Raw genomic sequence first — 225,954 nt, 5'->3', positions numbered from 1 at the left:
GCCTGGCGCTTCGACGCCGCGGTGGCGCACGACGCGGCGGCCGCGACGCAGGCCGCGGCGCTGATCGCCGCGCTGTGGCGCGCCCGCGAGCCGCTGGCCTTCGACAGCGCGCTGCTCGAGCTGGTCCAGGGCCTGAGCCGCCACGCCCATCGCGCGCCGGTGCGGCCCGAGGGCGCGGCGCCGCGTTTCGCGCCGGTGATCGAGCACATGCGGGCCCACCTGGACGAGTCGCTGGACACCGCCCGGCTGGCCGCCGTCGCCGGGCTCAGCCCCTTCCATTTCCTGCGCAGCTTCAAGGCGCAGCACCATGCGACGCCGCAGCAGGCGCTGATGGCGCTGCGGCTCAACGAGGCCAAACGCCAGCTCGCCGCTGGCCATGCGCCGGCGCAGGTCGCCGCCGCCGTCGGGCTGACCGACCAGGCGCACCTGACGCGCAGCTTCGCGCGCCGCTACGGCCTCACCCCGGCGCGCTACCAGCAGCAACTCGGTACAAGACGCCGGGCCTGACGCGGCGCGACACTGCGTCGCATGCTGTCCGGATTCCTGTTCGCGCTCGCCGCCGGCCTCATGTGGGGCCTGGTCTTCGTCACGCCGCTGCTGCTGCCCGACTACCCGGCCGCCATGCTGATGGCCGGCCGCTACTTGGCCTTCGGCCTGCTGGCGCTGCCGCTGGCGTCGATCGACTGGCGCGAGCTGCGGCGGCTGACGCGGGCCGACTGGACGGACGCGGTCAAGCTCAGCGCGATCGGCAACTTCCTCTACTACCTGACGCTGGCCGCCGCGATCCAGCGCGCGGGCGGGCCGCTGCCCACGATGATCATCGGCACGCTGCCGGTGGTGATCGCGGTCTGCTCCAACCGCCGCAACGCGGCGCGCGACGGCCACTACCGCTGGCGCGACCTCGCGCCGGCGCTGCTGCTGATCGCGCTGGGCATCGGTTGCGTCAACCAGGTCGAGCAGGCGGCGCTGGCCCCGCAGGCGCTGGGCCGCTACCTGCAGGGCGCCGGCCTGGCGCTGATCGCGCTGGCGTGCTGGACCTGGTACCCGATCCGCAATGCCGACTGGCTGCGCGCCCATGCCGACCGCAGCCCCCGCGCCTGGGCCACCGCCCAGGGGCTGGTGACGCTGCCGATGGCGGCGCTGGCCTTCCTGGTGCTGGCGGTCGCCGACGGCGCCGGCCTGCCGCTGCTGCCCGCCGGCTTCGACTTCCCCGCCGGGCCGCGCCTGTGGCCCTATGTCGGACTGATGATGGCGGTCGGGCTGTTCGCGTCCTGGCTCGGCACGCTGTGCTGGAACGAGGCCAGCCAGCGCCTGCCCACGACGCTGGTGGGCCAGCTCATCGTCTTCGAGACGCTGGCCGCGCTGGTCTACGCCCAGGTGCACCGCGGCGCCTGGCCGCCGCTGATGGGCGTCGCCGGCGTGGTGCTGCTGGTCGGCGGCGTCTGCTGGGCGCTGCGCCTCAAGCCGGTGCCACCGGCCCGGGAACGGCATCTGCCCGCCTCGTCGGCATGACGGCGGCCCCCGTGCCGTCGTCCCCGAGGCCGGTAAAAGTCGGTGCCATCGGCGCCGGCCTCTGCAGAATCGACGGATGCCCATCGCCCCACCTCACGCCCGCTGTCAGGCCCAATCGCTCAACGAGCCGCTCAACGAGCTGCACATCCAGCCGCTCGACGAAACGCTCACCCAGCCGCTCGACGAGACGTTCACCCAACCGCTGGCGCGGTCGCTGACCTGGCCGTCCCCCCAGTTCCGCCGTGATGCTGACCCGACCCGGCGCGCGCTGCTGCGGCGCGCTTCGGCGCTGACCCTGGGTGCGACCTCTGCGGCGCTCGGCGCCTGGCCGGCCCGGGCCGCACCTGACGGCGAGGCGAAGGCGGAAGCCCAGGCCGAGGCCGGCGTGACCGAAGGCCGCTGGCACGACCGGTCCCGCCTGCGCGACATTCCCTGGCGCCTGCGCCTGCCCGAGGGCGACGGTGCGGTCGCGCTGGTGGTGTTCTCGCACGGACTGGGCGGCAGCCTTGACGGCGGCACCGAGTGGGCGCAGGCCTGGGCCGAGGCCGGCGTCGCGACGCTGCATCTGCAGCATGCCGGCAGCGACCGCGCGATCTGGCGCGGCGGGCTGCCCGCGGTCAAGGCCGCCGCCAGCGCCGAGCAGCTGGTCGAGCGCGCCCATGACGTGCAGTTCGCCGTCGAGCAGCTGCTCAAGCTGCGGCAGGACCGCAACGGCCCCTGGTCGCGGGTGCGACCGGAGGCGCTGGGCATGGCCGGGCATTCCTTCGGTGCGCAGACCACGCTGGCGGTCGCCGGCCGCGACTACCAGGTGCGCGGCGCGCCGGACCTGTCGGAATCGCACTTCAAGGCTTTCGCGGCGTTCAGCCCCTCGGTGGGGCACGGCGCCGGCGGCATCAAGGGCATCACCCGCCCGATGCTGTGCCTGACCGGCAGCCTCGACGGCAATCCGCTCGGCCCGGAGCGCGACGGTCGCTACCGCCGCGCCGTCTACGACGCGCTGCCGGCCGGCGCCAAGGCCCAGCTGTGGCTGGAGGGCGCCGATCACATGAGCCTGGGCGGCGCCGGCGAGCGCGGTGCCGGTTTCGGGCAGCGGCTGCTCGGGCGTCCGCGTGAACGCGCGCCGGAGCGGCTGGCCGCGCATCACGCGGCGCTGGTCAAGTCGATCAGCACCGACTGGTGGCGCTGGCGCCTGCTCGACGACGAGGCCGCGATGACGCGGCTCAAGGCGCCCAAGGGCCTGGACGCGGACGACGAGTGGCTGCAGGGCTGAGCGCGCGGAGCGCCGCCGGCGCGCGGCCTACGCGGCCAGCTCGTCCGGCGGGCTCATCAGCAACTGCTTGGCCAGCGCGCCGATGCGGCGCAGCGCGCGCGGATGCTCGGGGCCCCACTTGCCGCCGACGCCCAGCCGCACGCAGTTCCGGAAGCGCGGGCTCGCCGAGAACATCATCCCCGGCGCGATGACGATGTGCTCGGCCAGGCACGCTTCATAGAGCTGCGCCGAGTCGAGCGCCTCCGGCAGTTCCACCCACAGGATGAAGCCGCCCGCGGGGTCCGACACCCGCGTGCCCTTGGGGAAGCTCTCGGCGATCAGCTGGCGCGCCTCGTCGACGCGGGCGGCGATGGTCGCGCGCAGATGCCGCAGCGCCGCGCCGCTGCCGGCCTGCGTCAGCAGGTCGGCCAGCGCCAGCTCCAGCACGCTGGTCTGCGCGCCCGACTGCACCGCCTTGGTCTGCCGCAACACCCGGCCCCAGCGGCCGGCCTCGACCCAGCCCAGCCGCAGCCCCGGCGCGATCGTCTTCGAGAAGGAGCCGCAGATCATCACGTGCCCGGTCGTGTCGAAGGACTTCACCGCGCGGCGCTTGTCCTCCTGCTCGGACAGGTCGTTGTAGAGCACGTCCTCGATCAGCGCGACGTCGTGCCGCGCCAGCATCGCGGCCAGGCGCCGCCGCTCGGGCACCGGCAGGCAGGCGCCCAGCGGGTTGGACAGCGTCGGCACCGTCAGCACGGCCTTGACCTGCTGCGTCTCGAAGGCCAGCTGCAGCGCGTCCAGCGACATGCCGTGACGCGGATGCGTCGGGATCTCCAGCGCGCGCAGGTGCAGGCTCTGCAGGATCTCCAGGAAGCCGTAATAGGTGGGCGACTCCAGCGCCACCACGTCGCCGGGCTTGCAGACGGCGCGCAGGCACAGGCTGATCGCCTCGATGCAGCTGTTGGTGATGACCACCTCGTCCGGGTCCAGCACGCAGCCCAGCCCGAGCGCATGGCGGGCCACCGCGCGTCGGGCCTCCTCCATGCCGGGGCCGATCGGGTAGGTGCACAGCAGCTCGCGATGGCGCATCACGGCGCGGGCCATCGCGCGGCGCACGCGGTCCTGGTCGAAGAGTTCCGGACCCGGGCAGGCGGCGCCGAAGGAGATGAAGCCGGGATCCTGCGACAGGGCCATCACCTGCGCGCCGAGCTGGTCCAGCTGCACCATGCGCGAGGCGGTGTCGGGCCGGGAGACCCGCGGCTCCGGCAGGCGCGGCGGCCGCGCGGCGACGAAGTAGCCGGAGCGCGGCCGGGCCTCGATCAGCCGGGCATCCTCGAGCCAGCGGTAGGCCTGCACCGCCGTCGACAGCGACACGCCGTGCTGGCCGGCCAGCTCCCGCACGGAGGGCAGCCGCTCGCCGCGTTTCAGCGTGCCCGCCCGGATCGACCGGGCCATGCGGTCGGCGAGTTGCATATACAGCGGTAGCAGCGGCGCGTCCATGCGTCGATTCTGTGTGTTCCGGGTTGGCAATGACCAATACAGATCAGCGGCAAGCCGTCCAGCACAGGTCACGGTCGTGCGCGCGCTGTATGCGCCGCATCGGTCGGCCGCTGTGGATGGAGCGCCGCACAGCCGCTTCCTATCGTTGGGCCATGCAACCGCTGCGCCTCCTCCCTCCGCTGTTCCGGCCCCGGCTCTCGCCCGCGCCGGCCTTTGTCCCACCCGCGCCCGGCCTGGAGGCGATCGTGCTGCCGACCGACGGCCGGCCCGTCACGCTGCGCCTGCGCCGGCCGGTGCGCCTGCGGGTCTTCGGCGGCCGCGCCTGGATCACCCGCGCCGGCTGCGCCGACGACCATTGGCTCGAGCCCGGCCAGGTCTTCGAGCTGCCCGCGCCGCCGACTTGGTTCGGGTGGCGGATCTTCGCCAGTGGCGAGGGGGCGTCTTTGGTCACTTTGAGAGCAGAACCGCCCATTTGAGCGGCTGTACGCCGCCGGTTTCCCGCTATAACTCCGCCCTCGACGCTGGCGGACGCCTTCCAAAAGGGGGCGCCCGCGATACCGACAACAACGGGACACCGTCCCGCGAGGGAGTTGACATGAATCGATCCGCGATGTGGCGGGTGACGCGCCTGGCCGTGGCTGGCGCCGTCGGGGCGATGCTGCTGAGCGCATGCGGCGGCGGTGGGGGAAGCAGCGGCACGCCGGTGGTGGGCAGCGGCGAGACCGGTGGCGGCACGGTCGGTGGTGGCGGCACGGGCAACGGTGGCAACACCGGCGCGGTGCTCCAGCCCAGCGCCGCCTACGCCCAGCAATGCGCGCCGGGCAACCCGGAGGCCAGTCAGCGCAGCGGCTCGCTGGCGACCGAGAAGAACTGGATCCGCGCCTACTTCGACGAGGCCTACCTGTGGCGCGAGGACGTGCCGTCGATCGATGCCTCGGCCCCGCGCTACAGCGGCAGCGATGTCGAGACCGCGCTGGACAACTACTTCGACGACCTGCGCTCGCCGGCGACCACCGCCAGCGGCAAACGCAAGGACCAGTTCAGCTTCATGATGAGCACCCGCGAGTGGAACGCGCTGTCGCAGGGCGGCGTCGAGCTCGGCTACGGGATCGAATGGCGGATGAAGTCGGCGACGCCGCCGCGCGGCCTGCGCGTCGCGTTTGTCGAACCGGGCAGCGCCGCCGACCGCGCCGGCGTGCGCCGCGGCGACACGCTGGTGAGCGCCGACGGCGCGGCGGCCGATGTCAACGACGCGGCGGGCGTCAAGACCCTCAACGGCGCGCTGTTCCCCGACACCGCCGGCGCGAGCCACCGCTTCGTGCTGACCGCCAATTCCGGCGCGAGCCGCGACCTCACGCTGGTCGCCGGCAACGTCACCAAGACGCCGGTGCCGACCCGGCAGGTGCTGACCGCGACCGATGGCGGCAAGGTCGGCTACCTGGTCTTCAACGACCACATCCTTCCGGCGGAAGCGCAGCTGATCGCCGCGATGCAGGACTTCCGCGGCCAGGGGGTGTCCGACCTGATCGTCGACCTCCGCTACAACGGCGGCGGCTATCTGTTCATCGCCAGCGAACTGGCCTACATGATCGCGGGCAGCGCGGCGACCTCCGGCAAGACCTTCGAGCACCTGCGCTACAACAGCCGCCGAGCCGCCGAGACCAACAGCGAGGATTCGAAGACGCCGTTCTACGACCAGTCCTGCCTGATGACGGCGGACGGCCGTTGCAGCTCGCGGCAGCCGCTGCCGGCGCTGAACCTGCGGCGCGTGTTCGTGCTGGCGCAGTCGGGCACCTGCTCGGCCAGCGAGGCGCTGATCAACAGCCTGCGCGGCGTGGACGTGGAGGTCGTGCTGGTGGGCGGCACCACCTGCGGCAAGCCCTATGGCTTCACGGCCAAGGACAACTGCGGCTACAGCTACTTCCCGATCGAATTCGTTGGCGTCAACAACAAGGGCTTCGGCGACTACGCGGACGGCTTCGTGCCCGCGGGCAGCGGCGCCACGGGCGTGAAGGGCTGCGCGGTGGCGGACGACTTCGAGCACGCGCTGGGTGACGCCAACGAGGCGATGCTGGCCGCGGCGCTGCAATACCGCGCCAACGGCAGCTGCCCGGCGGCGAGCGCCTCCGGCACGGGCCTGGCACGCGCGACGGCGACGCGCGCCGGCGGCGAGGATGCCGTGGCGCTGCAGTTCAAGAAGCTGGCCGCGCGCAGCAACCGCATCCTGGGCGGGCGGCCCTGAGGCGGCCCTGAGGCGGCGCGTTGGGGCGCAGCACAGGGGCGCCCATTCCGATTCGGCCTCCCGCCGGGCCCGTCCTGATTCGCCGTCGATGTCCCACGCGCGAGCGCCATGACAAAAGGCCGCCCGAGGGCGGCCTTTGTCGTCATCGGGCCCAGCGCTGGACGCACGTCCAAGCGCGTCGGCGCTCAGCGCCAGCTCACAGCTTCGGGATGCGGATGCGGCTGATCATCAGCGAGCCGGAGACCGCGAACAGCAGCACCAGCGGATGCAGGGTGAAGCCGCCCAGCTTGATGGCGCCGAACCACAGCGCGTCGCCGATCGCGCCCTGCCAGGCGGCAATCCACAGCACGATCACCAGCAGCAGCGACGTGGGGATGGGCGTGCCCTCGAAGTAGGCGACCTTGTCGCTGCCCGCGGACAGGCTTTCGGCGGTGATGTTGTAGCGCGCCAGGCGCGACACGCCGCTGGCCACGAAGAAGCCCAGCACGATGCGGTCCCACAGGCCCTGCATGCCGCAGCCATAGGCGATCACGGCCGGGGCGACGCCGAAGGAGATCACGTCGGCCAGCGAGTCCAGCTCGCGCCCCATCGCGGAGCTCTTCTGGCGCCAGCGCGCGATGCGGCCGTCCAGCACGTCGAAGACCAGCGCGGCCGGGATCAATGCGCAGGCGTAGTACAGGTGCTGCGTCAGCCCGGTCTGCAGGAAGGTCATCACCGAGAACAGGGCGCCCACGCCGCAGAAGGCGTTGCCCAGGGTGAACCAGTCCGCCAGATGGAACTCGCGGATCATGGAGAAAGGCTTGGGTCGGTTCATGGGGAGCGAGCATAAGCGAAGGCCCTTGGCCTCGCGGCAAAGGCCGCGCCCGCCCCCCTCGGGCGGTATGTCCCCTCTCCCCTTCAGGGGGAGAGGGAGGGGTGAGGGGGTTCTTCGAAGGCCTAAGGCGTCTCGACCTTGGGCACTTCGGGGGCAGTTGTCATCCGCGACCAGGCCTTGCGCGCCAGATGCCGCGCCAACAGCCCGGCCGGCATGCGCAGCCAGTGCGAGCGCACATACAACGCGACCTCCGCCATCGCATGGCCCGGCAGGCGGCAGCCGTCATGGCCCGGCCGCAGCAGGCGCCGGTAACAGGCATCCAGCAGCCGCAGCGCCAGCGGTCCCGGCGGCGGCCCCAGTTCCTCCGGCAGCGTGTCCGGATAAGGCGTGTCCAGCAACTGCCGCGTGTAGCGCAGCGCCAGCCACAGCGGCCGCGTCAGGCCGATGCGCCGCGCGCGCGCCGCCAGCCGCGGCCAGAAGCCCTCGATCGCGCCGAACTCGCGCAGCAGCGCATCGAGGTCGAACAGGTCGCGCAGCCCGTTGGGCAGTTCGCCCTCGTGGAACAGGTGCGCGGCGCTGTGCAGCAGCATGTCCTCGGGCGGCAGCACGAAGACGCCAGCGAGCCCGGGCAGCGGGCGCGGCGCGTCGAACAGCGCGCGGCTGTCCAGCGGCGTGCGTGCCGTCGGCGGCAGCAGCGTGTGGTGCACGTCCAGCGAGGTGCCGCGGCGCTTGTGGTGCAGCGGCGGCAGCTCGTGCATCCACTCGCGGTAGTAGCGCTGGTCGTAGGCGTCCAGGCCGTCGTCGAAATCCCAGCCGTGCACCAGCAGCGTCGTCTCGCAGCGCGGCAGTTGCTCGGGCGGGATCAGCAGGTCGATGTCGCTGAACAGCCGGCCCGGTGCGGGCGCATGCCCGCCCAGCGCATAGGCGGCGCCCTTGAGCAGGATCAGCGGGCCAGGCAGCTCGGCCAGCGTCTGCCGCAGCAGTTCGACCTCGCGCCGCAGCATCTGCACCTGCCGCCGCGACAGCAGCAGCGCCGAGCGCAGGTGGGGCTGCACGGGCAGCGGCAGCGTGTCCAGCCAGCCGCCGGTTTCCATCTGCTCGGCCAGCCGGCCGGCCAGGTTGGACCGCCGCGCCTGACGCAGCAGCAGGTCCCACTCGGTCAGGCTCAAGCCGGCGGCCACCGCGGGCTGCAGCAGCACGCGGATGAGCAGCGGGCGGCGGCGATCGTCGCGCCGGGCGCTCATGGCGCGGACTCCTCGAGCGCGTCGAAGCAGGCCAGGGCCTCGTCGAGCCGGCTGTACTCGAAGCGATGGCAGCCGCAGCTGTCGACCAGTCTCCCCAGTGCCTGGAAGCCGGCCAGGCCGTGGACGTCGTAGTTGAAGGACTGCTCCGCCAGGTCCATGAAGGCGCGGGCGCGCTCCACCGGGACGAGCTGCGCGGCCGCGTCGGCGCGCCACGCGGGCAGCACGACCCAGGCCGGGCGGGCCGGCGCGAGCCGCGCGTCGATCGCGTCCTGCGGCGCCCGCACCAGCGCGACCGTGCCCTTGGCGGTGTTGGGCATGGAGGCGCTGAACACCGCCTCCGGCGCGAAGGCGCGGATCAACGGGATCGAGGCGTTTTTCAGGTTGATCGGCCGCGCCATGCCGTGGACCAGGCCGGTGGACATGTCCAGCAGCCCCAGTTCGTCCGACAGCAGCCGCCAGCCACGATGCGCCAGCGCCGCGCACAGGGTGCTCTTGCCGGAACCCGGTGGCGCCGGCATCAGCAGCGCGCGGCCGCCGCGCTCCAGCACCGCCGCATGGATCAGCAGGTACTGATGGGCGTGGGCGGCGATGCACCAGTTGATGCCCCACTCCAGCATCGCCAGCGCCTGCGCGGCGGGCAGCGGCGTGAAGGAGCGCTGGCCGTCGAACCAGAATTCGGCGCGGCCCTGCAGCCGGCTCAGCCAGTGGGGACTGCGCAGCACGGCGACGTGGAAGTCGACGAATTCGTCATCGCCGGCGACTTCGAAGTCGCGGTACATGGTCGCCACGTCGGCGGCCAGGTGCGGGATGTCGGAGCGCACGCGCACGGTGAACGGCGACAGCCGCAGCGTCACGCCGCCGTCGCGCATCCGGGCCCGCAGCCCGGCGGTGCCGACGTCCTGCAGTCTCAAGCGGCCGGCTCCTCCACCGGGCCTTCGGCCAGCAGGTGGATCTCGGCCAGCCGGCGCAGGTGCAGGTCCAGCAGCTCGGCCAACGCCTCGGGCGTGGGCGGCTCGTCCCAGTCGATGTCGCGGGCCAGGCGCTGCAGCAGCTGGTCGCGGTCCAGCGGCCCGGCGGCCAGCCATTCGGCCAGCTGCGCGCCGAGCGCGGCGATCAGGTGGGTGTCCCCGGTGTCAGGGTCGAAATAGACCGCGTGCTGTTCGCCCTCCCAGGCGAGCAGCACGTCGTTGAGCGAGGGCCTGCAGTGCCAGGCGGCTCCGGCCATCAGGCCACGAGCCAGTTGCTGTACAGGTAGTTCTTGAAGTCGGCCTGCGTCCAGGCCGCGCCGGTGGAGTTGGCCGGCTTGAAGATGCCGGGGCCCTGCGAGGCCATCTGCAGCAGCATGTCCTGGCCGGTGGCCGAGAGCACGCACTGGTTGACCTTGTTGCCGGCGAACAGGGTGTTCAGGCGCGCCACGATCATCATCGTGCCGTAGCCCGCCGAGTCGTTCTTCAGCAGGTTGTAGACATTGGCGGTGCCGCTGACGTTCTTCAACCCGGCCGGGAACAGCTTGGCCACGGTCAGGTTGTTGCGCGCGTAGGTGAGCGACTTGCCGGAATACCACTGGGCGATCACGTAGTTCCAGGGGGCGTTGCCGCCGCGCACCAGGGACCGGCCGGTGTTGTCCTTCCAGTTGGCGATGTACCAGCACTCGGTGTTGTTGATCACCGCGGCATCGGCGCGGGCCTGCACGCTGGCGCCGCCGTTGCGCAGGATCGCCGAGCCCCAGGCCGAGGTGGTGTTGCAGTGCCAGGCCATCGCCGGCCGGCTGGCCAGCGTCAGGCCCACTGGCACCACGCCCGCCTGGATGAAACGACGGCGGCGCTGCGAGACGACGGTGCCCGCGGCGGTTGCCGGGGTGGCCGAGGGCTGCTGGTGGGTGTCGCTGCTGTTGTCCATAAGCTCAGCTTTCGTGGTGCACGGGCCCCAGGAAGGGGCGGACGCTCAAGCGGATCGGCGCTCCCGTCCGACCTGCGACCGCAGTGTTTCATACAAGGCACCGACCGGAAACCCCGACCAACCCCTTGAACGAGTGGCGTGCGGCGTCCCTCCGACGATGGATAAGTTAGCGCGGGCTTTCGGCGAATCCTTTGAGGCCAAACGAATCATCGCCGGCGTGGTGCGCAAGCGCCTCCGCGCCTTGAGCCGAACGCGCCATGCCGTCCGCCCTGTTCGAGCGACAGCGCCCGCTGCCGGCGTCCGTCGTCATTCCGCCTCGTCATGCACGACGTCACGGTCGTCGGCGTCCTCGCGCGCCTGGCCGCCGACGGACCGGCGCTTCGCATCGCCCTGGCCGTCCTCATCCAGCCCGTCCTCGACCAGGAAACCGCCGCTCTGATGCGCCCACAGCTTGGCGTACAGGCCGCCCTGGGCCAGCAGCGAGGCATGGTCGCCCTGCTCGACGATGCGGCCCTGGTCCATCACGATCAGCCGGTCCATGGCCGCGATGGTCGACAGCCGGTGCGCGATGGCCACCACCGTCTTGCCTTCCATCAGCCGGTACAGGCTGCGCTGGATCGCCGATTCGACTTCCGAGTCCAGCGCGCTGGTCGCCTCGTCGAGCAGCAGGATCGGCGCGTCCTTCAGCATCACCCGCGCGATCGCGATCCGCTGGCGCTGGCCGCCGGACAGCTTCACGCCGCGTTCGCCGACATGCGCGTCGTAGCCCTGGCGACCCTTGGGGTCGGTCAGTCCGTCGATGAAGTCCACCGCCTCGGCGCGTTCGGCGGCGGCGCGCATTTCGTCCTCGGTCGCGTCGGGCCGGCCGTACATCAGGTTGTCGCGCACCGAGCGGTGCAGCAGGCTGGTGTCCTGGGTCACCATGCCGACCTGGCGTCTGAGGCTGTCCTGCGTGACTGTGGCGATGTCCTGGCCGTCGATCAGCACCCGGCCCTTGTCCACGTCGTAGAAGCGCAGCAGCAGGTTGACCAGGGTCGACTTGCCGGCGCCCGAGCGGCCGACCACGCCGATCTTCTCGCCCGGGCGGATCGTCAGCGTCAGGTCGTGCAGCACGGTCTTGCGGCCGCCGTAGCTGAAGTCGACGTGGTCGAAGCGGACCTCGCCCCGGGTCACCGCGAGCGTGGTCGCGCCGGCGGCGTCCTGGATCGCGACCGGGCGCGACAGCGTGGTGATGCCGTCCTGCACGGTGCCGATGTGCTCGAACAGGCTGGCCATCTCCCACATGATCCAGTGCGAGATGCCGTTCAGCCGCAGCGCCATCGCCGTGGCCGCCGCGACCGCGCCGATGCCCACCTGGCCCTGCGTCCACAGCCAGACCGTCATGCCGGCGGTGGAGGCGATCAGGCCCATCGACAGCGCATGGTTGACGATCTCGAAGCCGCTGATCAGCCGCATCTGCCGGTAGGCGGTGCCCAGGAAGTCCTGCATCGCGCCGCGGGCGAAGCCGGCCTCGCGGTTGGAGTGGGAGAACAGCTTGACGGTGCTGATGTTGGTGTAGGCGTCGGTGATGCGGCCGGTCATCAGGCTGCGCGCGTCGGCCTGCGCGGAGGCGGCCTTGCCCAGCCGGGGCACGAAGTAGGTCAGCGCCACCACGTAGCAGGCCAGCCAGCCCAGGAAGGGCAGCAGCAGCGTGGCGTCGAAGCTGCCCACCACGCCCAGCATCGTCACGAAGTAGATCGTGATGAAGACCAGGATGTCGGTGACGATCAGCCAGCACTCGCGCACCGCCAGCGCCGTCTGCATCAGCTTGGCCGACACGCGCCCGGCGAACTCGTCCTGGTAGAAGCTCATGCTCTGGGCGAGCAGGTGGCGGTGGAAGTTCCAGCGCAGCCGCATCGGGAAGTTGCTGGACAGCCCCTGGTACTTGCTCAGCGCCTGCAGCGCGATCAGCAGCGGGCTGGCCAGCAGGATGCCGCCCAGCAGCAGCAGCTTGTCCTGCTGGGTCGACCACCACTGCGCGGGCGGGACCTCGCTGAGCCAGTCGACGACCGAGCCCAGCATCGAGAACAGCAGCGCCTCGAAGGCGCCGATGGCGGCGGTCAGGACGGTCAGCACCAGGATCAGCTGGCGCATCCCGTGCGAGCCCGCCCAGACGAAGGCGAAGAACCCCTTGGGCGGTTGCGGCGCCGGGGTCTGCGGAAACGGATCGACGAGTTTTTCGAACCAGCCAAACACGGCGGTCTCCCTGTCACTTCTGCGAGACCGAGCAGCCTACAGGAGCCGTGTGGCGGACGCATCCCACCCCCGCTTCGGTGGCGGGTGGGTGCGGTGAATGGGGGGATTCGCCGGCCCGGCGGGGCGATCAGCGCGCCGGCAGGGGCAGCAAGCGGCCCTGCGCCTGCCGCGGCGCGGGAATGTGGAGCAGGGCCGACAGCGTCGGTGCGAGGTCGACGATCTCCACGCGCTGCTCGATGCGGCCCTGCCCGACCCAGGCCGGGCCCCAGGTCAGCAGCGGCACGTGCGTGTCGTCCTCGTAGGGGCTGCCGTGGGTCGTGCCCATCAGGCGCGAACCGAAGATCCAGCCCGGCTTGGGCACCACCTGCAGCGGCGCCGCGATGCCCGGATACCAGGACCTGCGCATCTGCTCGAGGTAGGGCGTCGCGGTGTCGGTGCCGGCGAGCTGCGCCCGCGTGAACGCGACCTGCACGCCCTCGACCTGCTGCACCAGCGCCTGCGCCGCCGCATAGACCTCGTCCTGCTTCAGGCCCTTCGCCTGGATGGCGGCCTCGTCGAAGATCAGGCCAGTGCCGGACAGGCCGACCACCCAGCGGCCTTCGCCGAACTGTTTCGCCAGTCCCGCGTTGACGAAGCCCACGGCCTGTGCCGGATTGATCCGGCCGGCGTCGCGGCCTTGCGACTTCGCCCATTCGGGTGTGTCGGTGAAGCCGTGGTCGGCGGTCAGCACGGCGACGTAGTTGTCGCGGCCGACCTTCGCGTCCAGGTATTGGAACCACGACTGCAGGTGGGCATCCAGATGGAGGAAGTGGTCGTGCGACAGCCGCGACTCGGGGCCGAAGGCGTGGTTGATGTAGTCGTGGCTGGACAGGCTCACCGACAGGAGGTCGGTCTGCTCATCCGCGCCGAGCCGCTCGCCCTCGACGGCGGCGCGGGCGAAGGCCAGCGTCAGTTCGTCGCCGAACGGCGAGGGCAGGATGTTGCCGTAGAAGCGCGGACCGGGGCCGTCCATGCCGGCGCCCAGGACGGCTGGCAGCCGGTTGCCGTTGCCGCTGTTGGCCTGCCAGGGCTGGCCGTCCGGCACGCTGCGCGCGTAGGCGGCCTCCGGCAGCATCGGGGCCCAGGTCTTGCCGAAGAACTGGTCGGCCGGCTTGGCGGCGTTGAAGGCGTCGACCCAGGCCGGATGCCGGTCCATGTAATAGGTGGAGGACGCGAATTGGCCAGTGCCGCCCATGTACATGTAGGCCGTGCCCTTGTGGCCGGCGGGCAGGATGGCGCCGCGGTCCTTGCCGGAGATGCCGATCACCTTGGCGGCGGGCTGCAGCGTGCGCAGCACGTCGCCGACGGTCTCGACCTTGTAGTTCTCCGGGCTGGTGCCGGCCAGGGGCTCGGTGTTGTTGCCGATGTACTGGTAGCGCGGATCGGCGGTGTTGTATTGCGGCGTGCCGGTCATCGGATCGCGCCACTCGTTGCCGATGATGCCGCTGCGCTGCGGATAGGCGCCGCTGAGCATGATCGAGTGACCGGCTGCGGTGACCGTGTAGCCATGGCCGTAATACGCGTTGGCGAACCAGGCGCCGCGGTCCAGGAAGCGTTTGAAACCGTCGGGCTGCAATTGGTCGCGGTAGCCCAGCACCTGCCGGATGGGCAGGCCGTCAATCACCATGAAGACCACCAGTCGGGGCGATTTCTTCGCCGTGAAGGGGGAGGCGGTGGGGTCAGGGCTTGCCGCGACCGGTCCGGTGGCGGAGGGAGCAGGCGCGTTGGCGCAGGCGGTCAGCGCGGCCAGGACGGGCACCAGCAGCCAGGTGCGACGGGTCAGGGTCATGGCGGGTCGGGGCTCCGCGGAGCCGCTGAAGCAGGGAGGACTGCGGAGTATCCGCGTCCGGCCGCCACATGGCGGGCGTCTGACAGCTTCCGTGCTCATCCTGCGCAACGGGAAAACCCTGAACCTGGGCGCCTCACGCCGGATCCTGGACGGAAAAAAGGCCGGTCCCCACATGGTGACCGGCCTTCTTCACTTTCTGGTTGGATCGCTTGACGCGCTCCCCTCCTGTTATGGGAGGCGATTCTGCGGGCCGCAGGCAATGCGCATGCCCGGGTTTGCCCGGGGCCGGGCCTCAGATGTGAGAACTCCTCCTCAAGTGGGCGGGGTTTGTGCGGCGAGTGATGCGTCGATGCGACGTTCCGCAGGTCCATCCGCAGCGCGACGCACGATCGCGGTGACAAGACGGTGACGAGAGGGCCCGGCTCAGGCGGTCAGCGCGTCGTCCAGGACTTCGATCCAGTGGCGCACCGGCGTGCCGGTGCCCGACTGCAGGTGCTGGATGCAGCCGATGTTGGCGGAGACGATCGCCTCGGCGGCCAGCGGCGCCAGCGCGGCGAGCTTGCGCTCGCGCAGCTGCTTGGACAGCACCGGTTGCAGCACGGAATACGTGCCGGCCGAACCGCAGCACAGATGGCTCTCCGAGGGCGCGGTCGCGATCTCGAAGCCGAGTTCCCGCATCAGGCCCTCGACACCGCCGCGCAGCTGCTGGCCGTGCTGCAGCGTGCAGGGCGGGTGGTAGGCCAGGCGCGGCCGGGCACCCGGCCGGTCCTGCCCCAGCCGCGAGCGCAGGGCCGGGACCAGCGCGGGCAGGTACTCGCTGAGGTCGCGCGTCAGCGTCGACACGCGCGCGGCCTTCCCGGCGTAGTGCGGGTCGTGCGCCAGCAGGCGGCCGTAATCCTTGACCTGGACGCCGCAGCCGGAAGCGTTCATGACGATCGCCTCGACCTCGCCGCCGTGGCCGTCGACCATCGGCCACCAGGCGTCGATGTTGCGGCGCGCGTCGTCCAGGCCGCCAGGATGGTCGTTCAGATGAGCCCGGATCGCCCCGCAGCAGCCGGCCTCGTCGGCCACCAGGGTCTGCACGCCGGCGGCGTCCAGCACGCGGGCCGTCGCCGCGTTGATGTTGGGCATCATGGCCGGCTGCACGCAGCCCATCAGCATCAGCACCTTGCGGGGGTGCGCGCGCCGTGGCCACTGATGCGCGCGCGGGCCGGCCGCCGGCGGCACCTTGTCCTTCAGCGCGCCCGGCACCAGCGGCCGCAGCGCCTGGCCGAGCCGCAGTGCCGGCTTGAACAGCGGCGAGGTCAGCCCTTCCTTGAGCAGCCAGCGCTTGACGCGCTCCTCGCGCGGGCGCTCGACCTTGGCCTCGACGACCTGCCGGCCGATCTCCACGAGCTGGCCGTACTGGACGCCGGACGGGCAGGTGCTCTCGCAGTTGCGGCAGGTCAGGCAGCGGTCCAGGTGCTGCTGCGTGGCGGCCGTCGGCGTCTCGCCCTCCAGCACCTGCTTGATCAGGTAGATGCGGCCGCGCGGTCCGTCGAGCTCGTCGCCGAGCAACTGGTAGGTCGGGCAGGTCGCCGTGCAGAAGCCGCAATGCACGCAGCGGCGCAGGATGGCCTCGGCCGCGCTGCCTTCCGGGGTGCCTTGGAACTCGGGGGCCAGGTGGGTCTGCATCGGTGGGCTTGCGGTCGGCGGGCTTGCTGCGGCGGGCTGGGGGCGTGGCGAACGGCGGTCAGAGGTCCGGATAGAGCCGGCCGGGATTGAAGATCCCCGCCGGATCGAACTGCCGCTTCAACTCCTTGTGGATGCGCGTCAGCTGCGGCCCGAGTGGCGAGAAGGTGCCGGCCGTCTTGTCGTTCGCATAGAACATCGTCGCGTGGCCGCCGGCCGCGGCGACCAGCTCGCGCAGCTGCGCCGGCGCCATCGGCGTGACCACCCAGCGCTGCGCGCCGCCCCATTCGATCAGCTGCTCGCCGTGCAGCGACATCGCCAGCGTCGTCGACGGCACCGCGATCCGCCACAGCGTCGCGCCGCCCTGGACGGCCCGGCGCGCGCCGAGGAAGAACTCGTCGCTCTGGTCGCGCAGGCCCTGCCAGAACGGCGCGGCCATCGCCTCCGGGATGACGTCGCCGCCCAGCTTGCGCACCGCCGCGGCGACGGCGGCCTCGGCGCCGGACAGCCGCGCCACCAGCGCGCCATCCCACCAGGCCGTGGCCGACAGCGGCAGCGGCTGCCCGCCCCAGCGGTTCATCTGCAGCAGCGCCTCCTCCTGGCCGAACTCGAAGCGCAGCGTCACCGTGGCCACCGGCATCGGCAGCACCTTCAGCGTGACCTGCGCGATCAGCCCCAGCACGCCCATCGAGCCGGCCATCAGGCGCGAGACGTCATAACCGGCGACGTTTTTCATCACCGTGCCGCCGAAGTGCAGCAGCTCGCCCTTGGCATCGAGCAGCGTCAGGCCGAGCACGTGATCGCGCACCGCGCCGGCGCTGGCGCGCGCCGGGCCCGAGAGGCCGGTCGCGACCATGCCGCCGACGGTGCCGGTGCCGCCCGAGGCCGCGCCGACGAACCGCGGCGGCTCGAAGGCCAGGTGCTGGCCGTGGCGCGCCAGCAGCGCCTCGACCTCGGCCACCGGCGTGCCGGCGGCGGCGGTCACGTAGAGCTCGCTCGGCTCATAGGCCATCACGCCGTTGAGCGCCTGCGTCGACAGCGGCGTCGCGTCGCCGAGCGGGCCGCCGTAGAAATCCTTGCTGCCGTGGCCGGTGAAGCGCACCGGGCGGCCCTCGCGGAAACGCTCGGCCATCGCCTCCAGCGCGTCGATCAGCTGCGTCGCGCGGACGAACTCCGCCGGCTCGGGCGGCGTCGCGACGGGCGCCGGCCCGCGCTCGAAATCCTCTGCTTGCACCGTCATCAGAATCGCTCCAGGTCGGGGAAGGCGAGCGCGCCGCGCTTGACGTGCATGCGGCCGTACTCGGCGCAGCGCTGCAGCGTCGGGATCACCTTGCCGGGGTTGAGCAGCCCTTGCGGGTCGAAGGCCCGCTTCAGGGCCAGCATCCGTTCGCGCTCCTGCGGCGAGAACTGGACGCACATGCTGTTGAGCTTCTCCACGCCGACGCCATGCTCGCCGGTCACCGTGCCGCCCATCGCGACGCTGGTCTCCAGGATCTCGGCGCCGAAGCGCTCGCAGCGGTGCAGCTGGTCGGCATCGTTGGCGTCGAACAGGATCAGCGGATGCAGGTTGCCGTCGCCGGCGTGGAAGACGTTGGCGCAGCGCAGGCCGTACTTGCGCTCCATCTCCTGGATCGCCAGCAGGATGTCGGCCAGGCGCTTGCGCGGGATGGTCGAGTCCATGCACATGTAGTCCGGGCTGATCCGCCCCGAGGCCGGGAACGCGTTCTTGCGGCCGCTCCAGAAGCGCAGCCGCTGCGCCTCGTCCGCACTGACCTCCAGCCGCGTGGCGCCGCTGGCGCGCAGCACCTCGCTCATGCGGCCGATCTCCTCCTCGACCTCCTCCGGCGTGCCGTCGCTCTCGCACAGCAGGATGGCCTCGGCGTCGAGGTCGTAGCCGGCGTGGACGAAGTCCTCGACCGCGGCGGTCATCGGCTTGTCCATCATCTCCAGGCCGGCCGGGATGATGCCGGCCGCGATGATCGCGGCCACCGCGTCGCCGGCCCGGCGCAGGTCGCCGAAGCTGGCCATGATGCAGCGCGCGCGCTGCGGCTTGGGCGTCAGCTTGACGACGACCTCGGTCACCACCGCCAGCATGCCTTCGCTGCCGACGACCACGCTGAGCAGGTCCAGCCCGGCGGCGTCCAGCGCCTCGGAGCCGAACTCGACCGGCTCGCCCTCGACGGTGAAGCCACGCACCTTCAGCACGTTGTGCAGCGTCAGGCCGTACTTGAGGCAATGCACGCCGCCGGAGTTCTCCGCGACGTTGCCGCCGATGGTGCAGGCGATCTGGCTGCTCGGGTCCGGCGCGTAGTAGAGACCGTGCGCCGCCGCGGCCTCGGAGATCGCCAGGTTGCGCACGCCGCATTGCACGCGCGCGGTCCGCGCCAGCGGGTCGATGCCGAGGATGCGGTTGAACTTGGCCAGCGCCAGCGTCAGGCCCTCGGCATGCGGCATCGCGCCGCCGGACAGCCCGGTGCCGGCGCCGCGCGCGACCACCGGCACGCCCAGCGCGTGGCAGGCCTTGAGCACGCCGGCGACCTGCGCTTCGGTCTCCGGCAGCGCGACCGCCAGCGGGCGCTCCCGGTAGGCGGTCAGGCCGTCGCATTCATAGGGGCGGGTCTGCTCGTCCTGCCACAGCAGCGCGTGCGGCGGCACCACCGCGCCCAGGGCCTGGACCAGCGCCGCGCGTCGCCCGGCGCGGAACGCGGCCAGCGCCGCAGCCTGCTGGCCGGGCGGCTCGTGGGTCGAGGGGAGGACGGCGGTCATGGCGTCGAACTGTAGCCGCGCGCGCTGACCCGGGCCTGAACCGGCGCGCCGGCGATGGGGGGAGCGCGACCGCTCATCGGGGGGAGATTCAGCGCCCGCCGGGCAGCGGCCACCACAGCGCCCGGCGGTCCAGCGGCGTGCGCGGCGGCAGCAGCGGATTGCGCAGGCGCAGCACGCGGCGCTGGTCGACGCTGTGGCGCCGCACGAGCTCTCCGAACAGCTGTCGCGACAGCCGCTCGAAGCTGCCGTCGGCGACCAGCGCCTCCATGCCGCGCGTGAGGTCCGCCGCCAGCCGTGGCCGGCCCGGCCGCACGAACATGTAGAGCGCCGCCGGGTAGTGCAGCAGCAGCGCGCTGTCGATGGCCAGGCGCTGCTCGGGGAAGCTGGCCAGCTCCGCGTCGATCTCGAAGATCGAGCGCGGGAAGTAGTCGAAGCGCCCCTGCGACAGCATCTGGAACAGCCCCTGGTAATGCGTGCTCACCTGCACCGGCAGGCCGTTGGCGCGCAGCACGGCGGTGTCGGGCCAGTCGTGCATCTGTCCGGCGGTCAGGCGCGCCAGGTCGCGCAGGTCCCGGACCTGGCGCAGGCGGTCGCGGTCGTCGTCGCGGGTCAGGCACAGGCGCCAGCCGATCAGGCCGCGGTCCAGCGGGATGCGCACCGGCAGCAGCGTCTGCTCGCGCTGCGGGTCGGTCATGGTCCAGAAGACGTCGATGCCGGGATCGTCGCTGGCCATCTCCAGCAGCGCGCGGCTCTGGACCATCTCCGACTGCGTCGGGATCAGCGTGTAGCGCGCGCCGCTGCGCTGCAGCGCGGCATGCAGCAGGCTGATGAAGTAATCGACCTGCCGGTCCTGCTGGGGCAGGTGGCGCGGATAGACGACGGTGGCGGGCTCGGCCGCCGGGGCGCCCGACGCCTGCGGGTCGGGCGGCGTCGCGCCGGGGCGGGCGGCGACGTCGCGGGCGGCCCGCAGCGGCAGCGCGGTGCCCAGCGCCGAGGCCGCGGCGACCTGGAGCAGGTGGCGACGCGCCGGCATCAGCGATCCAGGAAGACGGTCAGCACGCCGGTGTAGCCATGCAGCCGCGCGTGGGCGATCTCGCCGTTGGCGAAGAAGCCGGCCAGTGGCACCTCGCCGAGCGCGTGCTGCACCCACTGCAGTTCGGCCGAGGGCGCGCCGAAGTGCGGTCCGCCGCGACCGGTGCAGCTGACGTAGAGGGCGCCGGCCATGTGGGCGCCGCGCTCCTCGGCCTCGGCGCGGATCTCGGTGCAGATGCGCACCAGGTCGCGGCGCGCGGCGTCGGGATGGCGTTCGCAGAAGCTCAGCAGCTCGCCGGTCCGCAGCTGCTCGGCGACGGCGATGCCGCGGCGGCCCGGATCCAGGCCGACCAGGTGGCGGACGCGGACCTCGGGGCCGTATTCGCGGCGGGCGCCGGGCTCGTCGTTCAATCCCACCAGCGTGCGCCGGAACAGCGGCATCGCCTGGCGCAGCGAGCCGGACTCGCCGGTGTACGCGGGCAGCTTCAGGTCCTCGAGCAGGGCGTCGAGCGCGGGCAGGCCGTCGAGTTCCGTGACCAGCGGGCCGTCGCAGGCGGTGACGCGGCGCTCGCGACCCAGCGGCTGGCAGCCCTGGCTGACGCGCGAGATCCAGCGCACCTCCGGTCCGAGCGCCAGGCCCGACAGGCCGCCGGCGAAGACGCCGTCGGCGATCTGCACCGCGTCGTCACCGCCGCTCACCAGGCCGCCGAACAGGTAGCCGCTGCTGCAGCGCTGGGCCAGCTCGCCGATCAGCTCCTGCAGATCGGGCGTGCCGCCGTCGGCGTGCAACAGCAGGCTGCGCGCCTCGCCCTCGGGCGGCAGCGGCTGGCGGCCGGAAAAGATGCGCCACTGGTCCGGCGGCAGGTCGCAGAGCATGACGACCAGCGCCGGCTCGTCGAAATACTCGACGCCGCTGGCGCTCACCGCCAGCGCCGACGCGCCGACCCAGCCGCAGCCGGGCCAGCGCTGGCGGACCTCGTCCAGCAGCGCCTGCGCCTGCGGCACGTAGGGGTGGGTCAGGTAGAGGAAGCCCAGCGTCGGCGTCATGCCGGCGCGCTGGCCCTCCAGCTGCGCGCCGGCCAGGGCCAGCGCCATGTGGGGGTCGGGATGGGTGGCGTGAGCCTGGAGGAAACGAGGCATGGACGGCCCTCGGGGGAACTGCGGGAGGCTCAGGGAGTCTTGCGTTTGGAAGCGGTCGTCTTGCGGGCCGGCGAGGCCTTGGCCGCCGACTTGGCCGGCGCTCTGGGCGCGCGATCCGTCGATGCCTTCGCCGTGCCCTTCGCGGCGGAGGGGCGCGTCGCCGCGGGCCGGCCCGCCGGCGCGGCCGACGAGGCGGCGACCGTGGACGCCGCCGTGGCGACCGACGCCGCGGTCTGCGCGCTCTTCATCGCGTTGGCCGCGACCTGCGTGAATTGCTGGGTGAGGGCGTTCCACCACTGCATCGGGTCGGCGCCGGCGGGCTTGGCGCCGGGCGCCGCGGGCGCCTTGGCCGGCTCGGCGGCGTCCTCGGCCGGCGCGGCCTTCGATGCGGGCTCGGCGGCAGGCGATGAGGACGGCCCGGCCGTCGTGGCCTTCGATGCCGGGGCCGGCGCGGACGACGGGGACGGCGACGAAGGGGACGACGCCCCCGGGAAGGGCGGCGGCACGGGGGTCTTCAGCGCATCCTTGAGGTCGGCCATCGGCACGTTCATCGCGTGCAGCGTGGACAGCGTCATGCGCTGCACCTCGAGCGCCTGGATGGTCGCGGTCAGCATGCGGGCGTTGTTCTCGAGCCAGAACTGCACGGTGCGCAGCTCGTCGATGCGCTTGTCCAGCTCCTGCGGGTCCAGCGTGGGGGCCACCCACTGGTTGAAGCCGGGGATCGCGGCGCCGGCGTTCTTCATCAGCCCCTGCAGGAAGTCGAAGCCAGGAACGAATTTGCTGAAGTCGGTGTCCGCCATGCTGTCTCCTCGGTGGGCTTGCGGCGACGCCTGCCTGGGCGCGGCCGTGAGCGTCGATCCTACGCCGCGGCGGGAGGCCTCCGCGCAGGACGGGGCGAGGGTCGCCTCAGGTCGGGATGTGGTTCAGGTCGGCCCAGCCGGACCAGAGGATCTGGATGCCGATGCACAGCAGCACGAAGGCCATCAGCCGCATCATGACCAGGGTGCCGACCTCGCCCATGCGCATCAGCAGCCGGCCGCCGTTGCGGTAGACCAGGTAGACGACGGCCGCCGTGATGGCCGCGCCGATCGCGGCGATGCCGGCCTGCATCACGTAGGGGATGGGCGAGCGCGGGATCTGCGCGCCCAGCGCGATCGCCGCGGCGATGCTGCCCGGGCCGGTGGTCAGCGGGAAGGTGATGGGGAAGAAGCTGCGCCGCACGATCTCGGCCTCGCTGATGTCGCCGGGCGACGAATGCACCACGGCGGTCTGGACGTCGTCGGTCTCGTTGCGGGTCAGCATCACCCAGGCGCTGTAGGCCACCAGCAGGCCGCCGCCCACGCGCACCACCGGCAGCGAGATGCCGAACAGGTCCAGCACGTAGGTGCCCACCAGCAGCGACACCATGATCACCACCCAGCCGTTGATCGCGACCTGGCGCGACAGCCGCTTGAGGACCTTGTCGTCGCCGCCGGCCGCGCCGATGACGATCGGGGCCACGCCCACCGGATTGATGATGGGCAGCAGCGTCAGCGGCACCAGGAACAGCGATTGGAGGAAGGACGGCAGGGGGTCCAAGATGCGGGACTCCGAAGGGAAAAGGAAGGGTCTGGCGGAAGGCGCCGCGGCGGGGCCGGGCGCGAAGGCGGCCCAGTGTGCCGCAACTCGGTCACCGCGATCCGGAGGGCGGCATCAGGGTTACCTCGAAGCCGTGCTCCCGCAGCAGCGCGGGCAGCGCCCGCGGGCCGGTCATGTGCATCGCGCCGACGGCAACCAGCAGCGACTGGCCGCGCTGGTGCAGCTCGGCGATCCGCTCGGCGAGCGCCGGGTTGCGACCGTCGTTGATGCGTCTCAGCGCCGTGCGGTCCGCGGCGTCGGTGACGCAATCGCACCACTCGGCGTAGCGGTTCAGCCGCGCCAGGTCGCCGCGGTCGTAGACGGCGACCATCGTGTCCAGCGTGCGCAGCAGCGTGGCGGGGCGCTCCAGCTGGCGCAGGTTGGCCCGCAGCTCGTGGCGGGCGGCGTCGACATCGGCGGGCAGCAGCGCCTCGAGCTGGCCCTGCAGCGTCTCCAGCGCCAGCACCGGCAGGCCGCGCTCGCGGGCCCACTGGCTCAGCAGCATCTCCTGGCCGTACCGCACGTCCAGCCCCAGCGCGCGGGCGCGCAGCAGCATGTAGGTGCTGGTCTGCAGCAGCGGATGCATCGTCGCGAGCGCGCCCGGCGGCAGGCAGACCGCGGCGGCCTGGGCGTCCAGGCGGCGGCGCAGCGAGGCGTCCAGCGGCAGCTCGGGCATCGGCGGCATCTGCCAGGCATCGCGGTCCAGCGGATCGAGTTCGAGCGCCACCGCGTCGACCTGCGCCAGAGCGGCGAGCAGGCGCGGTCCGGGCGCGGCCCAGGCGGGACGGCCGACATGCAGGCTGGCATAGAGGTAGGAGGTGCGGCCGTCGCGGCTCAGCGTCCACATCACGCCGCGATCCTTGGCGAGCGCGGCCAGACGCGCGGCGGGCAGCGGCGCGGGCTCGGCGGGGCAGTTGGCCTTGGGCGGCGGCGCGGCCGCGGCAGGAGCGGCTTGCGCGGCGGTGCCGAGCAGCAAAGCGAGCGTCAGCGGCAGGAGCACCGCTCGGCGCGCTACCTGGCTCAGTCGCGCGAGGCAGCGGAACACCAGTCGCGCGAGGCAGCGGAAGAGGAACGAGAGCAGCATGCCCGGCACGATGCCATAGAACATGGCGTGGGGGTCAGGCCTCGCCCCGGCGGAAACCCATCGGGCGGCGCCGGCGGACGTCCGGCTTCACGCGGTGCTCGGCCTCGAGCAGCGTCAGGAATTCATCCGGCGACAGCGCCTCGCCCAGGATCTCGGCCTGCTGCCGCACCGCGGCGAAGTCGCCCAGCGTCAGCGCGTCCAGCGCGCGCAACCGGTCGGCCTGCGGCTCATCGGGCGGCAGGCCCAGTTCGCGCTCGAACATCGTCAGCCGCTGGTCCGGCCGCAGCGGCTTGAAGCGGATCTTGAAGCTGAAGCGGCGCAGCGCCGCCTCGTCGAGGTCGTCGAAGGCATTGGTCGTGCAGATGAACAGGCCGGCATGGCGCTCCATGCCCGCCAGCATCTCGTTGACCTCGCTGACCTCGTAATGCCGCTCGGCCATGCGGCGGCTGCGCAGGAAGCTGTCGGCCTCGTCCAGCAGCAGCACCGCGCCCTCGGCGGCGGCGGCCTCGAACATGCGGGCCATGTTCTGCTCGGTCTCGCCGACGTACTTGGACATCAGGTCGCTGGCCAGCCGCACCATCAGCGGCCGCTGCAGTTCCGCGGCGATGTGCTCGGCCAGCGCGGTCTTGCCGCTGCCCGGCGGTCCGTGGAAGCACAGCGTGCCCAGACCGCGACGGCGCAGCGCCTCGATCAGACGCGGCAGCGCGAAGCGGCATTCGCAGTGGATCAGGTCGAGCGAATAACGCGTCGCCGCCGGACGCGCCTGCGGCGAGACGTCGACCAGGCCGAGCGCCTTGTCGGCATGCAGCAGCTGCCGGCTGACCAGCCGCTCGTTGGCGACGGCGTCCGCGGCCGCCTCGCCCCCGGCCAGGCGGGCGAAGCGCACGGCGGTGCGCACCTGCGCCGGCGTCAGCCCGCGGCGCTCGGCCAGGCGCTCGGCGAAACCCTCGGGCACCGGCAGTTCCTCCAGCGCCTTGCGCACCAGGCCCAGCCGCGCGCCCGGCGGCGGCGAGGTCAGCTCCAGGTGGTACTGGAAGCGGCGCCGGAAGGCGGGGTCGATGTGCTCGATGCGGTTGGTGATCCAGAGCACCGGGACGGGGTTGCTCTCCAGGATCTGGTTGACCCAGGCCTTGCCGTTGACGGCCATCGGCGCCGGCACCTCCAGCGCCGCGTCCAGCCGCGCCATCAGGTGGGCCGCGTCGCCGCTCAGGTGCGGGAACACGTCCTCGACCTCGTCGAACAGCAGGGCCACCTCGCGGCTGGCCTTCAGGAAGACCTGGCTGATCTGCAGCGAGCGGTAGCGGTCGCGCCCGGTCAGCGCATTGCCGTCGCGGTCGGCGTACTCGACCTCGTAGAGCGTCAGCCCGGCCTCGCGCGCGGCGACCTTGGCCAGCTCCGTCTTGCCCGTGCCCGGCGGGCCGTAGATCAGCACGTTCACGCCGGGCTGGCCCTGCGTCACCGCATGGCGCAGCAGGGTGGCGAGGATGCCCACGTCCTCGGCGATGAAGTCGAAGTCGGCGCGCTGCAGCGGACTGGGCGCGACCGGGCGCGTGAACACCGCCATCAGGTCCTGCGGGCCGTCGTAGGCGCGCATCAGCACCGGCGGCAGCTGCTCGCTGACCTTCATCAGGTCGGAGAGGTCGGTGATGTTGTGCTCGGCGATCAGGTTCTCGATCATGCCGACCCGCTCCAGCCGCGAGCCGGCGCGCAGGGCCTCCGCGACCTCGTGCGGATCGACGCCCGCCACCTCCGCGATCGCCGCGAAGGCCTCCTGCGCGGTGTTGACCTTGAACTCGACCAACGCGCCGCGCAGCTCGCGCTGGTAGCGGGCGAGGGTGCCGTAGAGCAGCAGGGCGCGCTCCGCCGCGTTGAGCTGCAGCAGGCGACCTAGCACGTCGATGTTCTGCTCCACCAGCGTGGACTGGCTGCGCAGCTGCGCGTCGAGCGCGTCGCAGGTGCAGGACAGCAGCGCGAGCAGGTCCTTGGGCGCGTCCTTGATGTATTCGTCGAGGTAGAAGAACAGCGTCGCCTCGGCGAACGGGCCGCGCCAGACGCCGTGGCGCGCGAGGAAGGCGGCGTCGCCCAGCCGCTCATGGCCGGCCCAGAGCGAATGCCCCTGGCAGCGGCGCGCGAGGTAGCCCCGCACGCGGGCCAGCACCGGCGAGGGCCAGACCAGGTGCCGCGCGGTCAGCGCGAGCAGGCCGCTGAGGTCGCGGCGCGGGTTGAAGCGGTTGGCGTGGCGGACCGTGAGCGTCAGCACGAAGTGCGAGCACATGCGATCCAGGACCGGGCTCTCGGACAGGCCCGGGGACACCAGCGGAGGCTGCGCGCGCTTGCCCATGATTCGTGCGGAGGGGGAGGGCCTCACCGCCTGGGGCGGTGCATGGCCGCACGATCTTGGCGCAGCGGGTGCCGCGCGACAAGCCCCGGTCCCCCGCAGGTGGAGGGCGCCGGGGCCGGTCGGGGGGTCAATGCATGACGACGGGCTGCTGGCCCAGGTTGGCGTAGGTGGCGATGAAGGCGTCGAGGTCGTCGACGTCCGGGCCTTGCTCGATCAGCGCCTCCACGCCTTCCTGGAAGGTCTGGGCCAGGGCGCCCTCGATGAAGATTTCCTTGCGGGTGAACTTGTCGACGATCTCGAAACCATCGCGCTGCAGCGCGGGCAGGTGGGTGTGGTCCGCCTGCGCGGCATGCGCCGCGTCACCGGGGGACGGGTCGACCGGAACATCGAACTGCACGACGATGTAGCTCGGCGAGTCGTAGAGCATGTGCATGAAGGACTCCTTTGTGACAGGAGTTATGGCCTGACGCGATGGATTCAAGCCCCATCGCTCCCAACCAGGCCATGACCCCATGGTGGCAGAACTTGCCGGCACGGATTCATCCGGTCCCAAGCATTTGTGGTGCCAACCGCACAGGGTTTCACGGATTCACGGAACGTAACGTGTTCGCGTGCCATGGCCGTCGTGCCGGCACGCGCGACACCGGCAGGGTCAATCCAGCAATCGGAGCGCCCACTGCTCGTCGTCGTCGAGGCTGAAACGCAGGTCCACCGGCAGGAAACCGCGCTGTTCGTCCAGCCAGGCCGACCATTGCAGCGCGGGCCGGCCCGGGCCGCGTCGCAGCGCGCGCTGCAGCAACCAGCGGTCGCCGTCGCGCGCGACCACCTCGAAGTCCCAGTCGTGCACGCCGGTCGCGCCGGCCACCGGCATGCGCAGCCGCATGCCGACATGCGGCGCGGGCTCGGCCGCCATCAGCGCCGCCAGCTGCAGCCACCACGACAGGCGGTCCTGCGTGCCCGCCGACAGCGTGTAGGCGCGTGCGCCGACAAGCAGACGCGGCGGGACGGCATCCTGGTCGAAGACAAGCAGCTCGCGCTCGCGGCCTTGACGGCGCACGCGATGACGTTCCGGCTGCAAACCTTGCGGACCGACGCGACCTTCGCTGCGCCAGAGCGGCAATTCACGGTCGCCGGCGCGGCGCTCCAGGGTCATGTCGTAGCGTCCGTCCTCGATCCGGAAATTCAGCGAAGCCTCTCCGGGCTGGCCGTCGATGACGAAGGCATAGGCGAGCGATCCTTCACCGCGCAGCGGCAGGGCGAGCAGCGCGGGGATGGGGCGGGCGTCGGCGAGCCGCGGGGCTGTGGTCGCGATGGCGGGCACCGCGTCGGGCGCGCGTTCCGGCGTCGTCGCAGGCGGCGTGATGGACGGCGCGATAGACGACGCGATGGGCGCCGCCAAGGACTCGGGCCGCGGGGGCGCGTCGATGAGGCGGGTCGCCATCGCGCTCGCGTCGACCGCGCGGGGCGCGGGCCGTCGCGACAGCGCATTCATCACGGCCGCATGCAGCAACACGGCAGCCGCGAGCGCGACGCCGAGCGCCTTCCGATCCTGAGGTGAAAATGCCGCCAACGCTCGCCCGACGAATGACTGTCCGACCACAACAATGAAACTCGCAACCTACCGCGATGGATCTCGCGACGGCCAACTGGTGGTCGTGTCGCGCGACCTGAGCCAGGCATGCTATGCCAACGGCATCGCCACGCGCCTGCAGCAGGTGCTCGACGACTGGAACTTCATGGCGCCGCAGCTGGAGACGCTGTCGCTGTCGCTGAACCAGGGGCGCGCGCGGCATGCGTTCGCCTTCGATCCCCGGCAGTGCATGGCGCCGCTGCCGCGCCTGGCCGGCTGGATCGCCGGCGAGGCCTATCCCGGACAGGGCCAGGCACTGCGCGAGCGCGGCCTGGCCTGGCCGGAGCGCTTGAGCGCACCGCTGCTGCGCGCCGGCGGCGCCGAGGCGCTGCTCGGGCCCGCCGATCCGCTGGACCTGCGCGCGCCGGGCCTGGAGCCCGAGGCGCAACTCGCGGTCCTCACCGGCGATCTGGCGCAGGGCGCGGTGCCGTCGCAGGCGCTGGAATCGGTCCGGCTGCTGATGCTGGTCAGCGACTGGGTGCTGCGGCCGGCCCAGCAGGAGGAACTGGCCAACGGCTGGCCGGCGCTGCACAGCCGCCCGGCGCTGCAGTTCGCGCCGGTCGCCCTCACGCCCGATGAACTGCCCGGCGCCTGGTACCTCGGTCGCGCGGCGCTGCAGCTGCAGATCATGCGCAACGGGCGCAAGCAGGCCGTCGTCGACGCGAAGGCCGGCATGCAGTGGTCCTTCGGCGACCTGCTCGCCGAGGCCACCCGCAACCGGCCGCTGCGCGCCGGCACGCTGGTCGGCGCCGGCATGCCGGTGCTGGGCAAGCCGGTCGTGCTCGAGGCCGGCGACAGCCTGCGCATCGAGTTCAAGCTCGGTGACGGACCCGGCCCGTTCGGCGCCATCGACATGGACCTCGCGGAATCGGAGCAGGCTTCGTCCCTCGCGGCCGATGCCGATGCCGACGCCGATATCGATGCCGCGGATGCCGATGCCGACGCGACGCCGCCGGCCGAGGGCGACGACCCCGCCGAGCCCGCCGCCACCACGGCGGCCGATACCCCCGAAGGAGACATCGATGAACCTGCTTCGCCGTGACCTGATCGCGCTGCTGGGCGCGGGCTGCGCCTCGCCCTGGGCGATGGCCTTGAACCTGAGCGAGGGCGACGCCGCCTCCGGCGTGCGCGCGGCCCTGGAGCGCGGCGCGCAGGCGGCGATCGCGAACCTGGGCCGCACCGACGGCTTCCTGGGCAATCCGCAGGTGCGCATCGAGCTGCCGGGCGCGCTCAAGGACGCGGCCCGGCTGCTGCGCACCACCGGCCAGGGGCGGCGCATCGACGAACTGGTGACCTCGATGAACCGCGCCGCCGAGCAGGCGATGCCCGAGGCGCGCCAGCTGCTGGTCAACACCGTGCGCAATATCAGCGTCGAGGACGCGGTGCGGATCGTGCGCGGCGGCGACAACGCGGTGACGCGCTTCTTCGAGGACAAGACGCGCTCGCCGCTGACGGACCGCTTCCTGCCGATCGTGACGAAGGCGACCGAGCGCCAGTCGCTGAGCGAGAAGTACAACGCCGTCGCCGGCAAGGCCCTGGGCTTCGGCCTGATCCGCAAGGAGGACGCCAACCTGCAGTCCTACGTCACCGACAAGGCGCTGGACGGGCTGTATTTCATGATCGGCCAGGAGGAGAAGAAGATCCGCCAGGACCCGGTGGGCACCGGCAGCGCCATCCTGAAGAAGGTCTTTGGCGGATGAGAAGGCTGGGACCGGGCGCGGTTTTTTACAATCGCGCCCCATGAACGCCCCGACCGCCGCCCGTCCCGCCGCCGCCTACACCCGCGGCGCCGCATTGCCCGCCCTCCTGGCGCAACGCATCGCCGTCCTGGATGGCGCGATGGGGACGATGATCCAGCGCTACAAGCTGACCGAGGCGGACTTCCGCGGCGCGCGCTTCGCGGACCATCCCAAGGACCTCAAGGGCAACAACGACCTGCTGGTGCTGACCAAGCCCGAGGTCATCAGCGAGATCCACCGCCAGTACCTGGACGCCGGCGCCGACATCATCGAGACCAACACCTTCGGCACGACCACCGTCGCGCAGGAGGACTACGGGCTGGAGGCCTTCGCCTACGAGATGAACGTCGCCGCGGCGCGCCTGGCGCGCGAGGCCTGCGACGCGTTCAGCACGCCGGACAAGCCGCGCTTCGCGGCCGGCGCACTCGGCCCGACGCCGCGCACGGCGTCCATCAGTCCCGACGTGAACGACCCGGGCGCCCGCAACGTCGACTTCGACACGCTGCGCGCCGCGTATTACGAGCAGGCCAAGGGACTGCTCGAGGGCGGCGTCGACCTGTTCCTGATCGAGACCATCTTCGACACGCTCAACGCCAAGGCCGCGATCTTCGCGGTGGACGAGCTGATGGAGGACACCGGCGAGCGCCTGCCGGTGATCATCTCCGGCACGGTGACCGACGCGTCGGGCCGCATCCTGTCGGGTCAGACGGTGACGGCGTTCTGGCACTCGGTGCGCCACGCGCGGCCGCTGGCGATCGGCCTGAACTGCGCGCTCGGCGCGGCGCTGATGCGGCCCTACATCGAGGAACTGTCCAAGGCGGCCGGCGACACGCCGATCTCCTGCTACCCGAATGCCGGCCTGCCCAACCCGATGAGTGACACCGGCTTCGACGAGACGCCGGACGTCACCGGCCGGCTGGTGGGCGAGTTCGCCGCGGCCGGCTTCCTGAACATCGCCGGCGGCTGCTGCGGCACGACGCCCGACCACATCCGCGCGATCGCGCAGAAGGTCGCCGCCTACCGGCCGCGCCCGTGGGGCAGCAAGCTGTTCAGCGGACTGATCACTGAAGGCGTCTGATCCCTCCCTCTCCCACTTCGCGGGAGAGGGCGGGGGTGAGGGCCGGCGGGGCAGCGGCCAGGGCAGTCCAGCTCAATAGAGCTTGAGCATCGCGTCCATGTGGACGCGCAGCCGGACTTCATGCGGCGCGAGGCTGGCCGAGATCGCCTGCGCCGGCAAGCGCGTGTCGCGCAGCACCGGCACGGTCAGCGGCGAGCCGCTGCGGCCGATCAGCGCCGCCACCAGCGGTTCGCTCGCGCTGTGCCCGCGCTTGAGCACCATGCCCTCCTCGCCATTGGCCAGCCGGACCAGCGAGCCCGGCGGATAGAGGCCGATCGCCTTGATCAGCGCGGCGCCCGCCTCGTCGGGCTGCTGCAGCTCGTCCAGGTAGACCGCCCGCGCGGCCTGCGCCGCCGACAGCGCCCGGCGGTTGCGTCGCGGGCTCAATCGCGCGCCATAGACGTCGATGCGGCGCAGCAGGCGCGCCATCAGCTCCCCGTCCGCGCGGCCGGCCAGCGGGCCCGGCCCGGCGTCGTGATGCAGGCGGACCGCGGCCAGCCAGCCCTCGTCGTCGACCCCGATCCCTTGCAGCGTGGCCGCCGCGCGGTCGCCATGGCCGGCCAGCTGCTCGCGCTGCGCCTGGGCCAGCGCCTCGGGCCGCAGCGCATGCTGGTCCTGCTGGGCGGCGCTGTCCAGGTTCATCGTCAGCGCCGCCAGGCCCAGCGTGCGCCGGCGGCCCTCGCTCCAGCCGAGCTGGCGGGTCGTCATCTCCGCCAGCACCAGCGACAGCAGCGCATGCCGCGCGCTGTACTGCAGCGGCTCCTGGCCCGCGTCGTGCACCAGCATCGCCAGCGAGGCATCGGGCTGCTGCGTCAGACGCGACAGCACCGTGTCCAGCAGCTGCGCCAGGCGCAGGAGGAAGTCCGGCCGATGCGGATCGCGCAGCACCTGCTGCGCATGCCATTGCAGGTCGGCCCAGATGGCGGTGTGCGCCGGCCCCGTCGCCGTCGGCAGTGGCATGGGGCGCGTGGGCTTGTACTCGGCCTTGGCATTGGCCAGCGCGGACAGCGAGGCCCCCTGCAGCATCATCGTGTCGAGCTTGTGGGCGAGGGCGCGCTGGTACTCCCGCGTCTCGTGCGCCTGGACCCAGGGCCCGCGCGCCAGCAGCTCGCGCACCTGCGGCGTGTCGGGCAGCGGATGCCCGGCCGCGAACAGCAGGTGCCCCGCCGCGTCGCGCAGCGAGAACGTCAGCACCTGTCCCACGCGCAGGCTGTTTGAAGGAAGTTGGACCAGATCCACGTGGCCTTCCCGGCGACCGGACGTCGCCTCCTCGTTGTTGTCGTTGTCGGATGTCGCCGTGCCTGCGCCGGTTCCCTCCACCGCGGCACGCTGCGGGCGAGCATAGGTCCGCGCGAGGCTTCGGCAGGCATTCCGGCACGAACAAAGCAGGGCCGGACCGGTAGAATGCACGCCGTTTCCGCTGCCAGCAATGCCGCATTCGCGGCATCGGGGCGGCGGTGGTTTCCGAGGAGCGTTGCGACAGGTCCCGTCATCCGGGCGCCCGCCAGGCTCGGAACGGCGCGGTCGGACCCCGGGACCCCGCTGAACAACGACGCTCACCGTCCCGCCCCGCGCGGGGTTGCGGTGAGTTGCGCGGCCCCGTCTCGATCCAGCTTCCTCCAGCCTCGAAGAGCGCCGCCGCCATGTCCGCCCTCCCTCCCGCTTCCGACGCTTCCGACGCCAGCACCGCTCCGGGCCGCGCCGCCGTCCCCCCGATGAAGCTCTCCGGCCTGGAGCCGGTGGCCATCGGCGCCGGCACGCTGTTCGTCAACGTCGGCGAACGCACCAACGTCACCGGCTCCAAGGCCTTCGCGCGGATGATCCTGAATGGCGATTTCGAGCAGGCGCTGAGCGTCGCCCGCCAGCAGGTCGAGAACGGCGCCCAGGTCATCGACATCAACATGGACGAGGCCATGCTCGACAGCAAGGCCGCGATGGTGCGCTTCCTCAACCTGATCGCCTCCGAGCCCGAGATCGCGCGCGTGCCGATCATGATCGACTCGTCCAAGTGGGAGGTGATCGAGGCCGGGCTCAAGTGCATCCAGGGCAAGGGCATCGTCAACTCGATCTCGCTGAAGGAGGGCGAGACCGAGTTCCGCCGCCAGGCCAAGCTGATCCGCCGCTATGGCGCGGCCACCGTGGTGATGGCCTTCGACGAGACCGGCCAGGCCGATACCTACGAACGCAAGATCCAGATCTGCGAGCGCGCCTACCGGCTGCTGGTCGACGAGATCGGCTTCCCGCCCGAGGACATCATCTTCGACCCCAACATCTTCGCGATCGCCACCGGCATCGAGGAGCACAACAACTACGCGGTCGACTTCATCGAGGCCACGCGCTGGATCAAGGCGAACCTGCCCGGAGCGAAGGTCAGCGGCGGCGTGTCCAACGTGTCCTTCAGCTTCCGCGGCAACGAGCCGGTGCGCGAGGCCATCCACACGGTCTTCCTGTACCACGCGATCCAGGCGGGGATGGACATGGGCATCGTCAACGCCGGCATGGTCGGCGTCTACGACGAGATCCCCGCCGACCTGCGCGAGCGCGTCGAGGACGTGGTGCTGAACCGCCGCGAGGACGCGACCGAGCGGCTGCTCGAGGTGGCCGAGTCGGTCAAGGGCGCGGCCAAGGACGACAGCGCCAAGCTGGCCTGGCGCGCGGGCGACGTCGACGCGCGGCTGTCGCATGCGCTGATCCACGGCATCACCGATTTCATCGTCGAGGACACCGAGGAAGCCTGGCAGGGCATCCGCGCCAAGGGCGGCCGGCCGCTGCACGTGATCGAGGGCCCGCTGATGGCCGGCATGAATGTGGTCGGCGACCTGTTCGGCGCGGGCAAGATGTTCCTGCCGCAGGTGGTCAAGAGCGCGCGGGTGATGAAGTCCGCGGTGGCCCACCTGGTGCCCTACATCGAGGAGGAGAAGCGCCAGCTCGCCGCCGCCGGCGCCGACGTCCGGTCCAAGGGCAAGATCGTTATTGCCACGGTGAAGGGCGACGTGCACGACATCGGCAAGAACATCGTCACCGTGGTCCTGCAGTGCAACAACTTCGAGGTCGTGAACATGGGCGTGATGGTCCCGTGCCAGGACATCCTCGCCAAGGCCAAGGTCGAAGGCGCCGACATCATCGGGCTCTCCGGCCTGATCACGCCCAGCCTGGAGGAGATGCAGCACGTCGCCGCGGAGATGCAGCGCGACGACTACTTCCGCGTGAAGAAGATCCCGCTGCTGATTGGCGGCGCCACGACCAGCCGCGTGCACACGGCGGTCAAGATCTCGCCGCATTACGAAGGGCCGGTGGTCTACGTGCCCGACGCGTCGCGCTCGGTGGGCGTGTGCTCGGACCTGCTGTCCGATGAACGCGCCACGCGCTTCATCGACGAGCTGAAGTCCGATTACGAGAAGGTCCGCGAGCTGCACGCCAACAAGAAGCAGACGCCGCTGGTGACGCTGGCGCAGGCGCGTGCGAACAAGCAGCGCGCCGACTTCACGACCTACACCCCGCCGGCGCCGCGCTTCATCGGCCGGCGCCAGTTCCGCAACTACGACCTGGCCGAACTGGCGCAGTGCATCGACTGGGGCCCGTTCTTCCAGACCTGGGACCTGGCCGGGCCGTTCCCGGCCATCCTCAAGGACGAGGTCGTCGGCACCGAGGCCCAGCGCGTCTTCAGCGACGGCAAGCGCATGCTGCAGCGCCTGATCGAAGGTCGCTGGCTGACGGCCAATGGCGTGGTGGGCCTGTACCCGGCCGCGCAGGTCAACGACGACGACATCGAGATCTACAGCGACGAGTCGCGCTCGGAGGTGCTGATGACCTGGCGCGGGCTGCGCATGCAGTCCGAGCGGCCGGTGGTGGACGGCGTGCGCCGGCCCAACCGGGCGCTGGCGGACTTCATCGCGGCCAAGGGCACGGTGCCGGACTACATCGGGCTGTTCGCGGTCACCGCCGGCCTGGGCGTGGACAAGAAGGAACAGCAGTTCATCGACGACCTGGACGACTACTCCGCGATCATGCTCAAGGCGCTGGCCGACCGGCTGGCCGAGGCCTTCGCCGAGCGGCTGCACCAGCGCGTGCGGATGGACTTCTGGGGTTACGCGGCCGACGAGGCGCTCACCAATGAGCAGTTGATCGCCGAGGCCTACCGGGGCATCCGTCCCGCGCCGGGCTATCCGGCCTGCCCGGACCACCTGGTCAAGCGGGACATGTTCCGCGTGCTGCAGGCCGAGGACATCGGCATGGCGCTGACCGAAGGCATGGCGATGACGCCCGCAGCCAGCGTCAGCGGCTTCTACCTCGCGCATCCGGAGGCGACCTATTTCAATGTGGGCCGCATCGGCGACGACCAGGTGGCGGACTGGGCGGCCCGCATGGCGCTGGAGCCGCAGGACGCGCAGCGGGCGCTCGCGCCGCTGCTGGGCTGACGCGCCGGAGCAACGAAAACCGTAGGACGCGGCCTTGTCCTACAGGCCGCGTTTCACCAATTTACAAACGGAACAAGAACCGGGCCCCGCGACTTGTAACAGCGTGGCATTCTTCGCTCGTCCCCCGAGGTAGGTGAAAACCATAAGAGGTGAATCATGGCGTTGAATACCAATCAAAAGATCGCGGCGGGTGCAGTTGGGGCCACCGTGCTGGTCGTGGCAGCGTTCTTCGCGGGGCGGCACCAGTCGGCGCCGTCGATGCCGGACACGCCGGTCGCGGCGGCCGAGCAGCAAGGCAACATCGTCGATCGCAACGGCGCCAATGCCGCCGACGAGGCGCGCGCCGCGCGCCGCTCGGGCGACCAGGCAGTGCAGCAGCACGCGTCCAATGAACCCCGCCGCGGCTCGCAGTCGCGCGACGGCGGCTCGACCGGCTACGCGGACAACAACGGCAGCGCCGGCCAGGCCGAATCCCGCCTGTGCGCGTCCTGCGCGACGGTCCTGTCGGTGCGCACCGAGGCCCGTGAAGGCCAGGGCACCGGCATCGGCATGGTGGGCGGCGCGGTGGTCGGCGGCCTGCTGGGCAGCGCGGTCGGCGGCGGCACCGGCAAGAAGATCGCCACGGTGGGTGGCGCGGTGGCGGGCGGCTACGCCGGCAACGAGATCGAGAAGCGCCAGCGCAGCACCACCGTCTGGGTGGTGAAGATGCGCAACGCCGACCAGAGCAACCGCACGATGACCTTCAGCCATGACCCGGGCGTGCAGAGCGGCGACGTCGTGCGCGTCAGCGACGGCCAGCTGATCCGCCAGTAAGCCGGATCCCTGGTCGCGAGGGCCGCCCGGCGCGGCCGCGAACCCCCGAAGCGCCGGCATCGTCCGGCGCTTCTGCGTTCTGGGGCGGCGCGGGGCGCCGGCCCGACCACGCCGGGCCTCATTCCTCACGCCCCGGCAGCGCGCGTCGCCACTGGATCGCTTCCGCGACGTGCGCCGGCGCAACGATGTCCTCGGCCGCCAGATCGGCGATGGTGCGCGCGATCCGCAGCACGCGATGGAAGCTGCGCCCCGACCACGCCAGCCGCGCCGACGCGCGATGCAGCATCGCCTCGGCGTCGGGCGCCATCCGCAGGTGCTCATCCAGTTGACCCGCAGCCAACCGGCCGTTCACGCAACCCTGCCTGGCTTCGGCGCGCCGGCGGGCCGCTGCGACGCGCGCGGCGACGGTGGCGCTGGGCTCGCCGTCCGGTGCGGCCGAGAGCACCGCGGCCGGCAGCACCGGCACCTCCACCGTCAGGTCGATGCGGTCGAGCAGTGGCCCGGAGAGCCGGTTCTGATAACGCGTGACCTGGTCCGGTGAGCAGCGGCAGGCCTTGGTCGGATTGCCGAGATGGCCGCACGGGCAGGGGTTCATCGCGGCGATGAGCTGGAAGCGCGCCGGGAAATCCGCCTGATGCGCGGAGCGGGAGATATGGACGCGTCCGGTCTCGAGCGGCTCGCGCAGCGCTTCGAGCGACAGCCGCTGGAACTCCGGGAGTTCATCCAGAAACAGCACGCCATGCTGGGCCAGCGTGATCTCGCCGGGGCGCGGCGGCGAGCCACCGCCGATCAGCGCCGCGGCGGACGCGCTGTGATGGGGCGACCTGAAAGCGCGCTGCGCCCATAGCGATGGCCGGAACTGGCCGTTGGCGCTCAGCAGCGCGGCGGACTCCAGGGCCTCGGATTCCGACAAGGGCGGCAGCAGCGTCGGCAGGCGCTGGGCCAGCATCGACTTGCCGGTGCCCGGCGGCCCGACCAGCAACACGCTCAGTCCGCCCGCCGCGGCGATCTCGAGGGCGCGTTTCGGCCCCGCCTGTCCCTTGATGTCACGCAGGTCGAGCGGCGTGTCGACCACCGGCGGCGGATCGCGCTGCACGCGCGGCAAGGGCGCATCGCTGCGCGGCTGCAGCGCGTTGACGAGGTCCAGCAGATGGGCGGCCTCGCGCACCACCAGGCCCTGTACCAATGCCGCCTCCTCGGCGCAGCCCCGCGGCAGGATCAATTCGCGATCGAGCTTGGCGGCGCGCAGCGCGAGCGCCATCGCCAGCGCGCCCTTCACCGGCCGCAGCTCACCGGACAGACCGAGCTCGCCGGCGCATTCGAGGTGGGACAGCAGCTCGGCGTCGATCTGGCCGCTGGCAGCGAGCAACCCCAGCGCGATCGGCAGGTCGAAGCGCGCGCCTTCCTTGGGCAGATCGGCCGGCGACAGGTTCACGGTGATGCGCTTGTTCGCTGGGAACTCGAGCCCGCTGCTCTGCAGCGCGGCGCGCACGCGCTCGCGGGACTCCTTGACCTCCAGGTCCGCGAGGCCGACCAGCGTGAAGCTCGGCAACCCATTGGCCAGATGGACTTCCACCTCGACCGCCGCGGCCGACAGACCGTCCAGCGCGCGGCTGTGGATGATCGCGAGGGACATCGCCATGGCTGCGGGCGCCCCCCTCAGCATTCGAGCCGACGACACCGGACCCTGCTGCGCGGGCCCTTCGCGCAGTCGCCTGGCCTTGCCGCCGCGCCTCCCGGTCGCGCACGCGACCGCTCCATCGGCCAAGCCGGCTGCGCTTCCAGCATCTGCATCCCTTCGCACCCACTCGGGTCATGAAGCCGGCAGTGTCCTCACCGATGGATTTCACGCCTAGCACCCTGTTGGGGCGTTTCGAGGGTTAACCACTCCCCCTGTCGCGCCTGTTTTTGGTGCGCATTGACGCTTGACGGGGCGGTATCGGCAACCGTTCGTCGCGGCATGAGCCGGATTGGGGCTCTTTCGGGGGAGGACCGCCGCTTGGCACAAAAGCTGCAAAGCCTCGTCCGGAAGCAGTCGCCCCGAGTCGCCCAACAATCAGGAGCCCCCGCGCATGAAGCCCTTCGCCGCCGCCGCCCGCGCCGCCGCCCTTGCGGTCACCGTCGTCGCCACCGCCCTCCCGGCGCTGGCGCAAGAGGCCAACCCGCTGTCCTTCAACGTCAGCGTCACCTCCGACTACCGCTATCGCGGCATCTCGCAGACCCGCCTGAAGCCCGCGCTGCAAGGCGGCGTCGACTACGCGCATTCGAGCGGCTTCTACGTCGGCGCCTGGGCCTCGACGATCAAGTGGATCTCGGACGGCGGCGGCGATGCCGATGTCGAGATCGACACCTACGCCGGCTACAAGACCGAGGTCGGCGGCGGCGTCACCGTCGACGTGGGCTTCCTGCGCTACAACTATCCGGGCAACGACCTGCCGGTCAGCGCCAACACGAATGAGCTGTACGGCGCCGTCTCCTTCGGACCCGCGACGCTGAAGTACTCGCACTCGATCAGCAACCTGTTCGGCTTCGCGGACTCCAAGAACAGCAGCTACCTCGACCTCAGCGCCACCTTCGACATCGGCGGCGGCTTCTCGCTGACGCCGCACATCGGCCACCAGAAGGTCAAGAACAACAGCGACTTCAGCTACACCGACTACTCGCTCACCGTGAACAAGGACTGGTCCGGCTTCACCTTCGGCGCCGGTTTCGTCGCCACCAACACCGACAACTACATCGGCGGCAAGGGCAAGGACCTGGGCAAGAACGGTGTGGTCGTGTCCGTCAAGAAGGTCTTCTGAATCTGAACCAGGAGGGCGCGGGCGGATGGCCGCGCCGCCCTCCGCGCCGCGCATCGAGGAGAAAACGTCATGAAACTGATCACCGCCGTCATCAAGCCCTTCAAGCTGGATGAAGTGCGCGAAGCCCTGAGCGCCATCGGCGTGCAGGGGCTGACCGTCACCGAAGTCAAGGGCTTCGGCCGCCAGAAGGGCCACACCGAGCTGTATCGCGGCGCCGAATACGTCGTCGACTTCCTGCCCAAGGTCAAGATCGAGGCGGCCGTCGCCGACGGCGTCGTCGAGCAGGTCATCGAGGCCATCGAGAACGCCGCCCGCACCGGCAAGATCGGTGACGGCAAGATCTTCGTCTCCCCGCTGGATCAGGTGATCCGCATCCGCACGGGCGAGACCGGCCAGGACGCGCTGTAAGCGCGCCGGCCGAGCGCTGAAACGTCGCGGCCGCCCCCGGGTGGCCGCTCCGCAGTCCGTTGCAGTCCCGCGCCGCGCGCCGCCCGGCCCGTCGCGTCCGCCGATCCCCAAGATCCAACGAAGAGAGTCCCGATCATGAAGAAACTACTCGCCTGCCTGGCCCTGGCCGCGGCAGCCTTCACCGGCCTGGCCCCCGCGGCCATGGCGCAGGACGCGGCCTCCGCGCCCGCCGTCACCGCCAGCGACACGGCGGCGCCGGTCGCCCCCGCGGCGGCGCCCGCCGCCTCCGCCCCCGCGGAAGCCGCCTCGGCCGCCGCCGCTCCGGCGCCGGTCCCCAACAAGGGCGACACCACCTGGATGATGGTCTCCACCCTGCTGGTGATCCTGATGACCGTCCCCGGCCTCGCGCTGTTCTACGGCGGTCTGGTCCGCAGCAAGAACATGCTGTCGGTGCTGATGCAGGTAATGGTGACCTTCTCGCTGATCCTGGTGCTGTGGGCCCTGTACGGCTACAGCCTGGCGTTCACCGAGGGCAACAAGTTCGTCGGCGGCTTCGACCGGCTCTTCATGAAGGGCATCTGGGACAACGCTGCAGGCACCTTCGCCAATGCCGCGACCTTCAGCAAGGGCGTCGTGATCCCCGAGATCGTCTTCGCCGCCTTCCAGGCCACCTTCGCCGGCATCACCTGCTGCCTGATCGTCGGCGCCTTCGCCGAGCGCATCAAGTTCAGCGCCGTGCTGCTGTTCATGGTCCTGTGGTTCACCTTCAGCTATGCGCCGATCGCGCACATGGTCTGGTTCTGGATGGGCCCGGACGCCTACACCTCGGCCGCTGTCACCGAAGAGATGACCAGCAAGGCCGGCCTGATCTGGCAGTGGGGCGCGCTGGACTTCGCCGGCGGCACCGTGGTGCACATCAACGCCGCCGTGGCCGGCATCGTCGGCGCCTTCATGGTCGGCAAGCGCATCGGCTACGGCAAGGAAGCCTTCACGCCGCACAGCCTGACGCTGACGATGGTCGGTGCCTCGCTGCTGTGGGTGGGCTGGTTCGGCTTCAACGCCGGCTCCGCCCTGGAAGCCAACGGCTTCGCCGCGCTGGCCTTCATCAACACCCTGTTCGCCACCGCCGCCGCGGTGCTGGCATGGTGCGTCGGTGAAGCGCTGCTCAAGGGCAAGGCCTCGATGCTGGGTGCCGCCTCGGGCGCCGTGGCCGGCCTGGTCGCCATCACCCCGGCCGCCGGCAACGTCGGCATCGGCGGCGCGCTGGTCATCGGCCTGATCGCCGGCTTCGCCTGCCTGTGGGGCGTGTCCGGCCTGAAGAAGCTGCTGGGCGCGGACGACTCGCTGGACGTGTTCGGCGTGCACGGCGTGGGCGGTATCGTCGGCGCGCTGCTGACCGGCGTCTTCAACTCGCCCAGCCTGGGCGGCCCGTCGTTCGTCGGCGACTGGGTGACCGCGAGCGCGGTGACCGCGGACGCCTACTCGATCGGCTCGCAGGTGCTGGCGCAGCTCAAGGCGGTCGTGCTGACCATCGTGTGGTCGGGCGTGGTGTCGGTGATCGCGTTCAAGATCGTCGACCTGGTGATCGGCCTGCGCGTCTCCGAAGAGGAAGAGCGCGAGGGCCTGGACATCAGCTCCCACGGCGAGACCGCGTACCACAAGTGATCTCCTGATCCGCTGATCCTGCAATGGCTGAGGCCGCCCTTCGGGGCGGCCTTCTTCATTGCGGCTGCCCATAATCCGCGGCCATGAACCTCCGCTTTGTCGAAGCCTTCCACTGGGCCGCCTCGCTGCGCAGCGTCACCCGTGCGGCGGAGAAGCTGCACATCACGCAGTCCGCGCTGTCCAGCCGCATCGCCTCGCTGGAAGAGGAACTCGGCGTCGTGCTGCTGGACCGCCGCGACAAGCAGTTCCGGCTCACCGTCGCGGGCCAGCGCTTCCAGACGCTGGCGCAGCGCCTGCTGGAGGTGCAGCGCCAGGTGAAGGAGGAGATGGGCGGCACCGGCGGCGGCGCCGGCCGGCCGGTGGTGCTGCGCATCGGCGCGATCGAATCGGTGGTGCACAGCTGGCTGACCGGCTGGCTGCAGGAGATGCGGGCGGCGAATCCGGACTTCGAGCTGGAGCTGACGGTGGAGACCTCGCCGGTGCTGGTGGACCAGGTGCGGCGCGGCGCGCAGGACCTGGTGTTCGCGGCGATCCCGGCCGCCGATGCCGGCGGCGTGCGCACGCGGGCGATGGCGCCGATGCCGATGGGCTTCGTCGGCCGCGCCGACCTGCACACGAAGCGGCGTTACGGGCTCTCCGACCTCGCCGGTCACGACCTGCTGACTTTCCAGCGCGGCTCCCAGCCGCACCAGGCGCTGCTGCAGATGTTCCAGGAGTCGGGCCTGCCGCTGCCCCGCGTGCATGCGATCTCGTCGATCTCGGCGATGGTCCAGCTGGTGGAGGGTGGCTTCGGCATCGCGACGCTGCCGGTGGCGGTGGCGGAGCAGCTGGCGAAGCGGCTCTCGCTGCGCGTGCTGCGCAGCGATGCCGAGCTGGTGCCGCTGCCGCTGCACGCGAGCTACCGCGAGGATCCCAGCTCGCAGCTCACCGAGTCGGTGCTCGACTCCGCGCTCGACTACGTCGCGCGCCAGCGTCCGTCCGGGAAACCCCGCATGGCATCGACCCCCGCGCGGCGCTAAGCGGAATCGCTACTTGCGTCATCGAAAAAATCGATGAGGCGACGCGCAAAATTTCCATTGGATCGAGCGGGTGGGCGACTCCCACAATGCGTCGCATCGCCCGACAGCCTTCGCGATCCCGCCATGAACCAGCCGACCGCCCGCCTCGATCCCGTCGCCGATCTTCCCTCCGCTGATCTTCCCGTCCTGGACGCCGCGTCCAGCGCGCTCGAGGTGCGCCTCGCCGCGCGCCATGGCGGCTTCAGCGGCCACACCAGCGGACTGGCCAGCGACCACGTGCAGGCCAACCTGGCGATCCTGCCGGCGGACCTGGCCGAGGACTTCCGCCGCTATTGCGCGCTGAACCCGCAAGCCTGCCCGCTGCTCGGCGTGAGCGAGCCCGGAAGCCCGTTCCTGGCGGCGCTGGGCGCCGACCTCGACCTGCGCACCGACTTGCCGCGCTACCGTGTCTGGCGGGACGGCGAGCTGATCGATGAACCGGTCGATGTCACGCGCTGGTGGCGCGAGGACCTGGTCGCCTTCGCCATCGGCTGCTCGTTCTCCTTCGAGCATGCTCTGCTGGCCGAGGGCATCCCGCTGCGGCACGTCGAGCAGGGCCGCAATGTCGCGATGTACCGCACCAGCATCGAGACGGCGCCCGCTGGCGTCTTCCGCGGGCCGACGGTGGTCTCGATGCGGCCGCTGACGGCCGCCGACGCGATCCGCGCGGTGCAGATCACCTCGCGCCTGCCGCAGGTGCACGGCGCGCCGCTGCACCTGGGCGATCCCGCGCGCATCGGCATCCGCGACCTCGCGACGCCGGACTACGGCGACGCCGTCGATGTGCGCGACGGCGAGCTGCCGGTGTTCTGGGCCTGCGGCGTCACGCCGCAGTCGGCGATCGCCACGGCCCGTCCGCCGTTCTGCATCACCCATGCGCCGGGGCACATGCTGGTCACCGATCTCCTGAATCGCGCGTTGCTCGCGGCCTGAGTTCCCGCCGCGATCCGCCCGTCTCCGCAGTACCGTCCCGGCCGCCGCCCGCCCCGCGCGCGAGGCGACGGCCGTCTCCGTCCCCCGCCGGCGCGCGTCGCCGGCATCGAAGAAAGACGACACCATGTGGCTCCGAGACACCACGCCCCCCGAGCGGCGCACGCTGACCGCGACCTTCGCCGGCTATGCCGTCGACGGCTTCGACTACATGATCTACACCTTCCTCATCCCGACGCTGATCGCGGCCTGGGGCATGAGCAAGGGCCAGGCCGGCGCGATCGCCACCGGTGCGCTGCTGACCTCGGCCGTCGGCGGCTGGGCGGCGGGCGTCCTGGCCGACCGCTTCGGCCGGGTGCGCGTGCTGCAGTGGACGGTGCTGTGGTTCGCGCTGTTCACCTTCCTCAGCGGCTTCACCACCTCCTTCGAGCAGCTGTTCTTCACCCGCGCGATGCAGGGCTTCGGCATGGGCGGCGAGTGGGCGGTGGGCTCGGTGCTGATCGCCGAGACGATCAACGCCAAGCACCGCGGCAAGGCCGCCGGCCTGGTGCAGAGCAGCTGGGCGATCGGCTGGGCGGCCTCGGCGCTGGCGTTCTGGGGGCTGTACTCGGTGCTGCCGCCGGAGACCGCCTGGAAGGTGCTGTTCTGGATCGGCATCCTGCCGGCGCTGCTGATCCTCTACATCCGCCGCAACCTGGACGAACCGCCGGTCTACCTGGCCGAGCAGGCGCGTGCCAAGGCGCGCGGGCAACGCGCCAACTTCCTGCGCATCTTCTCTCCCGAGCTGCTGCGCAACACGGTGCTGGCCAGCCTGCTGGCCACCGGCATGCAGGGCGCGTACTACTCGGTGACCACCTGGCTGCCGACCTTCCTCAAGACCGAGCGGCAGCTCTCGGTGCTGGGCACCAGCGGCTACCTGCTGGTGCTGATCGCCGGCTCCTTCGCCGGTTACCTGACCAGCGCCTGGCTCTGCGATGCCATCGGAAGACGCCGCTGCTTCATGCTGTTCGCGCTGATGGGCGGCGTGCTGGTGCTGGCCTACACCCAGATGCCGATCACCGACGCGGCGATGCTGGTGCTCGGTTTCCCGCTGGGTTTCTTCCTGTCCGGGATCTTCTCCGGCATGGGCGCCTTCCTGGCCGAGCTCTTCCCCAGCGACGTGCGCGGCTCCGGCCAGGGCTTTTGCTACAACATCGGGCGGGCGCTCGGCGCCGCGTGCCCGGCGCTGATCGGCCACTTCAGCACCCAGTACCCGCTGGGGCAGACGCTGGGCTGGATGGCGGCGCTGTGCTACGGGCTGGTGATCCTGGCGGCGCTGGCGCTGCCGGAAACCCGCGGCCGCGAGCTGGCGCCGGCCGCCGCCTGAGCGGCCCGAACCCTTCGAATCACGGGCGCCCGGCGCTGGATGCCGGGTGCTGGAACGGACCTCCTGGACCTCACGATGCAAGCCACTCCCACCCCCGATCGCTGGCAGTTCTGGATCGACCGCGGCGGCACCTTCACCGACCTGGTCGGCCGCGCGCCCGACGGCACGCTGCACACGCTCAAGCTGCTGTCCGAGAACCCCGAGCACTACCGCGATGCCGCGGTCGAAGGCATCCGTCGCCTGCTCGGCCTGAAGCCGGGCGAAGCGATCACCGCCGCGCTCGTCGACTGCGTGAAGATGGGCACGACCGTCGCGACCAACGCGCTGCTCGAGCGCCGCGGCGACCGCACGCTGCTGGTGACGACGCGTGGTTTCCGCGACGCGCTGCGCATCGCGACGCAGGCGCGGCCCAAGCTCTTCGAGCGCCACATCCAGCTGCCCGAGCTGCTCTACGAGCGGGTGATCGAAGCCGATGAGCGCGTCGACGCCCAGGGCGCGGAGATCAGACCGCTGGACGAGGCCGCGCTGCGCGTCGACCTGCAATCGGCCTTCGACGCCGGCCTGCGCGCCTGCGCCATCGTGTTCCTGCACGGCTGGCGCGCCCCCGACCATGAGCTGGCCGCCAAGCGGCTGGCGCAGGCGGTCGGGTTCACGCAGATCTCGGTCTCGCATGAGGTCAGCCCGCTGATGAAGCTGATCCCGCGCGGCGACACCACCGTGGTCGACGCCTACCTGAGCCCGATCCTGCGCCGCTACGTCGACCAGGTCGCGGCCGAGATGCCCGGCGTGCGGCTGTTCTTCATGCAGAGCTCCGGCGGCCTGACCGAGGCGCGCCGCTTCCAGGGCAAGGACGCGATCCTGAGCGGCCCGGCCGGCGGCATCGTCGGCATGGTGCGCACCGCGCAGGCGGCCGGCCACGACAAGGTCATCGGTTTCGACATGGGCGGCACCTCGACCGACGTCAGCCACTTCGCCGGCGAATTCGAACGCGCCTTCGACACCGAGGTCGCCGGCGTGCGCATGCGCGCGCCGATGATGAGCATCCACACGGTGGCGGCGGGCGGCGGCTCGGTGATCGCCTTCGACGGCGCGCGGCTGCGGGTGGGGCCGGCGTCGGCCGGCGCCAATCCCGGTCCGGCCAGCTACCGGCGCGGCGGTCCGCTGGCCACCACCGATGCGAACGTGATGCTGGGCCGCATCCAGCCGGCGCATTTCCCCAAGGTCTTCGGCCCGGCCGCGGACCAGGCGCTCGACGGCGAGGTCGTCCGCGCCCGCTTCGCCGAGCTGGCCGGGCAGATGGCCGCGGCCGGCAAGCCGATGACGGCCGAGGACGCAGCCGCCGGCGCGCTGCAGATCGCCGTCGGCGCGATGGCCAACGCGATCAAGCGGATCTCGGTGGCGCGCGGCTACGACGTCACCGGCTACACGCTGCAGTGCTTCGGCGGCGCCGGCGGCCAGGCGGCCTGCCTGGTCGCCGACGCGCTGGGCATGACGCGCATCCTGGCTCATCCGTTCGCGGGCGTGCTCAGCGCCTACGGCATGGGGCTGGCCGACCAGACCGCGATGCGCGAGGCCTCGATCGAGCGCCCGCTGGACGAGGACGGCCTGGCCGCGGCGCGCGAGACCGCACGGTCGCTGGCGACGCAGGCGGGCGGCGAGCTGGCGTCGCAGGGTGTGCCCGACGGCGCGCTGCGCACGATCGCACGGGCGCAGGTCCGCTATCAGGGCACCGACACCGCGCTGAGCTGCCCGCTGCCGCTGGACGGCCCGGCCCCCGCCGCGATCGGCGCGATCCGCGAGGCCTTCGAGCAGGGGTATCGCCGGCGCTTCGCCTTCCTGATGCCGGACCGCGCGCTGGTGATCGAGGCGGTGTCGGTGGAGGCGCTCGCCGCCGGTGCGACGCTGGAGACACCGGCCGAGGCCGGCATCGCCAGCACGCATCACCCAAGACCGCTGGAGCGCGTGCGCATGTACTGCCTCGCGGACGACCAGCCGGCCGGCTGGCGCGACGCCGAGCTGCATCACCGCGATGCGTTGAGACCGGGCGCCCGCATCGATGGCCCGGCGATCGTCGCCGAACGCAATGCGACGACCGTCGTGGACGCCGGGTGGCGCGCCGAGCTGCAGTCCTCGGGCGACCTGCTGCTGACGCGCATCCGCGAGCGCGCCCGCACCCGCGCGCTCGGCACCGAGGCCGACCCGGTCGTGCTGGAGGTCTTCAACAACCTCTTCATGAACATCGCCGAGCAGATGGGGCTGCGGCTCCAGAACACGGCGCACTCGGTCAACATCAAGGAGCGGCTGGACTTCAGCTGCGCGCTCTTCGACGGCCGGGGCCAGCTGATCGCCAACGCGCCGCACATGCCGGTGCACCTGGGCTCGATGAGCGAGTCCATCCGCTCGGTGATCGAGCGCAACCCGGACATGGCGCGAGGCGACGTCTACGTGCTCAACGACCCGTACCACGGCGGCACGCACCTGCCCGACATCACCGTCGTCACGCCGGTCTTCCTGGACGAGGACGATGTCCGCCCCGGCTTCTTCGTCGCCAGCCGCGGTCACCATGCCGACATCGGCGGCATCACGCCGGGTTCGATGCCGCCGTTCTCCCGGGACATCACCGAGGAGGGCGTGCTGATCGACAACTTCCAGCTGGTCGCGCAGGGCCGCTTGCGTGAGGCCGAACTGCAGGCGCTGCTGCGCTCCGGGCCGCATCCGAGCCGCAATCCGGCGCAGAACCTGGCCGACCTGCGCGCACAGGTGGCAGCGAACGAGAAGGGCGTGCAGGAACTGCAGGCGATGGTCACGCAGTTCGGCCGCGCCACCGTCGAGGCCTACATGCAGCACGTGCAGGACAACGCCGAGGCGTCGGTGCGGCGCGTCATCTCGGTGCTGAAGGACGGCGCATTCACGCTGCCGCTGGACAACGGCGCGCGCATCCAGGTGAAGGTGACGGTGGACGCGGCGGCGCGACGCGCGACGGTGGACTTCACCGGCACCAGCGCCCAGCAGCCCAACAACTTCAATGCGCCCAAGTCGATCACGATGGCGGCGGTGCTCTACGTGTTCCGCACGCTGGTGGACGACGCGATCCCGCTCAACGCCGGCTGCCTCAAGCCGATCGACGTGATCGTGCCCGAGGGCTGCATGCTCAATCCGCGTCCTCCGGCGGCGGTGGTGGCGGGCAACGTGGAGACCTCCCAGTGCGTGACCAACGCGCTGTATGGCGCGCTGGGCGTGATGGCCGCCGGCCAGTGCACGATGAACAACTTCACCTTCGGCGACGCGACCCACCAGTACTACGAGACGATCTCCGGCGGCTCCGGCGCCGGGCCCGGCTTCGACGGCACCTCGGTCGTGCAGACCCACATGACCAACTCCCGGCTGACCGATCCCGAGGTGCTGGAGTTCCGCTTCCCGGTGCGGCTGGACAGCTACGCCATCCGCCAGGATTCGGCGGGCGCCGGCCGCTGGCAAGGCGGGCAGGGGGGCGAGCGCCGCATCCGCTTCCTGACGCCGATGACGGCTTCGATCCTGAGCAACGGCCGCGGCGCCGGCGCCTTCGGCATGGCGGGCGGGTCGCCGGGCGCGGTGGGCGAGAACCGGGTCGAACGCGCCGACGGGCGGGTCGAGGCGCTCGGCCACATCGGCCAGGTGGAGATGGCGCCGGGGGATGTCTTCGTCATCCGCACCCCGGGCGGGGGAGGGTACGGCACCCCCTGAGGCCTCCCCTTGAGATGGGGCGGACAGCCCCCATGTGGGCGTGCCTAGAATCCGAAGACCCGCCCCACAGGCTGTCCAGGCGCCGCCCATCATGGTCCCTCACCTCATCACCGCCCTGACCGGGCCCATCAATGAACTGGAGCAGCGCGTGCTCGAGTCGATGCCGGCGATCGAACGCTGGTTCCGGCTCGAGTGGATGGAGCACACGCCGCCCTTCTACAGCTCGGTGGACCTGCGCAATGCCGGCTTCAAGCTGGCGCCGGTGGACACCAACCTGTTCCCGGGCGGCTTCAACAACCTGACGCCCGAGATGCTGCCGCTGGCCGTCCAGGCGGCGATGGCGGCGATCGAGAAGATCTGCCCCGAGGCCAAGAACCTGCTGCTCGTGCCCGAGGCGAAGAACCGCGGCAGCTTCTACCTGTCCAACCTGGCGACGCTGGTGCGCATCTTCTCGATGGCCGGCCTGAACGTGCGGCTGGGCTCGCTGGACGAGTCGATCAAGGAACCGACCACCGTCGCGCTGCCCGACGGCAGCGCGCTGACGCTGGAGCCGCTGGTGCGCCAGCGCTCGCGGCTGATGCTCAAGGACTTCGACCCCTGCACCATCCTGCTAAACGACGACCTGTCGGCCGGCATCCCCGACCCGCTCACCCACCTGCACGAGCAGTACCTGCTGCCGCCGCTGCACGCCGGCTGGGCGCAGCGCCGCAAGAGCCAGCACTTCCGCGCTTACGAGGAGGTGTCCAAGAAGTTCGCCAAGCTGCTGGGCATGGACCCGTGGCTGATCTATCCGCATTCGGTCGCGGTCGACGGCCTGGACTTCAACACCGGCGCCGGGCTGGACGCGCTGCAGGCGCAGGTGGACGCGACGCTGACCCGCACCCGCCGCAAGTACAAGGAATACGGCATCAACGAGAAGCCCTTCGTCGTGGTCAAGCCCGATGCCGGCACCCATGGCCTGGGCGTGATGACCATCCGCGACGCCAAGGACCTCGAGGCGCTGGCGATCAAGGCGCGCGAGAAGCTGGCGAAGCTGCAGGGCGTGCCGGCGCTGTCCCAGGTGCTGGTGCAGGAAGGCGTGGCCACGCACGAGCGCATCCACGAGGCGGTGGCCGAGCCGGTGGTCTACATGATGGACCGCTACGTCGTCGGCGGCTTCTACCGCGTGCATGCGGACCGGGCCGAGGATGAAAACCTGAACGCGCCGGGCTCGAGCTTCGTGCCGCTGGCCTTCGCCCATTCGTCGCACCTGCCCGCGCCCGGCGAGAAGCCCGGCGCCAGCGCGCCCAACCGCTTCTACATGTATGGCGTGATCGGCCGCCTGGCGATGCTGGCGGCGAGCTACGAGCTCGAGACCACCGATCCGGACGCCGAAGACTACGCCTGAGCGCCGGCCGCGCCGCCCTCCGGGCGCGCGGCCTCCACCAGCAGCTGCTTGAAGCGGTCGACCGCCTCGCCCTGCGTGTCCGGCAGATGCCAGACGCTCATCGGCCCGAGTCCCAGGTCCACCGCGTGCGGCAGCAGGACCACCACGCCGCGCTTGGCCGCCGCCACCGCCATGTCCTGGGTCATCACCGCGACCAGCGGCATCTCGCGCATCAGGCTCAGCGCCAGCATCGCGTCGCCGCTCTCGATCAGGTCGGTCGGCGGCGCCAGGCCCATCTCCTGCCAGAGCCGGTCCATCAGCAGACGGGTGCGCGTGCCCGGCAGCTGCCAGATCCAGCGCTGACGGCTCAGCACCTCCCAGCTCAGCCGGGGCGTGCGCGCCAGCGGATGCTGCGCGCTCATCGTCAACACCTCCGGCTGCGGCGTCAGGGCCACCCGCGCCAGGCCCAGCGGCTCGTCCTGCGGCATCGCCCGGGCGACGACCAGGTCCAGCGTGCCCGCCAGCAGGTCGGTGAAGAGCGAGCGCAGCGCGTGGGTGCGCACGCTCACCGTGACGCCGGGGTTCTCGCCCTTCATCGCGGTGATCGCGATGGGCAACAAGCGTGCGAGCGCTGCGTTGGTCGCACCGATGCGCACCTCGCCGGACGCGCCGCGCACCATCGTGGCGACATCGCCGGCGGCCCGCTGCAGATCGGCGTCGAGCTTGCCGGCCAGCACCAGCAGCCGGCGGCCCAGCGGCGTCGGCTGCATGTTGCGTCCGCGCCGCACGAACAGGGTTTGTCCCAGCCCCTGCTCCAGCTCCGCCAGCGTCTTGCTCACCGCGGGCTGGGTGACATGCAGCAGATCGGCCGCGGCGCTGATGTTGCCGGTGTCGCGCAGCGCCAGCAGCACCCGCGCATGCCGCAGCGACATGCGCCGCATGACGAAGTGTTCGGCGGCTTCCGGGGAGGTGGATGACGCGTTCATAACCTGAGGTTCACAAATCCATCACAAAGCTTCATGGGCCATCGGGAACCGCTCCTTACCGTGACGCACGCCTCCCCCGAGTCTTGTCACAGGAGTGATTGCCACATGGTCCGTCGTTTTTCCCGTCCGCAACGCCTGCACGTCCTGCAGTGGGCCGCCGCCGCAGCGGCCCTGGCGTTAGCCAGCCCGTCCCAGGCCCAGTCGCCGGCCCCCCAGGCCCCGCAGGCCACGACTCCCACCCCGTCCTCGCCCTCGGACGATGCGAAGAAGCTGGAGCGGGTGGAGATCACCGGCACGCTGATCAAGCGCACCGACAAGGAGACGCCGTCGGTGGTCCAAAGTATCACCCGCGAGCAGATCCGCAACTCCGGCTACGCCAACGTCGAGGAGCTGCTGCGTGCGAATTCCGCGGTGGACATCGGCTCGATCGGCGACGGCGCGGCCTCGGGCTTCGTCGGCGGCGTGTCGACGATCTCGCTGCGCGGCTTCGGCTCCCAGGGCACGCTGATCCTGATCAACGGCCGCCGCACCGCGCCGGTGGCGGCGGTGGACGTGAACTTCGGCCGCGGCTCGATGATCAACGTCAACACCATCCCCAAGGAGGCGATCGAGCGCATCGACATCCTGAAGGACGGCGCCTCGGCGATGTACGGCTCGGACGCGATGGCCGGCGTCGTCAACTACATCCTGCGCAAGGACTACCGGGGCATCGAGGGCAGCGCCTCCTACGGCGCCAACGACCGCGGCGTCGGCGCGACGAAGAACGGGTCCCTGACCTTCGGCTTCGGCAACCTGGACACGCAGCGCTTCAACGTCTTCGGCGGCCTGGAGGTCTCCAAGCGCGACAGCGTGATGGCCAACGAGCTCAAGGACCGCGGCAACCTGGCGCTGCAGAACCAGTACCTGACCAGCAACGGCTCGCTGGCGCGCTTCACGCCGGACTCGTCGGCCTCGTTCTACGGCAACTACTACCGTGTGCCGACCAGCCTCACCGGTACCACCTCGATCAATGGCATCAACGTCGCCAACAGCAACCTGTCGGGGGTGAATTACCTGGGCACGCTGTCGGGCTGCCCGCCCGAGCGCACCGTCGGCCAGGGCGTGCCGAACCGACCGGCGGGTTTCCTGCCCACCACCGCCTCGCTGCCCACCGGCATGTGCCGCTTCAGCCTGGACGATGCGGACGAGGTCGTCGCCAAGCAGGACCGCACCAGCGGCATGGTGCGCGGCACCTTCGCGATCAACGACGCGCTGACCGCCTATGCGGACCTGATGGTGTCCAAGACCAAGACGGTGGAGCAGCGCGCGCCCTATGCGATGACCACCTCGCTGGTCACCTCGGGCAACCCGGTCGCGACGACCTGGCCCAAGCTCGACGGCAGCTTCCTGCGCCAGAACGCGATCATCCTGCCCGTCGGCCACCCGGACAACCCGACCAACGGTACCGCCAACCCGCAGCAGGTGCAGCTGATCTACCGCTTCGAGGACCTGCCCACCGGCGACATCAACGTGCTGCGCTCCACGCGCCTGACCGCGGGCCTGGAGGGCACCGCCTTCGGCTGGGACTTCGACACCGCGATCCTGTTCAGCCAGAACGACAACGAGCGCTTCCAGGAAGGCCGGGTGCGCAGCTCGCTGCTCAACGCCGCGATCGCCAACGGCAGCTACCGCTTCGGCAAGCCCAACTCGCGCGAGGCGATCAACAGCGTGTCGTCGACGGCCTACAACGAGGGCAAGTCGCGCCTGGTCTCCTGGGACGTGCGCGGCAGCCGCGAACTGTTCGACCTGCCCGGCGGCCGGGCGGCCATCGCCATCGGCACCGAGCTGCGCAAGGAAAAGCTGGAGGCGATTCCCGATGACGTCTACTCGACCGGCGACTACATCGGCCTGGTGGCCAATGGCGCCTCGGGCAGCCGCAAGTCCTACGCCGCGTTCACCGAGCTGAGCCTGCCGGTGGTCAAGCAGCTGGAGCTGCAGGCCGCGGCGCGCTACGAGCACTACGACGACTTCGGCAACAGCACCACCGGCAAGGCCGGCTTCAAGTGGACGGCGCTGCCCTCGCTGATGGTCTTCCGCGGCACGGCGGCCACCGGTTTCCGCGCGCCGGCGATCTCGCAGATCGGCAACTCCTTCGCGCTGTCCTTCCACAGCTTCCAGGAGCGCCGCGTCTTCGACAGCCTGCGCTGCGACACCAGCAACCCGAACGCGCCGGTGAGCAAGGCGCCGGTGGCCAACAACCGCGACTGCAACGTGCTGGGCTTCACCGCGGTGCCGTCGGGCACCACCAGCCCGGGCAGCCTGCCGACGGTGATCAGCGCCAATCCGGACCTGCAGCCGGAGAAGTCCAATTCCTTCACCTTCGGGATGATCTTCACGCCGAGCCAGTACGCGGACCTGGCGATCGACGGCTGGTACTTCCACCGCAAGAACGAGATCCGCTCGCAGCGCGGCGTGGACATCATGGACGACTACAACGCCAACCCGGCGGGCAACACGCAGGTCGTGCGCGATCCCAATCCGCAGACCTGGCTGCCGGGCGTGGACAACAGCGGGCCGATCATCATGCTGGTGCGCCAGTACGGCAACAACGAGTGGACCAAGACCTCGGGCATCGACTACGACCTGAACCTGCGGCTGCCGCCGACAGCCTGGGGCAAGTTCAGCCTGAACGTCAACGGCACCTACACGGCGCGCTACGACCAGGTGGTGGTGAAAGGCCAGGCGGTGCAGCACCAGGTGGGCACGACGGTGTCGGACATCTCCAAGACCCGGGCCAGCGCCACCTTCAAGTGGGACACCGACCAGGCGGGCGCCTGGCTGCGCTTCAACCACGCGGATCCGCTGTCGAGCACCGTCTGCTCGTCGCTGACCGCGGCGCAGCGGGCCTTCCTGAGCAACCTGAACCGCTGCCGGGTCGGCCGGGACCGCACCATCGACCTGGGCGGCTCCTACCGCGGCATCAAGGGCCTGACGCTGTCGGCCAGCGTGGTGAACCTCACCAACGACTACGACCGCGCCAACGGCATCCCGACGGTGCTGAGCTACTACGACACCGGCGCGACCAACCTGCTGGGCCGCCGCTTCACCGTCGGCGCCAGCTACGTGTTCCAGTGAACGCCGTGCCGCCGGCGCCGTCGGGAGACGGTGGCCGGCGGGCGGTGGCGCCCGCGGTCGGATTTCCCGGTCCAAGCGCAACCGCCGCCGTCCGTCAAGCCCGCCCCCGCAACGGCGGGAGTGGCGATTGACGCACTGCACAACGGAAGGCAGACAATACGCGCTTTCGACTTCCGGCGGCCCGGGCGGCCGCCGCGCCTTTCGTGAGTTCACACAACGCGCCCCGCTCGCCGGCCGTCCTGGCCGGGCTGACCATCGGCGCCCTCGGTGTCGTCTACGGCGACATCGGCACCAGCCCCCTGTACGCGCTCAAGGAAGTCTTCCACGGCGCGCACGTCCCCATGACGCACGACAACATCCTCGGGGTGCTGTCGCTGCTGTTCTGGACCATGACCATCGTGGTCTCCTTCAAGTACGTGCTGCTGATCCTGCGCGCGGACAACAACGGCGAAGGCGGCCTGATCGCGATGCTGGCGCTGGCCACCACCGCCGTGCGCGAGAAACCCACGCTGCGGCGCGGGCTGATGCTGGTGGGGCTCTTCGGCACGGCGATCTTCTTCGGCGACGCGGTCATCACGCCAGCGATGACGGTGCTCTCGGCGGTCGAGGGCATCGAGGTCTACGCGCCGCAGTACCACGACGCGGTGGTGCCGATCTCCCTGGTGGTGCTGGCGGGGCTGTTCGCGGTCCAGCGCTTCGGCACCGGCGGCGTGGGCAAGGCCTTCGGGCCGGTGATGCTGGTGTGGTTCACCTCGCTGGCGCTGCTGGGCATCCCCAAGATCGTCGGCAATCCGCATGTGCTGCAGGCCATCAACCCGATGTGGGCGATCGAGTTCTGCGCGCACTACGGCTGGATCGCCTTCGTCGCGCTGGGAGCGGTGGTGCTGGTGGTGACCGGCGGCGAGGCGCTGTACGCGGACCTGGGCCACTTCGGCAAGCAGCCGATCCGCATCGCCTGGTACAGCTTCGTGATGCCGGCGCTGACGCTGAACTATTTCGGCCAGGGTGCGCTGCTGCTGGACCGGCCGGAAGCGATCAAGAACCCCTTCTTCCTGCTGGCGCCGGGCTGGGCGGAGATCCCGCTGTTCGTGCTGGCGACGCTGGCGGCGATCGTGGCCTCGCAGGCGCTGATCACGGCGGCCTTCTCGGTGACCAAGCAGGCGGTGCAGCTCGGGCTGCTGCCGCGCATGCGCATCGTGCACACCTCGGTGCGGGACATCGGCCAGATCTACGTGCCCTTCGTCAACTGGGGCCTGTTCGCCTTCGTCGTCGTGGCGGTGGCCTTCTTCGGCTCGTCGAGCAAGCTGGCCGGCGCCTACGGCGTGGCGGTGACCATCGACATGACCATCACCACGGTCATGACCTTCTTCGTGATCCGCTTCGGCTGGCGTTATCCGCTGTGGCTGTGCGTGCTCGCGACCGGCGCGTTCTTCGTCATCGACGCGACCTTCCTCGCCTCCAACCTGCTGAAGATCGCCCACGGCGGCTGGTTCCCGCTGCTGATCGGCTTCGGCATGTTCACGCTGATGCTGACCTGGAAGCAGGGCCGCCGGCTGCTGTCGGACAAGCTGCGCGAGGACGCGATCGACCTGAAGAGCTTCCTCGAGGCGGTGTTCATCAACCCGCCGACGCGGGTGCAGGGCAGCGCGGTATTCCTGTCGGCGGAGCAGGGCGTCACGCCCAACGCGCTGCTGCACAACCTCAAGCACAACAAGGTGCTGCACGAGCAAAACCTGTTCGTCAGCGTCAAGCATCACGAAGTGCCGTGGATCGGCTTCGAGAGACGTGTCGAGGTGGAGAGCCTGGACAACGACTGCTGGCAGGTGACGCTGCACTTCGGATTCAAGAACGAACCGGACGTGCCGGACGCGCTCAAGCTGCTGGAGCAGCGCGGCGTCCACCTGGACGAGATGGAAACCAGCTACTTCCTGTCGCGCGACATCGTCATCCCGACCATCGGCTCGGGCATGGCGCTGTGGCGGGAGAAGCTCTTCGCGAGCATGCACCGCAACGCGGCTGCGGCGGCCGACTTCCTGCACCTGCCGACCAACCGGATCGTGGAACTGGGGTCGAAGGTCGAGATCTGACGGTCGCAGGGACGCGGGGCGCGGTCGTTATGCTTCGCGTCATGAAACGCTGGCTGCAAGACCTGTCCCTTTCCGCCGCGGTCGCGGGCTTCGTGGCCGTGCTCGTGGGCTTCACCAGCTCGGTGGCCATCGTGTTCCAGGCCGCGCAGGCGCTGGGCGCGACGCCGGCCCAGACCAGCTCCTGGATCTGGGCGCTCGGCCTGGGCATGGGACTGACCAGCCTGGGTCTGTCGCTGTGGACGCGCCAGCCCGTCCTCACCGCCTGGTCGACGCCCGGCGCCGCGCTGCTGGCCGGCGTGTCCGGCATCTCCATGCCCGAGGCCGTCGGCGCGTTCATCGTCTGCGGCGCGCTGATCCTCATCGCCGGCGCGACCCGCTGGTTCGAACGGATCATGGACCGCATCCCCATCGCCATCGCCTCCGCGCTGCTGGCCGGCGTGCTGGCGCGCTTCGGGCTGGACGCCGTGCTCGCGACGAAGACCGCGCCCGCGATGGTCCTCACGATGGCGCTCGTCTACGTCGCGGCGCGTCGCTTCCTGCCGCGCTACGCGACGCCGCTGGTGCTGCTCGCCGGCGTCGCCGTCGCGGCGGCGCAGGGCCGGCTGCATCTCGAGGCCGTCGAGTGGGGCTGGGCGATGCCGGTCTGGGTCACGCCGGCGTTCTCGCTGCCGGCGCTGGTCGGCGTGGCGCTGCCGCTGTTCCTCGTCACGATGGCTTCGCAGAACCTGCCCGGCGTCGCCGCGCAGCGGGCGTCGGGGTATCAGACGCCGGTCTCGGCGAGCATCGCCGCCACCGGCCTGGCCTCGGTAGTCTTCGCGCCGTTCGGCGGCTATGCGTTCAACCTCGCGGCGATCACCGCGGCCATCTGCATGGGCCGCGAGGCGCACGAGGATCCGGCCCGGCGCTACACGGCGTCGGCGATGGCGGGCCTGTTCTATATCGCCATCGGCCTGGCCGGCGGCGCGGTGGTGGGGCTGCTGACCGCCTTCCCCCGCGAGCTGATCGCGGCGGTGGCGGGACTGGCGCTGCTGGGCACGATCGCCGGAGGGCTGTCGGCCGCGCTGAAGGATGAGCGTCACCGCGATGCCGCCATCCTGACCTTCCTGGTCACGCTGTCGGGGCTGAGCCTGCTGGGCATCGGTTCGGCGTTCTGGGGCGTGGTCGCCGGTGCGGTTTCTCTTTTGGTGCAACACTTCCGGGCGGCTCCCAGATAGTGATCCTGCCTGGGGAGCTGGCCCTCACCCCTGCCCTCTCCCGCAAGCGGGAGAGGGACTTCATGCCCGAGGTCCGAAGGGCCCTGCCGAAATCCCCGGCCTCGCCGCCGAATTGCCCGAATTGCCGCCGAATTGCCGGCGTTTGCCGAATCCCTTGTCGAAAGCCCTGTCCATGAAACTGCTGTTCGTCGCCGACCCGCTGTCCACGTTCAACACCTACAAGGACTCCACCTTCGCGATGATGCGGGAGGCCGCCCGGCGCGGACACGAGCTGTGGGTGTGCGAGGTGCCCGACCTGCTGTGGGTCAGCGGCGGCCGGGTGACGGCGCATGCGGCCCGGCAGCTGACGCTGACGCCGGAAGCCGTCGCCAGCCCGGCCGGCACGAAGCTCGCCGTGTGGCACGAGATCACCGCGACGCGGGACCTGCCGCTGGCCGATGTCGACGCGGTGCTGATGCGCAAGGACCCGCCCTTCGATTCGGAGTTCTTCTACGCGACCCACCTGCTGGAGCAGGCCGAGCGCGAAGGCGCGCGCGTGTTCAACAAGGCTGCGTCGCTGCGCGACCATCCGGAGAAGCTGGCGATCCTGGAGTTCCCGCAGTTCATCGCGCCGACGCTGGTGACGCGCTCCGCCGCCGCGATCCGGGCCTTCCATGCGGAGCACCAGGACATCATCCTCAAGCCGCTGGACGGCATGGGCGGCATGGGCATCTTCCGCGTCAAGGCCGACGCGCTGAACCTGGGCAGCATCATCGAGACGCTGAACAAGAACGGCGCGCAGTCGGTGATGGTGCAGCGCTTCGTGCCGGAGATCGTCCAGGGCGACAAGCGCATCCTGCTGATTGGCGGCAAGCCGGTGCCGTACTCGCTGGCGCGCATCCCGCAGGGCACCGAGGTGCGCGGCAACCTGGCCGCCGGCGGCAAGGGCGTGGCCCAGCCGCTGACCGACGACGACCGCCGCATCGCCGAGGCGCTGGCGCCGGTGCTCGCCGCGCGCGGGCTGCTGCTGGTGGGGCTGGACGTGATCGGCGACAAGATGACCGAGCTCAACGTGACCAGCCCGACCTGCTTCCAGGAAATCATGGAACAGACCGGTTTCGACGTCGGCGCGGTGTTCATCGACGCGCTGGAAGCGGCGGTGACGGCCGCGCCTTGATCGCCGGACCGGACCAGGATCCCGCCATGACTTTTGAATTGCTCAGCGAGCACGCCAGCTTCGGCGGCGTGCAGCGTTTCCACCGCCACGACTCGGTCGAGATTGGCCTGCCGATGCGCTTCGCGCTGTACCTGCCGCCGGGCGGGGCGCGCGCGGCGAAGGGGCTGCTGGTCTTCCTCGCGGGGCTGACCTGCACCGAGGAGACCTTCACCATGAAGGCCGGCGCGCAGCGCCAGGCCGCTGCGCTGGGCCTGGCGCTGCTGATGCCGGACACCAGCCCGCGCGGCGAGGCCGTCAGCGCGCTGCCGGGGGCGAGCGCGTCCTGGGATTTCGGCATCGCCGCGGGCTTCTACCTCGATGCGACGCAGGCGCCGTGGGCGACGCACTGGCGCATGGAAAGCTACCTGATGAAGGAGCTCATCCCGCAGGTGCAGGCCGAGTTGGGCTTGGACGCGGCGCGGACCGGGATCGCCGGCCATTCGATGGGCGGGCATGGGGCGTTGACGCTGGCGCTACGGCATCCGGGCGCCTTCGCGTCGGTGTCGGCCATCGCGCCGATCGCGGCGCCGAGCCGTTGCCCGTGGGGCGTGAAGGCCTTCACCGGCTACCTCGGCGACGACCGCGACGCGTGGCCCGCGCACGATGCGAGCGCGCTGATGCAGGCGCAGGCGCGCGTACCGTACCCGGGCGGCCTGCTGGTCGACCAGGGGCTGGCGGACCGGTTCCTGGTCGAGCAGCTGCTCCCGGAGGCGCTCGAATCCGCGTGTGCGGCGATCGGGCAGCCGCTGACGCTGCGCCGGCACGACGGGTATGACCACGGGTACTACTTCATCGCGTCGGTGATCGACGATCATCTGGCGCATCACGCCCGGCAGTTCAGAGGCTGATCGCCGTCACAGATGACGCGTCCCTGCGGGCCCGGCGCCGATCGGGTGCTGGGGCGCTCGGATACTCGGGGCGCTCGCTGTCTGCAGCTCGCGTTTGCGTTGGCCGCCGCGTGCGGCGCCCGGCGCCCGGTCGCTCGCCGGTCGCTGGCGGATGAACGAGAGCACCGGAGAGTCCAATGCGCATCGCCCTGCTGTCCGACATCCACGGCAACCTGCCGGCACTGGAGGCCGTCGTGGCCGACCTGCGCGCGCGCGGCGTGGACACGATCGTCAATCTCGGGGACATCCTGTCCGGTCCGCTGCTGCCGCTGGAGACGGCGCGCTACCTGATGTCCCAGGACTGGCCAACGATCGCCGGCAACCATGAGCGGCAGCTGCTGGCGATCACGGCGGCGAAGCCGGGTGGTGCCTCGGACCGTTTCGCTCGGGAATGCCTGGGCGAGGCGGAACTCGACTGGCTGCGCGCGCTGCCGGCGACGCTGCGGCTCAACGACGAGGTGTTCCTGTGCCACGGCACGCCGCGCCGGGACATCGAGTATTTCCTCGACTCACAGGTCGGCGAACGCCTGGTGCTGGCGTCGGCGAAAGATGTCGCCGAGCGCCTCGGCGAGGAGCGATCCGAGCTGGTCTGTTGCGGCCACACGCACATTCCCCGGGTGCTGCGCAGTGCGCGCGGGCAATGGCTGGTGAATCCGGGCAGTGTGGGCTTGCAGGCCTGGGATGACGATCACCCCGAGCCGCACGTCGCGGAGATGGGCTCGCCGGACGCGCGCTATGCCATCGCGGAGAAGACGACGCAGGGATGGCGGGTGACGTCGATCAGCCTGCCGTATGACCACGAAGCCGCTGCGCGGATCGCGGCCCGCAATGGGCGTGAAGATTGGGCGGGGTGGTTGAGGACGGGCTACGCGGCTTGATCGCGGCGATGCCCACGCCCCACGCCGCGATAGGGGCGTGAAGGTCTTGGCCACCGACGATGACGCCGTTGCCGTTCCCCGACTGGAGGGGGAACCGTAGAGGCTTCTTTGCTCATGAGACGCCGAACAAGCGCCCACGCGTGATGGCCAGACGCTTCAATTCCTTTGCCACCATCCTCCTGCTCGAGAGACCGTGCGCGGAGAAGTCCGCGAGCGCATGAGCCGGGTTGTCCGGCAAGGTCGGATGGTCGTGTGTCGGGTTCTCGAAGCACGGTATGCCGCAGGCGAGGAATTCGGCGACGCTCAGGCCGAAAACCGCAGCCGACCGCCGGCCAGCACGTGTGTAGCGCTCATGCGCGCCTTCGGCGGTCGTGATGGACGACCGGTCGACCGACAACTGCCCGTTGTCCGACTTCGAGGGCATGAAGCACGAACTGCAGGGGCATCCAGCGTTCAGCCCGCTGGGGTGGACCTGGCGGAACAGCAGCTCCTCCGCGTTGCTCAAGCTCATCGCCATGCGGGGCCTCCTGCGGCGTCGAGTGCGCGGAGGAACTCGGCGGCCATGACCGGGTAGGGCTTGGGATACAGCTTGCCGGTGCCGCCGATCTCGAAGCCGAAGATCTCCAGTGTTCCGTCGGCGCCGACTTCCACGGTGAGGTCCCAGGTGCCCCGGATGTACTCCATCAGCACGCCGCCGTCGGGCGATGGGAACAGGTCGCCCAGCCCGACGAGCGGGGGCCGCGCGAGCAGGAGCTGGCGGGTGACCCGCAGGGCGATCGCGGAGATCGGCGGCGCGCCGTCGTCGTTCCAATCAGCGGGCAGCGCCGCCAGTTCGGCCAGGCGGTCTTCGACAGCGGCCCATGGTGGAAGAGGGGGAGTCTCCTGGGCTTCGCCGGGATGAGCCGGCGGCGCGCAGGGAGGGATCGGCTTGGACGGCATCAGGCGGTCGGGAAGTGCGTAGGCCATTCACCGCTCCTACAGGGTTGTTGAGGAGCAATGATTCTTCGAATTCCGGTGCCTGCTGTCTCTCGCATCAATCGGCGGTAAATCGAGGGCTGGTGCCAGATCGAAGGCGTCGGAGTGACTGCGATCAGGAAAACGATCCGGGGCTGGTCGGCGCATGTGCCGGCGGCGCGGCCTCCCCCATCGCCGCCTGCCGATGCCCCGCCATCGCCTTGTAGCGCTTGACGAAGGCATCGACTTCCGCGGGGTCGATCATGTCCTCGAGCTGCGCGAAGCCGTCCGGCGAGGTGTTCCTGTGCCACGGCACGCCGCGCCGGGACATCGAGTATTTCCTCGACTCGCAGGTCGGCGAACGCCTGGTGCTCGCGTCGGCGGAAAAGGTCGCCGAGCGCCTCGGCGAGGAGCGATCCGAGCTGGTCTGTTGCGGCCATACCCACATTCCCCGGGTGCTGCGCAGTGCACGCGGGCAATGGCTGGTGAATCCGGGCAGCGTGGGCTTGCAGGCGTGGGATGACGATCACCCCGAGCCGCACGTCGCGGAGATGGGCTCGCCGGATGCGCGCTATGCCATTGCGGAGAAGATGACGCAGGGATGGCGGGTGACGTCGATCAGCGTGCCGTATGACCACGAAGCCGCTGCGCGGATCGCGGCCCGCAACGGGCGTGAAGATTGGGCGAGGTGGTTGAGGACGGGCTACGCGGCGGCTTGATTGCTCGCCGCGATACGTTCGTAGATGACCTCGGCGGGAATGGTGAGGTCCAGGGATTCCAAGTGAAGCGGCGCATCGCCGATGGACGGATGGCGCGACCACCGGCCATCGGATTCCCGGCGGTGAAGATCGATGCGGCGGCGGACATGGTCGACCAGCACGTACTCCCGCAGGGAAGGAATCCGGAAGTAGGCCTGCGCCTTCTCGGTCCGATCGAAGCGTTGCGTCGAGACCGACAGCACCTCGATGACAAGGACGGGCGCCAGCATCCACCGCTGATGCCCGCTGATCCGCTCGCAGGTGACGACGACGTCAGGATAGAAGTAGGTGCCGATGGGATTCAGCACCGCCGCGTTTTCCGAGAAGACGCGGCAAGGGCTGCCTCGCAGATGCTGATGCAGGCTCGCGGCGAGATTCATGCACGCCGTGCCGTGGTCGAGGCGAGCGCCGGTCATCGCCAGGATCTGGCCGTGGAAGAACTCGTGCCTGCGTCGCTGAAGGTCTTCCCATGCGCAGAACTCCTCGAGGGTGAGCCTGACATTTGGCTGGTCAAGGCCGGCGAACACGGCGGCCACGGGAAAGGCGATCCCTTGGAAATCGAGGCGCACCTCGCCGCCCGCCTCGTGGTGGGTCGCGGCCCATCCGCCTGACGCGTTTCGCCGCTCCACGCTGACCCCTCGGGTGCCACGGTCGACGATCAACAGCTCCTGCATGGTGTTGATGCGCCGTAAGGCGCCCAGACGCATGGCGTCGGCGATGCCGGGTGTCGCGGAGGGAAAGGTACAGGCGAACGCCGGAGAGAGACACTCGTCGGATCGAGCGAAGAACACGTCCGGCCGGACCACATCGAGATGGGTGGCGATCACGGGTTCAGCGCCCAGGCAGGCGGCCCAGGGTGACTCCTCGCCCGACGCCGCCTGGATCACCGAAGTCAGATTGACCAGCAGGCGGAAGAAGGCGGAATCGCGCGGCGGCAGCGGACGAGGGTGGCCATCGATGAGTTCATGGGCCTCTTCCTGTAGCGCTTGCCATTGAAGGAACTCGTCCGAGGTCATCGGCTGCTCGACATGGAGGTAGGACATTCGCCACTCCTGCAACTGCGTGAGGAAAGCTGGCGATTCTTCGGAAGCCGCTGTTTGGCGTCTGCCACCTCGATCAGCATGAAATCCGGCCCTCGTCCCCGATGGAGGGCGCTTGGGTGACTGGAACGAAGGGGCCGGTTCCGCGTGCTAGCGGGGCGAAGGCAGCGCGGCCTCCCCCATCGCCGCCTGCCGATGCCCCGCCACCGCCTTGTAGCGCTTGACGAAGGCATCGACTTCCGCGGGATCGATCACGTCCTCGAGTCGCGCGAACCCGTCCGGCGCGCGTTCCTCCACCATGTCGAGGATGTAGTCCAGCCCCTCCTGCCGATTGAGTTCGACGATGCGCGCGCACATCGGCCGGCGCTCGGCCTCGTAGTTGGCGAGCGCCGTCTCCACGCGTCGCTCCTCGCGCAGCGCCCTGGCGATCGCGGCGGCATCGAGGATCGCCTGCGTCGCGCCGTTCGAGCCGATCGGGTACATCGGGTGCGCCGCGTCGCCCAGCAGCGTGATGCGCCCATGCCGCCAGCGCGGCAGCGGATCGCGGTCGACCATCGGCCACTCCAGCAGCTGCGTCGCGCCCCGGATCACGCCGGGCACGTCCAGCCAGGGGAAGCGCCAGCCGCCGAAGGTCGGCATCAGGTCATCGATCGAGCCCGGCTTGTTCCAGTCCTCGCGCCCCGGCGCCGTCAGTCCGCCACCCAGGCCGTCCTCGCGCAGCCGGCGGTCGCAGATCCAGTTGATCAACTGCAGCCCGTCCGGCCGCGGTGGTGCGATCGGATAAACGACGAACTTCGCGCGCCGATGCCCCGCCTGCACCATCGTCCGGCCGTCCAGGAACGGTCGTGCCAGCGAGGTGCCGCGCCACATCATCATCCCGTTCCAGCGCGGTGCTCCTTCATCGGGATGGAACTGCCGCCGGATCGCCGAGTGGATGCCGTCCGCCGCGATCAGCACGCTCGCGCGTCGCGCCACCCGGGCGCCCGTGGCGTCCACCCCATGGGCGATGACCTCGTCGCCATCGAGCTGCGCGCTGGTGATGCGCCAGCCGCTCACCAGCCGTTCCGCGCCGAGCCGCGTCGCCGCCTCGCGCCACAGCAGCTGCTGCAACTCGCCGCGGTGCACGCTGAACTGCGGATGGCTGTAGCCGCCGACCAGGCCGCGCACATCCTCGTAGATCGTCTGCCCGTGACGGTTGGCGAAGACCAGCGCCGAGGTCGGCACCGCCATCGACGCCAGCACTGGCATCAGCCCCAGCTCGTCCAGCACCGCCACCGCATGGGGCAGCAGGTTGATGCCGACGCCCAGCGGCTTGAGTTCGGCACCGGCTTCGCAGACCGTCACGCGGTGGCCGTCGCGTTGCAGCGCCAGCGCGGCGGCCAGTCCGCCGATGCCGCCGCCGGCGATCAGGATGTCGAGGGCCATGGGCGTCTCCGGGCTCCGGGGGAATCGATCGGGTCAGGGTAAGCGAGATAGTTGCGCTATGCAACAGTATCTAAGCTCATTGCCATGAGTCGTACCCGCTCGCCCAAGACCGTCGCCGAGCCGCCTGGCGGCCCGCTGCTGCCCGTTCCCGGGCTGGACTACGGGGTGCTCGACGATCTGCTCGGCTACGCGCTGCGCCGGGCCCAGATCGCGTTGTACGTGGACTTCTACCGCGCCACCGCCGGCCTGGACGTGAGTCCGCCGCGCTTCGCGGCGCTGGTGCTCGTGGGCCGGAACCCGGGCATGCGGCAGGGACTGCTGGCGCAGGCGATGGGCCTGCACCGCAGCGGCGCGCTGCGCCTGACCGACTGGCTGACCGCCCGCGGCTGGGTGGAGCGCCAGGACGATGCCGAGGACGCCCGCAGCTGGGGGCTGTTCCTGACGGCGGCCGGCAAGCGCAAGCTGGCGGAGCTCGAGCGCCGCGTGCGCGCGCACGACGAGCGCCTGATGCGCGGCCTGGGCGATCGCGCCGCGCTGTTGAAGCTGGACCTCGAGCGGCTGGCCGCGATGGCGGCGGCCAACAACAACGACGACGGAGACAAGCGATGAACGACCCTGAACGACTGCTCACCCGCCGCGATGCCGGCCTGCTGCTCGGCGCCGCGTTGGCCGGACTGACCGGACCGCTGCGCGCGCAGACCGCGGCGATGCCGCGCATCCTGGTCGGCTTCCCCGCCGGCGGCTCCACCGACGTGATCGCGCGCCGGCTCTCCGAGGCCTGGCGCGGCCGGCTCGCCGAGGCGGTGCTGGTCGAACAGCGCGTCGGCGCGGGCGGACGCCTGGCGGTGGCTGCGCTCAAGGACGCGCCGGCGGACGGCGGCACGATGCTGCTGAGCCCGTCCTCGATGTTCACCATCTATCCGCATGTTTATCGCAAGCTGGCCTACAAGGCGGAGAGCGACGCGATCGCGGTCTCGCCGATCTGCAACGCGACCTGCGGCTTCGGCGTCGGGCCGATGGTGCCGGCGTCGGTGAAGACGCTCGGCGACTTCGTCGCCTGGGCCAAGGCGCATCCGGAGCAGTCGTCCTACGCCTCGCCCGCCGCGGGCGCGATGCCGCACTTCCTCGGCGACCAGTTCAAGCGCGCCGCCGGCATCACGCTGGCCCACGTGCCGTACCGGGGCGCGGCGCCCGGGCTGCAAGACCTGATGGGCGGCCAGATCGCCTCGGGCTGCTTCATCCTCGGCGACTTCCTGCCCCACCTGGCTAGCGGCCGGCTGCGCATCCTGGGCGTGACCGACCATGAGCGCTCGCGCTTCACTCCCGAGGTGCCGACCTTCGCCGAACAGGGCTTCAAGGGCATCGTCGGCTTGGAAAGCTACGGGATCTTCCTGCCGTCGAGGACGCCGGCCGCCGTCGTCGACAAGGTCTTCGACCTGATCCGGGTCGCGCTGCGCGAGAAGCAGGTCGTGGACGGCCTGGCCAAGCTGGGGTTCGAGCCGCTGGCGATGGCGCCGGCGGACTACGCGCGGCGGCTGGCGGCCGAGCGCGGGCAGTGGGGGCCGATCGTGCAGGCGTCCGGCTTCTCCTCGGACGACTGAGCGAGCCGCCGCCAGGCGAAGAGCGCCAGCGGGATCGCCAGCGCCGACAGCGCCAGCGCGAGCCCGCCGGCGGTGCTCCAGCCCCAGCGCTCGACCACCGCGCCCATCAGCGGCGGACCCAGCAGCGCGCCCGAGGCGCCGAACTGCGTCAGCCGTCCGCTGGCCAGCGCGAGGCGCTCCGGCGCGCGCGCGGCCAGCGGCAGCAGCGCGAAGACCAGGCTCGGGAACACGCCCGAGGCCGCGTTGACGGCGATCGCGAGCAGCGCCTGGGTGGACGCCTGGCCGCCGTCGCGCAGGGCGGCCAGGAACAGCAGGCCCGACAGTCCCAGCGAGACCGCCATGGCCACCGCGATGGCCGGCGACAGCGCGCCGCGGCGCTTCAGCAGCCACGCGCCGATCGCGCTGGCCGGCACGTTGGCGAGCGCGGCGGCGGCGGTCCAGCCGCCGGCCGTGGCCAGCGGCATGCCGCCCTGGGTGAGCAGGCTGGGCAGCAGCGCGAGCAGGCCGACCTCGGCCACCGCGTAGGCGCCGAAGGCCGCCACCAGGGCCCATAGCAAAGCGCCGGTCGCGCCAGGCGATGGCGGCGGCGCTGGTGCCGCTAGCGCTGCCGGTGCGGCCGGCGACGTGGAAGATATCGGCGATGCGGGCGATGTGAGTGATGTGGGTGATGTCGCCGATGTCGCCGATGCGGCTCTTCTTGTTGCGGCGTCGCCCGCTGCCATCGCGCGCAGGCTCACCCACAGCAGCAAGCCGCCCGCCACGCTCAACGCCTGCGCGAGGCGCCAGCCCACCGCGCCCGCCGCCCATGCGTAGGCCCAGGCGCCCACGGCCATGCCCACCGGCACGAAGGTGCTCCACAGCGCCATCGCGGCCGCCTGCCGTCGGCCCTCGGCCGCGCGGGCGATCAGCACGGGCGCCGCGACGACGATCGCGAGATAACCCAGGCTCTCGACCAGCCTCGCCAGCGCCAGCGTCACGAGGTCCTGCGCGAAGGCGCTGGCCGCCGCGCCGATGGCGAGCGCGAGCACCGCCACGGACAGGCTGGATCGGAGCCCGACACGCGGCAGCCAGCGTCCGGCGACGCCGCCCAGCGTCGCGCCGCAGACCTCCAGCAGCGAGGTCAGCGCGGCCATGGCCGCCAGCCCGAGCTGGAGCTCGCGCGCGATCGGCGGCGAGAGCGCCGCCAGCTTGCCCAGCTGGGCCGCGGCGAACACGCCGCAGAGGTAGTACAGCAGAATCCTCACTTCGGCCCTCCCGTGCCGATCCGGTCGACGCGAGGCGTGTCGACCTCCGTTTCCCTCGATGGCGACGGGGTGCGCGCGCTGGACGTGACCGCCTCGCCACTGCTCAATGACTTTCCGGTGCCTGTGCCATGAATGAATCGCCGCTGTTGTCCTGCGATGCTCGTCAGCTCGGCCGCAGCCTGCGGCTGTGGCGTTCGCTGCGCCGAATGAAGCAAGGCGCGGTCGCGGCCGAGATGCGCGTCTCGCAGACGACCGTGTCGCGCTGGGAATCGGGACTGGCGGCGCCGTCGCTGGAGGAGCAGCAGGCGCTGCGCCAGTTGATGGCCGCGCGGCTGGACAGCGCGGCTGACTTCGAACTCGGCCGCCTCGTCGAACGCGCGCCGGTGCCGGTGCACCTGATCTGCGACCTGAGCCACCGGCTGCTGGCGATGTCCCGCGCGCGGGAGCGGCACTGCCGGCTGCCGCGCGCCGAACTGATCGGCCGCGCGCTGTGGTGCTACGCCACGCCCGAGATCGTGGCGCAGGAGGCCCGGCTGGACGCGCTGGGCTGGTACGAGCCGGCGCCCGGCGCGGTGGAGTTCGAGACCGGCGCGGCCACCGAGCAGGACATGCCCATCCTCCGGAGCCGGATGCGATGGGTGCGCTTCCAACTGTCCGACGGCAGCTTCGTGCGGTTGGCCGAGACGGTCGACGAGGACGATGCCGCCGTCGATGCGGGGCGCGCGGTGGAGGCGGCGCCCGGCGTGCGGAGCGAGGCGCCGCGCGGGTGACTGGGTGAACGGTTGATCCTGCGGTCGGACGTGCGGCTGGGCGTGCGGCTGGGTGAGCGGTCGGGCAGGGCGGCGTGACGAGGGCATGGCCGCCACGCTACGGGCCCGGCCGGGCGGTCGTCCACGAATAAAAGATTCAGCGCGGCAGCAGCCGCAAGCGAAGGGGCGTGGCCGGGCGCAGCGTGATGTTGAGCACCGGCTCGGGCGCGGGCGCCCCGGGCACGGGCGCGAGGCGATACCGCTGCAGCACCATCGCGGCGATCAGCGTGATCTCCATCAGCGCGAAGTGGCTGCCCAGGCACACCCGGGGGCCGGCGCCGAAGGGCATCCAGGCGCCGCGCGGGATCTCGCGATGGCCGGCCGCCGGATCGAAGCGCTCCGGGCGGAAGGATTCCGGCTCATCGAACCAGCGCGGGTCGCGCTGGATCAGGCCGGGTGTCAGGCGCAGCATCGCCCCGCGCGGCAGCCGCAGGCCGGCGATGTCCAGCGGCTGCGTGGTCCGGCGCGAGAACAGCGCCGGCGCCGGCGGAAACAGCCGCAGCGCCTCCTTGATGCACAGGCTCAGCCAGGGCAGCCGAGTCAGGTCCGCCGCCCCGGGCTCACGACCGCCGAGCACCGCGTTCACCTCGTCGGCCGCGCGCCGCTGGGCGTCGGGGTGGGCGGCCATGCACCAGCCCCACCAGGTCAGCGCGGCGGCGCTGGTCTCGTGGCCGGCCAAGAAGGTCGTCATGCATTCGTCGCGCAGGGCCGCGTCGTCGAGCGGCTCGCCGTGCTCGTCGCGCAGCGCCATCAGCATCGCCAGCAGGTCGTCCGGCGCCGGCGCACCCTGGCGGGCGTGCTCGCGCCGCATCGCGAGGTGACCGCGGATCAGCCCGTCCAGCGATCGCAGCGCGCGGCGCTTGCCCCGCTTCCAGGGCGCCCACAGCGGCGCGCTGACCGGCACGTACATTTCGCCCATCGCGACCTTGCCGAGCTCGTGCACGGCCCAGGCCGCCTCCGCCACCGCCGCATCGCCCTCGCCGGCGGAGAACAGCGTCCGCAGGATCACGTCCATCGTGAGCAGCGTCATGAGCGACTCGAAGTCGAGCGTCACGGCCCGGGCCTCGCCCGAGCCGCCGCCCGCGCCGCCGTCCGAGCCGATGGCCGCGTCGGGCAGGCGTTCCAGCGCGCGCCGTGCGGCTTCGACCATCAGCGGCACGAAGCCGGTCACCCGCTGCGGCGAGAAGCCCGGCTGCAGCAGCTTGCGCTGGCGCTGCCACGCGGGCCCCTCGGCCACCAGCACGCTGTGTCCGTGCGCATCGGCGAAGACCGCGGTCGCGCGCTCCCAGCGGATCAGCCCGTCGTGGCCGGCGATCAGCAGCTCGCGCACGTGGTCGGGATGGAAGAAGCAGAAGTCGTCCAGGCCGAGCAGCCGCTGGTGGACCACGTCGCCATAACGCCGCTGCAGGTGGCGGAGATGGCCCAGGTAGTCACGGCGCAGCGCGAGGACCTCGGGCAACCCGCCCCAGCGGGTGGGAGGACCAGGAATGGGAACGGGGATCGGCAGGACATGGTTCATGGGAGGTCATCGTGGCGGCGACACGGCGCCTCGTCTTGAATCGAAGCGACATGACAGGGGTTTCGAGTGAGCACCATCGCCGCGGGCGCGACGCGCCTAGACTGCGGCGCCATGGACGCCTCCCTCCACCCCGGCACCATCGCCCGCCTGCGCATCCCTTCGCGCGCGTTGGAAGGCTGCGTGTATGCCTACCTCTGGCGCGACCTCGCCGGAGAGGTGGCAGGCCCATCCGCGCCCGCGCCCGCGCCCGCGCCCGCGCTCACCGAGGCGCAGTGCCAGAGCTGGTTCCCCGCCACGCCGCTGTGCGGGCTGAGCTGGACGCTCAGCGGCTGCGTGCGTGAGCTGGGCCTTGGCGGCGAGCCCGGCGACTGGCTGCCGGCCGGCGTGCTTGGCGGACCGCGCAGCGGGCCCCGGCGCTTCCAGTCGACGCCGGACGGCCGGGCCTTCATGGTCGCGATCCGGCCGGAGGCGCTGCAGGCGATGACCGGCCTGGACATCGGCGCGCTGAAGGACCGCATGGTGCCGCTGTCGGTCATCGACGATCCGGCCTGGCGTGCGCTCGACGCGGCGATGCGCGAGGCCGGCGACGAAGCGACGGCGCGTCGCACGCTCGAGGCCTTCCTGCTGCCGCGCTGGCGGACGGTGCGCGCGGCGGTGCTTGCCGACGACCCGCCGCCGCGCGGTTACGCCGGCTGGATGCAGCGCCTGGCCCTGCGCGCGATCGCGGCGGGGCACGGGCGCAGCGTCCGCCAGGCCGAGCGTCGCATCAAGCAGTGGAGCGGCCAGAGCCTGCGCGCGCTGCGGCTGGTCAGCCGCGCCGAGGCCGCCTTCCACGAGGTGCGCCGGCGCGACGAGGACGACGACGCCGTGATCTGGAGCGCCCTGGCCCAGGACCACGGCTACGCCGACCAGGCGCACCTGTGCCGCGAGACCCGGCGCCTGAGCGGTTTCAGCCCCGAGGAACTGCGCCGCCGCGTCGCCGAGGAGGAAGCCTTCTGGGCCTACCGCGTCTGGGTCTGACCGCCGCAGCGCCCGGGCGGGACTCCCTCGCCCCCGGGAGGGGGAGAGGGCCGGGGTGAGGGGGCGTCCCCGCCCATCGAGGACAATCCCCCGATGGCTGTCCTTTCCCTCTCCAACGCCCACCTCGCCTTCGGCCATGTGCCGCTGCTCGACGGCGCGAATTTCTCCCTCGAAACCGGCGACCGCGTCGGCCTGATCGGCCGCAACGGCACCGGCAAGTCCTCGATGCTGAAGGTCCTCGCCGGCCTCGAGAAGCTCGACGACGGTCTGCTGCAGCTCGAGAAGGGCCTGACCAGCGTCTACGTGCCGCAGGAACCCGAACTGCGCCCCGAAGCCACCATCTTCGACGTCGTCAGCGAAGGCGTGGCCGAGGCCAAGGCGCTGCGCGCCCGCTACGAGGCGCATGACGAGAACGACGACCTCGGCTGGGTCCAGGAGCGCATCGAGCAGATCGGCGCCTGGAACTGGGAACAGCGCGTCGACGAGACGCTGCACCGCCTCGGCCTGGACGGCGAACGCCGGGTCGGCGAGCTGTCGGGCGGTCTGAAGAAGCGGGTCGCGCTGGCCCGCGCGCTGGTGGCGCAGCCCGACGTGCTGCTGCTGGACGAGCCCACCAACCACCTGGACCTGGACGCGATCCGCTGGCTGGAGGAGCTGCTCAATGGCTTCAAGGGCTCGCTGCTGCTGATCACCCACGATCGCGCCTTCCTGGACAATGTCGCCAACCGCATCGTCGAGCTCGACCGCGGTCAGCTGCGCGGCTACCCCGGCAACTTCGCCGCCTTCCAGGCCGCCAAGGCCTATGAGCTGGAGAACGAGGCGCTGGCCAATGCGCGCTTCGACAAGCTGCTGGCGCAGGAGGAGGTCTGGATCCGCAAGGGCGTCGAGGCCCGCCGCACCCGCAGCGTCGCGCGCGTGCAGCGCCTGCATGAGATGCGCGCGGAGCGTCACGCCCGTCGCGACGTGCAGGGCAAGGTGCGGCTGGACGTGGCCACCGGCGAGTCCAGCGGCAAGATCGTCGCGGAGCTGGAAAACGTCTCCAAGCGCTTCGGCGACCGCCTGATCGTCGACGGCTTCACCGGCACCATCCTGCGCGGCGACAAGGTCGGCCTGATCGGTCCCAACGGCGCAGGCAAGACCACGCTGTTGAAGATGATCCTGGGCGAGTTGCCGCCCGACAGCGGCACGGTGCGCCTGGGCACGAAGATGACGGTCGCCTACTTCGACCAGATGCGCGACGCGCTCAACCTCAACGCCACGCTGGCCGACACCATCAGCCCGGGCAGCGAGTGGATCGAGATCGGCAACCAGCGCAAGCACGTCAAGAGCTACCTGGGCGACTTCCTGTTCTCGCCGGCGCGCGCGGACTCGCCGGTCTCCAGCCTCTCCGGCGGGGAGCGCAACCGGCTGCTGCTGGCGCGGCTGTTCGCGCGTCCGGCCAACGTGCTGGTGCTGGACGAGCCGACCAACGACCTGGACATCGAGACCCTGGAACTGCTCGAGGAACTGCTCGCCGAGTACGACGGCACCGTGTTCCTGGTCAGCCACGATCGGCGCTTCCTGGACAACGTCGTGACCTCGACCATCGTCAGCGAAGGCGCCGGCAAGTGGCGCGAGTACGAAGGCGACGTCGAGGACTGGCTGCAGCAGTCGCAGCGCGCGGCGGAGATCAAGGCGCGCCAGGCGCCGGCCGCGGCGCCGGCTCCGGCGCCCGCGCCCGCACCGGCGCCCGTCGTCGCGACCAAGCGCAAGCTCAGCTACAAGGAGCAGCGCGAGCTCGACGAAATCCCCGCCCGGATCGGCGCGCTGGAAACCGAGCAGAAGCACCTGCAGGCGCTGCTCAACAGCACCGAGCTCTACCAGCAAGGGGCCGCCAAGATCACCGAAGTCACCAACCGGGCGGCGGAGATCGACGATGAGCTGCTGGCGCTGATGGAGCGGTGGGAGGCGCTCGAGGCGAAGTGAGGGAGGCGGCCGGACTGCCAGCACCGGGCGTGGCGCCCTGACTGGTGGCAACGAACTCGGCGCCCGGACTGTCAGCACCGAGCGTGGCGCCCGGAGTGCTGGTACGGAGCAAGGTGCCCGGACCGCCAGCACCGAGCTCGGCACTGCCAGGGCATGGGGGCTCCCTCCTGGACCCCCAAGCCCTGTCCGCGCCCCGAGACATCACCGCGTGCGGCGGATTTGCGACCGAGGGGGGCGTCAGGACTTGACCGTGAGGTCGCCGAGACCGGCGTAGCGCGCCGTCACCGTCACCCCCTTCGACAGCTTCGTGGCAACGCGCCAGGAGCCCGTCGTGACGACACTGCCCGCCGGCACGGTCAGGCCAGTGCGCGTCGCCGCTTGAAGCCATCCGGCCACGACCCAGGCGGGATCGTTCAGGCCATGGCCGCCGGTACCCGCCATCGGCGCCTGGTCGCCGACGATCAGCTCGCAAGACTGGTTCGCCCAGTCGTGACCCGGCTTCCACGCCTGCCACGGGCCCAGCGCCAGCGCGCCATGCGTCTGCGCATCGGCCAGGCGCAGCAGGTTGTCGGCGCCCAGGCCGCGCTGCCAGCGCGAACCCAGCCATTCGACGGCGACGCACATCGCATCGATCAGGTGCTCGGCCTGGCCGGGCACCAGCGCGGCGGCCATATCGGGCGTGACGTCGCGCCCGAGGCGCAATGCGATCTCGGCCTCCGCGCCGATCAGGGACAGGTCACCGAAGTCGCCGCCGTTGCGCAGGCCGCGCACCTCGCGGGCGCGCAGGGGCGGCAGCGGCGACCTGCCCAGCGCGCCATCGCGCGACGAGCCGCCACACTTCCAGAACTGAACGCGTCCCGGCGCCAGCCAGTCGAGCCGCTGCGCGAGCTCGGCCTGCGCCGCGTAGGCGGCGGCCTCGTCGGGGAGCGACCAGGCGGTGTCGTCCAGCAGCGTGTCGTCGGACCAGGCCTGGGCGAGCGCGGCGCCCAGGTCGGCGGGGGAGGAGGGGCTAGGGATGGTCATGAGCGCGGATCTTAGGCGCCGCCGCTAGCATCCGGCCCGACAAGGACACACCGCGTCGGGCGAGCCTCGCGCGACAGGGAACACGGCCAGGGAGGCCCCAGATGATCGATCGCTCCGGATCAGCGGCGCGCGCCGCCGCGTTGCTCCTGTCCGCGCTGCTCGCGGCCTGCGCCACGCAGCCGCTCAATCCGTTCGGCCGCGCCTACGACGAGGAGAACGTGCTGCAGCCCGGCCCGCTCGCCGGCTGCAAGGGCAACTACGACGTCCCGCCCTACCTCGAGTTCGGCAGCAAGACCATGTATCCGGCCACGCAGCACATGAACGCGTACAGCGGCGACGTGGTCGTCGAGTTCCGCGTCGACGCGCAGGGACGGGTCACGCCGCTGACCGCCGCCGAGGGCCCGGCCCGCGCATTCATCAACCACAACAACCTGGCGATGAAGGACTGGCGCGTGCGGCCGGCCACCTGGTGGAGCACGCCGGTCGAGGTGGTCTGCCGCCTGCAGCAGAGCTACCGGATCATCGGCCCCTATGCGCCGGTCCGCGAGGACAACGCGCCGCCGCCCGAGCGCCGCTGACGGCGCGCGTCGCGTCGCCTCGGGGCGCGTCATCGCGGGTCATCCGTCGTGGCGTCATCGGCGGCCGATCGCGGCTCAGCGCCGGAGCGCCTCGCGGGCGCGCTCCAAGGCGTGCCAGAACTTCGGGTCCTGCGAGGTCGCGAAATTGATGCGCATCAGCGTGCCCGGCGTGCGGGTCGGGCTGAAGAGGATGCCGGGCGCGATCAGCCAGCCCTGGTCCATCATCGCGGGCGCGAGCCGCTCGGTGTCCACGCCCACGTCGACCCAGCCGAACAGGCCGGCCGGCGTCGCGGCGAAGCGGCAGCCCGCGTCCTCGGCCAGCCGCACGCAGCGCTGGCGGGCCGTGGCCAGGCGCGAGGCGATCCGTTCCGCATGCTTGCGCAGCAGGCCCTGCTCCAGGCACAGCGCCACCGCGCGGTCCATCAGCGGGCTGGTGGTGAGCGAGGCCAGCAGCTTGAGCTCGGTCAGCCGCGCCATGCGGTCCGCGCTGGCCGCGACGAAGCCGACCCGCCACGCCGGCGACAGCATCTTCGAGAAACCCGAGACGTAGATCGTGCGGCGCAGTTGGTCCAGCGCCGCCAGGCGCGGCGCGTGGTTGGGCGCGAACAGCGCGTAGGTGTCGTCCTCGACGATCAGCAGATCGTGCTCGTGCGCCAGCTGCAGCACCTGGTGCGCGTGCGCGAGGTCCAGCGTCGCGCCGGTCGGGTTGTGCAGCACCGACACCGTGACGTACATCCGCGGCCGGTGTTCCTCGATCAGCCGGCGCATCACGCCGATGTCGGGCCCCTGCGCGCCGCGCGGCACCGGCAGCAGCCGCATGCCGGCCTGCGACAGCCGCGCGTATTCGATCGCCCAGCCCGGGTCGTCGACCAGCACCGCGTCGCCGGGCTCGAGGAAGGCGCGGGTGATCAGGTCCAGCCCGTGGGTCGCGCCGACGGTGCTCATGATCTGGTCCGGCGCCGCCTGGATCGCGATGTCCAGCAGCCGCCGCGACAGCGCGCGGCGCAGGCGCTCGTCGCCGAGCGGCTCGCCGTAGCCCGACAGCAGCGCGTCGTCGGCGTTGGCCGCGAGCCGGCGCAGCGTCGACTGCAGCAGGCCCAGGTCCAGCCACTCCGCCGGCAGGGTGCCCAGCCCCGGCGAGCGCCGCGCGTCGGCCTGGAACATGCCGCGGATCAGCGCGCTGGCGTCGACCGGCGGCGGCAGCGGCGCCGGCGCGGGCTCGATCGCCAGCGGCGCGCGCGGCGGCGTGCGGGTTTCGCGAACGAAAAACCCTCGCTTCTTGCGCGCCTCGAGCAGGCCCTGGGCCAGCAGCTGGTCGTAGGCCGCGACCACGGTGTACGGGCTGACGCCGTGGTGCCGCGCGCAGTCCCGCACCGACGGCAGCCGCGCGCCCGGCAGCAGCAGCCGCTGCTGGATGCGCGCCGCGAAGCGCTGCGCCAGCTGCTGCGCGAGCGGCTGGCTGGCGTTGCGGGAGAGGGTGACCGGCGCGACATTCACGCTGGAGCTGGCGCTCATGCCGGCGTTGGCTGTGCTGGTGTCCATGCCAATACAGATGATGCGGTGGTATGGCTCAGTGTATTGGTTCTGTGCTGGTCGACCCCTTAGACTGGTCCGCTCAACCGGAGACAACCCCCATGAACCGCAGTCCCTGGACGCAAGCCCGCCGCGCCGCGCGCATGAACCCGTCCATCATCCGAGAGATCCTGAAGGTCACCGAGAAGCCTGGCGTGCTGTCGATGGCGGGCGGCCTGCCCAGCGCGGACACCTTCCCGGTCGAGGCCATCAAGACCGCCTGCGACCGGGTGCTGACCCACAACGCCAAGGAAGCGCTGCAGTACGCCGCCAGCGAAGGCTTCGCGCCGCTGCGCGAGTGGGTCGCGGCCAAGGTCGCGACGCTGGGGATCCAGGCCTCGCCGGACCAGGTGCTGATCACCAGCGGCTCGCAGCAGGGACTGGATCTGGTGGGCAAGCTGCTGTGCGACGCCGGCGCGCCGGTGGCCGTCGAGACCCCGACCTACCTCGGTGCGCTGCAGGCCTTCACGCCCTACGAGCCGATCTTCGCCAGCCTGGCCAGCGACGATGAAGGCCCGCTGCCTTCGGCCATCGAGGCGCTGCCGCACGACGCGCCGGGCACGCGCTTCGCCTACCTGCTGCCGAACTACCAGAACCCGACCGGCCGCGTGATGAGCGCCCAGCGCCGCGAGGCCGTCGTCGCGGCCGCGCGCAAGGCCGGCGTGCCCATCGTCGAGGACAACCCCTACGGCGACCTCTGGTTCGACCAGCCGCCGCCGGCCTCGCTGAGCTCGCTGTGGCCCGAGGGCAGCATCTATCTCGGCTCGTTCTCCAAGGTGCTGACGCCGGGTTTCCGCCTGGGCTACATCGTCGCGCCCAGCGAGATCTATCCCAAGCTGCTGCAGGCCAAGCAGGCCGCCGACCTGCACACGCCGGGCTTCAACCAGCGCGTGGTGCACGAGGTGATCAAGGGCGGCTTCCTGGACGAGCACGTGCCCAAGATCCGCGCCCGCTACAAGGCCAATCGCGACGCGATGGCCAAGGCGCTGGCCGAGTGCCTGCCCCCGGGCTGCGAGTGGCAGGTGCCCGAGGGCGGCATGTTCTTCTGGATCCGCCTGCCCGAGGGCCTGGACGCGATGACGCTGCTGCCGCGCGCCGTCGATGCCGGCATCGCCTACGTGCCGGGCGCCGCGTTCTACGCGCACCAGCCCGATCCGCGCACGCTGCGCCTGTCCTTCGTGACGCTGACGCCGGACCTGATCGCCGAAGGCGTCGACAAGCTCGGCCGCATGCTGCACGAGGCGCTCGCGCTGACGACCGCCGAAACCACGCCATGAGCGAGGCGCGCCCGCCGCTGCCCTTCGAGCCGGTGCTCGACGAGCACTGGACCGAGGCCGACCTGGACGTGATCCACGGCTTCATCGGCCGCACCTACTGGGCGGCTGGCATCCCGCGCGACACGATGCGCCGCGCGATGGCGGGCTCGCTGAACCTGCTGCTGCGCGGGCCGTCCGGCGCGGTGGTGGGTTACGCCCGCGTGGTCACCGACCGCGCCACCTTCGCCTACCTCTGCGACGTCTTCGTGCTCGAGGACTGGCAGGGGCGGGGGCTGGGGGACTGGCTGATCGCGCGGGTCGTCGCGCACCCGGCGCTGCAGGGGCTGCGACGCTTCTCGCTGTTCACCAAGGACGCGCACGCGCTGTATGCGCGCCACGGATTCCAGCCGCTGGCGGCGCCGGACCGCGGCATGGAGCGGCTCCGTCCCGACGTCTACCGCGCCGCCCCCTGAGGCCGGCGTAGGGGCGATGTCCCCTGTTTCTGGCACCCGATGCCGCCTGTCACTCGCACGTCAGGCGGGGCGGGCCGACTTCACCGTTCCCGATCGAGGGTCTTCATGTCCGAACTCCGCCGTTTTGTCCAGGTCGACGTCTTCACCGCCGAGGCGCTGAAGGGCAACCCGCTGGCCGTCGTGGTCGACGGCGCGGGCCTGGACGAGGCCACCATGGCCGCCTTCGCCCGCTGGACCAACCTGTCCGAGACCACCTTCCTGCTGCCGCCGACGGATCCGGGCGCGGACTATCGCGTCCGCATCTTCACGCCGGGTGGCGAGCTGCCGTTCGCCGGCCATCCGACGCTGGGCTCGGCCCATGCCTGGCTGGCCAGCGGCGGTGATCCGAAGCAGCCCGGCGAGGTCGTCCAGCAGTGCGAGATCGGGCTGGTGCGCATCCGGCGCGACGGCGGCCGGCTCGCCTTCGCGGCGCCGCCGCTCAAGCGCGAGGGGCCGGTCGAGCCGGCCCTGCGCGAGCAGGCGCTGCGCGCGCTGCGCCTGGAGGCCGCCGAGCTGCTGGACCTGGTGTGGGTCGACAACGGCCCGCAGTGGATGGCGGCGCGGCTGCGCTCGGCCGAGGCGGTGCTCGCGCTGCAGCCGGACTTCGTCGCGATGGACGGCCTGAAGCTGGGCGTCGTGGGCGCTTATCCTGCGGGTTCGCCACAGCAATTCGAGGTCCGGGCCTTCGTGCCCGGGCTCGGCGTTCCGGAAGACCCGGTCACGGGCAGCCTGAACGCGGGTCTGGCACTATGGCTGCAGGGCGCCGGTCTGGCGCCCGACCGCTATGTGGCCGCCCAGGGCGCCGCCCTCGGGCGCGCCGGCCGGATCCATGTGGCACGCGAAGGCGCGCATTGCTGGATTGGCGGCGATGTCACGCCGTTGATCCACGGTCAGGTGAGGTTGTGAAGCCATGAGCATGGAAGTCGATCATCTCGTTGTCGCCGCGAACACCCTGGAGGAGGGGCGCGCCTGGTGTGAACGTGTCCTCGGGGTCACGCCGCAACCCGGCGGGCGCCATGCGCTGATGGGCACGCACAACCTGCTGCTCAACATCAGCGCGCCGCCAGCGTATCCCCGCTGCTATCTGGAAATCATCGCCATCGATCCCGAGGCGCCGGATCCCGGCCGGCCCCGCTGGTTCGACCTGGACCAGCCCGCCGTGCGCGAGCGCCTGGCGCAGGAGGGCCCGGCGCTGCTGCACTGGGTGGCGCGCGTGTCCAGCCTGGATGCGACGCTGGCGACCTGGTCCGGCGAGGGCATCGATGCGGGCGAGGCCGTCGAGGCCGGACGCGGCGACCTGCGCTGGCGCATCGCGCTGCGCGAGGACGGCCGCCGGCTGCGCAAGGAAGGCCTGCCGGTGCCGATCGAGTGGCAGGGCGACGCCCATCCCACCGACAAGCTGCCCGAAAGCGGCGTCCAGTTGCTGAGCTTCGAAGCCCGCGACGGCCTGCGCGCCGAGCTCTCGACGCCCAAGGGCACGGTCGAGCTGGAGGCGATCGAAGGCACCTTGTCCGACGCGCCGACGCAGTCGGGTGATCTCGACGACGTGCCGGCCTGATGGGCACCCAGGACCTGTTCCGCGAGGACGCGCAGTTGCGCGAGTGCGAGGCGACGCTGCTGCGCGCCGACGAGCGCGGCCTGCTGCTCGACCGCACGGTGTTCTATCCGCAGGGTGGCGGCCAGGCCGGCGACGCCGGCACGCTGACGCTGCCCGGCGGACGCGAGCTGGTGATCGCCGACACCCGCAAGGGCGAGGGCGGCGAGATCCTGCACCTGCCCGCGCCGGATCAGGACCTCGCCGGCCTGGCGGTCGGCACGCCGGTGACGGCCCGCATCGACTGGCAGCGCCGCCACGCCCACATGCGCTTCCACACCGCGACCCACCTGCTGTGCGCGCTGGTGCCGCATCCGGTCGACGGCTGCTCGATCACGGCGGGCTATGCGCGCTTGGACTTCCACATGACCGACGCGCTCGACAAGGACGCGCTGACGGCCGGCATCGCCCGGCTGGTGGCCGAGGCGCGCCCGGTCAGCCACAGCTGGATCAGCGATGAGGAACTCGACGCGAATCCCGGACTGGTCCGCAGCATGAGCGTCCAGCCGCCGCGCGGCTCGGGCCGGGTGCGCGTGCTCAAGATCGACGGCGTCGACCTGCAGCCCTGCGGCGGCACGCATGTGGCCAACACGGCCGAGATCGGCGCGGTCGTCGTCACCAAGATCGAGAAGAAGTCGGCGAAGACCCGTCGCGTGGTGCTCGGCTTCGCCAGCGACGCCGCCGCGGCGCCTTCGGCATGAGCGCGCTGCGCGTGCTCGGACGCGCGGCGTCCATCAACGTGCGCAAGGTGCTGTGGACCGGCGTCGAGCTGGGCCTGGACCTGGTGCGCGAGGACGTCGACGTCAAGGCCGATGCTTTCCGCGTGCTCAATCCCAACGCGATGATGCCGGTGCTCATCGATGCGCAGGCGGGTCCGGGCGCTGACGCCGGCACGCCGTTCTCGATGTGGGAAAGCAACAGCATCTGCCGCTACCTGGCCCGCCGCGAGGGCCGCGAGGACCTGCTGCCCGACGAGCCGCGGCGTCGCGCGCTGGTCGAGATGTGGATGGACTGGCAGGGCGGCGAGCTGAACAACAGCTGGCGTTACGCCTTCATGGCCCTGGTGCGCAAGAGCCCGCTGCATCAGGACCCGGCGCAGATCGAAGCCGGCATCGCCCATTGGAACCGGCACATGACGATGCTCGACGGGCAGCTCGAGCGCTCGGGCGGGCCCTACGTGCTGGGGGCGACCTTCACCCTGGCGGACGTGGTGCTCGGCTTGTCCGCGCACCGCTGGCGCGCCGCGCCCATCGCGCATGCGAGCCTGCCGGCGGTCAACGCCTGGTACGAGCACCTGCTGGCGCGCCCGGGATTCGCCTTGCACGGCCCGGCCGCGGGCCCCTGAGCGCCGTCGTCCTCGACGCCGCTCTCCAATCCGAGCGCTTGAACGCGGGAGCGGCCTCGCTACACTCGCCCGCTGTGGACACGCCTGACATACGACTGATCTGCCCCGATTCGCCTGCGTTGTGGGAAGAAGCGCGCGCGATCCTGCGCGAATACGCGCAGAGCCTGGACGTGGACCTCTGCTTCCAGGGCTTCGAGGAAGAACTGGCCTCGCTCCCCGGCGAGTACGACGCGCCCCAAGGCACGCTGCTGCTCGCGCTGGTGGACGGACAGGTCGCCGGCTGTGGCGGGTTCCGGCCGCTCATGGACTCGGACTACGCCAACGCCTGCGAGATGAAGCGGCTCTTCATCCGCCCCGCCTTCCGCCGTTTCGGCCTGGGCCGCACGATGGCGCAGGCGCTGATCGATCGCGCCACGAGCGCCGGCTACTCCAACATGCTGCTGGACACGCTCGACGACATGGAGGCCGCGCGCGACCTGTACGAGAGCCTCGGATTCGAAGAGATTCCGCCGTACTACTTCAATCCGATCGCCGGCGCGCATTACCTGAAGGTCGACCTGGCCTGATCGAGGCGTCCACCCCGTCGGCCGCGCGGTTTCCGGTTTCGCCGGGTTACCGGCATAGCATCGCGCCATGACCTCGCAGCCTCATGCCGACCCCACGACGTCCACGGACGAGTTCTTCCGCCTCGAGCCCGCGTCGCTGACGCCGGCGCTGCTCGGCGAGTCGCCGTTCTGGCATCCGCTAGAGCAATGTCTCTATTACGTCGACATCCCGGGCAAGGCGTTGTTCCGGCTCGACAGCGGCGCGGCGACGCCGACCCGCTGGGCGCTCAACGACGAGCCGGGCTGTGTGGTGCCGCTGGTGGGCGGCGGCCTGCTGATCCCGCAGCGCAACGGGCTGTGGCGCTTCGATCCCGCCACCGGCGAGTACCTGAAGCTGCTCGACCCGCCGTACGACGCCTCGAAGCGGCGCTTCAACGACGGCAAGGCCGACGCGCAAGGGCGCCTGTGGGTCGGCACGATCGATGACGCGCGCCAACCCGAGTCGGCGCTCTATTGCCTGCGCGAGGGCGTCTTCGTCCCGATGAAGGACGGCATCACCACCTCCAACGGCCTGGGCTGGAGCCCGGACGGCCGCTCGATGTACTGGGCCGACACCAAGGCGCACGAGATCTACCGCATGGCCTTCGACGCCGCCAGCGGCGCGCTTGGCGAGCGGGAGGTGTTCGCGCGATTCGCGCCGCGCGGCGCCGATCAGCCGCTCGAGACCTATGGCGGCCGGCCCGATGGCGCGGCGGTCGACGTCGAGGGCGGTTATTGGGTCGCGATGATGGAAGGTCAGCAGCTGCTGCGCCTGTCGCCGTCGGGCGAGCTGCTGACGCGGGTCGAGTTGCCGGTGCGCTGCGCCACGATGCCGACCTTCGGTGGTGCGGACCTGCGCACCATCTTCGTCACCACCGCACGGGAAAAGCGCAGCGAGGCGGAACTCGCCGCCCAGCCCTGGGCAGGGTGCGTGCTCAAGATGCGGGTGCCGGTGGCGGGCTTGCCGGTGCAGTTCGCGCGCTGGCCGGGCTGAGGTCGACCGAGGGTGCGGTGGCGCCATGACGGCGCGGCCTGCGCCGATCGGGTCGAGGGCAATCCCGAGTGGCGGCAAAGGGGCAGGTGTTGCGTGCGCACCTCGCGCCCCGTCGTGGCGGACACCCCGCCAGCCTCGATGAACACGGCGCGCGCCCGGCTATGCGGGCTTCGCACGGCCTGTCAAGTCGGCGCCGATGCGCTGCCGCCGCAGCCTGTTAAGGGTCTGTAAGGTCAGACCCCCTATAATCCCGTGGTTTTGCCGCTCGCCCCTTGAAGCCGTGAATCCCGATCCAGCGCGCGCATCCACTGCGCCGCCCGCCGAGCCGCTCCGGACCACTCCGCCCCATCAGGCGAAGGACCGAGGCGCCGCCAGCCAGGATCCCTGGGACGATGGAATCGAAGGAGATGCGGACGGCGAACCGGCTTTCAAGCCCCTGACGCGAGAACAAGCGCAGGACTTGCGGGCCCGGCTTCCGGCGATGTCCGTCTGGTCCTTGTTGATCTGGCAGGCGGCGGCGGGAGCGGTCATGGTCGCGCTGTGGGGTCTGCTGTCCCTGCAAGCCGACAAAACCTGGTCGGCGCTGTTCGGTGCCGCCTCGGTCGTCCTGCCGAACGCCCTGATGGCGTGGGGCATGACGCGGCGATCGGCGAGGGACGCGGGCACTCCGATGCTCACGTTCGCGGTCTGGGAGCTGGTGAAGATCATTCTGGCGGTCGCCATCCTGGTGGCGGTCGCCGCGGGTTTCCCGTCGTTGAGTTGGGCAGCGTTGCTCTCGACCCTCGTCGTGACCCTGAAGGCAAATTGGCTGGCCCTGCTTCGGCGGGGTCGAATCAGAAAATAGAGACGGAAAGCAACCATGGCAGCAGAAGGGCACGCGCCGACCTCGGGTGAATACATCACCCACCATTTGCAGCATTGGCAGAAGAACTTCCAGTTCGAGGACGTCAAGCAGGTCGACATCGTCGACTTCAGCGTCTTCAACTTCGATTCGCTCATTTATTCGACCGTGCTGGGCCTGCTCGCCGTGTTCCTGCTGTGGCGCGCCGCACGCAAGGCGCATGCCGGCGTGCCGGGTCGCTTCCAGGCCGCCGTCGAGATCCTGGTCGAGATGGTGGACAACCAGGCCAAGGCCGTCATCCACAACGAGAAGAGCCGCAAGGTCATCGGCCCGGTCGCCTTGACCGTGTTCGTGTGGATCTTCTTCATGAACTTCATGGACATGCTGCCGGTGGACTGGCTGCCCACGCTGTTCACCAACTACGTCGCCCACGACGCGCACCACGCCTATCAGCGCGTCGTGCCGACCGCCGACCTGTCGACCACGCTGAGCATGTCCACGTTCGTGCTGCTGCTGGTGTTCTTCTACAGCTTGAAGATCAAGGGCGTGGGCGGCTGGGGCCATGAACTGATCTCCGCGCCCTTCGGCGCGCACCCGGTGCTGTGGCCCTTCAACTTCGCCATGCAGGTCATCGAGTTCATCGCCAAGACGGTGTCTCATGGCATGCGGCTGTTCGGCAACATGTTCGCCGGCGAGCTCGTGTTCATGCTGATCGCCCTGATGGGCGGCGGCTGGGCCCTGACCGGCACCGGCATCGGCCTGGCCATCGGCCATGTGCTCGCCGGCACGGTCTGGACGCTGTTCCACATCCTTGTGATCACGCTGCAGGCCTTCATCTTCATGATGCTGACGCTGATCTACCTGGGCCAGGCGCACGACGCGCACTGATCCGGCTGGACACGGCTACTTCGATTTCCCGATTCCCTTTCCCTTTCCTTTTTATCTAACTCTCTCAGGAGCAAAACATGGAAAACATCCTCGGTCTGGTCGCTCTGGCTTGCGGCATCATCGTTGGTCTGGGCGCGATCGGCGCTTCCATCGGCATCGCGCTGATGGGCGGCAAGTTCCTGGAGTCCTCGGCTCGTCAACCCGAGCTGATGAACGAACTGCAAACCAAGATGTTCATTCTGGCCGGCCTGATCGACGCGGCCTTCCTGATCGGTGTCGCCATCGCGCTGCTGTTCGCGTTCGCCAACCCATTCGCCGCCACCTTCCTGTCCACCATCGCTCGCTGATAGGCCCGTCCCTTTCACGACTGAAAGGATCGTGCCGTGAATATCAACGCTAGCCTTTTCATTCAGTGGATTCCGTTCGCCATCCTGGTGTTCGTCACGATGCGGTTCATCTGGCCGCCGATCGTGAAGGCGCTGGACGAGCGCGCGGAGCGAATCCGCACTGGCCTGGCGGCTGCTGACCAGGCGAAGGCCGAGCTGGCCAACGCCAACAAGAAGGTCGACGAGCAACTGGCGCAGACCCGCAACGAAACCACGAAGCTGCTGTCCGACGCCGAGAAGCGCGGCGCCGCCATCGTGGACGAAGCGAAGAAGCGCGCGGAGGACGAAGGCGCCAAGATCATCGCCGCTGCGAAGGCCGAGGCCGAGCAGCAGTCGGTGCGTGCCCGTGAGGCCCTGCGCGAGCAGGTCGCCGCGCTGGCCGTCAAGGGCGCCGAGCAGATCCTGCAGCGCGAGGTCAATGCCAGCGTGCACGCCGAATTGCTGAACCGTCTCAAGACGGAGCTGTAATCATGGCTGAACTCGCAACCATTGCCCGTCCCTACGCCGAAGCGCTGTTCCAGGTCGCGTCCTCGCAGGACCTGAAGGCCTGGAACGAGCAGTTGGCCGCGCTGGCGCTCGTCGCCGGCGACAGCCAGCTGCGCCAGTTCGCCGAAGACCCGAAGGTGGGCACCGACCAGGTGTTCCAGGTCATGTCGGCGGCCAGCAAGCAGACGCTGCTGCCCGGCGTGCAGAACTTCCTGCGCGAGGTGATCGCCAACGGCCGCCTGTCGGCGCTGCCGGCGATGGTCCAGCAGTTCCACGAACTGGCCAACGCCGCTTCCGGCGTGTCCGATGCGCAGATCTTCAGCGCCTACCCGATCGAGCCGGCCCAGCTGGCCGACGTGGTCGCGTCGCTGGAGAAGCGCTTCGGTCGCAAGCTGCAAGCCCGCGTCGAGCTGGAGCCTGGCCTGATCGGCGGTATCCGTGTGGTGGTCGGCGACGAGGTGCTGGACACCTCGGTCAAGGCCCGCCTGGAACGCATGAAAGTGGCGCTGACGGCCTGAGGCGCAAGCCTCCGGTCCCAGCCCGACTGCCAAAGATCCCCCCGATTCACCCTGGTGTCCCGCTTCGGCGGGATGCCGTTGGGAGCAAGCAATGCAACTGAATCCCGCTGAAATTTCCGAACTGATCAAGAGCCGCATCGAAGGCCTTGGCGCGTCCACCGACGTGCGCAACCAGGGCACCGTGGTGTCCGTGTCCGACGGCATCGTGCGCGTGCACGGCCTGTCCGACGTGATGCAAGGCGAAATGCTGGAATTCCCGGCCGCCGCCGATGGCTCGCAGACCTTCGGTCTGGCGCTGAACCTGGAGCGCGACTCCGTCGGCGCCGTGATCCTGGGCGCCTACGAGCACATCGTCGAAGGCGACACCGTCAAGTGCACGGGCCGCATCCTGGAAGTGCCGGTCGGCCCCGAGCTGATCGGCCGCGTCGTGAACGCGCTGGGTCAGCCGATCGACGGCAAGGGCCCGATCAACGCCAAGATGACCGACGTCATCGAGAAGGTCGCCCCGGGCGTGATCGCCCGCAAGTCCGTCGACCAGCCGGTGCAGACCGGCCTGAAGTCGATCGACTCGATGGTGCCCGTCGGCCGTGGCCAGCGCGAGCTGATCATCGGCGACCGCCAGACCGGCAAGACCGCCGTGGCGATCGACGCGATCATCAACCAGAAGGGTCAGAACATGACCTGCGTGTATGTCGCGATCGGCCAGAAGGCTTCGTCGATCAAGAACGTCGTGCGCGCGCTGGAAGCCGCCGGCGCGATGGAATACACCATCGTCGTCGCCGCCTCCGCCTCTGAATCCGCCGCGATGCAGTACGTGTCGGCCTACTCGGGCTGCACGATGGGCGAGTACTTCCGCGACCGCGGCCAGGACGCGCTGATCGTGTACGACGACCTGTCCAAGCAGGCCGTCGCCTACCGCCAGGTCTCGCTGCTGCTGCGCCGCCCGCCGGGCCGCGAAGCCTTCCCCGGCGACGTGTTCTATCTCCACAGCCGCCTGCTGGAGCGCGCCGCCCGCGTCAACGCCGAGTACGTCGAGGCCTTCACCAAGGGTGAAGTCAAGGGCAAGACCGGCTCGCTGACCGCGCTGCCGATCATCGAGACGCAAGCCGGCGACGTGTCCGCCTTCGTCCCGACCAACGTGATCTCGATCACCGACGGCCAGATCTTCCTGGAAACCAACCTGTTCAACGCCGGCATCCGTCCCGCGATCAACGCTGGTATCTCGGTGTCGCGCGTCGGTGGCGCTGCCCAGACCAAGCTGATCAAGTCGCTGTCCGGCGGTATCCGTACCGACCTGGCCCAGTACCGTGAGCTGGCCGCGTTCGCGCAGTTCGCCTCGGACCTGGACGCCGCGACCCGCAAGCAGCTGGACCGCGGTGCCCGCGTGACGGAACTGCTGAAGCAGGCGCAGTACAGCCCGCTGTCGATCAGCCTGATGGGCGCGTCGCTGTACGCGGCCAACAAGGGCTTCATGGACGACATCGAGGTCAAGAAGGTCCTGGCCTTCGAGCACGGCCTGCACCAGTTCCTGAAGACCTCGCACGCCGCCCTGCTGACCAAGCTGGAAAGCGACAAGGCCATGGACAAGGACGCCGAAGCCGAACTGAACGCCGCGATCACGTCGTTCAAGAAGTCCTTCGCCTAAAGCAACCATGACCGGGTCTCGCTGAAGTCAGGCAAGACCCGGCCCTCACAGGAGAAATCATGGCAGCAGGCAAGGAAATTCGCGGCAAGATCAAGTCGGTCGAGAACACCAAGAAGATCACCAAGGCCATGGAAATGGTCGCCGCTTCGAAGATGCGCAAGGCGCAGGATCGGATGCGCGCGGCCCGTCCGTACGCGGAGAAGGTCGGCAACATCGCCGCCAACCTGTCCAAGGCCAACCCCGAGTACCGCCATCCGTTCATGGTGTCGCATGCCGACGCCAAGACGGCCGGTTTCGTGGTGGTCACGACCGACAAGGGCCTGTGCGGTGGTCTGAACACCAACCTGCTTCGCGCGACGACCAGCAAGCTCAAGGAAATCGAGCAGGCGGGTCAGAAGGCGGAAGTGGTCGCGATCGGCAACAAGGGTCTGGGTTTCATGAACCGGATCGGCGCCAAGGTCGTCGCGCATGCGACGCAGCTTGGCGACAGCCCCCAGCTCGAGAAGCTGGTCGGCCCGGTCAAGACGCTGCTGGACGCTTACGCGGAAGGCAGGCTGTCGGCGGTCTATCTCTGCTACACGCGCTTCGTCAACACGATGAAGCAGGAGCCGGTGGTGCAGCAACTGCTGCCGCTGACGGCCGAGTCGCTGGAGACGGATGCCGCGGGTCACGCATGGGACTACCTGTACGAGCCCGATGCCCCGACGGTGATCAACGAACTGCTGGTGCGCTACACCGAAGCCCTGGTCTATCAGGCCGTGGCGGAGAACATGGCGTCCGAGCAATCGGCGCGCATGGTGGCCATGAAGGCCGCGACCGACAACGCCGGCACGCTGATCGGTGAGCTGAAGCTGGTCTACAACAAGACCCGCCAGGCCGCGATCACCAAGGAACTGTCGGAAATCGTCAGCGGCGCGGCCGCCATCAGCGGTTGATCCCGGCGATCGATCGCAGGCAACAGATTTGGAATTGAAGGAACGAAAAAATGGCTAACACTCAATCGGTGGGCAAGATCGTTCAGTGCATCGGCGCCGTGGTCGACGTGGAGTTCCCGCGTGACCAGATGCCGAAGGTGTTCGACGCCCTGAAGATGGAAGGCTCGGCCCTGACGCTGGAAGTGCAGCAGCAGCTGGGCGACGGCGTGGTCCGCACCATCGCGCTGGGCTCGTCCGACGGCCTGCGCCGCGGCACCGAGGTCTACAACACCGGCGACACCATCCAGGTGCCGGTGGGCCAGGCGACCCTGGGTCGCATCATGGACGTGCTGGGCAACCCGATCGACGAGCGCGGCGACGTGGCCCGCGATCAGGTCGCCTCGATCCACCGCAAGGCCCCGGCCTACGACGAGCTGAGCCCGTCGCAGGAACTGCTGGAAACCGGCATCAAGGTGATCGACCTGATCTGCCCGTTCGCCAAGGGCGGCAAGGTGGGTCTGTTCGGTGGCGCCGGCGTCGGCAAGACCGTGAACATGATGGAGCTGATCAACAACATCGCCAAGGCTCACTCGGGTCTGTCGGTGTTCGCGGGTGTCGGCGAGCGTACCCGTGAGGGCAACGACTTCTATCACGAGATGTCCGACGCGGGCGTCGTGAACCAGGACGACCTGAGCGCGTCCAAGGTCGCGATGGTCTACGGCCAGATGAACGAGCCCCCGGGCAACCGTCTGCGCGTGGCGCTGACCGGCCTGACGATGGCCGAGTCCTTCCGCGACGAAGGCCGTGACGTGCTGTTCTTCGTGGACAACATCTACCGCTACACGCTGGCCGGTACCGAAGTGTCCGCGCTGCTGGGCCGCATGCCGTCCGCGGTGGGCTACCAGCCGACGCTGGCCGAGGAAATGGGCCGCCTGCAGGAGCGGATCACGTCGACCAAGGTCGGCTCGATCACCTCGATCCAGGCCGTGTACGTCCCCGCGGACGACCTGACCGACCCGTCGCCGGCGACGACCTTCGCCCACTTGGACGCCACCGTGGTGCTGTCGCGTGACATCGCCTCGCTGGGCATCTACCCGGCCGTGGACCCGCTGGACTCGACCTCGCGTCAGATCGACCCGAACGTCATCGGCGAAGAGCACTACAACACGACGCGCTCGGTGCAGTCGGTGCTGCAGCGCTACAAGGAACTGCGCGACATCATCGCGATCCTGGGCATGGACGAGCTGTCGCCGGAAGACAAGCTGGCCGTGGCCCGCGCCCGCAAGATCCAGCGTTTCCTGTCGCAGCCGTTCCACGTCGCGGAAGTGTTCACCGGCTCGCCCGGCAAGTACGTCCCGCTGAAGGAAACCATCCGCGGCTTCAAGATGATCGTCAACGGCGAGTGCGACCACCTGCCGGAGCAGGCCTTCTACATGGTCGGCACGATTGACGAGGCCTTCGAGAAGGCCAAGAAGATCCAGTAAGACGTCGCGGACGGCGCGCTGGCGTCGTTGCCGTGCTCGCCGGACTCCCAGTCCGGCTCCGCGCGGCGCCTAGCCAGCCCACCGTCCGCTCGCTTACTGGACCTTCTTCCCGCGGTGGCGAAGGCCTGCCGCGGCAAACTTAAGGAAACGCAATGGCAACCCTCCACGTGAACGTGGTCTCGGCGGAAGAGCAGATCTTCTCGGGCGAGGCGAAATTCGTGGCGCTGCCGGGCGAAGGCGGCGAGCTGGGCATCCTGCCCAAGCACACCCCGCTGATCACCCGCATCAAGCCGGGCGCGGTGCGTATCCAGCGTCCCAATGGCGATGAAGAGTTCGTCTTCGTCGCCGGCGGCCTGCTGGAAGTGCAGCCGGACGTCGTGACCGTGCTGGCCGACACCGCCATCCGCGGCAAGGACCTCGACGAGGCCCGTGCCGAGGCCGCGAAGAAGGCCGCCGAGGAAGCGATGAAGAACGCCAAGAGCGACATCGACTTCGCCAAGGCGCAAAGCGAATTCGCGGCCATGGCCGCGCAGATCGCCGCGCTGCGCAAGTTCCGCGCCAAGCGCTGAGCCCCTCCCCGCGGTGCGGCCTCGAGACGTCGAGGCCCGTCACCGCGACGACAATCGACGGCAGGCCGTGCACCCCGCACGCCTGCCGTTTCTCATTGGGTCGCGGTTTTCACGGCGGCCCGCCCCTTCGCATGAGCACTCCCATCTCCATCACCCGCCACCAGGGCCTCGAGGCCATCGAACTCCGTGCGCCCGATGGCGCCCGCGCGACGCTGCTGCTGCATGGCGCGCACCTGGTGTCCTGGGTGCCCGCGGGCGCCGACGAGCAGCTCTACCTCTCCCCCAAGAGCGCCTTCGCCACCGGCCAGGCGATCCGCGGCGGCGTACCGGTGATCTTTCCGCAGTTCGCCACGCGCGGCCCGCTGCAGCGCCATGGCTTCGCGCGTGGGAAGCCGTGGCAGCTGGTCAGCGCCGAGTCCGGCAAGGACGACGCATTGGCCGTGCTGCGCCTGAACGACGACGGCGCCACCCGAATGGTCTGGCCGCATGCCTTCGAAGCCGAGATCAGCATCCGGATCGCCGGCCGCGCGCTCGAGATCGAACTCGCCTGCGAGAACCAGGGCGACGCGCCGCTGTCCTTCAGCGCCGCGCTGCACACCTACCTGCGGCTGACGCAGATCATGTCGGCGTCGGTCCAGGGCCTGTCCGGCCTGGCGTATTGGGACTCGACGATCGAACGCGCCGCCACCCAGCACGAGGACCTGCTGCGCCTGGACGGCGAGACCGACCGCATCTACCAGGACGTGAAGCACGGCCTGACCCTGCGCGACGGCGACCGTCGTCTGGCGATCCGCCAGCAGGGCTTCGCCGACGCCGTGGTCTGGAACCCCGGCCAGGCCAAGGGCGACGCGCTTCCCGACATGCCCGAAGGCGGCTGGAAGCAGATGCTCTGCGTCGAAGCGGCGCAGGTGCTCAAGCCGGTCGAACTCGCGCCCGGCGAGAGCTGGGCCGGCATGCAGACGCTCGAACTGCTCTGAGCGCGCGTCCCCCGCGAATGCGGGGGCGCTGTTGCTTTGACCCGTAGCTTCCGGGTTCGCACGTAGCGCGCGAGAGGCGCCCTCGGCAAGAATCGCTCCCGCCAATACATAACGATTCCAGTCCGAGGGAGGAAGCATGCGCAGCTCCATTCGCGCCGCGGCGGTGCGCGTGACCGCTTTGGTCACCGCCGTCGCCTTCGTCAGCGCTTGCTCGACCGCGTCGAAGGACATCTCCGCCACCTATGTCTCGCCGTCGCAATACAGCAGCTACGACTGCACGCAGCTGACCGCCGAGACCCAGCGCCTGCAGGCGCGTTATCTCGAGCTCGGTGGCCGCCTCGACCAGGCTGCCACCAATGACAAGACCCTCATGGGGGTCGGCCTGATCCTCTTCTGGCCGGCGCTGTTCGCACTGGGCGGGACCAAGTCGCAGGAAGCGGAGTACGGCCGCCTGCGCGGCGAGTACGACGCCGTCCAGCAGACCTTGATCCAGAAGCGCTGCGCCAGCAACGACACCCTGGCCGCCGTGTCGCCGGCAGGCCCAGGAACGCCTGCATCCCAGGGCGCCGCACCGGCGGTGGCCACCGTGGCCGCGGCTGATCCGGCCGCCTTCGCCCCGATTCCTGTCGACGCCGCTGCCAGCGCCGTCCGCTGACCTTTTCCATACCAAGGCCACCCGGCCGTTTCAACTCAGAGGAGTACCCATCCCGTGACTTTCCTGCACCGCGCCGCCCAACTGGCCGCCCTGTCCGCCGCCGTCCTGCTCGTGGGCTGCGCCAGCCCCGCCCGCACCGACCAGATGCAAGTCAGCAGCTCGCTGCAGGTCCGCACCGCGGCGTCGCAGTCCGAGCTGAAGGAAAACATCGGCATCAAGGACGTGACCGGCGGCAAGGACACCAATCCGATGTGGGTGTCCAACGTGTCGAGCGCCGACTTCGAGCGCGCACTCGAAGCCTCGCTGAAGGATGCCGGCCTGCTGTCGGGTAACCGTCAGGGCAGCAAGTACACGTTGACCGCCGACATGAAGAAGCTGGACCAGCCGCTGTTCGGCGCCAGCATGACGGTCACGGCCACCGTGAAGTACACGCTGGTCGAGCGCGCCACCGGCAAGGCCGTGTTCGAGCGCGACGTCGCCGTGCCGTTCACCGCCGAGTGGAACGCCGCCTTCCTGGGCACCGAGCGCCTGAAGCTCGCCAACGAAGGCGCGATCCGCAGCAACATCACGCAGCTGATCAACGACCTGGTCGCGCTGAAGGTCGCCTCCGCCGGCGTGCAGCTGACCAAGTGAAGCAGGGCGCCGGCACGCGGGACCGGGACGGTCACCGCGCGCGGCGCGCTAAGCTGCGGGCTCCCTCATCTCAGGAGCCCGCATGCCCGACAAGAGCAAGCTCTCCAAGTCCGACTACCTGGACCGCCTGCAGCCGATGCAGGTCGAGCTGAACAACCTGGCCCGGTGGCTGCAGCACACGCGCAAGCGGCTGCTGGTGATCATCGAAGGCCGCGACACCGCCGGGAAGGGCGGCGTCATCAACGCGATCTCCGAGACGCTCAATCCCCGCCAGTGCCGCACCGTCGCGCTGGGCAAGCCCAGCGAGCGGGAGCAGGGCGAGTGGTACTTCCAGCGCTACCTCACCCACCTGCCGTCCGCCGGCGAGATCGTGCTCTTCGACCGCAGCTGGTACAACCGCGCCGGCGTCGAGGCGGTGATGGGCTTCTGCACGCCGCGGCAGACCGAGGACTTCCTCGAGCAGGCGCCGCGACTGGAGCGGCTGCTGGTCGACGACGGCCTGCTGCTGTTCAAGTACTGGCTCACCGTCGACCAGGAGCAGCAGGAAGAGCGCTTCGCCGAACGCGCCGAGGATCCGCTCAAGCAGTGGAAGCTCTCGCCGATCGACCTCGAGGCCCGCAAGCATTACCAGGACTACGGCCGTGCGCGCGACCGCATGCTCGAGCACACGCACACCAAGCACGCGCCCTGGACGCTGGTCGACTTCAACGACCAGCGCCGCGGCCGGCTCACGCTGATCCGCCACCTGCTCGACCACCTGCCGGACGTGACCGTGCCCGCGAAGGAACTGGTGTTCCCCAAGCTCAAGGGCGGCCCGAAAGCCGAGCGCTTCGGCTGGAAGCTCAAGCCGATCAAGAGCCTTTGAGCGCTTGCGGACTGCGACCGCCGCTGGCCCTCACCCCCAACCTCTCCCGCAAGCGGGCGAGGGGGTAATACGGCACAGCATTAGCATGAATTCCCTCTCCCGCTTGCGGGAGAGGGCTGGGGTGAGGGCCAGCGGCCGCCGCAGCAAGCCCTACAGCACGACGACCGCGTCCGGCAGCTCATTGCGCGGCACCGCGCCCGCTTCGGGCGGGAAGTGCTCCGCGAGCAGGGCCTCCACCGCGCGGATCGCCTCCACCAGGCCTTCCTCGAAGCGGCCATCGCGCAGCGACTGCCGCAGCCCGTCGACGATGGCCTGCCACTGCGCCGCACTGACGCGCCGGTTCAGCCCGCGGTCCGCGACGATCTCGATCGCGTGCTCCGCCAGCAGCAGGTAGACCAGCACGCCGTTGTTGTGCTCGGTGTCCCACACGCGCAGCTTGCCGAACAGCGCCAGCGCCCGCTGCCGCGCGGACAGGCCGCGCCACAGGTAGCTGACCGGCAGGCTGGCCTCGACGCACACCCGGATCTCGCCGGCATGGCGCAACTCGCTCTCGGTCACCCGCGCGGACAGCCGCGCCAGCGCCGCCGCGGGCAGCACGCGACGCACGTCGGCCTCGTCCCAGAAGCGATGGCGGAAGAACCGCCCCAGCCGGCTGGCGTCGCCGGCGTGGCGCGCCTCGTGATCGGTCCGTCGGTTCATCACCAGTCTCCCGAGGCGCCACCGCCGCCGAAGTCGCCACCGCCGCCGGACGAGAAGCCGCCGCCGTCGCCGCCGCCCCAACTGCCGCCGCCATCACCGCCGCCACCGCCCCAGATGATCGGTGGCGCGATGCCGCCCGATCCATGGGCGCTGCGCCGGTAGGCGCCGGAGGATCCCGAGCCGCGTCGGGCCGCGCCGATGCCGAGCACGCCCACCAGGATCAGCGAGGCGATCGCCGCGCCAGCGCCCAGCAGCAGGCTGCCGCTCAGCCCCCAGCCGACCGCGCCAGCGCCGGCGCCGGTGAACAGGCTGCCGAGCTTGCGGCCGAAGATCGCGGTGAGCAGCGCGCCGGCCAGCGGCACGCCGAGGAAGGCGATCATCGCGATCTCGCCGAGGTCGATGCCGTGACCGCCCGTCGATGGCGCCGGTCGCTGCGTCGGTGCGGGCAGGTGCTCGCCTCGGATGCGCGCCTGCAGCGAGTCGATCGCCCGGTTCAATCCGCCAGCGTAGTCGCCGGCCTTGAAGGCGGGCGTGATGTCGCGCTCGATGATCTGGCGCGCGGCCAGGTCGGGCACCGCGCCTTCCAGCGCCTTGGCGGTCTGGATGTTGATGCGCCGGTCGTTCTTGGCCACGACGATCAGCAGCCCGTCGCCGACGTCCCGCCGACCGATCTTCCACTGGTCGCCGACCCGCTGCGCGTAGGCGGCGATGTCCTCGGGCGCGGTCGTCGCCACCATCAGCACGACGATCTGCGGCCCGGCCTCGCGCTCGAAGGCGGCGAGCTTGGCATCGATCGCCTGCTGCTGCGCGGCGGTCAGGGTGCCGGTCTGGTCGATGACGCGACCGCTGAGCGCGGGGACCGCCTGCACGTCCTGCGCCCGTGCGCGCGGCAGCAGGCCGACGCTCATCAGCAGGCCGAGGCAGGCGAGCGCGAACACGCGCAGCAGCGCGGACCAGCGCGCGGGACTGGCGCCGGCGTTGTTCATCACCGGGAGTCGCGCCGCCACCGAGGCCGCCCGCATGCGCGGGTCCTCAGTTCGACGCCGGAGAGGCGGCCGGCGCCGGCGTCGCGGGCGCCGTGGCCGGGGTGGGCTTGTCGAAGCTCACCGACGGCGGCGCGGAGATCGCGGCCTCGTTCTGCACCGTGAAGTTGGGCTTGACCTCGTAGCCGAAGACCTTGGCCGTCAGGTTGGTCGGGAAGCGGCGCGTCAGCACGTTGTACTCCTGCACCGACTTGATGTAGCGGTTGCGGGCGACGGTGATGCGGTTCTCGGTGCCCTCGAGCTGCACGCGCAGGTCGCGGAAGCCCTGGTTGGCCTGCAGCTGCGGATACCGCTCGCTGACCACCATCAGCCGGCTCAGCGCGCCGGAGAGCTCGCCCTGAGCGGCCTGGAACTTCTGCAGCGCGGCCGGGTCGCGCGCCAGCTCGGGCGTGACCTGGATGCTGGTGGCCTTGGCGCGGGCCTCGACGACCTTGGTCAGCGTCTCCTGCTCGAAATCGGCCTCGCCCTTGACCGTGTTGACGATGTTGGGGATGAGGTCGCTGCGGCGCTGGTACTGGCTCAGCACCTCGGACCAACTGGCGTTGACCTGCTCGTCCAGGCTCTGGAACTCGTTGTAGCCGCAGCCGGTCAGCGCCAGGGGCGCCCCGACGATCAGCGTGGCGGCGGCCGCGGCGCGCGCGGCGGCAAGCAAACGGGACGGGGTCGATGTCATTCGCGTAACCTCCTTGTGCGCACCGGCATATCGTGTGCCAGCCGCGGGAATTCAAGAGCAGGGAGCCCCGAGGATAATCGCCCTCCCATGAGCGCCCCCCTTCAGAACGACGTCTTCCTGCGCGCCTGCCTGCGCCAGCCCACCGAATACACCCCCGTCTGGCTGATGCGCCAGGCCGGCCGCTACCTGCCTGAATATCGCGACACCCGCGCCAAAGCTGGCAGCTTCATGGGCCTGGCCACCAACACGGACTACGCGACCGAGGTCACGCTGCAGCCGCTGGAGCGTTACCCGCTCGACGCGGCCATCCTCTTCAGCGACATCCTGACCGTGCCGGACGCGATGGGCCTGGGCCTGTCGTTCGCGCAGGGCGAGGGCCCCAAGTTCGAGAAGGTCGTGCGCGACGAGGCGGCGGTGAACACGCTGGCCGTGCCCGACATGGACAAGCTGCGCTACGTCTTCGACGCGGTGAGCTCGATCCGCCGCGCGCTGAACGGCCGCGTGCCGCTGATCGGCTTCTCCGGCAGCCCGTGGACGCTGGCCTGCTACATGGTGGAGGGCGGCGGCTCTGACGACTATCGCCACGTCAAGAGCCTGATGTACGCGCGCCCGGACCTGATGCACCGCATCCTGTCCATCAACGCCGACGCGGTCGCCGCCTACCTGAACGCGCAGATCGAGGCCGGCGCGCAGGCGGTGATGGTCTTCGACTCCTGGGGCGGCGTGCTGGCCGACGGCCAGTTCCAGCAATTCAGCCTGGCCTACTCGCGCCGCGTGCTGGCGCAGCTCAAGGGCGAGCACGACGGCCGCCGCATCCCCAAGCTGCTGTTCACCAAGGGCGGCGGCCTGTGGCTGGACGAGATCGCGGCCTCGGGCGCCGACGTCGTCGGCCTGGACTGGACGGTGAACCTGGGCCGCGCCCGCGCGCAGGTTCAGGACCGCGTCGCGCTGCAGGGCAACCTCGATCCGAACGTGCTGTTCGCGCCGCCGGCCGCGGTGCGCGAGCAGGCGCGCGCGGTGCTCGACAGCTTCGGCGCGCCGCGCCGCGCGGATGGCGCCTGGGGCGGCCATGTGTTCAACCTCGGCCATGGCATCAGCCAGTTCACGCCGCCGGAAAGCGTGGCCGAACTGGTCGACGAAGTGCATCGGCACTCGCGCCGGCTGCGGGGTGACGAGGCCTAGTTATCCCCAAATCCGTGCATGTCACCCAAACGCAGCACACGCGTTGGCTTGCAGCTAGGGCTTTCCCCGATGGGCGTGTAAGTCGTTGATTCCAAAGGGGAGGGAGTGTTTCCCCGGAATTTGACGCCGACAGGCGCTCGCGGCGGCAATCGCATCGGCCTCGAAAATCCCGGGGCGTTTCCCACAAAGTTATCCACAGGCTCTCGACCCCGTTGTGAACACCGTTGGAAATCAGGCACTTGGCGCGTTTTCCTCATGGCCGATGGAGGCCGTCCGGGACGCGGTGGCGCTGGGCGAACGCCCCAGAGGGCGAGCCCGATGAGCGAGGCGCCGGCCCCACGCCGCGTGCGGGTCGCCGTGGAGGCGCCCCAGCACAGCGGGCTGACCGGACCGCTGGACTACCTCGGCCCGCAAGACTTGACCCCGGGCACCCTGGTGCATGTGACGCTGGGCCGCCGGGACGTGATGGGGCTGGTGTGGGACGACCTGCCGGACGGCGTGGACCTGCCCGAGGACGAGCGCCTGCCCGAATCCGAGCTGCGACCGGTGGGCGAGGCGCTCGATGCGCTGCCGCCGCTGTCCGACCGCTGGCGGCGGCTGGTGGAGTTCGCCGCGAGCTACTACCAGCGCAGCGTCGGCGAACTGGCGCTGGCGGTGCTGCCGCCCCAGCTGCGGGACCTGGACGCCAAGCAGCTGCAGGCGCGGCTGAAGAAGCTGGACAAGGCCGACGCGGCGGCCGCGGCGCAGGCGGCCGACACGCCGGATACGCCGGATACGCCGGCCACGCCCGCTGACCGGCCCGCGCTGACCGCGCAGCAGCAGGCGGCGCTCGACGCCGTCCTGGAGCTGGCCGCTCGCGAGGCGCCACCACCCGCGCTGCTCTGGGGCCTGACCGGCAGCGGCAAGACCGAGATCTACCTGCGCGCCGCCGAGGCCGCCCTGGAGCGCGGCCAGCAGGTGCTGGTGCTGGTGCCGGAGATCAACCTGACGCCGCAACTCGAGGCGCGCTTCGCCGAGCGCTTCGCCGGCCACGCGATCGTGTCGCTGCACAGCGGGCTCACGCCGGCGCAGCGCCTGCGCCACTGGCTCGCGGCGCACCTGGGTCGCGCGCAGCTGGTGCTGGGCACGCGGCTGGCGGTCTTCGCGTCGATGCCGCGGCTCGGATTGATCGTGGTCGACGAGGAACACGACCCGTCCTACAAGCAGCAGGACGGCGCGCGCTACTCGGCGCGGGACCTGGCGGTCTATCGCGGCCACCTGGAGAAGGTCCCGGTGCTGCTGGGCTCGGCGACGCCCTCGCTGGAGAGCTGGCAGCACGCGCTGGGCGGTCGTTATCGGCGTATCGACCTGACCGAACGCATCGGCGGCGGCGCGCTGCCGCGGGTGCGGCTGTTCGACATGAACCGGCTCGAGCGCAAGAAGGGCGTCACCACGACGCTGTCGGTGCCGCTGCTGGACGCGCTGCGCAAGCGGCTCGACCGCGGCGAGCAGAGCCTGGTGTTCCTGAACCGCCGCGGCTACGCGCCGGTATTGCATTGCGACCAGTGCAACTGGAAGAGCGACTGCCCGCATTGCAGCGCGCACCAGGTCTTCCACAAGGAGGACCGCACGCTGCGCTGCCACCATTGCGGCGTGTCGGCGCGCGTGCCGCGGGCCTGTCCGTCCTGCGGCAATCCGGACATCGCGCCACTGGGCCGCGGGACCGAGCGCCTGGAGGAGCAACTCGCGCAGGCGCTGCCCGGCGCGCGCGTGGCGCGCATCGATGCCGACACCACCAAGCTCAAGGGCAGCCTCGAATCGCAGCTCGCGGCCGTGCATGAGGGCGATGTCGACATCCTGGTGGGCACGCAGATGGTCGCCAAGGGACACGACTTCCGCCGCATCACGCTGGTCGCGGCGGTGAATCCGGACGGCGCGCTGTTCAGCAGCGATTTCCGCGCGCCGGAGCGGCTGTTCTCGCTGCTGATGCAGGCGGGCGGACGCGCGGGCCGCGACGCGGCGCAGGCCGCCGCCAGCGAGATGTGGGTGCAGACCTGGTATCCCGAGCACGCGCTCTACCAGTCGCTGCAGAAGCACGACTACGAGGCCTTCGCGTCCAGCCAGCTGCATGAGCGCATGTCGGCCAACCTGCCGCCGTTCGCGCACCTGGCGCTGGTGCGCGCGGAGGGCCGCAGCGTCGAGGCCGCGCGCGACTTCCTGACCGCGGCGCAGGAGGCGGCGCAGGCGCTGCCCTTGTCGCTCGGCTTGCTGCTGTATCCGCCGGTGCCGATGGCGGTGGCGCGGGTCGCGGACAGCGAGCGCTTCCAGATGCTGATCGAGGCCGGCAGCCGCGCGCAGCTGCAGCGCTTCCTGCGCGCCTGGCTGCCGGAGCTGCACGCGCTCAAGCGCCGTCAGAAGGGGCTGACGCGCTGGGCGGTGGACGTCGATCCGCTGGCGATCTGAGGCGCCAGCAGACGCCGTCTCACAGCAGGCGCGCGAGCGCCTCCTCCAGCACCGGCCACGCGGCGCGCACCGCGGCCAGCGCGTCCTCCGAGCCGGTGGCGGCGTCCTGCGCGTCCTGCTCGAGCTGGCGCGCCACTTCGGCGGCATCGGCATGGCCGAGCGTCAGCAGCACGCTCTTGAGGCTGTGCGCGAGGTGGCGCAGCTTCACATGCTCGCCCCGTTCGCAGGCGCTGCGACCGCTGGCGATGTCGAGCGGGAACTGCATCCGGCAGCGCGCCAGGAAGGCTTGGTACAGCGCGGCGTTGCCGCCGAAGTACTGCTCAATGGCGGCCTGGTGGATCGACGGCATTGCCGCCGGCGGCGACGCGGCGTCGCGCAGGCCGTCCAGGCACGATTGCAGGTCCGCCAGCGAGCAGGGCTTGGACAGGAAACGCGTCACGCCCAGCGCCTCGAGCTGCTCGCGCACCGTCGGATTCAGGCCGGCGCTGAACACGGCCAGCCGCGCCTTGCCGCGCAGTTCGGGCCGCTGCTTGAGCGTCTGCAGCAGGTCCAGCCCGTGACGGCCGGGCAGCATCAGGTCGCTGATGACGAGGTCGAAACTCTGCGTCGCGAGCGCCAGCAGCGCCTCGTCGACCGAGATGCAGGCCTGCAGGCGCACCTCGTCGTCCTCCAGCGCCATCGAGACGAAGCGCTGCAGCGTGGTGTCGTCCTCCACGAGGAGGACCCGGATGCGGGACGCCATGCTCAGCCGGCGAACTGCGGCTGACGGGCCCGGATGCGCTGGACCGCCGCGGCGAGCAGCGGCGGCAGGTCGGTGACGAGCCGCGGCTTGTGCACCAGCGGCAGACCGGCGAGCGCGAACGCGTAGGGCGAGCGCTGCTGTTCGTCCAGCGCGGTGACGAAGATCAGTTCGCTGCTGGCGAATTGCGGCTGCGAGCGCAGGCTGGTCACCAGCGCCGCGCCGTCGATGCCGGGCAGCAGGATGTCGACCAGCAGGATTTCCGGCTGCAGCTGCCCGTACATCACCAGGCCGCCGATGCCGTCGTTGGCCGTGTGCAGGTCGAGGTCGGGGAACTCCTGCTGCGCGAGCAGCATCACCAGGTTCTGGTAATGGACCGAGTCCTCGATCAGCAGTGCCTTCAGCCGCTGCGGCGCGCCGTCGGCGGGCGCCAGCTCGGCGGGTTTGGTGGGCGCGAGGCCCCGGCCGGTGAGCCAGGCGTCGAGCGAGGCCCGCAGGATGCGCCGGTGGCCGCCCGGCGTGCGCCAGGCCTGCAGCTCCCCGCGATCGACCATCAGCTGCACCGACCGGACCGCCATGCCGAGGCGCTGCGCGACTTCGCGCGTGCTGAAGTCCTCTTGCATGTCGTCGGGGGTCCGGGCAATGGCAGTCATGAGTCGATTTTGCCGAATTTCCTAAAGTTTTAGGTGGGCAATATCCCCATTTATAAGCGATAAAACTGATAGTCGATGTGACATCCGTGGGAGATCGGGGCTTCCCTTGCGGTCCGGTGGGGCGAACTCTGGTGCAATCCGGGTCCGAGGAGATGCGATGACGATGCGAAGGACCGGACAGGCCATGGCGGGCCGGCTGGCCGCGATGACGGCAGCCTTGTGGCTGCTCGCGTTCGCGCCGGCCGCAAGCAGCGCCCCGAAGGACGCCGCGCCGACCGCTCTGCCGGCGGCGGGCAGCACGCTGCAGCGCATCCAGGCCAGCGGCGTGCTGCGGGTCTGCATCTGGCCCGACTACTACGGCATCACCTACCGCCATCCTCGCGACGAGACGCTCAGCGGCCTGGACATCGACCTCTCCAACGAGCTCGCCAAGGACCTGGGCGTGCGCCTGCGCTATGTCGAATCCTCCTTCCAGCGCCTGATCCCCGATCTCGAAGGCGACCGCTGCGACGTGGCGATGTTCGCGGTGGCCGTGGTGCCGCAGCGCAAGGCGGCGCTCGCCTTCACCCAGCCCTACCTGCAGAGCGACATCTACGCGATCGCGAGCCGCGCGAGCCGCGTCGTCAAGCGCTGGGAGGACATCGACCAGAGCGGGGTGGTGGTCGCCGTGCAGGCGGGCACCTCGATGGAACCGGTGATGCGCGAGGCGCTCAAGCGCGCGCGGCTGCTGGTCGTGCAGCCGCCGGCGACGCGCGAGCGCGAACTGGAATCCGGCCGCGCCGATGTCTTCATGACCGACTACCCCTACAGCCGGCGGCTGCTCGACAACGCCGACTGGGCGCACCTGATCGCGCCGCCCAAGCCCTTTCACGTCCTGCCGTATGCCTACGCCATCCGGCGCGGCGATGCGGCCTGGCTGGCGCGCCTGGACGAGTTCGTCGCGCGCATCAAGCGCGACGGCCGGCTGCGCGCCGCGGCCGAGCGCCACGGGCTGGGCGCGATCGTGGTCCCCTGAGGCGGAGTCGCGACGATGCTCGGTCCGGCCGTCCGATCCCTCCAGCGCCTGCGCCGCGCGGCGCTGTGGGCCGGCGTCGTCGTGGCGGCGGGCACGCTGGCCGGTCTGATCGGCCCGGCCTGGGTCGGTCGCCAGGAGGCGATCGACGAGGCCCGCGCCCGCGGCGCGCTGCTGGCGCAGGTGCTGGAGAGCGACGCGAGCCGCACCATCGAGACCGCGTCGCTGTCCCTGCACGCGATCGGGGATGGGCTGACGCGATCGATCGCCGATCCGCATGAGGCCGAGCACCTGGAAGCGCATTTCAGCCATGTGCTGGTGGGCTTGCCGTTCATCCGCAGCGTGTCGCTGCTGGACACCCGCGGGAAGGTGCTGATCAGCACGAATGCCGATGAAATCGGCCTGGAAGTGCCGCTGGACGACTTCGGCCGGCTGCCCGGTCCGGACCGCGACATGCTGATGCCGCTGCGACCGGGGCGCGGCCTCGCGGACCTGGCCCGGGGACGACCGCCGCGCAGTTCGCCGGTGGGAATGCTGCCGCTGCTGCTGCAACTGCCGGCGTCGCCGGACACGCCCGCGAGCGGCGCGTCCACGGCGGCCGGCGTCGCGCCCGGTGCGCGCGAGCGGGAGCCGCGCTGGCTGCTGGCGCTGATCAATCCGGATGCGCTGACGCAGGTCCAGCAGCGCGCGCTGCCCACCGGGCGCAGCGCCGCCTGGCTCGCGTCGACGGACGGCCAGCTGCTTGCCGCGATGGAGACGCTGCACCAACTGCCCGGCCAGCGGCTGGACGGCCACCCGGCGTTCGACGCCCTGCGTCGCGGGCGCGAGCACGGCACCTACATCGGCGCCGGCGCCTTGCCGGGCGAGGTCGTCGTGGCCTATCGCGCGGCGCCGCGGCGCTCGCTGATGGTGGGGGTGGAGCAGTCGGTCGAGGAGGTGCTCGCGCGCTGGCACGCCGGCCTGCGCTGGCTGATGCTGATCGGCGCCCTGGCGCTGGCCCTGATCACCTTGGCGACGGTCACCGTGCGGCGCAGCCTGCAGGCGCGGGCGGAGGCGATGGAAGCGCTGGAGGGCGCGCATGTGCAGCTCGCCGACCGCGAGCGCGACATGCGCGTGCTGCTCAAGAGCGTGCAGGAGGTGATCTTCCGGACCAATCCGTTGGGCACGCTGACCTTCGTGAACGCGCGCTGGACGACGCTGCATCGCGGGCGTCCGGACGAGGCCGTCGGCCGCCGGCTGGCCGACCTCGCCGAGCCGGCCGACCGCGAGGCGGTGGCCGGGCTCTTCGGCGGCGACGAGGGCGTGCGCAGCGTCGAGGCCACGATCCGCAATGGCGAGGGCTCGCCGCGTCGCTACCAGATCGCGACGGTGCCGCTGCGCCGCGACGGGGAGCTGCTCGGCTACGCCGGCAGCGCCGTCGACATCACCGAACGCGCGGCCGCCGAGCGGCTCACCCGCCAGGCGCGCGACGCGGCGGAGGAGGCCTCGCGCACCAAGACCGAGTTCCTCGCCAACATCAGCCACGAGCTGCGCACGCCCTTGCAATCCATCCTCGGCTTCTCCGAACTGGGCATGGCGCGCAGCGGCGGCCAGGAGCGGTTGCATGCGATGTTCTCGGACATCCACGGCTCCGGCCAGCGCATGCTGGCCTTGGTCAACGACCTGCTGGACGCGTCCAAGCTCGACGCCGTCGGCGCGCTGGAACTCCGCGCGCAGGACCTGCGCGAGCCGGTGGGCGCGGTGATGCGGGAGCTCGCGCCCTTGACCGCCAAGCGCCAGCTCACGCTGGCCGCCGAGTTGCCCGAGCCGATGCCCGCGAGCGTCGACCCGCTGCGCTTCCAGCAGGCGGTGCGCAACGTGCTGGCCAACGCGATCAAGTTCGCGCCGCAGGGCGGCACCATCGAGCTGCGCGGGCAACGGCGGTCCGACGGCGCGTTGCACCTGTGCGTCGCCGACCGCGGGCCGGGCATCCCGGTCGATGAGCTGGAGCGCATCTTCGATCCCTTCGTCCAGTCGAGCACGACCAAGGACGGCTCCGGCGGCACCGGCCTGGGCCTGCCGATCAGCCGGCGCATCGTCGAGATGCATGGCGGCCAGCTGTACGCGGCCAACCGCGAAGGCGGCGGGGCCGAATTCCACCTGATCCTGCCCGCCACGGATTCGATGACGCCCGGCGACGGCGCGCTGGCCGCCGACTGAGCCGCCGACCGGGCCGCCGCTGTCCCCTGATCGAGGCCGCCCGCGCGCGGCGCGGCGCCGTCCGACAGCGCCGTCCGGCGCGCTGTGCCATCCTTGCGCATCGTTGGAGCCGGCACACCGGCGACAGGAGCGCACCATGAAGTGGGAAGGACAACGCGAGAGCGACAACGTCGAGGACGCGCGAGGTGGCGGCGGAGGTGGCGGAGGCGGCTTCCCGATGCTCGGCGGACGCGGCATCGGCATCGGCGGCATCGTCATCGCCCTGCTCGCCTCCTGGGCCTTCGGCATCAACCCGCTGACCGTGCTCAGCGCGCTCGACGGCAGCACCGTCCAGACCGGCGGCGAGCAACGGCCCGTCGCACCCAGCCATCCCCAGGACACGCCCGCCAAATTCGTCAGCGTCGTGCTGGCCGACACCGAAGACGTCTGGAACAAACTCTTCCAGGCCGGCGGCAAGACCTACGAAGCCCCCAAGCTCCGCCTCTTCGAAGGCACCCAGCCCACCGCCTGCGGCATGGGCCAGGCCGCCATGGGCCCGTTCTACTGCCCCGGCGACAGCAAGGTCTACATCGACCTCAGCTTCTACCAAACCCTGCGCGAGCGCCTCGGCGCGCCCGGCGACTTCGCCCAGGCCTACGTGATCGCCCACGAGGTCGGCCATCACGTCCAACATCAACTCGGCATCACCCAGAAAGTCGAAGCCGCCAGACGCCGTCAGTCCGAACAGGCCGCCAACGCCACCAGCGTTCGCGTCGAGCTCCAGGCCGACTGCTTCGCCGGGGTCTGGGCCCATCACTCCCAACAAAGCAAAGGCTGGCTGGAGGCCGGTGATATCGACGAAGCGCTCAATGCAGCCGCCAAGATCGGCGACGACACGCTTCAACGCAACGCGGGGCGCGCCGTCGTGCCAGAAAGCTTCACCCACGGCACCAGCGAACAACGCCAGCGGTGGTTCAAGCGAGGCATGGCACAGGGGGACCTCAGAGACTGCGATACCTTCTCGGCGCGGCAGATCTGAGATCGCGGGTTGCGGTGGGAGGTCGAGCGCACGCGCTTGGCCGAGGCCGCCGGCGAAGCCGAAGCTCAGGGCGCCAACTCGCTCCGCTCACCTTCGGCTCGCTCCGCTCAAACAGACGGCGCCCCAGTCAGTTGACGAAGCTTCGGCTTCGCCGGCGGCCTCGGCCAAGCACGTCAATCGAGTCGCTCATTGCGACGATTGCTGGGGCGTGGCGGGGGCGGAGCCCGGGGCAGGGCGCGGACGCGCCTCGGCTCGGGGATCGCCGACGCAACCCCTCAACCATTGACTCATCTCCCATTGCACTTGGCCAGCGGACTCGCGCGAGCTGTAGCCGTGCGCCTCGAAAGGCAGCAAGACATAGCGGGCCGTGCCGCCCAGGCCCGCCAAGGCCTGGTACAGACGCTCGCTCTGCATCGGGAACGTGCCCGAGTTGTTGTCCGCCTCACCATGGATCAGCAACAGCGGATCCTTGATCTGGTTCGCGAAAAGGAAGGGCGACAGCTTCAGGTAGACATCCTTCGCATCCCACAACGATCGGCGCTCGCTCTGGAATCCAAACGGCGTCAGCGTGCGGTTGTAGGCCCCACTTCGCGCAATGCCACAACGGAACAGCTTCGTGTGCGCCAGCAGGTTCACCGCCATGAAGGCGCCGTAGCTGTGACCCCCGATCGCCACGCGCCTCGGGTCCACCACGCCCAGATCCTCCGCCTTGTCCACGATCGCCCGCGCATTCGCAGTGACCTGCTCGATGAAGCTGTCGTTCATGTTCCGCGAGTCACCCACCACCGGCATCGTCGCGTCCATCAGCACCACATACCCATCCATCAGCAGGTTCAACGGACTGATGCCCGAGAAACTCATGTACCGGCCCGGCGATCCGCTCAACTGACCCGCGATCGCCGCATCGTTGAACTCCAGCGGATACGCCCACACCAGCGCCGGCCGCTTCTCACCCTCCTTGAGATCCGGCGGCAGGTACATCCAGAACGACAGCTCGACGCCGTCGTTGCGCTTGAAACTCACCAGCTCGCGCCGCACCGCCTTGAGCTGCGGCGCCGGATCCTTGATCCGCGTCAGCGGCGTGACCTTGCCGTTCTCCCGCAGGCTCAGGTTGGGCGGCTCATGCTCGGTCTCGCGCTGCGTCACCAGCCGCCGGTCCTCCAGCAGCGCCACCGGCTGCTCGTACACCCCCTCGGCCGACTGGAACAGCCGCTGCACGCTCAGGTCGCGCAGCGACAGCTTGTCGAGGAAAGGCCGGTCGCCCTTGGGACTCGCGCCCTGGCCCGACAGCAGCAGGTCGCCATTGAGCGTCTGCGCGACCTGGTGACCATTGGCCAGCGTCCGCATGAAGGGGAAGCCCGGGTGCCGGTAGCGCTCGCGCACCGAGTGCTCGAACAAGGGCCGGCTCTGCTTGCCGTTGAGCGGTAGCAGGTAGGTCCGTGACCAGCCGCGGCTGCGGTCCTCCTCCGTCAGCAGCCCATGCACGCCGTCGTCCAGGAAACGCAGCCGCGTGAAGCGGTAAGGCATGCGTTGCACCTCGAAGGGCTCGCCGGTGTAGGGCGGGTCCAGCCGCATGACGCGGTCGCGGAAGGCGGCGCGGTTGGCGGGGTTCCCGCCGTCGAGCGCCTCCACCCAGTAGATCGCCGCGTCCTTGCTCGGTGACGGATAGAAGACCCGCGGGCCGGGCAACGCGCCGTCGATGGCCACGCCCTGCTTGAGCGGCATCTTGGCCAGCTCGCGGATGACTTTGCCGTCGCGCTGGCGCACCTCCACGACGGTGGGGAAGTCGTCGAAGGTGAGCGCGTAGCTGAACGGGCGCACCAGCCGCTCCGTCAGCAGCGCCTGGCCGTTGCCGACGCTGGACACGCTGGTGAACAGGCCCGGCGTGCCGATGTCGCGGCTCTGGCCGCTGGCGATGTCGATCAGCGTCAGCTGCGCGCGCGCGAAGTACTCGAACAGGTCTTCGTCGCGCGGGTTGCGCAGCAGGTCCGGATAGGTGCGCTCGGGCGACGCCTTGCCGTGCGTTTCCTGGATCGCCGGGCCGGTCTGCGGCCGGTTGGGCACGGGGCCGCGATCGTCGGGAATGGTGAGCACCACCGCCTCGCGCGGATTCAGCCAGGCGATGTCGTCCGCATCGATGGCGTTGTTGAGCCGCACGTTGTAGATGCGCCAGAGCTGGCCGTTGGACGTCGCCCCGCCCCAGAGCTCTTCGCCGGTGTCCGTGCGCCTGGACAGCAGGAAGCGTTGCCCGTCCGGCGCCCAGACGAAGTTGTGCCAGGTGCCGCCGGCCGGCAGCTCGACCTCGCGCTCGGCCGCCTCGGGATCGAGCAGCGAGCGCAGTCGCACCCGCTGCACCGCGACCAGGTTCTGCTGGCTCGCATTGCGGGGATCGAAGCGGGCGCCGGCCAGCCGCAGCCCGGGGCGGGCCAGCTCTTCCAGCGGCGTGTAGCGGCGTTGCTCGACCAGCGCCAGCGATTGCCGGTCCGGCGAGGGCAGCAGCCGCGGCAGGGCCGGCGTGTCCAGCAGCTCGCGGATCGCCGGCGACGGCTGCTTGTACGGGGAGGGCGCCGCGCCGGCCCGGCCGGGCAGGAGGGCCGCCAGCAGCGTGAGGGCGACGAAGGTCGCGAGGGCGCCGACGGGCGGGCGGATCAGGCCGACAGAGGGGACGCGGGAGGGCATGGGGCCGAAGTATCGCTGCGCTAGGATTCGCGCCCATGATCGAGCCGCCCAACCCGCACGCGCCGGAATCCCGCGCCCCGCACGATCCGTCCGCCGCCAGAGGCGGCCGGGCGGTCGCGGCGCTGCCGGCGGTCGGCGAGCGCCTGGGCGTCTGGCGCGTCGCCGCCGAGCTGTTCGAATGCGCCTCCGGCTTCTGGTTCCGCGTCGAGCACGGCAAGGCCGCGGCCCAGACCGGCCTGGCGCTGGTCTATCGCCATGAGGTCGATGCGCAGGCCGTGCTGATGCGCTTTGCCGAGGACTCCGAGTCCCTGTCGCGCTTCCAGCATCCCGCCTACGGCGCGCCGCTGGACAGCGGGCTGAGCCCCACCGGGCTGCCCTACCTCGTCGTGCCGGCGATGGAGGGCGCGCCGCTGATGCGCGTGGCGATGGCGCTGCCGCTCAAGCGCCGGATGCAGCTGCTGCTGGACCTCGTTGACCTGCTGGAAGCCGCCCATGCGCAGGGGCTGGTGCTGCACGAGCTCGACCCGGGCACCTTGTGGCTGAGCCCGGCGCAGCAGCTGCACTGGCTGGGCCAGGGCCTGGCCCCGCGCGACAGCCAGGCCCCCGCCGCGCTGGTGCGCGCCGCCGAGCCGCTCGCGAACGCGCGCCAGCGCGCGGGCGGGCGCCCGGACGCCAACAGCGAGGCCCACACCCTGGGCCGTCTGCTGGGGCTGCTGGTCAACGGCCGGCTGCCGCGTCGCGACGCGACTGAAGAGGGATTCGAGGAGGAGCCCGAACCGGGCGCGACGCCGGTCGCCTCGCTGCAGTCCTGGCTGTCGCTGACCGCCGCGCAGCGCGAGAGCCTGGACCAGTTGCTGGACCGCGCCATGATGGACGGCCGCTCCTTCACCGACCGTCAGCTGCTGGCGCAGGCCGTCCGCGACTGGATCGAGGCCGAGCCCGCGCCGGCGACGCGATCCGCCCCCACCGGCGCGCCGGCGTCCGCGCCGATGCCGCTGCTGCCGTCGCCTCCGCCGCTGGACCACGAGGCCGACGAGCGCCCCCGGGCGCCCGCCGCGTCGCTCGCGGAACGGCTGGCCGGCATCGCGCTGGTGCTGGCGCTGGCCGCGGTCGTCGCCTGGCTGCTGCTGCGCGCGGGTTGAGGGCGAGTTGAGTCCCGGGGGCGCCCGGGGTGAGCGCTGGAGAGGCGCGGTTGGGACGCCGGCTGAGCGCGTGCGCCCGGAGCAGCCCAGCTGGATGACGGATTGACGACCTCGATGAGCTAGTCATCTCACGCATCCCGCTGTCGGGGGTATCGGAACACCCTGGCGAATCGACTACTTCGCGAGGCCAGTCGCCATCGATGAGTCACAAGCGCCCGAGTTCAGGCGAATTGTTTGGGCGCGGGCGTCTTCCTACGATCCATCTCCTGTCGCCATGGATGGTGACGCGAGGAGATGCGCGTGAGTTTCGAAATTCGGTCGATGTCGGTCGCCGACTGGCGGACCTGCTGGCGGGACGCGGTGACCGACCCCGAATGCTCCCCCTGGCTGCGCGGTGTGCTGGAGAGCTGCATCGACGGGAAGAACGCGCACTGGATCCGGCTGTCCGAGCGCTGGGCCGTGGACGGCGCCACCGGCGACTACCTGGTCCGGCTGCCCTCGCTGATCGGGCGGCAGATCTCGGACCAGTTCTGCGCCCGCGTCGGCGAGCGGCTCTACGGACTCTGCGGCCTGGGGGTGGGCGAGTCGAAGGTGTTCTTCGCGGGCGGCTCCTCGCCGTCCTACGAGGCCATGGCGCAGGTCCACGCGGTGCTGTCCGCGGCCTTCGCGGTGCACGGCTCGTATGCGGAGGACATCGGGCGCGATCCGATCCGCGAGCCGGTGTTCATTCCCGGCGCGCTGATGCCCGAGAACCTCGCCGCCGAAACCCGCGGTTCCTGAGGCCGCAACCCCGTGTCGCGGGGCTGTCCCGCGCGGACCGGGCGCCTATCATCGGCGCTCACATGGACGCCCTCCGCCGCCAACTGCTCCGCCATGCCGCGCTCGGCGCCGCGACCCTCGCCGGGTCGGGGGCCGTCCGGGCCGAGCCCCTGGCGAGTGGCAGCCCAACGGGCAACGCCGCATCGGGCCGGCCGCGATCGGGCCTCGTGCGGATCGTGGGCACCACCTTCGCCCGGCTCTTCGAACCCGGCGCGGACGGCGCCAAGCCGTTCGGCCTGGCGGTGGACCTGCTCGACGCGATCCTGATCCCCGCCGGCCACACGCCGCGCTACGAGTTCTATCCCTGGCTGCGGGCGCAGTCGATGATCGAGCACGGCCCGGCGCAGGTCCTGGTCGGCCCCTACCGGACCCCGGAGCGCGAGCGGCTGATGCGTTTCTCGCGCCAGGCCTTCTACGAGGACGCGCTGGTCTTCTACGCGCGCCGGCGCGAGGAGGGCCTGTGGTGGGGCGACTTCCAGGCACTGCAGCGCCTGCGCATCGGCGCGGTGCAGGGCTGGGTCTACGGCGAGCGCTTCGAGCAGTCGCGCGCGGCGCTCAGCGTCACCGTCGTGCGCGACCTGGCCACCGCGCTGCGCATGCTGCAAGTGGGCCGGCTGGACCTGATCGCCGCCAACCAGCGCAACTCGGAGCCGGTGATCCAGGAACTGGGCCTGGGCGAGCAGGTCGCCCTCTGCGCCCCGCCGTTCGCGCAGCTCAAGGGGCACTTCGCCTTCAGTCGCGAGCCGGCGGGCGAGTCCTGGCTCGCGCTGGTCGACGCCGGCATGCAGCGCCTGCGCGCCAGCGGCGAGCTGCAGCAGATGGCAGCGCGACGCGGCGTCGCGCTGCCCGAGTGAGCGGCGCGCGCCGCCTGCTCAGCTCAGGAGCAGCAGCGCCAGGCCGATGGCGGCCGGCAGCGCCTGGATGAAGAGGATCTTGCGGCTGGCCGTCGCGGCGCCGTAGAGCCCGGCCACCAGCACGCAGGCCAGGAAGAAGACCTTCACCGGACCGCCCGCGGCGCCCAGCACCAGCCCCCAGATCAGACCCGCGGCCAGGAAGCCGTTGTAGAGGCCCTGGTTGGCGGCCAGCACCTTGCTGGCCTGGGCGAATTCGGGCGTCAGCCCGAAAGCCTTGCGGCCGGTGGGCGTGGTCCAGAGAAACATCTCCAGCACGAGGATGTAGACGTGGATGAGCGCGACGAGCGCGACGACGATGTTGGCGGCTGTGTTCATGGTTCGCACTTTACGTCCCGCTATCATCCCCGGCCCGCCCGCAGTTCCCTGTCCCGCACGTTCCATGTCCAAGACCACGCTCAATCCGGCCCAGCTCGCGGCCGTGCATCACCTGGCGGGGCCCTGCCTGGTGATCGCGGGCGCGGGGTCGGGCAAGACCAGCGTGATCACGCAGAAGATCGCCAAGCTGATGTCCGAGGGCTACCGGCCGAAGAACATCGCCGCGATCACCTTCACCAACAAGGCGTCGCAGGAGATGCGCGAGCGCGCCCGTCACCTGGTGGGCAACAAGGCGGGCTCGGAGCTGGTGATCTCGACCTTCCACTCGCTGGGCGTGCGCATCCTGCGCGAGGACGGGCGGCACCTCGGGCTCAAGGAGCAGTTCTCGATCATGGACTCGGACGACGTGCTGTCCGTGCTCCGCGACGCGGGCGGCACCACCGACGCGGCGACGGCCAAGTCCTGGCAGTGGACGATCTCGCTCTGGAAGAACCAGAACCTCAGCCCGCAGCAGGCGCTGGCCTACGCCAAGGACGACATGGAGCGCGCGGCCGCCGTCGTCATGCAGCGCTACCAGGAACGGCTGACCGCCTACCAGGCGGTGGACTTCGATGACCTGATCGGCATGCCCCTCAAGCTGCTGCAGACCAACGAGGAAGCGCGCGGCAAGTGGCAGGAGACGCTGCGCTACGTGCTGGTCGACGAGTACCAGGACACCAACGCCGTCCAGTACGAGCTGCTGAAGTGCCTGGTCGGCGAGCGCGCGATGTTCACCGCCGTGGGCGACGACGACCAGTCCATCTACGGCTGGCGCGGCGCCACCATCGAGAACCTCAAGAAGCTGCCGGTCGATTTCCCGCAGCTCAAGGTGATCCCGCTGGAGCAGAACTACCGCTCCACCAGCGCGATCCTGCGCGCGGCCAACAACGTGATCGGCGGCAATCCGAAGCTGTTCCCGAAGACGCTGTGGAGCGAGTTCGGCGAGGGCGACCCCATCACGCTGATCGAGGCCGATGGCGAGGAACACGAGGCCGAGCGCGCCGTCGCGCGCATCCAGTCGATCCGCGCCAACCATCCGACGACGAAGTTCTCCGACTTCGCGATCCTGTACCGCGCCAACCACCAGGCGCGCATCTTCGAGCAGGCGCTGCGCCGCGCCGAGATCCCGTACAAGGTCTCCGGCGGCCAGAGCTTCTTCGACCGCACCGAGATCAAGGACCTGTGCGCCTGGCTGCGGCTGCTCGTCAACCAGGACGACGACCCCGCGTTCCTGCGCGCGGTGACCACGCCCAAGCGCGGCATCGGCCACCAGACGCTGGGTCACCTGAGCGACTTCTCGGCGAAGTGGAAGCTGTCGATGTTCGAGTCGCTGTTCGCCGAGTCGCTCAAGGCGACGCTGTCGAGCAAGGCGCTGCACGGGCTGCATGAATTCGGCCGCTATGTCGTCGACCTGGAGTACCGCGCCCGTCACGCCGTCGGCGGCGAGGAGGGCAAGGCGCTGATGATGGAGTGGCTCAAGGACATCGGCTACGAGCAGTACCTCATCGACCAGGAGGACAACGAGAAGGTGGCGCAGGCCCGCTGGGGCAACGTGCTGGACTTCGTCGACTGGGTCGCCAAACGTTGCGGGGGCGAGATCACCACCGACGGCGGCATCACCACCGAGAGCCCGCGCCAGTCGCTGCTCGACGTGGCGCAGACCATCAGCGTCATCCTGTCGCTGGCCGAGCGCCAGGAGGAGCAGGACCAGGTCGTGCTGACGACGCTGCATGCCTCCAAGGGTCTGGAATGGCCGCACGTGCTGCTGGCCGGCGTCAACGAGGGCCTGCTGCCCTTCAAGGCCGAGAACGAGGACCTCACGCCGCAGCGCGTCGAGGAGGAGCGCCGGCTGATGTACGTCGGCATCACGCGGGCGCGGCGCACGCTGGCGGTGTCCACGCTGCGCCGGCGCAAGAAGAACCGCGAGACGGTGGTGGGCGTGCCCTCGCGCTTCATCGCGGAGATGAAGCTCAACGAGAGCGGCATCAAGGAAGACCCGCGGGAGAAGCTCAAGCGCATGCGCGAGCAACTGGCCGCCAAGGCCGCCGAGACCGCGGCCCGGCAGGCGCAGGCGGCCAAGGACGAGCGCTGAGCAACCCCGGTCACCCGACCCACGGGTGCGGGGGCGCAAGCGCAGGATTCTTACTGGTTCGGGTCATTACGAGGCCCTGTCCGCCTTCCTAGCATCCGGTCCCTCTGCGCCCGCCGAGGAGACCCGATGTCCGCCGCCCCCTTCCCCAAGTCGCGCTTCAGCGACGCGCTGCCGCCCGAGGAGGCCGCCGCCCGCCACCGCCTCATCGGCACGATCGCCGATGAACTGCGCCAGGCCCATTGGCATCCCGCCACGCTGCCGGTGAGCGCGCAGGACCTGGCCGAGGGCGCCGGCGTGGAGGTGCGCGCCCGCGGCGGCGCGCAGGAACCGCTGTACCCGTATCGCGGCCGCCTGCTCTACCTCGACGAACGGCCGGTGATCGAGGTCAACCTGGGCGAGGACGCGGCGCGGCGGCGCATCGTGCTGGCGCACGCGCTGGGCCACCACCTGCTGGGCCACGGACCGGTGCCGCCGGAGACGCTGGTCACGCTGTCCACCTGCTGCCCGCGACGCATCGAGCAGGAGGCCCACCACTTCGCGCTGGACCTGCTGATGCCGGAGGTCGCGATCTACCGGTTGATGGATCACGGCATGCTCAGCGCCCGCAAGCTGGCCAACAAGTTCCAGGTCCCCGAGGCCTCGCTGCATGAACGCATGCAGGCGCTCGACCGCCGGAGCGGCTACCTTTGACCGGCGGTGCGCGTCCATGCCGTCCTCGCTTTCGTCATCGCCGTCGTCATCGTCCTTGCCGTCGCCCCTGCCGGCGACCGACCTGTAAGGTCTGCCATGTCACCGGGTCCAGGGGGATGGACGCCATCGGCAAACGGCAGAATGCGGCCGCATGACCGCCTCCGCCGCCAAGCCCGCCTCCCGGATGGGTGTCGCACTGCCGTTGCTGACCTTGCTCAGCGCGGCCGTCGCCATCCTTGCGCTGTCCCAGCCGCCCGAGCTGCCGCCGGCGCTGGCCTTCGTCTTCAAGCCGCTGACGACCGTCCTCATCCTGCTGTACGCCTGGGGGCGGGGCGCGCAGCAGCCGCGCCTGGCGCGCTGGCTGCGGGCCGGCCTGCTGTGCTCGCTGGCGGGTGACGTCGCCCTGCTCTGGCCGGAGCAGGGTTTCCTGCCCGGGCTGGTGAGCTTCCTCGCGGCGCACGTCTGCTACGTCGTTGGCTTCTGCACCCGCAAGCGGCTGGGCGCGGTGCGCTGGCCTTTCCTGATGTTCGGCCTCATCGCGGCGATGGTGCTGGGGCGGCTCTGGTCCAGCATCCCGGCCGCGCTGCAGGTGCCGGTGGTGGTCTACGTGGTCTGCCTGGCGACCATGGCGGCGCAGGCCTGGGCCTGGTGGCGCGGCAGCGTCGGGCAGTCCGACGAGCCGCTGGCCCGCTGGGCCGCCTGGGGCGGCACGCTGTTCGTGCTGTCCGACGCGATGCTGGCGATCAACAAGTTCGCCGGTCCGCTGGACATGGCCAGCTTCTGGGTGCTCGCCAGCTACTGGCCGGCGCAGTGGTGCATCGCCAGCAGCCTGGGAAGAGCGCGCGCATGAACCTCGTTCTTCCCCGGCGCCTGCCGGCCCTGGCCACGCTGGCGGCGGGCGCCGCCTGCGCCGTCGCCGGGCTGTGGCTCGCGCGTCATTACCCCGTCGAACCGGCCGCCGCAGTCGCGCTGTGGACGGCCCTGGCCGTCGCCAGCTTCTTCGGCTGGCGCGCGCTGCCCTTCCTCGTGCCGGCGCTGGTGCCGGCGATCGGCTTCGCGCCCTGGACCGGCTGGATCACCTTCGAGGAGCTGGACCTGGTCGTGCTTGCCGTGGCGGCGGGCGGTTACGCGGCACTCGCGCTGACGGCACCCGCGCACCAGCCGGTGCCGTGGCGCTACCGCACGCTGCGCTGGCGCGCCGCGGTGCGGGTGCTGATGGCGGTCTTCGCGCTGTCGGCATTCATCGCGGTGTGGCGCGGCTTCGTGCATGCCGGCGGCGTGCAGTCCGGCTTCTGGCAGGGCTTCCAGGAGCCGATGAACAGCCTGCGCGCGGGCAAGAGCTTCTTCCTGGTGCTGCTGTTGCTGCCGCTGTGGCAGAAGGCCTCCGACCTGCGGCCCTCGTCGGTGCAGCGCCTGTCCCGCGCGGCCTGGGTGCTGGTGCTGCTGAGCACCTCGCTGGGCGCGCTGTGGGAGCGCTGGGTCTACACCGGGCTGCTGGACTTCTCGACCGACTACCGGACCACCTCGCTGTTCTGGGAGATGAATGTCGGCGGCGCGTCGCTGGATGGCGCGCTCGCGCTGAGCCTGCCGTTCGCGCTGCTGTGGGCGATGCGGGAGCGTCGCCCGCTGCGCTTCCTCGGCGCGCTGGCGGTGCTGCTGCTGGCCTTCTACGCCTCGCTGACGACCTTCTCGCGCGGCGTCTACCTGGCGGTGCCGCTGGGCATGGCGCTGTGCGCGCTGCTGTGGGCGGTGCAGCGCCGCGAGACCCTGGCGGCGGCGCGGCAGGAAGGATCGTTGCCCGGCAGCCTGGCGGCGACCGGTGGCCCCGTGCCGCTGGGCTGGTCCGCCGGCGTGATCGGGGGCACCGCGCTGGCGGCCTGGGTGCTGTTCGGCGCTGGCGGGTATCGGGCCCTGCTCGCGCTCGCGGGCAGCGTCGCGGTGCTGCTGGCGATGCCGGCCTCGCGCGCCTCCTGGCCGCGCGGACAGCAGCGCGCGCTGCTGGTGCTGTCGCCGTTGCCTGCCCTGCTGCTGGCGCTTGGCGGCGGGCTGCTGATCGACCTCGTGCCCAAGGGCGCCTACCTCATCGACGGCGCCGTGGTGCTGCTGGGCCTGGGACTGGGCTGGCTGTGGCGCGGCGGGCTGACGCAGCCTGCGCAGGCCTTCGCGTTCGCGGTGGTGTGGATGGCCACGCTGGCGGGCGCCGGCCTGGTCGCGGCGCACTGGGGCGGCGGTCGCGGACTGGGGCCGGTCGCGGCGGTGCTGGCCGTGCTGGCGATCGCATGGATCTCGACGCAATGGTCGCCGCGTGTCGGCGCCGACCTGCGCAGCGTCGGCTGGCGCATCCGGGGGCTGGTGTGGACCGGCTGCCTGCTGGCCTGCGCGGTGGTCGCGGCGCTGGGCGGGGGCGCGTACATCGGCCAGCGGATGTCGACCGGGCAGCAGGACTTCGAGGGCCGCCTTGAGCACTGGCGCATCGGCCTGGACCTGCTCAAGACCATGGACGAATGGCTGCTCGGCAAGGGCAGCGGCCGTTTCCCGGCGAGCTTCGCCAATGGCGGCCCCTTCGACGAGCGTGTCGGCGACTACCGGTGGAACCCGGCGCGCGAGGACGGGTTGGCCGTGGGGTTGCCGGGTGCGGAGCCGTCACCGCGACCGACCGTCACGCTGACCAGCGGCCTGCACATGATGGGCAACGGCGAGATGTTCCGGCTCAGCCAGCGCGTGCCGTCGGTGGCGGGCGAGGTGGCCGCGACGGTGACCCTGCGGACCCAGTTCAAGACCCGGCTGCGGGTCGAGGTCTGCGAGAAGTTCCTGCTCTATCCGCTGCGCTGCGTGGACCGCGAGGCGGATGTCGAGCCGCTGGGCGGCGCCTGGCAGCCGGTGCAGCTGAGGCTGGGTCACGTGCCGCCGGACTTCGGCGGATCGATCTGGGCGCCGCGACGGCTGGTGGCCTCGGTCACGCAGAACTGGCGGGGTGGCGTGCTCGAGATCGCGTCGGTGTCGATCGCGGACAGCGTGCATGGACCGCTGCTGCGCAACGGCGACTTCAGCGAGGGCCTGGCGCGCTGGTACTTCACCAGCGACCGCAACCACATGCCGTTCCACATGAAGAGCCTGCCCTTGCATGTGCTGTTCGAGCAGGGCCTGTTCGGCCTGGCGCTATGGAGCAGCCTGCTGGTGACGGTGCTGTGGCGCTGCACCTTCGGTGCGGGTCGCCGCCATCCGCTGTCGCCCGCCGTCGTGGGCGGCCTCTCGGCCTTCGTGATCGTCGGCCTCTTCGACAGCCTGATCGACGCTCCGCGGATTGCGTTCCTCTTCTACGCGCTGATGGCGCTGGGCCTTGGCCTTCGCACGCCTTCACGTCGTCCCGGTGGCCCCGGCGACCTCGATTCGAGCCACGGCCTCGAGACGGTGCAGCCCGACATGGATTCGGACTTTGAGAGTGCCCCGGAGGTCCGCCGTGCGATGAAGGCTGCTGGCGTCAAGCTCAAAGCTCCCTCTCGCTAATTCCCCAGGGATGCCTGCCACGGGTGACGCGGTTGCGAGTCGGGAGCCGGGCTAGGCGCAAACCGCAGCCATAGCAGCGCTATGGCGAGGATTTGCAACACCGCCCGGCTCCCGACTCGCAGCCGCGTCACATGCCTTTGAAGAGGTGGGTGTAGGAGCGGCTCACCTCGAGTTTTTCGTCGAGGCCTCGAACGCCCACGAGCTGGCGGCCGCGGAAGTCGCGGCTGATGCCGTTGATGGCTTTCACGTTGACCAGTGTCGAGCGGTGGATCTGCCAGAACAGTTGCGGGTCGAGTTCCTCGACCAGTTCCTTGATCGGCTTGCGGATCAGCGCCTCGACGGTGGGCGTCTGGACGCGCGTGTACTTCTCGTCGCTGATGAAGAACAGCACGTCCTCCACCGGAATCATCTGAATGGTCTGGCCAACCGACGCCTGAATCCACTGCAGATACTTCGGCGCCTCCCCCGCGTTGTTCACCCGCGCCGACAGCGAGTGCAGCAGCTGCTGCAGCGTGCCGGTGGCCGGGCCTTCGGGTTCGGCCTCGCCGCTGCGCTGGGCCAGACGCTTCTTGATGCGTCCGACGGTGACCTGCAGCCGGTCGCGTTCCGCGGGCTTGAGCACGTAGTCGCAGACGCCCTGCTCGAAGGCCTCGACCGCGTACTGGTCGTAGGCGGTGATGAAGACGATCTCGGGCAGCGCCCACTCGTCGTCGTCGGGCAGCTGCGCGATCTGCTTGGCCGCTTCCACGCCGGTCAGCCCCGGCATGCGGATGTCGAGGAAGACCAGGTCGGGCTTGTGTTCCTTGACCAGCTCGACGGCCTCCAGGCCGTTCTTGGCCTCGGCGACGATCTGGAGCTCGGGCCAGACCTCGGCGATGCGGCTGCGCAGCTGCTCGCGCATCAGTCGTTCATCGTCGGCGAGGACGGCGCGGGGGGCGGAGGTGGTGTCGCTCATGAGGGGCGATGTTAGGGCAGGCGCCGGTCCGCGGACCGGCGGGAAGGAAGGCTCAGGCGTGCAGGGTCGGCTCGGTGGGCGCTTGAGGCATGTTGGGCATGGGGGCCGGGGCGATCGGCGCGGCGGGCGGCGCCATCGGTGCCTTGCGCGGCTTGTCGCGCACCAGCAGCCAGACGACCAGGCCGATCAGGATCAGCGGCGAGCCGACGATCGCGCCCACCCCCACCAGCGCCGCCAGCCCGGCCAGCACCAGCGCGCCGATGATCAGCAGCGGCAGGCCCAGGCCCAGCAGGAGCAGCAGCGGCACGATCAGGCACATCACGCCGATGGCGATGATCAGTCCCAGCCCGGCGCCGAAGGCATCGGCCAGGTCCAGGCTGGTCCAGATGACGTCGTCGCCGTCGATGGTGAGATGCACGCCGGGCACGTCGCCCAGCAGGTGGACCGCGCCCCAGCCGAGCAGCGTCGCCACGCCGACCAGGACGAAACCGAAGATCAACAGGGCCTTGAACAGCGTCTTCATGCGTGTGCTCCTTGTTCCTGCGCGTGGTGGGCGGAGGTCCGGTACGGGACGGTGATGGTGACGATGGTGCCGGAGGGCTGGTTCTCCGCGACGGTCAGGCTGGCCGCCTTGCCGTAGAGCAGCGACAGGCGCTCGCGGATGTTGGCCAGGCCGACGCCGGTGCCGGAGGTCGCGGCCCGGCCGAAGCCCAGACCGGTGTCGGCGACGGTGACCTGCAGCTTGCCGTGGACGATCTCGGCCTTGAGGGTCAGGCTGCCGCCTTCGGCCTTGGGCTCCAGGCCGTGCTTGATGGCGTTCTCGACCAGGCTCTGGATCATCATCGGCGGGAACTCGGCCGAGAGCAGGCCGTCGGGCACGTCGATGCGGGTCTGGAGCCGCTCTTCCATGCGCACCTGCAGGATCTCGAGGTAGGGCCGGATCACCGCCATCTCGCGGCCCAGGTCGCGCACGCCGCCGTTGGCATTGGCCTCGCGCATCGTCGGCATCGAGGCCCGCAGCAGCGCGATCAGGTTCTTCTGCATCTGCGAGGCGCGCGGCGGGTCGGTCTCGATCAGGTGGTCGATGGAGGCCAGCGTGTTGAACAGGAAGTGGGGTTCGACCTGGGCCTGCATCGCGGCCATGCGCGCCTCGACGACCTGGCGGCGCAGCGATTCGGCCTCGGCGGTCTCGGTGGCCTTGGCGGCCTTGACCTCGGCCTGCAGCCGGCCCTTGTAGGTGGCCTTCAGCAGCGCCGAGGCCAGCACCACCAGGATGGCGAGCTTGTCCAGGAAATCGCCCAGGTGGACGGTGCGGTAGCGGGTCTTGCGCGAGGTCTCGCGCTGGGCCTGCTCGAGTTCATCCTTGGCTTCCTCGGCTTCGGCCTTGGCCTGGCGCGCCTCCTCGGCGGCCTCTTCCAGCACGCGCTTGGCGTCGTTGACGGCGGTGCGGACCGCTTCACGCACCGCGTCGCGCTGCTTCTCGTTGGGGATGCGGATGTCGATGGCGGGCAGGTTGGGATCGGTGACCTCGGCCTCGGACGCCCCGCCGCTGGCCGCCGCGCTGGCGGCGCTGAGCGGCTTGCGCGGCACGATGCGCACGCCGCGCTTGTCGATCTGGACTTCGTAGCGCAGGCCCTCGAGGTCCTCGGCCTGGATGCCGCTGGCGGCGGAGGCAGCGTGCTCGGGCTCGGCTTCTTCGCCGGAGCGCTCCGAGCGGGCGGCCCGCTCGGCCTCTGCCGCCTGCTTCTCGGCCTTGGCGGCGGCTTTCTCCGCGGCCTTTTCCGCTGCCTTCTCGCGGTCGCGATCCCGGCGCAGGTCCTTGGGCGGATGGATGGTCTCGGTGGTCTCGACCGGCAACTGCCAGCTGAAGGAGAAGGGCGGCAGGGTCTGGAGGATGTTGGCGCCGATGATCAGCATCACCGACAGCAGCGCGAAGCGCTTCCAGGTGATGGACACCAGCCAACTGCCGTAGCTGTGGAAACCCTGCTCGGCGGCTTTCATGAAGCGCTGCCAGCGTTGGCGCGGGGTGGGGGAGGCGGGAGTCGGCGCGTTCATGGGGGGACCTGTCGTATGGGGCGCACTGTACGCAAGTCCCCTGGGCGCCCGAGGGGCCGGGCGACGCGCCGTGCGGAGGCCGGGATGGACTGCGCCGATCCCCGACAGGCCGGGGCGTCGGCGCGGCGGTCCGGCCCGCTCCAGGCGACCGCCCGCAAACGCGAAAGGCCCGCTTTCGCGGGCCTTCCGGCATCGGGTGTGAAGGATTCCCGGGGGCTTACTGCTTCACCGCCTCGACCTGGACGATGACCTTGATGTCCTTCGAGAAGCCGTACTGGATGCCGTAGTCGACACCGAAGGCCGTGCGGTCGAAGGTGGTCTCGAAGTCGCCGCCGCAGACCTCGCGCTTGAGCATCGGGTTGTCGTAGCAGTTGAAGTTGGTCGCGGTCAGCGTCACCGGGGCGGTCTTGCCCTTGAGCGTCAACTGGCCGGACACCGAGGCCACCTTGTCGCCCGAGAAGGTGAACTTGTCGCCGACGAACTTGGCCGTCGGGTTGTTGGCCACGTCGAAGAAGTCCTTGCTCTTCAGGTGGTTGTCGAACTGGGTCGAGCCGGTGCTGATGCCGTTCATGTCGAAGGTGATCTCGACCTTGCCCGACTTGCCGGCCTTGTCGAACTGCACGGTGCCTTCCTTCTTGTCGAAGCGGCCGCGGTTGGTCGAGGTGCCGAAGTGCTTGATCTCGAAGGTGGCGTAGGTGTGCGTCGGGTCGATCGCGTAGGTCGCGCTCTGGGCTTGCGCCAGGCCGGCGGCGGCGATCAGGGAGGCGAGCAGCAGGGCTTTCTTCATCATCGTGGGGTCCTGTCGAACAGTTGGGATGGAAAGGAACCGGGCGAGGACCCGGACCGGTTGGAGGAACTCGGAGGAATTCGAAGGAATGGCGGCGGGCCGCTTACAGCGGCGCCATGCCGGTGAGGGCCAGCTTGAACTTCACCTGGACGTCGTTGGCGACCATGGAGGTGTCCTTCCATTCGCCCTCGCCGATGTTGAAGTCCAGCCGCTTGATCGCGAACGCGCCGGTGGCGGTCGTGGTGCCGCCGGCCTGCGCCAGCGCCACCGGCACGACCACATCCTTCACCTGGCCCTTGATCGTGAGCTTGCCGGTGGCCTCGAACTTGCCGCCGCCCAGCGCCTTGATGGCGGTGCTCTGGAAGGTGGCGGTCGGGATCTTCTTGACGTTGAACCACTCGGGCTTGACCAGCTCCGCGTCGGTGGCGGCGTCGCCCAGCGTGGCGCTGCCCAGCTCGATCGACAGCGACACCTTGCCGGCGGCCGGGTTCTTCGGATCGAAGGCCACCTGCGCGTCGAATTTCTTGAAGTGGCCGTCCACCGGCACGCCCATCTGGCGGAAGGTGAAGGCGATGTCGCTCTGCGCCGGCACCAGCTTGGCGGTGGCGGGCGCGGCCGCGGTGGCGGCGGGCGTGGCCGGCTTGGTCTGCGCCATCGCCGGCGCGGCCAGGATGAAGGCGGCGCTCAGCACCGACAGCGCGGTGATCGAGAGATGGGTGGCCATACGTGCGGTCATGGAATCCTCTGCGGGGTCGGAAGTCTTGGGGTCAGGCGTTGTCCAGGGCGATTGCCGCGCCGATGCCGCTCAGGCGCGGCCCGGGAGCATGCGCCGCAGCAGGCCGTCCTTGTCGAGCACGACGTGCTTGACCACGGCGCCAAGGTGGGCAAGGACGAGCAGGCCGAGGCCGTAGGCAAAAAACTGGTGGAGCTGCTTGAGCGATTCCGCCAGCGCCTTGTCCTTGGGCACGAAGTCGGGCAGCGGCAGCACGCCGAACCACACGATCGGGAAGCCAGCCGCCGAGCTGTAGGCCCAGCCGCTCAGCGGCACCGCGAAGAAGGCCGCGTACAGCAGCCAGTGCACCGCGTGCGCGCCCAGCTTCTGCCACGCCGGCATCGGCAGGTCCGCCGGCGGGCGGTGCCCCAGGCGCCACAGCAGCCGCAGCGCCGACAGCGCCAGGATGGTCACGCCGGCCCACTTGTGCCAGTTGAAGAGCTTGAGCCGGGTCAGCGAGAACGGCAGGTCGGCCATGTACCAACCCACCGAGAAGGTCCCGATGATCGCGATCGCCAGCACCCAGTGGAACAGCATCGCCACGCCGTCGTAGCGGCTCTTGACCGCAGGCATCGGCGCCGGCGCGGCGACCGGCGCCACGGGCAGGGCGGCCGCCTCGGCCGGCTGCGTCGGGGCGTTGTCGGGGTCCTGGGGCTGGTCGTCGATCGTGGTCATGGAAAGCTCGCGTCCTGGGAAAGTTCCTGGGGCAGATCCCCGGGCCGTCGAGGGCCGGAGCGTCCGGAATGGAACGAAGTGTCTGCGTGCGCCGTACGTCGTCGGTTCACCGGAACTGAGGCCACTGTTCAGTCGATTTGAATGAGAACCCCATCGTCGCTTCACAGACCCGTCATCGGCGGGGTCGAGACTGGCGCCGCTCCGCCCTTGGAGTGACGTCGAGGATTCGTCATGGACCTGATCGCGAAGGTCGAGGCCGTGTTTCACCGTCGCGGCCACCTGCAGTACGGCGACGAGCGCCGCGAGCCGGTCACTGCGCTGGAGCACGCGCTCCAATGCGCGCAACTGGCCGAATGGGCGCACGCGGAGCATAGCCTTGTAGCCGCGGCGCTGCTGCATGACGTCGGCCAACTGATGGACGGTGGTTCAACCGCCCCTCTGCGGGATGACCAGCATGAATTGACCGCGCTGCCGCTGCTGCGCGCGGGCGGTCTGGGACCCGACGTGCTGGAGCCGATCCGGCTGCATGTCGACGCCAAGCGCTACCTGGTGAGCACCGATCCGGCCTACGGGCCCGGCCTGTCCGAGGCCTCGCGCCACAGCCTGGCGCTGCAGGGCGGTCCGATGAACGCGGAGGAGCGCCTGCGCTTCATGACCCAGCGGCATGCGAGCGCCGCGCTGCAGCTGCGCCGCTGGGACGACCTGGCCAAGCGGCCGGGCATGCGGACGCCGCCGCTGGGCTACTACCTCGCGCTGCTGGAGGAACTGCTGCGCGACAGCCATGCGCCGGAGCGACTGCGGATCGCCTGAGCGGCATGAGCGCCTTGCCCGAACGCCGCGGACCTGCGGGAGGCCGAGGCCCTCGGCGCTCTCCCTCTTGAGGGGGATACCGGGCGGTGGCCTCCCTTCGCATACTGGGCACCGATCGCGCGCTGCCTGGACCTCAGCGTTGTGATCAAGGGGAGGAGTGCTATGCCGACCTACCAAAGCCCGATGGGGCGGCGGTGGTCGGCATAGTTTTATCCGCGCTGCGCTTTTTAGCCTTTCTCGCGATTTGCGCGGCGACCCGGCCGCGATGCGGTGCCGCCCCCAGGCATGGCACTTGGGTGTGAGGGTTCGGCAAGATATATTGCCGGCCCAGTACAAGCCTTACACAACCCATGCATCTCCACTCGCGGCAGCGGCCAGGCGCTGCCCCCTCCGGTCATGGCGGGTGAGCGCAGCGCCGAGCAGGCGAGCGTCGAGCTCGAACTGCTGCGCCTGATCGGCAAGCAGGGCCGCCGCGTCCCGTATCCGGTGAGCATCGCCGCGCTGATGATGGCGATGATGGCGGCGCAGGTGATGTCGCCGTGGCTGGCCTACGGTTGGCTGGGCGTGGTCTTCGTGGTGCTGGCGGCGCGCTGGGTCGTGCTGGGCCGGCTGCCCGAGATGCATGAGCGCCCCCTCGAGCAGCGCCTGGACTGGGCGATCTGGCTGAGCCTGGCCAACGGCCTGGTCTTCAGCGTGTCGCTGGTCGCCGCGCCGCACCTGAGCGATTTCCAACGGATGGTGCAGACCATCGTGCTGCTGGGCCTGTGCGCCGGCGCGGTCGCGACGACCGCCGGCCATCGCGTCGTGTTCCAGGTCTTCCTGTGGCCGGTGACGCTGGCCAATGCGCTCGCGTGGGGCCTCTTCCACCAGCCCGGCGAGCAGCACCGCTGGCTCGACTGGGTGCTGTCGGCGCTGATCGTCTTTTTCGGCGTCATCCTGACCGGCCTGGCGCGCGACACCTACCGCGTGTTCGCCGAGTCGGTGCTGATCCGGCTGCAGCAGAACAAGAGCAACCAGCAATTGCGCCAGGCGCTGTCGCAGGCGGAGTCCGCGATGGCGGCCAAGACGCGTTTCCTCGCCTCGGCCAGCCACGACCTGCGCCAGCCGATGCACACGCTGTCGCTGTTCGGCGCGGCGCTGGACAAGCGGCCGATGGACGACGAAGGCCGCGTCATCGTGACGCAGATGAACCTGGCGCTGCAGTCGCTGTCTTCGCAGATGGACGCGCTGCTGGACATCTCCAAGCTGGATGCCAACGTCGTGCCGGTGAACAACCAGGTCTTCGCCTTGCAGCCCTGGCTGGGCCGGCTGCAGCGGGAGTTCCAGCCGGCCGCGCTGCGCAAGCAGCTGCTGCTGCGCCTGGACTGCCCGCCCGAGGCCTGCGTCGAGAGCGACCCGGTGCTGCTGGAGCGCGTGGTGCGCAACCTGATCGACAACGCCATCAAGTACACGATGCGCGGCGAGGTGGCCATCGAGGTCAACCGCGGCCAGGACGAGGAAGTCTGGCGCCTGTCGGTGCGCGACACCGGCATGGGCATTCCCGAGCACGAGCAGCAGCGCATCTTCGAGGAGTTCTACCAGGTCGGGAATCCGGAGCGCGACCGCGCCAAGGGCCTGGGCCTGGGGCTGTCCATCGTCACCCGACTGGTCGACCTGCTGGACCTGCACCTGGGGCTGCGATCGGCGCCGGGGCATGGCTCCAGCTTCATGCTGAACGTGACGGCCGCCGACATTGCGCTGGTGCGGCCCGGCGCGGCGCCCAGACAGGGCCCGGCGCTGCCGCCGATGCGGGTACTGGTGATCGACGACGAGGAGCCGGTGCGCGTGGCCATGCATGCGCTGCTGAGCGCGCACGGCTGCCAGGTGCTGCTGGCGGGCAGCACGCGGGAAGGCCTGCTCAAGAGCATGGGCCAGCAGCCGGACCTGCTGCTGACCGACTTCCGGCTGCGCGGCGGCGAGGACGGCATCAGCGCCGTGCGCTCGCTGCGCAGCGCCTTCCCCGGCCTGCCGGCGCTGATCGTCAGCGGCGACACCGCGCCGGAGCGGCTGCGCGAGGCCCACGAGGCCGGCTTGACGCTGCTGCACAAGCCGGTCACCGAAGAGCTGCTGATCAACGCGATGCAGGCCGCGCTGGCCGAGTACCGCAGGGAGGGTGTCGATGTCTCGTCCGTTCGAGGAGGCGCCGCCAGCCCCGTCTGACGGTGCCGCCGCCGGCCGGGAACGGCCGCTGGGCACGCGCTGGCTGTCGCGCCCGCTGGAGGACTGGATGGTCGAGCGGCTGGGCGCGCCCGCGCCCGCGCCCGGCCCGGCCGCCGTGGACGTGCTCATCGTCGGCAGCGGCTATGGGGGCGCGGCCGCCGCGCAGGCGCTCGCGGGTCGCCGCGACGCGGACGGCCGGCGCCTCGAGGTCGTGGTGCTGGAGCGCGGCCGGGAGTACCTGCCCGGCGCCTTCCCCAGCCGCTTCGCCGACCTGCCCGGGCATGTGCGGCTCGCGCGGGCCGGCGCCTCCGCGCCGATGGGCCGTCGCGAGGGGCTCTTCGATGTGCGGCTGGGACCGGATGTCTGCGTCGCGCTGGCCAATGGCCTGGGCGGCGGCTCGCTGATCAACGCGGGCGTGATGGAGCGGCCCGATCCGGCGGTGTTCCGCGAGCCCGGCTGGCCGCAGGCCTTCCTCGACGAGGACATGACGCCGTGGTTCGAGCGCGCCGAGCGGCTGCTGGGCGTGCGCGACGCCCAGGGAGACAACACGATCGAGCGGCTGCGCGTCCAGCGGCCCGAGGCCGCGCGCCGCCGGCTGGACGCGCTGCGGGCGCTGGACCCGGCGCGCACGCGGGCGGCGCGCTTGCAGGTCGCCATGGACGCGGCGCCGCGCGGCGCGGCGGACTGGGCGCACCGGCCCTGCCTCGCCTGCGGCGATTGCGCGACCGGCTGCAACCACGAGGCCAAGCTGTCGCTGGACACCGGGCTGCTGCTGCGGGCCTGGCGGCAGGGCGCGGAGCTGGTCTGCGGCGCCAGCGTCGAAGGGCTCGAGGCGGTACCCGGCGCCGGCTGGCGCGTGGCCGTGCAGCACACCGACGAGCTGCTGCGCGATCGGCAGGGCGCGCCCTTCGAGGTGATCGCGCGCCGGGTCGTGCTGGCGGCCGGGTCGCTGGGCTCGACCGAGATCCTGATGAGCGCGCGCGACCGTGGCCTGCCGCTGTCGCGGATGCTGGGCCAGGCGTTTTCCGCCAACGGCGACGCGATCGCGGTCGGCCACGACTGGCCGCGCGCGGTCCACGCCGTCGCCGACGAGGACCAGCCGCCCGCATCGCGGCAGGTGGGCCCGACCATCACCGGCGTGCTGGACGCGGGGCCGGACCATGTCGTCGAGGACCTCGCGATCCCGGGCGCGCTCCGGCCGATCTTCGAGGAAGGCTTCGCGCTGGCCGCGACGCTGGATGCGCTGGCGCGGCCGAACGCGGGCCCGCATGAGGAACGCGCCGACTTCGACGACCCCTTCGCCGTGCGGCCGTCCACGACGGCGCGGCAGCTGCCGCTCGCGATCGTCGGCCGTGACAGCGGCACCGGACGGCTGGTGCGGCCCGAGGGCTTCGCGGAACCGGGCGGGCTGCAGGTCGACTGGCCGAGCCTGCGCGACGAACCCGCGGTCGTCCGCCGCCACGAGGCCCTGCAGCGCCGCCTCGCCGCGCAGGGCGCGCGCCTGCTGCGCAATCCGCTGTGGCAGCTGCTGCCGCCGGAGATGGCCTTCCTCGCGAACGATGCGCGCGGCCCCATGGTCAGCGTCCATCCGCTGGGCGGCTGCGCGATGGGCGACCGCGGCACCGATGGTGTCGTCAACGCGATCGGCCAGGTCTTCGCCGGCGATGGCGAGGCGGTGCATGACGGGCTCGTCGTGCTCGACGGCGCGATCGTGCCGGGCTCGCTGGCGATCAATCCGGCGCTGACGATCAGCGCGCTCGCGCAGCGCGCGCTCGACCACCTGGTGGCGGCCTGGGGGCTGGGCGGGCCGTCGCCGGTCGCCCAGCGGCGCGAGCGCGAGCGGCCGGTGTTCCGGGACCTGTCCCATGAGCGCGCCCCTGCGACGCCCTCCGCGCCTGATGGAACCGCCCACGATCGAGCCGCTCGCGGTCCCGCCACCACCGACCGACTCGCCGGCGAGCGATCCACTGCCGATCGCGCGTCCGATCGCACCGCCGACCGCGTCGCCGCCGATGGCGCCGCGCCGCGCGACACCGTCATCGAGGTGCGCGAGCGCCTCGGCGGTTTCGTCCGCTGGCCCGGCGCGCCCGGCTCGCCGGTGAAGTACCTGGAGCTGTGCGTCGTCTATCGGCCGGCCATGCTGGCCGCGCTGCTGCGGCCGGGGCCGGAGCGCCGGCTGGTGGTCGCGCCGGGCAGCCGGCTGCGCGTCTTCGAGGCGAGCGAGAAGCGCTCGGGCGGCTTCGAGATCGTCGGCCCGAAGGCCGGCGACGGCCGGCTCTGGCCGCACGAGGAGCACGGCGACGATCACGCGCTGTTCAGCGTGCCGCTGGCCGACGGCGAGTTGACGCTGTTCCAGCGCGAGGCCTCGGGCCCGCTGCGCCGACATGCACGCGGGCTCTGGGCCTGGGCGATCAACCGCGGCATCCGCGACAGCTGGCAGGGCCTGGTCGACTGGGCCGGACGACGCGCCGCGCCGAAGGCTCCGGGCGCGGCCCGGGCGGGGCTGCGCGCGCGGGCGGTCAACGCCTGGCATCTCGCCGGTCATGCGGGCGAGGCGCGCCTGATGCGCTATCGGGTGCGCGTCGATCCCGCGGCCGAGCTGCCGGCCTGGGCGGCCGCGCTGCGCGGCCAGGACCTGCACGGCTGCAAGCGCATCAGCTACACCCGGCGCGGCAATCCGTGGACGCAGCTGAGCCGCATGGTCCTGACGCCGGTTGCGGGCCTGGCGCCGCCGCCGGGCGCGCGCGCGATCACGCTGACGGTCGACCTGCATCACCTCGCCCGCGAGCGCCTGCCGCTGCTGCGCGTGCGTCAGGCTCGGGACGTCCCGTCTGCGGTGCGCGATGTCGGCGCGCTGATGGCCTACATCGCGCGGATGACCATCGGGCTGCATGCCTGGACCTTCCGCAAACCCGACGAAGCGCCGCCGCGGCGCGTCTCGCGTCTGCCGGGGGCGGTGCCGGGGCTGCCGGAGCCGGTGGTGATCGAGATGGCCGCGGGCCGCTGGGGCGACGCGGGCGCGCAACGCCAGGACCTGGACCGCCCGCCGCGCGCCGACGACGACCGCCCGGTGCTCATCCGCCTGACGCGCTACGCCCGCCCGGGTGGCGTGCCGATGCTGATGATCCATGGCTACAGCGCCAGCGGCACGACCTTCGCCCACCACTCGGTGAGGCCCGGGCCGGCCAAGCTGCTGTGGGACGCGGGGCACGACGTGTGGGTGCTGGACATGCGCACCAGCGCCGGCCTGCCCACGGCGACGCTGCCCTGGACCTTCGAGGAGTCCGCGTTCAACGACATCCCGCTGGCCGTGGACCGCGTGCTGCGCGAGACCGGGCATCGGCGCCTGAACGTCTTCGCGCACTGCATGGGCTCGGTGATGCTGCACATGGCGCTGCTGGAGCCGCGCGAGCAGCCCTGGGAGCGCCACCATCCGCTGCGCGCGCTGCTGAAGGACCGGATCGCGAAGCTGGTGATCTCGCAGGTGACGCCGCTGATGGTGATGTCGCCGACCAACAGCCTGCGCGGCGTGCTGATGCAGTACCTGCGGCCCTACCTGCCGATGGGCGGCTACACCTTCCGGCCCGAGGGCCCGCCGACGCTGGTCGACCAGCTGCTCGACCGCCTGCTGGCCAGCCTGCCGTATCCGGACCGGGAGTTCGACCTCGAGAACCCGCCGCCGTGGCCGCCCTGGCGCATGCGCCGCACGCCGTGGACGGCGACGCGGCACCGCATGGACCTGCTCTACGGGCGCGACTTCGCGGCCGCGAATGTCGACCAGCCGGTGCTGGACTTCATCGACGACCACTTCGGGCCGCTGAACATGGACACCGTCGCGCAGGCGATCCACTTCGCGCGCTGCCACGAGATCACCGACTGGCAGGGCGCGAGCCTCTACCTCGACAGCCTGGCCAAGAGCCTGGCGCTGCTGCAGGCCTTCCCGGTGCTGTCGCTGCACGGCGAGGACAACGGGCTGTGCAGCGCCGACAGCGCCGAGCTGCTCAAGGACCATTACGACCAGGCCGCGCCGGGCCGCTACCGCTATCGCGTGATCGCCGGCCATGGCCATCAGGACTGCCTGATCGGGCGCCATGTGGCGACGCTGGTGTTCCCGCATGTGCTGGCCTTCCTCGCCGAGGAGTCCCCGCCATGAGCGGCGCGAGACACCGCACCGCCCGGACCGCCATCAGCGGCCTGCTGATCGGCGCCGAGGCACCCGGCCATCGCGTCGAGCGCGCGGCGCCGGTGAACGGCCGGGTGCCCCTGCTGACCGCGTTGCGGCCGGAGCGCGGCTGGCCGCACTGGCTGCTCTGGGTGCCGATGCGCTGGCGCGGCGGCTGGGACTATGAGCGCCTGCCGCTGCCCTGGCGGCTGGAGGCCTTCGTGCCGCCGGGCATCGGGCGGCCCGGCGAGCCGTGGCGCGGTGTGGTCGATGTCGAGCACTTTCCGGCCTCGCCAAGCCAAGGCCCGACCGGCGGTGCGCCGGTGCTCGACCTTGATTCCGACATCGACAACGACATCGACATCGACATCGACCTGAGCGGCCTGCTCCTCCTGGCGCTGTACCTGGAGCCGCGCGCACTGGCGATGGAGGGCGCGCATCGCGGCGTCATGCACGAACTGGGCAAGGACGAGCTGCAGGCGCAGGTCGAGGGCGCGCTGGAACAGCTCCTGGCCCTGCCGCCGCACCGCTGGGCCCATGGGTTCGTGCCGTCGCCGGACGCGCCGGATGCGCCGGACGCGAGCGCCTCCGGCGACGTCGACCTCTGCTTCGTGCTCGCGGCCTGCCAGTACCCGCCGGGGCTGCTCGATGTGAGCCCGGGCTGGGAGCTCGACGCCGACGAGGCGGGGCCGGCGCTCGCGTCGCTGGCGCGGCTGCATCGCTTCACGCGGTCGACGGCGCGGGGGCAGGCCTGCTCGCTGGTGCTGTTCGCCGGCGACCAGATCTACGCGGATGCGAGCGGCGGGCTGGCGGACTCGCGCAGCGGCGTCGAGCGCTACGGGCGCGCTTATGGGGAGTTCAAGGCGGGGCCGATACGGTTGCTTCCGCCCACCGTCGAGCGCCTGGTGCACGCGCCCGACGATCACGAGATCGTCGACAACTGGGAGCCGACGCGGGGCGCGAGCCATGGGGGCAAGGGGCCGTGGTTCGATGTCGCGCGGCAGGCGGCCTGGGATCACCGCTGGGAAGCCGGCGCCCGTGTCGGCGGACCGGGCCTGATGTGGCACGAATTCGACTGGCGCGGCGCCGCCTTCTTCATCGCCGACGCCCGCGGCGAACGCGAGGCGCGTCGGGTCGCCAACTGGTCGACCGCGCGCCTGTGGTCGATCGCGCAGCGCGATGCCTTCGAGGACTGGCTCGGCCGCACGCGGGGGCGGCCGCGTTTCCTGCTGTCGGGCTCGCTGCCGCTGCCGCGTCGCCGCGCGACGGCCGAGCATCCGGCGAGCTGCCTGCGCTCCGACGCCTGGGACGGTTATCCGCACAGCCTGCATGAATTGCTCGGCGCGATCTGGCGGCAGCGCGCGACCGGCCTGGTGTTCCTCTCCGGCGACGAGCACCGCTCCGGCTGGCTGAGCGCGCGGATCGAGGCGGTGGACGGCGAGGACCGCGCGCCGGTGCAGCTCCATTCGGTCCACAGCTCCGCGCTCTACGCGCCCTGGCCGTTCGCGGTCACCGCGGCGGAGGAGCTGGCCGCGCCGGACGCGTTCGAGTTCGTCGAGCCCGGCGGGCGGCGCCTGCGCTGCGTGGTCGGCGCCTGGCACGACCATCCCGGCGACGGCTTCGCGGTGCTGCGCGCGAGCCAGGGCGGCGTCGATCTCTGGTTCGATCGGGCCGGACCCGCGCGGGCGGCGCCCGACGGGCGGCTGTCATGGCCTGCGTGCGACACTGCCGGATGACCGAAATCGAGCTGCGCTTCCAGATCCCCGCATCGCAATCGACCGCCGTCCGCCGCTGGGTCGCCGGCAGCGCCCAGTCGCCGGCCACGGAAGAACGGCTGCAGGCCATCTACTTCGACACGCCGGCCCGCGACCTGGCACGGGCCGGCTTCGCCTTGCGCCTGCGACGCGAAGGCGAGGCCTGGGTGCAGACGCTCAAGGGCGCCGCGCCGGACGGCATGACCCGCCTCGAACACAACGTCGCGCTGGGCGACGCGACGCCGGCGCTGGATGTCGCGCGACATGCCGACCATCCCGCCGGACAGGCGCTGCAGGCGCTGGTCGACACGCTCCCAGCCGGCGCGCTGCAGGCGCTGTTCCGCACCGACATCACCCGCCTCAGCCGGACGCTGCGCACGCGGCATGGCGTGGTCGAACTCGCGCTCGACCAGGGCGCGCTGCTCGCCGGCGAGGGCGACGCGCTCCGGCGCACGCCGGTGGCCGAGCTGGAGATCGAGCTCAAGAGCGGCCAGCCGCGCGCGGTGCTGGAGGTCGCGCGGGTGTGGGCGATCGAGCGCTTCGGGCTGTCGCTGGAACTGCGCACCAAGGCGCTGCGCGGCGACCTGCTCGCGCGCCAGGCCGAGGTCGCGCCGGTGGCCGCGTCCAGGCCCCTGCGCTGGACCGAGGGCCAGTCCCGCGAGGCGGCGTTGGGCACCTTGCTGCGCGCCTGCCTCGAGCCGGTGGTCGGCAATGCCTCGCAGATCGCGAGCGGTCGCCATCTGCCGGAACACCTGCATCAAATGCGCGTCGGCCTGCGCCGGCTACGGGTCGGCCTGCGGCTGCTCGCCCGCGAGGACGAGCCGGCGATGCTGGCGCTCGCCGAAGGCGCCGGGCAGCTGTCGCGCCGGCTCACCGCGGCGCGCGACGCCGACGCGCAGGCCGAGGCGCCATGGCGCCAGGAACTGCTGGCCGCCTGGCGCGCCGAGCGCCCGTCCGCGGCGACGACGACGCCCGAGGCGCCACCGGCCGACGTGGCCGGCCTGCTGCTGACGCGCGAGGTCCAGGGCTGGATGCTCGCGGTCATCGGCTGGCTGGCGCGACCGGTTCTGGATCCGGCGAGCGGCGAGGCGCCGGGCCTGGACGGCGTCCACGAGCGCATCGCCCAATGGCGCGCGGCCGTGGACAAGCAGATCCGGCGCTTCGACCGCCTCGATGCCGAGGGCCGGCATCACCTGCGTCGCCGCTTGCGTCGCCTGCGGCTGGCGCTGGAACTGAGCGCCGCCGTGCCCGGTGGCGCGGCGGGGCGGCGGCTGTCGAAGAAGGAATTCGAGGCGCGCGGCAAGCTGCTCGCGCGCGTCCATGAGGCCGCTCAGCGGCTGGGCGCGCTGAACGACCTCGAGGTCGGCCTCGCGCAGGCCCGCGAGCAGCTGGCGATGGCGATGGCCAGCGGCGACGTGCCCGCCGCGGCGCAAGCGGGGTTCTCGCTGGGCTGGCTGCGGCCCCGCCAGCGGCAGGCGATGGAGAAGGCGCGCAAGGCGGTGCGGGCCGTCAAGCCCGCGACGCCGGCCAAGCCCTCCAAGGGGAAGAACTAGAGGGAGAGGCTCCCGGGCGCACCGGGCGGACCCAGCGCGCCGGACCGAGCCGTCCGAGCGGACGCGTCGTCAGGCGCTTCCACCCAGGTGCCGCGCGGCGCCCAGCATCTCGTGGACGTCGTGCGTCATCACCGCGAGGAAGGCCGCCAGGCCGATGTAGTAGGCGGCGTACTCCCACTTCACGCGCGACGGGACCGCGTAGTAGGTGAGCGCCTCGTCGCTGTCGCTGCGGTACTTCCAGGCCTTGACCAGCTGCGGGCCCGCCATCAGCGCGATCAGCAGCAGCATCGGGCTGGGCCGGTACAGGAACAGCCCGACCAGCACCGGCACGCCGGCGAACCAGATCCGCGGCGACAGCACCGCGGTGATCCGGCCGCCGTCGAAGGGCGACAGCGGGATCAGGTTGAACAGGTTCAGGAAGAAGCCGGCATACGAGACCGCCAGCAGCCAGTCCAGGTTCCAGCTCCGCGCCAGCAGGTAGCAGACGGTGGCGCCGACAGTGCCCAGCAGCGGCCCGCCCAGGCCGATGTAGGCCTCGGTCTGCGCGTCGTGGGGCATGTGCTTGAGCTCGACCCAGGCGCCGACGAAGGGAATGAAGGTCGGCAGCCCGACGTCCAGGCCCTTCTGGCGCGCGGCGATGAAGTGGCCCATCTCGTGCACGAACATCAGCGCGACGAAACCCACCGCGTAGCGCCAGCCGTAGACCCAGGCGTAGAGCAGCACCGACAGCAGCATCGTGCCGCCGCTGAGCAGCAGCTTGCTCAGCTTGGCGCCCGACAGCAGCAGCAACAGCAGCTTGGTCATCGCCTCAGGACTCCGCAGCTTCGGACTTCTTGCGGCCGAACAGCTTCAGGATCGCGCCGCCGAAGGCCACGCCCGCCAGCAGGATGACCTTGGCGAACTTCAGGAAGAAGGCGCCGATCACCGCCAGCAGGCCCAGCTTCTTCGCGCCGACGCCCAGCACCAGCGCGGCCAGGCCGTATTCGGCCACGTGGTCGGTGCTGGCGTTGAAGTCGGCGTAGCGCTTGCCGTCGTTGAACTCCAGCGCGCCCAGCAGCTGCTGCGCATCGCCCTGGTACTTGGGCAGGTCGTTCAGGCCGGTGACCAGGTTGAGCGACATGTAGCCCTCGCGGCCCAGCGCATAGGTGTTGTAGTTGACGCCCAGCGGCTCGTCGGCCGGCGCGCCCACCTCGCGCGACTTCATCGCCCACACCAGCCGGTGGGTGTCGGCCGCGTAGGTCGGCTGCTGCGCCCAGCCGGTGATCTCCAGCGCGCGGCCGCCCATCTTCTTGCGCTCCTCGTTGCTGGCCTCGGTGCCTTCCTTGAAGCTCTTGAGCATGTCGGCGGCGTCCCAGTGCTTGGCGTCGTCGTCCTTGATGTAGCCCGACTTCTCGAAGCGCAGCGTCGCGAACCACTCGCCGTCGCCGCGCGGGAACACCACGCCCTCCAGGTCGCTGTAGTCGCCCGGGTTGCCCATCGCGTGCATCAGCTTGGCCGCATGCGGCTGCGGCACGTAGACCTTGCCCTCGGGCAGGTGCAGCACGGCCTGGGTGGACAGCTTGATGTCCTGTGGGCCCTTGACGATGTCGTTCTGCGCGGCGGCGATGACCTTGGCGAATTCGTTCTCGCCGGCCTGCGCCCAGACCGGCGCGGTGACCAGGGACAGCGCGCCCAGCAGGGCGGCGGCGAAGGCCCGCAGGGCGCGGGCGGGGGTGGTGGCAAGCATGGGGACTCCCTCGAAACGGACGGATGCACGGCCTCTGGCGGGCCGAGGGGTGCGAGTCTATCGATGTGGGCCATCGAAAAAGACGCACCTCCCCCTTCCGGGGGCGTCGCCTTGCGCCCAGGGTGACAAAAGACACACGGCCCGCCGGGGTGTCCCCCGGGCGGGCCGTGTCGGTGGTCGGGCGGACCGGGTGGTCCGCCGCTCAGGCTCGGCGGGTCACGCCGCGTTCTGCCACTGCTGCTTCAGCTGCTCCCACTTCAGGCGGGCGGCCTTGACGTGGCGTTCCTTGACGTGGCCGTAGCCGCGGATGTCCTCCGGGATGCGGGCCAGGTCGACGGCCACCGGCAGGCGCTCGGCGCTCAGGCCCTTGGCCAGGATGGCCTCGATCGTCGCGCGGTAGTCGGCGATCAGCTGGCGCTCCATCTTGCGTTCCTCGGTGTGGCCGAACGGATCGAAGGCGGTGCCGCGCAGGCCCTTCATCTTCGCCAGCACGCCCATGGCCGGACGCACCCAGCCGCCGAAGGGGCGCTTCTGCAGCTCGCCCTTGTCGTTCTTCGTGGCGAGCATCGGCGGGGCCAGGTGGTGCACGACCTTGAAGTCGCCTTCGAACTGACCCTTGATCTTGTCGAGGAACTTCGTGTCCGTGTGCAGGCGGGCGACCTCGTACTCGTCCTTGTAGGCCATCAGCTTGAAGAGATAGCGCGCGACGGCCTGGGTCAGCCGTGTGCCGCCCACCGGTTGCTCCGCCTGACGGACCTTCTCGACAAAGGTCCGGTACTGCTCGGCGTAGGCGGCGTTCTGGTAGTCGGTCAGGAACTCGACGCGCTTGGCGATCAGCTCGTCCACGCCCTGGCGCTTGACGAAGTTGATCACCTGCTGCGCCGCGAACAGCGACTGCACCGCGGCCAGGTCATGGGCGCAGCGACGGCCCCATTCGAAGGCGGCCTTGTTGTTGTCGACCTGCACGCCGTTGAGCTCGATGGCGCGCATCAGCGCGGCATGGCTCAGCGGCACGCGGCCCTTCTGCCAGGCGAAGCCCAGCATCAGCGGGTTGGTGTACAGCGAGTCGCCCAGCAGCTTCACCGCGACCTCTTCCGCGTCGAACATGCCCAGGTGCGGCGCGCCGACGGCCTTCTGCACCGCGGCCTCGCAGGCGGCGCCGGGGAAGGACCAGTTGGCGTCGTTGACCAGCGTGGCGGTGGGCGAGCCGTGCGTGTTCAGCGCGACGAAGCTGCGGCCCTCGCGCATCACGGCCAGCGTCGTCTTGTTGGCGGCGACGATGGAATCGCAGGCGATGACCAGGTCCGCCTCGGCGGTGCCGACCTTGGTGCAGTAGATCGCGTCCGGCGAGTTGGCGATCTGGATGTGGCTCCAGGTCGCGCCGCCCTTCTGCGCCAGGCCGGCGGCGTCCTGCGTGACGACGCCCTTGCCCTCCAGGTGGGCGGCCATGCCCAGCAGCTGGCCGATCGTGATCACGCCGGTGCCGCCGACGCCGGCCACGACGATGCCCCAGGCCTCGACCGGGTTGGGCACCAGCGGCTGCGGGATCGTCGGCAGCGAGGCGTCGAAGGGGCTGACGCGCTTGTCCTTCTTCGGCTTCTTGAGTTCGCCGCCCTCGATGGTGACGAAGCTCGGGCAGAAGCCCTTCACGCAGCTGAAGTCCTTGTTGCAGGTGTTCTGGTTGATCTGGCGCTTGCGGCCGAACTCGGTCTCGAGCGGCTCGACCGACAGGCAGTTCGACTGCACCGAGCAGTCGCCGCAGCCCTCGCAGACCAACTCGTTGATGACGGTGCGCTTGGCCGGGTCGACCAGCTTGCCGCGCTTGCGGCGGCGGCGCTTCTCGGTGGCGCAGGTCTGGTCGTAGATGATGACCGTGGTGCCGGGGATCTCGCGGAACTGGCGCTGGATGGCGTCGAGCTCGTCGCGGTGATGCACGGTCACGCCGGCCGCGAGCGGCTTGCCGTCGTACTTCTCCGGCTCGTCGGTGACGATGACCAGCTTGGCGACGCCTTCGCTGATCAGGCTGTTCATGATCTGCGTGACGCTGTGGCCCTCGGGGCGCTCGCCGACCTGCTGGCCGCCGGTCATCGCGACGGCGTCGTTGTAGAGCACCTTGTAGGTGATGTTCACGCCGGCGGCGATGGACTGGCGGATCGCCAGGATGCCGCTGTGGAAGTAGGTCCCGTCGCCGAGGTTGCTGAAGATGTGCTTCTCGTCGGTGAACGGCGCCTGGCCCACCCAGGGCACGCCTTCGCCGCCCATCTGGGTGAAGGTCGCGGTGTTGCGGCCTGGCATCCAGGTGACCATGTAGTGGCAGCCGATGCCGCCGACGGCGCGCGAGCCGTCCGGCACGCGAGTGCTGGTGTTGTGCGGGCAGCCGGAGCAGAACCAGGGCGTGCGGTCGGCGCCGCCGGCGGTCTTCTCCTCGCTCTTGAGCGACTGCTCCTTGGCGTCGATCAGCGCGACGCGCGAGTCCAGGCGCGCGGCCGTGTCGGCGTCCACGCCCAGCTTCTTCAGGCGCTTGGCGATGGCGCGGGCGATGATGGCCGGCGTCAGGTCCGCCTGCGGGCGCAGCAGCCAGTTGCTGCTGGGGTTGGGCTGGCTCCATTCGCCGCCGCTGCGGTCGCCGTCGGACTCGTCGAACTTGCCCAGCACGTTCGGGCGGACGTCGGGGCGCCAGTTGTACAGCTCTTCCTTGAGCTGGTACTCGATCATCTGGCGCTTCTCCTCGATGACGAGGATTTCCTGCAGCCCGGTGGCGAAGTCGCGGGTGATGGTGGCTTCCAGCGGCCACACGACGTTGACCTTGTGCAGCCGGATGCCCAGGCGGCGGCAGCTGTCGTCGTCCAGGCCCAGGTCGTGCAGCGCCTGGCGGGTGTCGTTCCAGGCCTTGCCGGAGGCGATCAGGCCGATGCGGTCGTTGGGCGTGCTGATGACGTTGTGGTTGAGCTTGTTCGCGCGGACGTAGGCGAGGGCGGCGTACCACTTGAAGTCCATCATCCGGGCCTCCTGGTCCAGCGGCGGATCGGGCCAGCGGATGTGCAGGCCGCCCGGGGGCATCTGGAAGTCGGTGGGCAGCACGATGTCGACGCGGTCGGGATCGATGGAGACGCTGCTGGAGGACTCGACGATCTCCTGGATCGTCTTGAGCCCGGACCACAGGCCCGAGAAGCGGCTCATCGCGAAGGCGTGCAGGCCCATGTCGAGGATGTCCTGGACGCTCGACGGGAAGAAGACCGGGAAGCCGACCGCCTTGAAGACGTGGTCGCTCTGGTGGGCGGCGGTGGAGCTCTTGGCGATGTGGTCGTCGCCGGCGATCGCGATCACGCCGCCATGCTTGCTGGTGCCGGCCATGTTGGCGTGCTTGAAGACGTCGATGCAGCGGTCGACGCCGGGGCCCTTGCCGTACCACATGCCGAAGACGCCATCGAATTTGGCCTTCTCGGGGAACAGCGCCATCTGCTGGGTGCCCCAGACGGCGGTGGCGCCGAGTTCCTCGTTGACGCCGGGCTGGAAGACGATGTTCTGCTTGGCCAGGTGCTTCTTGGCGGCCATCAGGGCCTGGTCGTAGCCGCCCAGCGGGGAGCCGCGGTAGCCGGAGATGAAGCCGGCGGTGTTCAGGCCGGCGATGGCGTCGCGGGTGCGTTGCAGCATCGGCAGGCGGACCAGCGCCTGGACGCCGCTCATGAAGGCGCGGCCCTCGTCGAGTGCGTATTTGTCATCCAGCGTGACCTTCTCCAGGGCGCGCAGGATGTGTTCGGGCAAGGGGGCGTTCATGCGGGGAGTCTCCTGATGGGTGGCTGACCTCCGGTCCCCGCTTGTGGCGGGGCCGTGTGCCGTGGCTGCCGACGCGTCGCCAGTATGGGCGCGCGCGGAAAACGCAGCGAACAGTGTAGGAAACAATGCCCGGCGAGTGTTTGCTAGTTCTCCGCCGTCGCGGGCTGTTTGAGCAAGAATCTTTCCCGAACCGGTTCAAGGAGTTCGTATGGCATCGAAAAATGGCGCATCAGGGAAAACCATGAGGGTGCCGGCAGGGTCGCCGGGCGGCGACGACGCCGCGGACGGGGTGGGGCCGGGCGGGTCGATCGGTGGGTCGATCGGTGGGTCGAATGGATTGAATGGCGGGGCGCCGAACGGGGAACTCGACCGGTATCACGTGGCGATCCTGGCCGAACTGCAGCGCGAGGCGCGGTTGTCCAACGCCGAATTGGCGGCGCGCATCGGGTTGTCGCCGGCGCCGACGTGGCGGCGGGTGCGGTGGCTGGAGGAGCAGGGCTTCATCACCGGCTACCGCGCGGAGATCGACCGCCGCCGGCTGGGCCTGGGCGTGCTCGCGTTCGTGCGGGTGGACGCGGACCGCAACAACGGCGCCGCGACGAAGGAGCTGGAGGAGGCGATCCGGCAGCTGCCGGAGGTGATCGCCTGCCACTACATCAGCGGCGCGGGCACCTTCGAGCTCGAGGTCATGGCGACCGACCTGGATGCGTTCAGCCGGTTCTCGATCGACACGCTGCTGAACCTGCCGAACGTGAAAGATATCCACACGAGTTTCTCGCTCGGTGAAGTAAAGGCCGGCGGCGCATTACCGCTCGGGCATTTGAAACCGAAGGGATGAGCGACGGCGGAGAAACTTCCGGCATATCTGTCCACTTTACTTCCGGTGAATGGGAAATGCGGTCGTCGAATACTCGACGACCGCCGGGTGGTTTCTAGCCACGTTTCTCAAACCCGCCTGCCGTCCAGGCGATCAGGCTGAGCAAGAGGGCCGTGCAGAAAACCGTCAACGCCCAGGAGGGTAGTGTGGGCCAATCTCCGAACAAACCGCGTTGGACGACCGGTTGGAGGATGGCGATCAGGCTCACCGACCTGACCAGCCAACGCGGCGACAGCGTCGTCGCGGAAACTGGCTTGTCGGCCACGATGTGCTTCACTGCTGCGCGTGGGAGATTTGGCGCTCGGAGCTGAGGCCGCCGCTGAACAGCCCGCCGCCGATGAAGCCGCCGATGCCGCCCGCGATGAACCCGACGCCGAAACCAAATGCCGCGCCGGGGCCCAGCACCGCGCCGGTGATTCCCCCGGCGATGCCGGTCCCGACCGCACCGGCCCAGGCCCCTTGGACGGCCGCTTGCGTGTCCCAGCCGCCGGCCACGCTGTCGATTTCCTCCGCAGACAGTTCGCGGAATCCGGCTTGGGAGAGTTCCATCGTCAACATATGCGTTCTCCTATGAATCCTGTCGATATTGAAGGCCGCCGGGATGGCGGCGCCAGGAGCGACCCCTTCGTATTTCTCGAGTCGCGGAGCAACGCTAAATGCCGATGGATATCGCTGGAACTAGGGGAAATTCCATCATGAATATCGGTTAACTGAAATCAGTGGGACTTCCTCCGCATGCTCGCTGCGGCCCGGTGAAAACAAGTCGGTCGGGCATTCGAGCCCGGCGCTGGTCAATATTAAGTGGCTGAAACTCGTCAGGCGCCGGCAACGTCCGCTGTACCGGTCGGCATCGCAAGTCCCTGTACCGGGCCGCCGCGCGGGCCCGCTGGCATAGTCGGCGGTCCCCCCGCTCGCCCTGGCCGCCATGACGCTCCCGCTCCGCCATTTCCTGCTCGCGCTGACCGTGGTCGCCATCTGGGGAAGCAACTTCGTCGTGATCCGCTGGGGCCTGAACGCGTTCCCGCCGCTGCTGTTCGCCGCGCTGCGATTCACGCTGGCAACCTTGCCGGCCATCCTCTTCCTGCCGCGGCCCAAGGTGGGCTGGCGCAACCTCGCCGCGTATGGCGCCTTGGTCGGCGTCGGGCAGTTCGGCCTGCTCTACCTGGCGATGCGCTCGCAGATCTCGCCCGGGCTCGCCTCGCTGGTCATCCAGACCCAGGTCTTCTTCACCCTGCTGCTGGCCATGCGCCTGAGCGGCGAACGCGTCCAGGGCTTCCAGTGGCTCGCGCTGGCCATGGCCGCGGCCGGCATCGGCGTCATCGCGTCGCACACCGACGGCACCACCACCGTGCTCGGCCTGGCGATGGTGCTGCTGGCGGCCTTCAGCTGGTCCAGCGGCAACATCGTCGGCAAGCGCGCCGGCTCCGTGAACATGCTCGCCTACGTGGTCTGGAGCAGCGCCTTCGCCGCGCCGCCGCTGTTCGCGCTCTCCTTCGTCGTCGAAGGCCCGGCCCGCATGGGCGAGGCGCTCCAGCACGCCGGCCTCGGCGCCTGGGCCGCCGTGCTCTGGCAGGCGGTCGGGAACACGCTGTTCGGGTACGGCGCCTGGAGCTGGCTGCTCTCGCGCCATCCCGCCGCGACCATCGTCCCGATGGCGCTGCTGGTCCCGGTCTTCGGCATGAGCTGCTCCGCGCTGCTGCTGGGCGAAGGCCTGCCGCCCTGGAAGTTGATGGCCGCGGCGCTGGTGATGAGCGGCCTGGCGGTGAACCTGCTGTGGCCGCGGATGCGCGGCGCGCTGCGCGCCGCATGACTGCCGCGGCCGCGGCGGCTGCGCGTGTCGCCGCCGCGCTCGTGCTGGCCTCGTCCACGGCGCTCGCCCAGTTCGTGCCGCCGGACACCGGCAAGACGCCGGCCGCACCCTCGGTGCGCGACCAGGAAATCGCGGAATGCCGCCCCGGCGAGCTTCAGACCTGGGGCGATGGGCGCGATCACCCGATCGCCGCGCGCACGCTGCGCTTCGCCTATCGGCACGACAACGCGCCGCCATGGTTCAGCGAGGCGCAGGTGATGGCGCTCGTGACGCGCTCGGCCCAGGCCTGGTCCGCCTGCGGGCTCAAGCTCGCCGTCATCGCGGTGCCGCGCGGCCAGGCGCCGCCGGAGGACGCCATCCAGATCCTGTGGAGCGACGTCGGCAGCCGCGGCCAGTTCGCGTTGGCCAACGTGGGCGCGCGCAGCCTGTCGATCGGGCCGGCCCTGTTCGCGCTGCTGCGCGAGCGCAACCCCAGACACCCGGCGGCGCAGACGCTGCAGATGGTGCTGTCGCACGAGATGGGGCACTTCCTCGGCCTGATGGCGCATTCGAAACGCTGCGTCGACACGATGTCCTACTACGACAACGGCAAGGGCGAACGCTGCGCGCTGCGCGACCCGAAGGCCTGGGGCAGCGTCGTCGAGTACCGCTCGGCGCTGCCCACCGCCTGCGACATCGAGCGCTGCCGCGCGCTCAACCGCTGAGCCCTCGCGGAGACCGGGCCGCGCCGCATGGGGGCCCCGGCCGCGACGGCCGACGGCGTATGCTGCCGCGATGAACCCGACACGCCGCTTCGTCCTTTCCGCCGCGTCTCGCGTCGCGCTCCCCGCCGCGCTGCTCGGCGCCAGCGCCGCCCTGATGGCGCCCGCCCACGCGCAGGGCCCGAAGCAGAACCTGCAGGTCGAGCTGCGCTGGGTCGAATCGGAGCTCAGCGGCGCCACCGTCGCCGGCCTGCGCGATGGCAGCACCGTCGTGAGCACCGGCGGCAGCGTCTCCGCGCGCGGCGGCGTGACGCTCTCCACCGAGAACCGCGAGCAGCGCCAGCAACTTTTCCCGCGCCTGCTGGTGCTCAACGGTGCGCAGGCCTCGTTCACGATGACCGAATCGACGCCGATCCAGTGGGTCGACGTCGCGCTGGACCGCCAGCAGGGCGAGCGCGATCGCGTGGTGGTGGTGCCGCGCCAGGGGCTGGCCGAGCGGGTGCGCGGCATCGTCGTGCGGCCCAACTGGCCGGGCGGCCGCAATCCGGTGAACGTCGAAGTCCGGGCGTCGGACCAGGCGCAGATGCCATCCGGCGGTGCCTACGGGACCTCGCTGCCCGACGCCCAGCAGCGGCCCAGCACCGACGTGCTCAGCACCGTCCAGGCGCCGTTGGGGATCTGGGTCACCATCGCCCGCACCGGCAGCGTGACCTCGAGCGCCAGCCGCAACGTGTACAGCACGCGCGACGCCGAGGTGCAGAAACTGCGGGAACTGCAACTGCGGGTGGATGTCGCGCCGTAACGAAAGTGGCTCCATAACGGTCTTTTCGAACCGCGATTCTCGGCAAATTGGTATTTGACTGGTGTTGATATTCCCGGTGATCGGCTAAGCTCCGGCGTCCATTGGAGACCCGCATGCCCGCTCGAGTCCTGTCCCACCTGCCCACCCCATTGACCGCGGCGATTGCTTCGCTCGGCGCCATCGCCGCCTCGGCCGCCATCGCCGCGACGCCCGCGCCCGGCGCGGCGGCCGGCACCGCGCCCGAGGTCGCAGCCGGGGCCGCGGGCTACCCGCTCTTCGGCGGCAAGCCGGTGGCGTTCGAGCGCACCGGCAACAAGGTGGTCGGAATCTATGTCCCGAACTGGGAGCCGGTCGAGCTGATCGAGCGCGTGCCGCCGCAGAACCTGACCCATGTGCTCTACGCCTTCCTGCGCCTGTGCGGCCCCGGCCAGTTGGAGAAGGACGCCGCCAAGTGCGTGGGCAGGCAGGACTTCGAGATCGGCACCGGACCGGTCGACGCGCGCTTCGATGCCGCCTTCCAGCGCTACAAGCAGCGGGCGCCGCACCTGAAGATCGTCGCGTCGATCGGCGGCTGGGGCGGCTCGGATCCGATCTTCCATCTCGCGGGCGATCCTGCCCGGCGCGCCGTCTTCGCGGCCTCGGCGCAGCGCTTCCTGCGCGAGCATCCGTCCTTCGACGGCATCGACATCGACTGGGAGCATCCCGGCAACAACGGCGCGGCCAACGGCGTGCAGCTCGGCAGCTCGCGCGACGGCCAGTCCTACGCCGAGCTGATGGCCGACCTGCGCCGGGCGCTGGACGTGCTGACCGCTGAGACCGGCCGTCCCTACCTGTTGACCACGGCGGTCAATCCGATGGACTCGATCGTCGGCAAGATCAATTTCAAGGACGCCGCCAAGCCGCTCGACCTCGTCTTCATGATGAGCTACGACTTCTACGGCATGTGGTCGCCGGTGGCCGGCCATCACACCGCGCTGCGGTCCTCGTCGGCGCAGGCGGACGACAGCCTGGAGCGCGCCGTGCGCAACCTGGAGACCGCGGGCGTGCCGCGCTCCAAGCTGGTGGCCGGCGTGGCGATGTACGGCCGCGGCTTCACCGGTGTCGGCCAGACCCGGGCCGGCGCGGCCAAGACCGGCGCCTATCCGGGCGCCGAAGGCGCGCAGGGCTATCGCGAGATCGCCGGGCGCATCCTGGACGCGAAGGGTCAGGGCCGCGCGGGCTACCAGTCCGCCTGGGACCCGGTGACGCAGTCGTGGTCGCTGTACCACCCGAAGCTGAAGCTCTGGATGGGCTACGACGATCCGCGGGCGGTGCTGGCCAAGGGCCGCTTCGCGCGGGAGCTCGGCCTGGCGGGCGTCTTCGCCTGGGAGCTGAGCCAGGACAACGGCGACCTGCTCAATGCGATGAACCGCGGTGTCGGCAACCTGCCGCTGACCGGCGCCGCGGCGCAGGAGCCGGCGGCCCGGGCCGCGACGGCGGCGCAGAAAGAACCGCGTCGGTAACTCGCGGCCCGTGCGCCGGGCCTACGATCGCGCCATGACCGCACCGACCTCCCTCGACCTGCCGGCGGCGAGCGCCGCTCCCGCGCGCCTGCGCATCGCCCTGATCGCCCACGATGGCAAGAAGGACGAGATGGTGATGCTCGCCACCGAATTCGCCGACTTCCTCGGCGGCTGCGAGCTGGTCGCGACCGGCACGACCGGTGCGCGCCTGACGGCCGAGGTGGGCCTGGTGGTCGAGCGCATGCTGTCCGGTCCGCATGGCGGCGACCTGCAGATCGGCGCGCGGCTGGCGGTGGGGCAGATCGACGCGGTGGTGTTCCTGCGCGATCCGATGACGCCGCAGCCGCATGAACCCGACATCAACGCGCTGGTCCGGGCCTGCGACGTGCACGACGTCGCCTGCGCCACCAACGTGGCCAGCGGCCGGCTGATGCTGCGGTCGCTGCAGGTGCTGGGCGCCGCGGGCGGCGGGCGGGAGTAGAGTCGTCCGCCGAAGCCGGCGACCCGTCGCTCGCCGGCCGACGACAAGGAGACTCCGATGCAACGACGTTCCCTGGTCGCCGCGGCGACCGCGATGCCGGCGCTGTTGCCGCTGATGGCGCTGCCGTCGCGCGGCCGCGCGCAGACGCTGGCGGCCGAGCAGCAGTGGTTCATCTTCCTGGAGACCGGCCGGCCGGTGCCGGAGGACAAGGCCGCGGTCGCGGCGATGCAGGCCGGGCACCTCGAGAACTTCAAGCGGCTCTTCGCCGACGGCAAGCTGTTCGCGGCCGGCCCGATGCGCGACCCGGCGCGGGTCAAGCGCGGCATCGTCGTGGTGCAGGCGCCCAACCGCCAGGTGCTGATGAGCTACTTCCAGCCCGACGAGTATGTCCGCGAGGGCTACATGACGGTCAACGCGCAGCCGGCGAAGGTCCACCAGGCGCTGAACCACACCGGCATCGATCCCAATGGCATCGAGGAGCACCGCATCGTGCTGTTCAGCCGCGCGGAGGAGAAGGACCGGGAGGCGGTGCCGGTGTTCCTCCAGCGCGCGCTCGACGAGGGCGTCATCGGCGCCTGGTACTCGCTGGAGGACGGCCCGGTCGGCGAAGTCGTCTTCATGCGCGGCACCGACGAGACGGCGCTGCGCAAGACCATGGCCGAGTATCCGGGGCTCTCCGACCAGCGCGTCACGATGAAGATCTGGGCGCAGTGGCTGGGGAAGGGCGTGCTGCGCTGAGCCGCCGGGCGCCTACCGCGCCAGCGGCAGCGGATAACTCGCCAGGCTCGCGTGGCCGGACCGGGACACCGCCTGCACGCCGAAGATCAGGTTGTCCTTGGACAGCGGCAGCGTGACCGTCGTGACCTTGCCGACATCCTTGGCGCCCTCCCAGGCCTGCGACTCGCTGCGGCGCCAGATGACGCGGTAACCGGCCAGCTCCGGATCGGTGCTGGCGGTCCACAGCAGCGTCGTGTCGTTGGTCAGCTCGCGCGCGTCGATGCGCGCGCCCTTGACCGGCGCAGGCGCCCACGCCAGCGTCGCCAGGCCGGCGAGGTTGATCCGCGCCACATCGGCCACGTAGGCGAAGTCGACGAATTCCGGCAGGTCGCCGTAGACCACCCCCTGCTCGGTGCGCAGGTTCTGGTGCTGGTGGCGGAAATCCTCGAAGGGCTCGGAGAAACGGACCGCCGCGTAGCCGCGCTCCAGGAAGGGCAGGTGGTCGCCGCCGCGCAGGTAGCGGTCCCGGCGCTGGATCAGGTCGATGCGGAAGCCGGGCAGGTAGCGCTCGCCCTCGGCCTTGAGGTGGCGGCCGAACTGCTGCGTCGGCAGGTCCTCGCCGCCGCCGGCCATCGCCAGCGGCTGCAGCTGCTCGCGAATCGCCGCGTTGGTCTTGACCTCGTCCTCGTTGGCGGGGCTGTTGGCGTTCGCGTTCACCAGCAGGCGCAGCAAGGGATCGAAACCATCCGCGAACAGGCGCAGCCGCTTGGGATCGTGCTCGCCCTTGTCGCCGCGCGAGCTGCCGATGATGTCGTTGGTGATCATGCCTTCGACGTTCAGGCCCTGCGCCCGGGCCCGCCGCGCCCAGTGCCGCGCGCCGAGCAGGCCCTGCTCCTCGCCGGGCACCGCCATGAACACGAGCGTCGCGTCGAAACGCTGCTTCGCCGCGGCGCAGGCCATCTCCATGACGGCCGCGGTGCCGGAGGCATCGTCGTTGGCGCCCGGCGCCTCGCCCTGCGCATCCATGACGTCGCTGTTGCGCGAGTCGTAATGGCCGCTGACGACCAGCACCCGCTCGCGCGGTGTGCCGGCCGACGCGCCGGGCAGCGTGGCCACGACGTTCACCAGCTCGGTGGGCGCCGACAGCCGGTTGCCGGCCGGCTCGATGAAGGCGTCCATCGTGACCTGCAGCCGGCCGCCGGCCTTCGCGCTGCAGTCCTTGAGCTGGCGCTCTATCCAGCGCCGCGCCGCGCCGATGCCGCGCGTGTCGCTGGTCGTGTCCGACGCCGTGTGGCGCGTGCCGAAGCCGGCGAGCTTGCGGATCGTCTGTTCGATGCGCTCGGCGGAGATGTCCGCGAGCATCGGCGCCACGCGCGGATCGGGCGGCGGCGGGGCGGTCTCCGAGACGGCGCGCGCCGTGGCCGTCGCCGGTCCGGACGCCGGCGTGGTCTGCGCGGCGGCGGACGCGGCGATCAGGGCACCGGCGGCGACGAGGGAGACCGGGCGAATCAGAAGAAGAGGACGGCGCATGGGCGATGGCGTTGGGGTGAGGGGACCGGCGGGCGCCAGGGCCGAGGCCTGGCGGACGGGGATGGGTCAGGCGAGGTGCCGCTTGAGGAAGTCCAGCGTGCGCGACCAGGCCAGTTCGGCCGCCGCCTCGTCGTAGACCTCGGGGCGCGTCTTGTTGAAGAACGCGTGGTCGGCGACGTAGCGGTGGATGACGGGCTGTCGGCCGGCGGCCTGCATGCGCGCCTCGAGCGCATCGACCTTCTCCGGCGTGCACCAGTCGTCGCGGGTCGCGAAGTGGCCGAGGAAGGGCGCCTCGATCTGCGCCGGATCGGCGAACTCGGTGGGCGGGATGCCGTAGAAGCAGACCGCCGCCTGCAGGTCCTTGACATGCACGCCGGCCGCGATCGTCAGCGCGCCGCCCATGCAGAAGCCCATCACGCCGACTTCGCCGCAGCCCAGGTGTTCGCGCAGGTGGTCCAGCGCGCCCTGCAGGTCCTGCGTCGTGGCGTCGGCGAAGTCCAGGCCGTTCATCATGTGGCTGGCCTCGTCGGCATCCGCGGCCAGGCGGCCGCGGTAGAGGTCGGGCGCGAGCGTCGTGATGCCGGCGGAGGCCAGGCGCTCGGCGATGTCCTTGATGTGGGGCTTGAGCCCCCACCACTCCTGGATGAGGATCATGCCCGGCGCGCCGTCGCCGGCGCTGGCCAGGTAGCCGGCGGTGCGTCCGCCGTCGGGGCGGTCGAATTCGATCATCTGTCCCATGTGGAACTCCCAGTGCAAGAACGGAGGATGGAAGGAAGAATCGACGCCCTCGAAGAACACCACGAGCGATCCCTGCGGGCGGTCGCATCCTGAGGGAGGACCCTGTGAGTCTGCACGAGCAGTTGTACCAATGGACGGCCCGCCAGGGCCTGGATGCGGCCAGCGCACGCCGCTTGCGGGCGCTCAGCGGCCTCGATGATCCGCCACGCGACCTGTGGACGCCGCTGCGCCTGGGCGCGGGCGCGCTGGCGGCGGGGTTGATCGGCTTCGGGCTGATCCTGTGGGTGGCGGCGAACTGGGACGACTTCGGCCGCGCGATGCGTTTCGGGCTGCTCGAGGCGGTGACGGCGATCAGCCTGGTCGCGGCGGCGCTGCTGGCGGCCTGGCGGGCGCCGCTGGCGCTGGTGGCCTTCCTGACGCTGGGCGGCCTGCTGGCCTACTTCGGCCAGACCTACCAGACCGGCGCGGACACCTACCAGCTGTTCGCGCTGTGGGCCGCGCTCGGACTCCCGATCGCATGGGCGGCGCGCTCGGACCTGGTGTGGACGCCCTGGGCGCTGGTCGTCGCCACCGGGATCGGGCTCGGGATGGAAACCTTCGGCGGGCACGGCTGGCGTTTCGACGGCTCGACGGTGCCAGTGCATGCGCTGGGCTTCGTCGCCTACGGCGCGCTGTGCGCGGGGCTGGCGCTGCGGCCGTCGGCGGCGTCCCAGCCCTGGGCCTGGCGGCTGGCGGTGCTGGCCTCGGTGATCGCGGTCTCGGCGACCGCGCTGGGCGGGCTCTTCGCGCGGCATGTCGCGCCGCAGTATTTCCTCGGCCTGGGCGTGATGGGCATCGGGCTGGTGCTGGCCTGGCGCCGCGCCGAGGTCTATGCGCTCAGCGCGCTGGCGCTCGCGGTGGACACGTTGCTGGTGGCGGGGCTGGCCCGCCTGGTCTACGACGCCAAGGGCGACCTCGGCGGCCTGTTCCTGATCGGCCTGGTCGCCTGCGGCCTGCTGGCCGTCAGCGTGAGCCTGATCATGCGGCGCGTGCGCGCCGTGGAGGTCCGGGCATGAGCGACCAGGACTGGATCGAACGCGCCCGGGTCGAAGGCCTGGCGCCCGCCGCCGATGCGCAGGTGCCGCGGCCCTGGCCGGTCGTGCTGCTGACCGCGCTGGGCGCCTGGCTGGCGGTACCGCCGTTCCTGCTGCTGTTCGCGACGCTGTTCGGCGGCGACTGGGACCAGGGGCCGATGCCGTATGTCGAGGGCATCGCGCTGGTCGCGCTGGCGGTGGTGCTGCTGCGCAAGCCCTCGACGCCGCTGTTCCTGGAGCAGGCCGCGGTGCCGCTCCTGCCCACCGGCCTGGCCTGCCTGGGCTACGGGCTCGTGCGCGACCTGTCCCGGGCCGATGCCGCCTGGGTCGGGCTGCTCATCGGCGCCGGGCTGATCGCGCTGCTGAAGCAGGGATGGCTGCGGTCGCTGCTGGGCATCGGCATGGCGATGCTGGCGGGCTTCCTGGGGCATCTGGCGCTGGAGGGCGTCGCGCCGCGTGACTGGTATGAGCGCGGGGGCGGGCTGTCGCTCGCCGCGGCCGCACTGCTGCTGGCCGAGGGGCTGCTGCTGATGCTGCTGCAGCGGCGCCTGGGCCGGGAGGCGCGCACGGCGGGCGCGGCGGCGGCGCTCGAGCCGGCGCTGGGCGGCTGGTGGGTCAGCGTGCTGGCGATCCACGCCGTCGCGGCGGGCTGGTCCTTCGTCGCGGCGGGGCCGATGGGGGGCGGCGTGCTCATGCAGGGGATGGCGGAGGTGCTGACGCCGTCGCACCGGGTGCTGATCGGAGCGAGCCGGGCGCTGGCGGTGCTGCTGACGCTCGCGGGCGCGTTCTGGCTGCTGCGCCGCTGGCGTCCGGCCGGCGCGATCCGCCTGCTGCCGCCGCTGGTCGTGCTGGCGGCGCTGGCCGCGCTCATGCCGGCGCTGGGCGGCATCCTGCTGCTGCTGGCGCTGATGGTCTCGACCCGTCGCTGGCGCCTGGCCATGCTCGCCGGCGTGGCGGCGGTGTGGGCGCTGGGCGCGCTGTATTACGAATGGCGCCTGCCGTTGGCGCACAAGTCGCTGGCGCTGGTGGTGGCCGGCGTGGCGCTGGCCGCCTGGGCGCGCTGGCTGGCCTGGCATCCGGCCGCGGGAGGCTCGACGACCGGGGCGTCGCGCGCCGTGCTGGCGATGCGCGGCGCGCCGGCGGTCCTGGTCGGTGCGGGCGTGCTGGTGCTCGTGGTGGTGAATCTCTCGATCGCGAGTCGCGAGCGGCTGATCGCGGAGGGCCGGCCGGTGTTCGTGAAGCTGGCGCCGGTGGATCCGCGTTCGCTGATGCAGGGCGATTTCATGCGGCTCAGCTACGAGCTGCCGGGTGTCGACTGGCGCAGCCGCCTCGACCGCGAGGTGCCGCTGCTCTGGGGCGAGCGGCCGCGGATCGCGGTGATGGTCGACGTGCGCGGGATCGCGCACTCGCCGCGCCTGCTCGCGCCGGGCGAGGCGCCACCCGCCGGCAGCCAGTTGCTCGAGTTGACGCCCAAGGGCGGCGGCTGGACCTTCGTGTCCGATGCCTGGTTCTTCCGCGAGGGCGAGGCCCGGCGCTGGGAGCCCGCCCGGTATGGCGAGTTCCGCGTGACGCCCGAAGGCAAGGGCTTGCTGGTGGGGGTGGTCGGCGAGGACTTGAAGCCGTTGTGAGGGATCAAGCGACGGATCAAGCGACGGATCAAGCGACGGATCCGTCGACGGTGGCGTCGGTGTCGCCCTCCGACTCGGGTCCCCACCCGTCGATGGCGATGTAGTAGCGGGTCGAGCGTCCCGCGCCGACGCGGCGCAGGAAGCCGAGTTCCTCGAGCTGCTGCAGTTCGCGCGAGGCAGTGGCGCGGGACGTCGCGCCGATGCTTTCGTACTTGCGGGTGCTCATGCCGCCGGTGAAGCCGCCGGGGCCGGCGTCCAGGAGCACGTTCACAACCTTGCGCTGCCGCGACGTCAGGTTCGCAGCCCGATGCTGCGTCCAGAAGCGCGACTTGGCGAGCGTCAGATCGATGACCTTGCCGGCGTCGATGCAGGATTCGCGGACCTGCTGCAGGAACCACACCACCCATCGCGTGACATCGACCGTGCGGGACTCCTGCAGTTGCTCGTAGTAGGTCTCCCTGACCTTCAGCAACTGCTGGGACATCCGGATCATGCGGCTCGAGGGGCCCATCTCACGGGCGAGTACGAGGTCGATGATGGAGCGGCCGACACGGCCATTGCCGTCTTCGAAGGGATGGATGCTTTCGAACCAAAGGTGCGCCATCGCGGCCACCACCAGTGGATCCCGGCCAAGCGTGCCGTTGAACCAGCGCAGGAACAGTTCCATCTCTGCCGGCACTTGCCGGGATGGCGGCGCTTCATAGTGCACCTTCTCGCGTCCTTGCGGACCGCTCACGATCTGCATCGGTTCCTCATGGGCCCGGTAGGCGCCAACGGTGATCCGTCGCAGGCCCGATCGGCCGTCGGGGAACATCGAGGCCTGCCAGGCGCAAAGGCGTTCATGGGTCAGCGGGTCGGCACTGCGTCCGACAGCGTCCTCCATGACGTCGAGCAGTCCCTCGACATCCCGCGGCACATGGGGACCACGCCCTTGCGCCATGCCGAGCCGTCGTGCGACGGACGAGCCTACCGAAGCCGGGTCGTAGCGCTCGCCCTCGATCGCGGCGGTGGCGATTGCGTTCTGGCTCCAGGCCTCGGCTTCGAGCGGTACCCGATCCTGGAAGCCGATCGCGGCCAGCTGGCCTTCGACAAAGCCTTGCGCGCGCCGCGCCAGCGCCAGTGCATCCGCCACGGGATCGAGGTCGAAATGCAGGTGCGGCCAGGCAGGGTCTTGCCAGATGAGCGGAAGGTCGTAGGCCATGAATCAGCGCCTCAATCGACTTGTTGGAAGAGGCGATTATCTGGCGCTACCGCAGAAGTGGACGCAATCGCCTCGCCCGGTGAGTCGATTTGGTCAAGGAATCGCCTCACCGCCCGCCGCTCACTCCCCTCGCAAGCCTTCCGGCTCGCCGCCATCGATCATCAGGTCGATGAGTTCGCGCAGGAAAGCGAGGGCCTCCTCGGCGGTGGCAAAGTAATACTCGCCGCCCAGGTCGGCGGCGTCGCCGTCGGGCCCGACGTGGACGACGGACCATCCCTCCGCGCCGCCGCCGATCGCGCAGATCCCGAAGCTGCCCGGCGCGAGGTCGCGCACGGAGCCGGCGGTCACGAAGATGTCCTTGCCCCGATGGGCGAAATAGCGTTTGAACACGAGGAGTTGGAATGAAGGCAATCTGGAACGGCGAAGTCATCGCCGAGAGCGACGACACCGTGGTGGTCGAGGGGAACCATTACTTCCCCGCGTCCGCGCTGAAGCGCGAGTTCACCACCTTCAGCAACCACCGCACGACCTGTCCCTGGAAAGGGCAGGCGCACTACTTTAGCCTGCTGGTCCACGGCGACATGAACCCGGACGCCGTCTGGTATTACCCGGAACCGTCCGAGGCGGCGGCCGAGATCAAGGACCGCGTCGCGTTCTGGAAGGGCGTCCAGGTCACCGAGTGATCCCGCCAGCTGCGACCGGCTGATCGGGCGCCCCCGCCCCGCCGACGAGCCGCGCGGCTCAGCGGTCGATCGCGGTTCCCGCAGCCCCGGTCGCCCCGGCGGCGCCGGCCATCGCGCCGGCCTCGCGGGGCCACAGCACCCACAGCCGCAGCGGCTGCTTCATCCGGCCCGCCTGGGTCTCGGCCAACTCGCCCCAGCCCCAGAAATAGTCGGCCCGCACGGCGCCGACGATGGCGGCGCCGGTGTCCTGCGCCATCACCAGCCGTCGCAGCGGCGTGGTCGACAGCGGCTCCGTCGTGTCCAGCCACACCGGCGTCCCGTAGGGGATGCTGGCCTTGTCCACCGCGATCGAGCGCCCCGGCGTCAGCGGCACGCCCTGGCCGCCGCGCGGGCCCACGGCCAGGTCCGGCAGGGGCTCCTCGCGGAAGAAGACGTAGCGCGGATTCGCCCACATCGCTTCCTTGAGCCGCTGCGGATTGCGCCGGCCCCAGTCCTTGATGCCCGGCCACGAGGCCTCGGTGGGCCGCAGCTCGCCTTGCGCGATCAGCCACTGGCCCATCGAGCGGTAGGGCTGCTCGTTGTGCCCGGCGAAGGACAGGCGCACCCAGCGGCTGCTCCCGTCGCGCTCGGTCACCCGCAGCCGGCCGCTGCCCTGGATCTGCATCACCAGCGCGTCCAGCGGGTCCTGCACCCAGGCCAGGCTCAGTCGCGCCAGCGCCGGGTTGCTCTCGATCTGCTGGCGCGTGTCGTAAGGCTTGCGCTGCGCCAGGTCCTGAGGCGGCGCCAGCAGCGGCACGCGGAACTCGCCCTGCGCCTGGCGGCGCGCGTCCAGTTCGGGCTCGTAGTAGCCGGTCACCAGGCCCTCGCGCTGGCCGTCGGGCGACTCGACACGGTAAGGCTGCAGCATCCGCATCAGCCACGCCGTCGCCTCGCGGTCGGCGCCGAGGCGGAAGGCGCGTGCCTGCGCGCAGACCCCGGTCCAGCCCGGCATCGGCTTCTCGCAGCCGCGCAGCAAGGCCGGCCACCATTCCAGCGCGCGGTCCTGGCCCCAGCCGGGCAGTTCATGCCATTCGGCCGCCACCCAGCGGGCGCGCTCGCGCTGCAGGACGCGGCGCCCGGTGCTGTCGTCCTCGCCGTTGAGCAGCTTCTCGGGGTCGACGGGCGCGCGCGCCACCGGTGCCGGTGCGGGCCTGGTGGCCGCGGTGGGGGCGACGGTCGTCGCTTTCGGGGAAGACCCCGGCTCGCGCACCGCGTGCTGCGGGCCGGCGCAGCCGGAGAGCGCGCCTAGAATCGCCAGCGCCGCGCTCCAGCGGCGAGTTCTGCAACGGATCGGACCACGAATCATGGGCGTGATTTTGCTGGAGGCGCTCGGCGCGCTCGCGCTGCTCGTCTTCATCGTCTGGTGGACGATGTTCTCCGGACGCAAGGGCGGCGAGCGGCCCGACGACCGCGACGCCGCCTGAGCGCCGCGCTCAGCCCTTGGGCGGCACCAGGAAGCTCAGCGGCTGACGGCGCATGCGCGCCCAGATCGCCGCGCGCACCCGCTTCTGGTCGGCCAGCCGGATCCCGCGTGAGCGCAGCGCCACCTTGAACGCCAGGAAGAAGCTGACGCCCACGTTCAGCACGCCGGTGCCCAGGATGCTGATCACGCAGAGCCAGAACGGCCAGTGCCGCAGCACGTCCCACCCGAGCGCCCCGGCCGCCGCGGCCAGCTGGCCAGTCGACAGCGTCACGTGCCTGACCTCGATCGGCAGGCCGAAGAAACCCAGCAGCGCCGGCACCAGTCCCAGCATCAGGCCCAGGCTGATGTTGGCGGTCAGGCCCGAGATGTTCTCGCGCCACCAGCCCGACCAGCGCTTGGCGCGGGTCGCGCCCAGCGTCGCGACGATGCGCGGGTTCCAGGCGATCGCGCTGTCCAGGCGATGGAAGACGAACCAGTTCTCGACCCAGCCCGCGATCAGGCTGGACGCGAACAGCAGCACCCCGGTGAAGGCCGCGAAGAACAGCGACGGCCCCAGCACGGTGAGCGAATGCAGCACGTGCTCCGCCTCGTGCGCGCCGACCAGCGGCTTGCCCAGGCTCAGCCACGCCGCCAGCTGCACCACCAGCACCATCGGCGCCGCGAGCGCCAGGTTGCCGATGATGCCGGCGGTCTGGGAGCGGAAGAGATGCGCGACCTCGTCCACGAAGGCCGATAGGCCGGCGTCGCTGTCGATGTGGCGCAGCTTGTCGGCCAGGGCCGGCGCTGTCATCGCGGGCTGCTTGGTCGCGACCGTCCAGTGCAGCAGCAGGATGAGCACGAAGCTCACCGCGTAGTTCACCCCCGCCCAGAAGCCGCCCCAGAAGGCCGACAGCCCGATCGCGGCGATCGCGAACTTCATGAAGGTCGTGCCCGCGATCACCAGCCCGCCGCCGCCGGCGCGGCGCAGCATGTCGCCGTACTCCTCGCGGTTGCGGGTGATGTAGTGCTCGCCGGTCTCCGCGCTGCGCTCCGCGACCTTGCGCGCCAGCAGCGAGTAATGCCGCGCGAACAGGGTGCGGATGCTGCGGCGCTCATGCACGACCGCCACCAGGTCGGCCACCAGCCGCAGCAGCTCGCGCTGCGGATGCTCGGCCAGCAGCACCGCGAGCAGTTCCTCGACGCGGCGCAGCCGCGCCTGCATCTGCTCGACGCCGAACATCAGGTCCACCGACACGCCGTGCTCTTCCAGGTGGTCCGGCACCGAGCGCACCGCCGCCCGGCATTCGTCCAGCAGCCCGCGCAGGTACTGCAGCCGGGCCGGCAGCCCGGCGTGGGCCGGATCGACCAGCGCCTGCTCGACCTGCTCCCAGGCGGTGGCCAGGTTGCGGAACGGCCGGCTGGCCAGCCGCTGCGGGTCCATGCGCACGCGCAGCGCGCCGGACAGGCCGGCCGAGCGCACCGCGCTCACCAGCACCGTGATGGCGGCGCGCATCTCCTCGCGCCAGTCGCCCTCAGGCGCGCCGGCGAAGAGCAGGCCCAGGCGCTCCAGCAGCTCGTCGTCGACGGCGTTGATCCACTGCTCGTCCTGCTCATGCGGGAACAGCAACTCGAACAGCTCGGCCAGTTCGCGCGTGTCGGCGCTCAGCGGCAGCAGCCGGCGGCGCAGGCGTCCGAGGAATTCATTCCACAGCGCCATGCGCGGCGCGAAGCCGACCTCGGCGAACAGGCCGATCGCGTCCACGTCGGCCCAGACGCTGGCGATCACCTCGGCGAAGGCCTTGGCATGGTCGGGATGGCGCTCCAGCATGCGTAGCAGGTAGCGCAGGCGGCGCACCGGCAGCGGCGCGGACGGCGCCGCCGGCGCGGCCGGGGCAGAGCCCTCGGCGGCCGCGGTGGTCGCCCGTTCGTCCTTCAGCGGCGCATGGCGCAGCCATTCGATCAATCGCACCAGCCAGAGGTTGCGCTCGGCCAGCGGTGCCTGCGGATGCGCCGCGTTGAGCAGCGCGGTGAGGTCCCAGCCCTGACGACGCAGCATCAATGCAGGGATCCGGAGTCGGCCAGCAGGAACTCGGGCACCTCGGCGTGGAAGACCTCGGCATGCTCGGTGACGCACAGGAAGCGGCCGCCCATCGTGCCGTGGCGGGTTCCGATCTGGGCCCAGGAGCTGTACTGGAAGCGCTCGCCCGGTTGCAGCAGCGGCTGATGGCCCACGACCGCCAGCCCGTGAACTTCCTGCACCTTGCCGTTGGCGTCGACGATGGTCCAGTGGCGGCCGATCAGCTGCGCGGTGACGTCGCCGCGGTTCTCGATGGTGATCGTGTAGCTGAACGCGAACTCGTTGCGCTCGGGGAAGGTCTGGTCGGCGAGCGGCTCGACGGCCACGCTGCAGTGGAAATGCGGATGTGCCATCGGCGGATTCTAGAGGCCGCCTCCGCTATGCTGGCTACCGCACACAGCAGTGGCAGTACCCGCTCGAACGGCTCCCCCCACGCGACCGGCGCGACCCGGCCATCTCCGTCATGGCAACCAGAGCAGGACCTCCCTCGGCCCCTTCCCGCCCCGACCGGCGCCATGCGCTGGCGCGCGGCTGTGCCCTCGCCGGTGCGGCCGCCGGGCTCGGCCTGGGAGGCTCGCCCGCCGGCGCCGCGCGTGATTCCGCCCGTGATGCCGCCCGCGACACCCCCACTGGTGAGGTGTCCCTCCCGACCGCCGCCAGCGCCTCCGGGCCGCTGCGCTTGCGCAGCGCGGCGCAGGCGGGCGCGCCGGCCAAGTACGGCTCCGGCGATCCGCGCCGCCCGGGGCTGTGCGGCGAGATCGTCGCCGCCGTGATGCGCATCGATCCCGGCCTGCGCATCGAGGGCCTGGACCAGGCCGTCCCGCTGCGCCGGCTCGAGCTGATGCTCAGCGCCGGCGAACTCGACGTGTTCTTCTGCCTGCTCAAGTCCGAGCACCGCCATCCGCTGATGCGCTACCTGCCGGTGCCGCTGTATCGGATCGCGCATGTGCTGGCGATGCGCTCCGACGACGAGCGCGTGCCGCGCAGCTGGGACGAGCTGCGCGCCTTCGCCCGCCGCCATCCGCTGCTGCTGGCGCAGGGCACCAAGCTGGCGTCGACGCTGCAGGTGGCCGACGTCGCCTTCCAGGACACCGCGCGCAGCGACCGCGAGGCGCTGCAGATGCTGGTCAAGGGCCGGACCGCCGCGGTCTATGGCCAGGACGTCAACCTGCGCGAGGCCGCGCGCGGCGCGGGACTGGAGGGCCAGGTCCGCATCGGCCCGCAGGTCTTCGAGGAGGAGACCCAGTACGCCGTCGTCTCGCGGCGGCTGCCGGAGCCAGTCGTCGAGCGCCTGACCGAGCGGCTGCGCCAGCTCAGCGCTTCCGGCGAGATCGCACGCCTGGCGGAACGCTACCGCTGAGCCGGGGCGTCGCGGCGGCGGCCGCCTTCCTACAATCGTCGACTTTCCCCGTCCGCGGCTCCGCGCCCGCCCCGCCATGAACCCGCCCACCTATCGCATCGCCCCCAGCATCCTGTCCGCCGACTTCGCCAACCTGGGCGAGGAGGTCCGCAACGTGCTGGCCGCCGGCGCGGACTGGATCCACTTCGACGTGATGGACAACCATTACGTGCCCAACCTGACCTTCGGCCCGATGGTCTGCGAGGCGCTGAAGAAACACGCGATCAAGCCCGACGGCACGCCGGCGCCCATCGACGTCCACCTGATGGTGCAGCCGGTGGATGCGCTGGCGCAGGCCTTCTGCCGCGCCGGCGCCAACCTGGTGAGCTTCCATCCCGAGGCCAGCCAGCACGTCGACCGCACGCTGCAGCTGATCAAGGCCGAGGGCGCGCAGGCCGGCCTCGTGTTCAACCCGGCCACGCCGCTGGACGTGCTGGAGTGGGTCATCGACAAGGTCGACCTGGTCCTGATCATGAGCGTCAACCCCGGCTTCGGCGGCCAGAGCTTCATCCCGGGCGCGCTCAAGAAGCTGCAGCAGGCCAAGGCGATGATCCTGGCCAGCGGCCGCGACATCCGCCTGGAGATCGACGGCGGCGTGAAGGTCGACAACATCCGCGAGATCGCGGATTCGGGCGCCGACACCTTCGTCGCCGGCTCGGCCATCTTCGGCAAGCCGGACTACAAGAGCGTCATCGACGCGATGCGCGCCGAGCTGGCGCGCTGATCGGCCAGGAAGCGCGGATCCGGTGACCCGACTGCTGCTTGTCTGCGCGGCCAACCTGTGCCGCTCGCCGATGGCCGAGGCCGTGCTGCGCCTGCGCGCCGGCGAACTGGGGCTGACCGAGGTGAGCTCGGCCGGCGTGTTCGCCTCCTCGAAGGCGCATCCCGTGGACAAGCGCGCGCTGGCGGTGCTGGAGCAGCGCGGCTACGGCATGGACCGGCGCTGGCGCTCGCGCAAGGTCAGGCCCGAGGACTTCGACACGCACGACCTCATCCTCGCCATGGACCGCCAGGTGCTGCGCGGCCTGCGGGCGATGAAGCCGGCGGTGTCGCCGGCGCGGCTGGGGCTGTTCCTGGCGGGCATGACCGGGCTGGGCCTGGACGAGGTGCCCGACCCCTACTACGGCGCGGGCAGCGGCTTCGTGCATGTGCTCGACCTGATCGAGGCCCGCGTCCACACCTGGCCACGCGACGCGGCGGTCTTCCACAAGTCCGTCACCGCCTGATCGCCGCCGCCTGATCGTCGTCGCCCCTGTCCTCCTGTCACGCGCCGACGGTCGTCGCGCCAGAATCGCGCGTCCATGAACTGCCGGGAGGGGCGACGATGAGCGAGCGATTGGCGCAGGGGCCGGATGGCCAGTGGCGCTGCAAGTGGTGCGAGGCGCCGGGCTTCGACGCCTACCGCGACTATCACGACACCGAGTGGGGCTACCCGGTCCACGAGGACCGCCGGCTCTTCGAGAAGCTCTGCCTGGAGGGCTTCCAGTCGGGCCTGTCATGGCGAACGATCCTGGCCAAGCGCGAGAACTTCCGCAAGGCTTTCAAGCAGTTCGAGATCGCCAAGGTCGCGAAGTTCAAGGAAGCCGATGTCGAGCGCCTGCTGGCGGACGAGGGCATCGTGCGCCATCGCGGCAAGATCGAGGCGGTGATCCACAACGCCTCGCGGGCGCTGGAGTTGCAGAAGGAAGCCGGCTCGCTGGCCGCGTTCTTCTGGCGCTTCGAGGACCCGGAGGAGGGCGGCGACGTGCGGCCGACTTCGGACACCTCGATCAAGCTCTCCAAGGAACTGAAGAAGCGCGGCTGGAAGTTCGTCGGCCCCACGACGGTCTACGCGTTCATGCAGGCGATGGGTCTGATCAACGACCACGCCCCGGGCTGCATCGGAAGGAGCGCCGCCACCGCTGCCCGCCACGAATTCCGACCGCCCCGGTGACCCTGGGCCGGCATGGGGCTTGGGGGTCCAGGAGGGAGCCCCCATGCCCCGTGGAGGCCGCGCTTGGCGATGGCAGTTGGTTGGCCTCTGTCAGTCCGCCTGCCCTGGCGCCGGCTGCTGCGCCGGATGGTCGGCATGGGCAGGATGTTCAGTCAGCCGCGTGTGGGCCACCTCCCGCGTGTCGGGCCCCTTCCCACTGAAGCGATCGAGCGCCAGGTAGATCACCGGCGTGATGTAGAGCGTCACTGCCTGCGACAGGATCAGCCCGCCGACCACCGCCAGCCCCAGCGGCTGGCGCAGTTCCGCGCCGGCGCCCAGCCCCAGCGCGATCGGCAGCGCGCCCATCAGCGCCGCCATCGTCGTCATCATGATCGGACGGAAGCGCAGGATGCAGGCCTCGCGGATTGCTTCGGCCGGCGTCATGCCGCCATTGCGCTGCGCGTCCAGCGCGAAGTCGATCATCATGATCGCGTTCTTCTTCACGATGCCCACCAGCATCAGGATGCCGATCGTCGCGATGATGGTCAGCTCCATGCCTGCCAGCTGCAGCGTCAGCAGCGCGCCCACCGCCGCCGACGGCAGCCCCGCCAGGATGGTCAGCGGATGGATGTAGCTCTCGTAGAGCACGCCCAGCAGCACGTAGATCACCGCCACCGCCAGCACGATCAGCAGCACCTGGCCGCCCTGCGAGTCCTTGAACACCGCCGCGTCGCCGCCGTAGCTGGTGATGATGGATGGCGGCAGGCCGATCTCCCGCGTGAACTGGTCGATTTTGGCGGTCGCGTTGCCCAGCGGCACGTCCGGCGCGAGGTTGAAGCTCAGCGTGATCGCCTGCAGCTGGCCCTGGTGGTTGACCGCGGTGGGGCCGAGTTCGCGCTTGACGCTGGCGAACGCGGTCAGCGGCACCATCGTGCTGTTCCTGCCGCGCAGGTAGATCTTGTCGAAGGCGTCCTCGCTCAGCCGGTCGCTGTCGGTCGCCTCCATGATCACCTGGTAGGTGTTGCTCTCCGCGTAGATGCTCGAGACCTGGCGCTCGCCGAAGGCCGAGTACAGCGCATTGCGCAGGTCCTGCATCTGCACGCCCAGCAGTGTGGCGCGCTCGCGGTCGATCACCAGGTTGGCCTGCAGGCCGCGCAGCTGCGAGTCGCTGGTGACGTCGCGGAACACCGGGTCGTTGCGCAGCTTGTCCTGCAGCTTCACCGCCCAGCTGTTGAGCTCGCCGGTGCTGACCGACTGCAGCGTGTACTGGTAACGGCTCTTGGATTGCCGGCCGCCGAGCTGCAGGTTCTGCACCGGCCGCAGGTACACGGCGATGCCAGGCACGGCGCGCAGCTTCTTGCGCAGCTGCTCCAGCACCTGCGGCATCGCGGGGCGCTCCGAGCGCGGCTTCAGGTTGATGAAGAGCCGGCCGGTGTTGACGTTGCCGCCGCCCCCGCCGCCGCCCACCGCGGCGGAGACCGACGACACCGACGGATCCTCCTGGACGACGGTGGCGACGCGCTCCTGCAGCACCGTCATCGCGGCGAAGGAGATGTCTTCCGACGCCTCGGTGCTGGCCTGGATCTGGCCGATGTCCTCTTCCGGGAAGAAGCCCTTGGGGATCGCGATCCACAGCCAGGCGCTGGCCACGAAGCTCGCGATCGCCACCGCGCCGATCACCCAGCGATGCCGCAGTGCCCAGTCCAGCGAGGCCGTGTAGCGGTCCAGCACCCAGGTGAAGCCGGCTTCGAACGTACGGCCCAGCGCGTTCTCACGGACCTCGTGGTGGCTGCTCAGGAAGCGGCTGCACAGCATCGGCACCAGCGTCAGCGACACGCCGGCCGAGACCATGATCGCCAGCGACACCACCACCGCGAACTCGTGGAACAGCAGCCCGATCACGCCCGGCATGAAGAAGATCGGGATCAGCACCGCCACCAGCGAGATCGAGATCGACAGGATGGTGAACGCCATCTCGCGCGCGCCGCGGATGGCGGCGTCGAACGGGGCCATGCCGTCCTCGACGTGGCGCACGATGTTCTCGAGCATCACGATCGCGTCGTCGACCACCAGGCCCACGGCCAGCGTGATGCCCAGCAGCGAGATGTTGTCCAGGCTGTAGCCCAGCGCGAACAGCAGCGTCACCGCGCCGATCAGCGAGATCGGCAGCGACAGCGTCGGGATCAGCGTCGCGACCATGCGGCGCAGGAACAGGAAGATCACCATCACGACCAGCGCCACCGTGAGCGCGAGCGTGAAGTAGACGTCGTGCAGCGACTCGCGGATCGAGACCGAGCGGTCGTTGAGCGTGCTCATCTGCACCGAGGCCGGCAACTGCGCGGCAAAGCGCGGCAGCATCGCCTTGACCGCGTCCACGACCTTCACCGTGTTGGCGTCGGGCTGGCGCTGCACGGCCAGCACGATGGAGCGCTCGCCATTGAAGTTGGAGAAGGACTTGACGGTCTCGTAGCTGTCCTGGACGTCGGCCACCTCGCGCAGGAACACCGGCGCGCCGTTGCGCGTGGCCACGACGATGCTGCCGAAGGCCGCGGCGTCGCGCAGCTGCTTGTTGGCCTGGATGGTCAGCGTCTGGCGGGTGCCGTCCAGTGTGCCGACCGGCGTGTTGGCGTTGGCGCCCTTGACCGCGGCCTGCAGCTCGTCCAGCGTGATGTTGCGCTGCTGGAGCAGCTCGTTGCGCGCCTTGATGCGCACCGCGAAGCGCTTCTGGCCGTAGATCGAGACCTGCGCCACGCCGTCGATGGTGGACAGGCTGGGGGTGATCAGGTTCTCGGCGTAGTCGTTGAGCTCCGACAGGTTGATCGACGGCGAGGTCAGCGCCACCAGCAGCACCGGCGCGTCGGCCGGGTTGACCTTGCGGTACGACGGCGGCGTCGTCATCTCGGTGGGCAGCGCGCGCAGCGAGCGGAACAGCGCCGCCTGCACGTCGACGGCGGCGGCGTCGATGTCGCGCGAGGGGTCGAACTCCAGCGTCAGCGAGCTGTTGCCCAGCGTGTTGGTGGAGGAGATCGTCGTGATGCCGGCGATCGTCGAGAACTGCTTCTCCAGCGGCAGCGCGACCGAGGAGGCCATGGTCTCGGGGCTGGCGCCGGGTAGCACCGCCTGGACGTTGATGACCGGCGTGTTGAAGCTGGGCAGCGCGGCGACCGGGATGCGGCTCCAGGCGGCGATGCCGGCGACGACCAGCGCGATGTTCAGCAGCACGGTCATGACCGGCCGCCGGATGAAGAGTTCGGTGAGATTCATGGCGTCGTTCGCGGCGGGGGCGGGGGCGTCGAATCGGAGCCGGGGGCTCAGGGCGCGGCGACGTCGGTGGCGGACGCGCCACCGCCCGCGGCGGCGGAGGCCGCGGCCAGGCGCACGGCCGCGGCCGGATCGACCGCGGCGGGCTGGGTGCGCAGCGGCGTGCCGGGGCGCAGGTTCTGCTTGCCGTCGAGCACGACCATCGCGCCGGCGTCCACGCCGTCCACCACCGCCATCTCGCCGAAGGTGTAGCGCAGCTTGACGGGCTTGAGCTGGGCGGTCTTGTCCGGGCCGACGACGTAGACCTGGCGGTCGCTGCCGCGCAGGATGATCGCGGCCTGCGGGATCACCACGACGCCGGGCAGGCTGCGCAGCGTCATGCGCACGCGCAGGTACTGGCCGGGCCAGAGCTTTTGCGCGCCGTTCTCGAACTCGGCCTTGAGCTTGATGGTGCCGGTGGTGGCGTCGACCAGGTTGTCGACGAAGCTGAGCCGGCCGCGCGCGACCGCATCCACCGGCTTGCCGCCCCGGCTGTCCTTGCGGGCGGGGCCGCCCTCGATGGTCGGCAGCATGGCCTGCACCTCCAGCGCGGCGGCCTTGGCACCCTCGGCCGGGCGCATCGCGTCGAGCACCGGCGCGAGTTCCGTCTCGGGCAGGTTGAAGCTGATGGCGATCGGATCGATCTGGACGATGTTGACCAGCGGCGAGCCGGTCGCGCTGGCCTGCACCAGGCTGCCGGGCCAGACGTTGACGGCGCCGGCGCGGCCGGCGAAGGGCGCACGGATCTCGTTGTAGCTGAGCGCCACGGTGGCGGACTGGACGGCGGCCGCGTCGCCATCGACCAGGCTGCGGCCGGCCTCGAGGTTGGCCAGCGCCGTGTCGACCGCGCTTTGCGCGACGAACTTCTGCGCGAGCAGGTCCTTGGCGCGTTCGTACTGGCGCTGCAGGTCGGCGAGGCTGGCCTTGTCGCGGGCGAGCTGGGCGCGGGCCTTGTCGAGGTTGGCCTGGTCCGCGCGCTCATCGAAGCGGAACAGCGGCTGGCCCTTGGCGACGGTCTGCCCGTCGCGCACCAGGACGTCGCGGACGGTGGAGGTGGTCTGGGCGCGGATGTCGACCTGGTTGATCGGCGTGACGGTGCCGCTGGCCTCGACGGTGACCGGCACGTCGCGGCGCTGCGCCGTGACGACACCGACCAGCTGCGTGCCGCCCGCGCCCGAGGCCCCGCGCGCCGGCGCGGGGGCGCCGTCGGCGGTGACGGCCCCGGACCGGCCGTCGGCCGATCGGGCCTTCCACCACCAGCCGCCGCCGGCGACCAGCAACAGGACGATCAGGGACAGGGCGAGGGACTGGCGGCGCATGAACACGTTCTCCAACGACGGTCTTCTTCGAGGGGCGCGGAAGCTTAGGCTGCGGTCCTGCGATGAATGTTTCGTTCAGGTTAATCCTGCGTAGGACAGAGGAAAACCTGTGCGATTTGGAGCGTGTTCGGACGGGGCGGGGGCTGGCGCCCGCGGGCGTCAGAGGCCTTCGAGCGCCTTCGCCAAGGCGGCGCCCACCTGGGCGTTGTGCTTGACCAGCGCGATGTTGGTCACCAGGCTCGCGCCGCCGCTGAGGTCCTTGATGCGGGCGAGCAGGTAGGGCGTGACCGCCTTGCCGCTGATACCCTGGGCGCCGGCCTCGGCCAGCGCCTGCGCGATGAAGCCGTCGATCAGCGCCTTGGGCATCGCGTGCGCTTCCGGCACCGGGTTGCTGATGACCGCGCCGCCGCCCAGGCCCAGCGCCCACTTCGCGCGCAGGAACTTCGCCTGCTCCGCCGGCGCGTCGATGCGGAAGTCCGCCTTCAGTCCGCTGTCGCGTGTGTAGAACGCGGCGAAGTTCTCCTGGCCCACCGACAGCACCGGCACGCCGTGCGTCTCCAGGTATTCCAGCGTCAGCGCCAGGTCCAGGATGCTCTTGGCGCCGGCGCACACCACGGCCACCGGCGTGCGCGCCAGTTCCTGCAGGTCGGCCGAGATGTCGAAGCTGGTCTCCGCGCCACGATGCACGCCGCCGATGCCGCCGGTGACGAAGACCTCGATGCCGGCCAGCCGGGCGCAGATCATCGTCGCGGCGACCGTCGTCGCGCCGATGCGGCCGGTGGCCAACGCGTAGGGCAGGTCGCGGCGGCTGAGCTTCATCGCGTCGGGCGACTGGCCCAGCAGCTCGAGCTGCTCATCGTTCAGGCCGACGCGGATCTTGCCGTCCAGCACCGCGATCGTCGCGGGCACCGCGCCGTGCTCGCGCACGATGGCCTCGACCTCGCGGGCCGTCTGCACGTTCTGCGGATACGGCATGCCGTGGGAAATGATGGTGGACTCCAGGGCCACCAGCGGGCGGCCCTCGGCGCGCGCGGCGGCCACCTCGGGCGAGAAATCGATCAGGGTCGGGTCGAAGCGGTCTTGCGTGTTCATGCGGTCTCTCTTGGATTCTTGGAAAGGGGTCAGACGAGCAGCGCCGGGCTCAGCGCCTCGCTGACCGTCGCGTCGCTCTGCAGCGTCAGCGCGGCCAGTCGCAGGCCCAGCGCGCAGGCGCCGCGCAGGTCGTCGGGATCGCGGTGCAGCGCCGCGGCGATGCCGGCGGTCATCGCGTCGCCGGCGCCGGTGACCTCGCGGATGGCCGCGGGATCCAGCGGCGGCGGGGCGAGCAGGGCGAGCTCATCCCCATCGGAATGGCGCACGCCCCGCGCGCCATCGCTGATCACCAGCCGCTGCAGGCCGGCCTCGCGCAGCGCATGCCAAGCGCCGCGGAGCGCGCCGTCGTCGGGCAGCGCGCGGCCGACCAGCGCCTGCAGTTCGCCGCGATTCAGCACCAGCAGCTCCACGCCGCGCAGGTCGGGGCCCAGGCGCGCCATCTTTGGTTCCGACACGGCGACGAGCAGCAATCGCTGCTCGCGCAGGCGGGCTTCGGCGCGCAGCTCGTCGAGCGTCTCGTGCGGCAGGTTCAGATCGGCGACGAGCCAGCGCGCCGGCGCCCGCTGCGGCGCGGTCTGGCGCAGGAAGGCGCGGTCGAGCCGGTCGGTGAGTTCCATGTGCGCGAGCGCCAGCACCAGCTCGCCTTGCGGATCGAGCACGGCGGTGTAGCTGCCCGTGGCGGCGTCCACGGCCTGCAGCGAGCCGGCGCAATCGACGCCCAGCGCCTGCAACTGCGCCAGCAAGGCCTGCCCCGCGGCATCGCGGCCGACGGCCGTCAGCAGATGCACCGGCAGGCCGAGCCGCGCGAGGTTCTCGGCGATGTTGCGGGCGACGCCGCCGGCGGTGTCATGCTGGGTCGCGGGATTGGAGCTGCCCATGCGCAGCGGGCCGAGGCCACGTAGCTTGCGGTCGAGGTTGGTGCCGCCTATGCAGACGATGGGCTGGCGCTGCGGCAGCACATAGGCGCGCCCGAGGATGCGGCCCTCCTTCGTCAGCTGCGCGAGATGGCCGGCGACGGCCGAGCGCGACAGGCCGAGCTGGTCGGCCAGTTCCTGCTGGCTGATGAAGGGGTTGGATTCGACCAGGGCGAGCAACTGGTCTTTGGATGAAGACATCGGCGCATTCTAGACAAATGTCCTTGTAATAGACAAATGTCCAATTCGATCCTGCGGTCAAGGCGCTTCCACTCGTCCTGACCTTCCATGCTCCAGCGCTGCTGCCCATCGAGCCGCCCCCTCACCCCCACCCTCTCCCCCTGCGGGGGCGAGGGAGCAATGAGCCCTCTCCCGCTTGCGGGAGAGGGAGGGGTGAGGGCCAGCGGCCTCAGAAGAACCCGAGCTTCTGCTGCGAGTAGCTGACCAGCAGGTTCTTGGTCTGCTGGTAATGGTCCAGCATCATCTTGTGGGTCTCGCGGCCGATGCCCGATTCCTTGTAGCCGCCGAAGGTCGCATGCGCCGGATACGCGTGATAGCAGTTGGTCCACACGCGCCCGGCCTTGATGCCCTTGCCCATCCGGAAGGCGGTGTTGATGTCGCGCGACCACACCCCCGCGCCCAGCCCATAGGGCGTGTCGTTGGCGATGCGCAGCGCCTCCTCCTCGGTCTTGAAGGTGGTGACGGCCAGCACCGGGCCGAAGATCTCCTCGCGGAAGATCCGCATGTCGTTGGTGCCCTTGAACAGCGTCGGCTGGATGTAATACCCGCCCGCCAAGTCCCCACCGAGCTGCGCGCGTCCGCCGCCAATGAGGCACTGCGCGCCTTCCTGCTTGCCGATCTCGAGATAGGACAGGATCTTGTCGAGCTGCATCGACGAGGCCTGCGCGCCCATCATCGTGTCGGTGTCCAGCGGGTTGCCCTGCTTGATCGCCTTCACGCGGTCGATGGCGCGGGCGATGAAGCGGTCGTAGATCGATTCATGGATCAGCGCGCGCGACGGGCAGGTGCAGACCTCGCCCTGGTTGAACGCGAACAGCACCAGGCCTTCGATCGCCTTGTCGAAGAGGTCATCGTCCTGGGCGGCGATGTCGGGGAAGAAGACGTTGGGGCTCTTGCCGCCGAGCTCGAGCGTCGCGGGGATCAGGTTGGTCGCGGCCGCCTGCGCGATGACGCGGCCGGTCGCCGTCGAGCCGGTGAACGCCACCTTGGCGATGCGCTTGCTCTGCGCCAGCGGCATGCCCGCTTCCTTGCCGTAGCCGTTGACGATGTTGAGCACGCCCGGCGGCAGCAGGTCGGCGATCAGCTCGGTCAGCACCAGGATGCTCACCGGCGTCGACTCCGCCGGCTTGAGCACCACGGCATTGCCCGCGCCCAGCGCCGGCGCCAGCTTCCACGCCGCCATCAGGATCGGGAAGTTCCACGGAATGATCTGGCCCACGACGCCCAGCGGCTCGTGGAAGTGGTACGCGACGGTGTTCGCGTCAATCTCGCTGAGCGCGCCCTCCTGCGCCCGCAGGCAACCGGCGAAGTAGCGGAAGTGGTCGACCGCCAGCGGCAGGTCGGCATTGAGCGTCTCCCGCATCGGCTTGCCGTTGTCGATGGTCTCGGCGTAGGCGAGCCGCTCCAGGTTCTGCTCGATGCGGTCGGCGATGCGCAGCAGCACGTTGGCGCGTTCGGCCGCCGGGGTCGCGCCCCAGCGCTCGGCGGCGGCATGCGCCGCGTCCAGCGCCAGTTCGATGTCCGCGGCATTCGAGCGCGCCGCCTGCGTGTAGACCTGCCCGGTGATGGGCGTGATGACGTCGAAGTACTGGCCGTCCCGCGGCGCGGTCCATTGGCCGCCGATGAAGTTGTCGTAGCGGGGCTTGAACTGCAGCGGGGCGCCGGCGGCGTTGGGCTTGGCGTAGATCATGGCTTGTCTCCGTGGTTGATGAGGCGTCGAACGCCCGCCACCGCTTTGCATGGGCCGTGCCAGCGGCCGCTTCGCGCCGAAGACCCTGCTCGGCGGCGGAAAGCCGCTTCTCTTTTCGACAGGCTTTGGTCAGGATCGGTCCACAGACTGGTCCCGGCATCGCCGCGATGGCGCAGGTGTTCCGGAATGGCGCAACGCGGATGCGGATTCCGGCTCAAACCCGCGATCGCGTCGATGGCGAGGACCGGACGGACCGTCGAGGCCGAGGGTGCCGACGCAAGGAGACGACAGGATGGTGAAAACCCCGAGCGGCGCCGCGCTGGCGCCGAGGCTGCTGCGCGCCGCGCGGCGCGAGCTGCTGGACACCGGTCGGCTCAGCGTCGAGGCGCTGGACGAGGGCCTGAGCCGCAGCTGGCTGCGCAGCCGTGATTTCGGCCTGGACCCGGTCGGCCGTCCGCCGGGCGCGCCGCATGCGTCGGGCGCCCAGCTCCGGCGCGCGCTGGAGCGGCAACACGAGCTGGTTGCCCACGCGCGGCCGGTGATGGAAGACCTCTTCGAGCAGACGCGCGACAGCGACGGCCTGGTCATCCTGGCCGACGCGCAAGGCCTGCTGCTGGGCGCGCTGGGGGATGGCCGCTTCGTCGACCGGGCGCAGCGGGTGGCGCTGCGGCCCGGCGCGATCTGGGACGAGCGCTGGCGCGGCACGAACGCGATCGGCACGGCGCTGGCGGAGCAGCGGCCGGTGGCGGTGCTCGGCGGCGAGCACTTCCTTGAGCGCAATGCCTTCCTCAGCTGCACCGCGGCCCCGATCCGCGATCCGCAGGGGCGCGTGCTGGGCGTGCTGGACATCTCCGGCGAGCAGCGCGGCTTCCAGCGGCACACGCTGGCGCTGGTGCGCTCGGCGGCGCGGATGGTGGAGCACCGGCTGTTCCAGACGCGGCATGCCGACGGGCTGCGCCTGCAGCTCCACCTGCAGCCCGAGGGCCTGGGCACGCCGACCGAAGGGCTGCTGGCGCTCAGTGACGACGGCTGGATCCTGGGCTGCAACGCGGCGGCGCAGGCATGGCTGGGCGCCGAGGCGGCGCGGCCGAGTCCGCTGGAGGCGCTGCTGCCCCTGCGGTGGGCCGAGCTGATGGACTGGGCCCGGGAATGCGGCGAGGGCGCGCGCCTGCTGCGCCGCGAGGACGCACCGCCGCTGTGGTTGCGGCTGGACGCGCCGCGTGGATGGCGGCGACCGGCGCCGGCGCCGCGAGGGCATGGGGCGACGGTGGTCGATGTGGAGGCCCAAGCCGAGGTGGCGATGACGCGCCCGGTGGCGCTCGATCTCGCACCGGTGGGGCAGGCGTCGCGCACGACGATGCCCGCGTCGATGACGCCCGATGCGCTGCATCTTCTGGACCTTGGCGACGCGGCGATGCACCAGGCGGTGATGCGGGCGCGGCGGGTGCTGGACAAGCCGATCCCGCTGCTGCTGCAGGGCGAGTCTGGCGTGGGCAAGGACCTGTTCGCGCGCGCCGTCCACGACAGCGGCCCGCGACACGGCCGCGCCTATGTCGCGGTGAACTGCGCGGCCCTGCCGGAGTCGCTGATCGAGGCGGAACTCTTCGGCTACCGGCCCGGCGCCTTCACCGGGGCCTCGCGCGACGGCGCGCAGGGGCGGCTGAGGGAAGCGCATGGCGGCACCCTGTTCCTCGACGAGATCGGCGACATGCCGCTGCCCCTGCAGGCGCGGCTGCTGCGCGTGCTGCAGGACCGGCAGGTGCAGCCGCTGGGCGGCGGGCCGGCGGTGGCGGTGGACTTCCAGCTGATCGGCGCGAGCCATCGGCCGCTGCGGCAGCTGGTCGCGCAGGGCCTGTTCCGCGAGGACCTGTACTACCGGCTCAACGGGCTGACGCTGTGCCTGCCGCCGGTGCGAGAGCGCCAGGACCTGCCGATGCTGGTGGCGCGATTGCTGGCGGCGAACGAGCCGGCGCGGCGGGTGGAACTGGATCCGCCGCTGGCGCGCGAGCTGATGGCCTACCGCTGGCCGGGCAACGTCCGGCAGCTGGAACAGGCCCTGCGCATCGCCTGCGCGCTGATGGAGCCCGGCGAGTCGGTCATCCGCCGCGGGCACCTGCCGGATGACCTCGTCGAGGAGCTGGACCAGGGCGCGCCGCTACCGATTCCGGTGCTGCGGCCGGAGGGGCCGGTCGCCGCCGAAGCCGAGGGGAGCTCCAAGTCCGCTTGGGCGGAGGAAGGTCGCCCGGCGCCCGCGGCGATGTTGCGCGACCAATCGCGGGCCCACGCCCGCCGCGTGCTGGCGGACTGCGGCGGCAACCATTCGGAGGCCGCGCGGCGGCTGGGCATCGGGCGCAACACGCTGTACCGGCTGCTCAAGGGGCCGGCATCCGCGTCGGGCGAGTAGCCCGCGGGCGGTCGGCATCGGGCCTGTAGGGCGACGACTGACAGGCTGATCAGCGGATCGCTGCCGCCGCCTTGCGCCGAACCCGGCTTCCGACGGCGAGCCGGCGCCCCTATTCTTTCGGTCATGCGGTCCAGGTTTCTGGTGGTGGATTGCAGAGGCGCAAGCCGGACGTCAATGGGTAAGGCGGGCATCCGAAAGGATGTCCGCCTTCGTCTTTTGGGGCGCTGCGATGGGCCGTATCGGGGGCGATCAGGGGGTGATCAAGCGGCGAACTGGCGGATCGCCCGACCCACGCGCGCGGTTTCGAGCAGGACGCTCAGTTCCTCCATCAGCTCGTCGCCATGCGAGCACGGGATGCACGGGAGGTCGGAGAAGGCTGCCTTTCGAAGTGTCCGACGATGGGAAGGTGGTCGAAGAAGGGATGCGGGGCGAGGGGATCGTCGCTCGACTCGAGCGCCGGCAGGGGAGCGACCCGGGTGTTCGCCTCGTTCAGGCGCCAGCCGAACCGTCCGCAGAGCACCGAGGACGAGACGATCAACTGGTCGAAGGTGCGCCAGTGGGAAAAGCGGCCGCCAGCGTGGAAGTAGGTGCCCGGGTCGCAGCTGCGATCCTCGGTGGCGCCCGGCGGAAAGGCGTGGAGATGCCGCCAGAAGGGGTTGTAGAAGAGCCGCCGGTTCCGCTTCACCCGGTCGCGATCGCGGCTTGCATGGAGATAGCGCTCCATGCCCTCGTCGAAGGGTTCATCGTTGAAGTCGCCGACCAGGACGACGTTCGCATCGGGCAGGTACCTCAGGATCTGGTCGTCGATCCAGCGACGCAGGAAAGCGGCCAGGTGCGTCCGTTCGACATCGTGCCGGTCCATGAACAGCCGGCTCGGCCAGTGCGATGCGATCAGGTGCAGCGGCTGGTTGCCATCGCGCAGGCGGACCAGGAAGGCCTGGCCGACCTTGCGGATCCCGCCTCCCTCGTCCTGGATCATCGACCGGTCGAACTCCACTGTGATGCGATCGGTCCGGCTCAGGACGCATTGCGAGAAGCGGCTCCGTCCCGCAGGGTGGAAGGCCTTCAGCCAGGTGTAGTCCGCCCGCGCGATCGGGCAGGCGTCGTGCAGTCCGTCGATGCTGCGCTCGGCCATCTCGCCCAGCACGATCACGTCCGCCCGGACCACTTCGATCAGGTGTCGCAGCACCTGCGCGGCTGCCTGGAAATGGGCCGGTCCAGCGCGGTCCGGGACGCGCGTCGGCGACAGGCCGGTGTTCCACCACGCGATGTGGATGCCCGGATCGGCGGGGAGGGGAGAAGTCTTCATGGTCGGCGTCGGTAGGGACGGGCAGTCACTCTACGAGGACGTCCGCGAGCGCGCCACGCCCGCGGCGCAATCGAATGAGTGGACTTCGCGCCGAACCTGCCGGACATGAGTCAGCGCGCCCACCGACTCCTGCGCTTGCGGGCGCCGGACCGGCGCGCTGGGCCGTCGCGGCGGGGCCGTCCGCTCGTGGCCGAGGCCGCGCGACGTGGCATCTCCGCCACGGAATCGCCGCGAAGGCCGATGAAATCGGCCTCGGAGGGCGTCGGATCCCTATGTTGTCAGGCGCGCCGCGCGCGCAATCGGCGTAGCCTTCGGGCCGTTGACAGACGGGACTGGCGGCCAGCGATGGCCAGGGAGGCCCTCATGGACGACTCCGCGCACGAGCGGCCCACGTCCGCCGCGGCGGCCGCGCTGCTGGGGCAGATGAAGCGGGCGGTCTTCGACGGCTCACGCATCGCCGTGATCCAGCGCGACCTCGCGAACCGCGTGCTCTACGCCAATGCCGCCGCCTTGGACATGAGCGGCGCCGGCCATGTCGACGAACTGCGCCTGGACCAGCTCTTCGCCGGCGAGGCCGGCCGCATCCTCGACGAAGAGACACGCGGTCGACGCAACGGCGAGCTCGGCGCCTATCGCGTCACGCTGACGCGCCTGGACGACCCTGGCCGCCAGGTCGCCGTCGAGGTCACCGGCCTGCCGCTGATGGACGCGCGGGGCGCGGTGGTCGGCTCGCTGGGGTTCTTCCGCAGCCTGCAGCACCAGGTGCTGACCGACCGGCTGCGCGAATTGACGCTGAGCCACGCCGGACGCCCGGACCTGCTGCCGCGGATGGCCGAGGCCCTGCGCAGCGAGCTGCCCTACGACCTGATGCTGGTGTCCCGCGTCGTCGCGGACGGCGAGCATTGGGAATCGGAGATCGTCTTCAACCACCCGCCCTTCCGCCAGGACGTGCCGACCGCCTGGTACGAGCTCAACGACGCGCAGCGCGCCTTCATGGAAGCGAACGACGGCGGCATCCACGACTTCGATGCGGTGATGAGCGCGCCGCCCTGGTCCGACATGGCCGACGAGCCGATCTGCCGCCAGATGCGCGCGATGGAGCTGAAGTCCAGCATGTGGCGACGCATCACCCGCGGGCAGGGCGCGGACGAGCGCACCGTCGCCATCCTGACCCTGCTCAGCCGCGAACGCGATGCCTACGGCGAGTCCCATCAGACGCTGTTCAACCAGCTGCCGCTGGTCGAGACGGTGCTCTGCGCGCTGGACCACGCGGCCCAGGAGCGCGACCGGCGCCAGCTGCGGATGTTCCGCGCGCTCAACCGCTGCGTCGACATCCAGGGCGCCTGCCGCTGCCTGGCCGACGCGCTGATCGAGATCTTCGACTGGCAGCATGTCGCGCTGTTCCGCATCGACAGCGCGCGCGAGTCCATCGTGCGCGTGGCCTCCGCGCGCCGCGGCGACGACGGGTGCGCGGTCGATACCGGCACCGTCTGGGGCGACTACGCGCAGCACCTGGGCGTGGGTATCCTCGGCCGCGTGGCGCGGACGATGACGGCGCAGAAGATCCCGGATGTCTCGCAGGACCCGGACTACCTGCGCACGCCCAATGGCGAGCCGATCCGCTCCGAACTGGCGGTGCCCATCCTGTTCTCCGAGGGCGAGCGGGTGCGCTTCATCGTCAACGTCGACGATCCGCGGGTCAACGCGTTCTCGCGCGAGCATGTCCGGCAGCTGACCGACATTGCCCACGAGGTTGCCGGCGCGATGGAGCGCATCAGCGACCTGACCTTGATGACCGAGTGCGTGAACAACGTCGCCGATCCGGTCATCGCCACCGACGCGAAACTGCGGATCCGCCGCGTCAATCCGGCCGCGGAAGCGCTGTTCGGCGCGCGTCGCAAGGCGCTCGAGGGGCGCAGCCTGATCGATTTGTTCCAGGATCCGCAGCCGCTCGTGGCGCTGCTGCAGGGCACCGAGGCCGGTGACCGGATCGGGGAGTTGCACGTCCGCCGGCCGGCCTGCGAGGACGTGGCGGCCGAGGGCCCCGAGGGTTCCGAGGTGCCCGGCGGGATAGGGGAGGCGCCCAGCTCGGTCTTCGTCACCCGGCGCGACTTTCCCGGCAAGCTCGGCGGCCATGTGTTCATCGCGCGCGACCTGCGGCCGATCCGCCGGTCGGTGCAGCTCGAGTTCCTGGAGGAGACCGCCTACGAGCTGGCCGTCGAGACGCAGGCGCCGCTGGGCATGGCGATGTCCTGGCTGGAAAGCGAGCTCGAGTCGGCGCATCGTCCCGGCGCCGCGCGCGATCCGGACCGGGCCCGCGACCTGCAGACGGTGCTGCGGCAGCTGGGCCGGGTGAAGCATGCCTTCACGCGGCTGGCCATGTACAACCGCGAGGCCCGCGTCGCCGCGCGCGCGGTCAGCACGGTCCAGCTCGACAGCGAGCTGGAGGCGCTGCTCGCCAGCCTGGCCGCGTCGGAACGGGAGAAGGTGCGGCTGGTCTTGGCGGCGCGGCGGGTCGAGGTCGAGGCCGACCACACGCAGATGCACATCGTCGTCGAGAGCCTGCTGTCGGTGCTGCTGCGCGCGGCGCCGGAAACGGCGACGGTGCAGCTCACGCTGGTGCCGGACGACCGGGAAGTCTTCCTGCGCCTGCGCGGCAAGCTGCCACCGGCCCGTCGGCACGGCACGCGTTTCGCGGCGCCCGAGGCGGCGCAGGCGGATCTGCGGCTGGCTCATCCGCTGCTCGACAAGCTGATGCGCAACCAGGGCGGCAGCCTGCGCATCCACGCGCTGGCCGATGGCGAAACCGAATTCGTGCTCGGTTTCCCGAGGGGGATCGCTCATGGCTGACTTCCTCCTGGTGTTCTGCCCGCAGCAGCAAGGCATCGAGGTCGAGCAGATCAAGAAGCAGCTGCGGCGCTTCGGCGCGCACGCGGTGCAGCAGGAGACCACCTGCGAGACCGCCCTGGAGCAGCTGCAGCAGCAGCGCTTCGACTTCGTCATCGTCGGCAGCCGCCTCGCGGCCGATGCCGGCGCGGTGGTGGAGGACGGCGGCGGTCTCGACTTCTGCCGCAAGGCCCGGCTGCTGACGCAGACGCCGATGATGCTGCTGGCGCCGGCGCTGACCTCGGAGCTGCAGCGCGAGAGCGCGCGCGTGCCGGGCCTGACCGCCTATGCCGATCCGGGCACCGCCGGCGGCTTCGCGCTCGAGCTGCTGCAGCCCGGCCAGCGCGTCGATCCCTGCCTGGCGATCCGCGTCAAGGCCAGCGAGACCGGCTGGAGCTTCGACATCGACGGCATCGGCTTCAAGTTCCATGGCGACGGCATGCTGACCGTGCCCCGCTCGGCCTGGATGCGCTGGGAAGCGCAGCACATGTTCCAGCCCGACTGGTACGACGAGTTCTCCGACATCGGCGAAAGCATCCGCATCGCGCTGTGCGACGAGAACCCGCATTTCAAGGTCCAGCGCGAACTGGGCCGCGCGGCCGCGGCGATGCAGCTCGGCGATGCCGGGCGCGAGCTGCCGGACCGGCTCACCTTCGCGGTGTCGGAGGCCTGTTATCCGCTGATGCTGGAGGCGGTCTTCGATCCGTCGCTGCGGCCGGAGCCCTGGCTGGCGCAGGCCGCCTCGGTGGCGCGGCGCCTGCTGGAAAGCGATGGCGACGCGAGCCAGGACCTGTTCTCCGGACCGCCCGCCGCGCGGCGCGCGCTGCTGATCTGCGCCGACACGCATGGCAGCGTGTTCAGCGCGAAGCTGCTGGGCGGGCAGGTGCGGCTGGACCCGCTGACCTCGGTGCGGCTCGAATGCGCGCGGGTGCGCAAGCTGCTGACGACCCGCGACACGCGCACCGGTCAGCCGCTGTTCTACGAGGACAACATCCGGGTGCTCGGCATGGACGGGCCGGTGACGCGCGCGGCGCTCGACGCGGCGCTGCGCGAGGGCAGCTGGGACCTGATCCATTTCGCCGGCCACACCTGCTTCCAGCGCCACGGCGCGCAGCAGCGCGGCGGCACCGGCTTCCTGTTCATCGGGCCGGCGGAGGAGCCGGAGGGCATCGACTTCGGCGACATCGTCAGCTACATGCGCGAGGCGCGCTTCGTCTACCTGAGCAGCTGCGAGAGCGGCAACTCGGGCTTCGCGGCGCTGGCCGCGGCCGCCGGCATCCATGCGGTGCTGGGTTATCGCTGCCGCGTCAACGACCGCACGGCGGCGCTGCAGGCGAGGCTCTTCTACCGGATGCTGCTGCGCAGCCACTCGCTGAACGCGGCCTTCGGCCTGGCGCGGCGCCGCATCTACAAGCGCTACCGCGACCGGGACAACGCCTGGGCCTCCGCGATGCTGGTCACGCCGGAATTCCGGTCGTGATCGGGGAAGGCGGTCTCGTCGACGCGTTCTCGCTCAACTCGGCTCGCCGGTCATCAGGTCCAGCGCGATGCCGGCGGCGGGATCGCGCGGGTAGAAAGCTTGATGGCCGTGCGCGGCGCGCATTGCCGGCTCGCTCCATGGCGCGGTGCGCGCGGACCGGTAGTTGAAGAGCAGGCGTGCGCCTGGCACCTGCCGCACGACCGCGTGGATCGCTTCGTCGTCCGGATGCTGGAAGAGGCTGCCGTCGGTGGAGACCAGCCAGGTGCCGCACTCGATCCGACCGAGCAGGTCCGGGCTGAGGTTGGCGGCCGAGCCGTGGTGGGCCAGCTTGACCGCGTCGAGCCGCAGCGTCGCGGCGCCTGTCGCGGCCGCCATCCGGCCCAGCGTCGCCGCGAGCGTCGGCGCATGCGCGTCGCCGAGCAGCGCGAGGCGTCGACCGGCGTATTCGGCGATGACGGCGATGCTCGAGCCGTTGGCCACCGCGTCATCCATCGGTCCGAGCGCCAGCGCCGCCGACGACATCATCTGGTCCGGCGTCGGCCGCAGCCGCGCGCCCGAGGCGCGATAGGCCGCGCGACCATCGAGCCGCGCGCGCAGCGCCGCCTCGTTCGCCGGGTCGACCTCGGCGCGCTCCAGGGCGCGGCTCCAGGCGGTGCGCAGCTTGACGAGTTTGTCCAGCGTCGGCGACAGCAAGGTGAGCCGCAGGCCGCCGGGCAGCTCGCGCACCGGCAGCGGGCCGGTCGCGGGCACGAACACCGGCGCGCCTTCGAAGGCCGAGTTCCATTGGCGCCCATCGATGCGAACGCTGATCTCGGTGCCCTGCATCGCGCTGCGCTGGTGGATGCCGGCCTCGTCGGATGGCGCTTGGCGCGGGGCGGGCGGCGGCTCCTTCAGTTCCTGCGCGATGTGCGGCCAGCCGTTGAACCAGATGTCCCGGAAGGTGGCCAGCTCCGGATGATTCAGCAGCTTGAGACAGCCCTCGATGTGATCGCCGTCGACATGCGTGATGACCAGCAGTTCCAGCTCGCGCTGATCCTCGGGCAGCGCCGCCAGGCGGGCCGACAGCGCGCCATAGGCGCCGATCGGTCCGCCGTCGATCAGCACGCGATGGGGCCGCGCCGCGTCGCCATAGCTCAGCAGCAGGCAGTCGCCGTGCCGCGCCGGCAGCAGCTCGATGCGGAAGACCTCGGCCATGGCGGTCGTGGCGACGCGCTCAGGACAACGCGTGCCGCGGATAGGGCCAGGCGGGTGCCTGGGAGCGGAAGACCACCGCCGGCGCGCGGGAACGCAGCGCGGCGTCGCTGACCGCGTAACCCCAGTTGATCAGCTCGCACTGCTCCTGTTCCTTGAAGCGGTCCAGGCGCGTGCGGATCGCCGCGAGGTCGGCGATCCGCGCCGGATCGACGGACAGCGCCGGCACCTCGGTCGCGGGGTAGTCGGCGATGTCGGTGTCGATGGCCCAGAACGCGCCCTGGGCCTCGCCGCGCGCGTAGGCCGCGATCAGCATGCGCTTGCGCAGGGCCAGCGCCTGGTTCAGGCCGATGTCCATCGCGCGCAGCACCTGCCGCGGGGCCATCGTGCCGATGCCGGCGTCGATGTCGAAGGGCTTGCCGGCGTCGCTGACCAGCACCGTGGCATGGCGGCCCCAGACGGTTTCCAGCCCGAGGTTGTCGTAGACGCCGCCGTCGGCCAGCATCAGGCGGCGGCGGTAGTCGACCTGGTCGTAGAGGTCGGCGCCCTCGACGCGGGTGAAGTCCTCCGGCCGCACGTCCAGCGCGATCGGCGCCAGGACCGGCGGGAAGGCGCTCGAGCAGGCGACCGCGGTGGCCACGTCGAAGCGCGGTTTCGGGATGAGGCCGATGCGGTAGTCGCCGGCGTAGGGCTTGGAGAAGCGGAAGCTGACGCCGGTGGCGTAGTTGGTCGCGTTGAACACGAAGCGCGGCGTGTCGGGCAGCGACTGCAGCGAGGCGTCCAGGCCCAGACGCTGGCGATATTCCTCGGCGACGGCCTCGCCGGCCGACCGGAAGGGATTGAAGGCGCCCGACAGTACCGAGGCCACGTCGATGTTGCGGGCGCAGAACTCGCGCAGCGGGGTCACGACCTCGGCCTCGAAACGCGGGGAATGCCCGTCGCCGTCGAAGGCCAGTCGCGGCCAGCGCACGGCCAGCAGCCCCGAGGCGATCGAGCCGCCGGAGACGCTGGACAGGCGCGCCAGCCGGCCCAGCACGCCCAGCTCGTTGAGGCGCCACAGCACGCCGACATGGAACAGCACGGCCCGGAAGCCGCCGCCAGACAGCGCGAGCGCGATGCCGTCGGCACGCGCGTCAGGGTCGAGGGGCATGGCCGTCTCCCGCAGTGGCAATGGACCAGCCTAGGCGCCGGGCGCTGGCGTCGCAAGCGGTCAAGTTGGGGATGCGGGCCCGCGTGACGGCGCACGACAGGCCGGTCGCGCGCGCGGCCGTGAGGTAGTGACGCATAACGCCGTGCGTTAGCGGCGATGGGGATTCAGCATCGGCCCGATCGAGCCGATAGTGCTGTCTGGTCCATTCGCGCCGCCCCGTGCATCGGGCGTGGCGGCGCCGTTCTCTTCCCACTCATGAAACTCCGCACCCGCATTCTTTTCCTGTGTCTGGCCGCGTTGATCGGCATGGTGGTCCTGGCAACGGTGTCCTTGACGACGCTGCGCCAGACGATGATGAAGGAGCGCACCGCGCAGCTGTCCACGCTGGTGGTGCTGGCCCAGGCCGCGCTCGAGAAGCTGCACGAGCAGGAGCTCGCCGGCAAGCTGACCCGCGAGGAGGCACAGCGCCAGGGCAAGCTGATCATCGGCAGCTTCCGCAAGGACGAGCTCTACTTCTTCGTCCGCGGCTACAGCGATGACGTCAACCTGGTGCATCCCAATCCGAAGCGCGTCGGCATCGTCGACGCCAAGGGCGGCAAGGAGGCCGGCGTGCGCTATCGCGCCGCGCTGGAAGGCCGCAAGGTCGGCACCGTGATCGCACCGGGGACGCGGCCCAACACCAAGGACGAGGTCGAGAAGCTCTACGCGGTGACCCGCTTCGAGCCCTGGGACTGGATCGTCGGCTTCGGCGACTACATCGACGACATCGACAAGGCCTTCTGGCGCAGCGCCGCGGTGCTGCTGTCGATCGGCCTGGCGCTGATGGCGGTGGTCGGCCTGCTGGGCTGGCGCCTGGCGACCAGCATCTACCGCCAGCTGGGCGGCGAGCCGGCCTATGCCTCGGAGATCGTCCACCGCATCGGTGCCGGCGACCTGAACGTGGCGGTGGACCTGCGCGGCGCGCATGCCGACAGCCTGCTGGTGGCGATGGACCGCATGCAGCGCAGCCTGTCGACCACCGTCGGCCAGATCCGCGGCGCGACCGACACCATCGCCAGTGCCGCGGGGGAGATCGCCTCGGGCAATCGCGACCTGTCCTCGCGCACCGAGGCGCAGGCCAGCGCGCTGGAAGAGACGGCGGCGTCGATGGAGGAACTGACCGCCACCGTCAAGCAGAGCGCCGACAACGCCCGGCAGGCCAACCAGCTGGCGATGTCCGCGTCCGATTTCGCGGTGCAGGGCGGCCAGGTGGTCGACGAGGTGGTGGCCACGATGGCGTCCATCAGCGGCTCGTCCAACAAGATCGTCGACATCATCGGCGTCATCGACGGCATCGCCTTCCAGACCAACATCCTGGCGCTGAACGCAGCGGTGGAGGCGGCCCGCGCCGGGGAGCAGGGACGTGGCTTCGCGGTGGTGGCCTCGGAGGTGCGCACGCTGGCGCAGCGCAGCGCGACGGCGGCCAAGGAGATCAAGTCGCTGATCGGCGACTCGGTGCAGAAGGTCGAGGCCGGCAGCGCCCTGGTGAGCCAGGCCGGCGCGACCATGTCGCAGATCGTGGGCAGCGTGAAGCGGGTCACCGACATCGTCGGCGAGATCTCCAGCGCCAGCCAGGAGCAGACCGCCGGCATCGAGCAGATCAATCAGGCCATCGCGCAGATGGACCAGGCGACGCAGCAGAACGCGGCGCTGGTCGAGCAGGCCTCGGCCGCGGCCGAGTCGCTCGAGCAGCAGTCGCAGGCGCTGGTGACGGCGGTGGGCGCGTTCTCCTGAACGCCTGAACGCGCCCGGGCGAGCGAGGCGGTCGGCGGGGCACCGCTACGATGCGGGCCCCGATGTCCTCGTTGCCGCACCGATGCCCGCGCTCGTTCCCACTCCCACCGCCTTCATGCTCGACCTCGACGGCACGCTCGTCGACACGCTGGGCGACTTCGTCGCCGTGCTCAACCGCGTGATGGCCGACATGGCGCTGCCCGAGGTCTCTCGCGCTTTCGTCGAGCACACCATCGGGCAGGGCAGCGAGCACCTGATCCGCAGCGTGCTCGCCGAGGCGGGCGCGCCGCCGCAGCGCTACGAGGAGGCCTGGACGCTGTACCAGCGCCATTACGAGGTGCTCAACGGCGAGCACGCCGATGTGTTTCCCGGCGTCGTCGAGGGACTGGACGCGCTCAAGGCGCTCGGCCTGCCGATGGCCTGCCTGACCAACAAGCCGGCCGCCTTCGCCCGCGAGCTGCTCCGGCGCAAGGGCCTGGCCCACTACTTCGACCGCGTCTTCGGCGGCGACGACTTCGAGCGCAAGAAGCCCGATCCGCTGCCGCTGCTCAAGACCTGCGAGGCGCTGGGCAGCGCGCCGGCCACGACCTGGATGATCGGCGACTCCAGCAACGACGCCCGCGCCGCCCACGCGGCCGGCTGCCCGATCGCGCTGGTCAGCTACGGCTACAACCACGGCGAGCCGATCCGCGGCGTGCCCGCGGATCGCTACCTGGACCGGCTGGACGAGCTGCTCGGCTGAGCGCTCGCGGAGCGCCGCGAGCTCAGCGGTTACTGCCCGCGGCGTTGCGGCTGCTCGTCGCGGCAGGCTTGGCGCCGCCCAGCAGCGCCACCTTCAGGTCGGAATCGGCCGGCGACTTGCCCAGCCAGATCTTCAGCAGCATGTGGAAGAAGTCCTCGCCCTTGATCGGCTCGCCGGGAATCAGCTGGCCGTTGACGAAGACCACGGTGCCGGTGCCGGGGATGTAGTCCACACCGAAGCTCTCTCCGGTCTTGAGCTTCTTCTTCTGCACGAAGATCTCCGACATGCGCAGCACGCCGCTGATGGAGCGGCCGAATTCCTCGCGCGTGGCGTTCTGCTCCATGCCCTTGGTGAAGAGCTTGCCCAGCTCCTCGCCATCGATGTCGCGCAGCATCTGGATGTGGATGCGCTTGGGACCGTTGTTGGCCAGCACGGCCTCCGGCGTGGTGGCCTTCGCGTTCAGGTACAGGCCGGCGGTGTAGACCTTGAAGATCGCCTTGTAGCGGATCCCCGCGCCGTTGAGCTGCAGCTTCTGGCCGGCGACCTCGGCGGTGCCGTCGTACTTGACGCCGGCGAGCTCGACCGGCGCCGGGGCCGCCGCGGGCGAGGCGGCCGGCGCGGCCGATGACGCGCCCGGTGGCGTCGACTGGGCGGACGCCCCGACGGGCGCCAGCATCGCGGCCGCGAGCGCGGCCATCAGGACATTGCGCTTGGACATGGTGTCTCCTTCCCTCCGGAGGATCGGCCGGCTCCGCGGCCGGCTCTGGACGGGGAGTATGCGCGAACCGCCCCGCGGCCGGACCCCGGGAATCCGCCTGCTACACTGCGCCGCACCATGTTTATCACGCGCAAGCACATCAAGGGGTCGAACGACCGGGGAGCCTGGCCCTGGCGATCCTGGCACGACTTCACCTGAAGCCGCCTGCTGCTTGCCACCCGCCGTCCCCTCTATCCCTCGGACGCGGGTCACCGTCACGCTCTTGCTGCACCCTACCCGACGGGGCAGGTCCAACAGGCGACCTGAGTTTCCGCTTGCGCGCGCGCCGTGATGCCCTGCATCGCCGGCCTCGCCGCAGCCGACAAGAGGTTTGACGACGTGATCACCGAACTGGAATTCCAAAGCCTGGCCGCTGACGGCTACAACCGCATCCCGCTGATCAGCGAGGCCTTCGCGGACCTTGAGACCCCGCTCTCGCTCTACCTCAAGCTCTGCGCCGGCAACGGGCCGGGCCGGCACAGCTTCCTGCTGGAATCCGTGGTCGGCGGCGAGCGCTTCGGGCGCTACTCCTTCATCGGGCTGCCGGCCCGCACCGTGCTCAAGAGCGAAGGCACGGTCACCCGCGTGATCCGTGACGGCGCCGTGATCGAGACCCACGACGGCGACCCGCTCGCCTTCATCGAGGCCTACCAGCAGCGCTTCAAGGTCGCGCTGCGGCCCGGCATGCCGCGCTTCTGCGGCGGCCTGGCCGGCTACTTCGGCTACGACGCGGTGCGCTACATCGAGCCGCGCCTGGCGGACTCCACGCCCGAGGGCGGCCTGCCCACGCCCGACGTGATGCTGCTGCAGTGCGAGGAGCTGGCCGTCATCGACAACCTGTCGGGCAAGCTCTACCTGATCGTCTACGCCGACCCGTCGCAGCCCGAGGCCTACTTCAAGGCCAAGAAGCGGCTGACGGAGCTCAAGGACAAGCTGGGCTACTCGGTGGCCGCGCCGCGCGTGGTGCGCGGGCAGGCCCATCCGGTCGAGCGCGAGTTCAACAAGGCCGACTTCCTCGCCTCGGTCGACAAGGCCAAGGCCTTCATCGCGGCCGGCGACTGCATGCAGATCGTCTTCGGCCAGCGGCTCAAGAAGCGCTACACCGAATCGCCGCTGAGCCTCTACCGCGCGCTGCGCTCGCTCAACCCCAGCCCCTACATGTACTTCTACGACATGGGGGACTTCCAGATCGTCGGCGCCTCGCCCGAGATCCTGGTGCGTCAGGAATCGACGCCGGAAGGCCGCAAGGTCACGATCCGCCCGCTGGCCGGCACGCGTCCGCGCGGCGGTACGCCGGAGCAGGATCAGGCGCTCGAAGTGGAGCTCAAGGCCGATCCCAAGGAGCGCGCCGAGCACCTGATGCTGATCGACCTGGCCCGCAACGACATCGGTCGCATCGCGCGGACCGGCAGCGTCAAGGTCACCGACGCGTTCGCGGTCGAGCGCTACTCGCATGTGATGCACATCGTCAGCAATGTCGAGGGCCTGCTGAAGGACGGCATCGGCAACATGGACGTGTTCCGCGCCAGCTTCCCGGCCGGCACGCTGTCGGGCGCGCCCAAGATCCGCGCGATGGAGATCATCGACCAGCTCGAGCCGGTCAAGCGCGGCATCTACGGCGGCGCCTGCGGCTACCTGAGCTTCGGCGGCGACATGGACCTGGCCATCGCCATCCGCACCGGCGTGGTCATGGACCAGGTGCTGTACGTGCAGGCGGCGGCGGGCATCGTGGCCGATTCGGTGCCCGAGCTCGAATGGAAGGAGACCGAGGCCAAGGCCCGCGCGCTGCTGCGCGCGGCGGAGCTGGTCGAGGAAGGTTTCTGACCCGGACGAAGGAGAACGACATGCTGCTGATGATCGACAACTACGACAGCTTCACCTTCAACCTGGTGCAGTACTTCGCCGAACTCGGCGCCGAGGTGAAGACGGTCCGCAACGACCAGATCAGCCTCGACGAGATCGCGGCGCTCAAGCCCACCCACCTCGTGCTCTCGCCCGGCCCCTGCACGCCCAAGGAAGCCGGCATCTGCGTGCCGGCGATCCAGCGCTTCATCGGCCAGCTGCCCATCCTGGGCGTGTGCCTGGGCCACCAGAGCATCGGTGCCGCGCTTGGTGGGAACATCATCCGCGCCAAGGTGCAGATGCATGGCAAGTCCTCGACCATCACCACCGACGCGCAGGGCGTGTTCAGCGGCCTGCCCGAGCGCTTCGACGTGATCCGCTACCACTCGCTGGCGATCGAGGAAGCGACGATCCCGGCCGAGCTGGAGATCAGCGCGCGCAGCGAGGACGGCGAGATCATGGGCGTGCGCCACCGCGCGCTGGCGGGCACCGCCACGCCGCTGGAGGGCGTGCAGTTCCATCCCGAATCCATCCTGTCCGAGCACGGCCACGCGATGCTCAAGAACTTCCTGGAGTTGGCGCGATGAATGCGAGCACGAATGCGGGCAGGAATGTGGACGCGGCGGTCGTCGACCTGCGCAGCGACACCGTCACCCAGCCCACCGCCGGCATGCGTGCCGCCATGGCGGCGGCGCCGCTGGGCGATGACGTCTTCGGCGACGACCCCAGCGTCAACGCGCTGCAGTCGGCGCTGGCGGAGCGCCTGGGCTTCGAGGCGGCGCTCTTCATGCCCACCGGCACGCAGAGCAATCTGTGCGCGCTGATGGCGCATTGCCAGCGCGGCGACGAGTACATCGTCGGCCAGTTCGCCCACACCTACCGCTGGGAGGGCGGTGGCGCCGCGGTGCTGGGCTCGATCCAGCCGCAGCCGCTGAACCACGCGCCCGACGGCTCGCTGCCGCTGGCCGACATCGAGGCCAACATCAAGCCCGACGACGCGCACTTCGCGCGCACCCGGCTGCTGGCGCTGGAGAACACGATCGGCGGCAAGGTGCTGCCGATGGACTACCTGGCCGCCGCGTCCGGGCTGGCGCGGCGTCACGGCCTGGCCCGTCACCTGGACGGCGCGCGCCTGTTCAACGCGGCCGTCGCCGTGGCGGCCGCCGAGCGCGGCGATCCGTATGCCGCGGCGCGGCGCATCTGCGCGCATTTCGACAGCGTCTCGGTCTGCTTCTCCAAGGGCCTGGGCGCGCCGGTGGGCTCGGTGCTGTGCGGCTCGCGCGAGCTGATCCAGCGCGCGCACCGCTCGCGCAAGATGCTCGGCGGCGGCATGCGCCAGGCCGGCGTGCTCGCGGCGGCGGCGCATCACGCGCTCGACCACCAGGTCACGCGCCTGGCCGAGGACCATGCGCTCGCCAGCCGCCTGGCCGAGGGCCTGCGCGGACTGCCCGGCCTGACGGTCGAGGCGCCGCAGACCAACATCGTGTTCTGCGATGTCGACAAGGACATCGCCGCGGCGCTGGTCGCGCATCTGAAGGCGCAGGGCGTGCTGGCGACGGGCTTGTACAAGCTGCGCTTCGTCACCCACCTGGATGTCGACGCCGCGGGTGTCGACCGCGCGATCGCGGCGGTGCGCCGCTTCTTCAACGCCTGAGCGGGAGGCCACCATGCCCATCACCGACAACGAAGCGCTGACGCGGGTCATCGAGCACCGCGAGATCTTTCACGACGAGATGCTGGCGCTGATGCGCCGCATCATGAGCGGCGAGATCTCGCCGGTGACCGCCGCGGCCATCCTGATCGGCCTGCGCGTGAAGAAGGAGACCATCGGCGAGATCACCGCCGCCGCGCAGGTGATGCGCGAGTTCTCCGTCAAGGTGCCGATCACGCCGGGGCCGCATCTGGTGGACGTCGTCGGCACCGGCGGCGACGGCGCGCATACCTTCAACATCTCGACCTGCTCGATGTTCGTGGCGGCCGCGGCGGGCGCGCAGGTGGCCAAGCACGGCAACCGCAGCGTCTCGTCCAAGACCGGCAGCGCGGATGTGCTGGAGGCGCTCGGCGTGACGCTGTCGCTGCCGCCGCAGGCGGTCGCCGATTGCGTGCGCAACACCGGCATCGGCTTCATGTTCGCGCCCAACCATCACCCGGCGATGAAGAACATCGCGCCGGTGCGCAAGGAACTGGGCGTGCGCACCATCTTCAACATCCTGGGTCCGCTGACCAATCCGGCGGACGCGCCCAACATCCTGATGGGCGTGTTCCATCCGGACCTGGTCGGCATCCAGGTCCGAGTGATGCAGCGCCTGGGCGCGCAGCACGCGGTCGTGGTCTACGGCAAGGACAACATGGACGAGATCTCGCTGGGCGCGGCGACGCTGGTCGGCGAGCTCCGCAACGGCGAGATCCGCGAGTACGAGATCCATCCCGAGGACTTCGGCATGCCCATGGTCGCCAGCCGCAACCTGCGGGTGAGCGGCCCCGAGGAGAGCCGCCGCATCCTGCTGGGCGTGCTCGGCAACGAGCCCGGCGCGGCGCGCGACATCGTGCTGCTCAATGCCGGCGCGACGCTGTACGCGGCCAATGTCGTCGAGTCCATCGCCGACGGCATCGTGAAGGCGCGTGCGGCGATCGAGTCCGGCGCGGCGCGCGCCAAGCTCGATGCGTTCGTCGCCGAGACGCAGCGGCAAGCCGCGGCGCAGTCCTGATCGTGGCGAGGCCGGGCCCGTGCGGGCCCGGGCGTCGACCGCCTCCGGCCCTGGCGCCGGACCTGAAGTGAGAAAGCCATGTCCGACATCCTGGATCGCATCAATGCCGTCAAGCGCGACGAGGTCGCCGCCGCGCAGGCCCGCGTGCCGCTGGCCGCGCTGCGTGCCGAGGCGGAATCGCGCGCCGAGCTCACGCGCGGCTTCGCGCGGGCCTTGCGCGACAAGATCGCCGCCGGCCGCAGCGGCGTGATCGCCGAGGTGAAGAAGGCCAGCCCCAGCAAGGGCGTGCTGCGCGCCGACTTCCGTCCCGCCGACATCGCCCGCAGCTACGAGCGGCACGGCGCGGCCTGCCTGAGCGTGCTCACCGACGCGCCGCATTTCCAGGGCTCGGTCGAGTACCTGCGGCAGGCGCGCGCCGCCTGCGCGCTGCCGGTGCTGCGCAAGGACTTCATGGTCGATCCGTACCAGGTCTACGAGGCGCGCGCGATGGGCGCGGACTGCATCCTGCTGATCGTCGCCAGCCTGGCGGACGGCCAGATGGCGGAGCTGGAGGACTGCGCGCTGGGCCTGGGCCTGGACGTGCTGGTGGAGGTTCACGATGGCGCCGAACTCGAGCGCGCGCTGCGCCTGAAGACGCCGCTGGTGGGCATCAACAACCGCAACCTGAAGACCTTCGAGGTGACGCTGGACACGACGCTGGGGCTGCTGGCGCAGGTGCCGGCCGATCGCCTGCTGGTGACCGAGTCCGGGATCCTGGGTCCCGACGACGTGCAGCGCATGCGCGATGCGCAGGTGCATGCCTTCCTGGTCGGCGAGGCCTTCATGCGCGCGCCCGACCCGGGCGCGGCGCTGTCGGCGCTGTTCGGTTGAGGCCGGCGATGTCCGCGACGCTGCAGGCCATCGACTGGCAGGTCGGCGACGGCTGGCAGCCGCTGATCGATGCCTGGCGCGCGAGCGCCGACGGCCAGCGCATCGAGGCGCTGCTGAAGGAGCGCCTGGCCGCGGGCGCCGCCATCTATCCGCCGGACCCGCTGCGCGCGCTGCGGCTCACGCCGCTGACGCGGGCGACGGTGGTGATCGTCGGCCAGGATCCGTATCACGGGCCGGGGCAGGCGGAAGGGCTGGCGTTCTCGGTGCCGGCGGGGCAGAAGCTGCCGCCGTCGCTGCGCAACATCTTCAAGGAACTGCAGCGCGACCTGGGTCAGCAGCCGGCGATGTGCGGTCACCTGGGCGAATGGGCCCGGTGCGGCGTGCTGCTGCTCAACACCAGCCTGACCGTCGAGGACGGCGCCGCCGCCTCGCATGCGAAGAAGGGCTGGGAGTCGCTCACCGATGCGCTCATCGCCGCGACGGCGCGGGATGCGGCGCCGAAGGTCTTCCTGCTCTGGGGCGCGCATGCGCAGGCCAAGGCGCCGCTGATCGAGGCCGCCGGCAACGGCCACCTCGTGCTGCAGGCCAATCACCCGTCGCCGCTCTCCGCCACGCGCGGGCCGGTGCCGTTCATCGGCTGCGGCCACTTCTCCGCGGCGCGGGACTGGCTCAAGGGCAAGGGCGTCGGCCTGGAGTGGTCGCTGGACTGAAGGACTGCAAAGGGCGCTGGCCCTCCGCAGGCCACCTCTGCGCGCTTCCTCATTTCAATCGGCCATCACTGGTACGTTGGTGGTTATCATCCGCGAGCCCCTAGCGGAGCGATTTGTGCATCAAGGTTAAGTCCAGTGCGCTACCAATTGACGCTTCGCGTTTTTTGGTACTAAACTGGTATTAATCATGAACAGCCACCCCTTGGCGGACGCCTGGTCCGCGCCCTTGCAGCCGCGCTTCACCGCCGTCCGCTACCTCGTGGGGGTGGATGGCGGCGGCACCGGCACTCGGGTCCGGCTGAGCGACGTCCACGGACAACTGCTCGGCCAGGGATGGGCGGGGCCGTCCGCGCTGGGGCAGGGCATCGCCCAGGCCTGGCGTCATATCCAGACGGCGGTCCAGGAGGCCGCGGCCAAGGCCGGCATCGAGCGCCTGCCGCTGGCCGAGGCCGCCATCGGGCTCGGCCTGTCCGGCGCCGGCGTCACCGCGCAGGCGCAGGCCTTCATCGCGCAGCAGCCCGGCTACGCCCACATCGAGCTCGCGAATGACGGCACCACCTCCGTCATCGGCGCCCATGCCGGCCGGCCCGGTGGCGTCATCGCCGCCGGCACCGGCACGGTGGGCGAGGCGCTGCGCGCCGACGGCTCGCTGGTCTGCGTCAGCGGCTGGGGCTGGATCGGCGGGGACGAAGGCAGCGGCGCCTGGCTCGGCATCCAGGCCATGCGTCAGGCGCAGAAGGCCATGGACGGCCGCGCCGAGCCCGGCCCGCTCGCCCAGGCGGTGTGGGGCGCCGCCGGCTGCCAGCACGAGCAGGATCGCGACGCGATCAACGCCTGGGTCGCCCAGGCCGGCCAGCATGCCTACGCGCAGCTGGCGCCGCTGGTCTTCGAGCATGCGGGCGCCGACCCGGCCGCGGCCGCGCTGGTCGCGCAGGCGGTGGCGGAACTCGAGCAGCTCGCGCTCGCGCTGGACCCCTCGCAGCAGCTGCCGCTGTCGCTCGCGGGCAGCGTGGCGCAGCGCCTTGCCGCGCTTTTCTCAGGCAACATTCGGGCCCGTTGCGTGTCGCCCCAGGGCGACTCGGCCGACGGTGCGCTGCGGCTGGTCCGCGGCGCTCTCTCCGACCCCCGTTGAGAAGCAGAGAAGCCCGATGAGCACCAAGCTGCCCTTCCAGTTCAAGCCCGATCCCGCCGCCGCCTCGCCGCTGTACATGCAGCTGGCCCACAAGCTGGCCCAGGCGATCCGCGAAGGGCAGTACCAGGCCGACGAGGCCCTGCCGTCCGAGCGCGTGCTCTCCGAATCCCTGGACCTGTCGCGCGTCACCGCGCGCAAGGCCATCGACCGCCTGGTCGAGCAGGGCCTGATCGTGCGCAAGCGCGGCTCCGGCAACTACATCGCGCCCAAGCTCGAGCAGCCGCTGTCGCGCCTGACCAGCTTCTCCGAGGAGCTCCACCAGCGCGGCTTCAAGCCCAGCAGCCGCTGGCTGACCCGCGGCTTCGCCATGGCGGCGCCGGACGAGCAGCTGTCGCTGGGCCTGACCACCGGCCAGCGCGTCGCGCGGCTGGAGCGCCTGCGCCTGGCCGATGCCGTCGTCATGGCCTATGAGCTGTCGGTGCTGCCCGAGGCGGTGCTGCCCGAGCCGCAGAAGGTCGAGTCCTCGCTGTACGAGCACCTCGCCCGGCATGGCGGCGCGCCGGTGCGCGCGCTGCAGCACATCCGCGCGATCAACGCGGACTCGCGCCTGGCGGGCCTGCTGGAAGTGCCGGTCGGCCAGGCCGTGCTGTTCATCACCCGCGTGGGCTACCTCGACCAGGGACAGGCCGTCGAGCTCACCCATTCCTACTGCCGCAGCGACTACTACGACTTCGTCGCGGAGATGAGGCGAGACGGATGACGACCCAGCACATCGACGGATTCGTACTGACACCTGGCGGCTTCATCCGCGGTGTGCTGGAACATGACAAGGGACGCGTGGTCGGCATCGACGGCAGCGCCGTCCCCGAGCACGAGGCCCGCCACGGCGCGCAGGACCTGCCGCTGATCCTGCCGGGCTTCATCGATACCCACGTCCACGGCGGCGCCGGCCGCGACACGATGGAAGGCGGCGACGCGGCCGCGCGGCTCGCGCAGCTGCATGCGCGGCACGGCACGACCTCGCTGCTGGCGACGACGATGACCGCGCCGCTGGACGAGATCCGCCAGGCGATGCGCGCGCTCGCGCCCACCTGCGTCGAGCGGCCCGCCGGCGGCGCGCGCGTGCTGGGCGTGCACCTCGAAGGGCCCTACATCAACCCCGGCAAGCTCGGCGCGCAGCCGGACTTCGCCAAGGCCGCGTCGATCGACGAGATCCGCGCCCTGCATGCGCTGGCGCCGATCCGCCTGATCACGCTGGCCCCGGAGCTGCCCGGCAACCTCGAGCTGGTGGAGCGACTGAGCGAAGTGGGCTTCCGCATCCAGATCGGCCACACGCTGGGCACCTACGAGGACGGCGTGGCCGCGCTGGCTCGTGGCGCCGGCGGCTTCACCCACCTGTTCAACGCGATGACCGGCCTGCATCACCGCGAGCCCGGCATGGTCGGCGCGGCGCTGGCCCACGCGCGCTACGCCGAGATCATTCCCGACCTGCTGCATGTGCATCCGGGCGCGATCCGCGTCGCGCTGCGCAGCATCCCGCACCTGTTCTGCGTCACCGATTCGACGGCGGCGGCCGGCATGCCCGATGGCGAGTACCGGCTCGGCCGCCATCGCGTCACCAAGTGCCTGGGCGGCGTGCGTCTGCCCGACGGCACGCTGGCCGGCTCGACGCTGACGATGGACCAGGCGCTACGCAATCTGGTGTTGAAGCTCGGCCTGTCGATCGAGGACGCGTCGCGGCGCGTCTCGACGAACGCGGCCGATTACCTGGGTCTGGACGATCGGGGCCGCCTGGCCCCGGGCGCCTGGGCGGACTTTGTCGTGATGGACCGTGGCTTGCAGTTGCACAGCGTGGTCGTCGAAGGAGAAGCGATTGACCTCGCGCATGCTGGATGAGGCGCTGAGCGCGCCGCAGGTGGTGGCCCGTCAACTGGCCGCCGATCAGAACGCCTACGCGGCCCTGGGCGACGCGCTGCGGGAGCAGCCGCCCAGCGCGCTGCTGACGATCGCGCGCGGCAGCTCGGACCACGCGTCGCACTACCTGGCCTACCTGGTCATGGCGCGGCTGGGCCGGCTGGTGACCTCGCTGCCGATGTCGCTGATCACGCTCTATCAGAGCAAGATCGAGAGCAAGGGCCTGGTCTCGCTGGCGTTCTCGCAATCGGGCCAGAGCCCCGACCTGGTGTCACCGACGCAGTACTTCCGCGCCAATGGGGCGCGCACGGTGGCCTTCGTCAATGCTGACGGCTCGCCGCTGGAAGCCGCCGCCGAGCATGTGTTCCGCCTGCATGCGGGCGTCGAGCAGAGCGTGGCCGCGACCAAGAGCTACATCGCGCAGCTGGTGGCCGGGGCGCGCGTCGTCGCCGCGTGGCAGGGCGACGAGGACCTCGCCGCCGCGCTGCAGGCGCTGCCGCAGGCGATGGAGCAGGCCGCCCGGCAGCGCTGGGACGTGGCGGTGGACGCGCTCAAGGGCGCGGACAAGCTCTTCGTCATCGGCCGCGGCACCTCGCTGCCGATCGCGCTGGAGGCGGCGCTGAAGTTCAAGGAGACCTGCGGCATCCAGGCCGAGGCCTTCTCCGGCGCCGAGGTCAAGCACGGCCCGATGGCGCTGGTGGACGAGGGCTACCCGCTGCTGGTGTTCGCGCCGCGCGGCCCGGCGCAGGCCGGCCTGCTCGCGCTGGCCGAGGAAATGCGCGGCCGTGGCGCGCGCGTGCTGCTGGCGGCGCCGGAAGGCACGCCGGGCGCCGAGCTGCCGCTGACCTGCACCGGCAACGAGGACCTCGATCCGATCGCCGCGGTGCAGAGCTTCTATCCGATGGTCGAGGCGCTGGCCCAGGCCCGGGGACTGAACCCCGACCAGCCGCGCCATCTGGCCAAGGTCACCAAGACCCATTGATGTCCCACCCCGCCGTCGACCCGCGGCCCAGGCAGAAGAGAACGACATGAGCGAGACAGCATTCCATCCGGGCCGGTTGGTGATGGTGGACATCCAGGGCAAGCGCCTGGATGCGGCCACCGCCGCCTTCCTGCGCGACAACCGGATCCGCGCGGTCTGCCTGTTCCGCAAGAACCTGGGCACCGAGGCCGAGGTCCGGCAGCTGACCCGGGACCTGCGCGAGGCCATGGGCCCGGACGCGCTGATCGGCCTGGACCAGGAGGGCGGGTCCGTGGTGCGCGCCACCTTCCTGCCGCAGCCGCCGTCGGCGATGGCGCTGGGGGCGGCGGGCGACGAGGGGCTGGCCGAACAGGTCGGCGCCGCCGTCGCGCGCGGGCTGCGCGGCATCGGCATCAACTGGAACTTCGCGCCGGTCACCGACATCAACAACAACCCGGCCAATCCGGTGATCGCCGAGCGCAGCTTCGGCGAGACCGCGGACACCGTCACCCGCCTGGCCGGCGCCTGGATGAAGGGCTCGATGGCCGCGGGCGTGGCCTGCTGCATCAAGCACTTCCCGGGCCATGGCGACACGCATGTCGATTCCCACCTGGACCTGCCGATGGTGGACAAGTCGCGCGCCGAGCTCGACGCGCTCGAGCTCAAGCCCTTCCAGGCGCTGCGCGACCTGGCGCCGTCGATCATGACGGCGCACATCGTCTATCCGAAGATCGATCCGCAGTATCCGGCAACCCTCTCCAGGACGCTGCTGGGCGGCATCCTGCGCGACGAGTACGGCTACGACGGCGTCGTCATCACCGACGCGTTGATGATGAAGGCCATCGCCGAGCGCTACGGCTACGCGAAGGCGGCGGTGCTGGCGATCAACGCCGGCGCCGACATGATCCTGGCGCAGGGCTCGCTGGACGAGCAGGCGCAGGCCATTCGCGCGCTGCAGGACGCGCTCACGCGCGGCGAACTGAGCGTCGAGCGCGGCCGGCAGGCGCAGGCGCGGCTGGACAAGCTGGCGCGCGATTTCCCGGTCCGTTTCGACGACTACCAGGGCGCGCCGCGCGAGGCCGACGACCGGCTGATGCGTCGAGCCTGGGCCGCGGGCCTGAGCGCGCTGCGTGGCGCGATGCCGCCGGCGACCGATGGTCCGACCCGGGTGCTGGTGCAGGACGAAGTGCCGACCGACGGCGTCTCCGAGGCCGGACCGACCGGCGCGCAGGTGCGCGCGCTGTTCGAGGGCTACCGCGACGTCGAGTTCGTCTCGCTCGCCGACATCGCCGCCCTGGACTGGGCGACGGTCCCGGCGGATGGCCGCTTCACCATCGTCGCCTCGACGCACCGGGCGCGCTACGGCGCGCAGGCCGGCAACTGGCGGCCTGACCTGCACCTGGTGCTCTGGAATCCGTTCCAGGCGCTGGATGTCGACGCGCCGACGGTGATCAGCTGGGGCTACGCGGACGGCGCGCTGGCGGCCCTGGGCGACTGGCTGCAAGGCCGCGGCCAGGCCGGCGGCCAGTCGCCGGTGACGCTGAACTGAGCATCGATCCGAGGGCCTCGACATGAGCCAGCCGCAGACTTCCTCCGCGCCCGCGCGATCGCCGATCCGCTGGGTCTCCAGCCTGTACTTCGTGCAGGGCATGCAGTTCTTCGTCGTCATGCTGATCGCCGGCCTGATGTTCAAGAACATGGGCGTGGCCAACGACCAGATCGCGCGCTGGACCGGCCTGCTGGGCCTGGCCTGGGCGTTCAAGCCGTTGTGGAGCCCGTTCCTGGAGCTGGCGCGCAGCAAGAAGCTGATCGTCGTCGCCGGGCAGTTCACCGGCGCGGCCGGCCTGGCGCTGATGGCGGTGGCGCTGCAGCTGCCGATGTGGTTCGCGGCCAGCATCGCGGTGCTGTTCCTGCTCGCGTATGCGTCGGCCACGCACGACATCGCCTGCGACGGCCTGTACATGGCGGCGCTCGACGACAAGCAGCAGGCGGCCTATGCCGGCTGGCAGGGCGCGTTCTTCAACGCGTCGAAGTTCCTGACGCTGGGCGGCCTGCTGGTCCTCGCGGGACATCTGGAGCGCGGCATCGGCGTCATGAACGCGTGGTCGGTGATCTTCGCGCTGCTGTCGGTGCTGCTGTTCGTGCTGGCCAGCTACAACGCGTACGCGCTGCCCGGCGCGCTCAACACCGATCACGGCGACCTCACGGCGGCCGGCGTCTGGCGCACGCTGCGCGAGGTCCTTGCGGACTTCCTCGGCAAGCCGGGCATCTGGCTGATGATCCTGTTCATCGTGATGTTCCGCTTCGCCGAAGGGCAGGTGCAGACCATCGGGCCGCTGTTCCTGATCGAGGCGCGCGACAAGGGCGGCCTGGGCCTGAGCACCGAGCAGGTGGGCGGGATCTACGGCACGGTGGGCACGGCGGCCTTCCTGCTGGGCAGCATCGCCGGGGGTTACTTCACCAGCTGGATGAGCCTGCGCCGCGCGATGCCCTTCCTGATCGTGGCGATGGCGGTGCCCAACGCGACCTTCTACTACCTGGCCGTCACGATGCCGGCGGATCTCTGGCACGTCGGCTTCGCCGTCGCGGTGGAGATGCTGGGCTACGGCTTCGGCTTCGTCGGGATGATCCTGTTCATCATGCAGGCCGTCGCGCCGGGCAAGTACCAGACCGCGCATTACGCGCTGGGCTCGGGCGTGATGCAGCTGGGCTTCATCTTCTCCAAGACCATCAGCGGCGACATCCAGCTCGCGATGGGCTACGAGCATTTCTTCCTGTGGACCATCGCCTGCGGCGCGCCGGCGCTGATCCTGCTGCTGTTCGTGCGCATGCCCGGACGGGCACCCCAGGGGCCGGCGGTCGCGGCGGCGCCGGTGGAGAACGCGACATGAAGGCGATCGCCGCGGGCCTCGTGGCGATGTCGATGGCCGGTGGCGCGCACGCCGCCGACCCGCAATTCTTCTTCGACGACTTCAGCTACCCCGACACCGCCGCGCTGTTCAAGCAGGGCTGGACGGTCCGCAGTGCGCCGGGCCACCCGGGCATTCCCGGCGCTCGTTGGGCGCCCGAGGGCTTGAGCGTCGTCGACGGCCAGCTGCGCCTGCATGGCGTGACCGACGGCACCGGCCCGGGGACGGCGCAGGTGCAGGTGTGCCACCAGCGCAAGTACCTCGCGGGGACCTATGCCGCGCGGATCCGCTTCAGCGACCAGCCGGTGAGCGGCGCCGATGGCGACCCGGTGATCCAGACCTTCTACGCGGTCAGCCCGCTCAGGCACGACTTCGATCCCGAGTTCAGCGAGCTCGACTGGGAGTACCTGCCCAATGGCGGCTGGGGCAGCGACAAGACCCGCATCTACGGCATCACCTGGCAGACGGTGCGCCTCGATCCATGGCTGGCCTTCAACCAGCAGCACGAGGAGTTCGGCCCGCTGGGCGAGCGCGGCCGCGACTGGCACACGCTGGTGATGCAGGTGGCCGACGGCCGCACCCAATGGTTCATCGACGGCCGCAAGATCGACGAACACGGCGGCCGCAACTACCCGGTGGTGCCGATGTCGATCAACTTCAACCTGTGGTTCTCGCCGGGCGGTCCGCTGCCCACGGGCGTCGCGGGCGGCCCGCCGCGGGTGTACGAGCAGGACGTCGACTGGGTCTTCCACGCGAAGGACACCGTCCTGAGCCCGGCCCAGGTGGAGGCGCAGGTGAAGCGCTGGCGCGCCGGCGGCGTCGCGCGGCTCGACCAGGTCCCGCCGGCCACGCCCGCGCTCGAGAGTCGCTGCGACTTCTGAGCGTCTGTTTCCTTCCGATCCTCGTCCCATGAACGCTTCCTCGAAACGCATTGCGTCCGTCGACGCGATGCGCGGCCTGGCCGTCGCCGCGATGCTGCTGGTCAACAACCCCGGCGACTGGGGCCACGTCTACGCGCCGCTGGAGCACGCGGCGTGGAACGGCTGGACGCCGACCGACCTGGTGTTCCCGTTCTTCCTGTTCATCGTGGGCGTCTCCTTGTCGCTGGCCATGGGCGCGCGCATCGAGGCCGGCGACGGTGCGTCCTTGCGCGCCACCGTGGTCCAGCGCGGCTTGCGCATCGTGGCGCTGGGACTGGTGCTGCACGCGCTGGCGTGGTGGCTGATGGACAAGCCGGCGCTGCGCATTCCCGGCGTGCTGCAGCGCATCGGCCTGTGCTTCGCGCTCGCCGGCCTGATCGCGATCCAGTGGCGCGCCGCCGGTCAACGCGTCTGGCTCGCCGCCTTGCTGGCCGGCTATGGCGCCTTGCTGCTGTGGGGCGGTCCGCTCGACAAGGCCGGCAACATCGCCAGCCGTGTCGATGCGTGGCTGCTCGGTCCGCATGGCTACGAGTGGGACCCAGTGACCGGCCTCGGCCATGACCCGGAAGGCCTCGTCGCGACGCTCGGCGCCCTGGGGACGACGTTGCTGGGTTGGCGCTGCGGCGAGGCGCTGCGCGCCGGCGCCCTCCGGCAGCTCGCGGCCGTCGGCCTCATCGCGGCGGCCACGGGCTTCGCGCTCGACGCCATCGGGCTGATGCCGATCAACAAGAATCTCTGGACGCCGTCCTTCGTGTTGTGGACCGGGGGGCTGGCCGCGCTGGTGCTGCTCGCGGCGCATGTGCTGATCGACCGGCTGGGCGCGCCCGCGCTGTTCCGCAGCTTCGGCGTCAACGCGATCGCGGCTTACGCCGGGGCCTGGATCTGCACCGTGTTCCTCGAAGGCTTCGGCTGGATGCGCCCGCTCTACGCGCACGGCTTCGGTTGGCTGGGCGCCTGGCTCGGGCCGCATGCGCAGTCGCTGGGCTTCGCGCTGGCCTTCGTGGGCGTGTGGTGGCTCATCGTGCGCGAGCTCGACCGACGCCGCTGGTACTGGAAGATCTGAGCGGACCGCGCCCGCACAATACCGTTCCATGAGCCCGGAGACCTTCGCCATCCGCATGCCGCCCGACATCCGCTCGGTGCGGGTCGGCGAGCATCCGGTCGTCGTCATCGACGATTTCCTCGCGCATCCGCAGGCCCTGGTCGAGGCAGCCTGCCAGGCCCGCTTCGAGCGCTGCCCGGGCGCTGACGAGCGCAAGGGCTATCCCGGGCTGCGAGCGCCGGTGCCCGCGGCCTATAGCGAAAGCCTGACGGAGCTGCTGGACCCGCTGATCCGGCTGAACTTCGGCGTTCCCGAGGAACTGCCGCTGCGCAAGTCGCCGTGCGCCTTCTCGGTGACGACGGTGGCCCCCGAGGACCTGGGACCGCTGCAGCGGGTGCCGCATTTCGATGCCAGCACGCCGCACTTCATGGCCGTGATGCTCTACCTCTGCGACGAGCGCCATGGCGGCACCGCCTTCTACCGCCACAAGGCCAGCGGCCTGCAGCAGATCACCGCCGATCAGCGCGAACGCTACGGCGACCTGATCTACGCGGAGATGGAGCGCCATCCGGCGCCGCCGCGTTATTTCAGCGACTCGGACGACTGCTTCGAGCTGCTGGGCATGCTGCCGGCGCGATTCAACCGCCTGGTGGCCTACCGGGGCAGCCTGCTGCACTCGGCCATCGTCAACCCCGCCCTGGGGCTCAGCAGCGACCCGCGCCAGGGCCGGCTGACCATCACCACCTTCTACGACTTCTAGCGCGCGAGCGCTGCCCGCCGGCAGAGGAGCCGCTTGCTTGCGCGGCTGTTCGCCTGCTCAGCCGCGCAGCGCAATGAAAAAAGCCCGGCGGCTGCCGGGCTTTCGAGCTGACGCCGTGGCGTCGGTCAGAACTTGGCGCTCACGCCCAGCTTGTAGGTGGTCTCGCCCTTGAAGCTCCATGCCGGGAAGCCCGCGCGCAGCGGATCCTTGATGGCGGTGTTGGAGGCCGCGGCGGCGCCGTACTGGACGTCGTCTTCCTTGGTCAGGTTGATCGCCTCGAACGACAGCCGCAGGTTCTTGGTGATGTTCCAGCCCACGCTGGCGTCCAGCGTGCCGTAGGCATCGTGCATGCGGTTGCCGTACCAGAACGCGCCTTCGCGGATCATGTACTTCGAGCGCCAGTTGTAGGCCAGGCGGGCGAAGTACTGCTCGTTCTCGAAGTAGCCGACCAGGTTCACGTTGTGCTTGGACGACTGCGTGAACAGGCTCAGCCCGTCCAGGTAGCTGCTGGCCGGCGCCGTGCCTTCGGTGAAGGTGTAGTTGCCCTGCGCGCCGAAGCCGTTGCCGAAGGCGTGGTTGGCCTGCAGTTCGATACCGCGGATCTTGCCGCCGCCGGCGTTCTGGAAGCTCTGCACCGTCCAGTTGTCGACGCCGGTCTTGGGATCGACCAGGCCGACCTTCTGGTTCGGCGTGGCGATGGCGACGACGAAGTTGGAGATGTCCTTGATGAAGTAGGTCGCGGACATCATGTTGCCGCGGCCGTAGTAGTACTCCAGGCCGAGGTCAGCCTGGCTCGACTTCATCGGCTTGAGGCCGATGTTGCCGATGGTCCAGGTCTCGTTGCCGTTGCGGTCGTCGTTGTAGCCGGACACCGTCACGCCGAACATGTTGGCGAAGTTCGGGCGCGTGATGGCCTGCGAGGCGGTCGCCCGCAGCACCAGGTCGCTTCTCAGGTCGAAGGCCAGGTTGATGCTGGGCAGCACGTCGTTGTAGGTCGACTTGGTGGACGTGGTGGTCTTGGCCCAGTTCTGGTTACCGGCGTACTGGTCGGCCGGCGTCACGCCGTCGAACAGGTAACCGGTGCTGGTGGCCTTGGTGGAGACGTAGCGCACGCCGAAGTTGCCGCGCATGCCCTTGGTCTCGAACTCGAACATGCCGTAGACCGAGCGGTTCTTCTCGTTCAGCTCGCCATAGCCGGAGCGGTCCTCGACCCAGCCGGAGATGTTCCGGTTGGTGTTGTCCAGCATCGCGCCGATGTTGGCGCGCGGCACCGTCCATCCGCCGACGTTCACCGAGCCGTCGAACAGCCCGGAGGTGGCCACCGGCGTGATCGTCGTGTTCCAGATTGGGCGGTAGCTGCGCTTCTCGAAGGTGTGGTCGGCAAAGCGCACGCCGGTCTTGAAGGCGTTGATCACGCCCCAGTCCAGGTCGAAGGTGGCGTCGAGCTGGCCAAACTTTTCCTTGTCCTTGTTGGGACCGGCGGAGGTGGCCCAGGTTTCCGGCGACATCTGCGCCGGCAGGGAGCCGACGCCCCAGGACTGGTCGTTGCTCGGGTTGACCTTGATCTGCTTGCCGGTGGCGTCGATCGTGCCCTGCCAGTTCGGGCGGGTGAACGGGCCGGCGGCGCCGTCGAAGGCGGCGGTCTGGTAGTTGGTGGTGGCCGAGGTGCCGCCGTCCGCCTTGGTCGTGCCGACGACGAGGTCGAACTTGGCGCTGCCCAGGGTGTAGTGGGCGTCGGCCACGGCGCTTTCCGAATCCATGCTGGCGCCGCGCGCCCAGACCTGGAAGAACTTGTGCGGCAGCGGGTTGGCGGCCGTGGTCGTGCTGTGCAGGCACATGCCGTTCGGGTTGAAGTCCGACTTGACCGCGGTATTGCGCTGGTCGCAATTCTGGTCATGCATCAGGTAGTCGCTGGAGTTGGAGCTGTCGGCATCCAGCTTCAGCTTCAGCAGGTTCAGGCCGACTTCGAAGCCCTCGACCGGGCGCGCCTGCAGGGCGACGTTGAGCGAGGTGCGCTTGCGCTCCTGCACGAAGGCGGTCGGGGCCACGTCGCTGTTCCAGCGGCTGTCGGCTTCGACGCCGCGGCGGATGTAGTCGCCCTTGGACAGGCCGGCGGCGATCAGCGCGCCAAAGGTGCGGCTTGCGTTGCGCCAGCTGTACAGCCCGGAAGCTTCCTTCTCCGAGTCGCTGATGGTGCCGTCGCCGTAGCGCACGCTGCCGAAGACCGTGTTGGCCTTCAGGTCCAGCGGCTTGCGGGTCTTGACGATCACCGTGCCGCCGATGCCGCCTTCGGTCAGGTTGGCCTGCGAGGACTTGTAGACCTCCATGCCGCCGATCATTTCGGCGGGGAGCAGCGAATAGTTGAACGAGCGGTCGATGTCCATCTGGTCATACCAGCCGGTGGACGCGACGGTCTGGCCGTTCAGCGTGGTGTACGTCATCTGCGGGTCGGTGCCGCGGATCGACACCGAGGCGCCCTGGCCGAACGCTCGGCCGACCGAGATGCCGGGGATGCGGCCCAGGGCCTGGCCGACGTCGGAGTCGGGGAGCTTGCCCACGTCCTCGGCGCTCACGGCATCGACAACGGCGCTGGCGTTCTTCTTGATGTTGGCGGCCGACTGCAGCGACGCGCGGATGCCGGTCACCACGACCTGTTCCAGCTGGGTGCCGTCGTCCTTCTTCTGTTCCTGCGCCTGCACGGCGAAGGCCGCGCTCAGCAACGTCAGCGTCACCGCCGCTGCGATAGGGGTCTTGTTGACCTTCATGATGAACTGCTCCTCGAATGGCCTGGAGTTGTTGGCCTTTGATGAAGACTCGGCACCTGAAATCACGACACCCATCGGCGGAGTGGCATGCAGCTGGCGCCCCCGAATACACCTCAATGCAACCAATGCCATGCCACTATAACGAGCGGTAACGCCACTTTGCTACCAGTTTGACGCCGGTGTTTTCCCTGCTGTGGCATCGCCGCGACCCGCATGGACAGCGGTGTCGAGGGTGTCGCGCTCAAGGAGGGCTGCGGGGAGGGCGGGGCCTCGGGGATGAGACCAGTTGGCGTTGAATTGGTATTACTTGTGGTCCGCCCGGTTGGATGTTGCGCTGTGCGCTGCCACGCTTTGGTGGCACCTCCCGATCACATTCCGCGTGGAGAGACCGTGAAGCGTCTTTCGGCTCGGCGAGCGCCAATCGCACGCCAGAGGGGCGCGGGCCAAAAAGTATTTGCGCCAAAAAAGAACGGTGCTATAGTCGTGGGCTCGCCTCGGAGGGGTGGCCGAGTGGTTAAAGGCAGCAGACTGTAAATCTGCCCGCTAACGCGTACGCTGGTTCGAATCCAGCCTCCTCCACCAAGGCGAACAGATGCAAGAGCAACGAAGCGGGTGATCGTCACCCGCTTCGCGGTTCAAGCAGCTGGAATTGGAAAACTCCCGGGCGGGAGTAGTTCAATGGTAGAACCTTAGCCTTCCAAGCTAATGACACGGGTTCGATTCCCGTTTCCCGCTCCATCGGAAGTTGAAGGTGTCGTGTCGAGATATCGACACAGGTTTGCTGATAAGGTCATCAATCCTGTGTCGATGCCCATGTGGCTCAGTGGTAGAGCACTCCCTTGGTAAGGGAGAGGTCACGCGTTCGATCCGCGTCATGGGCACCAACCCTCTTCTCTCGTTTCTTGATCTGATCGCCAGGAGCGCAAGATGGCAAAAGGCAAGTTTGAACGTACCAAGCCGCACGTGAACGTGGGCACGATTGGTCACGTTGACCACGGCAAGACGACGCTGACGGCCGCGATCGCGACCGTGCTGGCGGCCAAGTTCGGCGGCGAAGCCAAGGCCTACGACCAGATCGACGCGGCGCCGGAAGAAAAGGCCCGCGGCATCACGATCAACACCGCGCACGTCGAGTACGAGACGGCCAACCGCCACTACGCGCACGTTGACTGCCCGGGCCACGCTGACTATGTGAAGAACATGATCACGGGCGCGGCGCAGATGGACGGCGCGATCCTGGTGTGCTCGGCCGCTGACGGCCCGATGCCCCAGACCCGCGAGCACATCCTGCTGGCGCGTCAGGTCGGTGTGAAGTACATCATCGTCTTCCTGAACAAGTGCGACATGGTGGACGACGCCGAGCTGCTGGAGCTGGTGGAAATGGAAGTCCGCGAGCTGCTGAGCAAGTACGACTTCCCGGGCGACGACACCCCGATCATCAAGGGTTCGGCCAAGCTGGCGCTGGAAGGTGACAAGGGCGACCTGGGCGAGCAGGCGATCATGCGCCTGGCCGACGCGCTGGACAGCTACATCCCCACGCCTGAGCGCGCGGTGGACGGTGCGTTCCTGCTGCCGGTGGAAGACGTGTTCTCGATCTCGGGCCGTGGCACGGTGGTGACTGGTCGCGTCGAGCGCGGCATCATCAAGGTCGGCGAGGAAATCGAGATCGTGGGCATCCGCGATCTGCAGAAGACCACCGTCACCGGCGTGGAAATGTTCCGCAAGCTGCTGGACCAGGGTCAGGCGGGCGACAACGTGGGCATCCTGCTGCGCGGCACCAAGCGCGAGGACGTCGAGCGCGGCCAAGTGCTGGCCAAGCCGGGCACGATCAAGCCGCACACGCACTTCACTGCTGAGATCTACGTGCTGAGCAAGGAAGAAGGCGGCCGTCACACCCCGTTCTTCAACAACTACCGTCCCCAGTTCTACTTCCGCACGACGGACGTGACTGGTGCCGTGGAGCTGCCGAAGGACAAGGAAATGGTCATGCCGGGCGACAACGTCAGCATCACCGTGAAGCTGATCGCCCCGATCGCCATGGAAGAAGGTCTGCGCTTCGCCATCCGTGAAGGTGGTCGTACCGTCGGCTCGGGCGTCGTGGCCACCATCATCGAGTAATTCAAGTCAAAGGCCACAGGGGCATAGCTCAATTGGCAGAGCGTCGGTCTCCAAAACCGAAGGTTGGGGGTTCGAGACCCTCTGCCCCTGCCAACGATCAGCGATAAGCGAACGTTGGTCCTAGTGGTCGCGCCAAGCCCGCGGGAGTCATCTCGGCGGGCTTTGCTGCTGGTGGGTTCTGCTGGAATGTTCCAGGCGAACAAATGGTCGCGGCGCTGAGCTGCGACGGAAGTGAGTTCAATGTCCAATCCTCAAGTCGAAACCGTCACGACGGGCGCCGACAAGGTCAAGCTGGCTGGCGCCGTGCTGCTGCTGGTGGCCGCGATCGTCGCCTTCTACGCGCTGAGCAAGCAAGGTCCGTGGGTGCAGTGGGGTGCCCTGCTCGCGTTGTTGGCTGCGGCCGTGGGGGCGTTCTTCACGTCGGAGTCCGGCAAGTCGCTGATTGCCTATGGCCAGGACTCGATCAAGGAAGTGGGCAAGGTGGTCTGGCCGACCCGCAAGGAAGCTGGCCAGATGACGTTGTATGTGTTCGCCTTCGTCGTGGTGATGGCGCTCTTCCTGTGGTTCACCGACAAGACGCTGGAGTGGGTTCTGTACGACCTGATCCTGGGTTGGAAGCGCTGAGCGGGAACGGATGGGGACCAAGATGAGCGAAGATCAAAACGTCGTTGCGACCGAGTCGACCGCGCCCGCTGGCCCGGCCAAGCGCTGGTATGTCGTGCACGCCTATTCCGGCATGGAGAAGGCGGTGGAGCGCAACCTGCGTGAGCGCATCGACCGCGCCGGCATGCAGGACAAGTTCGGTCGCATCCTGGTGCCGACCGAGGAAGTCGTCGAGCTGAAGAACGGCAAGAAGGCCGTGACCGAGCGTCGCTTCTTCCCCGGGTACGTGCTGGTCGAGATGGTGATGGACGACGACAGCTGGCATCTGGTCAAGCACACGTCCAAGGTCACCGGTTTCGTCGGTGGCGCGAAGAACCGCCCGGCGCCGATCTCGGAAGCCGAGGTCATGAAGATCGTCAACCAGATGCAAGAGGGCGTCGACAAGCCCAAGCCGAAGGTGGAATGGATCGTCGGCGAGATCGTCCGCGTCAAGGAAGGCCCGTTCACCGACTTCAACGGCAGCATCGAGGAAGTCAACTACGACAAGTCGAAGCTGCGCGTCTCGGTCACGATCTTCGGTCGTGCGACCCCCGTCGAGCTGGACTTCGCCCAGGTCGAGAAGGTCTGATCGGCGGTGAATGGCATGGCGGCTCGGGCCGCCATTCGTCATTCCGCCCAATGAACAAGAGCCCGAAGGTGCTCGACGGCGAAAGCCGGCGCAACCTTCCGTGACCAGTCCGCAACGAGAAGCGGACAAGAGGAGCGAGGGTACGTCCTCCGGACCAGTCCCTCGCGCTAGCACTCAGGCGAAACGGCGTGGCCGTCGTGTCGCCATCAGGAGAAAACATGGCCAAGAAGATTGTCGGCTACATCAAGCTGCAAATCCCGGCTGGCAAGGCGAACCCGTCGCCTCCGGTCGGTCCCGCGCTGGGTCAGCGTGGTCTGAACATCATGGAATTCTGCAAGGCGTTCAACGCCCAGACGCAGAGCTATGAGCCGGGCCTCAAGCTGCCCGTCGTGATCACCGCCTTCGCGGACAAGAGCTTCACCTTCATCATCAAGTCGCCCCCGGCGACCGTGCTGCTGAAGAAGGCTGCCAAGATCGACAAGGGCTCGCAGCGCCCCCATCTGGACAAGGTCGGCAAGCTGACCCGCGCCCAGCTGGAAGAGATCGCCAAGACCAAGCAGAAGGACCTGACGGCCGCCGACATGGATGCCGCTGTCCGTACCATCGCCGGCTCCGCCCGTTCGATGGGCATCATCGTGGAGGGTGTCTGACATGGCCAAGCTGACCAAGCGTCAACAAGCCCTGCAGGGCAAGGTCGAATCGACCAAGCTGTACGCGCTGACCGAGGCGATCAACCTCGTCAAGGAATGCGCCACCGCCAAGTTCGATGAAGCCATCGATGTGTCGATCCAACTCGGCGTCGACGCGAAGAAGTCGGACCAGGTGGTCCGTGGCGCCGTCGTGATGCCCAACGGCATCGGCAAGACCAAGCGCGTCGCCGTGTTCGCCCAAGGCGCCAAGGCTGAAGAAGCCAAGGCCGCCGGCGCCGACGTCGTCGGCATGGAAGACCTGGCTGAGCGCGTCAAGGCGGGCGACATGCCCTTCGACGTCGTGATCGCCTCGCCGGACACGATGCGCATCGTCGGTACCCTGGGTCAGATCCTGGGCCCGCGCGGCCTGATGCCGAACCCGAAGGTCGGCACCGTGACCCCGGACGTCGCCACCGCCGTCAAGAACGCCAAGGCTGGCCAGGTCCAGTTCCGCGTCGACAAGGCCGGCATCATCCACGGCACGATCGGCCGTCGCTCGTTCGACACCGACAAGCTGGAAGGCAACCTGCGCGCGCTGGTCGAAGCCCTGAACAAGGCCAAGCCGGCCTCGAGCAAGGGCATCTACCTGCGCAAGATCGCTGTCTCGTCGACGATGGGCGTTGGCGCCCGCGTGGACGTCGGCACGATCAACGCCGCAGCGGCCGCCTGAGGCTTCATTCAATTGAGGCGTCACGCGAGTCTGGCGTGCGCCGATGAATTGGTGGGCTGGCCGGGGAAACCCGGCCAGGTCATCCAAGACCGCTGGCGAGAGTTCCCGCAGTTCGGGGAGCTCGCTTAATCGGAGGCTCCGGCCTCCAGCCAGCGCAGATGGCGGTCCCGCTGAAAGGATTCGAATCGCGATTCGTCGCGATGGGTTCCTGACAGAAGGTCGCTGATTCCGGTGCCCGAGACGCGATGGACCTCCTTCGCATCGAGGGCGTAATGTGAGGAGTAGACCTTGAGTCTCAATCGCAACGAGAAAGCAGCCGTCGTGTCCGACGTGGCAGCGCAAGCCGCCAAGTCCCAGACGCTGGCGCTGGCTGAGTACCGTGGCCTCACCGTTGAAGCCCTGAACAAGCTGCGCGTCACCGCGCGTGCCCAAGGCGTGTACCTTCATGTCCTGAAGAACACCCTGGCTCGCCGTGCTGTCGCCGGCACCTCGTTCGAGGCTGCAACGGACGCCATGGTCGGCCCGCTGATCTACGGCTTTTCGGAAGACGCTGTCGCGGCTGCCAAAGTCATCGCTGACTTTGCCAAGACCAACGACAAGCTCGTCATCAAGGGTGGTGCCTACGGCGGCAAGGCTCTGGACGTCAACGGCGTGAAGGCGCTGGCGGCTGTCCCGACCAAGGAAGTCCTGCTGTCGCAGATCGCCGGCCTGCTCAAGTCGCCGGTGCAACGCACCGCGGCCGTGCTGGCTGCCCTGGCTCAGCAGAAGGGTGGCGGCGCCGAAGCCGCTACCGAAGAAGCTCCTGCCGCGGCCTGATCGACGCTGCATTCGCGCAATCAAAACACTCTGTATTTAGGAACCTATCATGGCATTCGACAAAGACGCTTTCCTGGCTGCTCTGGACAGCATGACCGTTCTGGAACTGAACGACCTGGTCAAGGCGATTGAAGAGAAGTTCGGCGTGTCCGCCGCTTCGATGGCCGCTCCGGCTGCTGGCGGCGCTGCCGCTGGTGGCGCTGCCGCCGCTGAAGAAAAGACCGAGTTCAACGTCGTCCTGACGGACGCCGGCGCCAACAAGGTCTCGGTCATCAAGGCCGTTCGCGAAATCACCGGCCTGGGCCTGAAGGAAGCCAAGGACCTGGTCGACGGCGCTCCGAAGCCCGTCAAGGAAGGCATTGCCAAGGCCGACGCCGAAGCTGCCAAGAAGAAGCTGGAAGAAGCCGGCGCCAAGGTCGAACTCAAGTAAGACCTTGTGGGGATCCGGTGACTCGTTCACCGGATTCCAATCCGCGAGAGGGGTGGTCCCATGGGACCTCCCCTTTCCTCGTTTCAGGGTTTGTCCCTGTGCGGTTCCGGTTGACAAAGAGCAATCGAAAGCATCGTGCGGTATCATGCACGGTTCTTTCGAGTGTTCTCTGATCCGACTGCAGAGAACGGTTTGGTCGGGCCGCGGTTTGGCCGTGCGTCACGCGTGGGGTGCAACGCCCTCCGTGCCGTCCGGTGGCCGGGGTTGTCCGCCAGCGGTTGGTAGTGGCCAACCACCAAGCTTCGGGTGCAACGCCCGAACAGCCAGTCGCCGACGCAGCGCGCCTCCAGGCCAGGGGCGCGCTCGACACGGAGTCTTTATGGCGCAAGCAACCCCCTACAGCTACACCGAGCGCAAGCGCATCCGCAAGAGCTTCGGCAAGCGCGTGAGCGTGCTCAACGTTCCGTACCTGCTGACGATGCAGAAGGAGTCGTATGTCGACTTCCTGCAGAAGGATGTCGCTCCCCTGAAGCGCAAACCGGAAGGCCTGCAAGCGGCATTCCTGTCCACGTTCCCGATCGTGTCGCACAACGGGTTCGTGGAAATGAAGTTCCTCGAATTCAACATCGCCAAGCCGCCGTTCGACGTTCGCGAATGCCAGCAGCGCGGCCTGACCTTCGCCGCCGCCGTGCGCGCGAAGCTGCAGATGATCATCTACGACCGGGAAAGCCCCCAGCCCAAGACGGTCAAGGAGATCAAGGAGCAAGAGGTCTACATGGGCGAAGTGCCGCTCATGACCGACTACGGCTCGTTCATCATCAACGGCACCGAGCGCGTCATCGTCTCGCAGCTGCACCGCTCGCCCGGCGTGTTCTTCGAGCACGACAAGGGCAAGACCCACTCGTCCGGCAAGCTGCTGTTCTCGGCCCGCATCATTCCGTATCGCGGCTCGTGGCTGGACTTCGAGTTCGACCCGAAGGACATCCTGTACTTCCGCGTCGACCGCCGCCGCAAGATGCCGGTCACGATCCTGCTCAAGGCCATCGGCCTGAATCCCGAGCAGATCCTGGCGCACTTCTTCGTCTTCGACAATTTCCGCCTGATGGACTCGGGCGCCCAGATGGAGTTCGTGGCCGAACGCCTGAAGGGGGAAGTCGCGCGCTTCGACATCACCGACAAGAGCGGCAACGTGCTGGTCGAGAAGGACAAGCGCATCACCGCCCGCCACGTGCGCCAGCTGGAGCAGTCCGGCACGCAGCACGTGACCGTGCCGGAAGACTTCCTGCTGGGCCGCGTCCTGGCGAAGAACATGGTCGACCCGGACACCGGCGAGATCATCGCCAAGGCCAATGACGAGCTGACCGACTCGCTGCTGAAGAAGCTGCGCGGCGCCGGCATCAAGGACATCCAGTGCCTGTTCACGAACGAGCTGGATGAAGGCGCGTACATCAGCCAGACGCTGGCGTCGGACGAGACCGCCGACCAGCTGGCCGCGCGCGTGGCGATCTATCGCATGATGCGCCCCGGCGAGCCGCCGACGGAAGACGCCGTCGAGGCCCTGTTCAACCGCCTGTTCTACAGCGACGACACGTACGACCTGTCGCGCGTCGGCCGGATGAAGTTCAACGCCCGCGTGGGCCGCGACATCCCGACCGGTGCGATGACCCTGTCGAACGAAGACATCCTGGACGTCGTCAAGATCCTGGTCGAGCTGCGCAATGGCCGTGGCGAGGTCGATGACATCGACCACCTGGGCAACCGCCGCGTGCGCTGCGTCGGCGAGCTGGCCGAGAACCAGTACCGCTCGGGTCTGGCCCGTATCGAGAAGGCCGTCAAGGAACGTCTGGGCCAGGCCGAGACCGAAGCCCTGATGCCGCACGACCTGATCAACTCCAAGCCGATCTCCGCGGCGCTGAAGGAGTTCTTCGGTGCGTCGCAGCTGTCGCAGTTCATGGACCAGACCAACCCGCTGTCCGAGATCACGCACAAGCGTCGTGTCTCGGCCCTGGGCCCGGGCGGTCTGACCCGCGAGCGCGCCGGCTTCGAAGTCCGCGACGTGCACCCGACCCACTACGGCCGCGTCTGCCCGATCGAAACGCCGGAAGGCCCGAACATCGGTCTGATCAACTCGCTGGCGCTGTATGCGCGCCTGAACGAGTACGGCTTCCTGGAGACGCCGTACCGCCGCGTGGTCGACTCGAAGGTCACCGACCAGATCGACTACCTGTCCGCCATCGAGGAAGGCAAGTACGTGATCGCCCAGGCGAACGCGTCGCTGAACGATGCCGGTCAACTGGTCGACGAGCTGGTCTCCGCGCGTGAGAACGGCGAATCGGTGCTGACCTCGCCCGAACGCATCCAGTACATGGACGTGGCGCCGACGCAGATCGTGTCGGTGGCGGCCTCGCTGGTGCCGTTCCTCGAGCACGACGACGCGAACCGCGCGCTGATGGGCGCCAACATGCAGCGTCAGGCCGTTCCGACCCTGCGTCCGGAAAAGGCTTTCGTGGGCACGGGCGTCGAGCGCGTGGCCGCGAAGGACTCGGGCACGGTGGTGGCAGCGCGCCGCGGCGGCGTGGTCGATTACGTCGACACGAACCGCATCGTGATCCGCGTGAACGACGACGAGACCGTGGCCGGTGAAGTCGGTGTCGACATCTACAACCTGATCAAGTATCAGCGTAGCAACCAGAACACCAACATCCATCAGCGCCCCATCGTCAAGCGTGGCGACCGCGTCGCCGCGGAAGACATCATTGCCGACGGCGCCTCGACCGACCTGGGCGAACTGGCTTTGGGCCAGAACATGCTGGTCGCGTTCATGCCGTGGAACGGCTACAACTTCGAAGACTCGATCCTGATCTCCGAACGCGTGGTGGCCGAAGACCGCTACACCTCGATCCACATCGAGGAACTGGTGGTCATGGCGCGTGACACGAAGCTGGGCTCCGAGGAAATCACCCGCGACATCCCGAACCTGAGCGAACAGCAACTGGCGCGTCTGGACGAATCCGGCATCGTGTACATCGGTGCCGAGGTGAACCCGGGCGACGTGCTGGTCGGCAAGGTCACGCCCAAGGGCGAGACCACGCTGACGCCGGAAGAGAAGCTGCTGCGTGCGATCTTCGGCGAGAAGGCCTCGGACGTGAAGGACACGTCGCTGCGCGTGGACCAGGGCACCAACGGCACCGTCATCGACGTGCAGGTGTTCACCCGTGAAGGCATCCAGCGCGACAAGCGCGCCCAGCAGATCATCGACGACGAGCTGAAGCGCTTCCGCCTGGACCTGAACGACCAGCTGCGCATCGTGGAAGCCGACGCGTTCGACCGCGTCGAGAAGCTGCTGGTGGGCAAGGTCGCCAACGGCGGTCCGAAGAAGATCGCCAAGGGCACCGTCATCGCCAAGGACTACCTGGCCGAGGTCGAGAAGTTCCACTGGTTCGACATTCGTCCCGCCGAGGACGACATCGCCAACCAGCTGGAATCGATCAAGAACTCGCTGGAGCAGACCCGTCACAGCTTCGACCTCGCCTACGACGAGAAGCGCAAGAAGCTGACGCAGGGCGACGAGCTGCCCGCCGGCGTGCTGAAGATGGTCAAGGTGTACCTGGCCGTCAAGCGCCGCCTGCAGCCTGGCGACAAGATGGCCGGCCGTCACGGCAACAAGGGTGTCGTGTCCAAGATCACCCCGATCGAGGACATGCCCTACATGGCCGACGGCACGCCTGCCGACATCGTGCTGAACCCGCTGGGCGTCCCGTCGCGGATGAACGTGGGTCAGGTGCTGGAAGTCCACCTGGGCTGGGCCGGCAAGGGCATTGGCCAACGCATCGGCGACATGCTCCAGCGCGAGGCCCGCGTGGCCGAACTGCGTGAGTTCATGGACCAGCTGTTCAACCAGAACGGCGGCAAGTCCGAGGACCTGTCGCAGCTGAGCGATGAGGAAGTGCTGGGCATGGCCCGCAACCTGCAGCACGGCGCCACCTTCGCGACCCCCGTCTTCGACGGCGCGAAGGAACAGGAAATCCGCGCGATGCTGAAGCTGGCCTATCCGGACGACATCGCCGCGAAGAAGGGCCTCACGCCCAGCCGCACGCAGGCCTTCCTGTATGACGGCCGCACCGGCGAGCAGTTCGAGCGCCCGACCACGATCGGCTACATGCACGTGCTGAAGCTGCACCACCTGGTGGACGACAAGATGCACGCCCGTTCGACCGGCCCGTACTCGCTCGTCACCCAGCAGCCGCTGGGCGGCAAGGCGCAGTTCGGCGGCCAGCGTTTCGGCGAGATGGAAGTGTGGGCGCTGGAAGCCTACGGCGCTTCGTACATCCTGCAGGAAATGCTGACGGTGAAGTCCGACGACGTGAATGGCCGGACCAAGGTGTACGAGTCCATCGTCAAGGGCGAGCACTCGATCGAAGCCGGCATGCCCGAGTCGTTCAATGTGCTGGTGAAGGAAATCCGTTCGCTGGGCATCGACATCGAGCTCGAGCGCAACTAAAGAGAACAGGAGAAACGTATGAAGGGTTTGTTGGACCTGTTCAAGCAATTCACCCCGGACGAACATTTCGACGCGATCAAGATCGGGCTGGCCTCGCCCGAGAAGATCCGCTCGTGGTCGTTCGGCGAGGTGAAGAAGCCCGAGACCATCAACTACCGGACCTTCAAGCCGGAGCGTGATGGCCTGTTCTGCGCCAAGATCTTCGGCCCGATCAAGGACTACGAGTGCCTGTGCGGCAAGTACAAGCGCCTGAAGCACCGCGGCGTGATCTGCGAGAAGTGCGGCGTCGAAGTCACCCAGACCAAGGTGCGCCGTGAGCGCATGGGCCACATCGAGCTGGCCGCGCCTTGCGCGCACATCTGGTTCCTGAAGTCGCTGCCGTCGCGTCTGGGCCTGGTGCTCGACATGACGCTGCGCGACATCGAGCGCGTGCTGTACTTCGAGGCGTACGTCGTCGTCGATCCGGGCATGACCCCGCTGAAGAAGTTCAGCATCATGTCCGAGGACGACTACGACGCGAAGCGCGTCGAGTACGGTGACGAGTTCATCGCGCTGATGGGCGCCGAAGGCATCCAGAAGCTGCTGGCGGAAATGGATCTCGACGTCGAGATCGACCGCCTGCGCAACGACATGACCGGCTCCGAGCTGAAGATCAAGAAGAACTCCAAGCGCCTGAAGGTGATGGAGGCCTTCAAGCGCTCGGGCATCAAGCCGAACTGGATGGTGCTGGAAGTGCTGCCGGTGCTGCCGCCGGACCTGCGTCCGCTGGTGCCGCTGGACGGCGGCCGCTTCGCGACGTCGGACCTGAACGACCTGTACCGCCGCGTCATCAACCGCAACAACCGCCTGGCCCGCCTGCTCGAGCTGAAGGCCCCTGAGATCATCGTGCGCAACGAAAAGCGCATGCTGCAGGAAGCCGTCGACTCGCTGCTGGACAACGGCCGCCGCGGCAAGGCCATGACCGGCGCGAACAAGCGCGCGCTGAAGTCGCTGGCCGACATGATCAAGGGCAAGAGCGGTCGCTTCCGGCAAAACCTGCTGGGCAAGCGCGTCGACTACTCCGGCCGTTCGGTCATCACCGTGGGCCCGACGCTCAAGCTGCACCAGTGCGGCCTGCCCAAGCTGATGGCGCTGGAGCTGTTCAAGCCCTTCATCTTCTCGCGCCTGGAGGCGATGGGCATCGCCACCACGATCAAGGCGGCGAAGAAGGAAGTCGAGAGCGGCACCCCGGTCGTCTGGGACATCCTGGAAGAGGTCATCAAGGAGCACCCGGTCCTGCTGAACCGCGCGCCGACGCTGCACCGCCTGGGCATCCAGGCGTTCGAGCCGGTGCTGATCGAAGGCAAGGCGATCCAGCTGCACCCGCTGGTCTGCGCGGCGTTCAACGCCGACTTCGACGGTGACCAGATGGCCGTCCACGTGCCGCTGTCGATCGAAGCGCAGATGGAAGCCCGCGTGCTGATGCTGGCCTCGAACAACGTGCTGTTCCCGGCCTCGGGCGAGCCGTCGATCGTGCCGTCGCAGGACGTGGTGCTGGGTCTGTACTACGCGACCCGCGAGCGCACCAACGGCAAGGGCGAGGGCATGGTCTTCTCGGACATCCCCGAGATGATCCGCGCGCTGGAGAACGGCGCGGTGGAGATCACCGCCAAGATCAGCGTGCGCCTGACCGAGTACACCAAGAACAAGGACACGGGCGAGTGGATCCCCGAGACCAAGCTGGTGGACACGACCGTCGGTCGCGCGCTGCTGTCGGAGATCCTTCCGAAGGGCCTGCCGTTCAGCAACATCAACAAGGCGCTGAAGAAGAAGGAAATCTCGCGCCTGATCAACACGTCCTTCCGCAAGTGCGGCCTGAAGGAAACCGTGGTGCTGGCAGACAAGCTGCTGCAGTCCGGTTTCAAGCTGGCCACGCGCGCCGGCATCTCGATCGCCATCGACGACATGCTGGTGCCCAAGCAGAAGGCCGAGCTGATCGACCGCGCCGAGAAGGAAGTCAAGGAGATCGAGCAGCAGTACGTCTCGGGCCTCGTGACCGCCGGCGAGCGCTACAACAAGGTCGTCGACATCTGGGGCAAGACCGGTGACGAAGTCGGCAAGGTCATGATGTCGCAGCTGTCGAAGGAGAAGATCCTCGACCGCAACGGCAAGGAAGTCGAGCAGGAGTCGTTCAACTCGATCTACATGATGGCCGACTCGGGCGCGCGGGGTTCCGCGGCGCAGATCCGTCAGCTGGCCGGCATGCGGGGCCTGATGGCGAAGCCGGACGGCTCCATCATCGAGACGCCGATCACGGCGAACTTCCGCGAAGGCCTGAACGTTCTGCAGTACTTCATCTCCACCCACGGTGCTCGCAAGGGCCTGGCGGACACGGCGCTGAAGACCGCGAACTCCGGCTACCTGACGCGTCGTCTGGTCGACGTGACGCAGGACCTGGTCGTGACCGAGTCCGATTGCGGCACCGACAACGGCATCCACATGCGCGCGCTGGTCGAAGGCGGCGAGGTGATCGAGTCGCTGCGCGACCGCATCCTGGGCCGCGTGGCAGCTATTGATGTCGTGCACCCCGAAACGCAAGCCACCCTGCTGGTCGCCGGCAACATGCTGGACGAGGACACGCTGGATGTGCTGGAAGCGGCCGGCGTCGACGAGGTCAAGGTCCGCACGCCGCTGACCTGCGGCACGCGTTTCGGCCTGTGCGCCAAGTGCTATGGCCGTGACCTGGGTCGCGGCGGCATGGTCAACACCGGCGAAGCGGTCGGCGTCATCGCCGCCCAGTCGATCGGCGAGCCCGGCACCCAGCTGACGATGCGGACCTTCCACATCGGTGGCGCGGCGTCGCGCGCGGCGGTGGCCTCCAGCGTCGAAGCCAAGTCGGACGGCATCATCGGCTTCAATGCCACGATGCGCTACGTCACGAACGGCAAGGGCGAACTGGTGGTGATCTCGCGTTCCGGCGAAATCATCATCACCGACCCGCATGGCCGCGAGCGCGAGCGTCACAAGGTGCCGTACGGCGCCCTGCTGAACATCAAGGTCGACCAGACCATCAAGGCCGGCACGATCCTGGCAACCTGGGACCCGCTGACCCGCCCGATCATCACGGAATTCGCCGGCCAGGCGAAGTTCGAGAACGTCGAGGAAGGTGTCACCGTGGCCAAGCAGGTCGACGAGGTGACGGGTCTGTCCACGCTGGTCGTGATCGACCCGAAGCGTCGCGGTGCCGCCAAGGTGGTCCGTCCGCAGGTCAAGCTGCTGGACGCCAACGGCCAGGAAGTGAAGATCCCCGGCACCGATCACTCGGTGACGATCGGCTTCCAGGTCGGCGCGCTGATCCAGGTGCGCGATGGTCAGGAGCTCGCTCCGGGCGAAGTGCTGGCGCGTATCCCGGTGGAAGGCCAGAAGACCCGCGACATCACCGGCGGTCTGCCGCGGGTGGCGGAACTCTTCGAAGCCCGTTCGCCGAAGGACGCCGGCTTCCTGGCGGAGCAGACCGGCACGGTCTCGTTCGGCAAGGAGACCAAGGGCAAGGTCCGCCTGGAGATCACCGATCCGGAAGGCCGCAAGCACGAGCTGCTGGTGCCCAAGGAAAAGAACATCCTGGTGCACGAAGGCCAGGTGGTGAACCGCGGCGAACTCGTGGTCGACGGCCCGGCCGATCCGCAGGACATCCTGCGCCTGCTGGGCATCGAGGAACTGGCGCGCTACATCGTCGATGAAGTGCAGGACGTCTACCGTCTGCAGGGCGTGAAGATCAACGACAAGCACATCGAGGTGATCGTTCGCCAGATGCTGCGCCGCGTGCAGATCGTCAACCCGGGCGACTCGTCCTACATCGCCGGCGAACAGGTCGAGCGTTCGGAGCTGCTGGACACCAACGACCGCCTGCGCGGCGAGGGCAAGATGATCGCCACGCACGCTGATGTGCTGCTGGGCATCACGAAGGCCTCGCTGTCGACGGACTCGTTCATCTCCGCGGCGTCGTTCCAGGAAACGACCCGCGTGCTGACCGAAGCCGCGATCATGGGCAAGCGCGACGAACTGCGTGGCCTGAAGGAGAACGTGATCGTCGGTCGTCTGATCCCGGCTGGTACCGGCATGGCCTTCCACCAGGCGCGCCGCGCCAAGGAAGAGATGGACGACGCCGAGCGCCGCTCCATCGCCATGCAGGAAGCCGAGGAAATGGCGGCGGTGCAACTGTCCGCGCTCGACGCGGCCAGCGACGCAGGCACTGGCGAGTAATCGAAGCGACCCGGGTCGAGCTGTCCGCGGCTCGACCACCCGAAGGCTGCCGTCCCGCAAGGGCGGCAGCCTTTTTCATTGCCCGCATCGTGGCGCGGACGCCCAGCGTCCGCGCGCGCGGCTCATCCAGCGTTCAGCTTCAGCCAGGCGGCTGGCGAGAGGATGGGCAGTCCAAGCCGGGCGGCGCGCTTGGCGACCTTCAGCACGGCGCGATCACGCGAGATCAGCCAGGTCGGTGCCGTCGCGGCGAGTGCCAGGCCAAGATCAATGAATTTCTGGTCGTCGGTGTCGCTGCATCGGGGGCGCGCGATGCTCAAGGAGGGCTCCTCGACGAATCGGCAATGTTGCGTGAAAGCCGTCTCCACGCGCTGGAGGTCCGGTGAATAGCGGGCCGCGACGCCCCGCCCGATCACGTGCAGCAGCTCCGCCTTCATCGCCGCCGTGGCGACCCAATGTAAGTGCCGGCTCTCCACTGCGGCGATGAGCGGCAACAGGGTGGGCTCATCGAACACCAGCCAGTCCATGACGACCTGCGTGTCCAGGATGACCAGTCGGCCGGCGGCGGCCGTGTTGTCCGGAAGCGGCGGAAGGGCGATGGAGACAGCGTCGGTCATAGGGTCCGGCAGCATAGCGCCTTGTGCGATTTCACTGAACTCGCCTACAATCGCCGGCTCTCCAGCATGTCTTGATGCGTCCGGGGTCCAGGTTTCGAACCGGATCCGGGGTTGATCCGAGCGTGGTGCCGCAAGGTGCTGCGCTTTTGTCGCTTGTGGAACGCCTCGATCTGACGCGGTGCCACAAGGCCAGGATGCGCTGGGGTTGTGACTTCAAACGGGAACAAGTTACTTATGCCAACCATCAATCAGCTCGTTCGCCACGGTCGTGAGACCGAGGTGACGAAATCCAAGTCGCCGGCCATGCAGTCGTGCCCGCAACGTCGTGGCGTCTGCACCCGCGTGTACACCACCACCCCGAAGAAGCCGAACTCGGCGCTTCGTAAGGTCGCCAAGGTGCGCCTGACCAACGGTTTCGAGGTCATCTCGTACATCGGCGGTGAAGGTCACAACCTGCAGGAACACAGCGTCGTGCTCGTGCGCGGCGGTCGTGTCAAGGACTTGCCGGGCGTGCGTTACCACATCGTCCGCGGTTCGCTGGACCTGCAGGGCGTGAAGGACCGCAAGCAAGCGCGTTCGAAGTACGGCGCCAAGCGTCCGAAGAAGGCTTAATCAGCCCAGGTCTTGGTGGCCGAGAGGTCATCGAATTTTTGCGGCCCGAGTGCAGGTGCACCGGCAGCCGAGTAAGTGGATCCCCCCAGATGTCGGTGGAGATCCGCGGCGGGGCGAGAGCCCTGACCAACTGAAGCATTGAAGGAAGAATCCCATGCCACGTCGTCGCGAAGTACCCAAGCGCGAGATCCTGCCGGACCCGAAGTTCGGTAGCGTTGATCTGTCCAAGTTCATGAACGTCATCATGGAATCGGGCAAGAAGGCCGTCGCAGAGCGCATCATTTACGGCGCCCTGGAGCAAGTCGAGCAGAAGTCCGGCAAGGATCCGCTCGAGGTCTTCATGATCGCGATCAACAACGTGAAGCCCATGGTCGAAGTGAAGTCCCGTCGCGTTGGCGGTGCGAACTACCAAGTTCCCGTGGAAGTTCGCCCCGTCCGCCGTCTGGCCCTCGCCATGCGCTGGCTGAAGGAATCCGCGCGCAAGCGTGGTGAGAAGTCGATGGCCCAACGTCTGGCCAACGAACTGCTGGAGGCCTCCGAAGGCCGTGGTGGCGCGATGAAGAAGCGCGACGAAGTCCACCGCATGGCAGACGCCAACAAGGCGTTCTCGCACTTCCGCTTCTAATCAAGACCTCTCTGGCCGCCTCGGGTTACTACTGACCCGATGGCGGCTCCATGCATTTGGAGTGACACCATGTCCCGCAAGACCCCCATCGAGCGCTACCGCAATATCGGTATCTCGGCGCACATCGATGCCGGTAAGACCACGACGACCGAACGCATCCTGTACTACACCGGTGTGAACCACAAGATCGGTGAAGTGCACGACGGCGCCGCCACGATGGACTGGATGGAGCAGGAGCAAGAGCGCGGCATCACGATCACGTCGGCCGCGACGACCTGCTTCTGGAAGGGCATGGACATGTCCTACCCCGAGCACCGCTTCAACATCATCGACACCCCCGGGCACGTGGACTTCACCATTGAAGTCGAGCGCTCGATGCGTGTCCTGGACGGCGCATGCATGGTCTATTGCGCCGTCGGTGGCGTGCAGCCCCAGTCGGAAACCGTCTGGCGCCAGGCCAACAAGTACAAGGTGCCCCGCCTCGCGTTCGTCAACAAGATGGACCGCACCGGCGCGAACTTCTTCAAGGTCGTCGACCAGATGAAGACCCGCCTGAAGGCCAACCCGGTGCCCGTGGTGATCCCCATCGGCGCGGAAGAGAACTTCAAGGGCGTGGTGGACCTCTTCAAGATGAAGGCCATCATCTGGGACGAGGCTTCCCAGGGCATGAAGTTCACCTTCGAAGACATCCCGGCCGACCTGGTCGAGGTCGCTCAGGAATGGCGCGAGAAGATGGTTGAGGCCGCAGCCGAAGCCACCGAAGAGCTGATGAACAAGTACCTCGAGACGGGCGACCTGACCGAGGAAGAGATCAAGGTGGCGATCCGCAAGCGCACGATCGCGACCGAGATCCAGCCGATGCTGTGCGGCACCGCCTTCAAGAACAAGGGCGTGCAGCGCATGCTGGACGCCGTCATCGACTTCCTGCCCTCGCCGCTGGACATCCCGCCGGTTGCCGGCACCGATGAAGACGACCAGCCGGTCACGCGTCAGCGTACCGACGAAGAGAAGTTCTCGGCGCTGGCCTTCAAGCTGATGACCGACCCGTATGTGGGTCAGCTGACCTTCGTGCGGGTGTATTCGGGCGTGCTGCAGTCGGGCGCGACCGTCTACAACCCGGTGCGCGGCAAGAAGGAGCGCATCGGCCGGATCCTGCAGATGCACGCCAACCAGCGTGAGGAAATCAAGGAAATTCTGGCGGGCGACATCGCGGCCTGCGTGGGCCTGAAGGACGTCACCACGGGCGAAACCCTGTGCGATCCGGACAGCATCATCACGCTCGAGCGCATGGTGTTCCCGGAGCCGGTGATCTCGCAGGCCGTCGAGCCCAAAACCAAGGCCGACCAGGAAAAGATGGGTATCGCGCTGGGCCGTCTGGCTGCCGAAGACCCGTCCTTCCGCCTGCGCACCGACGAAGAGTCCGGCCAGACCATCATTTCCGGCATGGGCGAGCTGCACCTGGAAATCATCGTCGACCGCATGAAGCGTGAATTCGGCGTGGAAGCGAACGTCGGCAAGCCGCAGGTGGCCTACCGCGAAACGATCCGCAAGTCGGTCACCGACGTCGAAGGCAAGTTCGTGCGTCAGTCGGGCGGCAAGGGCCAGTACGGTCACGTCGTGTTCTCGGTCGAGCCGCAGGAAGCCGGCAAGGGCTTCGAATTCGTCGACGCCATCAAGGGCGGCGTGGTTCCTCGCGAGTTCATCCCCGCGGTGGAAAAGGGCGTCATCGACAGCCTGCCGAACGGCGTGCTGGCGGGCTACCCGGTCGTGGACGTGAAGGTCACGCTGACCTTCGGTTCGTACCATGACGTGGACTCGAACGAAAACGCGTTCAAGATGGCCGCCTCGATGGGCTTCAAGGAAGCCTGCCGTCGCGCCAGCCCGGTCATCCTCGAGCCGATGATGGCCGTGGAAGTCGAAACGCCGGAAGACTATGCTGGTACGGTGATGGGCGACCTGTCCAGCCGTCGCGGCATGGTGCAGGGCATGGACGACATGGTCGGCGGTGGCAAGATCATCAAGGCGGAAGTGCCGCTGTCCGAGATGTTCGGCTACTCGACCTCGCTGCGTTCGGCCACGCAAGGCCGCGCGACGTACACGATGGAGTTCAAGCACTACAGCGAAGCTCCGAAGAACGTCGCCGACGCGATCATCACCGCTCGCGCGAAGTGATGAACTGAGCCGGGGCTCTCGAGCGCCGGCTCATCTGTTTCTCGATCATCGATTCGTCTTCGCAGCAAGTCCCCTCGGTTGCCGGTCGCCGGGGAATCAGGATGCTGCGGAAACGCTAAACCAACAGACCGGGCGAATGCTCTTTTTGGAGAATTGAAATGGCAAAGGGTAAGTTTGAACGTACCAAGCCGCACGTGAACGTGGGCACGATTGGTCACGTTGACCACGGCAAGACGACGCTGACGGCCGCGATCGCGACCGTGCTGGCGGCCAAGTTCGGCGGCGAAGCCAAGGCCTACGACCAGATCGACGCGGCGCCGGAAGAAAAGGCCCGCGGCATCACGATCAACACCGCGCACGTCGAGTACGAGACGGCCAACCGCCACTACGCGCACGTTGACTGCCCGGGCCACGCTGACTATGTGAAGAACATGATCACGGGCGCGGCGCAGATGGACGGCGCGATCCTGGTGTGCTCGGCCGCTGACGGCCCGATGCCCCAGACCCGCGAGCACATCCTGCTGGCGCGTCAGGTCGGTGTGAAGTACATCATCGTCTTCCTGAACAAGTGCGACATGGTGGACGACGCCGAGCTGCTGGAGCTGGTGGAAATGGAAGTCCGCGAGCTGCTGAGCAAGTACGACTTCCCGGGCGACGACACCCCGATCATCAAGGGTTCGGCCAAGCTGGCGCTGGAAGGTGACAAGGGCGACCTGGGCGAGCAGGCGATCATGCGCCTGGCCGACGCGCTGGACAGCTACATCCCCACGCCTGAGCGCGCGGTGGACGGTGCGTTCCTGCTGCCGGTGGAAGACGTGTTCTCGATCTCGGGCCGTGGCACGGTGGTGACTGGTCGCGTCGAGCGCGGCATCATCAAGGTCGGCGAGGAAATCGAGATCGTGGGCATCCGCGATCTGCAGAAGACCACCGTCACCGGCGTGGAAATGTTCCGCAAGCTGCTGGACCAGGGTCAGGCGGGCGACAACGTGGGCATCCTGCTGCGCGGCACCAAGCGCGAGGACGTCGAGCGCGGCCAAGTGCTGGCCAAGCCGGGCACGATCAAGCCGCACACGCACTTCACTGCTGAGATCTACGTGCTGAGCAAGGAAGAAGGCGGCCGTCACACCCCGTTCTTCAACAACTACCGTCCCCAGTTCTACTTCCGCACGACGGACGTGACTGGTGCCGTGGAGCTGCCGAAGGACAAGGAAATGGTCATGCCGGGCGACAACGTCAGCATCACCGTGAAGCTGATCGCCCCGATCGCCATGGAAGAAGGTCTGCGCTTCGCCATCCGTGAAGGTGGTCGTACCGTCGGCTCGGGCGTCGTGGCCACCATCATCGAGTAAATCTTTTGCTGGTACCCGCTGGGTGCCGGTGAAGGGCGCCGCCAGCTTCGGCGGGCGGCGCGCTCGGTGCTCGGCGGCGCCAATGCTGCCTCCGCGATGCCTGTGGCATTGCGTCGCTCTTTGAAGGAAAAGTCATGTCTACCAAGCAAAAGATCCGCATCCGGCTGAAGGCCTTCGATTACAAGCTGATCGACCAATCGGCGCTGGAAATCGTGGACACCGCCAAGCGCACCGGCGCGATCGTCAAGGGCCCCGTGCCCCTGCCGACCCGCAAGGAGCGTTTCGACATCCTGCGTTCGCCGCACGTCAACAAGACGTCGCGCGACCAGTTTGAAATCCGCACGCACCAGCGTCTGATGGACATCGTCGATCCGACCGACAAGACGGTCGACGCGCTGATGAAGCTGGACCTGCCGGCCGGCGTGGACGTCGAGATCAAGCTGCAGTAATGCGGCGAGGCCGCCGGAGCGATCCAGCAGCCATCAGGAAGGCGACCTTCGGGTCGCCTTTTTCTTTGGAGCGCGAAGCGGCTCGCTTGCGGTGCGATCAGGGTTGACGCTATACTCCGCAGCTTTTCCGCGCCGGGGTTTCCTGGTGCGGCTTCGTCGCATCGCCGTCGGAGGGGTGTCGGGGCCTTTACCCCTGTCCTCAACGAAGGAGCGGTGCTTGTCGGCCCGGCCAATCGATGTCGGGTGTGTGAAATGACTTCAGGCGCGGGGCGGTGTCTCCGTCGGCGCGTTCGGGGTCAGGAGAAAACCATGAGTCTTAGCAATCGTCTCGGATTGCTGGGCCGCAAGGTGGGCATGATGCGTGTGTTCACGGTCGACGGCGATACCGTCCCCGTGACCGTGCTGGACGTGTCCAACAACCGCGTGACCCAGATCAAGACCGAAGAGTCCGACGGCTACAGCGCCATTCAAGTGACCTACGGCGCGCGCAAGGCGTCCCGTGTCACGAAGCCGGAAGCGGGTCACCTCGCCAAGGCTGGCGTCGAAGCCGGTGAAATCATCAAGGAATTCCGCGTGGATGCCGCGGTCGCCGCCGAATACAAGGCCGGCGCTCAAGTCCCCGTGACGCTGTTCGCCGCCGGCCAACTGGTTGACGTGCAGGGCACCTCGATCGGCAAGGGCTTCGCAGGCACCATCAAGCGCCACAACTTCGGTTCGCAGCGCGCTTCGCACGGTAACAGCCGCTCGCACAACGTTCCTGGCTCCATCTCGATGGCGCAGGATCCGGGCCGCGTGTTCCCGGGCAAGAAGATGTCCGGCCACCTCGGCGACGTCACCGTGACCGTCCAGAACCTGGACGTGGTCCGCATCGACGAAGCCCGCCAGTTGGTGCTGGTCCGTGGTGCCGTTCCTGGCGCGAAGGAAGGATTCGTCGTGATCCGTCCGGCCGTCAAGGTCAAGGTCAAGAAGGGAGCCAACTGATGCAACTCGAGCTCCTGAATGAGCAGGGTCAGGCGACGTCGAAGGTCGACGCTCCCGACACCCTTTTCGCTCGTGATTACAACGAAGCCCTGGTGCACCAGGTGGTCGTGGCTTATCAGGCCAACGCCCGTCAAGGCACCCGCGCTCAGCTGACCCGCGCTGAAGTCCGTCACTCGACGAAGAAGCCGTTCCGTCAGAAGGGCACTGGCAACGCGCGTGCTGGTATGACTTCCTCGCCGCTGTGGCGTGGGGGCGGTCGCATCTTCCCGAACAAGCCGGACGAGAACTTCTCGCACAAGCTGAACAAGAAGATGTACCGCGCCGGCATGGCCGCGATCCTGTCGCAGCTGGCCCGCGAAGGCCGCCTGGCTGTCGTGGATTCGATCTCGATCGAAGCCCCGAAGACCAAGCTGCTGGCCGCCAAGCTCAAGGGCATGGGTCTGGACCACGTGATGGTCATCTCCGATCAGGTCGATGACAACCTGCTGCTGGCTTCGCGCAACCTGGCCAACGTGCTGGTCGTCGAGCCGCGCTACGTCGATCCGCTGTCGCTGGTCTTCTACAAGAAGGTCCTGGTGACGAAGGCCGCGATCGAGCAACTGAAGGAGATGCTGGCATGAGCGCGCCCAAGTTTGCTGACGGCCGTCTGGCCAAGGTGCTGCTCGCTCCGATCGTGTCCGAGAAGGCCACGATGGCTGGCGAAAAGCACAACCAAGTCCTGTTCAAGGTCCTGCGCGACGCGACGAAGCCCGAAGTCAAGGCTGCCGTTGAACTGATGTTCAAGGTTGAAGTCGAGGCGGTGAACATCGTCAACGTCAAGGGCAAGACCAAGCGCTTCGGTGGCCGTCTGGGCCGTCGCGACCACGTCAAGAAGGCGTATGTGTCGCTGAAGGCTGGCCAGGAGCTCAACTTCTCCGGGGAGGCTGCGTAATGGCCGTCGTTAAAGTCAAGCCGACTTCGCCAGGCCGTCGTGGCGTGGTGAAGGTGGTGCACAAGCACCTGCACAAGGGCGCTCCCGAGGCTTCGCTGCTCGAGCCCCAGAAGCAAAAGTCTGGCCGTAACAACAACGGTCACATCACGATGCGCCACAAGGGCGGTGGTCACAAGCACCACTACCGCGTGGTGGACTTCCGTCGCAACAAGGACGGCATCCCGGCGAAGGTCGAGCGCATCGAGTACGACCCGAACCGCACGGCTCACATCGCCCTGGTGTGCTATGCCGACGGCGAGCGTCGCTACATCATCGCCCCGCGCAACCTGGAAGTCGGTTCCTCGATCCTGAGCGGCGCGGAAGCCCCGATCAAGGTCGGCAACACGCTGCCCATCCGCAACATTCCTGTGGGTTCGACGATCCACTGCGTGGAACTGCTGCCGAGCAAGGGTGCCCAGATCGCTCGTTCCGCCGGTACGTCGGTCGTGCTGATGGCTCGTGACGGCATGTACGCCCAGATCCGTCTGCGCTCCGGCGAAGTCCGCCGCGTGCACATCGACTGCCGCGCCACCATCGGTGAAGTGAGCAACGAAGAGCACAGCCTGCGCCAGTACGGCAAGGCCGGCGCCATCCGCTGGAAGGGCATCCGCCCGACCGTGCGTGGTACCGCCATGAACCCGGTCGACCACCCGCACGGTGGTGGTGAGGGTCGTACGGGTGAAGGTCAGGCCCCTGTGTCGCCGTGGAACACCCTGACGAAGGGCTACCGCACTCGCAACAACAAGCGCACGCAGACCTTCATCGTCTCGCGTCGCAAGAAGTAAGGGGTTGACCACATGACTCGTTCCCTAAAGAAGGGTCCCTTCGTGGATCACCACCTGATGGCCAAGGTCGACAAGGCCGTTGCCATCAAGGACAAGAAGCCCATCAAGACCTGGTCGCGTCGCTCGACGATCCTGCCCGAGTTCATCGGTCTGACGATCGCCGTGCACAACGGCAAGCAGCACGTGCCGGTCTATGTGTCTGACCAGATGGTCGGCCACAAGCTGGGTGAATTCGCTCTGACCCGCACCTTCAAGGGCCACCCGGCCGACAAGAAGGCCGGTAAGAAGTAAGGATGACGACGATGGAAACCAAAGCAATCGTTCGTGGCGTCCGCCTGTCGTTCGATAAGGGTCGCCTGGTGGCGGACCTGATCCGCGGCAAGAAGGTGGATCAAGCGCTGAACATCCTGGAGTTCACCCAGAAGAAGGCCGCGCTGATCATCAAGAAGGCGCTGGAATCGGCCATCGCCAATGCCGAGCACAACGACGGTGCCGACATTGACGAGCTGAAGGTCACTTCGATCTACGTGGAGCAGGGCACCACGCTGAAGCGGTTCTCCGCGCGCGCCAAGGGCCGCGGCAATCGCATCAGCAAGCCGACCTGCCATATCTACGTGACCGTCGGCAACTGAGCCTGAAGGAAGACTATGGGACAGAAAATTCATCCGACTGGCTTCCGCCTGCCCGTCACCCGTAACTGGGCGTCGCGCTGGTACGCGAACAACCAGAACTTCGCCAGCATGCTGGCCGAAGATCTGCAAGTGCGCGACTTCCTGAAGGCCAAGCTGAAGAACGCCGCCGTTTCGCGCATCCTGATCGAGCGTCCTGCGAAGAACGCCCGCATCACGATCTTCTCGGCCCGTCCGGGCGTGGTGATCGGCAAGAAGGGCGAGGACATCGAGAACCTGAAGGCCGAGCTGGCCAAGCGTCTGGGCGTGCCCGTCGCGGTCAACATCGAAGAAGTGCGCAAGCCCGAGATCGATGCCCAACTGATCGCCGACTCGATCACCCAGCAACTCGAGAAGCGCATCATGTTCCGCCGCGCGATGAAGCGCGCGATGCAGAACGCGATGCGCCTGGGCGCGCAGGGCATCAAGATCATGTCCGCCGGCCGTCTGAACGGCATCGAAATCGCTCGTACCGAGTGGTATCGCGAAGGTCGTGTGCCGCTGCACACCCTGAAGGCCGACATCGATTACGGCTTCTCCGAAGCCAAGACCACCTACGGCGTGATCGGCGTCAAGGTGTGGGTGTACCGCGGCGACCGCCTGGCCAATGGCGAGGCCCCTGTGATCAACACCCCCCCGGGTGCCGAAGATGATCGTCGTCCCCGCCGCAATGCCCGTCCGGGCGCGCCGGGTGGCCGTGGTCGTGGCGACAAGCCTGCCGAAGGCGGCGACAAGCCTGCTGCGAAGCGTGTGGTGCGCAAGCCCGCCGCTGACGGCGGCCAGGCGTAAGGAGAACTCAACATGCTGCAACCCGCTCGTCGCAAATATCGCAAGGAGCAAAAGGGCCGCAACACTGGTGTTGCGACCCGCGGCGCGACCGTCGCTTTCGGTGACTTCGGCCTGAAGGCCACCGAGCGCGGCCGCATCACGGCCCGCCAGATCGAAGCGGCTCGCCGTGCCATCTCGCGTCACATCAAGCGCGGTGGCCGGATCTTCATCCGCATCTTCCCGGACAAGCCGATCTCGCAAAAGCCTGCCGAAGTCCGTATGGGTAACGGCAAGGGCAACCCGGAGTACTACGTGGCTGAGATCCAGCCCGGCAAGGTGCTCTACGAGGTCAATGGCGTGCCTGAGGCTCTGGCGCGCGAAGCGTTCACGCTGGCCGCTGCCAAGCTGCCCCTGCGCTGCACCTTCGTGACCCGCCAGCTCGGCGCCTGATTGGAGAACACCCCATGAAAGCATCTGAACTGCGCGCGAAGGACGTGGCTGCCCTGAAGAAGGAAGTCACCGATCTGCTGAAGGCCCACTTTGGTCTGCGCATGCAAAAGGCGACGCAACAACTGACCAACACCTCGGTGCTGGGCAAGACGCGTCGTGACATCGCCCGCGCCAAGACCATCCTGGCCGAGAAGAAGGGAGCCGCGAAATGACGCAAGCTCAAGAGAAGAACACCCGCACCCTGATCGGTCGCGTCGTCAGCGACAAGCGCGCCAAGACCGTCACCGTGCTGGTCGAGCGCCGTGCTAAGCACGAGCTCTACGGCAAGATTGTGGCTCGTTCCCGCAAGTACCACGCCCATGACGAAAAGGGCGAGTACAAGATGGGTGACGTGGTCGAGATCGCTGAAGGTCGTCCGCTGTCCAAGACCAAGAGCTGGGTGGTGACCCGCCTGGTCGAGAAGGCTCAGCTGGTCTGATCGCCTGCGCCGCCCTCGTGGCGGCGCCAGCCGGGAGCGCCCCGTTCTCCGGCACATGAATGGCTGTACGCCGGTAATCCCGGTGTGCAGCCATTTTTCATTTTTCGCGGCACACTCTGCCGCTTTCCTTTTCTTCACAACATCTATCAGGAGTGCGTCATGCTGAAAGTGGGCGATCGACTGCCGGCCGGCAATCTGCAGGAATTCATCGAAGTCGAGGGCGAGGGTTGCTCGCTCGGTCCGAACAGCTTTGACATCGAGAAGCTGACCGCAGGCAAGACCGTGGCGATCTTCGCGCTGCCGGGCGCTTTCACGCCGACGTGCTCCGCGCAGCATGTTCCGGGCTATGTGGCCCAGGCCGACGCATTCAAGGCAGCGGGCGTCGACGAGATCTGGTGCATCTCGGTGAACGACGCATTCGTGATGGGCGCTTGGGGTCGCGAACAGAAGACAGCGGGCAAGGTTCGCATGATGGCTGACGGCAGCGCGGCTTTCACGCAGGCCACTGGTCTGACGCTGGACCTGGTCGCCCGCGGCATGGGTCTGCGCTCGCAGCGCTACTCGATGCTGGTCAAGGACGGTGTCGTCAAGACGCTGAACATCGAGGCGCCCGGCAAGTTCGAGGTCAGTGACGCCGGCACGCTGCTCAAGCAGGCGCAGGCGCTCTGACAGCTAAATCCGCCAGTTGACAGGCGGATTGTGCTTCGCGCATAATCCGCAGCTTCGCCGAATGGTGGCTCCGTTGCTCAACGGGGTTTCGGGGCCCGCTCCTGAAACGCGCCGCCTTCGGTTCTAGGTTTCTTGCCCATTTAGGCCAGACGCGGGTCGCCGCAAGGTGACAGGTGATTGGCTTACGGGCCCAAGACTGACCGCTCTCTGGATGGCTGCGATGGTCGCAGTTGCCTGAGCGGGAAAAGTTGGGGACAGACATGATCCAAATGCAATCGCGACTCGACGTCGCGGACAACACTGGCGCCAAGTCCGTCATGTGCATCAAGGTGCTTGGTGGTTCCAAGCGTCGCTATGCGCATATTGGCGACATCATCAAGGTCAGCATCAAGGAAGCTGCTCCGCGCGGCCGCGTCAAGAAGGGCGAGGTCTACAACGCGGTGGTCGTGCGCACTGCCAAGGGTGTGCGCCGCCAGGACGGCTCCCTGGTCAAGTTCGACGGCAATGCCGCCGTGCTGCTGAACGCCAAGCTGGAGCCCATCGGCACCCGCATCTTCGGCCCGGTCACGCGTGAACTGCGTACCGAGCGCTTCATGAAGATCGTGTCGCTGGCGCCTGAGGTGCTCTAAGCCCCGCTCAGACAAAGGTATTGCCATGAACAAGATTCGCACAGGCGACGAGGTCATCGTCCTGACCGGCCGCGACAAGGGTAAGCGCGGCACCGTGACGCTGCGCGTCGATGCCGACCATGTCGTGGTCGAAGGCATCAACGTCGTCAAAAAGCACGTCAAGCCGAACCCGCTGAAGGGCACGACTGGCGGCATCGTCGACAAGTCCATGCCCATCCATCAATCCAACGTGGCGATCTTCAACGCCGCTGCCGGCAAGGCCGATCGCGTGGGCATCAAGCTCGGCGCGGATGGCAAGCGGGTGCGCGTGTTCAAGTCGACCGGCGAAGAGATCAAGGCCTAAGGGGTAAGACATGGCTCGTTTGCAAGAGTTCTATCGCG

Annotated in this window: 197 protein-coding genes, 4 tRNA genes and 1 riboswitch (2 of these 202 cut by a window edge); of the genes, 135 read left to right on the top strand and 66 right to left on the bottom strand. The window is 69.8% G+C overall.

Annotation, left to right across the window (positions count from 1 at the left end; translation table 11 throughout):
• The 3 genes from FHT38_RS21345 to FHT38_RS21335 form a co-directional block, all read left to right on the top strand.
• A protein-coding gene (locus FHT38_RS21345) for an AraC family ligand binding domain-containing protein (RefSeq protein WP_183493143.1) crosses the window boundary here: on the top strand, positions 1–507 show its 3' portion. It extends 321 nt beyond the left edge of the window; the window shows 507 of its 828 coding nt (coding positions 322–828); its start codon lies beyond the left edge, outside the window; its stop codon occupies positions 505–507.
• Positions 508–528: 21 nt separating this feature from the next.
• Complete coding sequence (locus tag FHT38_RS21340) at positions 529–1,512, top strand: DMT family transporter (protein WP_183493142.1); 984 nt, start codon at positions 529–531, stop codon at positions 1,510–1,512.
• Between the two features lie 76 nt (positions 1,513–1,588).
• A complete protein-coding gene (locus FHT38_RS21335; RefSeq protein WP_183493141.1) occupies positions 1,589–2,782 on the top strand; it encodes a hypothetical protein in 1,194 nt (397 codons plus the stop codon).
• A gap of 27 nt (positions 2,783–2,809) precedes the next feature.
• Here FHT38_RS21335 and FHT38_RS21330 read toward each other — a convergent pair whose 3' ends face one another.
• On the bottom strand, positions 2,810–4,261 hold the full coding sequence (locus FHT38_RS21330; protein ID WP_183483292.1) for a PLP-dependent aminotransferase family protein: 1,452 nt from the start codon (positions 4,259–4,261) through the stop codon (positions 2,810–2,812).
• Between the two features lie 152 nt (positions 4,262–4,413).
• Between FHT38_RS21330 and FHT38_RS21325 the strand changes: the two genes are divergently transcribed.
• Both FHT38_RS21325 and FHT38_RS21320 read left to right on the top strand, forming a co-directional pair.
• Entirely contained in the window at positions 4,414–4,737 is a 324-nt protein-coding gene (locus FHT38_RS21325; RefSeq protein WP_183483290.1) for a DUF2917 domain-containing protein, read from the top strand.
• A gap of 119 nt (positions 4,738–4,856) precedes the next feature.
• On the top strand, positions 4,857–6,503 hold the full coding sequence (locus FHT38_RS21320; RefSeq protein ID WP_255488883.1) for a S41 family peptidase: 1,647 nt from the start codon (positions 4,857–4,859) through the stop codon (positions 6,501–6,503).
• Between the two features lie 196 nt (positions 6,504–6,699).
• Here the strand turns inward: FHT38_RS21320 and FHT38_RS21315 are convergent, their stop codons facing one another.
• The 18 genes from FHT38_RS21315 to FHT38_RS21230 form a co-directional block, all read right to left on the bottom strand.
• Positions 6,700–7,317 (bottom strand): phosphatidylcholine/phosphatidylserine synthase, encoded by a 618-nt coding sequence (locus tag FHT38_RS21315; protein WP_091728796.1) that lies wholly within the window; start codon positions 7,315–7,317, stop codon positions 6,700–6,702.
• A 122-nt stretch (positions 7,318–7,439) separates the two neighbouring features.
• Positions 7,440–8,561 (bottom strand): nucleotidyltransferase family protein, encoded by a 1,122-nt coding sequence (locus tag FHT38_RS21310; RefSeq protein WP_183493140.1) that lies wholly within the window; start codon positions 8,559–8,561, stop codon positions 7,440–7,442.
• Positions 8,558–9,472: an HprK-related kinase A gene (locus FHT38_RS21305; RefSeq protein ID WP_183493139.1), complete on the bottom strand. Its 915-nt coding sequence runs from the start codon at positions 9,470–9,472 to the stop codon at positions 8,558–8,560. Before FHT38_RS21305 ends, FHT38_RS21310 begins: the two co-directional genes overlap by 4 nt.
• The gene (locus FHT38_RS21300) at positions 9,469–9,786 is read right to left on the bottom strand and encodes an HPr-rel-A system PqqD family peptide chaperone (RefSeq protein ID WP_091728785.1); all 318 of its coding nucleotides are present in this window, start codon (positions 9,784–9,786) and stop codon (positions 9,469–9,471) included. Before FHT38_RS21300 ends, FHT38_RS21305 begins: the two co-directional genes overlap by 4 nt.
• Positions 9,786–10,460: a hypothetical protein gene (locus FHT38_RS21295; RefSeq protein ID WP_091728781.1), complete on the bottom strand. Its 675-nt coding sequence runs from the start codon at positions 10,458–10,460 to the stop codon at positions 9,786–9,788. The genes FHT38_RS21300 and FHT38_RS21295 overlap by 1 nt, the downstream gene beginning before the upstream one ends.
• 306 nt (positions 10,461–10,766) lie before the next feature.
• Complete coding sequence (locus tag FHT38_RS21290; RefSeq protein WP_183493138.1) at positions 10,767–12,695, bottom strand: ABC transporter ATP-binding protein; 1,929 nt, start codon at positions 12,693–12,695, stop codon at positions 10,767–10,769.
• A 127-nt stretch (positions 12,696–12,822) separates the two neighbouring features.
• Positions 12,823–14,523 (bottom strand): alkaline phosphatase family protein, encoded by a 1,701-nt coding sequence (locus FHT38_RS21285; protein ID WP_183493137.1) that lies wholly within the window; start codon positions 14,521–14,523, stop codon positions 12,823–12,825.
• Between the two features lie 423 nt (positions 14,524–14,946).
• Positions 14,947–16,197: a glycolate oxidase subunit GlcF gene (gene glcF / locus FHT38_RS21280; protein WP_183493136.1), complete on the bottom strand. Its 1,251-nt coding sequence runs from the start codon at positions 16,195–16,197 to the stop codon at positions 14,947–14,949.
• Between the two features lie 58 nt (positions 16,198–16,255).
• Entirely contained in the window at positions 16,256–17,434 is a 1,179-nt protein-coding gene (glcE, locus tag FHT38_RS21275) for a glycolate oxidase subunit GlcE (protein ID WP_183493135.1), read from the bottom strand.
• Positions 17,434–18,960, bottom strand: a complete 1,527-nt coding sequence (locus tag FHT38_RS21270; RefSeq protein ID WP_183493134.1) for an FAD-linked oxidase C-terminal domain-containing protein — start codon at positions 18,958–18,960, stop codon at positions 17,434–17,436. Before FHT38_RS21270 ends, glcE begins: the two co-directional genes overlap by 1 nt.
• Before the next feature lie 88 nt (positions 18,961–19,048).
• Positions 19,049–19,993: a transporter substrate-binding domain-containing protein gene (locus FHT38_RS21265; protein WP_183493133.1), complete on the bottom strand. Its 945-nt coding sequence runs from the start codon at positions 19,991–19,993 to the stop codon at positions 19,049–19,051.
• Positions 19,993–21,132 (bottom strand): FIST N-terminal domain-containing protein, encoded by a 1,140-nt coding sequence (locus FHT38_RS21260; RefSeq protein WP_183483272.1) that lies wholly within the window; start codon positions 21,130–21,132, stop codon positions 19,993–19,995. The genes FHT38_RS21265 and FHT38_RS21260 overlap by 1 nt, the downstream gene beginning before the upstream one ends.
• A gap of 29 nt (positions 21,133–21,161) precedes the next feature.
• Positions 21,162–21,932 carry a PhaM family polyhydroxyalkanoate granule multifunctional regulatory protein gene (locus FHT38_RS21255; RefSeq protein ID WP_183493132.1) on the bottom strand — a complete coding sequence of 257 codons (771 nt, stop codon included), beginning with the start codon at positions 21,930–21,932 and terminating at the stop codon, positions 21,162–21,164.
• A gap of 106 nt (positions 21,933–22,038) precedes the next feature.
• The gene (locus tag FHT38_RS21250) at positions 22,039–22,710 is read right to left on the bottom strand and encodes a MarC family protein (RefSeq protein WP_254783480.1); all 672 of its coding nucleotides are present in this window, start codon (positions 22,708–22,710) and stop codon (positions 22,039–22,041) included.
• 91 nt (positions 22,711–22,801) lie between these two features.
• Positions 22,802–23,857: a TraB/GumN family protein gene (locus FHT38_RS21245; RefSeq protein WP_183493131.1), complete on the bottom strand. Its 1,056-nt coding sequence runs from the start codon at positions 23,855–23,857 to the stop codon at positions 22,802–22,804.
• Between the two features lie 10 nt (positions 23,858–23,867).
• Positions 23,868–26,174, bottom strand: coding sequence for an ATP-binding protein (locus FHT38_RS21240; RefSeq protein ID WP_183493130.1), 2,307 nt, complete (start codon positions 26,172–26,174; stop codon positions 23,868–23,870).
• A gap of 127 nt (positions 26,175–26,301) precedes the next feature.
• Complete coding sequence (locus FHT38_RS21235; protein ID WP_099861963.1) at positions 26,302–26,607, bottom strand: DUF3567 domain-containing protein; 306 nt, start codon at positions 26,605–26,607, stop codon at positions 26,302–26,304.
• Positions 26,608–26,826: 219 nt separating this feature from the next.
• Positions 26,827–27,615 (bottom strand): hypothetical protein, encoded by a 789-nt coding sequence (locus tag FHT38_RS21230; protein ID WP_221213995.1) that lies wholly within the window; start codon positions 27,613–27,615, stop codon positions 26,827–26,829.
• A 163-nt stretch (positions 27,616–27,778) separates the two neighbouring features.
• Here FHT38_RS21230 and FHT38_RS21225 point away from each other — a divergent pair, with 163 nt between their 5' ends.
• The 3 genes from FHT38_RS21225 to FHT38_RS21215 are packed head-to-tail and all read left to right on the top strand — an operon-like array spanning position 27,779 to position 30,621.
• The gene (locus tag FHT38_RS21225; RefSeq protein WP_147243053.1) at positions 27,779–28,846 is read left to right on the top strand and encodes a fumarylacetoacetate hydrolase family protein; all 1,068 of its coding nucleotides are present in this window, start codon (positions 27,779–27,781) and stop codon (positions 28,844–28,846) included.
• Positions 28,827–29,504, top strand: a complete 678-nt coding sequence (locus tag FHT38_RS21220) for a DUF4197 domain-containing protein (protein WP_183493128.1) — start codon at positions 28,827–28,829, stop codon at positions 29,502–29,504. Before FHT38_RS21225 ends, FHT38_RS21220 begins: the two co-directional genes overlap by 20 nt.
• Positions 29,505–29,544: 40 nt before the next feature.
• Complete coding sequence (locus FHT38_RS21215) at positions 29,545–30,621, top strand: homocysteine S-methyltransferase family protein (RefSeq protein ID WP_183493127.1); 1,077 nt, start codon at positions 29,545–29,547, stop codon at positions 30,619–30,621.
• A gap of 72 nt (positions 30,622–30,693) precedes the next feature.
• Here the strand turns inward: FHT38_RS21215 and FHT38_RS21210 are convergent, their stop codons facing one another.
• The gene (locus FHT38_RS21210) at positions 30,694–31,899 is read right to left on the bottom strand and encodes an HD-GYP domain-containing protein (protein ID WP_183493126.1); all 1,206 of its coding nucleotides are present in this window, start codon (positions 31,897–31,899) and stop codon (positions 30,694–30,696) included.
• Between the two features lie 221 nt (positions 31,900–32,120).
• Positions 32,121–32,225: riboswitch (S-adenosyl-L-homocysteine riboswitch) on the top strand.
• Positions 32,226–32,375: 150 nt separating this feature from the next.
• Between FHT38_RS21210 and metH the strand changes: the two genes are divergently transcribed.
• Positions 32,376–35,078, top strand: coding sequence for a methionine synthase (gene metH / locus FHT38_RS21205; RefSeq protein WP_183493624.1), 2,703 nt, complete (start codon positions 32,376–32,378; stop codon positions 35,076–35,078).
• Between the two features lie 162 nt (positions 35,079–35,240).
• Complete coding sequence (locus tag FHT38_RS21200; protein ID WP_183483256.1) at positions 35,241–35,891, top strand: glycine zipper 2TM domain-containing protein; 651 nt, start codon at positions 35,241–35,243, stop codon at positions 35,889–35,891.
• Between the two features lie 118 nt (positions 35,892–36,009).
• Here FHT38_RS21200 and FHT38_RS21195 read toward each other — a convergent pair whose 3' ends face one another.
• A complete protein-coding gene (locus tag FHT38_RS21195) occupies positions 36,010–37,527 on the bottom strand; it encodes a YifB family Mg chelatase-like AAA ATPase (protein ID WP_183493125.1) in 1,518 nt (505 codons plus the stop codon).
• A 436-nt stretch (positions 37,528–37,963) separates the two neighbouring features.
• Here FHT38_RS21195 and FHT38_RS21190 point away from each other — a divergent pair, with 436 nt between their 5' ends.
• From FHT38_RS21190 to gshA, 8 genes are all read left to right on the top strand, one after another.
• On the top strand, positions 37,964–38,692 hold the full coding sequence (locus FHT38_RS21190) for a TorF family putative porin (RefSeq protein WP_091728554.1): 729 nt from the start codon (positions 37,964–37,966) through the stop codon (positions 38,690–38,692).
• 69 nt (positions 38,693–38,761) lie between these two features.
• A complete protein-coding gene (glnK, locus tag FHT38_RS21185; protein WP_067066343.1) occupies positions 38,762–39,100 on the top strand; it encodes a P-II family nitrogen regulator in 339 nt (112 codons plus the stop codon).
• A gap of 135 nt (positions 39,101–39,235) precedes the next feature.
• Positions 39,236–40,765 (top strand): ammonium transporter, encoded by a 1,530-nt coding sequence (amt, locus tag FHT38_RS21180; protein WP_183493124.1) that lies wholly within the window; start codon positions 39,236–39,238, stop codon positions 40,763–40,765.
• Positions 40,766–40,848: 83 nt separating this feature from the next.
• On the top strand, positions 40,849–41,784 hold the full coding sequence (locus tag FHT38_RS21175) for a LysR family transcriptional regulator (RefSeq protein WP_183493123.1): 936 nt from the start codon (positions 40,849–40,851) through the stop codon (positions 41,782–41,784).
• Positions 41,785–41,907: 123 nt separating this feature from the next.
• Positions 41,908–42,756: a putative hydro-lyase gene (locus tag FHT38_RS21170; protein ID WP_183493122.1), complete on the top strand. Its 849-nt coding sequence runs from the start codon at positions 41,908–41,910 to the stop codon at positions 42,754–42,756.
• A 124-nt stretch (positions 42,757–42,880) separates the two neighbouring features.
• Positions 42,881–44,119 (top strand): MFS transporter, encoded by a 1,239-nt coding sequence (locus FHT38_RS21165; RefSeq protein WP_183493121.1) that lies wholly within the window; start codon positions 42,881–42,883, stop codon positions 44,117–44,119.
• Positions 44,120–44,194: 75 nt separating this feature from the next.
• Complete coding sequence (locus FHT38_RS21160; RefSeq protein WP_183493120.1) at positions 44,195–47,842, top strand: hydantoinase B/oxoprolinase family protein; 3,648 nt, start codon at positions 44,195–44,197, stop codon at positions 47,840–47,842.
• Between the two features lie 91 nt (positions 47,843–47,933).
• A complete protein-coding gene (gene gshA / locus FHT38_RS21155; protein WP_091728528.1) occupies positions 47,934–49,229 on the top strand; it encodes a glutamate--cysteine ligase in 1,296 nt (431 codons plus the stop codon).
• Here gshA and FHT38_RS21150 read toward each other — a convergent pair.
• Positions 49,220–50,194: a LysR substrate-binding domain-containing protein gene (locus FHT38_RS21150; RefSeq protein WP_183493119.1), complete on the bottom strand. Its 975-nt coding sequence runs from the start codon at positions 50,192–50,194 to the stop codon at positions 49,220–49,222. The genes gshA and FHT38_RS21150 overlap by 10 nt on opposite strands.
• A 105-nt stretch (positions 50,195–50,299) precedes the next feature.
• On the opposite strand from FHT38_RS21150, the gene FHT38_RS21145 reads away from it, so the two are divergent.
• The 6 genes from FHT38_RS21145 to FHT38_RS21120 all read left to right on the top strand — a co-directional run bounded on the left by FHT38_RS21145 (position 50,300) and on the right by FHT38_RS21120 (position 59,569).
• Positions 50,300–53,308, top strand: coding sequence for a TonB-dependent receptor domain-containing protein (locus tag FHT38_RS21145; protein ID WP_183493118.1), 3,009 nt, complete (start codon positions 50,300–50,302; stop codon positions 53,306–53,308).
• A 203-nt stretch (positions 53,309–53,511) separates the two neighbouring features.
• Positions 53,512–55,395, top strand: coding sequence for a potassium transporter Kup (locus tag FHT38_RS21140; protein ID WP_091728516.1), 1,884 nt, complete (start codon positions 53,512–53,514; stop codon positions 55,393–55,395).
• Positions 55,396–55,436: 41 nt separating this feature from the next.
• Positions 55,437–56,609 (top strand): benzoate/H(+) symporter BenE family transporter, encoded by a 1,173-nt coding sequence (locus tag FHT38_RS21135; RefSeq protein WP_183493117.1) that lies wholly within the window; start codon positions 55,437–55,439, stop codon positions 56,607–56,609.
• Between the two features lie 172 nt (positions 56,610–56,781).
• On the top strand, positions 56,782–57,765 hold the full coding sequence (gene gshB / locus FHT38_RS21130; protein WP_183493116.1) for a glutathione synthase: 984 nt from the start codon (positions 56,782–56,784) through the stop codon (positions 57,763–57,765).
• A gap of 26 nt (positions 57,766–57,791) precedes the next feature.
• A complete protein-coding gene (gene fghA, locus FHT38_RS21125) occupies positions 57,792–58,652 on the top strand; it encodes an S-formylglutathione hydrolase (RefSeq protein WP_183493115.1) in 861 nt (286 codons plus the stop codon).
• A gap of 176 nt (positions 58,653–58,828) precedes the next feature.
• Positions 58,829–59,569 (top strand): metallophosphoesterase, encoded by a 741-nt coding sequence (locus tag FHT38_RS21120; RefSeq protein WP_183493114.1) that lies wholly within the window; start codon positions 58,829–58,831, stop codon positions 59,567–59,569.
• Positions 59,570–59,681: 112 nt separating this feature from the next.
• Here FHT38_RS21120 and FHT38_RS21115 read toward each other — a convergent pair whose 3' ends face one another.
• From FHT38_RS21115 to FHT38_RS25485, 3 genes are all read right to left on the bottom strand, one after another.
• Positions 59,682–60,086 carry a hypothetical protein gene (locus FHT38_RS21115; RefSeq protein WP_183493113.1) on the bottom strand — a complete coding sequence of 135 codons (405 nt, stop codon included), beginning with the start codon at positions 60,084–60,086 and terminating at the stop codon, positions 59,682–59,684.
• Complete coding sequence (locus FHT38_RS21110) at positions 60,077–60,535, bottom strand: hypothetical protein (protein WP_183493112.1); 459 nt, start codon at positions 60,533–60,535, stop codon at positions 60,077–60,079. The genes FHT38_RS21115 and FHT38_RS21110 overlap by 10 nt, the downstream gene beginning before the upstream one ends.
• Positions 60,536–60,659: 124 nt before the next feature.
• Positions 60,660–60,788, bottom strand: coding sequence for a hypothetical protein (locus tag FHT38_RS25485; protein ID WP_255488882.1), 129 nt, complete (start codon positions 60,786–60,788; stop codon positions 60,660–60,662).
• On the opposite strand from FHT38_RS25485, the gene FHT38_RS21105 reads away from it, so the two are divergent.
• The gene (locus FHT38_RS21105) at positions 60,787–61,242 is read left to right on the top strand and encodes a metallophosphoesterase (protein WP_183493111.1); all 456 of its coding nucleotides are present in this window, start codon (positions 60,787–60,789) and stop codon (positions 61,240–61,242) included. The genes FHT38_RS25485 and FHT38_RS21105 overlap by 2 nt on opposite strands.
• Here FHT38_RS21105 and FHT38_RS21100 read toward each other — a convergent pair.
• Together FHT38_RS21100 and FHT38_RS21095 are read right to left on the bottom strand one after the other, a co-directional pair.
• On the bottom strand, positions 61,227–62,324 hold the full coding sequence (locus FHT38_RS21100) for a Uma2 family endonuclease (protein ID WP_183493110.1): 1,098 nt from the start codon (positions 62,322–62,324) through the stop codon (positions 61,227–61,229). The genes FHT38_RS21105 and FHT38_RS21100 overlap by 16 nt on opposite strands.
• 147 nt (positions 62,325–62,471) lie before the next feature.
• Complete coding sequence (locus FHT38_RS21095; RefSeq protein WP_183493109.1) at positions 62,472–63,746, bottom strand: flavin-dependent oxidoreductase; 1,275 nt, start codon at positions 63,744–63,746, stop codon at positions 62,472–62,474.
• 84 nt (positions 63,747–63,830) lie between these two features.
• Between FHT38_RS21095 and FHT38_RS21090 the strand changes: the two genes are divergently transcribed.
• Positions 63,831–64,355, top strand: a complete 525-nt coding sequence (locus FHT38_RS21090; protein ID WP_183493108.1) for a MarR family winged helix-turn-helix transcriptional regulator — start codon at positions 63,831–63,833, stop codon at positions 64,353–64,355.
• Positions 64,352–65,347, top strand: coding sequence for a Bug family tripartite tricarboxylate transporter substrate binding protein (locus tag FHT38_RS21085; protein WP_183483217.1), 996 nt, complete (start codon positions 64,352–64,354; stop codon positions 65,345–65,347). Before FHT38_RS21090 ends, FHT38_RS21085 begins: the two co-directional genes overlap by 4 nt.
• On the opposite strand, the gene FHT38_RS21080 is transcribed toward FHT38_RS21085, so the two are convergent.
• Positions 65,269–66,591, bottom strand: coding sequence for an MFS transporter (locus tag FHT38_RS21080; RefSeq protein ID WP_183493107.1), 1,323 nt, complete (start codon positions 66,589–66,591; stop codon positions 65,269–65,271). The two genes, FHT38_RS21085 and FHT38_RS21080, sit on opposite strands and share 79 nt — an antisense overlap.
• Positions 66,592–66,719: 128 nt before the next feature.
• Between FHT38_RS21080 and FHT38_RS21075 the strand changes: the two genes are divergently transcribed.
• Positions 66,720–67,361, top strand: a complete 642-nt coding sequence (locus tag FHT38_RS21075) for a helix-turn-helix transcriptional regulator (protein WP_183493106.1) — start codon at positions 66,720–66,722, stop codon at positions 67,359–67,361.
• 136 nt (positions 67,362–67,497) lie between these two features.
• Here FHT38_RS21075 and FHT38_RS21070 read toward each other — a convergent pair whose 3' ends face one another.
• Positions 67,498–68,919, bottom strand: a complete 1,422-nt coding sequence (locus FHT38_RS21070; RefSeq protein WP_183493105.1) for a cytochrome P450 — start codon at positions 68,917–68,919, stop codon at positions 67,498–67,500.
• A gap of 111 nt (positions 68,920–69,030) precedes the next feature.
• Between FHT38_RS21070 and FHT38_RS21065 the strand changes: the two genes are divergently transcribed.
• Complete coding sequence (locus tag FHT38_RS21065) at positions 69,031–69,939, top strand: AraC family transcriptional regulator (RefSeq protein ID WP_183493104.1); 909 nt, start codon at positions 69,031–69,033, stop codon at positions 69,937–69,939.
• A 93-nt stretch (positions 69,940–70,032) separates the two neighbouring features.
• Positions 70,033–71,904 carry an ATP-binding cassette domain-containing protein gene (locus FHT38_RS21060; RefSeq protein WP_183493103.1) on the top strand — a complete coding sequence of 624 codons (1,872 nt, stop codon included), beginning with the start codon at positions 70,033–70,035 and terminating at the stop codon, positions 71,902–71,904.
• A 237-nt stretch (positions 71,905–72,141) separates the two neighbouring features.
• On the opposite strand, the gene FHT38_RS21055 is transcribed toward FHT38_RS21060, so the two are convergent.
• Positions 72,142–72,927: a fumarylacetoacetate hydrolase family protein gene (locus FHT38_RS21055; protein WP_183493102.1), complete on the bottom strand. Its 786-nt coding sequence runs from the start codon at positions 72,925–72,927 to the stop codon at positions 72,142–72,144.
• 101 nt (positions 72,928–73,028) lie between these two features.
• On the opposite strand from FHT38_RS21055, the gene FHT38_RS21050 reads away from it, so the two are divergent.
• Positions 73,029–73,505 carry an energy transducer TonB gene (locus tag FHT38_RS21050; protein ID WP_147239841.1) on the top strand — a complete coding sequence of 159 codons (477 nt, stop codon included), beginning with the start codon at positions 73,029–73,031 and terminating at the stop codon, positions 73,503–73,505.
• Positions 73,506–73,580: 75 nt separating this feature from the next.
• On the opposite strand, the gene FHT38_RS21045 is transcribed toward FHT38_RS21050, so the two are convergent.
• On the bottom strand, positions 73,581–75,020 hold the full coding sequence (locus FHT38_RS21045; protein WP_091731695.1) for a PLP-dependent aminotransferase family protein: 1,440 nt from the start codon (positions 75,018–75,020) through the stop codon (positions 73,581–73,583).
• Between the two features lie 119 nt (positions 75,021–75,139).
• Here FHT38_RS21045 and FHT38_RS21040 point away from each other — a divergent pair, with 119 nt between their 5' ends.
• From FHT38_RS21040 to ppk2, 21 genes are all read left to right on the top strand, one after another.
• Positions 75,140–76,354 (top strand): PLP-dependent aminotransferase family protein, encoded by a 1,215-nt coding sequence (locus tag FHT38_RS21040; RefSeq protein WP_091728453.1) that lies wholly within the window; start codon positions 75,140–75,142, stop codon positions 76,352–76,354.
• Entirely contained in the window at positions 76,351–76,806 is a 456-nt protein-coding gene (locus tag FHT38_RS21035; protein ID WP_147239842.1) for a GNAT family N-acetyltransferase, read from the top strand. Before FHT38_RS21040 ends, FHT38_RS21035 begins: the two co-directional genes overlap by 4 nt.
• Before the next feature lie 105 nt (positions 76,807–76,911).
• Complete coding sequence (locus tag FHT38_RS21030) at positions 76,912–77,751, top strand: PhzF family phenazine biosynthesis protein (RefSeq protein WP_091728443.1); 840 nt, start codon at positions 76,912–76,914, stop codon at positions 77,749–77,751.
• A 10-nt stretch (positions 77,752–77,761) separates the two neighbouring features.
• On the top strand, positions 77,762–78,403 hold the full coding sequence (locus FHT38_RS21025) for a VOC family protein (RefSeq protein WP_255488880.1): 642 nt from the start codon (positions 77,762–77,764) through the stop codon (positions 78,401–78,403).
• Positions 78,403–79,140 (top strand): alanyl-tRNA editing protein, encoded by a 738-nt coding sequence (locus tag FHT38_RS21020; protein ID WP_183493101.1) that lies wholly within the window; start codon positions 78,403–78,405, stop codon positions 79,138–79,140. Before FHT38_RS21025 ends, FHT38_RS21020 begins: the two co-directional genes overlap by 1 nt.
• A complete protein-coding gene (locus FHT38_RS21015) occupies positions 79,137–79,784 on the top strand; it encodes a glutathione S-transferase C-terminal domain-containing protein (protein WP_183493100.1) in 648 nt (215 codons plus the stop codon). Before FHT38_RS21020 ends, FHT38_RS21015 begins: the two co-directional genes overlap by 4 nt.
• A gap of 74 nt (positions 79,785–79,858) precedes the next feature.
• Positions 79,859–80,350, top strand: coding sequence for a GNAT family N-acetyltransferase (locus FHT38_RS21010; RefSeq protein ID WP_091728426.1), 492 nt, complete (start codon positions 79,859–79,861; stop codon positions 80,348–80,350).
• Positions 80,351–80,417: 67 nt separating this feature from the next.
• Complete coding sequence (locus FHT38_RS21005) at positions 80,418–81,362, top strand: SMP-30/gluconolactonase/LRE family protein (protein WP_183493099.1); 945 nt, start codon at positions 80,418–80,420, stop codon at positions 81,360–81,362.
• Between the two features lie 481 nt (positions 81,363–81,843).
• A complete protein-coding gene (locus FHT38_RS21000; protein ID WP_091728419.1) occupies positions 81,844–82,206 on the top strand; it encodes an ATP synthase subunit I in 363 nt (120 codons plus the stop codon).
• 15 nt (positions 82,207–82,221) lie between these two features.
• Complete coding sequence (atpB, locus tag FHT38_RS20995) at positions 82,222–83,091, top strand: F0F1 ATP synthase subunit A (RefSeq protein ID WP_091728416.1); 870 nt, start codon at positions 82,222–82,224, stop codon at positions 83,089–83,091.
• Positions 83,092–83,168: 77 nt separating this feature from the next.
• Positions 83,169–83,438 carry a F0F1 ATP synthase subunit C gene (gene atpE / locus FHT38_RS20990; RefSeq protein WP_091728411.1) on the top strand — a complete coding sequence of 90 codons (270 nt, stop codon included), beginning with the start codon at positions 83,169–83,171 and terminating at the stop codon, positions 83,436–83,438.
• A 36-nt stretch (positions 83,439–83,474) separates the two neighbouring features.
• Positions 83,475–83,945, top strand: a complete 471-nt coding sequence (locus tag FHT38_RS20985; protein WP_147239847.1) for a F0F1 ATP synthase subunit B — start codon at positions 83,475–83,477, stop codon at positions 83,943–83,945.
• Positions 83,946–83,947: 2 nt separating this feature from the next.
• A complete protein-coding gene (locus FHT38_RS20980) occupies positions 83,948–84,481 on the top strand; it encodes a F0F1 ATP synthase subunit delta (RefSeq protein WP_091728405.1) in 534 nt (177 codons plus the stop codon).
• Between the two features lie 91 nt (positions 84,482–84,572).
• Positions 84,573–86,126, top strand: a complete 1,554-nt coding sequence (gene atpA, locus FHT38_RS20975; RefSeq protein WP_091728401.1) for a F0F1 ATP synthase subunit alpha — start codon at positions 84,573–84,575, stop codon at positions 86,124–86,126.
• A gap of 59 nt (positions 86,127–86,185) precedes the next feature.
• The gene (atpG, locus tag FHT38_RS20970; RefSeq protein WP_091728397.1) at positions 86,186–87,061 is read left to right on the top strand and encodes a F0F1 ATP synthase subunit gamma; all 876 of its coding nucleotides are present in this window, start codon (positions 86,186–86,188) and stop codon (positions 87,059–87,061) included.
• 50 nt (positions 87,062–87,111) lie between these two features.
• The gene (atpD, locus tag FHT38_RS20965) at positions 87,112–88,524 is read left to right on the top strand and encodes a F0F1 ATP synthase subunit beta (protein WP_091728394.1); all 1,413 of its coding nucleotides are present in this window, start codon (positions 87,112–87,114) and stop codon (positions 88,522–88,524) included.
• A 152-nt stretch (positions 88,525–88,676) separates the two neighbouring features.
• Positions 88,677–89,093: a F0F1 ATP synthase subunit epsilon gene (locus FHT38_RS20960; protein WP_091728389.1), complete on the top strand. Its 417-nt coding sequence runs from the start codon at positions 88,677–88,679 to the stop codon at positions 89,091–89,093.
• Between the two features lie 131 nt (positions 89,094–89,224).
• Positions 89,225–90,070: a D-hexose-6-phosphate mutarotase gene (locus FHT38_RS20955; protein ID WP_183493098.1), complete on the top strand. Its 846-nt coding sequence runs from the start codon at positions 89,225–89,227 to the stop codon at positions 90,068–90,070.
• A gap of 136 nt (positions 90,071–90,206) precedes the next feature.
• Positions 90,207–90,725, top strand: coding sequence for a hypothetical protein (locus FHT38_RS20950; RefSeq protein ID WP_183493097.1), 519 nt, complete (start codon positions 90,207–90,209; stop codon positions 90,723–90,725).
• A 54-nt stretch (positions 90,726–90,779) separates the two neighbouring features.
• Positions 90,780–91,358 carry a hypothetical protein gene (locus FHT38_RS20945; protein ID WP_147239849.1) on the top strand — a complete coding sequence of 193 codons (579 nt, stop codon included), beginning with the start codon at positions 90,780–90,782 and terminating at the stop codon, positions 91,356–91,358.
• An 82-nt stretch (positions 91,359–91,440) separates the two neighbouring features.
• Positions 91,441–92,223, top strand: coding sequence for a polyphosphate kinase 2 (ppk2, locus tag FHT38_RS20940; protein ID WP_147239850.1), 783 nt, complete (start codon positions 91,441–91,443; stop codon positions 92,221–92,223).
• Between the two features lie 150 nt (positions 92,224–92,373).
• Here ppk2 and FHT38_RS20935 read toward each other — a convergent pair whose 3' ends face one another.
• Genes FHT38_RS20935 through FHT38_RS20925 form a run of 3 tightly spaced genes read right to left on the bottom strand, consistent with a single transcriptional unit; the run spans position 92,374 to position 94,638 of the window.
• The gene (locus FHT38_RS20935) at positions 92,374–92,922 is read right to left on the bottom strand and encodes a TPM domain-containing protein (RefSeq protein WP_183493096.1); all 549 of its coding nucleotides are present in this window, start codon (positions 92,920–92,922) and stop codon (positions 92,374–92,376) included.
• Positions 92,922–93,944, bottom strand: coding sequence for a YgcG family protein (locus FHT38_RS20930; RefSeq protein WP_404932652.1), 1,023 nt, complete (start codon positions 93,942–93,944; stop codon positions 92,922–92,924). The genes FHT38_RS20935 and FHT38_RS20930 overlap by 1 nt, the downstream gene beginning before the upstream one ends.
• Positions 93,945–93,954: 10 nt before the next feature.
• Positions 93,955–94,638, bottom strand: a complete 684-nt coding sequence (locus FHT38_RS20925) for a LemA family protein (RefSeq protein ID WP_183493095.1) — start codon at positions 94,636–94,638, stop codon at positions 93,955–93,957.
• 87 nt (positions 94,639–94,725) lie between these two features.
• On the opposite strand from FHT38_RS20925, the gene hemE reads away from it, so the two are divergent.
• Positions 94,726–95,820, top strand: a complete 1,095-nt coding sequence (gene hemE / locus FHT38_RS20920; RefSeq protein WP_183493094.1) for a uroporphyrinogen decarboxylase — start codon at positions 94,726–94,728, stop codon at positions 95,818–95,820.
• A 318-nt stretch (positions 95,821–96,138) separates the two neighbouring features.
• A complete protein-coding gene (locus tag FHT38_RS20915; protein ID WP_183493093.1) occupies positions 96,139–98,262 on the top strand; it encodes a primosomal protein N' in 2,124 nt (707 codons plus the stop codon).
• A 19-nt stretch (positions 98,263–98,281) separates the two neighbouring features.
• On the opposite strand, the gene FHT38_RS20910 is transcribed toward FHT38_RS20915, so the two are convergent.
• Both FHT38_RS20910 and FHT38_RS20905 read right to left on the bottom strand, forming a co-directional pair.
• A complete protein-coding gene (locus FHT38_RS20910; RefSeq protein ID WP_183493092.1) occupies positions 98,282–99,004 on the bottom strand; it encodes a response regulator in 723 nt (240 codons plus the stop codon).
• Positions 99,005–99,006: 2 nt separating this feature from the next.
• A complete protein-coding gene (locus FHT38_RS20905) occupies positions 99,007–99,654 on the bottom strand; it encodes a helix-turn-helix domain-containing protein (protein WP_091728352.1) in 648 nt (215 codons plus the stop codon).
• Positions 99,655–99,817: 163 nt separating this feature from the next.
• On the opposite strand from FHT38_RS20905, the gene FHT38_RS20900 reads away from it, so the two are divergent.
• From FHT38_RS20900 to FHT38_RS20890, 3 genes are all read left to right on the top strand, one after another.
• Complete coding sequence (locus tag FHT38_RS20900) at positions 99,818–100,669, top strand: ABC transporter substrate-binding protein (protein ID WP_221213912.1); 852 nt, start codon at positions 99,818–99,820, stop codon at positions 100,667–100,669.
• 15 nt (positions 100,670–100,684) lie between these two features.
• Positions 100,685–102,865: an ATP-binding protein gene (locus FHT38_RS20895; protein ID WP_183493091.1), complete on the top strand. Its 2,181-nt coding sequence runs from the start codon at positions 100,685–100,687 to the stop codon at positions 102,863–102,865.
• 136 nt (positions 102,866–103,001) lie between these two features.
• A complete protein-coding gene (locus FHT38_RS20890) occupies positions 103,002–103,883 on the top strand; it encodes a neutral zinc metallopeptidase (RefSeq protein ID WP_183493090.1) in 882 nt (293 codons plus the stop codon).
• Positions 103,884–104,069: 186 nt separating this feature from the next.
• Here FHT38_RS20890 and FHT38_RS20885 read toward each other — a convergent pair whose 3' ends face one another.
• Entirely contained in the window at positions 104,070–106,562 is a 2,493-nt protein-coding gene (locus tag FHT38_RS20885) for a S9 family peptidase (protein ID WP_183493089.1), read from the bottom strand.
• A 35-nt stretch (positions 106,563–106,597) separates the two neighbouring features.
• Between FHT38_RS20885 and FHT38_RS20880 the strand changes: the two genes are divergently transcribed.
• The 3 genes from FHT38_RS20880 to FHT38_RS20870 all read left to right on the top strand — a co-directional run bounded on the left by FHT38_RS20880 (position 106,598) and on the right by FHT38_RS20870 (position 109,377).
• Complete coding sequence (locus FHT38_RS20880; RefSeq protein ID WP_183493088.1) at positions 106,598–107,704, top strand: hypothetical protein; 1,107 nt, start codon at positions 106,598–106,600, stop codon at positions 107,702–107,704.
• 300 nt (positions 107,705–108,004) lie between these two features.
• Complete coding sequence (locus tag FHT38_RS20875; RefSeq protein WP_175538368.1) at positions 108,005–108,484, top strand: hypothetical protein; 480 nt, start codon at positions 108,005–108,007, stop codon at positions 108,482–108,484.
• Positions 108,485–108,699: 215 nt separating this feature from the next.
• Positions 108,700–109,377: an ABC transporter substrate-binding protein gene (locus tag FHT38_RS20870; protein ID WP_183493087.1), complete on the top strand. Its 678-nt coding sequence runs from the start codon at positions 108,700–108,702 to the stop codon at positions 109,375–109,377.
• An 18-nt stretch (positions 109,378–109,395) separates the two neighbouring features.
• Here the strand turns inward: FHT38_RS20870 and FHT38_RS20865 are convergent, their stop codons facing one another.
• The gene (locus FHT38_RS20865) at positions 109,396–109,752 is read right to left on the bottom strand and encodes a DUF1304 domain-containing protein (protein ID WP_183493086.1); all 357 of its coding nucleotides are present in this window, start codon (positions 109,750–109,752) and stop codon (positions 109,396–109,398) included.
• A gap of 64 nt (positions 109,753–109,816) precedes the next feature.
• Here FHT38_RS20865 and FHT38_RS20860 point away from each other — a divergent pair, with 64 nt between their 5' ends.
• From FHT38_RS20860 to FHT38_RS20845, 4 genes are all read left to right on the top strand, one after another.
• Positions 109,817–111,883, top strand: a complete 2,067-nt coding sequence (locus FHT38_RS20860) for an ATP-dependent helicase (protein WP_183493085.1) — start codon at positions 109,817–109,819, stop codon at positions 111,881–111,883.
• A gap of 126 nt (positions 111,884–112,009) precedes the next feature.
• Entirely contained in the window at positions 112,010–112,573 is a 564-nt protein-coding gene (locus FHT38_RS20855) for an ImmA/IrrE family metallo-endopeptidase (RefSeq protein WP_091728326.1), read from the top strand.
• 151 nt (positions 112,574–112,724) lie between these two features.
• Positions 112,725–113,423 carry a lysoplasmalogenase gene (locus FHT38_RS20850; protein WP_091728324.1) on the top strand — a complete coding sequence of 233 codons (699 nt, stop codon included), beginning with the start codon at positions 112,725–112,727 and terminating at the stop codon, positions 113,421–113,423.
• A complete protein-coding gene (locus tag FHT38_RS20845) occupies positions 113,420–116,080 on the top strand; it encodes an O-antigen ligase (protein WP_183493084.1) in 2,661 nt (886 codons plus the stop codon). The genes FHT38_RS20850 and FHT38_RS20845 overlap by 4 nt, the downstream gene beginning before the upstream one ends.
• Before the next feature lie 127 nt (positions 116,081–116,207).
• Here the strand turns inward: FHT38_RS20845 and FHT38_RS20840 are convergent, their stop codons facing one another.
• The 6 genes from FHT38_RS20840 to FHT38_RS20815 all read right to left on the bottom strand — a co-directional run bounded on the left by FHT38_RS20840 (position 116,208) and on the right by FHT38_RS20815 (position 121,222).
• A complete protein-coding gene (locus tag FHT38_RS20840; protein ID WP_183493083.1) occupies positions 116,208–117,035 on the bottom strand; it encodes a LytTR family DNA-binding domain-containing protein in 828 nt (275 codons plus the stop codon).
• Positions 117,036–117,087: 52 nt separating this feature from the next.
• Positions 117,088–117,558: a hypothetical protein gene (locus FHT38_RS20835; RefSeq protein ID WP_183493082.1), complete on the bottom strand. Its 471-nt coding sequence runs from the start codon at positions 117,556–117,558 to the stop codon at positions 117,088–117,090.
• On the bottom strand, positions 117,555–119,090 hold the full coding sequence (locus FHT38_RS20830) for a sensor histidine kinase (RefSeq protein WP_183493081.1): 1,536 nt from the start codon (positions 119,088–119,090) through the stop codon (positions 117,555–117,557). Before FHT38_RS20830 ends, FHT38_RS20835 begins: the two co-directional genes overlap by 4 nt.
• A gap of 217 nt (positions 119,091–119,307) precedes the next feature.
• Positions 119,308–119,877, bottom strand: a complete 570-nt coding sequence (locus FHT38_RS20825) for a YceI family protein (protein ID WP_091731674.1) — start codon at positions 119,875–119,877, stop codon at positions 119,308–119,310.
• 103 nt (positions 119,878–119,980) lie between these two features.
• Positions 119,981–120,532: a YceI family protein gene (locus FHT38_RS20820; protein ID WP_255488955.1), complete on the bottom strand. Its 552-nt coding sequence runs from the start codon at positions 120,530–120,532 to the stop codon at positions 119,981–119,983.
• A gap of 150 nt (positions 120,533–120,682) precedes the next feature.
• Entirely contained in the window at positions 120,683–121,222 is a 540-nt protein-coding gene (locus FHT38_RS20815) for a cytochrome b (RefSeq protein WP_183493621.1), read from the bottom strand.
• A 333-nt stretch (positions 121,223–121,555) separates the two neighbouring features.
• On the opposite strand from FHT38_RS20815, the gene FHT38_RS20810 reads away from it, so the two are divergent.
• The 5 genes from FHT38_RS20810 (at position 121,556) to FHT38_RS20790 (ending at position 131,802) form a co-directional block, all read left to right on the top strand.
• Positions 121,556–122,134, top strand: a complete 579-nt coding sequence (locus FHT38_RS20810; RefSeq protein ID WP_091728313.1) for an HD domain-containing protein — start codon at positions 121,556–121,558, stop codon at positions 122,132–122,134.
• 396 nt (positions 122,135–122,530) lie between these two features.
• The gene (locus FHT38_RS20805) at positions 122,531–124,333 is read left to right on the top strand and encodes a hybrid sensor histidine kinase/response regulator (protein ID WP_175538365.1); all 1,803 of its coding nucleotides are present in this window, start codon (positions 122,531–122,533) and stop codon (positions 124,331–124,333) included.
• Complete coding sequence (locus tag FHT38_RS20800) at positions 124,293–128,486, top strand: alpha/beta fold hydrolase (RefSeq protein WP_183493080.1); 4,194 nt, start codon at positions 124,293–124,295, stop codon at positions 128,484–128,486. Before FHT38_RS20805 ends, FHT38_RS20800 begins: the two co-directional genes overlap by 41 nt.
• Entirely contained in the window at positions 128,483–130,231 is a 1,749-nt protein-coding gene (locus tag FHT38_RS20795; protein WP_183493079.1) for an alkaline phosphatase D family protein, read from the top strand. The genes FHT38_RS20800 and FHT38_RS20795 overlap by 4 nt, the downstream gene beginning before the upstream one ends.
• On the top strand, positions 130,228–131,802 hold the full coding sequence (locus FHT38_RS20790) for an inorganic triphosphatase (protein ID WP_183493078.1): 1,575 nt from the start codon (positions 130,228–130,230) through the stop codon (positions 131,800–131,802). The genes FHT38_RS20795 and FHT38_RS20790 overlap by 4 nt, the downstream gene beginning before the upstream one ends.
• Before the next feature lie 69 nt (positions 131,803–131,871).
• Here FHT38_RS20790 and FHT38_RS20785 read toward each other — a convergent pair whose 3' ends face one another.
• The 3 genes from FHT38_RS20785 to FHT38_RS20775 form a co-directional block, all read right to left on the bottom strand.
• Positions 131,872–132,606, bottom strand: a complete 735-nt coding sequence (locus tag FHT38_RS20785) for a site-2 protease family protein (RefSeq protein ID WP_091728295.1) — start codon at positions 132,604–132,606, stop codon at positions 131,872–131,874.
• A 4-nt stretch (positions 132,607–132,610) separates the two neighbouring features.
• Positions 132,611–133,528 carry a DUF2167 domain-containing protein gene (locus FHT38_RS20780; RefSeq protein WP_147240725.1) on the bottom strand — a complete coding sequence of 306 codons (918 nt, stop codon included), beginning with the start codon at positions 133,526–133,528 and terminating at the stop codon, positions 132,611–132,613.
• A gap of 216 nt (positions 133,529–133,744) precedes the next feature.
• Entirely contained in the window at positions 133,745–137,305 is a 3,561-nt protein-coding gene (locus FHT38_RS20775; protein ID WP_183493077.1) for an indolepyruvate ferredoxin oxidoreductase family protein, read from the bottom strand.
• Positions 137,306–137,612: 307 nt separating this feature from the next.
• Here FHT38_RS20775 and FHT38_RS20770 point away from each other — a divergent pair, with 307 nt between their 5' ends.
• Positions 137,613–138,143: an Lrp/AsnC family transcriptional regulator gene (locus FHT38_RS20770; RefSeq protein WP_254783520.1), complete on the top strand. Its 531-nt coding sequence runs from the start codon at positions 137,613–137,615 to the stop codon at positions 138,141–138,143.
• Positions 138,144–138,455: 312 nt separating this feature from the next.
• On the opposite strand, the gene FHT38_RS20765 is transcribed toward FHT38_RS20770, so the two are convergent.
• Entirely contained in the window at positions 138,456–138,740 is a 285-nt protein-coding gene (locus FHT38_RS20765; protein ID WP_091728276.1) for a hypothetical protein, read from the bottom strand.
• 367 nt (positions 138,741–139,107) lie between these two features.
• On the opposite strand from FHT38_RS20765, the gene FHT38_RS20760 reads away from it, so the two are divergent.
• The 6 genes from FHT38_RS20760 to FHT38_RS20735 all read left to right on the top strand — a co-directional run bounded on the left by FHT38_RS20760 (position 139,108) and on the right by FHT38_RS20735 (position 144,216).
• Positions 139,108–139,992, top strand: coding sequence for an EamA family transporter (locus FHT38_RS20760; RefSeq protein ID WP_091728273.1), 885 nt, complete (start codon positions 139,108–139,110; stop codon positions 139,990–139,992).
• The gene (locus tag FHT38_RS20755; protein ID WP_183493076.1) at positions 139,989–140,696 is read left to right on the top strand and encodes a hypothetical protein; all 708 of its coding nucleotides are present in this window, start codon (positions 139,989–139,991) and stop codon (positions 140,694–140,696) included. Before FHT38_RS20760 ends, FHT38_RS20755 begins: the two co-directional genes overlap by 4 nt.
• Positions 140,697–140,766: 70 nt before the next feature.
• Positions 140,767–141,495 (top strand): hypothetical protein, encoded by a 729-nt coding sequence (locus tag FHT38_RS20750; RefSeq protein ID WP_183493075.1) that lies wholly within the window; start codon positions 140,767–140,769, stop codon positions 141,493–141,495.
• Between the two features lie 113 nt (positions 141,496–141,608).
• The gene (locus FHT38_RS20745; RefSeq protein WP_183493074.1) at positions 141,609–142,997 is read left to right on the top strand and encodes a glycoside hydrolase family 18 protein; all 1,389 of its coding nucleotides are present in this window, start codon (positions 141,609–141,611) and stop codon (positions 142,995–142,997) included.
• A 34-nt stretch (positions 142,998–143,031) separates the two neighbouring features.
• Positions 143,032–143,478 carry a methylglyoxal synthase gene (locus FHT38_RS20740; protein WP_147242320.1) on the top strand — a complete coding sequence of 149 codons (447 nt, stop codon included), beginning with the start codon at positions 143,032–143,034 and terminating at the stop codon, positions 143,476–143,478.
• 57 nt (positions 143,479–143,535) lie between these two features.
• Positions 143,536–144,216, top strand: a complete 681-nt coding sequence (locus FHT38_RS20735) for a YciI family protein (RefSeq protein ID WP_183493073.1) — start codon at positions 143,536–143,538, stop codon at positions 144,214–144,216.
• A 12-nt stretch (positions 144,217–144,228) separates the two neighbouring features.
• On the opposite strand, the gene FHT38_RS20730 is transcribed toward FHT38_RS20735, so the two are convergent.
• Complete coding sequence (locus FHT38_RS20730; RefSeq protein ID WP_183493072.1) at positions 144,229–145,725, bottom strand: M28 family peptidase; 1,497 nt, start codon at positions 145,723–145,725, stop codon at positions 144,229–144,231.
• 66 nt (positions 145,726–145,791) lie between these two features.
• A complete protein-coding gene (locus FHT38_RS20725) occupies positions 145,792–146,463 on the bottom strand; it encodes a dienelactone hydrolase family protein (RefSeq protein ID WP_091731663.1) in 672 nt (223 codons plus the stop codon).
• Between the two features lie 104 nt (positions 146,464–146,567).
• Here FHT38_RS20725 and FHT38_RS20720 point away from each other — a divergent pair, with 104 nt between their 5' ends.
• Complete coding sequence (locus FHT38_RS20720) at positions 146,568–147,518, top strand: DUF2157 domain-containing protein (RefSeq protein ID WP_183493071.1); 951 nt, start codon at positions 146,568–146,570, stop codon at positions 147,516–147,518.
• Positions 147,515–149,164, top strand: coding sequence for a GDYXXLXY domain-containing protein (locus FHT38_RS20715; protein WP_183493070.1), 1,650 nt, complete (start codon positions 147,515–147,517; stop codon positions 149,162–149,164). Before FHT38_RS20720 ends, FHT38_RS20715 begins: the two co-directional genes overlap by 4 nt.
• A 28-nt stretch (positions 149,165–149,192) precedes the next feature.
• Here FHT38_RS20715 and FHT38_RS20710 read toward each other — a convergent pair whose 3' ends face one another.
• Positions 149,193–150,365: a Fic family protein gene (locus FHT38_RS20710; RefSeq protein ID WP_183493069.1), complete on the bottom strand. Its 1,173-nt coding sequence runs from the start codon at positions 150,363–150,365 to the stop codon at positions 149,193–149,195.
• Between the two features lie 120 nt (positions 150,366–150,485).
• Complete coding sequence (locus FHT38_RS20705; protein ID WP_175538362.1) at positions 150,486–150,713, bottom strand: hypothetical protein; 228 nt, start codon at positions 150,711–150,713, stop codon at positions 150,486–150,488.
• A gap of 53 nt (positions 150,714–150,766) precedes the next feature.
• On the opposite strand from FHT38_RS20705, the gene FHT38_RS20700 reads away from it, so the two are divergent.
• A complete protein-coding gene (locus FHT38_RS20700; RefSeq protein ID WP_091728236.1) occupies positions 150,767–151,048 on the top strand; it encodes a DUF427 domain-containing protein in 282 nt (93 codons plus the stop codon).
• A gap of 58 nt (positions 151,049–151,106) precedes the next feature.
• Here FHT38_RS20700 and FHT38_RS20695 read toward each other — a convergent pair whose 3' ends face one another.
• From FHT38_RS20695 to apaG, 3 genes are all read right to left on the bottom strand, one after another.
• Entirely contained in the window at positions 151,107–152,393 is a 1,287-nt protein-coding gene (locus FHT38_RS20695; RefSeq protein WP_255488875.1) for a murein transglycosylase A, read from the bottom strand.
• Between the two features lie 127 nt (positions 152,394–152,520).
• Complete coding sequence (locus tag FHT38_RS20690; RefSeq protein WP_183493067.1) at positions 152,521–154,545, bottom strand: site-specific recombinase; 2,025 nt, start codon at positions 154,543–154,545, stop codon at positions 152,521–152,523.
• Complete coding sequence (gene apaG / locus FHT38_RS20685) at positions 154,545–154,919, bottom strand: Co2+/Mg2+ efflux protein ApaG (protein ID WP_091728220.1); 375 nt, start codon at positions 154,917–154,919, stop codon at positions 154,545–154,547. The genes FHT38_RS20690 and apaG overlap by 1 nt, the downstream gene beginning before the upstream one ends.
• A gap of 284 nt (positions 154,920–155,203) precedes the next feature.
• On the opposite strand from apaG, the gene FHT38_RS20680 reads away from it, so the two are divergent.
• From FHT38_RS20680 to FHT38_RS20665, 4 genes are all read left to right on the top strand, one after another.
• Positions 155,204–155,926, top strand: a complete 723-nt coding sequence (locus FHT38_RS20680; RefSeq protein ID WP_175538361.1) for an ABC transporter substrate-binding protein — start codon at positions 155,204–155,206, stop codon at positions 155,924–155,926.
• Between the two features lie 76 nt (positions 155,927–156,002).
• Positions 156,003–156,689, top strand: coding sequence for a ribulose-phosphate 3-epimerase (gene rpe / locus FHT38_RS20675; protein ID WP_147241869.1), 687 nt, complete (start codon positions 156,003–156,005; stop codon positions 156,687–156,689).
• 22 nt (positions 156,690–156,711) lie between these two features.
• The gene (locus FHT38_RS20670) at positions 156,712–157,191 is read left to right on the top strand and encodes a low molecular weight protein-tyrosine-phosphatase (RefSeq protein WP_221213868.1); all 480 of its coding nucleotides are present in this window, start codon (positions 156,712–156,714) and stop codon (positions 157,189–157,191) included.
• A gap of 98 nt (positions 157,192–157,289) precedes the next feature.
• Positions 157,290–157,898, top strand: coding sequence for a DNA-3-methyladenine glycosylase I (locus FHT38_RS20665; protein WP_091728209.1), 609 nt, complete (start codon positions 157,290–157,292; stop codon positions 157,896–157,898).
• 90 nt (positions 157,899–157,988) lie between these two features.
• On the opposite strand, the gene FHT38_RS20660 is transcribed toward FHT38_RS20665, so the two are convergent.
• The 5 genes from FHT38_RS20660 to FHT38_RS20640 form a co-directional block, all read right to left on the bottom strand.
• Positions 157,989–161,141 (bottom strand): efflux RND transporter permease subunit, encoded by a 3,153-nt coding sequence (locus FHT38_RS20660; protein ID WP_183493066.1) that lies wholly within the window; start codon positions 161,139–161,141, stop codon positions 157,989–157,991.
• 47 nt (positions 161,142–161,188) lie between these two features.
• Positions 161,189–162,496, bottom strand: a complete 1,308-nt coding sequence (locus tag FHT38_RS20655; RefSeq protein ID WP_183493065.1) for an efflux RND transporter periplasmic adaptor subunit — start codon at positions 162,494–162,496, stop codon at positions 161,189–161,191.
• A 159-nt stretch (positions 162,497–162,655) separates the two neighbouring features.
• Entirely contained in the window at positions 162,656–163,588 is a 933-nt protein-coding gene (locus FHT38_RS20650) for a pseudouridine-5'-phosphate glycosidase (protein ID WP_183493064.1), read from the bottom strand.
• A 29-nt stretch (positions 163,589–163,617) separates the two neighbouring features.
• Positions 163,618–164,703 (bottom strand): PfkB family carbohydrate kinase, encoded by a 1,086-nt coding sequence (locus FHT38_RS20645; RefSeq protein WP_183493063.1) that lies wholly within the window; start codon positions 164,701–164,703, stop codon positions 163,618–163,620.
• A 208-nt stretch (positions 164,704–164,911) separates the two neighbouring features.
• Positions 164,912–166,432: an aldehyde dehydrogenase family protein gene (locus FHT38_RS20640; protein ID WP_091728193.1), complete on the bottom strand. Its 1,521-nt coding sequence runs from the start codon at positions 166,430–166,432 to the stop codon at positions 164,912–164,914.
• A gap of 292 nt (positions 166,433–166,724) precedes the next feature.
• Here FHT38_RS20640 and FHT38_RS20635 point away from each other — a divergent pair, with 292 nt between their 5' ends.
• Positions 166,725–168,836, top strand: a complete 2,112-nt coding sequence (locus FHT38_RS20635; RefSeq protein WP_183493062.1) for a sigma-54-dependent Fis family transcriptional regulator — start codon at positions 166,725–166,727, stop codon at positions 168,834–168,836.
• A gap of 328 nt (positions 168,837–169,164) precedes the next feature.
• Here FHT38_RS20635 and FHT38_RS20630 read toward each other — a convergent pair whose 3' ends face one another.
• Positions 169,165–170,145, bottom strand: a complete 981-nt coding sequence (locus tag FHT38_RS20630) for an endonuclease/exonuclease/phosphatase family protein (RefSeq protein ID WP_183493061.1) — start codon at positions 170,143–170,145, stop codon at positions 169,165–169,167.
• A gap of 363 nt (positions 170,146–170,508) precedes the next feature.
• Between FHT38_RS20630 and FHT38_RS20625 the strand changes: the two genes are divergently transcribed.
• Together FHT38_RS20625 and FHT38_RS20620 are read left to right on the top strand one after the other, a co-directional pair.
• Complete coding sequence (locus FHT38_RS20625) at positions 170,509–172,995, top strand: PAS domain-containing protein (RefSeq protein WP_183493060.1); 2,487 nt, start codon at positions 170,509–170,511, stop codon at positions 172,993–172,995.
• Positions 172,988–174,511: a CHAT domain-containing protein gene (locus tag FHT38_RS20620; protein ID WP_183493059.1), complete on the top strand. Its 1,524-nt coding sequence runs from the start codon at positions 172,988–172,990 to the stop codon at positions 174,509–174,511. Before FHT38_RS20625 ends, FHT38_RS20620 begins: the two co-directional genes overlap by 8 nt.
• A gap of 33 nt (positions 174,512–174,544) precedes the next feature.
• Here FHT38_RS20620 and FHT38_RS20615 read toward each other — a convergent pair whose 3' ends face one another.
• Both FHT38_RS20615 and FHT38_RS20610 read right to left on the bottom strand, forming a co-directional pair.
• Positions 174,545–175,705: a hypothetical protein gene (locus FHT38_RS20615; RefSeq protein WP_183493058.1), complete on the bottom strand. Its 1,161-nt coding sequence runs from the start codon at positions 175,703–175,705 to the stop codon at positions 174,545–174,547.
• 19 nt (positions 175,706–175,724) lie between these two features.
• Complete coding sequence (locus FHT38_RS20610; RefSeq protein ID WP_183493057.1) at positions 175,725–176,852, bottom strand: patatin-like phospholipase family protein; 1,128 nt, start codon at positions 176,850–176,852, stop codon at positions 175,725–175,727.
• Positions 176,853–177,107: 255 nt separating this feature from the next.
• Between FHT38_RS20610 and FHT38_RS20605 the strand changes: the two genes are divergently transcribed.
• Complete coding sequence (locus FHT38_RS20605) at positions 177,108–178,625, top strand: methyl-accepting chemotaxis protein (RefSeq protein ID WP_183493056.1); 1,518 nt, start codon at positions 177,108–177,110, stop codon at positions 178,623–178,625.
• Between the two features lie 82 nt (positions 178,626–178,707).
• Positions 178,708–179,367: a phosphoglycolate phosphatase gene (gph, locus tag FHT38_RS20600; RefSeq protein ID WP_091728176.1), complete on the top strand. Its 660-nt coding sequence runs from the start codon at positions 178,708–178,710 to the stop codon at positions 179,365–179,367.
• Between the two features lie 22 nt (positions 179,368–179,389).
• Here the strand turns inward: gph and FHT38_RS20595 are convergent, their stop codons facing one another.
• Entirely contained in the window at positions 179,390–180,043 is a 654-nt protein-coding gene (locus FHT38_RS20595) for a chalcone isomerase family protein (RefSeq protein WP_404935746.1), read from the bottom strand.
• A 420-nt stretch (positions 180,044–180,463) separates the two neighbouring features.
• Between FHT38_RS20595 and trpE the strand changes: the two genes are divergently transcribed.
• The 15 genes from trpE (at position 180,464) to FHT38_RS20520 (ending at position 195,892) form a co-directional block, all read left to right on the top strand.
• Positions 180,464–181,948 carry an anthranilate synthase component I gene (trpE, locus tag FHT38_RS20590; protein ID WP_183483098.1) on the top strand — a complete coding sequence of 495 codons (1,485 nt, stop codon included), beginning with the start codon at positions 180,464–180,466 and terminating at the stop codon, positions 181,946–181,948.
• A gap of 20 nt (positions 181,949–181,968) precedes the next feature.
• The gene (locus FHT38_RS20585) at positions 181,969–182,553 is read left to right on the top strand and encodes an aminodeoxychorismate/anthranilate synthase component II (protein WP_147240892.1); all 585 of its coding nucleotides are present in this window, start codon (positions 181,969–181,971) and stop codon (positions 182,551–182,553) included.
• Positions 182,550–183,620: a low-specificity L-threonine aldolase gene (gene ltaE, locus FHT38_RS20580; RefSeq protein ID WP_183493054.1), complete on the top strand. Its 1,071-nt coding sequence runs from the start codon at positions 182,550–182,552 to the stop codon at positions 183,618–183,620. The genes FHT38_RS20585 and ltaE overlap by 4 nt, the downstream gene beginning before the upstream one ends.
• A 13-nt stretch (positions 183,621–183,633) precedes the next feature.
• Positions 183,634–184,674: an anthranilate phosphoribosyltransferase gene (gene trpD, locus FHT38_RS20575; RefSeq protein ID WP_183493053.1), complete on the top strand. Its 1,041-nt coding sequence runs from the start codon at positions 183,634–183,636 to the stop codon at positions 184,672–184,674.
• 78 nt (positions 184,675–184,752) lie between these two features.
• The gene (trpC, locus tag FHT38_RS20570; RefSeq protein ID WP_183493052.1) at positions 184,753–185,544 is read left to right on the top strand and encodes an indole-3-glycerol phosphate synthase TrpC; all 792 of its coding nucleotides are present in this window, start codon (positions 184,753–184,755) and stop codon (positions 185,542–185,544) included.
• A gap of 8 nt (positions 185,545–185,552) precedes the next feature.
• Positions 185,553–186,254, top strand: coding sequence for a uracil-DNA glycosylase (locus FHT38_RS20565; RefSeq protein ID WP_147242386.1), 702 nt, complete (start codon positions 185,553–185,555; stop codon positions 186,252–186,254).
• A 187-nt stretch (positions 186,255–186,441) separates the two neighbouring features.
• Positions 186,442–187,386 (top strand): BadF/BadG/BcrA/BcrD ATPase family protein, encoded by a 945-nt coding sequence (locus tag FHT38_RS20560; protein ID WP_147242518.1) that lies wholly within the window; start codon positions 186,442–186,444, stop codon positions 187,384–187,386.
• Positions 187,387–187,402: 16 nt separating this feature from the next.
• Positions 187,403–188,146, top strand: a complete 744-nt coding sequence (locus FHT38_RS20555) for a GntR family transcriptional regulator (RefSeq protein ID WP_091728146.1) — start codon at positions 187,403–187,405, stop codon at positions 188,144–188,146.
• On the top strand, positions 188,143–189,282 hold the full coding sequence (nagA, locus tag FHT38_RS20550; protein WP_183493051.1) for an N-acetylglucosamine-6-phosphate deacetylase: 1,140 nt from the start codon (positions 188,143–188,145) through the stop codon (positions 189,280–189,282). The genes FHT38_RS20555 and nagA overlap by 4 nt, the downstream gene beginning before the upstream one ends.
• A complete protein-coding gene (locus FHT38_RS20545) occupies positions 189,272–190,282 on the top strand; it encodes an SIS domain-containing protein (protein ID WP_091731651.1) in 1,011 nt (336 codons plus the stop codon). The genes nagA and FHT38_RS20545 overlap by 11 nt, the downstream gene beginning before the upstream one ends.
• A gap of 46 nt (positions 190,283–190,328) precedes the next feature.
• The gene (nagZ, locus tag FHT38_RS20540; protein WP_183493050.1) at positions 190,329–191,810 is read left to right on the top strand and encodes a beta-N-acetylhexosaminidase; all 1,482 of its coding nucleotides are present in this window, start codon (positions 190,329–190,331) and stop codon (positions 191,808–191,810) included.
• Positions 191,811–191,832: 22 nt separating this feature from the next.
• Positions 191,833–193,152 (top strand): MFS transporter, encoded by a 1,320-nt coding sequence (locus FHT38_RS20535; RefSeq protein ID WP_183493049.1) that lies wholly within the window; start codon positions 191,833–191,835, stop codon positions 193,150–193,152.
• Positions 193,149–194,051: a glycoside hydrolase family 16 protein gene (locus FHT38_RS20530; RefSeq protein ID WP_183493048.1), complete on the top strand. Its 903-nt coding sequence runs from the start codon at positions 193,149–193,151 to the stop codon at positions 194,049–194,051. The genes FHT38_RS20535 and FHT38_RS20530 overlap by 4 nt, the downstream gene beginning before the upstream one ends.
• A gap of 28 nt (positions 194,052–194,079) precedes the next feature.
• The gene (locus FHT38_RS20525; protein ID WP_183493047.1) at positions 194,080–195,153 is read left to right on the top strand and encodes an acyltransferase family protein; all 1,074 of its coding nucleotides are present in this window, start codon (positions 194,080–194,082) and stop codon (positions 195,151–195,153) included.
• Positions 195,154–195,181: 28 nt separating this feature from the next.
• Complete coding sequence (locus FHT38_RS20520; protein WP_221213865.1) at positions 195,182–195,892, top strand: DUF6445 family protein; 711 nt, start codon at positions 195,182–195,184, stop codon at positions 195,890–195,892.
• Between the two features lie 125 nt (positions 195,893–196,017).
• Here the strand turns inward: FHT38_RS20520 and FHT38_RS20515 are convergent, their stop codons facing one another.
• Positions 196,018–198,657 carry a TonB-dependent receptor gene (locus tag FHT38_RS20515; RefSeq protein ID WP_183493046.1) on the bottom strand — a complete coding sequence of 880 codons (2,640 nt, stop codon included), beginning with the start codon at positions 198,655–198,657 and terminating at the stop codon, positions 196,018–196,020.
• A gap of 496 nt (positions 198,658–199,153) precedes the next feature.
• On the opposite strand from FHT38_RS20515, the gene FHT38_RS20510 reads away from it, so the two are divergent.
• The 13 genes from FHT38_RS20510 to rpoC all read left to right on the top strand — a co-directional run bounded on the left by FHT38_RS20510 (position 199,154) and on the right by rpoC (position 213,354).
• Positions 199,154–199,239, top strand: a tRNA-Tyr gene (locus FHT38_RS20510).
• Positions 199,240–199,321: 82 nt separating this feature from the next.
• Positions 199,322–199,395, top strand: a tRNA-Gly gene (locus FHT38_RS20505).
• A gap of 71 nt (positions 199,396–199,466) precedes the next feature.
• Positions 199,467–199,541, top strand: a tRNA-Thr gene (locus tag FHT38_RS20500).
• A 43-nt stretch (positions 199,542–199,584) separates the two neighbouring features.
• A complete protein-coding gene (tuf, locus tag FHT38_RS20495; RefSeq protein WP_091728089.1) occupies positions 199,585–200,775 on the top strand; it encodes an elongation factor Tu in 1,191 nt (396 codons plus the stop codon).
• Positions 200,776–200,792: 17 nt separating this feature from the next.
• Positions 200,793–200,868, top strand: a tRNA-Trp gene (locus FHT38_RS20490).
• A gap of 147 nt (positions 200,869–201,015) precedes the next feature.
• Positions 201,016–201,399 (top strand): preprotein translocase subunit SecE, encoded by a 384-nt coding sequence (gene secE / locus FHT38_RS20485; RefSeq protein WP_091728126.1) that lies wholly within the window; start codon positions 201,016–201,018, stop codon positions 201,397–201,399.
• A 22-nt stretch (positions 201,400–201,421) separates the two neighbouring features.
• The gene (nusG, locus tag FHT38_RS20480) at positions 201,422–202,006 is read left to right on the top strand and encodes a transcription termination/antitermination protein NusG (protein ID WP_091731642.1); all 585 of its coding nucleotides are present in this window, start codon (positions 201,422–201,424) and stop codon (positions 202,004–202,006) included.
• 218 nt (positions 202,007–202,224) lie between these two features.
• Positions 202,225–202,656, top strand: coding sequence for a 50S ribosomal protein L11 (gene rplK / locus FHT38_RS20475; protein WP_091728125.1), 432 nt, complete (start codon positions 202,225–202,227; stop codon positions 202,654–202,656).
• Between the two features lies 1 nt (position 202,657).
• On the top strand, positions 202,658–203,365 hold the full coding sequence (gene rplA / locus FHT38_RS20470; RefSeq protein WP_091728122.1) for a 50S ribosomal protein L1: 708 nt from the start codon (positions 202,658–202,660) through the stop codon (positions 203,363–203,365).
• A 288-nt stretch (positions 203,366–203,653) separates the two neighbouring features.
• Positions 203,654–204,181: a 50S ribosomal protein L10 gene (gene rplJ, locus FHT38_RS20465; protein WP_091728120.1), complete on the top strand. Its 528-nt coding sequence runs from the start codon at positions 203,654–203,656 to the stop codon at positions 204,179–204,181.
• 49 nt (positions 204,182–204,230) lie between these two features.
• Entirely contained in the window at positions 204,231–204,611 is a 381-nt protein-coding gene (gene rplL / locus FHT38_RS20460; RefSeq protein ID WP_091728117.1) for a 50S ribosomal protein L7/L12, read from the top strand.
• A gap of 379 nt (positions 204,612–204,990) precedes the next feature.
• The gene (rpoB, locus tag FHT38_RS20455) at positions 204,991–209,112 is read left to right on the top strand and encodes a DNA-directed RNA polymerase subunit beta (RefSeq protein WP_091728114.1); all 4,122 of its coding nucleotides are present in this window, start codon (positions 204,991–204,993) and stop codon (positions 209,110–209,112) included.
• Positions 209,113–209,130: 18 nt separating this feature from the next.
• Positions 209,131–213,354, top strand: a complete 4,224-nt coding sequence (gene rpoC / locus FHT38_RS20450) for a DNA-directed RNA polymerase subunit beta' (protein ID WP_091728111.1) — start codon at positions 209,131–209,133, stop codon at positions 213,352–213,354.
• Between the two features lie 122 nt (positions 213,355–213,476).
• Here rpoC and FHT38_RS20445 read toward each other — a convergent pair whose 3' ends face one another.
• Positions 213,477–213,968, bottom strand: coding sequence for a putative toxin-antitoxin system toxin component, PIN family (locus FHT38_RS20445; RefSeq protein WP_183493045.1), 492 nt, complete (start codon positions 213,966–213,968; stop codon positions 213,477–213,479).
• Between the two features lie 234 nt (positions 213,969–214,202).
• Here FHT38_RS20445 and rpsL point away from each other — a divergent pair, with 234 nt between their 5' ends.
• The 19 genes from rpsL to rplE all read left to right on the top strand — a co-directional run.
• Positions 214,203–214,580: a 30S ribosomal protein S12 gene (gene rpsL / locus FHT38_RS20440; RefSeq protein WP_091728101.1), complete on the top strand. Its 378-nt coding sequence runs from the start codon at positions 214,203–214,205 to the stop codon at positions 214,578–214,580.
• A gap of 154 nt (positions 214,581–214,734) precedes the next feature.
• A complete protein-coding gene (rpsG, locus tag FHT38_RS20435) occupies positions 214,735–215,205 on the top strand; it encodes a 30S ribosomal protein S7 (protein WP_091728098.1) in 471 nt (156 codons plus the stop codon).
• Between the two features lie 69 nt (positions 215,206–215,274).
• Positions 215,275–217,377, top strand: coding sequence for an elongation factor G (gene fusA / locus FHT38_RS20430; RefSeq protein WP_091728094.1), 2,103 nt, complete (start codon positions 215,275–215,277; stop codon positions 217,375–217,377).
• A 158-nt stretch (positions 217,378–217,535) separates the two neighbouring features.
• Positions 217,536–218,726 (top strand): elongation factor Tu, encoded by a 1,191-nt coding sequence (tuf, locus tag FHT38_RS20425; protein ID WP_091728089.1) that lies wholly within the window; start codon positions 217,536–217,538, stop codon positions 218,724–218,726.
• Between the two features lie 134 nt (positions 218,727–218,860).
• Positions 218,861–219,175, top strand: coding sequence for a 30S ribosomal protein S10 (gene rpsJ, locus FHT38_RS20420; protein ID WP_067065169.1), 315 nt, complete (start codon positions 218,861–218,863; stop codon positions 219,173–219,175).
• 309 nt (positions 219,176–219,484) lie between these two features.
• Complete coding sequence (gene rplC / locus FHT38_RS20415) at positions 219,485–220,156, top strand: 50S ribosomal protein L3 (protein ID WP_091728085.1); 672 nt, start codon at positions 219,485–219,487, stop codon at positions 220,154–220,156.
• Positions 220,156–220,776: a 50S ribosomal protein L4 gene (rplD, locus tag FHT38_RS20410; RefSeq protein ID WP_091728080.1), complete on the top strand. Its 621-nt coding sequence runs from the start codon at positions 220,156–220,158 to the stop codon at positions 220,774–220,776. Before rplC ends, rplD begins: the two co-directional genes overlap by 1 nt.
• Positions 220,773–221,087: a 50S ribosomal protein L23 gene (gene rplW / locus FHT38_RS20405; RefSeq protein ID WP_091728076.1), complete on the top strand. Its 315-nt coding sequence runs from the start codon at positions 220,773–220,775 to the stop codon at positions 221,085–221,087. The genes rplD and rplW overlap by 4 nt, the downstream gene beginning before the upstream one ends.
• Positions 221,087–221,911: a 50S ribosomal protein L2 gene (rplB, locus tag FHT38_RS20400; protein WP_091728072.1), complete on the top strand. Its 825-nt coding sequence runs from the start codon at positions 221,087–221,089 to the stop codon at positions 221,909–221,911. The genes rplW and rplB overlap by 1 nt, the downstream gene beginning before the upstream one ends.
• Before the next feature lie 12 nt (positions 221,912–221,923).
• Positions 221,924–222,202, top strand: a complete 279-nt coding sequence (gene rpsS, locus FHT38_RS20395) for a 30S ribosomal protein S19 (protein WP_056194250.1) — start codon at positions 221,924–221,926, stop codon at positions 222,200–222,202.
• A gap of 11 nt (positions 222,203–222,213) precedes the next feature.
• Positions 222,214–222,543, top strand: a complete 330-nt coding sequence (rplV, locus tag FHT38_RS20390) for a 50S ribosomal protein L22 (protein ID WP_058937144.1) — start codon at positions 222,214–222,216, stop codon at positions 222,541–222,543.
• Positions 222,544–222,558: 15 nt separating this feature from the next.
• The gene (gene rpsC, locus FHT38_RS20385) at positions 222,559–223,368 is read left to right on the top strand and encodes a 30S ribosomal protein S3 (RefSeq protein ID WP_067065181.1); all 810 of its coding nucleotides are present in this window, start codon (positions 222,559–222,561) and stop codon (positions 223,366–223,368) included.
• A gap of 12 nt (positions 223,369–223,380) precedes the next feature.
• Complete coding sequence (gene rplP, locus FHT38_RS20380) at positions 223,381–223,797, top strand: 50S ribosomal protein L16 (protein ID WP_067065182.1); 417 nt, start codon at positions 223,381–223,383, stop codon at positions 223,795–223,797.
• Positions 223,798–223,811: 14 nt separating this feature from the next.
• On the top strand, positions 223,812–224,009 hold the full coding sequence (gene rpmC, locus FHT38_RS20375; RefSeq protein ID WP_091728069.1) for a 50S ribosomal protein L29: 198 nt from the start codon (positions 223,812–223,814) through the stop codon (positions 224,007–224,009).
• Complete coding sequence (gene rpsQ / locus FHT38_RS20370) at positions 224,006–224,275, top strand: 30S ribosomal protein S17 (RefSeq protein WP_091728066.1); 270 nt, start codon at positions 224,006–224,008, stop codon at positions 224,273–224,275. The genes rpmC and rpsQ overlap by 4 nt, the downstream gene beginning before the upstream one ends.
• Before the next feature lie 159 nt (positions 224,276–224,434).
• Positions 224,435–224,944, top strand: coding sequence for a peroxiredoxin (locus FHT38_RS20365; RefSeq protein WP_091728063.1), 510 nt, complete (start codon positions 224,435–224,437; stop codon positions 224,942–224,944).
• Positions 224,945–225,204: 260 nt separating this feature from the next.
• Positions 225,205–225,573, top strand: a complete 369-nt coding sequence (rplN, locus tag FHT38_RS20360; protein WP_058933605.1) for a 50S ribosomal protein L14 — start codon at positions 225,205–225,207, stop codon at positions 225,571–225,573.
• 25 nt (positions 225,574–225,598) lie between these two features.
• On the top strand, positions 225,599–225,916 hold the full coding sequence (gene rplX, locus FHT38_RS20355) for a 50S ribosomal protein L24 (protein WP_091728061.1): 318 nt from the start codon (positions 225,599–225,601) through the stop codon (positions 225,914–225,916).
• Between the two features lie 10 nt (positions 225,917–225,926).
• Positions 225,927–225,954, top strand: the 5' portion of a protein-coding gene (rplE, locus tag FHT38_RS20350) for a 50S ribosomal protein L5 (protein ID WP_067278833.1). 512 nt of this gene lie beyond the right edge of the window; 28 of the gene's 540 nt are visible here — the first part of the coding sequence; its start codon is at positions 225,927–225,929; its stop codon lies off the right edge, out of view.

Source organism: Mitsuaria sp. BK041, assembly GCF_014193085.1.
Classification (GTDB): Bacteria; Pseudomonadota; Gammaproteobacteria; order Burkholderiales; family Burkholderiaceae_C; genus Roseateles.
Note: the sequence above shows the minus strand (reverse complement) of the source record. Positions and strands in the feature narration are given on the sequence as shown.

Excerpts from the sequence above, each read along its gene's own strand:
- FHT38_RS21340 (WP_183493142.1), top strand. The coding sequence starts at position 529 with ATGCTGTCCGGATTCCTGTTCGCGCTCGCCGCCGGCCTCATGTGGGGC.
- FHT38_RS21335 (WP_183493141.1), top strand. The coding sequence starts at position 1,589 with ATGCCCATCGCCCCACCTCACGCCCGCTGTCAGGCCCAATCGCTCAAC.
- FHT38_RS21330 (WP_183483292.1), bottom strand. The coding sequence starts at position 4,261 with ATGGACGCGCCGCTGCTACCGCTGTATATGCAACTCGCCGACCGCATG.
- FHT38_RS21325 (WP_183483290.1), top strand. The coding sequence starts at position 4,414 with ATGCAACCGCTGCGCCTCCTCCCTCCGCTGTTCCGGCCCCGGCTCTCG.
- FHT38_RS21320 (WP_255488883.1), top strand. The coding sequence starts at position 4,857 with ATGAATCGATCCGCGATGTGGCGGGTGACGCGCCTGGCCGTGGCTGGC.
- FHT38_RS21315 (WP_091728796.1), bottom strand. The coding sequence starts at position 7,317 with ATGAACCGACCCAAGCCTTTCTCCATGATCCGCGAGTTCCATCTGGCG.
- FHT38_RS21310 (WP_183493140.1), bottom strand. The coding sequence starts at position 8,561 with ATGAGCGCCCGGCGCGACGATCGCCGCCGCCCGCTGCTCATCCGCGTG.
- FHT38_RS21300 (WP_091728785.1), bottom strand. The coding sequence starts at position 9,786 with ATGGCCGGAGCCGCCTGGCACTGCAGGCCCTCGCTCAACGACGTGCTG.
- FHT38_RS21295 (WP_091728781.1), bottom strand. The coding sequence starts at position 10,460 with ATGGACAACAGCAGCGACACCCACCAGCAGCCCTCGGCCACCCCGGCA.
- FHT38_RS21285 (WP_183493137.1), bottom strand. The coding sequence starts at position 14,523 with ATGACCCTGACCCGTCGCACCTGGCTGCTGGTGCCCGTCCTGGCCGCG.
- glcF (WP_183493136.1), bottom strand. The coding sequence starts at position 16,197 with ATGCAGACCCACCTGGCCCCCGAGTTCCAAGGCACCCCGGAAGGCAGC.
- glcE (WP_183493135.1), bottom strand. The coding sequence starts at position 17,434 with ATGACGGTGCAAGCAGAGGATTTCGAGCGCGGGCCGGCGCCCGTCGCG.
- FHT38_RS21270 (WP_183493134.1), bottom strand. The coding sequence starts at position 18,960 with ATGACCGCCGTCCTCCCCTCGACCCACGAGCCGCCCGGCCAGCAGGCT.
- FHT38_RS21265 (WP_183493133.1), bottom strand. The coding sequence starts at position 19,993 with ATGCCGGCGCGTCGCCACCTGCTCCAGGTCGCCGCGGCCTCGGCGCTG.
- FHT38_RS21260 (WP_183483272.1), bottom strand. The coding sequence starts at position 21,132 with ATGCCTCGTTTCCTCCAGGCTCACGCCACCCATCCCGACCCCCACATG.
- FHT38_RS21255 (WP_183493132.1), bottom strand. The coding sequence starts at position 21,932 with ATGGCGGACACCGACTTCAGCAAATTCGTTCCTGGCTTCGACTTCCTG.
- FHT38_RS21245 (WP_183493131.1), bottom strand. The coding sequence starts at position 23,857 with ATGTTCTATGGCATCGTGCCGGGCATGCTGCTCTCGTTCCTCTTCCGC.
- FHT38_RS21240 (WP_183493130.1), bottom strand. The coding sequence starts at position 26,174 with ATGGGCAAGCGCGCGCAGCCTCCGCTGGTGTCCCCGGGCCTGTCCGAG.
- FHT38_RS21235 (WP_099861963.1), bottom strand. The coding sequence starts at position 26,607 with ATGCACATGCTCTACGACTCGCCGAGCTACATCGTCGTGCAGTTCGAT.
- FHT38_RS21230 (WP_221213995.1), bottom strand. The coding sequence starts at position 27,615 with ATGGCGACCCGCCTCATCGACGCGCCCCCGCGGCCCGAGTCCTTGGCG.
- FHT38_RS21225 (WP_147243053.1), top strand. The coding sequence starts at position 27,779 with ATGAAACTCGCAACCTACCGCGATGGATCTCGCGACGGCCAACTGGTG.
- FHT38_RS21220 (WP_183493128.1), top strand. The coding sequence starts at position 28,827 with ATGAACCTGCTTCGCCGTGACCTGATCGCGCTGCTGGGCGCGGGCTGC.
- FHT38_RS21215 (WP_183493127.1), top strand. The coding sequence starts at position 29,545 with ATGAACGCCCCGACCGCCGCCCGTCCCGCCGCCGCCTACACCCGCGGC.
- metH (WP_183493624.1), top strand. The coding sequence starts at position 32,376 with ATGAAGCTCTCCGGCCTGGAGCCGGTGGCCATCGGCGCCGGCACGCTG.
- FHT38_RS21195 (WP_183493125.1), bottom strand. The coding sequence starts at position 37,527 with ATGTCCCTCGCGATCATCCACAGCCGCGCGCTGGACGGTCTGTCGGCC.
- FHT38_RS21190 (WP_091728554.1), top strand. The coding sequence starts at position 37,964 with ATGAAGCCCTTCGCCGCCGCCGCCCGCGCCGCCGCCCTTGCGGTCACC.
- glnK (WP_067066343.1), top strand. The coding sequence starts at position 38,762 with ATGAAACTGATCACCGCCGTCATCAAGCCCTTCAAGCTGGATGAAGTG.
- amt (WP_183493124.1), top strand. The coding sequence starts at position 39,236 with ATGAAGAAACTACTCGCCTGCCTGGCCCTGGCCGCGGCAGCCTTCACC.
- FHT38_RS21175 (WP_183493123.1), top strand. The coding sequence starts at position 40,849 with ATGAACCTCCGCTTTGTCGAAGCCTTCCACTGGGCCGCCTCGCTGCGC.
- FHT38_RS21170 (WP_183493122.1), top strand. The coding sequence starts at position 41,908 with ATGAACCAGCCGACCGCCCGCCTCGATCCCGTCGCCGATCTTCCCTCC.
- FHT38_RS21165 (WP_183493121.1), top strand. The coding sequence starts at position 42,881 with ATGTGGCTCCGAGACACCACGCCCCCCGAGCGGCGCACGCTGACCGCG.
- FHT38_RS21160 (WP_183493120.1), top strand. The coding sequence starts at position 44,195 with ATGCAAGCCACTCCCACCCCCGATCGCTGGCAGTTCTGGATCGACCGC.
- gshA (WP_091728528.1), top strand. The coding sequence starts at position 47,934 with ATGGTCCCTCACCTCATCACCGCCCTGACCGGGCCCATCAATGAACTG.
- FHT38_RS21150 (WP_183493119.1), bottom strand. The coding sequence starts at position 50,194 with ATGAACGCGTCATCCACCTCCCCGGAAGCCGCCGAACACTTCGTCATG.
- FHT38_RS21145 (WP_183493118.1), top strand. The coding sequence starts at position 50,300 with ATGGTCCGTCGTTTTTCCCGTCCGCAACGCCTGCACGTCCTGCAGTGG.
- FHT38_RS21135 (WP_183493117.1), top strand. The coding sequence starts at position 55,437 with ATGAAACGCTGGCTGCAAGACCTGTCCCTTTCCGCCGCGGTCGCGGGC.
- gshB (WP_183493116.1), top strand. The coding sequence starts at position 56,782 with ATGAAACTGCTGTTCGTCGCCGACCCGCTGTCCACGTTCAACACCTAC.
- fghA (WP_183493115.1), top strand. The coding sequence starts at position 57,792 with ATGACTTTTGAATTGCTCAGCGAGCACGCCAGCTTCGGCGGCGTGCAG.
- FHT38_RS21120 (WP_183493114.1), top strand. The coding sequence starts at position 58,829 with ATGCGCATCGCCCTGCTGTCCGACATCCACGGCAACCTGCCGGCACTG.
- FHT38_RS21115 (WP_183493113.1), bottom strand. The coding sequence starts at position 60,086 with ATGGCGATGAGCTTGAGCAACGCGGAGGAGCTGCTGTTCCGCCAGGTC.
- FHT38_RS21110 (WP_183493112.1), bottom strand. The coding sequence starts at position 60,535 with ATGGCCTACGCACTTCCCGACCGCCTGATGCCGTCCAAGCCGATCCCT.
- FHT38_RS21105 (WP_183493111.1), top strand. The coding sequence starts at position 60,787 with ATGTCCTCGAGCTGCGCGAAGCCGTCCGGCGAGGTGTTCCTGTGCCAC.
- FHT38_RS25485 (WP_255488882.1), bottom strand. The coding sequence starts at position 60,788 with ATGATCGACCCCGCGGAAGTCGATGCCTTCGTCAAGCGCTACAAGGCG.
- FHT38_RS21100 (WP_183493110.1), bottom strand. The coding sequence starts at position 62,324 with ATGTCCTACCTCCATGTCGAGCAGCCGATGACCTCGGACGAGTTCCTT.
- FHT38_RS21095 (WP_183493109.1), bottom strand. The coding sequence starts at position 63,746 with ATGGCCCTCGACATCCTGATCGCCGGCGGCGGCATCGGCGGACTGGCC.
- FHT38_RS21090 (WP_183493108.1), top strand. The coding sequence starts at position 63,831 with ATGAGTCGTACCCGCTCGCCCAAGACCGTCGCCGAGCCGCCTGGCGGC.
- FHT38_RS21085 (WP_183483217.1), top strand. The coding sequence starts at position 64,352 with ATGAACGACCCTGAACGACTGCTCACCCGCCGCGATGCCGGCCTGCTG.
- FHT38_RS21075 (WP_183493106.1), top strand. The coding sequence starts at position 66,720 with ATGAATGAATCGCCGCTGTTGTCCTGCGATGCTCGTCAGCTCGGCCGC.
- FHT38_RS21070 (WP_183493105.1), bottom strand. The coding sequence starts at position 68,919 with ATGAACCATGTCCTGCCGATCCCCGTTCCCATTCCTGGTCCTCCCACC.
- FHT38_RS21065 (WP_183493104.1), top strand. The coding sequence starts at position 69,031 with ATGGACGCCTCCCTCCACCCCGGCACCATCGCCCGCCTGCGCATCCCT.
- FHT38_RS21060 (WP_183493103.1), top strand. The coding sequence starts at position 70,033 with ATGGCTGTCCTTTCCCTCTCCAACGCCCACCTCGCCTTCGGCCATGTG.
- FHT38_RS21055 (WP_183493102.1), bottom strand. The coding sequence starts at position 72,927 with ATGACCATCCCTAGCCCCTCCTCCCCCGCCGACCTGGGCGCCGCGCTC.
- FHT38_RS21050 (WP_147239841.1), top strand. The coding sequence starts at position 73,029 with ATGATCGATCGCTCCGGATCAGCGGCGCGCGCCGCCGCGTTGCTCCTG.
- FHT38_RS21045 (WP_091731695.1), bottom strand. The coding sequence starts at position 75,020 with ATGAGCGCCAGCTCCAGCGTGAATGTCGCGCCGGTCACCCTCTCCCGC.
- FHT38_RS21040 (WP_091728453.1), top strand. The coding sequence starts at position 75,140 with ATGAACCGCAGTCCCTGGACGCAAGCCCGCCGCGCCGCGCGCATGAAC.
- FHT38_RS21035 (WP_147239842.1), top strand. The coding sequence starts at position 76,351 with ATGAGCGAGGCGCGCCCGCCGCTGCCCTTCGAGCCGGTGCTCGACGAG.
- FHT38_RS21030 (WP_091728443.1), top strand. The coding sequence starts at position 76,912 with ATGTCCGAACTCCGCCGTTTTGTCCAGGTCGACGTCTTCACCGCCGAG.
- FHT38_RS21025 (WP_255488880.1), top strand. The coding sequence starts at position 77,762 with ATGGAAGTCGATCATCTCGTTGTCGCCGCGAACACCCTGGAGGAGGGG.
- FHT38_RS21020 (WP_183493101.1), top strand. The coding sequence starts at position 78,403 with ATGGGCACCCAGGACCTGTTCCGCGAGGACGCGCAGTTGCGCGAGTGC.
- FHT38_RS21015 (WP_183493100.1), top strand. The coding sequence starts at position 79,137 with ATGAGCGCGCTGCGCGTGCTCGGACGCGCGGCGTCCATCAACGTGCGC.
- FHT38_RS21005 (WP_183493099.1), top strand. The coding sequence starts at position 80,418 with ATGACCTCGCAGCCTCATGCCGACCCCACGACGTCCACGGACGAGTTC.
- FHT38_RS21000 (WP_091728419.1), top strand. The coding sequence starts at position 81,844 with ATGTCCGTCTGGTCCTTGTTGATCTGGCAGGCGGCGGCGGGAGCGGTC.
- atpB (WP_091728416.1), top strand. The coding sequence starts at position 82,222 with ATGGCAGCAGAAGGGCACGCGCCGACCTCGGGTGAATACATCACCCAC.
- atpE (WP_091728411.1), top strand. The coding sequence starts at position 83,169 with ATGGAAAACATCCTCGGTCTGGTCGCTCTGGCTTGCGGCATCATCGTT.
- FHT38_RS20980 (WP_091728405.1), top strand. The coding sequence starts at position 83,948 with ATGGCTGAACTCGCAACCATTGCCCGTCCCTACGCCGAAGCGCTGTTC.
- atpA (WP_091728401.1), top strand. The coding sequence starts at position 84,573 with ATGCAACTGAATCCCGCTGAAATTTCCGAACTGATCAAGAGCCGCATC.
- atpG (WP_091728397.1), top strand. The coding sequence starts at position 86,186 with ATGGCAGCAGGCAAGGAAATTCGCGGCAAGATCAAGTCGGTCGAGAAC.
- atpD (WP_091728394.1), top strand. The coding sequence starts at position 87,112 with ATGGCTAACACTCAATCGGTGGGCAAGATCGTTCAGTGCATCGGCGCC.
- FHT38_RS20960 (WP_091728389.1), top strand. The coding sequence starts at position 88,677 with ATGGCAACCCTCCACGTGAACGTGGTCTCGGCGGAAGAGCAGATCTTC.
- FHT38_RS20955 (WP_183493098.1), top strand. The coding sequence starts at position 89,225 with ATGAGCACTCCCATCTCCATCACCCGCCACCAGGGCCTCGAGGCCATC.
- FHT38_RS20950 (WP_183493097.1), top strand. The coding sequence starts at position 90,207 with ATGCGCAGCTCCATTCGCGCCGCGGCGGTGCGCGTGACCGCTTTGGTC.
- ppk2 (WP_147239850.1), top strand. The coding sequence starts at position 91,441 with ATGCCCGACAAGAGCAAGCTCTCCAAGTCCGACTACCTGGACCGCCTG.
- FHT38_RS20935 (WP_183493096.1), bottom strand. The coding sequence starts at position 92,922 with ATGAACCGACGGACCGATCACGAGGCGCGCCACGCCGGCGACGCCAGC.
- FHT38_RS20930 (WP_404932652.1), bottom strand. The coding sequence starts at position 93,944 with ATGCGGGCGGCCTCGGTGGCGGCGCGACTCCCGGTGATGAACAACGCC.
- FHT38_RS20925 (WP_183493095.1), bottom strand. The coding sequence starts at position 94,638 with ATGACATCGACCCCGTCCCGTTTGCTTGCCGCCGCGCGCGCCGCGGCC.
- hemE (WP_183493094.1), top strand. The coding sequence starts at position 94,726 with ATGAGCGCCCCCCTTCAGAACGACGTCTTCCTGCGCGCCTGCCTGCGC.
- FHT38_RS20915 (WP_183493093.1), top strand. The coding sequence starts at position 96,139 with ATGAGCGAGGCGCCGGCCCCACGCCGCGTGCGGGTCGCCGTGGAGGCG.
- FHT38_RS20910 (WP_183493092.1), bottom strand. The coding sequence starts at position 99,004 with ATGGCGTCCCGCATCCGGGTCCTCCTCGTGGAGGACGACACCACGCTG.
- FHT38_RS20905 (WP_091728352.1), bottom strand. The coding sequence starts at position 99,654 with ATGACTGCCATTGCCCGGACCCCCGACGACATGCAAGAGGACTTCAGC.
- FHT38_RS20900 (WP_221213912.1), top strand. The coding sequence starts at position 99,818 with ATGCGAAGGACCGGACAGGCCATGGCGGGCCGGCTGGCCGCGATGACG.
- FHT38_RS20895 (WP_183493091.1), top strand. The coding sequence starts at position 100,685 with ATGCTCGGTCCGGCCGTCCGATCCCTCCAGCGCCTGCGCCGCGCGGCG.
- FHT38_RS20890 (WP_183493090.1), top strand. The coding sequence starts at position 103,002 with ATGAAGTGGGAAGGACAACGCGAGAGCGACAACGTCGAGGACGCGCGA.
- FHT38_RS20885 (WP_183493089.1), bottom strand. The coding sequence starts at position 106,562 with ATGCCCTCCCGCGTCCCCTCTGTCGGCCTGATCCGCCCGCCCGTCGGC.
- FHT38_RS20880 (WP_183493088.1), top strand. The coding sequence starts at position 106,598 with ATGATCGAGCCGCCCAACCCGCACGCGCCGGAATCCCGCGCCCCGCAC.
- FHT38_RS20865 (WP_183493086.1), bottom strand. The coding sequence starts at position 109,752 with ATGAACACAGCCGCCAACATCGTCGTCGCGCTCGTCGCGCTCATCCAC.
- FHT38_RS20860 (WP_183493085.1), top strand. The coding sequence starts at position 109,817 with ATGTCCAAGACCACGCTCAATCCGGCCCAGCTCGCGGCCGTGCATCAC.
- FHT38_RS20855 (WP_091728326.1), top strand. The coding sequence starts at position 112,010 with ATGTCCGCCGCCCCCTTCCCCAAGTCGCGCTTCAGCGACGCGCTGCCG.
- FHT38_RS20850 (WP_091728324.1), top strand. The coding sequence starts at position 112,725 with ATGACCGCCTCCGCCGCCAAGCCCGCCTCCCGGATGGGTGTCGCACTG.
- FHT38_RS20845 (WP_183493084.1), top strand. The coding sequence starts at position 113,420 with ATGAACCTCGTTCTTCCCCGGCGCCTGCCGGCCCTGGCCACGCTGGCG.
- FHT38_RS20840 (WP_183493083.1), bottom strand. The coding sequence starts at position 117,035 with ATGAGCGACACCACCTCCGCCCCCCGCGCCGTCCTCGCCGACGATGAA.
- FHT38_RS20835 (WP_183493082.1), bottom strand. The coding sequence starts at position 117,558 with ATGAAGACGCTGTTCAAGGCCCTGTTGATCTTCGGTTTCGTCCTGGTC.
- FHT38_RS20830 (WP_183493081.1), bottom strand. The coding sequence starts at position 119,090 with ATGAACGCGCCGACTCCCGCCTCCCCCACCCCGCGCCAACGCTGGCAG.
- FHT38_RS20825 (WP_091731674.1), bottom strand. The coding sequence starts at position 119,877 with ATGAAGAAAGCCCTGCTGCTCGCCTCCCTGATCGCCGCCGCCGGCCTG.
- FHT38_RS20820 (WP_255488955.1), bottom strand. The coding sequence starts at position 120,532 with ATGGCGCAGACCAAGCCGGCCACGCCCGCCGCCACCGCGGCCGCGCCC.
- FHT38_RS20815 (WP_183493621.1), bottom strand. The coding sequence starts at position 121,222 with ATGCCTGCGGTCAAGAGCCGCTACGACGGCGTGGCGATGCTGTTCCAC.
- FHT38_RS20810 (WP_091728313.1), top strand. The coding sequence starts at position 121,556 with ATGGACCTGATCGCGAAGGTCGAGGCCGTGTTTCACCGTCGCGGCCAC.
- FHT38_RS20805 (WP_175538365.1), top strand. The coding sequence starts at position 122,531 with ATGGCGGGTGAGCGCAGCGCCGAGCAGGCGAGCGTCGAGCTCGAACTG.
- FHT38_RS20800 (WP_183493080.1), top strand. The coding sequence starts at position 124,293 with ATGTCTCGTCCGTTCGAGGAGGCGCCGCCAGCCCCGTCTGACGGTGCC.
- FHT38_RS20795 (WP_183493079.1), top strand. The coding sequence starts at position 128,483 with ATGAGCGGCGCGAGACACCGCACCGCCCGGACCGCCATCAGCGGCCTG.
- FHT38_RS20790 (WP_183493078.1), top strand. The coding sequence starts at position 130,228 with ATGACCGAAATCGAGCTGCGCTTCCAGATCCCCGCATCGCAATCGACC.
- FHT38_RS20785 (WP_091728295.1), bottom strand. The coding sequence starts at position 132,606 with ATGACCAAGCTGCTGTTGCTGCTGCTGTCGGGCGCCAAGCTGAGCAAG.
- FHT38_RS20780 (WP_147240725.1), bottom strand. The coding sequence starts at position 133,528 with ATGCTTGCCACCACCCCCGCCCGCGCCCTGCGGGCCTTCGCCGCCGCC.
- FHT38_RS20775 (WP_183493077.1), bottom strand. The coding sequence starts at position 137,305 with ATGAACGCCCCCTTGCCCGAACACATCCTGCGCGCCCTGGAGAAGGTC.
- FHT38_RS20765 (WP_091728276.1), bottom strand. The coding sequence starts at position 138,740 with ATGTTGACGATGGAACTCTCCCAAGCCGGATTCCGCGAACTGTCTGCG.
- FHT38_RS20760 (WP_091728273.1), top strand. The coding sequence starts at position 139,108 with ATGACGCTCCCGCTCCGCCATTTCCTGCTCGCGCTGACCGTGGTCGCC.
- FHT38_RS20755 (WP_183493076.1), top strand. The coding sequence starts at position 139,989 with ATGACTGCCGCGGCCGCGGCGGCTGCGCGTGTCGCCGCCGCGCTCGTG.
- FHT38_RS20750 (WP_183493075.1), top strand. The coding sequence starts at position 140,767 with ATGAACCCGACACGCCGCTTCGTCCTTTCCGCCGCGTCTCGCGTCGCG.
- FHT38_RS20745 (WP_183493074.1), top strand. The coding sequence starts at position 141,609 with ATGCCCGCTCGAGTCCTGTCCCACCTGCCCACCCCATTGACCGCGGCG.
- FHT38_RS20740 (WP_147242320.1), top strand. The coding sequence starts at position 143,032 with ATGACCGCACCGACCTCCCTCGACCTGCCGGCGGCGAGCGCCGCTCCC.
- FHT38_RS20735 (WP_183493073.1), top strand. The coding sequence starts at position 143,536 with ATGCAACGACGTTCCCTGGTCGCCGCGGCGACCGCGATGCCGGCGCTG.
- FHT38_RS20730 (WP_183493072.1), bottom strand. The coding sequence starts at position 145,725 with ATGCGCCGTCCTCTTCTTCTGATTCGCCCGGTCTCCCTCGTCGCCGCC.
- FHT38_RS20725 (WP_091731663.1), bottom strand. The coding sequence starts at position 146,463 with ATGGGACAGATGATCGAATTCGACCGCCCCGACGGCGGACGCACCGCC.
- FHT38_RS20715 (WP_183493070.1), top strand. The coding sequence starts at position 147,515 with ATGAGCGACCAGGACTGGATCGAACGCGCCCGGGTCGAAGGCCTGGCG.
- FHT38_RS20710 (WP_183493069.1), bottom strand. The coding sequence starts at position 150,365 with ATGGCCTACGACCTTCCGCTCATCTGGCAAGACCCTGCCTGGCCGCAC.
- FHT38_RS20700 (WP_091728236.1), top strand. The coding sequence starts at position 150,767 with ATGAAGGCAATCTGGAACGGCGAAGTCATCGCCGAGAGCGACGACACC.
- FHT38_RS20695 (WP_255488875.1), bottom strand. The coding sequence starts at position 152,393 with ATGATTCGTGGTCCGATCCGTTGCAGAACTCGCCGCTGGAGCGCGGCG.
- FHT38_RS20690 (WP_183493067.1), bottom strand. The coding sequence starts at position 154,545 with ATGCTGCGTCGTCAGGGCTGGGACCTCACCGCGCTGCTCAACGCGGCG.
- apaG (WP_091728220.1), bottom strand. The coding sequence starts at position 154,919 with ATGGCACATCCGCATTTCCACTGCAGCGTGGCCGTCGAGCCGCTCGCC.
- rpe (WP_147241869.1), top strand. The coding sequence starts at position 156,003 with ATGAACCCGCCCACCTATCGCATCGCCCCCAGCATCCTGTCCGCCGAC.
- FHT38_RS20665 (WP_091728209.1), top strand. The coding sequence starts at position 157,290 with ATGAGCGAGCGATTGGCGCAGGGGCCGGATGGCCAGTGGCGCTGCAAG.
- FHT38_RS20660 (WP_183493066.1), bottom strand. The coding sequence starts at position 161,141 with ATGAATCTCACCGAACTCTTCATCCGGCGGCCGGTCATGACCGTGCTG.
- FHT38_RS20655 (WP_183493065.1), bottom strand. The coding sequence starts at position 162,496 with ATGCGCCGCCAGTCCCTCGCCCTGTCCCTGATCGTCCTGTTGCTGGTC.
- FHT38_RS20650 (WP_183493064.1), bottom strand. The coding sequence starts at position 163,588 with ATGAACACGCAAGACCGCTTCGACCCGACCCTGATCGATTTCTCGCCC.
- FHT38_RS20645 (WP_183493063.1), bottom strand. The coding sequence starts at position 164,703 with ATGTCTTCATCCAAAGACCAGTTGCTCGCCCTGGTCGAATCCAACCCC.
- FHT38_RS20640 (WP_091728193.1), bottom strand. The coding sequence starts at position 166,432 with ATGATCTACGCCAAGCCCAACGCCGCCGGCGCCCCGCTGCAGTTCAAG.
- FHT38_RS20635 (WP_183493062.1), top strand. The coding sequence starts at position 166,725 with ATGGTGAAAACCCCGAGCGGCGCCGCGCTGGCGCCGAGGCTGCTGCGC.
- FHT38_RS20630 (WP_183493061.1), bottom strand. The coding sequence starts at position 170,145 with ATGAAGACTTCTCCCCTCCCCGCCGATCCGGGCATCCACATCGCGTGG.
- FHT38_RS20625 (WP_183493060.1), top strand. The coding sequence starts at position 170,509 with ATGGACGACTCCGCGCACGAGCGGCCCACGTCCGCCGCGGCGGCCGCG.
- FHT38_RS20620 (WP_183493059.1), top strand. The coding sequence starts at position 172,988 with ATGGCTGACTTCCTCCTGGTGTTCTGCCCGCAGCAGCAAGGCATCGAG.
- FHT38_RS20615 (WP_183493058.1), bottom strand. The coding sequence starts at position 175,705 with ATGGCCGAGGTCTTCCGCATCGAGCTGCTGCCGGCGCGGCACGGCGAC.
- FHT38_RS20610 (WP_183493057.1), bottom strand. The coding sequence starts at position 176,852 with ATGCCCCTCGACCCTGACGCGCGTGCCGACGGCATCGCGCTCGCGCTG.
- FHT38_RS20605 (WP_183493056.1), top strand. The coding sequence starts at position 177,108 with ATGAAACTCCGCACCCGCATTCTTTTCCTGTGTCTGGCCGCGTTGATC.
- gph (WP_091728176.1), top strand. The coding sequence starts at position 178,708 with ATGCCCGCGCTCGTTCCCACTCCCACCGCCTTCATGCTCGACCTCGAC.
- FHT38_RS20595 (WP_404935746.1), bottom strand. The coding sequence starts at position 180,043 with ATGCTGGCGCCCGTCGGGGCGTCCGCCCAGTCGACGCCACCGGGCGCG.
- FHT38_RS20585 (WP_147240892.1), top strand. The coding sequence starts at position 181,969 with ATGCTGCTGATGATCGACAACTACGACAGCTTCACCTTCAACCTGGTG.
- ltaE (WP_183493054.1), top strand. The coding sequence starts at position 182,550 with ATGAATGCGAGCACGAATGCGGGCAGGAATGTGGACGCGGCGGTCGTC.
- trpD (WP_183493053.1), top strand. The coding sequence starts at position 183,634 with ATGCCCATCACCGACAACGAAGCGCTGACGCGGGTCATCGAGCACCGC.
- trpC (WP_183493052.1), top strand. The coding sequence starts at position 184,753 with ATGTCCGACATCCTGGATCGCATCAATGCCGTCAAGCGCGACGAGGTC.
- FHT38_RS20565 (WP_147242386.1), top strand. The coding sequence starts at position 185,553 with ATGTCCGCGACGCTGCAGGCCATCGACTGGCAGGTCGGCGACGGCTGG.
- FHT38_RS20560 (WP_147242518.1), top strand. The coding sequence starts at position 186,442 with ATGAACAGCCACCCCTTGGCGGACGCCTGGTCCGCGCCCTTGCAGCCG.
- FHT38_RS20555 (WP_091728146.1), top strand. The coding sequence starts at position 187,403 with ATGAGCACCAAGCTGCCCTTCCAGTTCAAGCCCGATCCCGCCGCCGCC.
- nagA (WP_183493051.1), top strand. The coding sequence starts at position 188,143 with ATGACGACCCAGCACATCGACGGATTCGTACTGACACCTGGCGGCTTC.
- FHT38_RS20545 (WP_091731651.1), top strand. The coding sequence starts at position 189,272 with ATGCTGGATGAGGCGCTGAGCGCGCCGCAGGTGGTGGCCCGTCAACTG.
- nagZ (WP_183493050.1), top strand. The coding sequence starts at position 190,329 with ATGAGCGAGACAGCATTCCATCCGGGCCGGTTGGTGATGGTGGACATC.
- FHT38_RS20535 (WP_183493049.1), top strand. The coding sequence starts at position 191,833 with ATGAGCCAGCCGCAGACTTCCTCCGCGCCCGCGCGATCGCCGATCCGC.
- FHT38_RS20530 (WP_183493048.1), top strand. The coding sequence starts at position 193,149 with ATGAAGGCGATCGCCGCGGGCCTCGTGGCGATGTCGATGGCCGGTGGC.
- FHT38_RS20525 (WP_183493047.1), top strand. The coding sequence starts at position 194,080 with ATGAACGCTTCCTCGAAACGCATTGCGTCCGTCGACGCGATGCGCGGC.
- FHT38_RS20520 (WP_221213865.1), top strand. The coding sequence starts at position 195,182 with ATGAGCCCGGAGACCTTCGCCATCCGCATGCCGCCCGACATCCGCTCG.
- FHT38_RS20515 (WP_183493046.1), bottom strand. The coding sequence starts at position 198,657 with ATGAAGGTCAACAAGACCCCTATCGCAGCGGCGGTGACGCTGACGTTG.
- tuf (WP_091728089.1), top strand. The coding sequence starts at position 199,585 with ATGGCAAAAGGCAAGTTTGAACGTACCAAGCCGCACGTGAACGTGGGC.
- secE (WP_091728126.1), top strand. The coding sequence starts at position 201,016 with ATGTCCAATCCTCAAGTCGAAACCGTCACGACGGGCGCCGACAAGGTC.
- nusG (WP_091731642.1), top strand. The coding sequence starts at position 201,422 with ATGAGCGAAGATCAAAACGTCGTTGCGACCGAGTCGACCGCGCCCGCT.
- rplK (WP_091728125.1), top strand. The coding sequence starts at position 202,225 with ATGGCCAAGAAGATTGTCGGCTACATCAAGCTGCAAATCCCGGCTGGC.
- rplA (WP_091728122.1), top strand. The coding sequence starts at position 202,658 with ATGGCCAAGCTGACCAAGCGTCAACAAGCCCTGCAGGGCAAGGTCGAA.
- rplL (WP_091728117.1), top strand. The coding sequence starts at position 204,231 with ATGGCATTCGACAAAGACGCTTTCCTGGCTGCTCTGGACAGCATGACC.
- rpoB (WP_091728114.1), top strand. The coding sequence starts at position 204,991 with ATGGCGCAAGCAACCCCCTACAGCTACACCGAGCGCAAGCGCATCCGC.
- rpoC (WP_091728111.1), top strand. The coding sequence starts at position 209,131 with ATGAAGGGTTTGTTGGACCTGTTCAAGCAATTCACCCCGGACGAACAT.
- FHT38_RS20445 (WP_183493045.1), bottom strand. The coding sequence starts at position 213,968 with ATGACCGACGCTGTCTCCATCGCCCTTCCGCCGCTTCCGGACAACACG.
- rpsL (WP_091728101.1), top strand. The coding sequence starts at position 214,203 with ATGCCAACCATCAATCAGCTCGTTCGCCACGGTCGTGAGACCGAGGTG.
- rpsG (WP_091728098.1), top strand. The coding sequence starts at position 214,735 with ATGCCACGTCGTCGCGAAGTACCCAAGCGCGAGATCCTGCCGGACCCG.
- fusA (WP_091728094.1), top strand. The coding sequence starts at position 215,275 with ATGTCCCGCAAGACCCCCATCGAGCGCTACCGCAATATCGGTATCTCG.
- tuf (WP_091728089.1), top strand. The coding sequence starts at position 217,536 with ATGGCAAAGGGTAAGTTTGAACGTACCAAGCCGCACGTGAACGTGGGC.
- rpsJ (WP_067065169.1), top strand. The coding sequence starts at position 218,861 with ATGTCTACCAAGCAAAAGATCCGCATCCGGCTGAAGGCCTTCGATTAC.
- rplC (WP_091728085.1), top strand. The coding sequence starts at position 219,485 with ATGAGTCTTAGCAATCGTCTCGGATTGCTGGGCCGCAAGGTGGGCATG.
- rplD (WP_091728080.1), top strand. The coding sequence starts at position 220,156 with ATGCAACTCGAGCTCCTGAATGAGCAGGGTCAGGCGACGTCGAAGGTC.
- rplW (WP_091728076.1), top strand. The coding sequence starts at position 220,773 with ATGAGCGCGCCCAAGTTTGCTGACGGCCGTCTGGCCAAGGTGCTGCTC.
- rplB (WP_091728072.1), top strand. The coding sequence starts at position 221,087 with ATGGCCGTCGTTAAAGTCAAGCCGACTTCGCCAGGCCGTCGTGGCGTG.
- rpsS (WP_056194250.1), top strand. The coding sequence starts at position 221,924 with ATGACTCGTTCCCTAAAGAAGGGTCCCTTCGTGGATCACCACCTGATG.
- rplV (WP_058937144.1), top strand. The coding sequence starts at position 222,214 with ATGGAAACCAAAGCAATCGTTCGTGGCGTCCGCCTGTCGTTCGATAAG.
- rpsC (WP_067065181.1), top strand. The coding sequence starts at position 222,559 with ATGGGACAGAAAATTCATCCGACTGGCTTCCGCCTGCCCGTCACCCGT.
- rplP (WP_067065182.1), top strand. The coding sequence starts at position 223,381 with ATGCTGCAACCCGCTCGTCGCAAATATCGCAAGGAGCAAAAGGGCCGC.
- rpmC (WP_091728069.1), top strand. The coding sequence starts at position 223,812 with ATGAAAGCATCTGAACTGCGCGCGAAGGACGTGGCTGCCCTGAAGAAG.
- rpsQ (WP_091728066.1), top strand. The coding sequence starts at position 224,006 with ATGACGCAAGCTCAAGAGAAGAACACCCGCACCCTGATCGGTCGCGTC.
- FHT38_RS20365 (WP_091728063.1), top strand. The coding sequence starts at position 224,435 with ATGCTGAAAGTGGGCGATCGACTGCCGGCCGGCAATCTGCAGGAATTC.
- rplN (WP_058933605.1), top strand. The coding sequence starts at position 225,205 with ATGATCCAAATGCAATCGCGACTCGACGTCGCGGACAACACTGGCGCC.
- rplX (WP_091728061.1), top strand. The coding sequence starts at position 225,599 with ATGAACAAGATTCGCACAGGCGACGAGGTCATCGTCCTGACCGGCCGC.